The sequence below is a fragment of the Ferruginibacter paludis genome (assembly GCF_030409685.1).
GTDB lineage: Bacteria > Bacteroidota > Bacteroidia > Chitinophagales > Chitinophagaceae > Ferruginibacter > Ferruginibacter paludis.
Genome location: NZ_JAUFQJ010000004.1, coordinates 115344 through 346029 on the forward strand (window position 1 = coordinate 115344; position 230686 = coordinate 346029).

Genomic DNA, 230686 nt, shown 5'->3' on the forward strand with positions numbered 1-230686 from the left:
TAGATGTTTTGCGTAATTTTATTTTTAAGATTCAGCAGCCGGCCGATGTATTTCAGCAATGCGTTTCCCTTGATAGAAAATCTACCTTTCTCTTCCAGCTCCATCGTAAATTGAAAAGTCTGCTGTAATAAGATATTCGATTGCTCAATGTAATAATCGAGCGCCACAGATTGCGCTATATTAAGCATGATGATTTTGGCAATATCGATGGTGAGCGTTTTAATAATGAGCCGGTCGAAAATAACTTTGTAAGATGCATCAGGATTAATCTCCACATCAAAGTTTTCTCTTTTCAGTTCGGCACTCCCGATGTTTAGAATGGTACGCACTGCATTGATGATATTGGTTTGCGTACTGTAATCCACTCCAAAAAAAACAATACTTCCATAGTCGAAAATACCAATATAGGATCCGTTCTCCGCATCATACATTAATTCCGTAGGGTCTGCGTAGATGCAATTAAAAGCCAGGTTATTTTTCAACTCCTTCAAATCAAGCCTGTCACCCAGGTGATATCCTGTAATTGTTTTTTTGATTGCTTGTTCCATATTTCAGCTGCTGCAGATTTTGTTACTTATAGCGTTGCATTTGAAAGCTAGTGCATTTTTACAGTACAAGGCGGGTATACAATTTTGCCAGAGTCTGTCCAGGATTTTTACAAAACCCCGGATGCACTTTGGATGTTTGCACTACGGTACTTCTTGTGGCAGTGAGCCACCGGAAGCGTGCGGCAATATCCAGTTTTGCTATCGGGCCTGCACTACTATCCCCAACACATATACGCTGTATTGCATCCAGGTGCTGTTTCAATTCTGCTTTATCAGTTTCCATACAAAAAGCAGCCAGGCGGTCTTCATTTAAGCAAACTTTTGCCTGTAAAAAATGTTCTTTTGCACAATACAATATAACTCCCACATTCAGGAACTCTTCCCGCTCAACCCGGGGCACAATGCGGATTACCGCGTATTCAAATAAATGATCTGGCATGTTGTGCTTCTTTTATAAAAACGGCAGAATGGGCAATACGGGTAGTTAAAAACTGGCTGTAAACAAGGCGATGTTCTTCAAGTGAAGAAAAGGAAGTATCGGGAACCAGCCAATCGTCCGGGATTGAGTTTACAATAGCCTGTATGCGGTCGTTTGTAAGTATTGAACGAAAAGTTTGATCCACCTCATTCAATTGCGTTGCCTGCGGCAGCAATACATGATCTTTCACCAAAGTAAAAGGCCGTATCGCCTGCTCCTGCCAGTTTTGCAAATTATGATGAAAATACAAACAAGCTCCATGGTCTATCAGCCACAACTCCTTATGCCACCATAACATATTTGTATTACGTACGGTACGGTCCATATTTGTAAGCAGGCAATCCAGCCATACAATCTGTGATGCAAGCAACGGATCGATGGTAGTCACGGCCGGGTCGAAAGTAACCGAGCCTGATAAGTAATGCAATGCCAGGTTAAGGCCAGTACTGGCTTTTAATAAATCCTGAATTTCCTCATCGGGCTCCGTTCTGCCGAAGGCGATGTCAATATTTGCAAAAACAATTTCCGGCACCCTGAAACCAAGCACCCTGGCTACTTCGCCGCCAATTAATTCTGCGATCAATGCTTTTACTCCCTGGCCGGCGCCCCTGAATTTAAGTACATACAAAAACTCATCACTGGCTTCCACAATAGCAGGAAGAGAACCGCCTTCGCGAAGCGGAGTTATATACCTGGTAATATCAACCGATCTTAACGGAAGCACTGGTTTATCCTGATCCATCTTATTAAATTAAAAACCGTCTGGTAGGCTACAGTTATCTACAGGCATGAAATGTAGTTCAATTTTATTAAAAATGATATTTGCCATACATTCTTTTATTTGGTAAACAGCTGTATGTATATGTAGTGTGCTCTTTTGATTACAATACATATTTTGATTTGAAAAGGAAATTACAACATCAGTAAAACATTATAAAAATTAAAAAAAATACAAAAATTCACAAATTAAAATTTTCACTTGTTTAAATAACTTTAACAAGTCTGGCACAGAGTTGAGGACAATTATCCCCCGGATAATGTCACTGTTGGCATGACTTTTGGCAAGGTGAAAACATTCTGAAGAAAAAATCCATTTAGAATATTTTGTACAAAACAGGACCTATGGAATGCCTTTTTATGCGCCGTACGCCGGCACTTTAAATTGAACTTCTGTCCGGTATTTCCCATTACAACGCTGCAATTTTTAATTAATAAAAAATATTTTTTTATGAACGTAAAGAAAATTTTTCTTTTCGCCGTGCCCGCTATTATTATCATCAGCGCAGCAATTGGCTGGTATCAATATAACAAACCACAGCAGGATGTTGCCAGCCTTTCAGCCCAGGCAGTTACAGCCGAAAACTTGTTTAAAGATTACAGTTCCAATGAACCAGCGGCCAATAAAACCTACCTGAACAAGGCACTGGAAGTAAGTGGAAAAGTACTTGAAGTAAAGCAAACACAACAGGCACAACAACAGGTTATATTAGATTCGGGAGATCCAATGTTTGGCATTGCGTGTACGTTGGATCAGCCTGCACAAAATTTAAAACCAGGCGACCTGGTTACTATTAAAGGTATTTGTACCGGCTATCTCAATGACGTGGTTTTAATTAAAAGTCTGCTCCTGAATTAAATCAAAAAAAATAATTTTTTATTATGAAAAGTGTAATCAGCATGCGCTATAGCCACTACTATGTGATTTGTTTTTTGCTGCTGCTGGCCGGCTGTTCCAAGAAAGGAGATGTAACGGTTAGCCCTGCGAATTTTGTTCCGGATGGTGTTACGGATACCTCGGTTACCTATACCAATTATGTGCATAATGTTATCAAGAACAATTGCAGCACCTGCCATGGTAAAGGTGGCTCCGCCGCGCAGTTCTGGTACAATACAAACACCTATGAAAATGCGGTGGAATACGGAACAAGGATTATGGAAACCATTGTTGAAAACTCCATGCCGCCGGCGCCAAGAAAACCATTTTCGGATGCTGATAAACAGCTGTTAAAAGCATGGATTAAAAGAGGTTCCCCGGAGTAAATTGTAAAACACCATCATTTATTTAAATAACACTAATGCGAACACTACTTATAACAGTATTATTTTTCTGTGCCGGACGGGTAATTGCACAGGACAGTCTTTCCAATATGCTTGACAAGGAAATGGCCACATCAACCGCTACAAAAAAACAATATACCTATGCCACTTTTAAAGGCACACAACTGGTAAACAGCCGCACCATTGAAACGTTGGGCAAGCATGAACTTGACTTTAGGGTAGCACACAGGTTTGGCGATATCGGAGGAGAATATGGCGGGGAAAAAAGTTTTTACGGACTGGAAAATTCCACCGACGTAAAAATAGGTTTTGACTATGGTATAACGGACCGGCTTACCGTGGGTATTGGCAGGGCAAAAGGCGCCGCTGCAGTAAGGCAGTTGTACGAAACGTCCCTGAAATATAAACTGCTGCGGCAAACCGAAGACGGTAGTATGCCCGTTACAGTAACAGCCTTTGGTAACCTGGTGGCCAGCTCAATGGCCTCCAATGCCAAAGCCAATACACCTGATCACTTTAACAATTTCAGCGACCGCCTATCCTACACCTCGCAACTGCTGCTGGCAAGAAAATTCTCCGATCGTTTTTCGCTAATGGTAATGCCAACCTATGTGCACACGAATTACGTTATCCACAACGATCAGAATGATATTTATGCTGCAGGCATCGGGGGCAGGTTAAAGATTTCGAAAAGAGTGGCGCTGGTAGCAGATTACTTTAAAGTATTCAGAAATAAAGCAAGCACAGCTGCTTTAAAGGCAAACGGACTTACGTTTTACAATCCGTTTGGGGCGGGGCTGGAGTTTGAAACAGGCGGACATGTATTTGATTTCACCTTTACGAACAGTACAGCCATACTCGAAAATCAATTTATTCCATATACCACTACCAGCTGGGCGCAATGGCGCTTCAGGTGGGGCTTTAACCTTTCACGTATTTTCTCACTTAAAAAAAATAAATAACTATTGTATGAATCAATTAAAAGTAATTGTGGCAACCCTGTTTCTGGTATCAGCTTTGCATAGCAACGCACAGGAAAAATATATTACACGTAACGGTACCATTGCCATATTTTCTGCAACAACAGCGGAAAACATTGATGCCAATAACAATGAAGTTTTTAGTATGCTTGATCCTTTAAAAAATGAATTGGCTTTCCAGGTGCTTGTAACAGGCTTTAAATTTAAGAAGGCGCTGATGCAGGACCACTTTAATGAAGATTATATGGAAAGTTCAAAATTCGCAAAAGCCACTTTCAAGGGTGTTATTACAGATCCTTCCAAGGTGAATTTTAACCAGGATGGCGCCTACCCGGTTACTATTGCCGGTACACTTACCATGCATGGCGTAAGTAATAAGGTAGAAGTCCCTGCCACAATTCGCGTAGTGGGAAAAAAAATCAGCGCCGATTCGAAGTTTATAGTAAAGCTGGCAGATTACAATATCAAAATTCCGGCACTGGTTGCAAACCAGGTTTCAGAAACAGTCACCATTACAGTTGGCTGCCAGTATGAACCTTATAACAGGTAATTAAACAATACTTTTCAATCGCAATCAGCCGCAATATGTTTTACTGATACCGCAACTTACTGAAAGAAAGTACGTTGCGGTTTAATCTCCGTCGGCCATCGGGATGATGCAGCACACATCACCACTGCATACTTACCTACCTTGTCAGCCTGTAAATCAATAGGGCTGTTCTTTTGATGAGTTTGGGATATTCATTGAGATTGATAATTTCTCCCGGTGCATGGGCTCCTTTACCCGACGCACCCAGGCCATCAAGACAATCCAGGTAATTGGCAACATAAGAAATGTCACCAGCTCCCCTCGCCCCGGGATCACCTGCTTTCACTTCACCAAAATTTAAATTAAGGCTGATATCATTCACCACTTTTACAAGGGCTTCGTTGCCGGAGGTTGGTGGCATAGCTGGTATACCATCCTGGAAACTGATAGTTGCATTAGTGCCGGGCAAATGCTCATTGACAATTTTGCGCATGACAACCCGGGCATTTTCTTTTTGCGTTTCGGAAAGAAAACGTAAATCCCCGAGAACAACTGTGTGCGGTGCAATGATATTGGTCTTGGCTGATACAGTTCCTTTTTGGCTTGCATCATTATACGCTACATCGGAGCCTCCGATAAACAGCGCAGGGTTAAAGGTTAAGTACTGCTCCTTGCTCAACTGCTCCCTGAACTGATCTACGATTCTTGCAGCTTCGTACACACTGCCATAACCGGCGCTGCCAAATATATTGGATGAATGTGCCTGCTTTGCTTCTACTTCCAGCTTCCATTCACTGGCTCCGCGACGGGCGGTGGCTACTTTATCCAGGCCAACCGCACCTTCAAAAGCCAATGCTATCTCATGCTGCTTTGCACGTTCAATAAAATCAGCCCTGCTGACAGAAACCGGGCTTCCGGCATTCTCTTCATCGCCGGTAAAATAAATGGTGATGTTAGCATCATTCAGCAAGCCCTGCTTCTGTAAAGCTTTTAAAGCCGCTATCACCATCACATCGCCTCCTTTCATATCATTCACGCCTTGCCCTGTTGCAGTACTGTCATTCAGCATCGTAAACGGGTTAGCCGGCATATCAGGTTCAAATACAGTATCCAGGTGACCAATCAGGAAAAGTTTTTTTCCTTTTTTCCCTTTGTGGTGGGCTACCAGGTGCCCTGCCCTTTTCAATGAATCAGGCAACGGAACCCAGGAAACTGCAAAGCCAAGGGCAGTTAATTCTTTAGCGTACAGTTCGCCTGTTTTTTTTACGCCGGCAATATTAAAAGTGCCGCTGTTGATATCGACAGATTCTTTTAACAGCTGCAATGTAGCAGGCATGGATGTTTCTATATTGGTAACAACCTGCTTTTCTATTTTGGTAAGGAGCTGAGCTGAAGCTGTAAATACCGTAAGCAAAAAAGCAGGGCAACAAAATATTTTTCTCATCTGTATTTTTTATAAACAGGAAGATAAATAATTCATGTTGTTAACTGTAAAATATTTACTCCATACAGCCTTCATAACCTTTTGTATCAAAAAGCAAATACTGAAATAAAATATATTTATTTATTCCCCGTTTTGGTGGCAAGTTGTGCCCTTGTAAACTGTTACCTGTTAAAACCCGTTTTGCCCAATTGACTCATTCTTAAGAGGAGTTATAAGTTGCTTATGAAAAAGAATTTATTCATTTTGCTGATGGTTACCGGTGTTGGATTGCTGGGTAGTTGTAAAAAAGAAAATAGTACAAAGTCCCAATCAACAGGCGGGCTTAAGTAAAGAGTTATACAGAAGATATTGTTTCTCCCAGTTTGGGAAATTTGATTATTATTTATAATTTAGGATATGACGACAGTGACAGGATTATCAGTGTTACCTCAGCAACATCTGCGGGAGATAAATTTTTATTTTCCTATACATCTGCGGGCAAGTACTCAGTAGATATATACAATGGCAATGTACTTTCTATTCATTCAGATGCCTATACAAACATAGCCGGCTTTATTGATAGTACTTTTCAATACAACAACTCAAGGAATTTCAGCTCGGAAAGATATGTGTACAATGCAGCTAATCAGTTGGTGGAATAAAAAGAGTATGACTACCAGGCAGGAACTATACCGGTGCTATCGGATAGAACGATTTATAAATATAATTCGGATGGAGATAAAATAAGCTCTTCTGACTTATTTGGCAATGGACAGCATTTTGAATATTAACCGGTTATAAATTACTCAATACCCAACGTTAGCGGGTTGCCGATCCCAATGCAGCAAAAAAAAAATCACCTGGTTAAAAAACTCAGGTTCGAGGTTGGCTCATTTTCCGGCACGACAGATTACACCTACACTTTTGATTTATACGACAGGATAGCATCCAAAAAAACGGTTGCGGGCGATGGCAGCATCGTAATAAAAACTTACACCTATTTTTAGTTTCCTGTTAACAAAAAAATTAAGGTGTAGTATCGCATGTCCCGCTGCTTGCTGAGATGTATGAGCTTCATAAAACAAAACTTAAACCATGCTAATGCAAACATAAACATTAAAAAAAGAGAGGAATATTACTGATCAGGACAAGGATACACTCCACTCCAGGTTAAACAAACCACATTTTTCCTTGATGCAGGTAAATAAAAAGCTGCTGGTAAACGGCATATTCACTCTTTTTACACAGTCATTTGTTTTGGCATGTACGTCCAGAGATCCCAGCACATATATCTGGGTGCTTGACATTTCAAGTGCTTTCCATTTTTCAGGAACCGGTACTTTACAATAGCCTCTATCAGTATGACAGGAAGCGAGGTTTTCTACAAGATCTTTTAAATTAGCAGGGTCGTTCAGGTTAGCTGTGATGCTGATTTTTTGTTTCATGTTGTTATTGGATTTAACAGGATAAAATAACCACAATTTTTTAGGTCTGCAAATAGAGTAACGTCTATTATGCTGTAAAATTATGCTGGGATATAAGTAGAAATTATACTATTCGTTAAAAAAGGAACAAAGCAGCCTTTGTATAAACGTAGCAGCAACTGATTGCGAATGATAAACAGGCATTTATTTTGAAAAATTAATGGGAAATACAATATTACAGGCGGGCAAAAATTATCTGGCCGTCTGCTTCCCAGGCGCAGAAAATTTTATCATCGTTGGTTTTCACTGCTTTTATAAAGCCACCTTTTCCGGCATTTAGGGTGGTATTTTTATTGAGATCCTTCACTTTCAGCCGATCACCTTCCTGCCAGGTAATGATGGGATGTTGTGGGTTGGTAATGCTGCAATTGCGGCCTGATGCAATCTCTGTTTCTGTCTCACCGGGCTTTGAAAGGTATATTTTATTTTCCCTTCGCCATACGGAAGTCACCTGCTGCTGATCATTAACAACCAGGCCTCCGCCATCCATCGGGCAGGCATTTAATTTCCAGGTACCATCGCCTAATTTTACAGGTTGATTAAAATCCTCACCGCCATTAGTAGACGACAGCAGGTAAAGGTCTCTTGAACCATTCAGCCAGTTTCTGAATTGAATGTACACATCCGATTTTCTTACTGTGATGGTTGGCTTACAACATTCGCATACGTGTTTGTCTGGTGAAATATAGACAAGTTTATTGGGAGACCAGCTTCTTCCCCGGGTGGTTGTTTTTGCGAAGCATATATTGTTGGTTTTATCATTGCGAATGTCCAGCCACACTGCGTAAAAATTGTCGTGCTCATCAGCTGCAATATTCATCAGGCCTTCCGGTGCACTGTTGGCAACATCATTTGCATTCTTGCATTGCGTCCATTTACCAGTTGAATGAGACAGGCAGAAAGTATGTACGGATCCTTTTTTATCAACGGCAGCCACCATGGAGTAATTGGCAGAACTGGCCAGCTGCGGGCCTCGCGACATGCCGAGATGCATGTCTTTTACAACTGCCACTAATTTTGGATTAGAAAAAGTTTGGCCGTTATTGGAGGAAGTGGCGCAAAATATTGTATCACCTGCTCCGTATACCATTCTTATTACGCCACGATTATCTTTACTTAGCTGCGGCTGCAATCCGGGTCTCCATTTATTTTCCTGAGCACTACATACATTGGTACAGCCGTAGCTGACTATCATTAGCAGGGTTACAATAAAAAGCTTCATCACGTTATCTTTTGTTGAATGAAAGACGATCAGTCCTTAAGGTAAATACTTAATTATCCGCGGTCAATTATCAGTACTGTCCACCGGGCGGCCAATCTCCCAGTGATGGCCGAACGGATCCACCACCCTGCCGACCCGCCATCCATATTCCTCCGTTACTGCAGATACCTGTGTTGCACCAGCAGCAAGGGCTTTCCCAAACGCCAAATCCGGATCGGTGACGGTTAAAATGATTCTTACAGTACCTTTGCCACCCAATGTTTGCGGACTGAAATTACCATGCTCCTGCGATTCATCGCTTACCCAAAAACTTGCCCCGCCAATGGCAAGCTGCGCTACCAGCGAACCATCCGGCGCTTCCATTTTAAAAAGTTCTGCTGCCTCAAATGCAAGCTTATAAAAAGCCACGGCTTTTCCGCTGTTAATTACGGACAGCCACGGCTCAATCGTAGTTGTAACTGCTTTCATCCTTTATTTTTTTACTGCGATAATGATGCCTGTTGCCCAAACTTGTTTTGTAAGCGTAAGGTCTTTTCTATCATCTAATTGTTTTATAAGCAGGGTAGCTTTTTCGGCGTGTCCTTCCGGCCAGTTGGGTTGCGGCAGCATGTCGTCAATTATGTACAAAGCGCCGGGGCTCAGCATATTCAATACTTCCTCCAGCATCAAATATTTGCCATGCCAGGTATCTGCAAAAATATAATCAAATTTTTGACCACTATTGGTTGTTACCCATTCCCCCCCGTCAGACGTAACCAGTTGCAATCGTTGATCGCCACGTAAAAATTGTTCAGCGATTTGTAAAAACGCAGGGTCATTGTCAACAGAAACCAGCGATGATTGCGCATCCATGCCATCCAAAATCCAGGAAGCAGAGAGGCCTGTTCCGGTACCCAATTCCAAAAATTTACCTCCGGGTTTTAAAGCCGCTAACGTGCGCAGCAATGAGCAAGTAAGTACGTCGGACGCCATTGTAAATCCCGAAGCGGCCGTCGCTTCCATAATTTCATTATAGGCCTTTGGGAGTGCCTGGTTTATTTCTTCTGTCATAATTTAATTGAGTAAAAATACATTTTGCTATTGATGCAAACGGTGCATCAATGCCAAGTGTTAATGACTTTGCCTGTAATGTTCCAGTAAAGGATCGCCGCCAAAATCAGTTTTCAAATCTCTCACTACAGTGTGAATGTGGTTGGCATTGTTTTGCGTATTATCGTATTCAATAATAATGGTAGGACCCTGGATGCGGTAGTAGCAAGGCTTGCCAAAAGCATGATCTGTATAACCCAGCCAGGTAAACCAAAGATTGTCCAGCCCGGCTGTTTGTATTTCTTTCAGCATAGCATCTGCAAACAAAGTGGTGTACCGGTGCACGTATAAATTAAGTAACTGCAGCATACGCTGTTTACTGGCGGCAGACAATTCTGAATACCTTATGCCTGCAGGATTTTTGATCATTGCCTGGCGATTGTTGGCGGTTACTATATCAGCCGGTACGATGGTATCTATAAGTGCTTTTTTTAATTCTTCCGGCGAAAGATTTTGTACGAGTGCAAATCCTTTATCCGTTTCTTCTTTCAACACTTCTTTGCCTTTTTGATCGCCGCCTAGCACGATGGCGGGATTATCACCCATAAAGGTGGGTGTGGCTGCAACCAGTTTATTGTTACTGGCAGAAAAGTGAAAAGAAACATGATGGCCTTCCAAACGCCAGCCCCAGATATTGCCGGCTGCAGGAACACCAAAAATGGTGACGAAATATTTCAACGGATCACGGAAATGATCTTCCGGTTTACGGTTTTCCAGTTCTTTCAGCACATTATCCAGCAGCATAATTTCTCTCACCTTCTTTACGGTTTCATCTGTAAGACAGGTTTTTAGTAATGTGATGGCCGCTTCTCTTTGCGCAGGTGTTAATTCATTAAATGAAATGCCTTTCCTGTCGTCCTGAGGCACATAATGAAAGCGGTACCGTTCGGTTGTATCAAAAGGATACAGCGCTTTGGTGCGTTGTGCAGCCTCCAGCATGTTGATAAATGCATTGGCTTTACCGGCAAGATCCTGGGCACTTGTGGTTGTGATAAAAATAAATAAGACAGTGAGGAATAATAATGAATGTTTCATGCAGCAAGTAAATTAGTTGTATCAAAGATAACTGAATACACTTCATTTATTTCGTTAACAGCAAATTCTTCTTCAGGCCGGGTTCAGGATATTTAATCAGCTAAAGCCAAATCACAATTGATTTCTGTTTCATCTACCGCAGCTGACATTTTCTGATAAAACTCAATGGCATTGCTATTCCATTTAGAGACCTGCCAGCGTACTTTTTTGCAGGCGCTGTTTTTTGCCAGTTCAATGATTTGGTGCAATAACATTTTACCGATACCGTGTTTTCTAAACGAATTGATAACATACAAATCGTCCAGATAAATCGCCTTGCCGCTCCATGAATAATAAGCGAAAAAAAAGCTCGCAAAACCAACAATATTTTTGTCAGCAGTCTCTGCTACAAAGCATTGAAACAGGCTTCCATTTTCAATCATCTCGTCCAGGGTAATGCTTACTTTGTCAGGTGTTTTCTGAAAAATGGCAAATTCTTTTATCAGTAATAAAATGGCTTCAAAATCCGGTTCAGCTGCTTTCCTGATGATAATGTTCATGATGTCGTTATTTTATACGTTTCCTTTAATAAGGCAACTAAATTAAAGTATCGCCTTTATGCAACAAAAATTGCGCTGTCAATTGCACTAAATAACTGAAGCAATCTCTTTTAAACAAAGTAACTTTATAGTATAAAAAACAGGTTAAAACAAATAACATGGAACATACGAAAAAACTGGAAGAATTAAATGCAGAAACACTTAAGAAGCTGGAGGAATATATGCAGGCAAAAGGCGCTGCAGGCACTGAGCATCATGATACAATCAACACAGCGAAAGAAAAATGGCAGACAGCCTGGAACGAATTCCTGGAAACCCTGCTGGTATTGGAACGATTAGAAATTTGATGAGTTGGGTGAAAAAAAAGAGTTGTTAACTCATTTGTCGAGTGACACTTTCAGGTGAGAATTGCTTAACTTTAATATTCACCAAATAAAAAGGAGGTATTCATGCAATCTACAGATCAATCATGGGCACCTTCGGTAACCTTGCGTTAACCGGATGCTCAACAAATAATCTGTCCCGCAGTGCAGCGGGAGGGCCACCAGTTCTGCTGGTGGCTTTTTATTTACATTTCAAAATCAATGCGCAAAATCTACTTCAAAATTGCCTTTGATTCTTTCTATTGCCGGGTTAAAATAACCGAACTTAAGGTCAGGAAATTCTTCTCTTATGAGCTCCATCAATTGTTTTACCCCCATACACTCTCCTGTTTCGGTAACGCCGATTTTACCAAGATACCAGTCAGGATCAATATTAAAATTGCGCCATTGTATCATGCACAAATCAGTTTCCCTGATCAGTTTTCTGAGCGCTTCATATTCTTCAATGCTATCCGTCATGCCTGGAAAAACAAAGTAATTAATGCTCGTCCACCCACCGTAACTGCGAACTATTTTCAGGCTTTCAATCAAATCGGCAAACGCATAATTATTGGGGCGATAGTAAGGTGTATATACACTCTCCCGGGCCGAGTTGGTACTTACCCGCATGCTGTTTAAACCCGCTTCACACAAGGCTTTTACTGCGTCTGGTTTACTACCGTTGGTATTGATATTGATGCTTCCTTTTTGTGTATGCTTGCGTATTTCAATAATGCTGTCGCGGATAGTTTCCCACATCAGCAGGGGTTCGCCTTCGCAGCCCTGACCAAAACTAATCAGCGGAAAAGGCGCTGTTTCCAAATGCGGTACAGTAAACTCTACAATTTCTTCAGGTGTCGGGCGAAAGGTCAACCTGTCCTGTGTACTTACAATCGTTTCTTCTATGGGCTGAAAACTGATGCAGCCGATACAGTTGGCATTACAGGCGGGGGAAGATGGAACCGGGCATTCCCAACGGCCCATCGCCAGGTTCCTGGCAGCGGGGCAATTGTAAGTAAGACAACAATTTTCCATCAGGTGTTTTACCAGCCTGTTGTGCGGATAGGTTTTTAATAAATAATCTGTGCCGCTTTCTATTTGTTTATCATCGTAGCCTTCACATTCCTGGCGAATATCATTTTCAATTCTTACCGCAGGCACATAAAATTTGTCATCCCACCAGCCGGCGGCGGTGTAACAAAATAGCGGCAGCGTTGGTGCATCTTTTTCTGTCTCATAAGCGGCCATGTATAACCCCGTATGGGCAGGTGGAATAAATGCGGCAACAGCCCAGCCCTTTTCGCACAACCGCATCTCGCCTGTTTTCACATCGATGCCAATTCCTTTTCTGCCGGGCAGTTCGTATAAATTGCCGCCGTCGGGCAGTTCAATCCAGTCTGTTTCTTCAATGGGTAATGCATCCCAGCCGCTGCGGCCTGTTGTGTACAGGGACGTATCTTCAAAAATATTGCCTTCTCCGTCGGAGTATAAAATGTAAGGGGTCATAATTAATGGATAAATGATAATTTTTTAGTGGATAATTTCTTTTGCACGAAGTGCTGACCGAATCATCCACCTTTTTTAACTGACGGCAAAATTCGTCAATTTGTAGCAGTTGCTCAACTTTTAAATTGCCCATGCGCTTGTTGATGCCTGAATGAAATGGTCTGAAGAAATAGAGATGACGACCTTTCAGCATTTTAATCCGCTGAAACTACTGTGGTTCCGGGTCAGTATCATTATGCCGAAAGCTGGTGCCGCCTGCAGAAATCATCAATCAGCTGCAATTCTTCCATATTCAAATTATTTCGCAGCTGAAATTGTATTTTTTTATTACGGAAAGTTTCTATAAAGATGGAATGGTAACGGGGTACAACCGTTTTTATATCCTGCCATCCTATTTCCGTATCGGCTTTAAAGTTCGGTATGGTAATTCCTGTTGGCTTTATATCGATTGTTTCAGAATGTTGTATGCGGTATTCCCTGTAAAAAATCAATGCGTACCCCGCTGCCAGTAAAAAATGCAGCGCACCTAATATGGTATGCCCGTCGCCAATCAGTAAAAAACCAATGCCGAGCAGGGTTGCCGCTTCAATAAAACGAAAAATGCAATTGAGATAAATTACATCGGCCAGCATGCCAAGCGTGATAAAAAATAAGAGCAGGTAGATATCTGTTGCAATCAACAACTGGCAATAGCATATAAGCCGGCTGATATGGTGGTTGTTAAAATGATGCAAGCCGTTGACTAAGATAATAGAGGCTACAATAAAGTGCAACATTGGCGCTGAACGTTTCAATAATTCAAATGCCGGATGGATTACGCGGAGGGAAAATTGAGATGGCATAGCGGTAGTTTTTTGTACAGATGCAAACCGTTAAAAATCCATAAAAAATACCCGAAGTTTAGATTGAAACTTAAATAGCAACTAACCAAATGTAAACAACTCAGAATGAGAAAGAAATTAAGTTATAATCCAATGAATCCGCTGCAAAATTCATTGAAGCTTTGTTCGTCCGTGCCATAGCTGATTTCGGCAACCAACAGTTGTAACAATGTATTGTTCCTAAAATCAAGCGTAAGCAGATTATCCTTTAAAATAATGTTGTTGAATTCGGTCCAGGTGTGTTCTTTATTGCCAAACGGTTTTATAATTTGTACTCCCTGGGAATGGATCTTGACAACAGGCGCTGTATACAATGTTTTTGCCAGCAAGCCGTATGCAATTAATAATGCAGCAAATGGAATAAAAAGTGTGGCGCCCAGCACAAAAACCGCGCCTGCTGTCATCAAAACCAATACTGGAATTTTGTATTGCGTCAAAAGCCGGTTTACAAAAAGCGCTGCGGCAAACAAAGCCACCGCGGCGATAATATTAATATAAAGATATTCGTGGCCGTGGTATAGAAGCGACGCAATTCCGCCCAGGGCCAACAAGCTTCTTGTTACTACTGCATTAATGCTGCCGCCATTATCTTTTATGGTAAATACGTACATGGTTAAGCCGGGTTACAACTAACCAGCATACTGCACAATTTAAACAAACACCTGGCCCCAACATTTTCGTCCCATTCGTCATGACTAACGCCTACTTCGTTTAGATCGAAGCCCACTATCTTGCGGCCGCTTTGCATCAATAATTTAAAGATATAAAATACCTGCTCGGTTTCGAAACCGCCTTGCACAGGTGTACCTGTGTGTGGACATAATTTGGGGTCCAGTCCGTCAATATCAAAACTGATAAATACAGTTTGTGGTAACTGGCTGATTATTTCATTTGCGATCTCCTTCCAGGTTTGCCCTTCATATTGGCGCTCCCGGATATCCTTATCAAAATAAGTAACTACCCTTTCTTTATTAAGCGCTATATAATCCCATTCTTCTTCACAATAATCTCTTACGCCCACCTGAACCAGTTTGGTTAACTGTGGAATTTCTTCCAGCGCATTGTACATGATCGATGCATGAGAATAATTAAAATTTTCATACGCCTTTCTTAAATCACAGTGGGCATCAATTTGTAAAATCCCAAAGTCTCCGTGTTTCTGTGCGATGGCTTTAAAAAAACCCAATGGTGTGCTGTGATCTCCGCCGAGTAATCCGACTAATTTTCCTGCGTCCAGCAAATCTTTCGTTTGCTCGTATACCCAGTCATTCAAAAAAACACTGCCGGCATTTACTTCCCGCAATGTTTTGCTCATGAACTTATTGTCGTTTACCTCTTCCCCTTCTGAAATATAATTGATGTATAACTCTGCTTCCTTGCGCAGGTAATCGCTTTTCATCAGAATTTTTTTATCGCAGGGACGCATAAAAAAACCCTGTTTCCAGGCGTCTTTCAATTCAGGATCAAATAAATCCACCTGCAGGCTCGCCTTGAAAACATGTTCGGGAGCCCTTGCTGTACCTGCGTTGTAACTTACTGTAACTTCCCAGGGAACCGGTATAATTACCAGCCTTGCATCTTCTTCTGTAAAAGGTAAACCAAAAATATTATTGTTGGGGTTGCCAACTGAATTGGGATCAAAATGAGAGAGGTCTGTCATCAGTAATAATTATTGAATGAATTGTGTCATTTTTACACATGCAAAACGGCGGCAAAGATAACAGATACCAAACAAACCAACGATGAAATTGTTAACAAGATACCCAGCATAATCATACTTTTTGCTGATTTAAATTATGCCCGTCGCAGCTTGTTTTGCTTTACCTTTGCGGCGTTAAAGTGAACGTTATGAAAAAATCGCACATTATTCTTTTAGTAGTCATTGCCATTGCCATCGGAACCCTGATTATGCTTTCAGTGGATTTTTCGACCTATGATACGGTTGCTTCCGCCCGGCAAAAACAAGGCAAATTTGTTCATTTAATCGCCAAACTGGACAGAACAAGTCCGCTGGATTATGATCCGGCAAAAAACCCCAACTATTTGTCTTTTATTGCCAAGGACAGCTTGGGTAATGTTACCAAAGTTGTTTACCATAACACAAAACCTGCAGAGCTGGAACAAAGTGAAAGAATGGTGTTAAAAGGCAAAATGCAGGGCGATGTTTTTGAATGCAGCGACATCCTGTTAAAATGCCCCAGTAAGTATAAAGACGACAAAAAACAGCTTGAGAAAACAGTTGGAGAAAAATCTTAACGGGTTATAAGTTGTACGTGATAAGTTATAAGTTTTAACAGCTCTTTATTGCAATGCACCATTTTCATTTTTTTACTTTTTAATTTTTACTTTTCAACCTAGGTCCACCTGGCTTTAGCATCAATACTTAAACAAACCACCCATGCGATTTGAAGGAGAACACTTGTGGATAGGAACCACAGGTCATATTTTTATATTGGTTGCTTTTACAGCCTCTTTGCTTGCCACCATTGCTTACGCCATCGCAGCCGCCAAAAAGGACGCTGCGGAAAAATATTCCTGGATTAAATACGCAAGGGTTAGTTTTTTTATACAATGTGCCGCTGTACTGGCGGTGTTCGGTTGTATTTTTTACATCTGCTCCAACCATTATTTAGAATACCTCTACGCCTATAAACATACTTCCAAAGAATTGGAATATAAATATCTGCTGGCCTGTATTTGGGAAGACCAGAGTGGTAGCTTTTTATTGTGGTCTATCTGGCATTGTGTGTTGGGAATTATATTGATTAATAAAACAAAAGAATGGGAAGCGCCGGTAATGTCGGTGGTGAGTTTTGCACAGGTATTTTTAGCCATGATGATTATGGGGTTATACATTTTGGGCACCAAGATTGGCAACAGTCCTTTTGTATTAACCCGCAACGAAATCAACGGACCTATTTTTGGAAGATCCGACTACCTGAGTTTAATTAAAGATGGCGTTGGATTAAATGTTTTATTGCGTAATTACTGGATGGTAATTCACCCGCCAGTGTTGTTTTTGGGTTTTGCCTCTACAATCGTACCTTTTGCATTTGCGTATGCAGGCATACAAACCAAACGTTTTGGCGACTGGATAAAACCAGTACTGCCCTATGCATTGTTCAGCGCTGCAGTATTGGGTGTGGGTATTATGATGGGTGGCAAATGGGCGTACGAATCTTTATCTTTTGGTGGTTACTGGGCCTGGGACCCGGTTGAAAATGCATCGCTTGTTCCATGGCTGATATTAATTGCCGGACTGCACACCATGGTAATTTATAAAGCTACCGGCCACTCTTTAAGGGCCAGTTACCTCTTTACCATTCTTTCTTTTATATTTGTTTTATACAGCACCTTTTTAACCCGTACCGGTGTATTGGGTGATACGTCTGTACATGCATTTACTGAAGCAGGCAAAGCGATGAATATTCTGATCTTTTCGTTCATGGCGGTATTTACAATTGCTTCACTTACTTTGTTTTTTATCAACCTTAAAAAAATCCCGGCCATCCATACAGAGGAGGCCAGCAGCAGCCGTGAGTTCTGGATGTTTATCGGGTCACTGGTTTTCTTTTTGTCAGCCCTGTTTATTATTGCCAAAACATCGGTGCCCGTAATTAACGCGGTATTAGGTACAAAGATGGCACCACCCGAAGATGCTGAATTTTCTTACAATAAAGTAATGGTACTGGTTGCAGTAATTATCGGTTTACTGAGCGCCGTTACGCAATATCTGAAGTACAAAAGCACACCATCTTCATACACGTTAAAAAAGATTGCACTGCCCACCTTTATTGCCGCGGTTATTACCGGTTTGCTGGCTGTCATTTATCCGCTAACTTATCACAAACAAGGTCCGGGATTTTTGGTTGCTTTGTATTTTGCCTTGTTCGCTTCTATTTATTCTGTGGTTGCAAATGCAAGCTATATCTGGAGCGGACTGAATGGCAAACTAAAAGGAGCCGGCGGTTCTATAGCACATTTGGGTTTTACTTTAATGATTGCGGGCATGCTTATTTCCGCAGGTAATAAGGAAGTGATCAGCGTAGAAAAATTTAAAGATTTTAATATCCCGATGGGTATTGATCCGCTTACCAAACAACAGGATATTGCATCAGAAAATATTAATTTGATAAAGCAGGTACCTAAAAAAATGGGCCCTTATGATGTAACCTATTTATACGATAGTGCAGGCCTTGAAACCGGCAAACGTTTTTACCATTTGTTGTTTCAGAAAAAAGATAGCGCTACAAAAAAAATTACTGAATCTTTTGTATTAAACCCGGATGTATACCTCATGAAAAACAACAACATGAGCAGTAATCCCGATACGAAAAATTATTTATCGCATGATGTATTTACGTATATCTCCTACGCCTTAAGTCCTGACAGGGAAAAAGATACCAGTTCTTTTAAGGTACATGAAGTAACCAATGGCGATACCATCTTTTATTCAAAAGGATATATGGTGCTGGATGATGTAGTTAAAAACCCTGCCAGCAACAAATTCAATATTCCCTTAACCGGCCCCGCGGTAACTGCTAACCTTAGCATTACCAGTAACGAAAATGAATTGTACAAAGCCGCTCCGATGATTCTGATTGACAGCATGGGCATTAATCAAATAGATGATACAGTGTACGGTCAAAACCTGTACATCAAATTTGCCGGTGTGAGCTCTGATCAGAAAAAAATTAAAATCGCTGTAAAGGAATCTGAAAAGATGATTGATTTTGTAACACTAAAGGCCTATATATTTCCTTACATCAACCTGGTATGGATTGGCCTCGTGGTAATGGCCATCGGCTTAATTATGAGCATGATCCGCAGGGCGAATATGTCTTCCAAAGCAGGTGCCATAACGCTGCTGCTTGTCGCTGCAGGAATGTTTTATATGTTTTTGTTGGCGAATTAAATCGCAGGATAGAAACACGGATGACGCTGATTGTGCGGGTAGAAACGTATATTGCTTTTAACACCCTTAATCTGCATCCATCTGCATAAAGTAAACCGAAAATAGCTTTTTAATTAAATCGCAGCTCTACACCCATTCCAATTTAGACACTTATTGGAACCCGGTACAAATTCCAAACATTAATTTACGTGTTATAATGTTAGCCTGTAACATTTATTGTACAACAAATGTTACAGGCTGCCTGCGGTATGCATTCACTTTACGGCCATATTGAATAGCAGGTTCCCATGCCGGCCCGTTTTGTATTATTCTAATTACCTCCTGCTCCATACCATAACCATGCTTTGTTTCTGAAGTTACATTACTGATACTGCCATCCTTTGCAACAATAAAGCGAACTATAACCTGGTAAATTCCGTTCCGTGCTCCATTATTCACAGGTGTTGAAGCGTTCAATGTTTGTTCAAGATATCTTCGCCATAGAATTTCTCCTCCTGAGAACTGTGCTTCTTTTTCTTCTCTTGTAAAAAGAGAATCAATCATCACCCGTCCTGAATCATAACTTTTTAAAATCCCATTTTGCCCCTTAAAATAAACCTCTGTTTTTAATTCCCCTTTTTCATTGTAAGACATTCTTTTTAAGATGTCCGTCAAGCTGTCTTCATACGAGTAGTAACTCATCTGTCCATTTTTGTAATAATTGAATACCGATTTTGTGACAGCTTTACCGGTCTGAAATATTGAAGAGTCACTCTTCCTGCCAGCAGAATCCCATTTTTCCCAAAGACCGCTTTGCTCATCATTTAAATAAGTACCCTGCTCTTTTATGGATCCGTCTGCGTAAAACTTTGAAAATTCCCCCTGCATTTTAGACAGCGAAGAATCTGTATAATGTGCCGACATCAATAAGCTCCCGCCCTTCTTTAAAAAATAATCAAGACGGAATAACCCATCATCTTCTTTACCTCCCTTTCCAATGACAACTGCTTTAGAAGCTTTTGTGATTGCGAGCTGGTCATCAAAATAATAAACATACTGAGCGTGACAATTTAAAATTGTAGCAAACAAAATAATTGTGAAAAACAACAAATGCTTCTTCATTAATTGTGCGAATGCATATTTAGGATGACAGGCAGGTTTAAAAGAAAAAATTTCAACAAGTCAAAACAAACGTGCTAAAATTAGATAACGTTTTAAAATTATAATTATTTCCATTTAGCGCAGAATAGCCATTCACATCACTTTCAGCAAAAATTATCCTCATATCGCCACTTACAAAGGCGTTAACTTAAAGGCCTTTCGGATCCATCACCCTTCCAATCACAATCACTGTTCATTTATTTCCGTATTCACTCCTGAAAGCTACATGCTGCTGCATAATGCTGCGTTCATCCTATCCGGCATAAATATGGTACAGGGCGGATTGAGTTTTAATAGAAATGTATTTTGATGCTTATAAATACCTGGATATTTTTAAAGTTTATAAATCAGCGCTTCATAAGGCCTCAATGTAACTACCGATGCGTACTTATTTTTTTGAGGCACTTTGTCATAATTACATAAAACCAGTTGTGCTGTTGATATGTTGGAGGAAAGATTTACGCGGGCAGCGGTCTTTGTAAAGTTCAGCAACACCAGCATTTTTTGTCCTCCCAATTCTCTCGTATAGGCGTACACGTCAGGATTGGTTTTATCCAGTTCATTATATTTTCCGTACACCAGCAGCTGTTTTTGTTTACGCAGTTTTGCAAGCTTGCGAAAATAATTCAGTACACTGTTGGGATCGTTTTGCTCTGCAGCATAATTGATGATTTTGTAGTTCGGATTTACTTTTATCCAGGGCGTACCACTTGTAAAACCTGCGTTGGCACTGCTGTTCCATTGAAACGGAGTGCGGCCGTTATCCCTGCTGCCAAACTTCAGCTGCTCCATAAATTTTTGCAGGTCGCCTCCGGTATTCTTCAGCCGCTGATACTCATTCAGTGTAGCCATATCTTTATAGTCTTCTATTTTGTCAAATCCGGCATTGGTCATTCCTAATTCATCGCCGTTATAATAATAGGGTGTTCCCCGCATGGTCATAATAAATGTGGACAGCATTTTAGACGACAGTTCCCTGAATTCCGGACTGTCATTTCCAAACCTGCTGACCATTCTTGCCTGGTCGTGATTGGCTAAAAAAACTGACACCCAGCCCTTGTTTGCAAAAGCACTGTCCCACCGGCTGAACAATTCCTTAAAACGCAACAGGCTGTATCCTTCCGGTTTTGGCATATCGACTGCATCAAAAGGATAGGCCATGTTTAGTTCATTGCGATCGGCATCTACCAGGTTATGCGCATCTTTAAATGAATTGCCCGCACCTTCTGCAACACTCATTACATTGTATTTGCTGAATACTTCCCTATTCATTTCCTGCAGGTAACCATGTAAGTTACCCTGCATGGAATAGTATGGCATAAAGTTTTTTTCATAACCTTCGGGCAATGCCGGAAAGCTGGTGTCTTTAGCCGCAAAACCAAATGCATCCAGCCTGAAACCATCGATACCTTTATCAGCCCAAAATTTCATGATGTCGTACACTTCATGACGCAGCTTCGGATTCTCCCAGTTTAAATCGGGTTGTTTGCGGGAAAAATAATGCAGGTAATAAGCGTTGGTGAGGGAGTCGTATTTCCACGCATCGTGATTAACATCAAAAAGGCTGTAGCGGTAGGGTGGTTTACCGCGTTCAGCGTTCCACCAATGATAATACTCTCTGTACGGGCTTGTTCTGGAACTGCGACTTTGTTTAAACCACTCATGTTCGTCACTGCTGTGGTTTACTACCAGGTCCATTACCAGTTTAATTCCTCGTTGGTGCAGGCCTTTCAGCAAGGCATCAAAATCTGCCATGGTACCAAAATCCTTCATGATTCCCCTGTAGTCACTTACATCATACCCGTTGTCATCATTGGGCGAACTGTAAATTGGATTGATCCAGACTGCTGTAACACCTAAGCTTTTAATATAATCCAGTTTGGAAATAATACCTTTTAAATCACCGATACCGTCGCCATCACTGTCTTTAAAACTACGAGGATAAATCTGGTATACAATGGCTTGTTTCCACCATTTTTTTACATTGGACTCCGGCATATCGGACTGACAAATGGCTGTTTGGGTGCAGCTGAACAGACAGGTAAAAACAAAGATTAATGACAAAAGATACAATCTCATACAATCATTTTTTGCAGTCGTAGCGAGTTACAAATATAATTTATGCCCCTTTTAAATGCTCAATTTTATTTTCAATCGCTTTCTTATCTGTCTGTGTTTTTGCAAGGCAAAGCGCTGCTTCATAATTAGCTTTTGCTCTGGCATTGTCAATGCCAGTATACAACTCACCCAGCAGTACAAAATAAAAATGGTTGCCTGGCAATACCAATTTTTCCGCTTCTTTTATGGCTTCGGCTTTGCTTCTTGCACGCGAAAGCGCATAGGTTCTGTTAAGTGCAGCAATGGGCGAATAGTTGATTTGAAGTAACTGGTTAAAAAGCTGTAAAATATGCTCCCACTTTTCTTCCGTATCCGTTTTAATAGTGTGCCAGTAAGCAATGCTGGCTTCAATATGATATTTTGAAAGATCGTTACCTGTTGATGCCCGGTGAAGAAAATAACCACCTTTTGAAATCAATTCATAATCCCACAATGTTTCATTTTGATCTGCATATAAAATGAGTTCCCCGCTCTCACTTTTTCTTGCTTCAAACCTGGATGCCTGAAAACACATTAAAGCATACAAAGCGTTCACGGCAGGCAGATTGGTTGATTCATTTTCTACAAGTAACAATGTAAGCCGCATTGCTTCCAGGCAAAGTTCGTCGCGGATGACAGCATCTTTACTTGCTGAGTAATAGCCTTCATTAAATAACAAATACAAAGTGGTTAAAACCATTTCCAGGCGTTGGACTAATTGATGTGCTCCGGGAAATTCGATGGCCACTTTTTCAATCCTTAATTTTTCTTTGGCCCTTTGCAGCCGTTTATTGATGGTTTCCTTATTGGTTAAAAAAGCAGCTGCAATTTCATCAATGCCAAAGCCGCAAAGAATACGTAAGGCCAATGCTGTTTGTGCTGAAGGAGAAATTACAGGGTTACAAATGGCAAACAACATTTGCAGTTGGCTTTCGGTAATATTCTGGTCAGATAAATCAATATTAATCTCCTCCGTTGCCGGGCTTGTATATTTTAAGCGGGATAAAATGTGTTCAGTAAATGTTGAATGACGGTGAAAGTAATTGCTGGCCTTGTTCTTTGCAACCGTATACAACCAGGCTGTTGGATTCCCGGGAATGCCTTTATAGGTCCAGGTTTCCAGGGCGGATAAAAAAGTTTCGCTGGCGAGGTCTTCCGCTATTTCAATATGTTCAATGCCAAACAACCTGCACAGTACCGCTGTTATCTTCCGGTATTCTGTTCTGAATAAATGCGGTATCAGCTGTTGTTGTTCCATAAAAAAACGGCACAAATAGTTTCACACAAAGTAACAAAGGATACAAAGAACACAGCATTGTACTTTGTGTGAAACATGTTTTAATTAACTTAATGCACGCCATCTCTTTTAGCAACTTTTCTAACCTCCACAGTATTGCCTTCGCCCTGCAACACCGGGCACCCTTTGGCAAATTCCACCGCCTCTTCAACAGAGTCTGCCTTAACGGTCATAAACCCGCCAATGGTTTCCTTTATCTCGCCAAAAGGGCCGTCAGTAACCATCCTCGTGGAGTGCACCACTCTCGCATCATCAAAAGGCAAACCTGTACCGCTGACAAATTTGTTCTGCGCTGCTATACCTCCGATCCAGTCCATCGTTTGTTTCATCCAGATCTGCATTTGCTCAGGCGAAGCAATTTTACTTCCATCCTGGTGCCGCATAATTAATAAGAATTCGTCCATGATTTTTAGATTTTAATTGTTTTAAATAATGATGTTCTCTTCTATAACAAACGAAAAGAAATAAACAGGACATCCGAAAAAAAATTTATCCTTTGACCAGGCGCAAAATACCTGCCGCCAATAGCCCTGCAACCATAACCATAACTGGCAGGTCATGATTAACAATATGCAGTAAAGACATTCAAATTTAAACTCCCTCCACTATAATCATTTTAGTAGTTGCCGCTCTTTGCCTTATAGCCTTAGCAGTAGTGTAGATGCCGGAACTCCACCATTCTTTTGCTCTTTCAACAGAAGGAAATTCCAGTACCACTATCCGTTCCGGATTCCAGTCGCCTTCAAGAGATGCAGTCTGCCCTCCTCTTACTACAAACCGGCCGTCGTAAGCTGCGATGGCCGCTGGCGTTAATTTTTTATATTCTTCATATGCCGCCGGATCGGTAATAGTTACTTCAACAATAACGTAAGCTGCCATAATAGTAGTTTAATTTTTAAGTAGATGATTTCATTGTCATTTTACATTGTTTACAAAAAATTGAACCAGCAGAATTAGCTATTTATTTCGATTTTTTTACCTCGTACACTATTTATTGACAAATAAAATCTGCTTAGTTTGCCACTGCGTTCATTTCCCCGGCAGGCTATTGAGTATATTGCTTCAGCCATCCCCTGGCTGCAGTGTCATCAGAAAAACTTTTCATCGGTATGGGTGGCGGCTTTACTGCAAATAAAATATTCATGATAAATTTTGAAAGCCCCGGCTTTGAAACCATTGCCATTGCTGAGTAAATAACAGGCAGCATTTCCGTAGCAAATTTCCTTGCCGTTTTATCAGGTACCGGTGAATTGGACAAATAGATTAACAACGGCACCGGCTGATTGCCCGTAATCTGCCGGATCAATGCTGCATTGCTCCTGATATTCTCCACGGTTCGTTTGGGACTTTTAGAAACAGACACCAATATGCCATCCTCCCACCAATAGCGGGCAATATCACTTTCGAATATTTCTCTGTTTGCCGGAGGCTCAATCATAAAGGTTATTTGTGAAGTGTTGTATTCAAGTGAGTCGTAAGTTGTGAATAGTGAATGAAATACACAGCGCTGAAGTTATTCACTATTGACCATAGACAACTCGCACTTTATATTTCTCCAAGCTGATGTTTTGTAAACGCTTCATCAATTACATTGCCTGTATTTAAAACAGTACCCGGTTCAAACAACATTACTTCCACCTCTTGTTCTGCTACGGGCCGGTGTTCTGTACCTTTTGGAATGATGATGAAATCGCCTTCGTACAGTGTAATTGTTTTATCCCTGAGCTCCATGTTAAATTCGCCTTTTATTACCGTAAACATCTCATCTTCTTCGTCATGTTTGTGCCATACAAATTCGCCCTTAAATTTTACCAGCTTAACTAACTGACCATTTAATTTACCGGCAATCCGCGGATTCCAATAATCGGTAAACGAATCCATTTTTTGCCGGATATTTACTTTTTCGACTGCCATGCTACAAATGATTAATTGATAAACAAAGTCCGTTAACGAACGTATTTATTTTTTGGTTTTACAATAAATGTCCGATGCTTCTACCGGGTGTTTTTTATCAAGATCAACATTATTTAAACTCTTGGTGGCACCCCAGTTGAGCCTATTTTACCTAAAAAATACACCTCATGTTCTTTTTCCTTGATACCGGTTGGTATAAAATAACATGATGGTCCTTAATTCCAAGCTCATAAAAATATTTCATCCTTAAATAGTCATGTACATTTCCACTTTCCAGGCTACCTGCAAAATAAAAGCCCCCAATAATATAACAACTAAAAGAAATTGTTTTTACCGTTGATATAAAAACCTGAATCAAGGATCGCCGGCTGGCAATGCCTGTGCATGCAAATGAGACACAACCTGTTACAAACACCCGAAAAAACACCGGCTGATTTGAACGAAGTAAGAATGTTGATGTAACATACCGCCAACGCAGCAATGTTCATTACAAGTTCCGGACCATCCAAATTGATCATTCAATAAACAGAGTAGTAACTTCCAGCCGGTTATTATCCGGATCCAGCGTTTCAAATTCGTAGTACCCATCACCGGTTCTTCTCGGGCCGCTTAAAATAGCAAAGCCGCCCGCTTTTAACTGCGCCGCTTTTTCTTCCACAGCCTGCATGGTATCCACACTAAATGCCATGTGAATTATGCCCCGATGCTGTTTCACAATGGTGTCATTTAAATTGGGCGGAATGACGGCCATCTCCATAATTTCCAGCCGGGCACCGGATTTAAAACTTATAAAATAACTGTGAAACTGCTTTTTTTCGTTGGTGTATTTATCATTTGCAACACCATTAAAATACTGGCTATAAAAATCTTTCAGCGCTTCCAGCTGATCCGTCCAAATGGCAACGTGTTCTAAGGTCATATTTTTTGTTTTACAAAGAAAGGATGTAATATATGCTGTAACCCCAATATTCTGAATGACTATTTTGTATTTTTTGGAGGACTTTTCAACTGCAACTTTATTACAGGCCGGGCACTTTTTACCATGCATATTCCGGTAAATACTTCGATCTCGAAAATATCGAAATGGGAACAAAATAACCACCCTTTATTTTTAAGGTACTTTAAAATTGGCTACCTTGCTGCTATCAATTTCTTTTCATGCGTAAGTTATTTTTATTCTCCCATTTTGTTGCTATTTCTGTACTCATTTTATCCTGCCACTCCAGCTACCAGGCTAAATCGGTTCAATATAAAGACTACCGTATAACACAGGCGGATGCTGCAAAAACAAGCGGCAATGCGGATATCCATGCGCTGTTAAAGCCATACGCTGACAGTGTAAATAAAAGCATGAATGATGAAATTGCTGTTGCAGCCACTATGCTTGAAAAAAAGCAACCGGAAGGCCCGCTGGGCGATGTACTGGCCGACGCGATGCTGGCGATGTCAAAAGAAAAATTCAATAAACAGATTGATGCTGCTTTTATGAATTATGGCGGTATCAGGCTGTCGTCCATTCCTCCGGGCAGCATTACCAGGGGTAAGATATTTGAACTGTCTCCCTTTGATAACAATATTGTTGTATTGAAATTAAGTGGCAAAATTGTTCAGCAATTTTTAAATCATGTTGCCAGCAGAAATGGATGGCCCTGTGCCGGACTTTCTTTCCAGATAAAAAATAAAACTGCTGTTAACATTGTGATTGCGGGCAAACCTTTTGATGAACAAAAAGAATACGTTTTTGCCTTGCCTGATTATGTGGCGAATGGCGGTGATGACTGTACAATGTTTGCAGGCATTCCCCAACAAAATATCGGCTATCTTTTACGGGATTCCATCTTACAATATTTTTTCAAACTACACAAAGAAGGAAAGCAAATTACCGCTTCCAACGAAAACAGGATAACCAATGCAGAGTAGAAGAAAATTTTTACAACAAACCTCGCTTGCAGCAGCGGCACTCATTACTTCCAATTCATTGCTGGGCGAAACTACGGGTGCAGCTGACATTACCAGGCTGACCATTTTACACACCAATGATGTGCACAGCCGCCTGGATCCCTTCCCGATGGATGGCGGTAAAAACCAGGGCCTGGGTGGTGTTGCAGCCAGGGCTGATTTGATAAAAAAAATCCGCAGTGAAGAACAGCATGTGTTGCTGCTGGATGCAGGTGATATTTTTCAGGGTACCCCCTATTTTAATTTATACAAAGGCGAGCCGGAAATGAAGGCAATGGCTGCCATGAACTACGATGCAGTCACAATGGGCAATCATGATTTTGATGGCGGACTCGAAAACTTTGCCACACAACTGCAGTTTGCCAACTTTCCCGTATTGCTGTGCAATTATGATTTCAGAGGCACACCGATGGAATCTAAATACGAGCCCTATAAAATTTTCAACAAAGGGAAATTAAAAATTGGTGTTACTGGCTTGGGTATTGAAATGAAAGGTCTGGTGCCAGATGCACTGTATGGCAACACCAAATATCTTGACCCCGTAGCCAATTTAAACCGTACCGCAGCCATGCTGAAAAAAGAAAAAAGTTGCGACCTGGTAATTTGCTTAAGTCACCTGGGATACAAATATGGCCCGGCCGAAAATAAAATCAGCGATGTTTTACTGGCTAAGGAAACTGAATACGTGGATTTAATTATTGGCGGACACACCCATACTTTTTTAGATGCACCGGTATTGGCAAAAAATAAAAACGGAGCTGATATTTTAATTAACCAGGTAGGCTGGGCAGGCATTATACTTGGCAGGTTAGATTTTGAATTTTCGAAACTGAAGGGCAAAAATTTATCCACTGCACATACGTTGGTTGTTGGTAAACGGGAAGCTGAATAAACGGGGCACTTTATAACCAACCGTTGCCAGCACGATATGGTGATACAATAAACAAAAGATCCGGCTTCAAGCAGCCTGTTAATCTATTGACCCTTTTCTTTTTTAGAAGGCTTCGCCAGCTTATTGTACTCCAATGCCAGCTTTATCCAATACTCCAGTTTCTTTTTAGTACCCAAGGCTTCAATATCAACCCAGGCATATCCCTTCATTACTTTCTTTGTAAAATCCATTGGCCGGCAGCCTTCTATTTCCATCACCTCATCCAAAATAGAGGGGTCAAATCTTACCATCAATCTCTCCCGCCTCACACCAACGCACATTTTATCGTTCACCATAAAACACACGCCACCGAACATTTTTTTCTCTTCTACATTTTTATGAGTAATGGCAATGATTTTTCTAACCCGGTCTATTAATTGTTTATCGGGTAACATTGACGCTTCAAATTAATATTGTGAATTAATATTTTATCCACTCCGTATTCTGAATTGCAGAATACCGGTCGTAACAATCGTCCTGCAAAAGCTTTAGAGCCAACTTACCACTACTGATGGTAAACCCGTATTTACCAGGAGTAGTATCGCAACCACTTTGTCCATCAATTTTTATTAAGGTAAGTGACGTGTCGGATTTTGTATAAGTCATTCTTTCAATCATGGTGCTGTCAGCAACGGTATACACCAGAACGGTGTCCTTTCTAAAATCAATCGCCGTAGTGGTAGGCCCATTACTTAGCTGCAACAAAGTTTTCCACCTGGTATCCCGGAGTTGTGCAGTAATGGTTGTAAAAACAAATGCCGTCAAAGCAGACAATATAATCTTTTTCATTTTGGCAATTTTTAAAGTAATGAATGTTACTAAAACTTTAATTAAACACCCCAACAGAAGTTGTTAATAAATTCCGTTGCCGGTTAACTAAGAATAAATTTAATGAAACCTGGGGATTTTTTCAATGAACAGGTCTCGTTTCTAATGTAATACCTTCTTCTTATACCTTAGTGATGGTGGGACATTACAATATTCTCCAAATTCTCAAGAATACAATTGTGATGGCGATTATGCTCAAAAGAGTTGCAGTAAGGTTACAGGGATGCCTGCGTTTTACAGTCACCAAAACCAGACTCATTGACATGCCCCCTAATGCAACTACGTAATACTGATATCCAAATTGGTATAATTCCTTTAACCCGAACAGGGCTCTCGTTTTGCCACTTGATCTGGCATATTCCTGCGCTATAAGATAATTGATAAATAAAGTTGCGGCGATTGAAAGTATACTGATTACCATTGAAATGGCCAGACACTTATTTGCCTTATTTTGATTCATTTTGCAAGCAATGGCTTACCAGGTTGCAAGCTGTAAATTGTTTTGTTCTTTCATGTTAACATCAATGATGATGCGCTTCACCGCAAACATCTTCAGCACAAATGTCAGTTTCTGTTTCCAATGTCGCGTGCTGTATATTCAGGTGTTCCAGCTTATGTTTTATTGTATGCTTTAGCTCACCTACCTGTGCGTTAGACAATTCGTTTGCTACCACGATGTGCCCCGTCAATGCATTTTGAGTGGTACTGATTGCCCACACATGCAGGTGATGAAAATCTTTAACGCCGGCAGTTTTTAATACCGCTTCTTTTATTTTATGCAGGTCGGTATTATTGGGTACGCCGTCCAGTGATAATCGCAAACTATCCCGCAGCAAACTCCAGGTACTGGCAATAATTACAAGGCAAATAATGATGCTGAGCAGCGGATCTATCCAATACCAGTTGGTATAATAAATAACAATGCCGCCCGCAACTAAACCTAGCGAAACCAATGCATCTGCGGCGAGGTGTAAAAAGGCGGCTTTTACATTGATGTCTTTTTCCCGGTCGCGGAAAAACATAAATGCAGATACGCCGTTGATCACTATGCCGATGGCGGCAATGATGGAAATAATTTTACCGGGTAATGGCTGGGGGTTACTGAAACGAAAAATGGCTTCGTAGCCGATGGCACCGATCGAAACAAGTAAGATCACCGCATTCAGCAATGAAATTAAAATAGATGATTTTTTAAACCCGTAAGTATATTTATCTGTTGATTTAGATTTCGATAATTTAAACGCTACCATCGCCAGCGCAAGCCCTGCGACATCCAAAAAATTATGCCCTGCATCTGACAATAAGGACAAGGAATTTATTTTTAATCCAATTATAACCTGTACAATAACATAGGCCAGGTTAAGCACAATTCCAACAATAAATGCTTTGTTGATGCTGGTTATTTCAGGCACGTGGCTGTGACTGTGTCCAGCATGTGAATGATGATCTTTATGTTCGTGTGCCATTGGTAAAATATCAAATAAACGTTAGTAAGTTAATTATGTTTCTGCAATATTAATTGCAGAAATGTTATCAAAAGATCTTCTCTTCTATAGCCGTATCCTTTTCTTTTATCACTGGATCAATTCAGCATTTCGTTTTATAAAATAGTGCCTTTTAAAATAACGGCTGCGATGGTAAAATAAATCACCAGCCCTGTTACATCTACCAATGTTGCCACCAGCGGAGCAGATGATGTCGCGGGATCGAGCCTGAATCTTTTAAGCAAAATCGGAATCATAGACCCGCTTAATGTACCCCACATTACAATACCAATTAAAGAAAAGAAAATGGTGAGCGCCAGCAAAAACCAATGTGCACCATAATTGTACAAGTGCAGGTTTTGCCAAACTGTAATGCGTATAAAACCAATGGTGCCTAAAATAAATCCCAGTGTGAGTCCGGAAAGAATTTCCCGCCGCATTACAAACCACCAGTCTTTTGCCGTCAGTTCTTTTAACGCCATTGCACGGATAATCAGCGTGGCCGCCTGTGAACCACAGTTGCCACCACTTGAGATAATCAACGGCACAAACAAGGCCAATACCACCGCTTTGGAAATTTCCTGGTCAAAATAGCCCATAGCAGTTGCAGTCAGCATTTCGCCCACAAATAAAATAATCAGCCAGGTTGCTCTTTTCCTGATGAGCGAAAAAAAAGCAGTTTTTACATAAGGATAATCCAGCCCTTCCACACCACCAAAATTTTGAATTTCTTTCGTGTCTCTCTGTTCAGCCACATCGAGTACATCATCTACCGTTAACACACCCAGCAATACATTATCCGCATTGGTAACAGGCAGTACTACCCTGTCGTATTCTTTAAATTTGGCTACTGCATCTTCTTTAGTGTCGGTCATTTTAAGGCTTACACAAAAACCATCCAGTATCTCACTTACTTTTTTTTCAGGATCATTTAATACAAAACGGCGAACAGGGATATCATCTACCAGTTTGCCTTCCTTATCCACCACATAAATTACATTGGCGGCTTCTGTATCCTGGTGATTTTTTCTTAAATAATTGCGTGCTTCGTCAATGGTTATCTCCGGTACAATCGTAGCAAAATCTGTATTGATCAAACGGGCGACACTGTTTTCAGGATAACCTAAAATATCATGCACCGCATCCCTGTTTTTATCATTCAGCAATGCCAGAAAAGCAGAACGCTCCACCCCTTTCAGTGACGAATAAAAGGCGATCCGGTCGTCCGATATCAGCTGATTTAAAATAAAAGAAGCTCGTGACGTAGTAAGTTTATGTACAATCTTTTTTTGCAACAAATTATCCAGGTAGGGAAAAACCATTGTCTGCGTACTGGTAGGTAGCGACCGGAAAGCCTGCACAGCATTGTCATCCGGTACCGAGGACAGCATTTTTGCCACTTCAGCAGGATGCACACTTTTACTGTTTACACCAAAATGCAACAGGCTGCTGAAATCACCTTTTATTATTTTTTTGCTGATTTCTTTCAAATTTAAATGCATCATAAATAAAAGATTGGAGCAATTAAAAAAATTGGCGTGAAGGTAGCCAAAATGATGTTATTGAATTGCAAACAGCAGGTAGGTGTACCACTTTCTAATTTAAGTTAGCCGCAAGCCCCTGCTTCTATTTCTTTGCCTGAAAGAAACACATAAAACAGGAATACCGGCTGCAATTTCAATCAACGGAAATGTTTTAACATTTTAGTTCAAATGAATGGCTTTGTTTATGCAAGGGTAATCATTTGAAGTTTACATTTGTAAAACCACCCACTTATAAAGTGTTGACCAATCCAATGTAATATGAAATTTACTTCCATTTTTTTAGTATTGAGCCTGGTGTTACTTGCCACCGCAAAAAGCCAGGATGGCTGGAATTTGAAGAAGGATAAAAATGGTATTAAAGTCTTTTCCAAAAAATCGGATAAATTTAAATTTGATCAGTTAAAGGTTGAATGCGTGCTGGATGGCAAAGTATCGCAGCTGGCAGCTGTTTTGCTGGATGTTGACAATCAGTACCAATGGGTATATAAAACCAACAAATCGCAGTTACTGAAAGAGATGGGCGAAGGAGACGTTTTGTATTACAGCGAGATTGCCTGCCCCTGGCCTTTTGAAAACCGCGACCTGGTTGTCAGGATGAACATTGCCCAAAACGCTTTTAATAAAGTAGTAACCATTGAAGCAAAAAATGTAAACGATTATCTGCCTGCAAAAGATAAGCTGGTAAGAATTAATTATTCCAATGCACAGTGGACAGTTACCCCCATTAGCAGCGGCCAGCTGAAAGTAGAATATACCATTGAGGTTGACCCCGGGAATAATGTGCCCGCCTGGTTATTGAATATGTTCGCCAGCAACGGCCCTTACGAATCATTTGTTAACCTGCGTGAAAAAATGAAATTAGCTCCCTACGCTGAAGCGAAATTCTCTTTTTTATCCGATAATTAAGTGTTTACCTGATAACATAGCAAAAAATTAAACAAGTTCTAAAATTCGAAGTTTAACTACACCTGTTTCGCTAGGGTTTGTAGTATTTCCAACGTATGCAATGTTACTTTTATACCAGGCTTTTTAAACTGGCATAAAAACGTGCGAGAGTGCGGTAGTTAAAAAGCTATCAATAGATTATCCTAAAATCCATCCAACCATGACTAAAACAGAAAAAGAAAATTGGCTCACTGAAAAGGAAGCCGCGGCAATCATCGAATTGCCAGCAGCATTTTTCCGGCAACTGGTAATGACAGGCCCTTTGAAAGGCGTTGTAAATTACCTGGCCTATAAAAGCAACAGCTACCGGTACAACAAAATCGACATTGAGAATTATATATTCGAAGATTCATTTTTTGCACGACTATAAAGGTTCACTTTTTCATTACAAACAAGGTGGGTTAATCACCGGAGGCAGTTGCAGCAGCCAACTGCCTTTTTATTTAATACCACAAGCCTGTCCCCCCAATTTGCTTCACTTTCATTGGTGTTACTAATTATACCGGCCATCTCCTGCTACCATACCCATTGCAAGTGCAGTTTGAAAATAAAAAAAGCGATAACCTGTTGTTTTAATTAAATAATAGCTGAAGTTTGTTATAGTTCCCACTTCAATTGATTACTTAATGAACCAACCTATTTCGACAGAACAAGGCGACATCAACGCAAGCCCATTACGCAGAGCCTATTCAGATAACCTGGATGATCATACTAAGCACTGGATAAATGAAGATGCCAGCTATTTTTTACACCAGGCGCTGAGTACACCAGTGATGAATGTATTGAGTAAAACAGAAGGGCCGTTTATTTACGATCTAAATGGCAAAGCATACCTTGATCTGCATGGCAATGGTGTACACAATGCCGGCTTCAGCAACCCGGACGTGATTAAAGCAGTGATAGAACAATTACAGCAATCCCTGGCGTTTACGCCACGCCGTTATACCAACATTCCCGCAATACAACTGGCAAAGAAATTGGTGGAAGTAACACCCGTCGGACTGGACAGGGTTTTGTTTTGCCCCGGAGGTTCTGAAGCCATTGAAATGGCCCTGATGCTTGCCAAACAGGTAACAGGGAAATGGAAGACCATCTCTTACTGGGATGCTTACCATGGCACCGGCTTCCAGGCATCCAGCGTTGGTGGAGAAGAACATTTCAGCACCGGCAACGGCCCGATGGTGCCGGGTAATTTTCATGTGGAGTTCCCCAACTATTACCGCAATCCCTGGGGCTGGACGGATGAAGAAGCTATTGATAAAGAATACCTGCGCCAGATAAAAATTATCCTGCAGCGCAACCCTGATATGGCTGCAATTATTGGAGAACCCATTTCGGCAACACCGGTTGTGCCGTCAAAGAATTACTGGCTGCAGGTGCAGGAACTGTGCAGTCAATATGGCATGCTGCTGATTTTTGATGAGATCATTGAAGGTTTTGGCCGCACAGGCAAACTGTTTGCCAGCGAACACTTTGTTACACCCGATGTGCTGGTACTTGGTAAAACGCTGGGTGGTGGCTTGCTGCCTTTTGCTGGTATTGTTACCAGAGAAGAGTACAATGTATTACAACATCGCTCCATCGGGCATTTTACACACGAAAAAAATCCATTATGCGCAACGGCCGGCCTTGCCACTATCAATTATTTAGAAGAACATGCAGTGGTGCAAAATGCCGCAGACATGGGCGATTACTTAATGGATCAGTTGCTGGCACTAAAAGACAGGTATCCTTTAATCGGCAATATTGCTGGTAAAGGATTACACATGGGTATTGACCTGGTAAAGAATCACACAACAAAAGAAAGAGCCTGTAAAGAAGCAGAAGAGCTGATGTATTTTTGCATGAATGAAGGCGTTGCTTTTAAACTGATTGAAGGAAACATCATTACCATAAGGCCAGCGCTGACAATCACAAAAGATCATTGTGATATGATTGTAACTGCACTGAGAAAAGGTTTTGAAAGTATAATACGATAAGCATCAAAACCGCTGTCCTGTAATTGCTCTTTAAGATTTCGAATATGACTGGCCTAAAATACTACACCCGGCGATGAACGCCAGGTGTTTGAAAGCAGACAAAAAACGAAGGCCGAAAAACTGACCTAAAGAATTTTAAACGGGAGTTTACTGCGCATAATAAAAGAATTGGCTCCGGTTTTTTCAGAAGTTACTGCAATAAGCACTAAACAACGGTAAGCATGTTTGTTTCCTTTGTTTCATTTTGCAATTTCTTTACAAGGTCAAATATTTTCACTATCACTAAAGGCACAGCCTTCTCGATAGGTGCTGTCAGCTCAATCCCTTGCTGCTGCAGGCTTTCAATACTTACAACAAACAAATGGATAACGGGCATTTTATCCAACAACAGTAGGGCACTCACCATATCTTTCAAACCTATATCGTGCGTGCTCATGGCTTTCGGAAAGTCCTGCGCAAAACGTGGCCTGATCAATCGGATCGTACCAAGCGGATTATCATCCAGCGTGGCATCTACCAATATCACGGTTTCGTACCCTTCAAAATAACCCAACAAATGAAAGCCCCCGGTACCGCCATCCACTACGTCAACGCCAGGTGGCAGGCTTTGCTGTTGCAGCCTGTTGGCTACATGCACACCTATACCTTCATCACCCATTAAATAATTGCCGATTCCCAATATAAGTATGCGCTTTTCCGGAGTCATCTATTTGTTGTCTTTTTTAATTTTAGGTTCGGTTTTCTTAGCTTCAGGGTTGGGCGTCTGGTGATGATTTCTTTCAAAAACTTCCTCTTCAATAAATTTCCACCCACCGCCCATGCTGCTCATTTCGCCGCGGCCTTCTACATAATCATGATAAAAAACAAGGTACACATGTACTACAGCAAACAGTATAAAAAACCACATACTCCAGTGATGAATTTGTCTCGTCATAATATCACCGCCAAAAATTACGGGCACCCAGGCAAATAATTTTGGCAACCACCAGGTGGCGGTAGGTGCATACAAACCGAAGCCGGTAAGGCATTGAACAAGGAAGGCAAGAAAAGTAAGAAAGTAAATAAAACCCGCCATGGCATTGTGCCCGATACTCATGTGTTCTTTACCTTTCAGCATCAGTATATCCATGCGGAACACATACCACATCTCTTTAAAAAACTTTTTTGAGATAGGTAAAAACTGCCGCCAGTTAGCATATTTATTTCCAACAAAGCCCCAGTAAATTCTGAATAAAAAATTAAAAAAGAAAATATAGGCCGCAATAAAATGAATATATCGTACCCACCCCATTGTATATTGGTTAGTTGCCTCCCGCTGGCTTTGTAATGCCAGCGGGTTGGCAATATAAAAGCCCGTTGCAATCAATGATAATATAGCCAGGGCGTTCAGCCAGTGATAAATACGTACCGGTTGTTCCCAAACATATACCCGGCGAAGCTTTTGAATATGCAAATATTTGTCTGCCATAAAAAGAGTTTATTAGTTAGTCTCCTACTACGCTGATGCGGCTGATATGCTTTCCATCTTCATCATAAATATGAACGCTGCACGCCATACAGGGATCAAAACTGTGGATGGTTCTTAAAATTTCCAGTGGTTGTTTTTCATCTGCCACGGGTGTATCAATCAAAGCGGCTTCGTAGGCAGATAACTTACCGTTGCCATCTCTTGGCGATGCGTTCCAGGTTGTAGGCACTACCAGCTGATAGTTGGCAATCTTAGTATCTTCAATATTGATCCAGTGTGCCAGCGCACCTCTTGGCGCTTCTGCGTGCCCTACGCCCAGTGCGGTTTTTGGCCAGGTAGCAGGGTCAAACTTGCTCATCTCTGCCATACGGGTATCCCCGTTTTTAATATTGGCAATTAACTGGTCGTAAAATTCCTGTGCCCATTGCGATACCAGCATGCATTCCAGTCCTCGGGCGGCCGTTCTGCCCAGTGTTGAGAACAAGGCAGCAACAGGTACATTCAGATCGGTAAGCGCTTTATCAACAACAGCTTTAAAATCTTCCCTGCCTCTTGCATAGCCTACAAGCACACGTGCCAGCGGACCAACTTCCATGGCATTGCCTTTCCATCTCGGTGTTTTTATATAACTGTATTCCTTGGAAGTATCCAGGTTAGCGAATGGTGGTTTTGGCCCTGTATAATTTACTTTGCTTTCACCCTTCCATGGATGCAGTCCCTTCTTTTTTCCATCTTTATAATCGTACCAGGAGTTGGTAATAAATTCCTGCACTTCTTCTTCCTTGCGCAGATCAACATCATATACTTTGCTGATGTCTTTATTTAAAATTGCACCTGCCGGAAACTTGTAGGAAGATTGATCCCTGTAACCATTGGTGGGCAAGTCGCCATACACCAGGTAATTGCCCAAGCCACCGCCGATGGCTCCCCAGTCTTTATAAAAAGAAGCAATCGCCATCAGGTCGGGAATATATACCTGCTCTATAAATTCTTTACCATCCCGCAACAACTGACCGACATAGGCCAGCCTTTCCGCATTGATGCCACTTACATCATCCAGGCTTATAGAACAGGCCATGCCTCCGACCAAAAAATTCGGGTGCGGATTTTTACCACCAAATATCGCCTGCACTTTTACAATTTCTTTCTGCCATTCCAGTGCTTCCAGGTAATGCGCAAGGCCAATTAAATTTACTTCGGCAGGTAACTTGTATGCAGGGTGTCCCCAGTAACCATTGGCGAAAATGCCCAACTGTCCGCTGGCAACAAATTTTTTAATCCTTTCCTGGATATCACTGAAATAACCGGGTGAACTTTTTGGCCATTTGGAAATGCTCTGGGCCAGTTCAGAAGTCTTCTTCGGGTCTGCTTTTAATGCAGCCACCACATCAACCCAATCCATCGCATGCAGGTGATAAAAATGCACTACGTGGTCATGCATGTACAAGGAGCAAAACATCAGGTTACGCACCAGCTCTGCATTGGGCGGAATAGTGATATCCAACGCATCTTCCACTGTTCGAACAGAGGTTAAAGAGTGAATAGAAGTGCACACACCACAAACCCTGCCCACAAAAGCCCAGGCATCTTTCGGATCTCTACCTTTTAAAATTTCTTCCAGTAAACGAACCATGGTACCGCTGCTGAAAGCATCTTTTATTTTGCCATTTTCAATATCGGCTTCAATCCTCAAATGGCCTTCAATTCTGGTGATCGGGTCAACAACTATTCTTGTACTCATATAGCGTTTTTAAAATTTTTTATTTGCCAAACAGTTAAATATCTATTAAGCTCTATTGGCGTCGCACTCTTGTGCTTTTAGTCAAGCATCAACAAAACGTTCGAAACATATCCTCGTTCCTTTTATTTATTCCGCTCAAATTAAAATGCGCCAATTTCAATCTCACCTTATTTCAATTGCGGGATTTATATGCAGCAGCGTCGTAATAAAATCTGCCTTGTGCGTCGGTGAAATAGCAACACTTTCTTTATCGTTGTATTTTATCTCCACCTTTTTGATGGAGGTAGCCGGCGAACCAAAAAAATCAGACACTTCTTTAATCGTTTTTATCTTGCGCACGTCAATAATCTTCTCATAAAAAAAACCGCACTTTACCTGCAACACTTCACCAGAAATAACATAACTCGTTGATCGCACCAGGTACACAAAAAACAATATTACCAGCACGATTATAAAAAAGCCAATCCAATCGGAATGCGTGGCTGCCTGATAGATACAGAAGAGCAGCAACACTGCAAGCGGAAGAAAAATTTCAAGTCCGATTTTAGAACTAAACCTTTTCATAGCCATTATTTTTAGCTGCTTTCTAAACTACTCTTCCAATTCTTTCTCACTCTGCTTTCCTTCTTTTTCCAGGCTAAAAATTAGTTTGTGTTTCCGCACATTGGTAGCAATGGCATGTGCCGCGATAGCTGCGCCGGTAGCGCCTAAAGCAATTTTGCCCAAAGTGTCTGCACTTGATTCAATACCAAAACCTGAGAAGGCGCTTCCTCTTTCATACAGCCTTCCGTTATCCCAGAAATTTTCTTCACTGCAGCCAATGCAGGGGTGACCGCTTTGTATCGGGTAACTCGTTCCGTTATTCCATTTCATCACGCCGCAGGCGTTGTAAGTGGAGGGTCCTTTACAACCTACTTTATATAAACAATATCCTTTTTTTGCATTCTCGTCATCAAAACTTTCCACGTACAAACCGGCATCATAATAAGGCCGGCGATAACAACTGTCGTGTACCCTTTTGCTGTAAAAAGCTTTGGGCCTGCCGATTCTGTCAAGCTCAGGAATTTTACCAAACGTAACAAGGTGCACAATTACACCAGCCATCACCTCGCCTATCGGCGGACAACCAGGCACTTTAACGAGGGGTATACTTCCCTTTAATAATTTATGAATAGGAGTAGCATTGGTTGGATTGGGTTTAGCAGATTGTACACAACCATTGCTTGCGCAACTACCCCAGGCAATCACCGCCTTTGCACCAGCTGCAGCTTCTTCCAGAATCTGCAATGAGGTCTTTCCGCCAATCATGCAGTACACGCCATCGGCGCCCGTCGGAACACTTCCTTCCACACAAAGGATGTATTCCCCTTTGTATTTAGTCATGGTATTCTTCATCGCTTCTTCCGCCTGGAAACCGGATGCCGCCATCAGTGTTTCTGTATAATCAAGCGATATTTTATCCAGCAGAATATCAGCTACTATCGGGTGCGATGAACGGATAAAGCTTTCACTGCAACAAGTACATTCCTGGAAGTGAAGCCAGATAACAGGCACACGGGGTTTAGTTTCCAGCGCTTTCACCACCTGCCCGATGGCAGATTTTTCAAGCCCTATAAAAGCAGCCATCATGGTCGCAAAACCAATAAAGTCGCGGCGGGTATAACCCTTTCGTTGTACTTCTTCGTAGTAGGTTGGCTGGGTGTTGGCGGAAGCATCGTTAATCATACTGGTTAGTTTAACTGTTGATGTAGTAATGATATGCGGAAGAATTATTATAAAGTCATAAAGCTATTTTTCAAACAGCCTTATTCTCATGATTATCTTCAGTAATATTTATGACTTCGCTCATGTTTATGTGCTTTGGTTTTAAATACTTTTAATTCTTTATCTGCAAATGAACTATATGAAAAAAATGATTGCCATTTTAAGCTTGCTTTTTACAGGCGGGCCTTTTATCAGTGAAGCACATCCTGGCCATGGCTCAACTGAAGGTTTTACCATCACTCATTATTTTACTGAGCCGGTACACGTGATTGTTTCGCTCAGCATTATTGTTGCAGCTGCTATATTCATCCGGTACAGGAGCGCAGTAAAGCAACCAGTAAAAATTAAATAACTATGCATGAGCTTTCTATTGTAATGAGCATTGTTGATATAGCGCTGGAACAGGCTGCAAAAAAAGACGCTGCCGTTATTGATGAGATTGAACTCGACATTGGTTGTTTATCCACGATAGAAATGAATGCGTTTGAATTTGCCTGGAAGCAGGGAGTAAAGCGAACAATTTTAGAACGGGCGGTAAAAAAAGTAAACAGAATAAAAGGAAAAGGCAATTGCTCTGACTGCGACCATACTTTTGAATTAGAAAATTTATACGATGCCTGCCCTTTTTGTGGCGGGTATTTAATAGGGATAACAGCCGGAAAAGAATTGCGGGTAAAATCACTGGTTGTTTCGTAAAAATAAAATCAATACTAAAAAATTACAGCTATGTGTGCAACCTGCGGATGTGATACCGGTGCAACCATCACCATGCATGAACACAGTCATCAACACGATCATTCAGACCATCATCTTCACGAACATTCCCATAAAAAAGTAGTGGATGTTGAACAGGATATCCTGCACGGGAATAACCTGCTTGCAGAAAGAAACCGTGGCTATTTCGATGCGAAAAATATACTGGCATTGAACCTGGTAAGTTCTCCCGGCTCCGGCAAAACCTCCCTGCTGGAAAAAACATTGACTGATCTTAAAGGCCAATTGAATTTTGCCGTTATTGAAGGCGATCAGCAAACCACCAACGATGCAGACCGCATACACGCCACCGGAACAAAAGTGGTACAAATCAATACCGGCAAGGGGTGTCACTTAGATGCACACATGGTGTTGCACGCCGTACAGGGCATGAAACCCGTACAGGATAGCGTGCTCTTTATTGAAAACGTAGGCAACCTTGTTTGTCCCGCCATGTTTGACCTGGGTGAAAAAGAAAGAGTGGTCATCATCAGCGTAACAGAAGGCGACGACAAGCCGCTAAAGTACCCTGACATGTTTCATTCTTCCACCCTTTGCATCATCAATAAAACAGACCTCCTCCCCTACGTTCCTTTTGACATTGAAAAAGTAAAAGCCAACGCAAAAAAAATAAATCCTGCACTGGAAATTATTGAGCTAAGCTGTACCAGCGGTGAAGGATTAACAACCTGGTACAATTGGTTAAAATTAAAAGCAGCCGCAGCTATGCCAGCCTAACTAAACTGTATAAAAAGTAAAATCAAATTCATGTGCCTAGCCATACCGGGTAAAATAATTTCCATCAGCAACCAACTGGATGATACCTTCCGTTTTGGCAAAGTTTCGTTTGGCAGCATAATGAAAGAAATCAATTTATGCATGGTTCCGCAGGCGAAAACAGGCGACTATGTACTTGTACATGTCGGAGCAGCCATTGGTATAGTTGATGAAGAAGAAGCTGCAAAGGTTTTTAGTTACCTGAAAGATATGGGCGAGGTAGAAGAACTGGATCAGGACTAGTCATGTCGGCAAATTGCATTTGCAGGACCGTAAAGTTCGCTGACCAACGTCAATTTTTTATCCATTTGCAATCATTAAAACTTCAAGGCGTTTCTGATAAATTTGGCACCGGTATATTGCCGCATTGTATCAGTTAAATACTACAGTTATGAAAGATAAAACAGCTCTTGTTACCGGTGCCGCGTCAGGTATTGGTAAAGCTACTGCCCTGTTGTTTGCAAAGGAAGGCGCCAGTGTAATTATATCAGATCTTCAGGAAGCTGCGGGCGAAGCCGTTGCAGCAGACATCCGTTCAGCCGGAGGAAAATCAGCTTTTTTTAAAGCGGATGTTTCAGTACCGGAACAAATGGAGTCGCTGGTAAATTTTTCAGTAACCACATTTGGCCGCCTGGATATGGCGGTAAACAATGCAGGGATAAGCGGAGAAATGAACGCAGCTGCCGACATGAGCATTGAAGGCTGGAATAAAGTGATAGCGGTGAATTTAAACAGCGTTTTTTACGGAATGAAATACCAGTTGCAGGCAATGCTAAAAACCGGTGGTGGCAGTATCGTCAATGTAGGGTCTATTTTAAGCTCGGTGGGTTTTGCCGGTGCTGCAGGATACACTGCTGCCAAACATGGTATCATTGGTCTTACCCAAACTGCCGCTGTAGAATACGCTGCCCAAAATATACGTATCAACACAGTTGGTCCGGGTTTTATCGATACGCCGTTATTAGGCTTGCTGAGCGAAGAAATGAAAAAGCAGGTAATAACGTTGCATCCTGTTGGCAGACTTGGTAAAAGCGTGGAGGTTGCCGAATTGATTGTGTGGCTTGCGAGTGATAAAGCTGCTTTTGTAACGGGTAGCTATTACCCTGTAGATGGTGGTTACCTGGCGAGGTAATTAAAGCCTCCGTTAAGTGTAACAAAAGTATCCGTCTACCTTTTTTCGGCAGTTTATCTTACATCAAAATAAAACAAATTGATATGAAAAAGAATATGGGTACTACCGACCGTATTGTTCGTTTAATTGCAGCTGCCATTTTTGCCGCCCTGTATTTTACCAATACCGTTACCGGCACTTTTGGTATAGTGTTGCTTGTGCTGGCTGCAATTTTTGTGCTGACCAGCCTCGTAAGTTTTTGCCCGCTATATACCATCCTTGGTTTAAACACCTGCACCGCCAAAAAATAAACGCTGCCCGTGTCTGGTTGTCCCTGCGCCATAGCACCTCCTGGATGCCTGGCACACCTGTGCAGCCATAAACCAGTACAGATGCCATTAAAAACCTATCAACCAGCAGCTATATTTTTATGATTTCACAAAAATAAATATCACATACTTTAATGATATGCATCATGCATTGCCACACCGCCATTTTCTATTTTTACATCCATAATTAAGATAACCCAATTACCAGGATCTAAAAATTTAAACAAATGAAAAAAGAATATTGGATCAACGTAAAACATGTTGATAACAGGCTGGTGGTTTTTTTAAATGGCGAAACAATCTGGGATAGTGGCATTGTACACGACGATCCGGAGTTGAATCAGTTTATTAATATAACAGATCAGCTGCAGATACATTCCAGCCATTTAAACGAACTTATTTTTGAGGGCTTTAATGACTCTTACACCAGTGACACCTCCAATGGCGATGCTTCCAACAGCGATTTAAACCCCTGGCATTTCCACTACCGCGTTTTCACCCGCACGGTCGACGGTACCGGAAATGTAATTGAAATAGATATGCTGGCACCGTACAACGAGAAGCATATGTCTAACCCAAATATCAGGGCCATTAATAACCGGTATCAAATCATTCGCAACAGCGAAGAATTTAAGGTGATTTCAAATTCATTGTCCCAAAATTTCTATAATTAAACCCGATTGCTGTACCAAAGAAAGTGGCTTTGATAACCGGCTCTATAGTCCGGTATCTTAACACCCCATTTTATATCCACTGTCAGTTCATGGAAAAACAAAAGTAAGTGCAGCTTATCCAACGTTGCACTTACTTTTATCCGGTTAAATCTGTAGATTGATGCTTAAAGAAACAAGTGTTCTGTTCGTCAATGGACGCCTTCTTTCATAAATAAATCCGTTGACGCTTTCAAAATGTAACCATTGTTACCAATCTATGCTACACTTTGGTTTTAATTTTGCAGTACAGAAATCCGCCTGACCAGACTATTAAACATGATAGTAACGCGATTGCTAAAAATAAAATTTTCTTTATGACATTTCATCAAATGATACAATCAGACAAACCCGTGCTGGTAGATTTTTCAGCTGAATGGTGTGGCCCCTGCAAAATGATGGCGCCCATTTTAAAAGAAGTAAAAAAAGAAATTGGTGACTCGGCTACCATCATTAAGGTAGACGTGGATAAAAATCCCGCTGCAGCCAGCGAATACCAGGTGCAGGGTGTACCAACCCTGATTCTGTTTAAAAATGGTAAACAGCTGTGGCGGCAAAGTGGCGTTGTCCAAAAATCCGGCCTCGTAAGCATCATTCAAAAATTTACAGTTAACTCCTGATCCGCCGCTTGCCAATAATGGCTACAATCTGCCCATAAATGTATACATACAACACTGTAGTCATTCCACTTTTAAAATAGAGGTGGTGGTTACATTTTTGATTGACTATATAACTTAGTTAAGCTCTCGTTGCTATCTTACCTGACTGTTTTTCTCCTTGCATCAATTACTGACCAAAATCACCTTTTCTATTATCTGCTATCATTTGTTGGCACTGCGTGCCGTTTTACTTTCATGCAATATTGAAGTACTTAACAAGCAAAAAAAAGCTGTATGAAAAAGATAATCATCGCATTTGACAATACTCATTTTTCCGAAGGTGCTTTTGAATTTGCCCGAAGGTTAAATGAGCTACAACCGGTTTTACTTACTGGTATTTTTTTGCCACAGGCTGAAATTGCCTACCTCTGGAGTTATGCCGGAGGGGTAAGCGTGCCATTTATTCCCCAACTGGAAACAGATGATGCAGAAATGGTAATGGAAAATATTGAGCATTTTAAAAAACAATGCATCAGCAACAATATCGACTTCAGGGTACACAAAGATTTCTATGATCTTGCGCTGCCGGAGTTAAAAAAAGAAAGTCGTTTTGCAGACCTGTTATTAATTGGCACCGAAAGCTTTTACAAAAACATGGGCACACATATGCCCAATGAATATTTACGCGATACCCTGCACGATATTGCCTGCCCGGTGTTGCTGGTGCCTGAAAAATATGATTTTCCCGAAAGCATTATCCTCGCATATGACGGAAGCAATGAAGCCGTATTTGCCATTAAGCAGTTTGCGTATCTTTTTCCAGAACTAACGGGGTTAAAAACGATGCTGGTATATGCCCACAAAGACGCTTCAAAAGATATACCTGATAAGATACAGATTGAAGAACTGGCGGCCAGGCATTTCAGCGATCTCACTTTATTTAAGTTGAATACAGATCCCAAAAAAAACTTCAGTTCCTGGGTGAACCAGGCAAAATCGGCCATACTGGTAAGCGGCTCTTATGGACGGTCCGGCATATCCCAGCTCTTTAAAAACAGCTTTATCCAGGACATAATAACCGATCATAAGCTGCCCGTCTTTATCGCTCATAAATAACTTGCAGAACGGATTTTGCTATACTACCGCCAATTGCCAGCGTTGTGTAACCGCAGAATACGTTACCTGAAAATATTTTAACAATGGAAAAGATTCTTTTAGCAATTGATGCCAGGGTAGTAAATAAGAATTCGCTGGAGTTTGCCTGTTACCTTGCCAGGTTAACAAGATCGAAAGTAACAGGGGTGTTTTTAGAAAACCTGGTAGCAGATGAAAAACCCGTCTTGAAAAAAGCCTATGGCAGGGCCTATGTAAACTGGGAGATAAATGAGGCTTCGCAGGAATATCAAACCAAAGTACAACTGATTGAGAACAATGTCCGGCTTTTTAAAGAAAGCTGCATACAGCAGGAAGTATGCTTTCAGCTGCACCGTGACCTGGGTGTGCCAGAGACAGACCTCCTGGAAGAAACCCGTTTTGCAGATATACTTGTAGCAGATGCGGCGCTGAGTTTTACAAAACAATTTGCAGGCACACCGAGTAGTTTTGTAAAAAATATTCTTACAAAAGCAGAATGCCCGGTGATTATTGCACCAGAAAGCTTTGACGGAATTGATGAAATTGTATTCACCTACAATGGATCCGCATCATCATTGTTTGCAATCAAACAATTCACCTACCTGTTGCCGGAGCTGAGCAATAAAAAGGCAACTATACTTCAGATAAATGAAGCCGGCGAATGGCATGATCCTGATAAATACAAATTTAAAGAATGGCTGAAGGATCATTATACCGACCTTCACTTTGAAGCGCAAAAAGGAAAAACGGATAGCATTTTATTTGAAGCTTTGTTTACCAGAAAAAATATGCTCCTGGTGATGGGATCGTACGGTAGAAATGCCTTATCACAGTTTATACAAACCAGTCATGCGGATATGCTTATTAAAACGGTAGCCCACCCCATCTTTATAACACACCGGTAAACTGCTACGGCCTAAACCATATTGCAATCATTTATAAACAGAACCATGTATATGAAAAAAATAATCGCCGCATTTGACGGACTTAATTATGCAGAAAATACAGAAGCATATGCTGTGCAAATTGCCCGGCAGGAAAAGATGCATTTGTTTGGAATATTTTTAGACGACCCTACTTACACCAGTTATAAAATTTACGACCTTATTACAAAAGAAGGTGTAAACAATACTAAGCTTAAAAAACTGGAAGCAAAAGATAAAGCTACCCGTACCGCAGCGGCCGAAAATTTTGAAAGCGCCTGCCGGAAATCCGGTCTTACCTATGCCATACACCACGACCACAACACACCTATACTGGAACTGAAACATGAAAGCATTTATGCCGACCTGCTGGTAATTAATGCAAAAGAAACATTGACACATTACCCCGAGAAAGTGCCTACCCGTTTTATCCGCGACCTGCTGACCGATGCGCAATGTCCGGTGTTGCTGGTGCAGGATACTTACCAGCCTATCAATAAAATAATTTTGCTCTTTGATGGTGAGCCAACATCAGTGCACGCCATCAAAATGTTCAGCTACCTGCTGCCGCATTTAAAGGAACTGGAAACAGAAGTAATTTCAGTAAAACCTGCTGACACTTCACTGCATGTGCCCGATAATAAACTGATGAAAGAGTTTATGAAAAGGCACTATCCCAATGCCAGTTATACCATTGTTAAAGGCTGGCCGGAAGATGAAATTGTAAAACGGTTAAAAAAACAGGCAACCGGAGCGCTGGTCGTTTTGGGTGCCTACAAAAGGGGCAGTGTGAGCCGCTGGCTGCGGGAAAGTATGGCAGATACCCTGATGAAGGAAATAAAACTGCCACTTTTTATAGCCCATAATAAATAGCCATGCTGTTGAAGTGAATATCTATTCAAAAATGTTAGCTCAAGGCAAATAATAACCAGGCATCGCTAACGGAAGTGCTTGCTGAAGCTGCTGATACTAAATTATGCACGGACCCTGTATATTTCTATAAATCCGATCGCAGCGCAGACCATTTACACGTAAGATGGAATGATGGTTAGTACCTTTTTTAAACCACTCAATTTTTTCAGCTGCCTGTAAACAGCAGTTAGCAACCAAATGTTGACAGCATTTTTTAGCAATTGAAATACACCTGAACGCAGGTATTGAAAAAAGTCTGGTAAATTTGGTTTGTTTAACAAAAAAAGGAGTTAACGGCAGCAGCTTACTTGCAGCCAAATCTATGGATTCACTTACACATATTGCCCTGGGCGCTTGTATGGGCGAGGCTTTTGCAGGCAAAACGCTGGGTAAAAAAGCCATGCTGTGGGGCGCATTGGCCCAAAGTATTCCCGATATCGATTTTGTTTCCTCTTTTTGGTTAGATACCACTTCCGCTTTGCTGGCACACCGCGGCTTTACACACTCCCTGTTGTTTTGTGCGCTTATTACACCCCTGTTTGCGTGGGCGGCTGAACGGCTGCACAGGCCGCATGATATCCGTTTAAAAAAATGGTTGTTGTTTTTTGGAGGTGTAATTTTCATCCATATTTTTATTGATGCCTTTAATAACTACGGTGTTGGCTGGTTTGAACCTTTTAATCACCGGCGCATCAGTTTCAATGCCATTTATGTTGCAGATCCATTTTTCTCCATCTGGCCAGCAATTGCCTGCGGAGCCTTGATAGGTATTAGAAAAAGTAACAACCGCCGAAAAAAATGGTGGCAGGCAGGGCTTGGCCTGAGTGCCCTTTACCTGGTGTATTGTTTGTTCAATAAATCTATCATCAACCGTAATGTAGAAGATATCTTACAGCGGCAACACATTCACTATACACAATATTTTACAACGCCCGCACCCTTGCAAAACTGGCTATGGTTTGTGGTGGCTGGCGATAGCAAGGGATACTACGTTGGGTACCGTTCTGTTTTTGACAGTAAAAAAGAAATGAGTCTTCAGTATTTCTCCCGAAACGATTCATTGCTTCAACCCTATTCACGGCAGGAAAATCTACAGCAACTCATTCGTTTTTCGCAACAATTTTATACGGTAGAAAAAAGGAATGACACGTTGCTTTTTAATGACCTCCGTTTTGGACAGGTAATTGGCTGGCAAAATCCAAAAGAAAAATTCGCCTTTCATTATTTTTTGCAATACCCTGCTGAAAATAAACTCGTAGTGCAACGCGGGCGTTTCCAGGGATGGACGAGCCAAACGATTGAAGCATTAATCAAAAGAATAAAAGGAAATTAACGCAGCAAATAAGCGCTTGTTATTTCTTCAATGGCGGGTTGCGTTATTATTCTTCCTCTCCCCAAAATGAATAACCAACTGACGGCCATCATTGTTTATAATAATGGTTGCTATTACTTTTATCTGTGAACACATGGGATGATGGAACTTCGCTGGCATGAACAGCTTACAGTATGCAATTCAACCTCTTTGAGCCGCAAAACAAATCAAATGAAAGAAGGGAAAAATTTCTCCGGATGGAGAATAAAACTTGAAAAAGCAATAGCCCCTAAAATAGTAGAAGTGCCCGAGAAATGGGCCAGCAAAATAGGACACGGAAAGATGCTTGTACCAACTCCCATGCTTGTTGATGGAGTTATAAAAAAAATACCGAAAGGCCAACTCGCAACAGTAAATACTATCCGCAGCTTCCTGGCACAAAAGTTTAACGCAGACATGACTTGCCCATTGACCACCGGCATTTTTTTAAACATTGCAGCACATGCCGCCGAAGAAGACAAGGTGAAAGGTGAAAAGAAAATTACCCCCTACTGGCGTGTGCTGAGAGAAGGAGGTTTTCTAAACCCAAAATTTCCCGGCGGCGCAATCATGCAGTCTATTTATTTAAAAAGAGAAGGATTTGAGGTAATACATGGTAAAGGAAAAGACTTGTTTTTTGTAAAAGATTATGATAAAAAATTAGTCGTATTGAATCCACATATACAAGGAAAAAGTTTCAAAAAAAAGGTAATTGCTAAAACCAGCATGATATGATTGGCATTTTATCAGCAGGCGAAGTTGAGTTGCTTTTGAAAATACAGGTAGTTGGCCATTTAGGTTGCACTGACGGCTACAACACCTATGTGTATCCTGTTAATTATGTATACGATGATCATTTTATTTTTTGCCATTCAACGCCCGGTGCAAAACTGGATATGATGCGAAAAAATAACCGCGTGTGCTTGCAGGTTGAGGAATGTATTGATTTTACACATTGGAAAAGTGTGATGGTACAAGGCATTTTTCAGGAACTGGAAGAAGAACGGGACCGTTATACAGCGATGAAAATGTTTGCCGAAAAAAATTTATACCAAAAAATAAATCAGCCGGTTTTGCCGCATAATACCACTGTTAACGGTACGCAAGTAAAATGGCATGTAAAAAACCGTCCGGTATTTTTCCGGATTGTTATTGATGAAAAAACGGGCCGCTACGAAGATGATTAGCCTGCCGTCCATAAAGTTTCCTTTTTATTTTATTGAGCAACTTTTAAAAGCAATGGCGAAAGCAGTATTTTGACGGGTACACAAATTCGCTGCCATTAATATTCAGGGGGGTGATGTCATTCATCTTTTCGATTGATTCATGTCATAATACTGGCGGAGAATTGCGCTAACTTTATCAACAATTCTACACTTTATGCATCGCATTGTTACGATTACGTTTAGCCCCTGTATTGATAAAAGTACTTCCGTCGCTGCTTTACTTCCTGAAAAAAAATTGGCGTGCGCCACTCCCAAACTGGAGCCGGGCGGTGGTGGCATTAATGTAGCCCGGGCCATCAAAAAGTTGGGTGGCGTTGCAACAGCCATTTACCCTTCCGGCGGCTACACCGGTCGTTATTTCGATCACCTCCTCGAAAAAGAAAATATTCCGGTTGTGATCATCAACTCATCCAATGAAACGAGGGAAAATATTATCGTATACGATGACAGCACCGGCAACCAGTACCGTTTTGGTATGCCCGGTACTCCGTTGAATGATGCGGAATGGAAAGCATGCCTGCAGGCTGTAAAAGATATTGACGACATTGGGTTTATTGTCGCCAGTGGAAGTTTGCCACCGGGCGTACCGCTTAACATTTATGCGCAACTGGCAAGGCTGGCCAAAAATAAGGGAGCGAAATTTGTTGTTGATACCTCCGGCGAAGCATTGAAAGAAGCTGCAGACGAAGGTGTGTATCTTTTAAAACCGAATCTTGGGGAACTATGCACGCTGGCCGGGAAAACAGCTTTATTGCCAGCAGACATTTTAGTTGTTGCAAGGCAAATAATTGCTGCCGGCAAATGTGAAGTGCTGGTGATATCCATGGGGGCACAAGGTGCCATGCTGGTTACAAAAGAACTGGCGGAAATTATTACTCCGCCGGACGTAAAAAGAAAAAGCACTGTGGGAGCGGGTGACAGCATGGTGGCCGGAATTGTTTGGCATCTTTCAAATGGACATGAACTCATGGAAGCTGTGCAGTTTGGCGTTGCCTGCGGTACTGCGGCTACGTTAAATGAAGGAACACAATTATGTAATAAAGAGGACGTGGAATTAATATTTGATCAACTCAAAATAGCTGTTCAATAAATGTGCCTGTAAATATTAGAAAAGTTCGTTTGTTAATTCAACATAAAATACAATCATGACTACCGACGAAATAACCGCCCTGATTGGCGACAAAAATGCAGCCCTGCTTTCTCATACCTGCGAAACGGTTACAAAAGATTTATTGCACCTGCCCTCGCCGGATTTCATTGACAAGGTGCTGAGCCAGTCCAACAGGAGCAATCAAACATTGCGCAGCCTGGCGTCTGTTTATAAACACGGACGGTTAAGTGGCACGGGTTATCTTTCAATATTACCCGTTGACCAGGGCGTTGAACACAGTGCAGGAGCTTCCTTTGCGCCTAACCCAATTTATTTTGATCCGGAAAATATTATCCGCCTTGCAATAGAGGGCGGCTGTAACGCTGTGGCTTCCACCATTGGCGGCCTGGCGATGCTTTCCAGAAAATATGCGCACCAGATACCATTTATTGTAAAACTAAATCACAACGAATTACTTACATACCCAAATAAATTCGACCAGGTAATATTCGGTTCGGTACGGGAGGCATGGAATATGGGTGCAGCGGCCGTTGGAGCCACTATCTATTTTGGCAGTGAAGAAAGCGACCGGCAGATAAAGGAAGTAAGCCAGCTTTTTGAGGAAGCGCATTCTCTTGGAATGGCAACTGTTTTATGGTGTTATTTAAGAAACCGGGTTTTTAAAAGAGCCGATGCCGATTATCACGTTTCTGCAGATCTTACCGGGCAGGCCAATTACCTGGGCGTAACCATACAGGCTGACATCATTAAACAAAAATTACCAGCCAACAACGGCGGCTATAAAATGCTGAATTCAGAAAGCATGAGTTACGGAAAATGGGACGAACGGATGTATACAGAACTTACTACTGCTAACCCGATAGACCTTTGCCGTTACCAGGTACTCAATTGTTTTATGGGCCGGGCGGGGCTGATCAATTCCGGCGGTGCATCTGCAGGCGAAACTGATTTAAAGGAAGCGGTTCTAACGGCAATCATCAACAAACGTGCTGGCGGCACTGGCCTCATTTCGGGCCGAAAGGCCTTTCAGCGGCCGTTTACAGAGGGCATTGCGCTGCTGAATGCTATACAGGATGTTTACCTGGATGAAGCAATTACTGTTGCATGATCTTTTTGTAAATTGTCTCTGCAGGTTAATAAAACAAATGCTGCAACGGTTAAGGTTTGGTAAAACAAACGAGCCCGATCCAAATTCATACAACATAAAGTAATGAAGCGGCTGAATAAATTGTGTAACTTTTGGCTTTTATTAACGGCCATAATGCCGTAAAAAAATATCTATGAGGCTTATTTTTTTTCTTTCCTTCGCTGCAACGCTGATAACATCCTGTAAAGACCGAACCGAAAAAACAAGTCCTGTTGTTCAGAATATTACGGAGTCGGTCTATGCTTCCGGCATTGTTAAAACAAAAAATCAGTACCAGGTTTTTTCAACCATTAATGGTTTAATTAAAAAGATACTGGTAACCGAAGGAGACATGGTAAAAAAAGGCGACCCACTAATGATTGTGCAGAACGAAACCGCCCGGCTGAATATTGACAATGCCAGACTGGCTGCGGATTACGCCTCAGTAAGCGCCAACCAGGATAAACTGGATGAGCTGAAACTGAACACAGAACTGGCAAAAAACAAGCTGGACAATGATGAACTGCAGCTTCAGAGACAACGCAATTTGTGGAGCCAGGGTATTGGCACAAAAAACGAACTGGAACAACGGGAGCTTGCTTTTAAGACTTCAGGCAACAATTACGAAGCCGCTGTTTTACGATTGAATGAGTTGAAAAAACAACTGAATTTTGCTGCGCAGCAGTCGCAAAAAAACTTACAGATCAGCAACAGCATCGCCGGCGATTTTATCATTAAAAGTGAGATCAGCGGTAAAGTGTACAACGTTTTAAAGGAAACAGGAGAAACGGTAAATATTCAAAGTGCTGTTGCTGTTATCGGCGACGCGGATGATTTTTTACTGGAACTGCAGGTAGATGAATATGATATTGCAAAAATAAGATTAGGTCAAAAAACGATGGTAAAACTGGATAGTTATAAAGGACAGGTTTTTGAAGCCACTATTTCAAAAATAAACCCCATCATGAACGACCGGTCCAAATCTTTTACGGTTGAAGCCACATTTGTAACAAAGCCTGCCACACTTTTTCCCAACCTCACCACCGAGTCAAACATCATCATTCAAACCAAAGAACAGGCCTTATTGATACCGCGTACTTATTTACTGGATGATGACCATGTGCTGATGCAAAGCAAGGAAAAAAGAAAAATTACCACCGGGCTTAAGGACTATCAGCAGGTAGAAATTGTAAGCGGACTTACTGCCAACGACGTTATTCTTAAGCCGGCAAAATGAAGTACAAATTAATTTTCAGCATTGGCAAATCCTTACTGCTTGCCAGGTGGAAACAAACGCTGGTAGCAGCCGTAGGCGTCACTTTCAGTATTACCATGTTTATCACCTTGCTAAGTTTTATGACAGGGCTTAATAAGCTGCTGGATGGACTAATTTTAAACAGAACACCACACGTAAGGCTGTACAACGATATCAAGCCAAGCAAGGATCAGCCGGTTAATTCGGCTGCTGCATACAAAGATTATCACAACTTTATAAGTTCTATAAAATCAAGCAGCAGCCGGCAGGAAATTTACAACAGTACTACGATAATAGAAAGCCTTCAGCGTGACGAACGGGTAGTTGGCATTGCGCCCAAAATATTTGCACAGGTATTTTTTAATGCCGGCACAATTGATATAACCGGATCTGTCAACGGCATTGATGTGGAGGCAGAAAGCAATTTTTTTCACTTTAATGATTATATTATTGATGGCAGGGGAACAGATATAAAAAATGTAGCCAACAGCATTGTACTGGGAAAAGGCCTTGCAACAAAATTGCTCGCCAATATAGACGATGTGATACAGGTAGCAACAGCTAAAGGCGAAATTTTTCAACTGAAAGTGGTAGGCCTCTATCAATCTGGCATTTCAGAATATGATAAATCCGTGGCGTTTGCAAGCATCACTACTGCTCAAAAGCTATTGGGCAAACCGGCTAGTTATATTACCGATATACAGATAAAAATAACCGACCTTAACCAGGCGCCAAAAGTGGCAAAAGAATATGCCGGATTATATGGATGCGATGCAGAAGATATACAAACTGCCAACTCACAGTTTGAGACAGGCAGCTTTATCCGGACACTCATTTCCTACGCTGTGGGCATAACGTTGCTCATTGTCGCAGGTTTTGGCATCTACAATATTTTAAACATGATGATCTATGAAAAAATGGATTCCATCGCCATTTTAAAAGCCACCGGATTTTCAGGCAGCGATGTTAAAAAAATATTCATGGTAATTGCGCTCACCATTGGCTTTTTTGGCGGATTGGCGGGATTACTGTTTGGCTTTCTGTTATCATCCGGCATAGGCAGGATACCTTTTAATATGACGGCATTACCCACCGTTACCACCTACCCCATCAATTACAGCCTGGTATATTATTCCATCGGTTTTTCTTTTTCATTGATCACGACTTACCTGGCCGGCTATTTTCCTTCAAGAAAAGCCAGCAAAATAGATCCCGTAATCATCATCAGAGGCAAATAATTATGAGCGAAATAATACTGCAGGCTAAAAACATCAACAAATATTTTCACGACCCTGTAACGGTTAAAGTCCTGAATAATATTACATTCTCTGTCAACAAGGGAGAGTTTGTTTCTGTAACCGGTAAATCGGGCTGCGGCAAAAGCACGCTGCTGTATATTTTAAGTACCATGGATACGGACTACGAAGGGGAATTACTGATTGACAATGAAATAATGACTCATAAAAAAGAAAAACAGCTGGCACTTGTAAGAAATCAGAAAATAGGTTTTGTGTTTCAGTTTCATTATTTGCTGAATGAATTTTCTGTGCTCAGGAATGTAATGCTGCCCGGGCTTAAATTAAATAAATTTTCAGAAGCAGAAGTAGAGCACCGTGCCATGGAACGCCTGAAAATGCTGGGTATTCAGCAGCTGGCTAACAAAAATGCCAACCAGATTTCCGGTGGGGAGAAACAGAGGGTAGCCATTGCCCGGGCTCTTATAAATGATCCTTTGATTATAATGGGAGATGAACCAACCGGCAATCTTGATAAAAAAAACAGTGAAACAGTGTTCAATATCTTCCGGGAGCTGGCAACAGAATTTAAGCAAACGCTGTTGATTGTAACGCATGATGAAGGTTTTGCAGAAAGGACAAACCGTATCATCCATATGGAAGACGGCAATATTGTTACCTAACCACCAAGCCCTTTAAAAAGAAAAATAGCATCAGGCAGCGTCAGTAAGAGATGCGACCTGTAAATAAGGGGACCGGATAGAAATCCGGTCCCGTACTAAAATCCAATATCCTATGAAAAACCAGTATAAAAATAACATGAAGACTACAAAATAAAAATAACAATCGTCAACTCTTACACTGATTGAAAACAGTACTTTACTTGCTTCGAAAAAAAACCAGGGGGCATAAAGAAGGCCGGATAGAAATCCGGCCCGTAATTATCTAAATATACCTAATGAGAAACCGGGATAAAAATAAAGGGAACAACATTGTAAAAAAATAACTGCCATCATAAATAATGCTGATTGAAAGCATCGTTAGCAGCCGGCTGCAACGTTCAACAAATGATCTGAAGTGATAAAAAAACAAGAGGCCGGATAGAAATCCAGCCCCGCATTAAAATTCAATACTCTTTGAAAACCATCGTAAAAGTAACTGCGTCAACCTTGTAAAAAAACAATATCCGTCATGCTATTATGTGATTTATGTCAGGTGCATGAAATGTAACCGCCGGGTGTTTGCTTTTGGAAAAGGATGCGCAGGGTCAACTCCGTGGCTGATTAATATCATGAATAGTAATCAATAGTTTCGGCAATTTAGTAGATTCTAAAGATTGTTATGCCTGTAGTATCCGGAAAGAATATCAGAAAGATAACTCATTTGGACGCTTTTGAAAAAAATGCAGGCGTAGGCATTGTGATTACTGACAGCGAAGGGACAATTGCATCAATCAACCCGGTTGCACTTAAAGCATTTGGCTTCGCTAAAAAAGAACTTCTGGGCAAACCTGTTAATTTGATAATGCCCCATAAGCCTGATCAGATCATACTGCATTCGACAGAAGCCGGCCGGCTAAAAAGAACAACACTGCCTGCAGTTGCCGGACTTAACATGGTTGCAAAAAGAAAAGATGGATCCGAATTTTTTCTGGAAGTGGCTGTAAGTATTTACAATGCCAGCGGCGAAAAATACGTAATCAGTATTCTCAACAGCAGCAGTGCCGGTAAAAAACCAGCAATCGCCTCCGGCTTCTTAAAAGATGCACTGGAACAGCTGGTTGAAAAGCGCACCCATGACTTAAAAGCTACACTACACCGGCTGGAAATAATCAATACCGAACTGGAAGAAGCTGCTGCCTTTCAAAAAGCGGTACTTAACAATGCAGGCGCTATGATTATTGCTACCAATAAAAAGGGTATTATAAAATTGTTTAACCCCGAGGCAGAGCTTAACACCGGGTACACCAACGCGGAAGTGATAGATAAAAAACAACCCGTACTTTTTCATGTCAAAAAAGAAATACAACAAAGGCGGGCTGAATTATTACAAGAATTTGGCACTGTAATAAAAGATGACTTCAGGGTACTGGTAGAAAAAGCAACCAGGAATATGCACGCCGAAGAACAATATACTTTCATAAGGAAAGATGGCTCCACATTTCCAGTTATGTTAACCATTACTGCCATGAAAGACAGGGCTGGAAGTATTACCGGCTTTATGGGAATTGCCGTTGACATCTCTGAAAGAAAACAGGCTGAGGAAAATTTAATAGCAGCTTTAAAAAAAGAAAAAGACCTGAATGAACTTAAGTCAGACTTTATATCAATGGCGTCGCATGAATTTCGTACGCCACTCAGCGCTATTACATCTTCTGCCTATCTCATACAAAATTATACCAGCACTGCAGACCAGCCAAAACGGGAAAAGCACCTCAGCCGCATTTCTTCAGCCGTTGATATGCTGAATAATATTTTAAACGATTTTCTGAATGCAGGAAAAATTGAAGCGGGAAAGGTGCCGGTACATTTTACCCAATTTGATATTAAGCAATTCCTGATGAGTACGATAGCGGAACTGAAAAACAACCTGAATCAACATCAAAGAATTTATTATATTCATAGAGGAGACAAAAATGTATTTTTAGATTCATCGCTGCTTAAGCACATAATTATTAACTTAGTATCCAATGCTCACAAATTTTCAGATAGTGAGTGTCCGATAGAAATTAAAACCATTCACCTTCAACAAACGATTTCGCTTTCAGTAAAAGATCATGGCATTGGTATTTCCAAAGAAGATCAGCAACACATAACTGAACTTTTCTTTCGCGGAAGCAATGCACGCAATATACAGGGCACGGGCCTCGGTCTGCACATAGTTTCAAGGTATGCGGCACTAATGCATGGAAGTATGACGTGGAAGAGCAAGTTAGAAAAGGGAGCAGAATTTATCATCACTTTTAAAAAACAGGAAGAAAAAATTTGAAATAATATAAAAATGGCGTGATAACAGTCCGTAAAATATGGATCAGTTCTGGCTGTCTAAATTGTTTGATTGCTTATACATTTTTAAAGCCACTACAACTTACACAGAATTAAAAATATGGTTATGAAAAAAATACTGTTAATAGAAGACAACGCAGATATTAGAAATAATACTGCCGAAATTCTGGAGCTTTCCAACTATAAAGTTACCACGGCCGAAAACGGAAAAATCGGCCTGGAAAAAGCAATGGCTGAAACTCCGGACCTTATTATATGCGATATTATGATGCCCGTACTGGATGGCTATGGTGTACTGCATGCCATTCATAAAAACGAAGCGATGAAAAATATTCCATTCATTTTTTTAACAGCAAAATCAGAACGCAACGACTTCAGAAAAGGAATGGAGTTAGGTGCCGATGATTATATTACCAAGCCTTTCAGCGGTACCGAGTTACTAAACTCAGTTGACAGCCGCTTAAGAAAATTGGATCTTTTGAAAAGGGAATTTTCACCCGGCCTGGAAGGATTGGAAGACCTGATGAAACTAAGTTCCGGAAAAAATATGTTACAGGCGTTGGCTGAAGACCGCTCCTATAACAATTACAAAAAGAAGCAAACTGTCTATTCAGAAGGGAACCATCCAAACAGGTTGTACTATGTTGTGAAAGGTAAAGTAAAAGTGTTTAAGCGCAATGAAGAAGGCAAAGAACTGGTTACAGATTTATTTAGTACAGGTGATTTTTTAGGCTATGTTGCATTGCTGGAGGGCACGGTGTATAAAGACACCGCTGTAGCAATGGAAGATTCACAACTGGCGCCCATTCCAAAAGAAGATTTTGAAGAATTGATTCACAACAATAAAGAAGTAGCTCAGCAGTTCATCCGCTTACTGGCCAATAATATTTCAACAAAAGAAAAACAACTGCTGGGGCTTGCATACAATTCCCTGCGAAAAAAAGTGGCGGAAGCTTTACTGACACTGCAAAAAAAATACAGCCAGGCAAGCGATAAATCATTTGTGATAAATATTAACCGGGAAAGCCTTGCCAGCATTGCCGGTACCGCAACCGAATCGCTTATCCGAACACTGAGTGATTTCAGAAGTGAAAAACTGATTGATATCAAAGAAGGCCATATCAGCATCATCAATGAAAAAAAGCTACAGTCCCTGGTGAATTAGAAAAAACACCGCCATTGCACAGGTGGAAAATTACTTTTTCAGCTGTTACTTAAAGTTGATATTTGTGTCAGATATGTATTGAACTCAATTTTTAATTTATTAAACTGAAACTCGGCGAGCGCTATATCTTCACGGAGCCGTTGTAGCCGGTTATTAATTTCAGCTATCAATTTTCCATTACTTGTCTCGCCTTCGGCAAAAAGCTTTTCAATATGGGCAATATCATTCCGCAGTATACTGATCATTTCATCTTCCATTATAAAACGGCTTTGAAAATTTTCAACATCGTCAAGCAAACTTCTGTCGGGATTATCTTTCAGAATTTCTGCAATTCTATTTTTTAGATGAATATTTTCATCCATCATAAAGCCGAGTAAACGTTTCCACGTATCCTGCTCAAATTGTACCTGCTTAAATTTATCTGTCATTTTTTACCGGTTTAATTATTTGCTTAAAAATGCTTAAACTGGTTTTACACCGCCATCAGCAATTTGCCTAAAGCCCCGGGTTTTAATAAACCTGCGCCGTATGCCAAAAGTATATCGGATCAATTGCAAATACTACAATTGTTTACTGGACTAACCGCAACATTTCATTTACTGGTGCAACACCCCCGGCATTTTTGCATTGGTATTTATTTCGTGTTCTGCCAGCTGCGACAGGCGGTCATCTATCTGCTTTTCATTTACCCCTGCTTCCCTGAAAAATGTGGCGTGTTTTTCCAACTCCAGTGCATTTGCAAATGCAGCAGCAGTACCGTAAGCACTTATTTTATAGTGATTGATTGCCTGTACGCATGCCAGCAAACAGGCATCTTTTACTGTTGGATCGGTGCAATTTTCAAGTTTTTCCTCCGCATCTGCAATAAAGGCTGGCATAACGCGGTTGGTAAGGCCTGCCGTAACTATTGCTTCTTCTTTATAAAATTCTTCCATCTTCTGTATGTGCTGCTGCACATAGTCAAAATACTTTTGCAAAACAGTTTTTAATTTAAGCGAGCCTGCGGTGCTGATCCAGTTATGTAAACTATTTTTAAGCACAGTTTCTGCAGTAATAAATTTACGGGCATCGTAATCCATCAGGTGATGCAGGTTGCTGATGGTAGCTGTATTTTCTTTCATGTCAGACGTTTTTTATTACAACAAAACTACCTGACAGCACAAGTCATAGAAATGACTGCTATCAATAAAAATATTGATTGTGCTCAGTGAAAAAAAGAACTACAAATACTGACAACAATCACAATATAAGTTGACAACTGGCATTGTATTACCGGTCAAAAAAATATTCTTTTAGGATGTAATGATACCGGTTTTCAATAAAACTTGTACGCTATTTGTATGATAAACAGCAACCATCGTTTAACCAATAAAAATATTTCCAGATGTCAATAAAAAAACAACCGGGTAAACCTATTGAAAATCCCCTGCCCGAAAAACGGCCGGAAATAGAGCCTGTTCAGGAACCCGGAGAATTGCCCGTTCCTGAAGAAGACCCTGATATCATCCCGGATGAAGATCCGTTTATAACACCACCATACGAAATTCCGCCACCTGCGGAAGGACCATAATAATAAAAACAGCATCATGATAAACAGCGAAGCAACCAAAGCGATCGATTATAAAATGCTTGCAGTAAGCAGTCCCGCTTTTTTAAACGAAACAATCATTCCGGCTCAGTATACATGTGATGGCATCAATGTAAGCCCGCCGCTGAATATTGACCACATACCGGAAAAAGCAAAATGCCTGGCAATAATAATGGATGATCCGGATGCTCCGCTTCACACATGGGTACATTGGCTGGTATGGAATATCCCGGTAACGCATCACCTGAAAGAAAACCAAATTCATGGCATACAGGGATTGAATGATTTCCGTCAGGTTCACTATAGCGGCCCCTGCCCTCCCGCGGGTACACACCATTATTATTTTAAAGTGTATGCGCTGGATGCGCTGCTTGATTTACCGCCTGCATCATCAAAGGCAGCACTGGAAAAATCCATGAGCGATCACATCATTGCTTTTGGCGAATTAACGGGCATTTATAAAAAAATAAAATGAAAGCCATATTATTTTCACTACTGGCATTTGTTGCCCTCACTGCACTCTTCTCAGGGTTACTCCTCATCAGCAATCCCACAGGAGACCTGATGCATTTACCAATTAGCCTGCTGACACCCACGCCCTTTAAAAATTTTCTTGTTCCGGGCATTGTGCTGGCACTGGCAGTAGGCGGCATTAACATCACGGCAGTAATTTATAGCCTGCTTCGCCATCCCAACCGCTACCACTGGGCTATAGCAGGCGGCTTCACTTTACTCGGATTTATTATTGCACAAATGATACTGATACATGCAGCAAACTGGCTTCATTTTTTATATATCGGTATTGCCCTGTTGATTATTTTACTTGCTTACCAGCTGGAAGGAAAGTGGGCAGTGTAGCAATTCCTTATACCATACATTAACAAAAAAAATGGCGATCAATAAAGAATGGCATTTGCAGCATCTAATGCCAAAAAATCCAACCCTGCAAGAGCGCATAGCCTGGCACCTGGAACACAAAAAACATTGTGCCTGCAGGGATATCCCTGAAAGTCTGAAAAAGATAATGCTTGCGAAAAAATAGTGCTGGGCCATGCAAAAATGTGTATGCCCTGCTTCCTGGCTGCTCAATATCACCTATATTCATTTTTTTAAACCCTGTAACTATGTTACAGCATGCTTTACTACACCATTAAGCCGGTGGTACTGTTAACTGAATGAGGATGAATAAAATCGGTTATGTTTTATCGGGCGGAGGAGCAAGGGGTTTTGCCCACCTTGGAGTAATTAAATATCTGGAAGAACTTGGTATAAAACCACATGCCATTGCAGGCACAAGTGCCGGGGCAATTGCAGGAGCATTGTATGCTGCCGGCAAAAGCCCGGAAGAAATTCTGCAACTATTAAAGAAAAGCAACTACTTTGGCTGGAGCAATTTATTGTGGCGAAAAAATGGTTTCTTTTCCATGCATGCCCTGTATGAATTATTAAAAACAACCATCTCCGGCAATGATTTTGATGCAGTTAAAATTAAATTATTTGTTGCAGCTACCGATCTTGTAAAAGGTGATCCGGTAATACTTTCATCAGGCAAGTTGTTTGAAGCAGTTATTGCATCCGCTTCTATCCCGGTAGTATTTGAGCCGGTAGTTATGGGTGACCTGTTACTGGTAGATGGTGGTGTACTAAATAATTTTCCTGCCGAACCACTTCAAAAAATATGCGATGTTATCATTGGTTCGTCTGTAAATAAATTGACCGATAACATCAGTACAAAATCAGTTTTAAGCGCTAAAAATATCATTGACCGTTGTTTCCATATGGCCATTGCATCGGCAGTGCACAGCAAGAAAAAAAACTGTGACGTTTTTATAGAATCCCCTTTACATGATTTTGACATGTATGATGTAAAACCAGCGGATAAAATATTTGAAATTGGATATAATACCGCTGCATTGTGCAAAGCCGAATTGCTTGCTGCAATAAAAAAAGTTGCTAAAAAAGAAGCTTGAAAAAGATACCTGTGTTGTTTAGTTTCCATGAAAAATAAAAGCAGCAACCTGTCCGCCAGGTTGCTGCCCGCGTAGTCAGGCAACAGGTACTTCCTTACCGTTCTTTTTCTTATCCATCATTTTTTCAAGCAGGTCGGGCACTTTGTCAAACATTGCACCCAGGCCCTTTTTGGCTTCTGTTGAAATGAATGAAATCTGGTCGCCCCGGGTTACTAAAAAGCCGATGGGCGCTATACCCATCCCGGCACCACCACCAACGCCTGTACCTTCTCCTTTATTTTTGCCTTCCATACCACCATGTCCTTCGCCACCACCATAACCTAAACCAAGTCCAAATTTGATGATGGGCAGGCAGGTAAATTCGCCCAACTGAAAAGATTGTCCTATTACAGTTTGAGTGGAAGCTTCTGTTTTTAAAAAATCAGTAAGCTGTTTTAATGTGTCTTCAAAATTTAAAGCCATAACAGATCGGTTTATATTGTTAACAATAATTAATGCAATAATGCATATACAATTTTCCAGGGCTGGTACTGCAGTTTCAGGTATGCATAACTTTCACCTGTAAAGTTGATTGCAACGTGCTGGTAACAAACAGGCAAAAAATTCAAAGCGAAAAGTTGTCCGTTTAAAACGATATCACCTGTATCAATTGCCAGCCTCCATTCCTTTACTTCACATGCTTTTATGATGGCAACTATTTTTTTAAGGTTGTTTTTTTTCGCGGGCCTTGCTTTTTTATGTGTTGATTTTGCTGCTTTACCTGGCCTTCTTTTCATCTCCGAAAAGGGCATTGTTTTTTTGAAAAAAAACATCCTGAAACTAAACCTCCATGCTTCATCGTACCAGATTACAGCGCCGGCAAATTTTCCCCAGCGCATGCTGGCAAAAGGCACGCAGGTATCCACTTCCAGCACCACAGGCACAACCAGCAGCCAGCAAAGCAATAACACTATCAATGCAATTATGATGAACCAGTACATTGCTACAAAGCTTTACAATCGCACCAGAGAACGCAATGATTTCAGTCAGCGAAAATGCTGATTCAAAGTTGTTTATATTCTGGTATTGTCCAAAAGCAATGTTCATAATAAAAACTCATTGAAAAACATTTCGGATGAGGCAAAACCTCATTAAAATCCAATGCTATACTATTACACCAAAATCTGCTGTAAACCTTTACTGATGAACATTTCGTTTTCAATTTTTATTTTTTAGAATGCTTGTAAATCAAAAAATATTTTTACAGTATTGTACTCAAATCTGTAACCTCCATAAACACGATCGCTTTGTCTTTTACTTTTTGTTTTGCCTTTGCTGTACTTATTTCCAGAATCATCCTATATTCTTAATTACTCCACCTGACAGATCATCCGGCTTCTCATTAATACTTAAGGGTAACTTTTCTAAGCAGCTTTTATATACCCCATAATGAACCTTTTATTTCTTACAATTTCATGTGATAAATCAATTCATTTTTTATTATTTATCATCTTCTAAATTTTAATTTTATGCCCCTCTCACACTTTTTCCAGTCAACTTTTAAAGCGGTACAATTCTAACAGTTTTTGTATTCTCTTTCTGTTACTTTGTTTTTCTTTTTTGCATGGTTTAGCTCAGCCCGACCCCGGAACTGTGCCTGTTGTTATTCCAACGGGCGGGTTTGCTGTTGAAGGCAATCTGCAGGCAAATACACCGACAGCGGGCATTGGCGACTGGTTGCCAGGCCCAGCAGGTGCCGGCGGTAATGTACTGTTAAGCCCCAGTGGATTACCGGTGAATACTTCTACCACATTTCATTTAACCGATCTTTATGCAAGCGCCTCGGACAACAATTTTTCTGGCGGCTTAAAATTTGATCAAAATCCTAATCAATGGACATGGGTTACCAATCCCGTGGGTGACAAAGTTGATATCAATAATGCGCTTTTTCATTTCACAAAAGTGCCAATGGCCACCAATGGATAATTGTTGCCGCTGACAGGGGCAGCAACAACGGAGATGCATATATTGATTTTGAATTTCTGCAGAATACCTTGAGCGTCTTAAGCAGTCCGACCAAAAAATTTATTTCCAGTGGACCTGATGGAGGAAGTACAAAAAATGATTTTGTACTTACCCTTGCGTTAACAAAAGGGGGAACCAGCGCAGGCTTTTTTGTAGAACGCTGGCAGGCAGTACCCGTTTCAACACAAGCGCCGGCAGGTTTTGATTATGTAGACCGGACGGCTTCTATTCCTGTAGGCTCAACCTTCGCTTCAGTTAATACAGCAAGCGTGCCCGTAGCCTTTGGCGCCTTTGGTTCTACAACTTATGCAACGAATACGTTTTGGCATTAAATGTACTTAATGGTTATTATGTGGTGTTCGCCCGCAGCCGGAGCTACATATACTATTGTTGACAAAAACGGCGCTTCCATTGCTGGGGTATCTCCTTCATCGAGTGTAACAGCTTCCACAGCAATTCATTTACCTTCAGCAACATACCAGCCGGTTCCGGTTACCAGGTAAGTGTTTCTTTGAACGGTTGCCAATCCGGCGCAGCTACCTGCGGTGCTTCACAGGGTGCCCGCATAGCAAAACAACCGGTTACCAGCAGTCCGGAAATTAAACAGATTACTTCTGTAAAGGCATATCCAAATCCTTTCAGCACCAGGATTAAATTTGTGGTAAATTCTGAAGTGTCTGGCAATGGTAATATTGATGTATACAACCTGATGGGACAAAAAATAAAAACCGTGTACCAGGGTTACATCGCGGCAGGCAGCCAAAGCTTTGAATTGACTATGCCCGCTAAACAGGTTGCCAACATGTTTTATGTTTTAAGAATAGGGAACAAAAAAATGTCAGGAAAAATAATGCAGATCAATCCTTAAAAGTGTTGATTTGATTAAAAAAAGACCGTCTTTAACAGGACGGTCTTTTTTATTAAAATGTAGATAATTGCAAAAACGGATTGTTACATTCCTTTACAAATGATAATTTACTTTCCCGTCTGATTTTTTAATAACTTGCTGTGCAGATATTGATTTCATTTTGTCCGATTCACCAGCAAAATAATAAGCTTTATTTTGCTTCCGCTGTTTTACCGGCGCCTTATTTAATACATTAATTGTGAAAAAAACTGTTCCCAAAAAAACACCATCCAAAAAAGCGCAGCCCCAAAAGCAAAAAAGTACAGCGGCCGTTAAGCAAACCGATTGCTTTGTTGCCGGCATAGGCGCATCGGCAGGAGGTCTTGAAGCGTTGAAAGTTTTTTTCGATCACTTACCTGCCAACAGTGGTATGGCCTGCGTGGTTGTTCAGCATTTGGATCCTACCCATAAAAGCCTGCTTACAGAATTGCTGGCTGGTCATACAAAAATGAAAGTAACAGAAGTAAAAGATGGTGACTTAATAGAACCAAATACGGTATACGTCATTCCTCCGAATAAAGATCTCCGCATATTTAACAGTCACCTGCACCTAACCGCACCAGCAAAAAAGAGAGGTGTCAGAAGGCCTATTGATTTATTCTTTACTTCCCTCGCAAACGACCAGGGGCACAAATCCATAGGAATCATACTTTCCGGAACAGGCAGCGAGGGCACCCTTGGTTTAAGAGAAGTAAAAGCTGCCGGAGGCGTCACTTTTGCCCAGGACCCGGCTACGGCACAATTTGCCGGCATGCCCAAAAGTGCAATTGATGCCCAAACAGCCGACTATGTCCTGGCTCCGGAAAAAATGCCGGCACAGCTGATTAAATACATAAAAAAACAGAAGACCCTGTTGCCGGGGACAAAGACAGACATTGCCATTCCGCCAGACAACTTACTGAACAAAATATATTTGCTGATCCGCAACCAGACGGGCTGCGATTTTTCTGGTTACAAAACCAATACTATTGCAAGAAGGGTTACAAAAAGAATTGCCCTCAACCAGATCAATTCTATTGAAGATTATGTAAACTTCCTGGAAAAAAATCCGGAAGAAGTCAATAAGCTGTTTAAAGATTTTTTAATTGGCGTTACTTCTTTTTTCAGGGATAAAGTGGTGTTTGAAAATATTGAGAAGAAGACCATTCCTTATTTATTTCAGCTGTGCAAACACAAGCAGCAAATAAGGATTTGGGTGTGCGGATGTTCTACGGGCGAAGAAGCCTATTCGCTTGCTATTTTGTTTAGGGAAGCTTTGCTGCGTAACAAGGAATACAACAAAATAATGATTTTCGCATCTGATGTAGACCAGGACGCCATTGAGTTTGCACGCAGCGGAACCTATACTGAAAGCAGCCTGGCTGGTATCTCGCCGGAACGTTTGGCACGTTTTTTTACCAGGAAAGAAAATGGTTTTCAGTTAACTAAGGAGATCAGGGAAATGGTGGTATTTGCGCACCACAACGTTATAAAAGATCCTCCTTTTTCCAAGATGGATTTAATTACCTGCCGTAACCTGCTGATATATATCAACAGCGATTTGCAAAAAAAGCTGATTCCTGTTTTTCATTACAGTTTAAATACAGATGGCATTTTAATTTTAGGTACATCTGAAAGCATTGGTGACCAGGGAGATTTATTTACCGATTTTGACGCTAAAAATAAAATGTTCAAAAAGGCAAAAGATATTGTGGTTCGCAAGCCCACGGCGGGGTACGAGTTGCCGTATGCAAAAACACGTTCAGGCACCTTTCCCCCTGCTGCGCAAAACCTTGTAAACATAAAAAAAATAAATGTATCCGGTATTATTGAAAAGTACCTGATGGATCATTATGTGCCACCAAGTGTTACGATTGACAAGAACAATGAGGTACTTTATTTTTCAGGCAACACCAGCCAGTTTTTGGAATTGCCGGGCGGAGAAGCAAAGCTGGATGTTGTAAAGATGGCGAAAAAGGGCTTAAAAATTCCATTGGAGGAAGCTATTAAAAAAGTACGCAGCGATAATAAAGAATGGAATATAAATGAAGTGGAAGTTAAGGTGAATGACTATTTTAAAACCATCAACCTGGTGGTAAAACCGCTGCCTTCAAAGGAAGCTGACCAGGAAATGCTGATGGTTGTTTTTGAACCCGTGGTAAAAACTCAGAAAAAAATAAATCATAAAACCGGCCAACTTGCCAAAAATAATGCCGGTACAGGCGACCTGGAAAAAGAATTAAAAATTACGCAGGAGTATTTGCAGTCTGCCATCAGCGACCTGGATGCTTCGCGGGAAGAACTGCAGATAACGACTGAAGAATATCAGTCATCCAACGAAGAACTGCAGAGCACCAACGAAGAGTTGGAAACATCCAGAGAAGAATTGCAATCTGTAAATGAAGAACTGATAACCGTAAACAATGAACTGCAGGATAAAATCGAACAGCTGTCTCAATCGAATGATGATTTAAATAACCTGTTGCGCAGCATTGAAGTAGCCACTATATTTTTAGACAGGGATTTAAAAATAAAAAGATTTACCCCTTCTGCATCTAAAATATTCAATCTTATTCCTTCAGACATTGACCGGCCATTGGCACATTTAACGAACAACCTGTTATATAAAACGCTAAGCGAAGATGTAAAAGAATCGCTAAAAACCCTGGCAGTAAAATCAGCAGATGTGTACTCAACAGACGGTACCTGGTACCAGATGCGCATTATACCATACCGTACGGTAGAGAATATTATTGAAGGTGTACTGGTAACCTTTATAGAAATTACAGACGAAAAAAAAGTGGAAGAAACTTTAAAAAAAACAAATGAACACCTGAACCTTATAATGGAAAATCTGCCTGCAGTGCCTTTTACTTGTATTGCCGACCCGGTTATTCAATTTTCTTTTGTAGGCAGCAGTTGCGAAAAAGTGACCGGCTTTTTACCGGAACAATTTACAGCCAATTCAAATTTTTGGCTCAGCCGGATTCACCCTGGGGATGTAAAAAAAATGAAAGAAGGGTTTGCATCCGTTACAAAAAAGCAGAGCCTGGAAATGAAGTTCAGGTGGAAATGTGCCGACGGGAACTACAAACAGTTTATTAATTTCGTACGATACGCTATTGCTGAAAACGGAACAAAGGCTTATATTGTAGGTGTTTGGCAAGAGGTAATCAATGGAAAATAAAAAATAACACTGTACACTATATTGTTTTCTAAAAATAGATAGAAAATGAAAGCAGCAAGAAAAAATGTGGGTAGCCTTACTGAATTACGCAAAAAAGCAGAAAAAAAACTAATGTACGGCGTAACAGGCGCAGGCACGGAAAGCATACGTCCATTAGAAATTGAACACGAACTGAATGTACACAAGGTTGAACTGGAAATGCAAAATGAAGAATTACGCTTAACCCAGCTGCAACTCGAAAAATCGCTTGATAATTATGCTGAGTTATTTCAGTATGCACCGGTGGGCTATTTCATACTGGATATAAATGGAATCGTATTAAACCTGAATGACACGGCAAGTAAGCTTTTGGGAGAACATAAAAATTGGGCAGCAGGCCGTCCTTTCTCGGTATTTCTGCATTCAGAAATTTGCCAGGATGACTTTTACCGGCACCGCAATCTTGTTATTGACTCCGGTATGCCACAGGAAATTGAAGTTAAATTTATAAAAAAGGACAGTGTTGCATTTCCTGCACTTATTACAAGTACCATTGTAAAAGACGAAGAAGATCATTTTAAATATTTCCTATCAACAGTAAATGATATTTCCGAACGCAAAGAGCAGGAACAAAAAATGAAAATGGCACTGTCAAAGGAAGTAGAATTGAATGAGCTCAAATCACGCTTTATCTCTACTGCTTCGCATGAGTTCCGCACACCGCTCGCTACCATTTTATTATCTACAGAACTGCTTGAAAAATACAATGAGCCAGATGATGAAAAGAACAGAAAAAAACACTTTCAAAAAATAAAATCTGCTGTACTGGGGCTTACAGAAATTTTGATGGATTTTCTTTCACTGGATAAATTTGAAAACGGAGTAATCACCAATAACCCTGAATATATCGACCTGGTAAGCCTGACTACAAGAGTAATAGAGGATATGAATATACGAAGACAACCAGTGTTGTACAAACACGCTGACAAAAAACAAGTGGTTTACCTCGATCCAAAGTTGCTGAGAGTTTGTGTCACGAATATCATAGGCAATGCATTTAAATATTCTCACGCAGATAGCCCGGTAGAAGTCACCACTGCGCTTGTGGATAATGACCAGGTTTTAATTAGTGTGAAAGATCATGGAATAGGTATACCGGAGCATGACAAGCCATTTATATTTGACCGGTTCTTTCGGTCAAAAACAGCCGAGGCCTACCAGGGTACCGGGCTGGGTTTAAACATAGTGCAAAAATTTACCAGCGTAATGAATGGCCATATCTCATTTACCAGTGTTGAAAATGAAGGATCCACATTTGTGCTGCAGTTCCCGAACATGTAACTGCAGTCCCGCTTGCAGGCGCTATGTCAGCCAAACTGTTATGATGGTAGTCTGGCGAGACATTATTTTGCTGCTTCATCTTATTTTATATTATGCCAGATCCAAATTTTGTCTATATCCTCAAGTAACATTAATTTACACAGTATAGTGACAGGTAACAAAATCATTTCTTCCAATTAAAAAGCTATGCCAGCATGATGAAACACAAAAAAAACACTTCGGTCTTATTACTGATTTTGCTGAGTCTGCTAAGTTGTAAAAAAGCGGGTGCAGACAATGGAACCAGTACGGCTCCGACTAACCTTGTTATTAATGCTGTCGTAAGTTCAGACGGCAGTGGCAAGGTTGACTTTACTGCCAGCGCTAACAATGCTGTTTCATACGCATATGAGTTTGGCAATGGAGATATTAAAACGACCGCTTCGGGTATCATCGCTTATCAATATAACGCAGGCGGAACCAATACCTATACAGTAAACGTTACTGCTACCAGCAGCTCTTCACTTACTGTAAAAACATCCATCCAGGTAACAGTCACCGTTACAGCGTCAGAACCCAAACTTGTCTGGTCGGAAGAATTTGATAAAGATGGCGCCCCGGATCCGGCCAAATGGGGATATGATATTGGTACCGGTAACAATGGATGGGGCAATTCGGAACTGGAGTATTATACCGACCGGTCCAAAAATGCCGTGGTAGAAGGAGGTGTACTAAAAATAAATGCCCTGAAAGAAAATTACAACGGGAGCGCCTATACTTCAGCAAGACTTTTATCAAAAGATAAATTTGCATTTACTTATGGCAAGGTGGAAGTTAGAGCAAAACTCCCTGCAGGAGCTGGCACCTGGCCTGCTATCTGGATGCTTGGAAGTGATATTGCCACTAACGGGTGGCCAGGTTGTGGAGAAATAGACATTATGGAACATTTGGGCCGCACCGAAAATACCATCTATGGCACCTTGCATTATCCAGGTCATTCCGGTGGCAGTGCTGATGGCCATACCACAGTGATAACAGATGCAACAAAAGCATTTCACATTTATACGCTGGAATGGACTGCGTCAGCTGTTAAAATTTATGCCGACGGGGTATTGTATCATACTACCATTAATAGCGGGAGCCTCCCTTTTAATCATGATTTTTTTCTTATTCTGAATGTTGCTATGGGTGGCGGGTTTGGTGGCTCAGTAGATCCATCATTCACCAACGGCACAATGGAAGTAGATTATATCAGAGTGTATAAATAAAATATTTAGCAGGTGTTAAAAAAGGGCTGCTATGCGGCCCTTTTTTGTACAGTTCATCATTTACGTATATTGTTTTAAAGCGGGGATTCGAAATTACAACCGAGGCATTTTAACAAGCAATGATGTTTCAACTTTACAATAAAAAAAGATACCATCAGAAAAATCCAATGGTACCTTTTTTATACCAAAACTAACTACTAATGAAAAAAAACTAATTTTAATTACCCGGTTAAACCCGGTGTCCGATTATGTATTGTATACTATTTTTTGAACGCCACACTATCTGTTGCAGGCAAGTTTTTCTACCAATAAAAATCATACCGCACCCATGCACAACTTGGTACATTGAAGTTACTGTAAAGCAATAAATAAACATCGTGCAAACGATTGCATAAAATATAAATCAAATGTACAACCTGGCTCCAGCTGAAAAAATAACCAAAAAAATTTTCAGGCATTAAGGCTTGTAAAATCATCGGGAGTGCTACAGAATGTATGCCCAAATTGAATGACCACATTAAAGAGCATTCTGTAACAGCAGAACATTGGTCAAATCAGGAATATAGTTCCTTACAAAAGTGCACACTTTTTGCGCCATCCTAAGTAAATAAATATTGAAATATTTGGTTTTTTATCTACTTTGTAGAAAATTCTATACTAAATGCTGAATGTAATTGTTCCACTGGATTTTTCACAGACTTCTTTTAATGCTGCGCACTATGCTGCGCAAATGTTTAAGGGCAGAACAGACGTAAAGATCATACTATATCATTTTTATGAAGATGACAAAGACATCGCTGTAGCTAAAAATTACTTAAACAGCCAAAAAGAAGAATTAAGCCACCTGGTATCGAATATTGACATTGAACTTGAAAGTGGAGACAACTTTATTGACCGCCTGGCTGCTTTTGCCCACATAAAGGGGGCATTTATGATAGTAATGGGCCTTACGGGTAAAACACCCAGGGAACAACGTTTTTCGGGCAGCAATACGCTTAAACTAAGCGAAAAGGAAGTTTGCCCTGTATTAATTGTTCCTGAAGACGCGACTTACACCGGGATTAACAATGCGCTCATTACATCGGAATTGAAATCTGTTGAAGATACGCCTACCCTGCTTTGTATTAAAAAAGTACTGCAGTATTTTAAACCTGCCCTTCATATTTTAAACATCAACAGCAACCACTACATTTCTGTTACCGACGATGTGAGAGAGGAAAGGAATAAGATGGAAGGTTTGCTGGCCGAATTTAACCCGGAATTTTATTTTATGCGATTGTACGACTTTCATGAGTCTGTTGAGGTATTTACAAGGGATAAAAATATTGATCTCATTATTATTGCGCCCCGTTATCATAACTTTTTTGAAAGGTTATTTAAAACACAGCATACAAAAAAACTGATCTATCACAGTAAAGTACCGGTTTTAGCTGTGCATGAATAATTAAATCTATTTCTTCTAAATACAATTGGCGGCTTGCATGTGATGCAAGCCGCCAGTTTATGTTAATTGATAACCATTTATCTGGCTATCAGTTTCATTACATAGCTGTACGTATATTTTTTATCCAGCATCCTGTATTGCTGATGTGGCAAGGCTCCCCAACTATTATCACCACCAACTCCCCGTTGTTTTAAATCAATGCTCAGGTAAACTTCCTTCCTCGGTTTGATGTCTATCCAATGCTGTTGCTTTTTGGTAAGGCCCGGATCAAGGTCTTCCGATTTATTATTGGTTGCACTGAAACAAATGGGTTGCGTGCCTTCTATCTGCAAACCAGTACCGGCCGCATTGGTAAGCGTTAACCAGCGGATGTCCGTTTTATAACCACTCTCCTGCGGACGGATATAATTCATCACAGCCTGGTTGGCTACGTCATCTTTATACAATCCAACAAATGAAGCCGTGTTTCTATCGGTATAATTTTCCCAGGGGCCACGTCCAAAATACGCCAGGTGATTTACCTGTGCAGGTAGCTGCATGCGCATACCGAAACGGGGTAACTCTGGCAGGTTTCTTCCGGTCATGTCAATAGAAGCTGTTACCTTGATGGAGCCGTCATTTTGTATTAAATATTCCAGCGTATAGGGAACATTTATCCCGGCTAAGTCATACTCGACTTTAATTGGTAAGCCAGCCGCCGTTTGTTCGCCCACGGTGATATTTTTCTTTTGCATATTGCTGTGTGCATTACGCCAAATGCCCATTTCGTCCGGCATATTATTGCCAAAATCATTGTCCGTTGGCGCACGCCAAAAATAGGGCTCAGGGAACTGGTTAATCAGAGATGCATCATTATTGATAGCGTATCGTCTTATCCTGCCTGTATTGGCATCAAAAACACCGGATATTTTACCAGCTGTAAAACTGATGTTACCATTGGATTTTGCAACCTGCAGCTGCCCTTCTTTACTGCCTCCTGTCGCAAAATAATCTCCTGCCATTTTAAACTGCTCTCTCGCAATTTCAAGCCCGGCCGGCAACAGCGGTGTGGGTGTTTTGATGGAAGCATATACCTCCAGGTACAATTCTGAACCTTCCGGGAGTTTATATTGTGGCAGGTTAAGTGTTATATCTTTTTGCTGATGTGGTGCCAACTGTACTGAAAAAACGTCTTCTTTCACTACCTCTCCATTACGCATCAGCTGCCATTTAAAATTGTACTGATCCAGGTTGGTGAAATCAAAAACGTTCATTACCGTTATAATACCTTTAGATACATCTTTGGCTTTGAATAAAATATTCTGGTACACTTTTTTTACTTCGTTCAAACCGGGATGGATGCTCCTGTCGCTGGCAACTAAACCATTGGTACAAAAATTTTCATCGTTCTGCAAAGCATAACCACCCAAATCGCCACCATAAGCCCACCAGGTTCTTCCGTCAGGTGTGGTTCTTTTCATACCCTGGTCAACCCAATCCCAGATAAATCCACCTTGCATTTTTTTATCGCTCATAATCACATCCCAATACTCCTGGAAGTTACCATTGCTGCTGCCCATGGCATGTGAATATTCGCACATAATGAACGGCCGTTTTTTGCTGGAGGCCGCATAGGCTTTCATGTAACTCATTGCAGGATACATCGGGCAAACGATATCGGTATTTTCTTCTTCACCTGCTGATTCAAATTGTACATAGCGGCTGTTATCACGTTGCTTTATCCATTTGTAGGCATCATGAAAAACAGGGCCATTACCATTCTCATTTCCCAGCGACCACAATATTACTGATGGATGATTTTTATCCCGTTCTACCAAATCGTGAATACGGTTTAGGAAAGATGGCGCCCACAATGGTTGGTAGGCAATATGCTTTGCAGTATCGTACCAGCCTTGTCCCCCTGCACCCATGGCATGGGTTTCAATATTGGCTTCATCTACCAGGTACATGCCGTATTCATCACACAGCTTGTACCATTCCGGATCATTGGGGTAATGACTTGTTCTCACTGCATTGATATTGTACATCTTCATCAGCTGCAGGTCTTTTATCATCCCCGCTTTGCTGATCACATGCCCTTCTACTTCATCATGCTCGTGGCGGTTAACACCATGCACATAAGTAGCCACGCCATTTACAAAAAGCTGTGCATTTTTTATTTCTACTTTTCTAAAGCCAATCTTGCTGCCGGTTACGCCCAGCACTGTTCCGCCTGCATCTTTCCATGTAATAATACAATCGTAGAGGTTAGGAAACTCGCCACTCCATTTTAAAGGATTTTTAATAATGCCATTAAAGGAAATTGTTTGCACAGAATCATTGCCCGCTGTAAATTTTTGTTGCTTGCTGAAAATTGCCTTACCACTTTTATCCTGAACTTCTACCGCAACAGTACCATTCTTTATGGTGTTACCTTCAAACTGGCGCAAATCAACTGCTGCGCTGAAAAGCCCGTTGGTATAGTTAGCATCCAGGTCGCCTTTTATAAAAAAATCCCATACTGTTAATGAAGGCAATGCGTATAAAAATACGTCCCGTTCAATACCGCTGATGCGCCAGAAGTCCTGGTCTTCCATATAGCTGCCATCGTGCCAGCGAAAAACCTGCACGGCCAGTATATTGTTGCCTTTAACCAGGTATTTGCTGATGTTAAACTCGGCTGGTGATTTTGAATTTTTGGTGATGCCTACTTTTTGTCCGTTTACATAAACAAAAGCACACCCGGTGATAGAACCGAAGTGTAAAAGGATATCTTTTCCAGTCCATGTATCAGGTACAGTAAACTGTTTTCTGTAAGTTCCTACCGGGTTGTTGTCGCCGATATACGGTGGATTTTTAGGATAAGGATAAATAATATTCGTATAAATCGGAATACCAAAGCCCTTTAATTCCCAGTTGGATGGTACTGGAAGATCATTCCACCTGGAGTCATCCAGCGCTGTTTCAAAAAAATTCATTGGCCTGTTGGCATATTTATCGGTATACACAAATTTCCAGGTGCCGTTTAAAGACTGGTAAAAAGGAGAACGGCTGTAGTCATCATTTTTTACGTCGGTCGCGTTAGTAAAAATCATAGCCGTAGCATGTGGTTTTTCCTTGTTGAGCGACACCAGTGAAGGGTTTTCCCAGTCGTTGAGTTGCTGGGCATAGCATACATTAAATACTAAAAAGGCAAGCAGTAAGATCGGCTTCATGTGTTGGTTATTTGAGTGAATCGTTTAAAAGTAAAAGTAACAATTAAAAATAATGGCACGTTGAAATTGTTTACCACTTGCCAATATTAATTGTTGACAGACGAGAAACGGTACTTGCTAAACCACTAAGCCAAGTACCAATCCGGCAATTACAGAAAACTACTTACCGTAAAACCAGTTGAGCGATAGTGCCTGCGCTTCTTTAATTTTGCCGTTATGCCTCCGGCAAAATGCCTGCAAAATAGCTGTAACATTGCCGGACCTGGGCTTTGTCAGTTCGTTGCGGCAGGCAATTAATTGGGCAATGCAACAAACAGGATAACAACGGATGACAATTTTGAAAGAAGAGGTTAAAAAATATAACATGCTACCAGCTGGTAAACACAACAAACTTATTCATTTATTTATTGGAGCAATGCTGCTTCTTGGCTTTCAGCCTGCTTTTTCGCAACAGACGGCACCCGTTTTGGACAAACAACCCATAAGCGACAGTATGCTGCCTACACTGGTTACCAAAGTGGCAACCTACACTGCAACAATTGACCATACTGATTTTTTAATCCGGCGAAAGTTCAATATCACCCCTATTTCGCTGAATATGCCTGAAATTGAAAGGAAGATAAAAGGCTTTAAGGCTCGGTTGGAAAAAAATGGCAGCCATATGAACTTGCGCAGTTTAAACAGCGGCGTAATTATGCTCACGGAAACTTCAGATGATCTTTCTGCTTACCAGTCCATCCTTTCAAATTACAGCAGAGAACTCACCCAAAGCAATACTGAGGTAAAAAAAATACTTCGTGACCCAATACTTAACGCCGAAGTAAATGATTCTGTGATACAGGAACAGTTGGAAGACATACGAACTGAAGGACGTTCATTGGATTCACTACAGCAAAAAGTAATTAACAGGGTGAATCTATTGCGAAATAAAGTATCGGTCAATTTATTGCAGGCAACGGATATTATTTCAGATATGCGGTATTTAACCATCTCTTTAAAACTCGGCATCTGGAAACAGGAAGAAGCTCCGCTATTTACCGCAACACAGCAAGAGTACAAAAACAACCTGGCTGAAATTACCGGGAACGCATTAGTCAGATCCGGAAAAATCATCATGATCTACCTCGGTGAAAAATGGGATGTAATCACGCTGGGACTGCTGGTATTCATTTGCATTTTTTCCTGGACCTGGTTAAATATGCACCGGATAAAAAAACAGGAAAATAAAGACCTGGTACTGGGGCCGATACATTTTTTGCGCAGGAATGTGTTGATAGGATGCGGGATGGCGCTGTTTACCTACCTGCCTTATTTTTTTGCTAACCCTCCCATGTCGCTGCTGCATGCACTTGAACTTTTCAGGTTGCTATTGCTGGCTTATCTTATCTATCCCTACCTGGCGAAACAATCCAAAATAATATGGCTGATACTTTGCCTGCTTTGGTTGTATTATGCCATGGACGACCTGTTGCTGGAGTCAGCATTGGGTGAACGTTGGGGACTATTCTTTAGCGGTATTATAATGGCCGCTGTTGCCATAAAAATCACCAACCCACGACAACCACATTTTTCCGGCATACCTGAATCTCCTGCTACAAAAACATTGGCCATTTTTACGCTCACCCAGGCGGTACTTTCCATTTTTTTTAACCTTGCCGGCCGGGTTACACTGGCGAAAATATTTGGTGTAAGCGCCATTCAATGCCTCATGCTCGGGATCAGTTTAAAAGTGTTTTGTTCCATGGTGATGGAAGCGATATATCTGCAATCTGAAGCCTACCACGATAGCCGCATTTCTGCCTTTATCGATTTTAAGACGCTGCAGCATCGCTTTGTAAATATATTGTGGATACTTGCATCAACTGTGTGGACTATCTCACTGGCACGCAACCTGACGTTGTACGATACAGTGATTCAGTTATGCACTCATTTTTTCGAAGCCACCAGAACCATCGGCAGCATGGTATTTACTTTTGAAAGTGTGGCCATTTTTATTTTCATCATCTGGTTATCATCTGTTATTTCAGGGTTCATCAGCTTTTTCTTTGGCAGCGAAAAATTACATACAACCGGCAAACGAAGCCGGCTTGGTTCTATGATGCTCTTGATACGGCTTGCCATATGGATACTCGGCTTTTTTATTGCAGTGGCCGCGGCAGGTATTCCAATAGATAAATTGTCTATCATGATAGGCGCTCTTGGAGTAGGTATTGGATTTGGATTGCAGAATATCGTAAATAACCTTGTATCCGGTGTAATACTTGCTTTTGAAAGGCCGATACAGGTAGGCGACCTGATTGAAGTAGGCGGAAAGATGGGGGTGGTAAAAGAAATCGGCGTACGCTCCAGCAAGATCAATAACAACGAGGGTGCGGACATCATTGTGCCCAACGGCGACCTGCTTTCACAGCACCTGATCAACTGGACAATGCAGGACCGCAACAAGCAGGTTGAGTATACAATTGGCATACCTTACAACAGCGACATAGAAAAAGTAAGGGGAATTATAAGGGAGACCCTGGCAGGCGAGGAAAAGATTATGGCCGCACCTGTCCCATCCATTACAGTAAAACAATTTGGAGAAAGAACAATTGATTTAAAAATATCGTTTTGGGTATTTGATCTTTCCGAAGCCGGAGCAATCAGGAGCAATGCCATGATTAAAATCTACGAAAAGCTGACAGCGGCAGGTATCCAGCTTCCGGTAAGCCCGTGGCCCCTGGCTGAACAAAATGTACAACCCGATACAGAAGCAAAAAACATGGATTAAGCAGGCCTTACACGGCGTATAATGCCGTTCTATAACTGGTTCATTTTACGTAGAATATCAATTCATATTTATTTTGCAATAATTTGGATCAGGTCGGTTTCTTTAAGATAATGTTGATAAGCTTTCCGGAGGATGTTGGTTGTCGGGGGTCTTTTAAAGGATTGGGATTCGATATTTCAACTGTTATGTTGTTGTTATCTGATGTAAAAATGCATCTAATATCCCGTCTGTTTTATGTATTTCGCTTAATGGGTGCTGTGTTTCGACAAACAATCAAAAAGCGTCGTTTTCGTCGCCCCGCAGTTGTCTTAATAAACTGTTTCATAAAAAATGCCCCGGTTAGCGGGACATTTACTATCAACTGGTTTAATTTTTTTACCTTATCTCAATTATCTTTTGTTGCACCTGGTTAGTGATGCGGTGGTTTCATAGGTCGTGTTTGTGTTTTTAGATAATTGATACCGGCGTTTCTCAGGTAATTGAATGTGGTTTTATTGGTGAAAGGATTTGGTCACTTTTTTAAAGGATATTGATATTATTGACCAGGATAAAGACGTTGTGATTTTTAAAAGTATCGGATTTAATTTTCAGGATTTACTGTAATTTTTTTTTAGGATATCGCCTGCCGGTTTGTATAATATTTTTTACTAAATGCCTTTTTTTATCGGATCGTTCATTCTTTTATGATGTAAAAATGCAACTGGTAATAAGGCGATTTTTTAATTTTCGCTTACCGGAAAATTTACTTCGGTGAACGATGAAAAAACTTCGGTTAAGCCTTCGCTGATAAAGTAAAAAAAACGGAAGAGTGCTGGGGTTGGCGCAAAAAAAATGCTCCAGGAATGGAACATCTTAAAATATAAATCCTGAATTTAATTTTCGTGTTTTTGATTCAATTCTGTTTCTTCAAGATCACTGTTTCGGATTTTATAGAATTGGATATTTCTTGTCGCCCTTCGCTGCTGTTACTTTCTGATGTAAAAATGCAAAGATTAATCCAGTTCTTTTTTATTTTTCGTTTAACAAATTGATTGTTTCGATGAATAGTTGATAATATCCGATTGAATAAATGGCTTGATTTATAATAGCTTCAAAGTAGCAGGAATTTGTAATTCCGATTAAGACCGTCAATAATAACCGTTGGCAGAATTTGGGTGACGTATTCTTTTGAGCACAAAAAAAATGCTCCAGGAATGGAACATCTTAAAATATAAATCCTGAATTTACTTTTCGCGGTGGTGGTTCAATTCTGTCTCTTCGAAATTGCGGTAATTATTTTCTAAAGAATTGAATGTTTTTTTTGTCCTGCGCTACTGCTGCTTTCTGATGTAAAAATGCAATGAATCATCCAATCCATTTTTGTTTTTTGTTTAACAGATTGATTGTTTCGATGAATGGTGAATTAAGCCCGATGGAGCAAAAGACTTTTATCCTGATTGAATTAGTTTTCCATAATCTTCAGGTGTATCAATATCAACATCGCCTTTGGCAAATGATACCGTAGCAACGTTTGGCATTTGCTGTTGTAAAATTTTACGGGCGCCGGCATCGCCCGATAAATGTAATAACTGGGGAAAAATTGTTTTGTAAAAAAGTGCCGGCACGCCGATGGTGTTATTATAGCTGCACGCAACCATTGGCTTTGCCGTTTGGTGTTGTGCGTTTATCAAATCATGCAACAAAGCGCAGGTAACAAACGGCTGATCACTCATCATAATAATAACGCCGTCTGTTTCAGGTTGAGTGGATAATAAAAACCGGAGTCCGCAGACAATGGAAGATGCCATTCCACTCTGCCAATGCTCATTGGTAACGATAGTCACCGGCCTGTCGTTTACCTGTTGCGAAATTAAACCGGCATCACAACCCGCTACGATAACCACCGGGCCAATCATCGCATTACCAGCTGTATCAGCGCTATGCTGTAATAAAGTTCTACCCTTATAAGGCAGTAATTGCTTTGGCTTACCTAAACGGGTAGATGCGCCTGCAGCCAGTACTATAATACCGCAATGATGTATGATATTTTCCAACATAACAGCGCTAATATAAAATAAAAGTTGGTGGGGTGGTATCTTGTATAAAATAAAAAAAGAAAACTGGAAAAACAGGTATATCTAAAAATTAAGATCACTGTCACATAACTTATGCCTTTAAAACAGCACGAGAATGAATAACCGGCGAATTATTAGCAGCTAGCGGACTACCTTTTTTGCCGCTTAACACCGCTTTAATTTCAGCAATAACAGACAATGCAATTTCCTCCGGCGTTTCGGCCCCAATATCAAGTCCGATTGGGCTATGCAAAACTGACAATTGCGTTGGTGTAAATGAAATGCCTTTATCCTGCAGTTCCTGCAGCATCCTGTCCCGCTTTTTTCTTGGTCCCAGCATGCCTGCATACACCACGTTATTGGCAAGTAAAACAGGCAGCATGGCCATATCATAATTGTAATTGTGGGTCATCAGCAAAAATACAGTATGGTCATCTATGCTGATTTTATCCAGCAAATTTTCAGGTTTGGAAAGCAGTACCTGGCAACCCGCCGTAAAACGTTCGGCCTTTGCGTACTCTGGTCTGCCATCTACAATCGTGCTTTGCCATCCCAGCAGATCAGCCATTTGCACCAAGGGAATGGTATCATTGCCGGCGCCGACAATAATCAGTGCCACTGAAGGTGGAATCATTTCAATGAAGGCGTTTAACGGTGCTGATTCAAATTCAAGTTCTTTAAATAAAGATTGTTGCTGGTGCAATACCAGGCTGGCATCTTTTATCAACATATCTTTTAAAGGGATGGAATCATTAGCAATGCAACCATCGGCTGTAACCATCATACAGGTACCAGGTTGTACCGCTCTTTTATCGTGCAGGGAAAACAAGGTTACTAAAACGCTATACTGCCGTTTGGATGCGACGGCCTTTAACAACGCAATCGGGTTGCCTGACCGGGCGGCATCAATCGGTTCAATCAACACCTGAATTATACCATTGCAACCCAGGCCAAGCCCGATGGTTGCATCTTCTTCATCATTGGTATCGTAAGTTACCAGCATGGGGCGCTGCTGTGCCATAGCGAGCAGGGCTTTCCTTAGTGCATCGCCCTCAAGGCAACCACCACTAATGGCGCCAGTTAATTGCCCATGTTCCGTAATCAGCATGCGGGCACCTTCCCGTCTGTAAGACGAACCTGCCACATGCACAACAGTGGCAAGGGCAGATTGCTCACCCTTTTGCTGTGCTTCGTCATACGCTTTTATAATGTCGTTGATTTCTTTCATTGCAGTGCTTTAACTCAAACCAACCTATTTACGCAATGATTTTACCTGCGCAGGAGTAATTGCCAGGGCATTCTTATTGCCCCAGCTGTTGCGTGCATAATTCAACGCATCGGCGACCTGCTCGTCGGTTAAATAATTTTGAGCCGGCATTAAAACATTGTATTTTTTTCCATTTACAATCACTTCCCCATCCTGCCCGTTCAGCACGGCAAGTATCTGCAACTTAACAGGCTTCTTCAGGTAGTCTGATTTTGCGAGCGGTGGATACACATCGGGTGTGCCGTTGCCATCTACCATGTGGCAGTTCATACAATAAGTAGTATATACATCCTTACCACGTTCAATGCTCTTTGGTAAATCATATTTCTGATAAAAGGAAGATGTTAAAAAAATCACGCCAGCGGCGATGAAAAAGGATACCATTGTTTTATACATGCGAAAAACCAAATTTAATTTTATGAGAATAATGAATTTAATTGTTGGATAGCATCCATAGGTCCCCGGTAGCCAATAATATATAGCTGTTCTGCTCCATGAATCTGCCTATTTTTACTTTTGATTTTTTAATTTAAAAATTACACTTTATTAATATCAAAAGGCAGCCTGCGAATGCGTTTGCCCGTAGCCGCAAAAATAGCATTGCACAAAGCGGGTGCAAAAGGTGGAAGCCCTGGTTCACCGGCTCCTTTAATGGTTGATCCGCCATTGGCTAATATATGTACATCAACCGGCGGCATTTCATTAAAACGTACCAGCTGGTTATTATGGTAATTGGTTTGTACAGTTTGCCCCTTGTCGAAAGTAATCCCACTTTTGATGGCGGCAGTCAAAGCCATTACAGCAGCGCCTTCCACCTGCGCCTTTACCGTATCCGGATTTACCACCGTACCCAAATCGATCACGGCATATATTTTTTCTATTTTAACCCCGGTGCCCTTTTTTGAAACCATTACCACATAGCCGCCCAGCCCTGCAAAAAATTCATATTGTGCAACACCTTTTCCCCAGCCTGCCGGCAATGGCTTATCCCAATTACTTACTTCCTTCAATTTTTGCAATACGTTTTTGGTGTCTGATTCTTTTGTAAGCATGCCTAACCTGAAATCCATCGGATCTTTCTTTGCCTTTACCGCCATTTCATCAATAAAACATTCGTGCGCAAAGGCCAGCGTAGTACTGGTTACTGCCCGCCAGGCAACATATGGAATGTGCGAATCTGCATATACGTACAAATTTTTCATGTTGGCGATCTCATACTTCTGCTCACTGATACCTTCTGTCATGGTTCCATCGGGCTTATTCGGGTCATAATTTTCCTTTTCACTTGCATCCAGTGAAGGCGCAATTACTTTATGCTGAAAAGCAATGGCTTTACCATCGGCAGACAAGGCACCCTTCATAGCAGAAAAAGTCATCGGACGGAATGGCCCGTTTTGCGTATCATCTTCTCTTGTCCATATCAGCTTCACCGGCTGCCCTATTTTTTTTGTCAGCTGTACCGCTTCATGAATATAATCGTTGTACAGGCGACGACCGAAACCACCGCCATTGAACAACACATTTACTTTTAAATTGCCGTCTGGTACATTGTATGCTTTTGAAAAAGAATCCACGATATCGCCCGGAACCTGTGTAGATGCCCATATTTCCAGCTTGCTGCCCTCCATCCAGCTAGCCACGCAGTTCATTGGCTCTATGGGTGAATGCGATACAACGGGCGTTTCATAAAAAGCTTCCAGCTTCAGCGGCGCTGCTTTATATGTTGTATCAAAATCTCCCTGGTTGTGCGCTACTACGCCTTCCTTTTTTGACAAGTTGCGCAACCCTTGTTCGTAGGTTTTTGAATTGAATGTTTCGTTGCCCTGGTGATCCCATTTTATTACCAGCGCCTTACGCCCCTGCAGTGCGGCCCAGTAATTATCGGCAATTACTGCCACGGCGGGATACTTGTATTTACCAATGATTCTTTCACAGGTTTCAACTCTTGTAACACCCTTTACTTTTTTTGCTGCAGCATCATCGAAACTTACCAGCTTTGAACCAAACACAGGGCAATGCGCCACTGACGCGTACACCATATTGGGTACTGCGATATCAATTCCAAAAATGGCTTTACCTGAACATTTTAAAGGGATATCCGGCCGAAGAATATTTTTACCCAATAATTTAAAATCCGCCGGATCTTTTAATTTAGGTGATTTTGGTACTTCCAGTTTAGAAGCCGCTTCTACCAGTTCTCCATAGCCTGCCGATTTACCGGAGCTATGCAGTATTTTTCCACCTTCCGCCCGGCATTCTGTAACCGGCACATTCCATTGCTGACTGGCAGCGGTCAGCAGCATTTCTTTTGCACTGGCACCCACTTTTCTCAGGTTGGTATAATTTGATCTCACAGACATACTGCCACCTGCAAACTGCATGGGACCGAACTGTTTTTCGCCGCCCGTTTGTTTAATGGTTACCTGGTCAAGCGACACTTCCAGTTCCTCTGCTATCAGTGCGGGAATAGATTGAAACACACCCTGTCCAATTTCGGGGCTTGTATTAAAAATAGTGATGGTGCCTGATTTTTCAATTATCACAAAGGGTGTTAAATTGAAGGCCGGCAATTCGCCACTGAGATTGGCGACCTGACCAACGCCATTGTTTCCTTTTAAAGAAAGGCCTATCATGAGGCCGGCACCTGTAATGCCGGACAGTTTAATAAAATTCCGGCGATTGATATTTGAAGCGGTTTTTTCCATTGTAAACAGTTTGAAAAGATGAGCTAAAACAAGATACCTTAAAGCGAACAGTTATATTAATTCAGCCGCCCGGTGAATGGCACTGCGTATGCGCTGGTAGGTACCGCAGCGGCAAAGATTTCCCTGCATAGCAATATCAATATCTGCATCCGTCGGTTTAGGCTTTGCCTTCAGAAGCGCTACTGCACTCATTATCTGGCCCGACTGGCAGTAACCGCATTGTGGCACCTGCAGTTCTATCCAGGCTTTTTGTATGGCATGATCTACATTTGCTGAAACCCCTTCGATAGTAGTAATTTGTTTTGCGCCTACGGCAGATACAGGAAAGCTGCAAGACCGGATGGGCGTACCATCTAGATGTACGGTACATGCCCCGCATTGCGCAATACCGCAGCCAAACTTGGTTCCGGTTAATCCAACAAAATCGCGGATTACCCAAAGTAACGGCATGCTGGGTTCCACATCTACCTTATAAGACTTACTGTTGATGTTAATTTCATAAATAGCCATGGTATGTTTATTTTGGAAGTTGTAAAATATGACTGTACAAAGTAAATATTTTTAAGGGTAGCGGGAAATATTTTTATCAGTTTTGGTGAATTTAGCCTCCATCGTTTAAACAAACTATTTCATCGTTTGTTTAACATATCTAAACCTCATTTGCAGATAATTCTACCGATTTCCCTTTTTTCTTATGGACGGGCTTAAAAGCCTGGCTACTGAGAGTGTTTCCATCTGCCTTTTGCGTTGGTTGCTTTTTTCCTCTTCAACGCTTATTATAAAGAATACAAACAGCTGCTTAGGTAAATAAAAATGTTTGCATATTTATTTCACCCTCGTAAAATCCAAATCCTGAAAATCAAAACTAAAGTCCGTCAGCGGTGAGATCGGGTTCATTTTTATACGATTGGCTTTACCGGTATTATCCAAATCAAATTGCACATACGCGTCTGCGTCCAAACTTCTATCGCCCCATTTTACAATAAAGGTATTGCCCTTATAAGGAAACATTTCACCATTTAATAAGTAAGATCTTTTGGACTCAAACCACAGCTTGCCATTTTTTGAATAGATCAGTACATCACCAAACCATTTGTCTGTATAAGTTCCTGTAAAAAGGCCGGTGTCTTTTGGCGCTGTATTTTTCTTTTGCTGAGCTTCAATATCTTTCCAGATATCGCCGGTTATTTTTGCTGCTTCTGCTTCATTTTTTACCACCCGGTCATGGTTTTGTTTGATGCGGTCAACACCGGTAACACCAAGATAGCTGTCTTTAATGGTATTGGTGATGGCCGTAAAAGCTGCACCAGACTGCTGGTTGGTGAAAACGATGATGCCCAATTTCATTTCGGGTATCAATGTAATTTGCGTTACAATGCCAGCGAGCCCACCGGTATGCGTTGCCTGCAGGTAGCCCTTTACATCGCTTAAAAACCAACCCAGACCATACGATGCAAAATGCGTGTTGTAAGGTGAGGGACCATGCACGGGAATAATAGTTTGTGGTGTCCACATTTCTTCATGTACTTCTTCACTGAATATTTTTTTACTGAGTCCGTCTCCATATTTACCATTGTTCATTTGCATGATGATCCATTTGCTCATGTCGGTAATATTGCTGTAAATACCGCCGGCAGAATTGGCCACCCCACTCCAGTCGCGGCGGATCACCTGTACCTTACCATCCACCGGCGCATGCGGATCAATCACGTTTGTTTTGTTGGGAACAGTTTTAAACGAGGTGGACGTTTCTGTCATGCCAAGCGGTTGCAGAATATGTGTTTCAATAAAATTTTCCCAACTAACACCTGATACTTTCGCCACCACTTCGCCTGCTATAATGTACATCAGGTTATCATAATCGTATTTTGTTCTGAAACCGGACACCTGTTTTAAATAGCGCAGGTTATGAATGATGTCTTTTTTTGTAAAATTATTGGAGTCGGGCCAGAACATCAAGTCGCCGGCGCCGAGCCCAAGCCCGCTGCGGTGCGTCAATAAATCCCGGATGGTAAAGTCTTCCGTTACATAAGGATTGTACATTTTAAACTCCGGAATATAGTCAGTCACTTTATCGTTCCAGTTTATTTTTCCTTCATCAACCAAAATGCCCAATGCCGCTGCGGTAAAGGCTTTGGTGTTGGAGGCGATGCCAAACAGCGTATGTTCATCTGCTTTTTGTTTAGTGTTTAAAGAGCGTACCCCATAGCCTTTGGCATGAATAATTTTACCATCCTTTACAACAGCCACGGCAATACCGGGCACATCAAATGTTGTTAGTGTTTTTTCAACCAAACTATCGATAGAAGCAGAACTGATTTGTGCCGATGCGGCGAAAACTGTACTGATGAGGGTAAGTAAGAGGAATGATTTCAATTGCATGGAGTGTAAATTTCATTGAATGTACGACAGTCATCGCAAACCTATAGGATTTGCGGGTACTAACAACTTTGAACGGTTAACCTATAGGATTTAGAGGGCACCGACCACTTTGGCGGTTCTTCAAAAATCCTATAGGTTTATTCCTGCCCTTGCAAATGGCTGCAGAAAGATTTATCTTACTGCAATGGACTATTACCAACCCCTGGTTCCAGATTGCTTTTATCATATCCTCAGCCGTGCCAATGGCAATGAACGGCTATTTATTGAACAGGAGAATTACAGGTTTTTTCTAAGTCGCTTTGACAAATACATTTCCCTTGTTGCAGATACATTTGCGTACAATCTGTTGCCTAATCATTTTCATTTTTTCATTAAAATAAAGCCCGTCGAAATTTTGCTGCAACAGTTTCTTTCTTTGCATCCGAAGCAAAAGGAATATGATGGATGGCAGCCTGAATTTGTAATGCAGCAGTGTAGCAATCTGCTGAACAGTTATGCAAAGTCATTCAATAAACGATACAACCGAAAAGGAGCTTTGTTTACGGATTATTTACGCAGGGTTCCGATAGAAAGCCAACAACAATTTACCGACACCATTTTCTATATTCATAAAAATGCAGTACACCATGGACTTTGCAAAACGATAGGCGAATGGCCCTGGTCGTCTTACAAAACAATTTTATCTACAGCAGCAACAAAAATAAAAAGGGAAGAAGTATTGCAATGGTTTGGAAACGAAGCCGCATTTGTACAATTTCATGGGCAAGATATAACCCCAAGGCATGCAGTGGTTGTTGAATGACATTCAATTTTTCAATTTTCAAACCTATAGGATTTTAAAAATCCTATAGGTTTATGGCAGCACAATCAAATATTCATCTTCTTCAATTCCTTCACTGCATAATCGCAGGCCCTTGCTGTAAGCGCCATGTAGGTTAAAGATGGGTTTACACAATTGCCGGATGTCATGCAGCTGCCGTCGGTGATAAATACATTGGGTACTTCGTGCATTTGATTAAAACCGTTGAGCACCGAAGTTTTGGCGTCTCTTCCCATGCGGGCCGTACCCATTTCGTGGTTGGCGTTGCCGGGAAAAGAAATTTTGCCTCCTACCTGTATATCCTTAAAGCCGCTGGCAGCAAGCATTTCCTTTGCCGTAATGCCCATGTCCTCGTGCATGGCTTTTTCGTTATCCTTAAATTCGCAGTCGATGGCAATTACCGGTCTGCCCCATTTATCTTTTTTATTGTTGTTTAATGTAACGCGGTTATCGGCATAAGGAAGGCATTCGCCAAAAGCATATAATCCTATGCGCCATCCACCAGGTTCACACATACTTTCTTTTAACTCAGCACCGATGGTATCGCTTTGCTGCTGGTTGCGGTAGGCGCTGGCGCCAAAGTGATAGCCTCGCAAAAATCCGTTATCTTTTTGTTGTACATTTCTAAACCGCGGTATATAAATATTGGTTGGCCTTCTGCCATAATAATACATATCTTCAAAACCATCTACGGCTGCGGAAGCACTGAAACCTTTGTGGTGATCCATTAAATTACGGCCTACCTGTCCGCTGCCATTGCCCAGGCCATTGGGAAAACGGGACGACGTTGAGTTCAATAATATAAATGCTGTAGCAACAGTGGCCGCGTTTAGAAAAATTAGCTTAGCATAAAACTCTTCAGTTTGATTGGTTTTCATGTCCACTATTTCAACGCCGGTTGCACGTTGTTTCTTTTCATCATACAGCACTTTATTTACGAGCGACAAGGGCCTAACCGTTAGATTACCCGTGGCATAAGCCGCAGGCATGGTACTGGCATTGGTACTGAAATAAGCCCCGAAAGGACACCCGCGGTGACAAAGATCCCTTGCCTGGCACTGACCACGCCCCTGCACCGGTTTGGTAAGATTGGCAGTGCGGCCAATGATTACTTTGCGGTCTGCAAAACCCGCTTCTACTTTTGTTTTAAAATATTTTTCTACCGCATTCATCTCAAATGGCGGCTGAAAAACACCATCCGGTAATTGTGGTAAGCCTTCTGAAGAGCCGCTTACACCAATGAAAGATTCTACATAATCATACCAGGGCGCCAGGTCTTTATAACGAATGGGCCAGTCAACACCATGACCATCTTTAAAATTGGCTTCAAAGTCAAGATCGCTCCAGCGGTAACAGGCCCGTGACCAAAGCAGCGAACGACCGCCAACAATGTCTCCCCGTATCCAGTCGAAACGCTTGATTTCATCATACCGGTTTTCCTGGTCGTTGATGTAAAAATGTTTATTGTCTTCTTTAAAAGACCAATGGCGGCTTTGGATAAATTTTTCTTTTTTATCGGCTTCTGACAAATGCAAATGATGTGGAAAATCCCAGGGATCTTTTGTGGCAGTCGGATAGTTGGGATGTGCTACATTGGCGCCTCTTTCGAGTAACAATACCTTTAATCCTTTTTCGCACAATTCTTTGGCTGCCCAGCCGCCGGTAATGCCGGAGCCTACTATAATTACGTCGTATGTGTTTCGGGTAGTGGCTTTATTATTAATATTCGTGGAATCCGGAGGCATATAAGCTGTTTGTGTGAAGGGTAAATTTACAACCCAAATTTTATAAAAAATGATAACAGCCTGTAAAATGGATATTAAAAAGAAGAAGTTATTTTTTATGCTTTTTGTGTTTTTTATGCTTCGGCACATCCAGGTCGAGTACCAATTTTTCTGATCCACCATGGCCTCTTTTTTCAAGGTCTTCAAACAGGCCGGTATCAGTAAGATCGAGGGGATGAGAATTATGCCAGTCGAAATGAGCAATCTCGTGCAATCGCTCCGCTATGGCTGCATCATGCACTTCTATGGCCAGTTCGCGGCGGTCATCAAAACTTCCCGGAGCGAGGTTGATAGAGCCGACAATAGCCCGGCAGCCGTCTGCCAGCAACATTTTGCCATGCAGTTTAAGGTGTTTTAATTTATGTATTTTGATACCTACATCATTCATTATTCTCAAGCCACCCACGCCTTCTACCAGCTTTTCTTTTTTTAGGGTGTGCGGAGGCCTAACCATCACATGCACTTTTACACCACGCTCTGCGGCACGTACCAGCCGCTCAATAATCACCAGGTCCTGGAAACGTTCATTTTGTACAAACAAAGTATGTACTGCTTCATCAATAAAATGTGCTATCCTTTCCCGGCCATTGCCACTGCACCAGATCAAATGTGCATTTTCGCCGGGGTTAAAATCTTTCCTGTCCCAGTCAGCTTCAAAGCACATCACAATTTCTTTCACTTCGTGTGGATGTGACGTGATGATAGCATAGTCACGTGTTTCTGTTAAATTTTTAGTCTCCCAGTTAAGCGATTTTACAAAAGCAATTTTATCATCCACCACCATTGACTTTTCATGCGTCAAACCAAAATTAGGATTGCTGTCTTTTACGTCAATACCTGCCGCTGCAAGTATTTTATGTGTCGTTTCATTTTCTTCTTCGCCATCCCTTCTTGCCGGGTTCAGCATCACTTTTACTTTAACACCACGTTTACTTGCTGCCATTACCGCATCAATCAGCACGGGGTCAGAAAATACAAACATCTTTATCCGCAGATTTATTTTCGCCGTTTCAATCGCCTCAATCACAGGCTGGATGCCATCATCAGGTAAAATAAGAACAGAGCGGTGATACATACTTATTTAATTTTTGAATATTACTATTTATACGTTACCTGTGAGCGCCGAACTTTCCTTTAAAATGTCTATTGCAGATTCACTTGCCTGTACATGGTACAGGGTGGCATACATTTTATTTTTTTCGAGCAGTTCCTGATGTGTTCCTTCTTCGGCTACCAGGCCATCTTTCATTACAATAATTTTGTCCGCATTGCGGATAGTGCTGAGGCGGTGAGCGATGATAATTACCGTGCGCCCCTTCATCAGTTTTTCCAATGCTTCCATCACAATTTTTTCAGAGCTGGCATCCAGTGCGGCTGTCGGTTCATCTAAAATAAGAATCGGCGAGTTGCGCAAAATGGCCCGGGCAATACCAATGCGCTGACGCTGACCACCGGACAAAGTCATTCCCCTTTCTCCTACCAAAGTATCATAACCATGCGGCATTTTTACGATAAAATCATCAGCATTGGCCAGTTTTGCTGCAGCAATAATTTCTGCGTCGGAAGCTTCCGGCCGGCCGTAAGCAATGTTTTCTTTTACGGAACCATAAAACAATACTGTATCCTGCAGCACAAAGCCAATCTGGCTCCTTAGCCCATCCAGCTGATAATCTTTTATATCAATGCCATCAATCAAAATGCGTCCACCTGTAACATCATAGAAACGGGGAATTAAACTGGCCACGGTAGATTTACCGCAACCGGTAGCACCGCAAATACCAATTCGCTGGCCTGGCTTAATCACCAAATTAAGCTGGTGCAAAACCGGCGATTCTTTGGTGTAACAAAAACTAACTTCTTCAAAAATAATTTCGCCCTTGAATTTTCCGGGAACGATGGCATTTGGTTTTTGTGGAATAAATGAATCGGTGTCAAGAATCATCTTGATGCGTTCGAGTGCCACGGTTGATTGGGCTATTGTATTGGTTAGTTTAGCAAGATCCTGCACCGGGTGAAAAAATTTTGCCAGGTAGGCCAAAAAAACAGTCAGCGCACCTACCGTCATAGTGCCGTTAACAACAAGGCCGGCACCCTGCCACAGCACAATGGCTGTACAAATAGCCACCGTAACGGTTACAACAGGTAACATCAGCGATTTTAAGCGCCTTGCCCTTAATGCTGCACCCACTGTTTTAAGACTTATTTTTTTCAGTTTATCTTCCTCAAAATCCTGGCGGCCAAAGGCATTTACAGAACGGATAGATTCCAGCCCCTGCTGTAATATTACTACCATATTACTTTGCTCCTGTCGTACTTCGTGCGTGGCTTTTTTTACCACTTTTTTAAAACGGGCGATAAACCATAACAGGAACGGTGTGACAGCAACAGCAATCAACGCAAAATGAAAATTGAGGTAAAACATCAATCCCAGCATAGCGGCGATGGTAAGCACATCTATAAAAATGCTTAGCAAAACTGCGGATGCAAAATCCTGTATAGTTGAAACATCTGATGTGATGGTGCTTAAGACTTTTCCCACCTGCGTACTGTCGTAATAGGCAAGGGACAATCGTTGCAGGTGATGGTACATTCGACGTCTTAAATCATTGGCCACATATTGCGCCACACTTTCGGTAAAATAACTGTTTACGTAACCGGCGAGTGAACCGGTCAATGCAATCAATACAACGCAGACGGCGGCTACGGCCGCAAGACCTGAATTGGTGCTGCCAAAAAAAGTATGCTGCATCCACACCAGCCAACCAGGCAATGCATGATGGGCCGTTACATTATCGATGATTATTTTTAACGGCCAGGGTGCTGCCAGGCTCATGGCTGTTTCCACCAACATGGCAAGCAAAATAAAATTCAACCACCTGCGGTAAGGATGTATTAAACCGAATACCAGTGAGGTTAGCCCCCCGGCTTTTTTGCGTGTGACTGAACCGGCGAAGTTGCTGCTTTTATCAGAAATATTTGTTTCCATGCCAGTGAGAAATTTCAGTGTAAACCCTGATCAAAAAAGCTTCAACCGCAGATAAAATAAAAAATGTATGCACAGGTTATTTTTAAAATAAACTGTGAAGCTCCTTTCATCTCCTGGTAGTTTTTTATGAATAACGCATACGGTCAATTATACCTTGCATTGTCAATAAAAACTGTTTTTATAGTCCTTTCATTTTTTACAATGTTATAAAAACTATCCAGGTAATCCAGCATATAACCCTTATTCTTGCTGGTGAGCAATGCGCAATTATTAACCAGTGCATAAATATTATCTTTTTGCTGTTTGAAAGTTGCCAATGCGTCTTTTAATTCGTCCATTGTACGCGGAAATCCCCGGTAAACCCGTTGCGTGACTGATTCGGTATTGAGTAAAGGATCTGGTGCAGCGTAGTCCGCGTTTATGATGCCAGAGTAATCAAAATCGTATGGCACGCAAAAAGGCTTTGCAAGGCTGTCGTCTTTAGACTCCAGCAATTTTATGTTGTGCCCCGCTGGCACAGACCAGTCCGTATTGCCAATCATATACTCAAACAAGGCTACCATAGTCATTTGCCTGCGGTCAGTACTCACCGTATTTACTTTTACCCTATCACTTTCCTTACACCCATTTCTTTTAGCCATGTCTTTTACATCCTCAATCAAAAAAGCATAATTGGTAAAACTGCCTTTTTTTTCGCTGCTGTCTTTATATTCCAACTGTAACATCCTTACCCGAAAGCTTTTGTCTGTTAAGAGGTTGTACATTTTGTACAACAGAAATTCTTTTACCAGGTATTGTCCGTAAATATTGGTAAGCCTGCATGCACTAACCAGTTTAAGCGATTTAAGGGAATGCATCACAGAGCTTTCTGATTTATAAAAACTTAGTTTGATTGGCGGCACCATACAATAATCACGTCTGAAATGCCCGCGTACCAAGAGATCTACCGGTTCATCGGAATGGGAACTGTCATCAAGAGTAGCTTTAAGCCTTGCCGGAAACACTTTACCCTCTGTATTTTTTTGATTCATTATTTTACTCCAGTAAGCCTCCAGCGTAACTGGTACAGGCTTTTCCTGTTTAAAAAATTGCACCTTATCAAAGGTTGCGGACTGGCTGTAAACGCATAGCGGTAAAATAATTACTACCAGCAGTCTTATAAAAAATAGTTGCATAAAAAAATAGTTCGATGATAAATGTTGATTTGCAATGCTGGTTATCATCAAAACCTGTGATGCAAAATAACTATTTGTAAAAAGCTATTTCATTATTTCTTCAATTACGTGTCCCACAGATCCTGATGGCATTTGAATGTGCAGCAATGCAGCGACCGTGGCGGCAATATCCGTCATATATACTTCCCGGTTTAAGCTGCCGGGTTTAATTTTCCAACCATACCACAGTAACGGAATATGCGTATCGTAAGGATTCCACACGCCATGCGTGGTACCGCCCCGCAAAAATCCATCGATGTACTGCGGCTTAAGAACGAGTTGAAGGTCACCACTTCGTTTTGGATAATAGCCATTAGTAAGCGCTGATTTTATCTTTTCATTTAGCGTTACCCCAGCCAGGTTGTCCAGCAACAATACCCGCTCCATTTCGGGCTGCTGCAATAAATAATCCATTACCCATTTGTCAACAGAATCTTTATTGAGTTTTGATGTTACAATGGCATTGCGGTTAAGATATACCTGGTAATTCATAATGCCAATCACCAGTTCATCAATACCCGTTTTTGTTTTCAGCTGCAGGTTAATTGCGCCCGTAATTTTTTCATCATCAAAATTACCGGCCGGTATTTTATGCTCTTTTAAAAATGCAGGCACGTTGGCTGCGCCGTGATCGGCCGTTAGAAAAACAAGGCATTCTTCCTTGCCAAAATGCTGATCTAAAAAATTTAAAAAGTCACCCAACTCTTTATCAAGTCTTAAAAAACCGTCCTCTGCTTCAATGGAATTAGGGCCGTAGGCATGGCCAATATAATCTGGTGAAGAAAGACTAACGGTTAACATATCAGTTGAGGAGCCTGCACCAAGCTGTTCACCATTTACGGCTGCCATCGCCATATCAAAAGTAAAATTATTGCCAAAGGGTGTTGCGGAAATAACGCCATAATTTTTGGCAACATATTGTTTCAGCGGATGAGCGAAGGGTTTGACAACCGGCGCACTTTGATCGTATGTTGCAGCAGGATAAAGTAAATTCCAATCCTGCGTATAATATTTATCCACCAGCTTTTTTGCGTTGATTTCATTTACCCAGGCCGGTAACTGGTTCATGTAATAGCTCGAACTGATCCAGTCGCCCGTTTTATTATCATACCAAAAAGCAGCATTGGCACTATGGCCGGCGGGCAAAATGGCACTGCGGTCTTTCAAAGCAACACCAATCACTTTACTTTTAAAATTGGTGGCCAGGCGCAACTCATCACCAATTGTAGTAACCAGTAAATTGTGGGGACTCATCTTACCCAGTTCCGTATTACTGCCAACTGTTTTTACGCTATCATCGTCGGTACAGTATAAATATTTATTCAAATCGTAATCCCACCAGTCGTTACCGGTAATGCCATGGATAGCAGGAACTGAACCTGTATAAATAGCGGTATGGCCACAGGCGGTTACAGCAGGTGTATAAGGTATAAATGTATTCTCGCAGCTAAACCCTTTACCCATCAGGCGTTTGAAGCCGCCATCAGCTGCATAGCGATTGTAATACCTGTAAAGGTAATCCCAGCGCATTTGATCCACTACGATACCCACCACCAGCTTTGGCCGCTGAACAGTGGCCTGTTTAGACGGAGCAGTTGCAACGGGATTTTGAGCAGAAAGATTAAAAAAAAGAACGCTGGCCAGTATTGTTACAATGAAATTTTTCATACAACATTTATTAGGATGAAAGAGACAAAAAGTAGTGAATACCAGCTCTAATTTACATAATAAAAAGTTGCGTTTGTTAACAATTATTTTTTAGTGGGTCTTTGCATTTTCTCCTGCTAACCAACGCCATTTTGAGAATGGATATGCCTGCACAAAAAGCACCAGCTGCTAATTACAACTGCTTATTAATTATTTTCCATTACCGGCAATTCAATATACGTTGGGTATTGCGCCGAAAAATACACCCGTTGTGTTGCTTTTATATAGTCGGATTCATTTGCTTCAAAAATGTTCGGTACAAATTTTTGCGGATTTCTGTCAATCACCGGAAACCAGCTGCTCTGCACCTGTATCATCAGGTGATGGCCCTTTTTAAATGTGTGATTGATGCTATGCAGATCAATGGTAAATTCAGTGGGTTTGTTGGCAACCAACGGCTGCGGATTGGAAAAACTTTTTTGAAAACGCCCCCGGAATATTTCCATTGCTACTGGCAACTGGTAGCCGCTCATGGATAGACTTTTAGTATCAAATGCCGGATATACATCAATGAGTTTTACAATCCAGTCGGCATCTGTACCGCTTGTCGCAGCGAAAAGATGGGCGATAATATTTCCTGTTACTGTAACATCTGAAGTAAGTGAATCCATTACAAAACTCAGCACATCCGTACGGTTGCTTACAAAACGCTGGTCTTCTACCTGCCAGGGCCGCCACCTGCTGCCTTCGCCATAGGTAGCTTCAATGGGCAGCGTTCTGTAGGGAACTGGTTTTGCCGGATCACTCACATAGCTCTCGAAAGCCACAGCAGCCGTTGGTTTGGTGAAGGAAGCTTTGTTGTTCGACGCTGCGTATAATTTTTTTATCACAGCATTTTTGGGTGGCCAGCTGGTATACGTTTTCCATTGATTGCTACCGGTTTGAAAGCAAGTGGCTTCATCAAACTTTCCATCGCCCATACTTTTCAGCCAGTAATCAAACCACTTTTTTTGCAAGGCACGAAAGTCGATACCTGTTTTTCTTTCAAAAGAAATTTTACCCAAACTATCGCCCCTGCCCCCACCCCACTGTCCGTGATTCCATGGGCCCAGCACAATAAAATTGCGGTTGAAACTGTCTTTCTTTTCCATGTGCCCATACATCAGTTGCGGGCCGTTGATATCTTCCTGGTCGTAATACCCGCCCACATGCAACTGCGGAATTTGTGGTGCATGCACATAGCTTAAAGGCGAGTTGGTTTGCCAGAAGGCATCGTAAGCAGGGTGCGCAACAAAATTGTTCCAGGTAGGAATTTTGTTGTGGAAATATTTTTCATTTACATTTTTTAATGAACCCAGTTTAAGGTACCAGTCAAACAGATCGTATTGCGGAAAGGGAAAATCACTGTCGGTCGTTTTATCAAATTCAATCTCATAACTGTATTCCATTCCATAGCTTAAACGGAAAGCACCATTGTGATGAAAATCATCTCCTAAAAACAGGTCGGCCATACAGGCTTGTTCAGAAGCCGCTTTTAAAGCCGGGTGTGGATCAACCGAACCAGCCAACGCCAGCCAGCCGGGATAGGAAATACCATATATACCGGCCTTCCCATTGTTATTGGCTACATTTTTCAACAGCCAGTCAACGGTGTCCCATGTATCAGTACTTTCATCGATAGTGCCTTTTTTTGTGGCATGAATCAATGGCTGGTGAATCTGCATCGAGCCTTCGCTTTTATATTTTCCGCGAATGTCCTGGTATACAAAAATATATCCGCCATCCGCCAGTATATTACGCAGTGATTCGGTTTTATATACCGTATCATTGCCAACGGGAATACCATAGGGAGTTCGCTGCATCAGAAATGGCAGCGGCTTTTTTGAATCCATGGGGCTCAATATCACGGTGAACAATTTTACGCCATCCCTCATCGGAATCATGACCGACGTTTTTTTATAAAAACGGATACTGTCATCCTGCGCCTTTAATGCGGTGAAAGAAACAACACATAACAAACAAAGCAATATTTTTTTCATATCCCTGAATTTATAAGATCGTATTTATTAAAATTATTTTAGTCTGCATATTATTGATCTGCGTCGCAACCGATGGGAGAACCCGGAGGTGGTGCTTCATGCAAGGTTGGCTTCGCTTTTTCCGGCGCTTTTATCCTTTCCAGTGTTAGCAACAGGTAACCTTTACTGTTTGTATCTGCCGGTGTTTTTAATTTTTCTGTCGCACGTTTTTTTATAATCTCAATTGCATTCAGCATTTGCGCTTTTGTAGCAAATGAAGCCTCGTCACTCACGGATACCGCCAGCAAATAGCTAAGCAACAGCTGCTGGTTTTGTTGCAGAATCAATCCCTGTAAACCTTTTAATGAAGGCGCATCCCAGGTTGCTGACATCAGCACTGCCATCATCTCATCAATACCCAGACCGTTATTTTCAGCCTGGTATTGTACCATCCTGTTTAAGCGGCTGGTGTTAAATAAAAAAGATAAAGGCATATCCGCTGCGGCTTCTGCGGCAGCGAGCGGGTCAAATGCAAGACCTGTGCGACGGTTAAATAATTCCCGGTTATACTCGTATCCTGCCGGGCGGGGCGGTATCAATTTAATTATATTGTCGGGCAACGTCAGTGTTTGCGGATTGATACAATCAACCACGGCATTCAACGCATTTAATTGTTCCTGCTTTGTTAAAGGCTGTGTTACAACCTGACCATCACCACGCAATGCATAAGTATAATACATTCCACCAACTTCTTTGGTTACGGCTTCTACCTGGTAGCGGTGAAAAAGATAAATGGGTACCAGCACATCTTCCAGCATGGCCATAGGTACACCTTTGCGGATATTGTTTTCACCAAACTTCGACAAGGCCCTCGCCCTTACCTTCATTACATTCTTTAATTCGGTCACCGCATCTTTTCCATTGTCCCATAAATGGGCGCTGGGATGAAGTCCGCCCGGATCACGTGCATCTCTGTCGGAAATAAACGTCAGTCCGTTTTTCGCTGCATCCGTTAATATTTTATTGAGCGCTTCGGCTTCATTTGTTCTTTTTGAAAATTGCTGGTAACCATATTGAATGCTTACCTTATCCCAATCCCCAATCTGGTTGGTATAGGCGTTGCTTAAATCGATTTCATTGTTGCTGTTTAGTGATACCATGGGCGGCGGATAATCCATCACGCTGGCCCTGTTTTGCGAGCTGGAAATATAATTGTGCATCAGGCCGATGGTATGTCCTACTTCATGGGCAGCCAGTTGTTTCAACCGTTGCAAAGCCATCTTCAGCATTTTGTTGTCGGCAGGTAATTGCCCGTTTTCAAAAGGTGCCAGCAGACCCTGCGCAATCAGGTAATCCTGCCTTACCCGCAGCGAACCGAGTGTAACGTTGCCTTTGAGAATTTCTCCTGTGCGTGGGTCAACCACCGCTCCGCCAAAGCTCCAGCCACGTGTTGAACGGTGTACCCAATTAATCATGTTATAACGGATATCCATTGGGTCAGCACTATCCGGTAACACCTTTACCTGGAAAGCATTGATGAAACCAGCCGATTCAAATGCCTGGTTCCACCAGCCTGCACCTTCCAGCAAAGCACTGCGGATGGGTTCGGGTGTGCCATTGTCCAGGTAGTATACAATTGGTTTAATCGCTTCACTTTTTTCTGCGGACGGATCCTTTTTTTGCAGGCGGTGCCGGATGATAAAATCTTTTTGAATGGGTTCTGTTACCGGCGTACTGTAATCATAATACGAATTCGTGATAAAGGGTGAACGGGCATCATACAATCTTGTTTCAAAATTATTATCCGGCAACTGAACAAAAGAATGGTGCATGCGCAACGTGATCGCTTCTGCGGCCGGTACCACCGAATTGACATAATTGCCCGTTTTTCCATTGTGATTGACAAATGTAACCGTGGTTTCAAATTCTGTATTGAGCGGAAAGTTTTTAGTACGGGGAAAGTAAAGTGCACTACGTGAAGCATCCATTGAGTATGTACCCTGTTTAGTATTTTGCAGGCGGTTGGCTACCTGCAGGGCATCCCGAAGTAAAAAATCTGTTGCATCTACCAGCAGGTTGTTGTTACTTTCTGCAGCAATGGTAAAGCCCCAGATAACTGACTGCGCAAAAGACTGTTCAACAGCCCGCTTTTCAGCGGCATCGCCGGTTACAGCACGGTAGTTATAATTAGGTTCTATCATTAACACCTTATTGCCTACCCTGCTAAACTTTACAATATAGCTGGTGCCCATGATGCCACGGTCGAGGCCTACGTCATTGCTTCCGAGTCCTGCCGGTAAGGATGTCTGGTATAATATTTCTTCTTCCAGTTTATTAATCTGCAACCAGATTTTTCCCGTACTGTCGTCCCGGTAAAAAGTAAAAAAGCCCTCATAAGGCTTCATGTTTTTTGTTTTCTCTTTAATGGCATTGCTTTGTGCCATTGATAAAAACGGAACTAAAAGGCATAAAAAAAATAAACGTAGCATGGAACTGTTTTTATTGAATACACAAAATACAAAGGATCAGCTAAACCAACGGAGCCAATGCAGTAATTTCCATAAAATAAACTAACCGTCTATAAATTGGAACAGTTGGTCTAAAATATTTTTCTAACTGCTTAAAAATGAGCAGCTTTACTTCTGGCACCATTGTAGTGTTTATGAGTACAGGTAGTAATATTACCTCCGCCCCAAAACCCTGAAAAATGAAAACCACCCGTGTATCCCTAACCTGTTTTTGTTTGCTGATTTCATTCAGCCTTACAGCACAGTCGCAGCAACCACAGTACAGCGTTTTACCTGTTAAATATGTTTCATTTAAAGCATCGGCCATACAGAAAGGAGTAGAATTAAACTGGATAGCAGACAATGAGGTAAACGAAAGTTATTTTGATGTGGAGCGCTCTTTTGACGGCACCAATTTTAAATCAACCGGAATAATTGTACGCGGACTTAACAATGGTGTAAATAACAGTTACAAGGTTGTCGATCATCATTCTACCCTAAGTGGAAAACACCTGGCCTATTATCGTTTAAAGGAAGTAGATGTAACCGGCATCGTTACTTTCAGCGATGTTGAAATGGTTAAACTGGCCGCAGCCGAAACCAATGCTACACTGCTATATCCTAATCCGTTTACAGAAAATATAACCATCCGGTTTTCAGCAGATCAAAGTAACAATGGCTCCATTACAATACAACGTACCACCGGCCAAATTGCAGCTACCAAAAATATAACTATCAGCAAAGGGCAAAACACATTTCAGCTGGACGGAATGGGCAGTTTACCTACCGGAATATATGTGGTGCAAGTTGTTGCGAACGGACAAATCATCATCCACCAGAAAATAGTGAAGGTATAGACGTTCAGCGTGACGGGCTGCCCGGTTATGTTAAACACTCATCACACCGCTGGCTGGCGCCGTTTCGGCATCAAAAACAGCCACCGCTTTGGTGTAATACCCATAAGCTTCTTCGGGCGAAGCACCGATGCAAACAATACCAATCTTTCCAAACTGTGATAGTGCCCCGATCATGTGAAACACCACCCCTTTTTGTGAAGTACCGTCAAAATGCAAACCGTGAAACATGGCAATGTCTATCAGGTCCTTCGGGGTAAGGCCTTTATAACTTTCCTTTTGTAAATTGTCAGATGCAAAATAATACCGGTGCTGTTGATTGGCGGTTTCAAACAAGCCGGTAGTGCAGTCGTAATGCCCGTTTGTTAAAAATTCCATTATCAAAAAAGGATGGGTAGTGCCACCTTTGCGCAGGTTGATTTCAATGGCATAATTCTTCCATCCTCCCGGTTCTTTTACCGAGATGAAATCAATACTAAAACGCCCCAGTACACCTTTGTGTTTCAATTCTTCTGCCACCAGTTGTGCGGCTTCACAAATGGCAAGGCTGTAACTTTTATCTGCCGGGAAATAAGCGCCTATAAATTCCTGGCCGCTATCGCCACCCAGCTCCTGGTTATGGGTAGATATCATCTCCACTTTTCCAAAAGGATCAATTCTGCATTGAACCGATGGCGAGGCTTTAATATCGCCTTCAATAAATGCTTCCACGATGCCTCCCATCTGGTAAAATTTTTCCAGGAATTTTTCGACGGAAAGACCCTGTGCCACAGGCTTGATAGCCTGGTAAAGATTATGGTGAATCCAGTTAAACAAGTCTCTTTTATCTGCAATACCAGGGTAAGTAAGTACGCCATTTCCTTCCCCGGAAAAACCATCGTTTAACTTGATAACCGCTTTTTTGGTTTGCGGGTACATATCCTTTAAGGCAGCTACTGCATGCACAATATCTTCATAGCTTTTTAAATTTTCCGCCCCCGGGGGCATTTGGATACCGGCTTTTAAAAATATCCGCCTGCTGCCGCTTTTTGTACCGAGATAACTCAGCGACGGATCACAGCCAAATAACGGAATACCTATTGCTACCGCCAGTGTTCTTTCAAGCGGTGTGGTATTAAAACACGCAATGTGCGCCACGTCGCCGGCTGGTATACTTTTTTTTATCCTGGCGATCAGCCTTGGCCGGTCTAAAATTTTTTGGGTAAGTGAAGCGGGCGAGGCATCGTAACAGCTTAAAAGTGTTAAGCGCTCTTTGGCATGATAACCTGTTATACCAGGCAGCAGGTGCAAATAATAATCAACTATTACCGGGTCAATTGGCATGCTGCTTACAAATGTTACATGTGTACAAGGCATGCGCAATAACATCAGCAAACAGAGCAATCTTTCTTCGTAATAAAGCGCTCCCTTAATTTTCGACAGCACTTCCTGGTCAAGCGTAAGGCTGGGCACCACTACAATGGTTTTGTTGGCAAGATGATCGGGAAAGTGTTGCTTAAACTGGTGGCTAAAATCCTGCTGCAGTTGTTTAAATAACTGTAACTCTTCTTCGGCACCCGGTACCGGCAGGCTGGCAGGGTTGTACCTGAACAATAATTTTTCCAGGCCTGGTTGCTGTGATGACAGTTCCATTAGTTACTGCTTTAATTTGTCAAATATGCCGATTATTACACAATTTATGACTGATAGTCGTCATACCAAAGATATAACTCAATCACGTTTTTATTTTGTGTCAGCCGATGCAGCCTGTTTATTTTATTTGAACACATTTTGCCAATGGCGGCCTTTCTTTTAGCAACAATACTTATCTTGTAGCCCATTTTAAACTCCAAAATCTTGCTGTATTGAAACAACTATTATTGCTTCCTCTGTGCTTACTAATTACTGTTGCTTTTGGGCAGAAAAAAAACGGATCTTACCAATTACACATTAATAAAACCAGTTTACCTGTTACCATAGATGGTGAAATGAATGAGCAAGCCTGGGCGGATGCCCCGGCAGCCGATAATTTTTTTATGGTATTGCCCATGGACACCAGCCACGCCAAAGTAAAAACCTCTGTACGCATGACGTACGATGCAAAAAATATTTACATTATTGCAGTCTGCTATCTTACTAAACCAGCCCCCTACATGGTTGAATCTTTAAGAAGGGATTTTAGTTTTGGCAGAAACGATAATTTTATTTTTTTTATGGATCCTTTTGATGACCGCACCAACGGATTTACTTTTGGCGCCAACGCCGCCGGCGCTCAATGGGACGGTAGTTTATACAGCGGAGGCAGTGCGGATCTTAGCTGGGATAACAAATGGGTATCCGCGGTAAAAAATTATCCCGACAAATGGATTTTTGAAGCCGCTATTCCTTTTAAAACCATTCGTTATAAAAAGGGGATCAAACAATGGGGCATCAACTTTAGCAGGCTTGACATTAAAGAAGCCGAAAAATCAAGCTGGACGCCGATTCCACGCCAATTCCCTACCGCATCGCTTGCCTATACCGGTACGTTGGTTTGGGATGAAGCGCCACCCGAGGCCGGTGCCAATATTTCCGTGATTCCTTATGTGTTGGGGGGTATCAGCAAAGACTACGATCATAAAGCACCCAATGATTACCGCAAGGCGATTGGAGCTGATGCTAAAATTGCACTTTCCTCCTCCCTGAATTTAGATCTTACCGTAAACCCGGATTTCAGCCAGGTAGAAGTAGATAAACAGGTAACCAATCTGGACCGGTACGAATTATTTTTTCCTGAAAAAAGACAATTCTTTTTAGAGAACGCAGACCTTTTTGCCAATTTTGGCTACACCAATATCCGACCGTTTTTTAGCCGCCGCATTGGCCTCGGCGTGCCTATTAATTACGGTGCAAGGTTAAGTGGCAGCCTTGATAAAAACTGGCGCATTGGTGTGATGGATATGAAAACCAAAAGCCAGGATGAAGTTGGTTTACCGGCGCAAAATTTCACCGTGTTCGCTTTGCAGCGTAGGCTGTTTGCCCGATCAAACATACGGCTGATGTTTGTAAATAAGCAGTCTGTTAATTACCAGCCTGGTAAAGACAGCACCAAGCCGGTGTATTCTTTATACAACCGTAACCTGGGCCTTGAATACAACCTGGCATCTGCCAATAATATGTTTACGGGTAAAGCCATGGTACTGAAATCTTTTACACCCGGCAAATCAACCGGTGATTTTGTACATGCCGCTAATTTTCAATACACCGATAAAAAATGGTTGCTGCTATGGCAGCATGAGATCGTTGGAAAAAATTACAACGCTGAAGTGGGGTACGTTCCCCGCAGTGATTACGTCAAATTAAATCCCCAGGTCAGTTACAATTTCTTCCCTAATAAAAAGGGGAAAATTTTAAGTCATGGACCTTTGCTGAGTTCAACCTATTTCTTTAACAGCAAAATGCATCAAACGGATAACGAAACTTACCTGGATTATAAAATAAGCCTGCGCAACCAGGGTGTTTTTGATGCCTGGGTGGCGCACGATTATGTAGAATTATTGAAGCCGTTTGACCCAACCAATTCGGGTAAAGATTCTTTGCTTACCGGCAGTAAACACAGCTGGGATTCCTGGGGCACTACTTTTACCTCGAAGCCTCAAAGATTGTTTACTTATGGTTTTACCACCCGGTACGGCGGTTATTATGCCAACGGCACCAGGCTGGCGCTTACTACCGATTTAGGATACCGCTTTCAGCCTTTTGTAAATATTACTTTGAGTACCAGCTTCAACCACATTGACCTGGCGAAACCCTGGGGCGTTACCAACTTTTGGCTGATAGGCCCCCGCATAGACCTTACCTTAACCAATACTTTTTTCTTCACGGCTTTTTTGCAATACAACAACCAGCAAAAAAATGTAAATGTCAATACAAGGTTGCAGTGGCGGTATAAACCTGCCAGTGATTTTTACATTGTGTATACGGATAATTACTACACAGCCCCGTTCTTTATCCGCAACAGGGCACTGGCGCTGAAGTTTACTTATTGGTGGAGTATGTGAGTGGTGAGTTGTGAATTGTGAGTTGTCAATGGTCAATGGTCAATGGTTTGGAAGTGAATGGTTAGTCCAAATCAGGTGTTTCAGCTATATATGCAGTCTATGCATTTGCAATTATTAATTTTTAATCAGCAATTTTTATTCATTCCTCCTTAGATTTATTCTATGAAAAAAATCGTTTGCTTATTCACTGGTATTCTTATTGCCTGGTCTTCCTTCGCCGCTAAAAAAGAAGCAGACCTGCTGGTATATCACTGCACCATTTATACTGTTGATGCTGCATTTTCGGTTGCTGAAGCCATGGTGATCAGCGATGGCAAAATCGTAGCTACCGGTACCAAAGTCAACCTGGAAAAACAATATGCCTGCAAACAAAAATTAGATGCGGGTGGTAAATTTATCTATCCTGGTTTTATAGATGCGCACGCACATTTTGTTGGGTATGGTATGAGCCTGCAACAGGTTGACCTTACAGGCACTACCAGCTGGCAGGACGTATTAAAAAGAGTAAAGGCTTTTGCCATGGTGAATAAAGAAGGCTGGTTAACCGGCCGTGGATGGGACCAGAACGACTGGGTGGTAAAAGAATTTCCCTCCAATGAACAATTGAATGCGTTGTTTCCCGACAGGCCGGTGTTGCTGGAAAGAGTAGACGGTCATGCTTCTATCGCCAACAAAAAGGCGTTGGAAATGGCGGGTGTAAAAGCAGGTGATACAATAAACGGCGGAGAAATAGAAGTCAACAAATCCGGTTCGGAATTGACCGGCATGTTGGTTGACAACGCAGTTGAACTGGTAGCATCCAAAATACCTTCAGCCACCGCCAGTCAATTTACAAAAGCATTACAGGCGGCGCAAAAAAATTGCTTTGCAGTCGGTTTAACCACCATCGATGATTGCGGACTTGATTTTGAGGTTGCACAGCAAATAAAAAAATTGCAGGAAAACGGTTTGCTGAAAATGCGGCTGTATGTTATGCTGAGTGATGCAAAAAAGAACTTTGACTGGCTTGAAAAAACCGGCATTGTCAAAACCGACCGGCTGAATATCAGGAGTATCAAAATGTACGGCGATGGAGCGCTCGGCTCAAGAGGCGCTTGTCTGCTGCAACCTTATAGCGACAAGCCAGGTCACTACGGTTTTTTATTAAGCACGCCTGCCCATTTTGATTCAGTTGCCAGCTGGGTTGCAAAAAACAAGTTTCAATTATGCACGCATGCCATAGGCGACAGTGGCAACCGGATTATACTGAACACTTATGCCAGGTACCTGAAAGGCAACAACGATTTAAGATGGCGCATCGAACATGCACAGGTAATCAATCAAAATGATTTTAATTTATTCGGCAGCAATTCCATCATCCCCTCTGTACAACCAACGCACGCTACCAGCGACATGTACTGGGCCGATAAACGGTTGGGTAAAGAAAGGGAAAAGGGCGCCTACGCCTACAAACAGTTACTGCAACAAAACGGCTGGATTCCTTTAGGCACCGACTTTCCCGTGGAAGACATTTCGACCTTTAAAACTTTTTATGCCGCCGTTGTAAGAAAAGATGCCAAAGGCTATCCTGCCGCCGGCTTTCAAACGGAGAATGCTTTATCAAGGGAAGAAACCCTGCGGGGTATGACTATCTGGGCAGCCAAATCCAATTTTGAAGAAAATGAAAAAGGAAGTTTGGAGGCAGGCAAGATGGCGGATTTTGTTATACTGGATGCAGATATTATTAAGGTTGCGCCGCAGAAAATATTGGGAGTAAAAGTACTGGCTACTTTTTTGGGTGGGGAGAAGGTGTACGGCAAGCCCTGAGGTTACCTAATTCTCCCGGCTTTTGCAGATACATTTGTTAGCTGTTCGTGATTCATTGCGGAACAGCAGGCCACTTTTTTATATAGAGTTTGTTAGCCACACAATGGTAATCGCTTATTGAAAAAAAGTCCTGCGGGTCAATTGCTGTGCAAACAAAAAATGCTGTACATTCCATTATAATTTGCCATACATGAAAAAAGATCAAAACGCTAACTACAACCGCAGGAAATTTATAACCACTTCTGCAAAAGCCTTCGCTGCCTTTACCATTGTACCCCGCTTTGTGCTGGGCGGAAAAATGCCGGATGGTACCTTATATACCGCTCCCAGCGATATGATTAACCTGGGCTTTATCGGTACCGGTAAACAAGGCCGTGGCTTAACCGAGTCCTTCCTTAAAACCGGGCAAATCCGCATAGCCGCCATCAGCGAAGTGTATAAAGACAAAGCCGACCTCACCATCGACAAGATTAAAAATTTCTATGCTGCCAATGCAGCCATTGGCAGCTATGCTGATATACCGGTTTACAACGACATGCGGGAGTTGCTGTCCCTTAAAAATGTGGATGCAGTTGTAATTGCCACGCCCGATCACTGGCATGCTGCCGCTGCGGTAAGAGCCGCAGAAGCAGGCAAAGATATCTATTGTGAAAAGCCGTTGGCGCTTACCATCAAAGAGGGCCGGGCAATGGTAAATGCTACCCGCAAATACAACAGGGTGTTTCAAACCGGTAGTATGCAGCGATCCTGGCCCGAGTTCAGGCAAGCCGTTGAGTTGGTACGCAACGGTTATATTGGTGAAGTAAAATCAGTGAAAGTAAATGTGGGACCACCACCTCAACAATACAACCTGTCTGCGGAGCCAATACCTGCCGGACTGGATTGGACAACATGGCTTGGCCCCAATGAACCCGCCGCATTTAATACAGAACTGGCGCCACCGGTTTCAAAAGATGTGTTTCCCAACTGGCGCAACTACAGGGAGTTTGGCGGCGGCATGGTGACAGACTGGGGCGCACACATGTTTGACATAGCTCAATGGGCACTTGATATGGACAACAGCGGACCGGTAGAAATTATTGCACCGGATGGCGGTGAGCATCCAAACCTTACCTTCCGCTACAAAAATGGCGTAATCATGACGCATGAAAAATGGGAATGGGATGGCGCTGTGCTCTTTACCGGTACAGAAGGTGAGTTAAGAATTAAACGTGGTCAAATTGAGACAACACCCGCTCCGCTGGCAACCAGGATTATTGGAGAAAATGAAAAGCATGTGTACAAAAGCGAGAATCATTACAAAGACTTTTTAAACGCCATACGCACACGCACAAAGCCCATCTGCGACGTGGAAACAGGTCACCGTACCGCCTCCGTATGTAACCTGGCCAATATGGCTTACCGGCTAAACCGCCGCCTGCAATGGAACCCGAAAAAAGAAACATTTAAAAATGATGCAGAAGCAACTGCTTTGCTTGGCAGGCCTATGCTGAATGAGTGGGGGATAAAATTGTAATTGCTATTGTTGGGTAGTGTTTAAAATCATTGGAACTTTAAAATTGCTTCAGTCCCCGAAAGGCTTGGGTTCTGTACCAGCGGGCTTCACGGAGAGCCCCTGCAATAACAATGCGTCATCCGCGAAGCCCCAACCCAGCATACATCACAAATGCAAAATAACTAGTCTTACACCGGTAGTGATTTGTAAATTTTATTGCATTGGGTAAGCAACAAAAACACGAAGCAGTTTTATGTTAAAGTATAGCAAAGAAAAAATTCAATAACCGTGTCTTTGCAGAATCATTGGCAGCACCATGCTTTGCGGCAATACTACAAGTTCCTGCTTTTAAGTAACTTGTTGCTGATAAAATTGCAATTGTATGTTTCGACTTATTTGTTTGTTGATTTCCCTTTTAGTGCTTCATCATTCACCAGAAGCTAAAACCTGTACCGTAAAAAGCAAGAAACACGCTATGCCTGTAATAACGCAACCGCTGCCAGCAACAGACTCCTTTACATATTCTACCTGGATGGGTTTTAAAAAAACAGACTTTATATTGAATGGAAGAAACTGCCTGGTAGTGGAACCGCTACAAAAAAGGCAGGGCAATCCATGGATCTGGCGTACGGAGTTTTTTGGTCATGAACCGCAGGCTGACAGCACCTTACTGGCCAAAGGATTTTTTGTGGTGTACATGGATTTGCAGGACATGTATGGTGCGCCGGTAGCACTCGACCTGATGGATGCCTTTTATGCCTACCTCATTAACAATAAAAAACTGCATCCCAAAACAGTTTTAGAAGGATTTAGCAGAGGAGGATTGTTTGCATTTAACTGGGCTGCAAGAAACCCGGAAAAAGTAAGTTGTATATATGTGGATGCGCCGGTATGCGATTTTAAAAGCTGGCCAGGCGGCAAAGGAAAGGGAGAAGGTTCAGCGGGTGACTGGGAAAAATTAAAAAAAGTATATGGCTTTGCAGATGATGCTGCAGCGATGGCTTATCAATTTAATCCGGTAGATAATCTAAAGCCATTAGCCGATGCGCATATCCCTGTTTTATGTGTTTGCGGAGATGCAGATACCGTGGTGCCGATAGCAGAAAATATACAATTAGTTGAGCAGCGTTATAAAGAGATGAAGGCGCCGATACAAATCATACTGAAACCAGGTGTGGGTCATCATCCACACAGTCTTATAAATCCAACGCCAATTGTTGATTTTATATTGAAGCATGCTACATGATTTTGTAGTAATGCGAATATCATTCAGCGTCGGGATTTCACGGTAAGATTTTAATAATTGTTGCTGATTGCGGTGAAAACGCAGACGGGACTAAAGCTTTTACAAATACTTTTGTTGATGGCATGCGCTTTTGAAAGCCTTATTTTATTACTCGCCGAGATAAGGATCTTTTATCTTTTTTATCGTATAGGTAATGTTTTGGAATTTCACTTTACAATTTTTCCCTACAGGCGATTGCGCCAAGAACCCCACCTGCAAAGGTTTGGTTGTGTCAAATTGAAAGTGCCTTACCAGGAACCATTTTGTGCCGCTTATTGAATAGTACAGGGTTATAACATTGCCCGCTTTGGCAACTTTGTAAAAAACCTTGTTACCGTTTATCTCAACCGAATTGCAGTCGTCGGAAATGCTTTTAGTTACCACACTAACCACCCTTCTTGCCCCGGTATAGTCCCGTTCAAAACAAAATTTTACCCAATTAAGACTGTCTTGTTTGAGAACGATTGCACCGCCATCCCATTTATTGGAGAAATTGTGTTCAATTGATGCAGTAATTACAAAATTACTGTCAGCAGTGAAAAGTAGCTTAGGAGCATTGTCTGTATTGTAGGCGACGTTAGGGTCTCTGAACATGTCAGTTTTTTCGCTGGCAGTAATGATTATCCCATTTTTGTCTGTTGAGTATTTCTTTGGTTCATTCTCCCATTTTAAAGGATAGGGAATACTTTTAATTCTTATGCTGTCATTTTTTTGTGCTATACTATGTTGTACAACAACCAATAATAAGCTAAGCAGTAATGTATTTAAATGTATTCTGTAAAACATTTGGAGTGTTTTTTAAATGTTCAAGCAGCATTGCCGCTAACTGGTGTATTGCTACCACAAGCATGCATACAAAGATGTGTAATATTTATAAATGAATGTAAACAATTATCATATGAAAGCTATCATTGTTTTTTGCAACGTCTGCACTTTGCTGATACATAGCATTGTAGTAAATGTGAAATCACATAGGTGGTCAAACCATCGCATTATTGAAACACGCTTCAAAAAAGGCGGACTGAAAATTGTGAACCTGTTTTGCATACAATAATTACTGTTGACTTTCCGTATCCTTACACCCCTCCACAAAATACATATCGATCAGGCCTTTGTGTTTGGCTTCTATTTTACCGCGGTGGGTGCAGTTAAATGCATCTTTAACCAACTCGTAGGTGGCGCCGCTGATATTTACTTTACCCGCTATGCCACTGGATTCCATGCGGGAGGCAATATTGACCGTATCGCCCCATATATCATAGGCAAATTTTTTGATGCCTACAATGCCCGCTATGATGGAGCCTGAATTGATACCGATGCGAACTTCAAAAAAAGGTTTGTTTTGTTGTTGCTTTTGTTGCTTGTCCTGCTGCATAAATTCCTGTATCTCCAGGGCGGCCAGCACAACGTCTGTGGGATTGGTTTTGTTGGCCTGCGGCAATCCGCCGGCGCACATGTAGGCATCACCGATAGTTTTTATTTTTTCAATATCATGCCGCTGAATGATGTTATCAAAGGCACTGAAATAATAGTTGATAGCGGTTACCAGTTCTTCTGCCGGCATGCTTTCGGCCATGTAGGTAAAATCTTTAAAATCCAGAAACAGCACCGTTACCATCTTGTAACTTTTGGCGGCGGCTTCCCCGGTTTCCTTTAATTCTTCGGCTGTTTCGGCAGGCAAAATATTCAGCAATAAATTATCTGACTTTTCCTTTTCTTTTTGCAGCAACAGGTTCCGTTGTTCCAGCTGGTTTTCCTGTTTTTCATTTTCTGATTTAAAATAAAAGACGATCAGAAATAAAATAATAAACAACGTTACATGGTTGGCGAAGTACAGGTTTTCACCATTGGGCATAAACAAAAAAGGCTGCATTACCGTAAAGGAATATTTACAGGCGGCAAAGCAGGCAGCGTTTAAAATAAAATAAGTAATCACTGTAACCCTGTCCCTAAAAAAAAGCATGGAAGCAATACTGCCCGCTACCAATATATATTCTGCCGCATCTACCTTACCATGCGAAATGGCAAAGAAGGAATAACAGAGCATGTTGTAGATATTAAAAAAATGGCAGGCCGCAATGTATTTGTGAAAATGGTTGAGCAGTAATACAATAGCCATGGCGACCACGCCCTGGAAGCTTTCAATCAACACAAGGCGCTCTGTTTTACTGAGGTACAATACACAATAGATAGACAGGATAATAAGCGCCATGGCGGAAACACCATTGAGCAAACGGGTTCGCTTTTGTTCCCAGGCCGTTAGCTGGCTGGTGATGCCAATGGTAATGATGGAAGCCCAGGCCTTTTTGCCCCATTGCAAAAAATTGCTGTTGCCGGTTGATGTGACAGCTGTTTTCCCGATTACGTCCATTTGTTGATGCAGCTTGTAGTTTCTGTTTAAGATACCGTTATTCACAGATGCACTGATTAAACCTTAACTACTGTTACGGTTTAACGCTGCGGTAAGGATAATTGGTTTTCGGGGGACTTGTTTTACAGCTACAAATTCACTTAATTAAACCGTAATTCCTAATTGAGTTTTCCAGTAGGTTGTTAAAAACAGGTTATCGGGATCCATTTGCTTACGCAGCGCCATAAAGTTATTCCATTGTGGATATTGCTGCTGCAGGTAGGCAGGGCCCTGGCTGGATGCAGCGGGCGGCAGGTATTTTCCCCAGTGCAAACGAAAAGGAATATTTTTCTGATACAGCAAGTCCCAGAACTGCTGGTAATAATTCAGTGGCTGCACAGGATTATCTACCCACCACATAATACTGATGCGAACGGAGTTTTGCTGATAGCCGGGGCTCATCCAAAAATTGCTTGCCTTCGCTCCCAGCACTTCTACACAATATACCCAGGTAGCTGCAAAACCGCCGTCCTGGTAGTGTTGCTGAAAAGTGCTCATCAGTTCCTGCGTTTTATCTGCAGTTACCCAAATTTCTGTATAACACATATTGAACAGGTTGTTGCTAAACTCTACCCTGTCCATTGGCAGGCTGCCCAGCCAGTTATCCCAAAATTGTTGCGGCGGATTTTTATCACTGTCACAGGCAAAAAACATATTCAACATCAGCGGGTACAGGTAGGGCGCCACGGTTTCCGTTATTGTTTCAATAACAGGTTCAACCGGCGAATTACCTGTAATAGCATGCAGCCACGCCGGCCATGTCGCAATCAGTTTGTACCCTTCTGCTGCGGCGGCCTGCATTGGAAGTGCAGAGCCATCAACCGTTTTAAATACCGGCTTGTAAGGTTGCGGTGTAAAGTGTTGCGGCGTACCTGTGTGTTCGTTATAGTCGGATGGTTGCATGATATGTCCCTGCCAGGTAATTACGCGTTGTACGGTAGCAAAGGGCCACCATAGCATACGGGTGTATTCGGTGCTGCTCATCATTTGTTGCAATGACGGTTTGCCATCGCCCCCGTTGCCTAAAAAATCATACGCACAGTCGGTTATTTTGGTAGTTGACTGGCTGCCGATAATATTGAAAGCTGGAATACATTGCAGCGTAACGGATGTGATAATTCCCAACAAGCCCATACTGGTGCCCACTGCATAAAACGGATCGTTTAAGTTATCAGATTTATTAAGAGTATGCAGAGTACCGGTACCATCTATCAAAGTAATTGCCACGATGCATTCATCAAAAGAATGCTGTATGGAAGGCCCTGAAGAACCGGTTGAAATAAAGCCTGCCACGGTCTGATGAATGGCATCCGGCACATTGGCAATGGCCCATCCATGTTGATTGAGCTGTTCAAAAAAACTGTTTTCCAATTTGCTTGTTTCAGAAGGATCATAAGGATCAACCCCAAGGTTGCAACCAGCGCCCACGGTAACCTGCATAGCGGCATCATTGAACACCACAGTCCGCAACTGATCCAGTTGCAGATTGATGTTGTTACCAGCATCTGTTACCACCGCTGCGTTGACAGATTGGGCAGCGCCCCTTACCCTTACCTGTAATTTATTTTGTATAGCATATTGAATCAGCGTACTGATGTCATCATTGCTGGCAGGATGATACAACCCTTTTGCGTCTGGAGTAATCATGATAAAAAGCTATTAATATGTCATGTAAAAATGAAAGAAAAAATATTCTTATTGCACGGGCGCAATACCCAAATGGCCACGCCAATAGTCGCTTACAAACACCTGGCCGGGGTCCATTTGCTCCCGCAAGGCCATCCAATCATTCCATTTGGGATAAACAGATTTCAGGTAGTTTACGCCCTGAGGGCTATCACCCGCCGGCAGGTATTTTGCCCAATGCGGCCGGAAATTGTATTGCTGCAGCAGGGCCCAGAACGGTTTATAAAATTCAACCGGGTCGCCGCTGTTGTTAGCAAACCAAAAAACGTCAATCCGGATAACGTTGGTTTGATAAGAGGGACTCATCCAGAACGGGCTGCTTTTGGTAGCATATATTTCGCAGGAAAATGCGCCGGTATTTTTAGGTCCTTCGCTATAAAAATTCAACAGGGTTGTCATTACTTCCTGTGTTTTTTCAATCGGTATCCACAATTCTGTAAACCAAACGGGCATCAGGCGGTCACTCATCTGGTTATCCATTGGTATACCATTGTACCACACATCCTGAAAGGGTTGATTTTCTCCATCCTGAACAAAAAATTTACAAATGAGCGGAAGAATGGCAGGATAAAAAGCAAGGTCTGCCATCTCCTTTATTTCCCGGTATTTTGGCGTGTCGCCCATGGCATCCAGTAACCAGTTGGGCCAGGTACCAATAGCCGAAAATACCAGGTCAGCCGCCAGCGTTAACGGTATGGGGCTGCCCGCCACCCAGGGCACTTCCTGGTAAGGGATTATTTTAAAATCAGGTGTGGGCGCCTGTTGCTTTGCCTGCCACACCACCATCTTTGAGACATTTCTTTGCGGCCACCACATCAGCCGCACATACTGGTTTTTTTCTAAAAAAGTCTGTAGTGATGGTTTATCTCCGCTGCCATTGCCAAACAAATCGATGGGGCATGCGGCTTCTGTAGTGGTGGTTTCTGTACCCACTATATTGAACCGCGGCACACATTTAAAAGTGGCAGAAACTATCACACCAAACAACCCGATAGTGGCTACACCTATACCATAAAAAGGGTCATCCGGGTTATCGGGAACAGGACGGTTGAAGGTAACTTTTTCAGCGCCGTTCACGCCGCAATTGACCAGGCTTATGCTCATCAATGCATCGTCAAAAGAAAACTGCGTACTGCCACCTGATGAACCGGTGGATAAAAATCCGGCAACTGTCTGATGAGTAATACCACCAAGATCTGGTACCGCCAGCCCGGCCTGATCTAACTGGTACAACAAAGAGTTTTCCAGGGTGGAAATATTCGCGGGGTCAAAAGGGTCTACACCCAAATGACAACCACCGTCTACCGTAACCAACGCATTGTGTTTATCAATGTGGACCGTATTCATTTTTGCCAGCAGGATGTACAGGTTTTTATTATTGGCTGCTTCAGCTTCTAATGTCTTGATGAGTGGGAAAGAATGTGCAGAGCCCCGCAGGCAGATGGTTTTGTTTTGTGCTTTGGCCTGGTTAACGAGCGTGATAACATCGGCCTCGCTTTCCGGCAAATAGTAGGTGGCGCTGTTTATGCTGAGTGTGTCCATAAAAAAAATGGGGGATTAGAGTAATGACAGAATTGGTATTCTAAAATAAATAAAATAAAGACAGGATGCAAACTATATTATCGCCCTTAACGGGAAGGCAGGTTATCACCAACAGCAAAGCGATTGCCGTTAACCGGGCAGCAACACGTTTTGTTGAAAGGTGCTGGTATAAACGGCAGCAATCACTTCTTCATCAGCCAATGCAAGACTGTCCTTTTTCAGGTGTCAACTCAAACACAACGCTTACATGGGCCATCTTTTCCCTTTGTTAATCTCAATCTCCTTTGCATGCTGTAAACCAGACAGGTAATTCCATTACCACACAATGTGTAATACCAGGGTTAAAAAATACTGTCCAATACATCATAGTGTAACAATCAATTCCTCAAACAGCGGGGCAGAGATATTGATATGCACAGGTTTTGAAGGATCAACCGACCTGATATACAACAGCACTTTGCCGTTCTTGCATCTTTGAATATTGTCCTTAAAATTATCCGGAAGTACACCAGATGCGTTTTCGGTGCCTAACAAAATAGCGTTATCTGAAACCTGGAAAAGAAGTTCAGTGTCGGCGAAAGGTACTGTGCGCCCATCTTTGTCTTTGATAGTTACCATTACATGAGCGACTTCTCCTTTTGTTGTAAAACTTTTTTTATCCGCTTCCGCAGCAATATATGCTGGCTTGCCAACAGTTTCAATAATGGAAGCCGCCTTTTGAATCCCCTTATTAAATGCAAGCACTTCTAATTTGCCTGCACTAAAAGGGATATCCCAGAAAATAATTCCGGTTGCCTTATCGTAGGGCTTTCTATCGCCTATTCTGTTGCCATTTAAAAGCAGTTCAGCCTCTTCGCAATTGGTATAACAAACCACCCTGATTTTTTCCCCCTCTTTATAATTCCATAGAGCAGGGGCGTTCATGGAAGGTTTTTCTTCTGCACGATAAGGATAGGTGCCTGCATATGCAGTGGGTGAGGTTGACCACAACGCTTTTCTGAAATAACCCCTTGGTTTTATATTCCCGGCTAAATCAATTTGACCTGCAGTTGATCCTCTTGAAGGCCAGCTTCCTGCTTCGCCAAGAAAATCATATCCTGTCCATAAAAACTGGCCGAGGATGTAATCATTTTCTGTAACCGCTTTCCATGCTTCTAAACTGGTTCCGTTTTCGCTTCCGTAAAAGATTCTGTCAGGATACATTGTATGATCTTTTTCATAGCTGCTTTCTGTATAATTATACCCAACCACATCCAGTGCCTTCGGATAATCGGTTTCGTTCGACATTACCGGTGCGGCCAGTGCAGCAGTAGTTGGTCTTGATCTGTCAAACTTTTTGATGATTGATACCAGGTCTTTCGCGATGTATCCCATATTCTCTGCCCTCGGCTGTGAAATGATATGGCCCGCTTTATGTTTCTGGCGAATACCAGCCTGGTTTAAAATAGGATGCGAATAAGGATCCTGCGGATAGTCAATTTCATTCCCGATACTCCACATAATGATAGAAGGATGATTCCTGTCGCGGCATACCATATCACTCAAATCCCGGGCACTCCATTCCTTAAAATAGGTAGAACTGCCCTGCAATCCGGGTTCTCCGTCATTCCACCCCGTAATCCATTTATGTTTGGGATACTCCCATTCATCAAATGCTTCATCAATCACCAGCAGCCCCAGCTCATCACACAAATCATACAAGTCAGTCGCCTGCGGATTGTGTGACATTCGGATAGCATTGCAACCCATGTCCTTTAAAATACTGAACCGTCTCCGCCAGACCTCTTTGGGCACTGCCGACCCGAGGGCGCCCGCATCATGATGAATGCATACGCCTTTTAATTTTTCACTGACTCCGTTTAAAGCGAAACCTTTGTTGGCATCAAAAGAAATGGTACGCATACCGACCTTTGTACTGGTTTTATCAAGGGTATCTTTTCCTGAAAGAAGGGTTGTTGTAAGCGTATACAGATAAGGTGCATCCAATGTCCATAACACCGGGTTCGAAAAATGCAGACCCTGGCTTATTTTATTTTTATCTGTAACCTTTGATTTAGAAATGGTTGATGTTATTTTTTTCCCCGTTGCATCAAACAGCTCCTGCTTTACCACAAGCGGAACGATAGCACCATCCTTGCTATTGGTGTTGATAACACTGGTTTCTATTTGTATACTTGCAGTTGCTCCGGTTTGCTTAGTAGTATAATACACGCCCCACAAATCAATATGTACCGGTTGGGCATACACCATATACACATCGCGATAAATTCCCGACCCGGTGTACCACCTGGAGTCTGCATCTTCACTATGATTCACCCTTACAGCGATTGTATTTTTTGCCCCGAATTTAAGATACGGAGTAAGGTCGTACATAAACGAAATATATCCATTGGGTCTTTTACCCACATTGATTCCATTGATAAAAACTTCGCTGTTGTTATATACACCACCAAAATAAATATACACCTGCTGACCTTTTCGTTCGACCGGCATATCAAAACTTTTTCTGTACCAGGCAATGCCTCCCGGCAAAAACCCCGTACAGCTTGCATTTTTTGTACTGGCAATACCTTCAACACTCCAGTCGTGCGGAAGATCCAGCACCCGCCAGCCTGAAAGATCAAGCTGCTCTATTCCACCAAATTGAATATCGCCCAAATGAAAAGACCAGCGGTCATTAAAAAGCACCCGATCTCCAAAGCCCTGTGCAAACGTCATTGAAGTAACCTGCAGGAGCAACAACAAAAAAACCAATACATATTTTTTTTGTTTCATTTTCATTCTTTTAACTTATTTGGAAAGATAAATAATACCCGTTTGACAAATACAAAATTATTGTCCTGCACAATTTAGGCTAACTTAAAAAAAAATTGATTGCATTTTTGGCAATGAAAATTATTAGCAATGAAAAAAAATAGGGCTGTTAAAAATAGCCCTATTTTTTTCACTAACGTTTTCTGCCAGCTAACTATACAGACAACAATAAACAATGACTTTGAAGACAAACCCTTCAAGCCCCATAAATCGCTTGCTGAATTTGTAGAATGGTTTTGACAGTTAGAAAACAAATCGTAAATCGACAAAGACGTCGTTATTTTGCCATATGGGCGTATTGATTTATTTTTTGTCAATCGCCAACGGCACCTTTTAATATGATCTTCCCGGGATCTTAAACACAGCGAGGTAAAGCAACAAAGGCTGGGCGGGCGCTGATGTTTCTGCAGTTGATTATTGCCTCATTATGGTGGCAGGGTTTGTTGTTCACGCTTTAAAAAGCAATTCAAATGCTGACCTTGTTGAACTATACTTTTTTGAGCTATAGTGGTAGCATACTCCAGGGATAAATAACCGCCTTAACCAGCTATCAACAAATGCAAATACAAAGCACATGGAATTTGGGAAGTATTATTCAATTGAGTTATTCAATTGAAAAGAACGCCGCAGTAATAAACTGCTGCAAAAAGTAATTCAAAATTACCCAACGTTCCAGGCTATGCGACTGGCATTCTTTTAAAATGTTGTGACAGGCAGGAAGGACGAAATTACGGATTGTTTTTCCTGGCATTTTTTTCGGTTTTAAATATGGACAAACCTAATCCGAAAAATGAACCCGAAACCAAAATTGTCAATATAATTAAATCTAGGTTTTCCATTATTTGCTTTTTTTAGAATTTAAGTAAGCCAATAAGGATATCATGGTTGGTGGCCACAACCCAATAAAAATAGCCCGGTCATGATTGTTCAAAACGATATAATAATACTCTGAGATAAATATTATTACTACAGAAAGAATTAAGATGGCAAATTCAAATTTTAAAAATTTGTTTAGCATGTTGTTGTTTTAAATTTTGGTAAGGTTGAAACTATATATAATCGAGTTAGCACTTTATTGAAAAGGTTTTGCATACTCCATTACATTTAAACATTCAGATAGTTTAAAAAAAATAAAAATCACCTGCTCCTTTGGTTGGTATAAGCCCCTCAATCCGGTATTCCTGGTTAAGCGAAGCCAGCCATTACCAAAGGGTACCAGGTAGCGGGACTGCCCCGGCTCATGTAACGCAAAACAATGCGGCCTGAATAAAAAATTTGATAGTGAGGCCAACGGACGAGGTTGCCTTAACAAGATGTACAACGGCCAGTGGCTAAGGTGCTGCACTTGAAGCACCTCTGTCTGTCCAACATGGATTTCTAGTGCTCCTTTCTCATCACGGTTCATCCCCATGTCGTTGTGATTGTATCCAATAAGAAGTAACGTTCAGGCTATGCTGTTTGCTTGAGAAGATAATGGGTTGGATTTAAAATGTGTAATGCTATTAAACATAACACATTTTAAAAGTAAGCGCTGGACTTCGATAATAGCTGTTTTCCCCATTAACAGACTGCAACTATTGGATTGTATCTGCGGCAACGTCCTGATAGACTGTTGCACTTACAAAGTAAGTAAATAGCAAAATTCCATATTTGGATAGCTTTTTGTGTCTGTACCTGTATCAACAATTAATAGTTTACTAAAAAATTAAAGTATGGAACACGAACAACCATCACACCATCACACCGGGCATAAGCATGAAGCGCTTATTAATCAACTTTTAGCGTGTGCGACAGCATGCGAAATCTGCGGCGCATCATGTCTTGATGAACCGGATGTAACTCCTATGGCGTATTGCATAGAACTTGACCGGGATTGTGCAGAAATTTGCTCCCTGGCCGCGAGGCTGCTCATCAGGCAAAGCGAATTTTCACATGACTTCTTAGCTTTCTGTGAAATAATTTGCCGGCACTGTGCCGAAGAGTGCGGAATGCATGAACACGAGCATTGCAAAAAATGCGCTGAAGAATGCCTGAGATGTGCCGAGGCCTGCCACGCACATCATCATGGTACGGTTACATTAAATTAGTCATGAAAGTATGTGCTGTTAATCCAAAGCAGCACATACTTATTTATGGGCTCACCTGGTTCATCCAATTTTTACCCCTTGAATTGCTTACTACAGGCCTTATGGTATCGTTGGTTGATGTCCTCAAAAAACTTGTTTGATATAAAAACCCTGACAAGAGGTCGTATTGATCAACTTTGGCCTTGCAAAATTAAGCTGCCAAATTCTTAAACAAATGCCCGCGGCAAAGTCTGCAATCGCAGAAGACATCCTGCGCACAGATCCATCGCTTCACGTTAACACCGTTGTAATCCGAAACCAGTTAACCTGCCTGGTTAAACTGTGTTTACATTTTGATCATTAAGTGGCAGCCAGCAATAAAAGGTGGAGCCTTCTCCAATGTTACTGGTATACCATATTTTACCACCGTGTCCCTTTATTATTTCTGAGCAAATGTACAGCCCAATCCCCATGCCGGGGAATGTAGACTGGTCAGCACTTACCCGGTAAAATTGTTCAAAAATCTTATTATCGTCTTTCAATAAAATACCTATACCAAAATCCTTAACAGACAACTGAACTCCATCGTTTTCCAGTGTAGTGTTAATAACGATTCTATCAGCCTGGGGTGAGTATTTTACAGCATTTGATACCAGGTTCGTAAGTACCTGGCATAATTTATCTTTATCTGCAAAAATGATCGCTGTGTTATCAAAATTAGTTTCTATTACATGCGTGGAAGTCGTCATCTGCAAGTCATCAACAACGTCCTTTACTAGTGCATTGAAGTCAGTGAAGATTTTGTTATATAATAATTTGCCGTTTTTCGTTTCATTAAAGTCAAGCAGGCGTTTCACAAGTACAGTCAGGCTATTCACATGTGTTTCCATCCTTTTTATTAAATGCAACGTTTCTTTATCACCTTTTGACTGAAGCATGTTCTCTGCCATCTGTCCATAACCTTTTATAGTTGTCAGCGGTGTATTCAATTCATGACTTACCATTGTAAGCAGGTTGTCTTTTTGCAACTCTAATTCTTTTTGTTCAGTAATGTCCTGTACCAGGGACATGATTGTTTTTACATTTTGTTCCTCATCTTTTAAAACCGAATTAAACCATTCACACCATATAACCCTGCCCTCTTTGGTAATATTTCTGATCTGAAATGTGTTTCTTACAATGTTACTGCTAAGCATCTGGTCAAACAATGCATTTACCTTGCTTAAGTCTTTACTGTAAACCAGGCTGAACCTTTCTTCCTGCCTTTCAATAAATTCCTGCTCACTCCAGCCAAAAATTTCTTCAGCCCTTGTTGACCATTTTTTTGCAAAACCCCTGTTATCCCATTCAATAAATCCAAGCGGTGTATTTTCAATGTGAAAAAATAATCTTTCCTGTAAAGCCTGTTGCTCTTTTTCTAAATGATGCTTATTAATTGAATTGATAATGGCTGAAGGCAGCCGTTGCAAACGGTCCTTGATGATGTAGTCATGCGCCCCTTGTTTCATAACATTTACGGCGAACTCATCTGACATTGCTGAAGTAATCAAAATAAAGGGAACCGTAATGCCCATTTGTTTTACCATGCTGAGTGCCTGGTGGGAATCAAATGAACCAAGGGAATGATCCGAAAGAATAATATCCTGTGTAAAATTTTGCAGCGCCAGTTCAAACTTTGATTTGTTGTCAACAACAACTATTTCTGCCCCCATTTCCGCTTTCTTTAATTCTCTGGCAATCAATTCAGCATCTTCCGGGTTATCCTCCAGGTGAAGGATTTTTATTTTATTAATCATTTATCAGGCTAATTATTATTTGTACAAGTGGCCCACCGGCCGATGGTAAGCAATTAAAAGATCGGGGACTAAGATGATTCCGGTTCCAATGGCTTCGGGATAAAAGGCTCATGCCGAACTGGCACCATAGCGTATTTCCCCGTTGACAGGCACACGAAATGAAACCCACAAAATGTGCCAGGAATGACGTCTGCAATCCGGGGTACTTAATGATCAGAGTCCGTCTGCATATATGGATATCCATTCCTTCACTTATCCTGTGAAATGTAATATACGAAGTATTCACCTGCCCTGCTTCAATTTTCGACATTGTTGATTTTCCGAAATTGCAAATGATAGCAAGTTCACTTTGTGTGAGATCTTTGGATAGCCAAATTTTTCTAACGCTGTTGCCTAAGGTCATTAATAATTATTTTTGAGTCATAATATGTTCTCTTGCCAGGTTATCGGATCAATATAAACGAGGATATCAAGAGTTAACTTTTAATGCCCGTTGTGTATTGAGATTTTTTTTAAAAGTAAAATAACACCATACTATCATATGCCTGTTTGCTTTTAACCCTGTATTGTTCGTTGCAACAATTATGTTGCTTCATAAACCAATTTGAAAAATAACTCAATAAAAAAGTTGATTTAGTTTTATTATTACCGATTTTTACTTTTACAATTCAGCTTCATAAAACCAATTGGAAGTTTGTGGATTCGGATTTTTTTCCACCCGGACAAATGAAACAATTCTACTGAATTTTTGTTGAAGCGAAAAGACGAGAAAGTGATTTAACCGTTAATTGCCTGACATGCCAGAGAGACCATTTATATATCATTTTAAGAAAAAGCCTTGGTAAGGCGGGGAAGTTATTCTCATAACATACGAGCTGGTCATTAACCCTGTTGATAAGTGCTTACCAATTAAAAGCCAGGATATAAAGCTCAAAAAAGAATCAGTCAACCTTTGTTTGCATTATTTTATAGAAATTTTATTGATTTTTAGTCTTAGTCGCTTAAAATTTTATATCCTCAACTGAAAAATCTGTATTGTGTATGCAACAGATTGTAGATTTTTTTACAAACCTTTTTGACAGCAGTGACTGGCCGCCCCGCTGGCACTGCGGCAAGTGGACTGAGTTTCACGGCTGGCTGTATATTATTAGCGACCTGATGATATGGTCTGCTTATTTTGCCCTCCCCATTGTTATCATCAGGTATATCTCCCGAAAAAAAAACATCCGGTTTGCAAGGCTATACTTTTTATTTGCAGCATTTATACTGGCTTGCGGCGCCACCCATTTTTTGGACGCTGTAATATTCTGGATTCCGGTTTATCGCTTAAGCGCCCTGGTTCGGTTTATTACCGGGGCTATTAGCTGGCTTACTGTTTTTTACGTGGTAAAGTATTTACCCGTCATATTTTCACTGAGATCTCAATCGGCCCTGGAAGCAGAAATAGAAGAACGTAAAAAAACGGAACTGGCACTTAAAAAAAGCAGAAAGGATTATGAATTGCTGGTAGGCGGTGTGAAAGATTATGCCATTTTTATGCTGGACACCGAAGGCAGGGTGGCCAGCTGGAACAGCGGAGCTGAAAGTATTAAGGGCTATACAGCAGCAGAAATAATCGGGCAACCGATTGATGTGTTTTATACATCCGAACAAGTGCGACAGAATGAGCCCGGGAGAAACCTGCAGTATGCGTTACTAAATGGCAAGTATGAATCTGAAGGATGGCGGGTACGGAAGGATGGTACCCTGTTTTGGGCGGACGTGGTTTTTACCACTTTATTTGACGAGGATAATCAATTTTATGGATACGCAAAAGTAACGAGGGATATTACCGAACGAAAAAAGACGCAGGATGCTTTAAACAGGTTAAATGAAGAACTGGAAAAACGGGTAACTGAACGAACAGCAGAAATAGAAAAAACAGAAAACAGGTTTCGTGCTTTACTGGAAAATAATCATGACATTATCTCACTCAACAACGACTCATTAAAATTAATTTACAGAAGCCCCTCTTCTTCACGTATTACCGGCTGGACGGATGAGGAAATAGATAGTATCGGTGAAACAAGCCATATCCATATCGACGACAGGGAAAAAGTAAGCAGCATTGTTTCTGCAGCACTTAACAACCCTGGCAAACCACAACCTTACCTGTTCCGGTACCTGCATAAAAATGGTCATTATATATGGCTGGAAGGAACCGTTACCAAACTATTGCCAGGTAATAATGTGAATGGCCTGGTTTTTAATTCAAAGGAAGTAACTGAAAGAGTTGAGTTGGAGCGCCTGTTAAACAAAGCAAATGTGCTTGCAAGAATAGGTGGTTGGGAGATCAATATGATCAAGAGGACCGTTTTCTGGAGTGATATCACCAGGGAAATTCATGAAACGGGGTATGATTACATGCCCGATTTACAAAATGGAATCAAATTTTATAAAGAAGGGCCTGACCGGGATTTAATTTCACAAAAAGTAAAGGAGGCTATTGAATTGGGCAAACCATGGGATGTAGAGCTTAAAATCATTACTGCCAAAAACAACGAACGCTGGATACGGTCCATAGGTGAAACTGAATTTGCAGATGGAAAGTGCATAAGGGTATACGGTAGTTTCCAGGATATTGACGGACGCAAAAAGGCAGAAATAGAGCGAGGAAGATTGAATGAGCGCTTGCACCTGGCAACACAGAGCGCACAATTAGGACTATGGGATTGGGATATAAAAAATAACAAGCTTACATGGGATGAAGCAATGTACCGACTTTATAATCTCACCGAAAATGAATTTACAGCGGTTTATGACGGGTGGACCTCAAGAGTGCATGCCGAAGACAGGCAACGGGTTGATAACGATATACAACTTGCCCTTGCAAATAAAAAAGATTATAACCCTGAATTCAGAATTGTATGGCCTGATACATCTGTTCATTATATAAACGCCTCCGGAATTATTGAAAGAGATATTGATGGAAATGCGGTACGTATGACTGGTTTTAACTGGGATGTAACCGAGCGAAAAAATACGGAAGAAAAAATAAAAACCCTGAATATTGAACTGGAAGAAAAAGTAATCAGCCGTACGGAACAATTAAGAAAAACAAACGAAGAACTGGAGGCATTTTCTTATTCCGTTTCACACGACCTGCGGGCGCCTTTGCGTGCCATTATTGGCTTTACCAGTATCCTGGAAGAAGATTACAGCAGCAAACTGAATGATGAAGCCCGCCGTATCACAAGCGTTATAAAAAACAATACCACCAAAATGGGGATATTGATTGATGACCTGCTTAGTTTTTCACGGCTTGGTCGTCAGCAAATTGTAAAAACCAAACTGCGTACCGCTCAACTGGTACAAGACATTATTGCAGACATCGGCACAAAGAACAGCGGCAGGCACATCAACTGGATAATTGAACCGCTGCCCGATGCGGCTGCAGATCCAACTACCATCAGGCAGGTTTGGATTAACCTGCTGTCTAACGCTATAAAATATTCTTACAAACAGCAGCAGCCCATTATAGAGATTGGAACAGCAGCCGGTGTTAACGAGACCATATTTTATGTTAAGGATAACGGGGTTGGCTTTGATGAAAAATACAGCGATAAATTGTTTAAGGTTTTTCAGCGGCTGCACAGTGCTGCCGATTTTGAAGGCACGGGTGTGGGCCTGGCTATTGTACAAAGAATAATAAGCAAACATGGAGGTAAAGTATGGGCAGAAGGAAAGCCCGGAGAAGGAGCCTGTTTTTATTTTTCGTTGCCCGCCATGGAAAGGAATTGAATTTTCAAGTAAACAAACTTCACTGTATGAATCAAAACGCTATTGTAGATATTCTTTTAATTGAAGACAACATGAATGATGCTGAACTTACCGTCAGGCAGTTAAAAAAGCATAACCTGGCCAATAATTTGGTACACGTTACTGATGGGGAAGAAGCATTGGACTTTATTTTTTGTACCGGTAATTACAAAGGCCGTGCTATTGACAAACTGCCAAAACTGGTATTGCTTGATATACAAATGCCTAAAATAAATGGCCAGGAGGTATTGCTAAAAGTAAAATCAGATCCACGCACCAGGACGATTCCCGTGGTAATGCTCACCTCTTCAAAGGAAGACCCTGATATACAAAAATGCTATGCATTGGGGGCCAACAGCTACATAGTTAAGCCTGTAAACTTCGAGGGTTTTGCAGAAGCAATTAAAAACCTGGGATTTTACTGGCTTTTATTAAATCAACCACCGGTCTAAAAAATGTACCATGAAAACGAACCTAAAAGTATTAATGCTGGAAGACAATCCTGATGATGCAGAAATTATTCAGCGGTTGTTGAAAAAAGAAAAATTGGATTGTGAATTTTGCCTTGCGATGGATAAAGATAACTTCCTGCATGCACTGGATGCCTTTGCTCCCGAAGTTATCCTGTCAGATCATTCTATCCCTCAATTCAATTCATCAGACGCTTTAAACATTGCCAGGCAAAAATTACCCGGCATACCTTTTATAATGGTTACCGGGGCTGTTTCGGAAGAATTTGCTGCGGGCATCATCAAACAGGGAGCAGATGATTATATTTTAAAAGATCGGATGACCAGGTTGCCAGCCGCTATCAGAGCAGCGTTATTTCAAAAAAGAGCAACAAAAGAAATAACGGATTATAAATATGCCCTGGATAAATCAGCGATTGTAGCAATTACCGATCAAAAAGGAATCATTTTATATGCAAATGAAAACTTTTGCCGGATTTCAAAATACAACGCAGAAGAGTTGATCGGCCAGGATCACCGCATCATCAACTCCGGCTTCCATCCTGCGACTTATATTAAAGACTTATGGGCACATATTAGTAAGGGCAAAAGTTGGACCGGGGAATTTTGCAACAAGGCAAAAGATGACAGCATCTACTGGGTGGATACCCACATCGTTCCTTTTTTAAATGACAGGGCGCACCCCTATCAATACCTTGCCATCACGCAGGATATAACCGACAGAAAAAAAGCAGAAGAAGCATTACGACTAAGTGAAATAAGATTAATCGAGGCCCAGGCAATAGCCCATATTGCCAATTGGGAAATTGACCTAATTCAAAATATACATACCTGGTCTGATGAATTGTACAGGATATTCGATTTGCACAAATTTGAAGTGCAACCTTCTACCAAAATTTTGTTATCCTTTATGCGTTCTGACAATGGTGGTGGAGCAAAAATATTAACAGAGGCATTACAACGTTTTACCGATGGCAAAATTGATTTCCGGTTTAAATTGCAAAATGGCAAAAAAAGATATGGGCATATTGAGTGGAGGTTCGACTTTGATACCTGGGGTAAACCATACCGGGTATTTGGCATATTACAGGATATAACCGAACGCAAACAGGCAGAAGAAAGTGTAAAGTTGCTGGAAAATAAAATACTGAATCAAAGAACACAGGAACAAAAGAAAATTGTTCGGGCAGTTTTAAAAGGCCAGGAAAAGGAGCGGAATTTTATTGCCCGCGAACTGCATGATAATGTAAACCAAATATTGGCGGGTTGCAAATTGTACCTCGGCAGTGCTGGTAAAAAAGATGATGGAGTAAAAGAGTTAATAAAATACCCCATGCAGCTGATAGATCTTTCCATCGAAGAAATACGCCAGCTTTGCCAGCAATTAGTTTCCCCGCAGAAGGGTATAGATTTTAAGGAACAGATACAGGATGTGCTGTATAAGCTGGGCCAAAATACTGGCATCCTTACCAGTTTCACCTATGCCGTTGAAGAGGGCCTTATACCACATGATTTGCAACTTAATATCTACCGGATAATACAGGAACTCTTAAACAATGCCAGTAAATATGCGGAGGCTAAAAGCATTCACGTAAGCATTATGGCAACGGGCGGGTTTATTTCAATAACGGTTGCCGATGATGGAAAAGGGTTCAATAAAAAAATAAAGAGACAAGGTATTGGCATTTCAAATATCATTTACAGGACAGAATGCTTCAGTGGAAAGCTATCAATTAACAGCAGCCCGGGCAAAGGTTGCAGAGTTCATATCAAGATGCCGTATTAAAAATTTGTATGCGGATCCCGTGCATTGTTATCATACCATTTACCCGTATCTCCCTTGGTTCGCCGGTTACTGGCCTCCACTCTTCGATTCTGCAATAGCGCCCTGCAGCCCTACTCAAAATGAATGATTGTACAATCATAAATGAAGGTCACCATGCTCATTATGTTGCTACCCTGAATTCATTGACCAGCATTTAGGAAGTGTTTATTTTCCTTATCACCCATAGTTGTAGTCGCTGGCAAAGCCGGAAAAACTAAAAAGATAGTTCACACAGCAGCGGTACGGCCCGTTACCAGGTGATTAAATTTTCCATCTCCTCTTAATTTGTCTCCGGTTAACAAACAAGAAACAAAGCCCGGCCCCGCATGGCGTGACAATGCCCAAAGGCAGGCATCTGCATTTTGATTTAAGACAATGATGGCAGGCAGGAATTATCCTTCCACTGAGCTCGTGGTGGCAGATAATTTCCCCTGTTCAATTTGCTGGACAATTTGAAATTTTAAGGAAAGACTGTAATCCCCCTGAGTTCGCTTTACATAACTTGACTGATCTGACATAACGATGTTTTTTTGTGTATCGCTATTTCAGGACGGGACAAAGGGCTAATATTAACAGCAAATGGAACGCTACGATTTTAAAGCATTTTTTGAGCAGTCTTCAGATTTGATGGCAGTAGTTGACACAGCCTTTAATATCATAGCAGCATCCAATGCTTATTTAAACAATACTGCTACAACCAGGGAAAATATAACCGGGCAAAATCTTTTCAGTGTGTTTCCCGATAATCCTGCTGATATAACTGCCAATGGAGTAAATAGCATTTTTTCTTCTTTACAATGGGTAATGCACAATAAAACAACAGATAGTATAGGTGTTATAAAATATGATATTCCCAAACCTGCATCACAGGGTGGTGGTTTTATAGTTAAATATTGGAGCCTCATTCATTCGCCTGTTTTTAATGAGTTAAATGAAGTAAAATACATTGTTCAGCATGTAGTGGATGTTACACAAAGAAAAGCGTTGGCTGCAGAACTGGCAATAAAAAAAAATGCATTAAAACATTTGGTAGAAAGTGAAAAGCGCTATAACATGATGCTGATGAAATCGCAATTTGCATTCGCAGTGTTAAAAGGTAAAGACAAGATTATCGTACTCGCTAACGACCGGGTAAAAAAAATATAGGGAAAGGGAATGGATAACAGGCAATGGCAAGCAAGAAAATGGAAGAAAGCTAAATAAATTCCGGCTGCTTACTAACGCTATGCCTCAAAAAATATCCAATGCCGATGCAGATGGCAGCATGACTTTTTTTAGTCAGCGATGGATGAACATTACCGGACGTTCACCAGTAACAAGATGCGCCATCAGGCAGAGGGAACTCAACTATTTTTAAAACGGAAAAACGCAGACAATTAATCATTGACCATTACGCAGACCCAGTAATGGATTGACAAAGTAGGATTGGTAATGATATAACCGGAGCGGCCTGCTTTCAGAGCCAGCCCTGCCAACGCCGGGAACATATTGTTACTGTTAAATAATATCCCGAAAAAAGTTTTAAACAAAATAACAGAAAAGATATAATTTCATACTAATTACAAATCAAAGCAAAATAAAATTATGGCGTTATCTATTGGTCAACTGCTACAGAAAAAAAGTAAAACAGTGTTGGAATCCTGGATCAATATACAGCTTCAGGATGATGGTTTAAAAGAAGAACTCCTTTCCAACCAGGAAATAAGAAAGCAATCAGAAGAATTTTTACATTCCGTCATTTCCATTTTAAAAAAGGAGGATTCTCAAAACACGGAGTCTCCGGAGTTTGAAAAGGCGGCCGAAATATTGACAGAGATTAGCACTTCCCGGGCTATGCAAGGATATACACCACGTGAAACAGGCGTGTTTGTTTTCGGTTTAAAAGAGGCCTTCTTGAGCGTGCTGGAAAAAGAATTTAAAGACAGCCTGGTGCCTTATGCTGATTCGCAAAAAATAAATAAACTGATAGACGCCCTGGCCATACTAACATTTGAAACTTTTATCAGCAGCAGGGAGGAAGTTATTTTACGGCAGACCAGTGAGATTTCTGAAATTTCCACGCCGGTAATACGGGTGTGGGATGGAATTTTAGCCCTGCCGATCATCGGCACTTTGGATAGTGCACGCACACAGGTAGTGATGGAAAATTTACTGATGAAAATTGTAGAAACAGAAAGCACAATTGCTATATTGGATATATCGGGTGTGCCGGCAGTTGATTCTCTGGTGGCCCAGCATTTAATTAAAACAGTGAGTGCAACCAGGTTGATGGGCGCAGAGTGCATCATTAGTGGAATACGCCCGGAAATTGCGCAAACCATTGTACACCTTGGAATAGATTTAGCTAACATCAACACCAAAGCCTCGCTGGCCCATGCACTGCGCAGTGCGTTTATGATGCTGAAACTGGAAGTAAGAAAAACTGTAGAAAAGCCTAAATTTTAATAAATGGACAAGATACCTATTTTAAAAATGGGCGACTACCTTTTAGTAACCATACAGGTAGACTTATATGATCGTTTAGCCTTGAACCTGGAAAGCGATTTAGTAAATATGATTAATAAACATTCCTCAAAAGGCGTGTTGATAGATATTTCTGCAGTGAATATCGTTGACTCATTTATGGGAAGGATATTGGGGAATATTGCACAAATGTCGAAAATACTGGATGCACACACCGTTGTGGTTGGTATGCAACCGGCCGTTGCCATTACGCTGATAGAATTAGGCTTGCCATTAAGCGGTGTGCATACTGCGTTGAATGTAGAAAAAGGAATGACCCTTTTGCAGGAAAAATTATTTCTTGACAGTACCGTAATTGCTGACGACACGGATGATAACACTTAACAAAGAAACCATTGCAATAAAAAGAGAACAGGATGTGGTTTTTTTCCGCAACAGGGTAAATGAATATGCAGAAAAAATTAAAATGGGGCTTGTCAACAAAACTAAATTACTTACCGCTGCCAGCGAGTTGGTACGTAACATGCTTATTTACGCAAAAGAAGGAAAAGTGATCTGCGAAATAGTAACCATTTCTGCACTTCAGACCGGTATAAGGCTAACCTTTATAGACAATGGTCCCGGTATAGCGGATATTGATAAGGCTATGACAGATGGATATACTACCGGCAAATCCCTCGGGCTCGGCCTTCCCGGAGCCAAAAGGCTCGTAAATATTTTTGACGTTAAAACTGTAAAAGGAAAAGGCACTACAATAAGTATCACAAAATGGAAGAATGGTTGAATCTCCGCATAGTTGCGTTACAATGCCCAACAGAACGTACCAGGCTTATGTACGGTCCGAAATAAAAAAGATAGCGAAGCTGGTTGGCTTTGCAGGCAACAGACTGGGTGAACTGGAAATAATTGTTGCCGAGTTAACCAGTAACCTGGTGAAACACACTACAGGTGGTGGCGAAATACTCATAAAGAAAATTAAAGACGAAACTGAATATACCGGAATAGAATTGATTTGTATTGACTCAGGTCCGGGCATGAGTGTACCGCTGAAAATGATGCAGGATGGCATATCGACTACCAAAACACTCGGCCAGGGATTGGGTGCCATCAAAAGGCTGTCAGATGAATTTGATTTGTATACGTTAAAAGGTTGGGGCACTATTGTATTATCCCGGTTATTTCTGGTAAAGCCGGCAGTAGTAAACACGAAAAAAATAGATGTTAAGGTGCTGATGGTTTCCAAGCCAGGCGAAATAGCTTGCGGAGATCGTTGGGATGTAATATTAAAAGGCAGTGTGCTGAAGTTTATTATAGCAGATGGCCTGGGCCATGGTATACATGCCCAGGAGGCATCGGTAAAAGCCATTGAGTCTTTCAGAGCAAATCAAAAAATGGCACCTGATGATGCGTTAATAGCAATAGATGCCGCGATAAGAAAAACAAGGGGCGCCGTGATTAATATTACGCAAGTGGATTTTAGTACCTGCGAAATGACCTACTGCGGGGTAGGTAATATTTCTTCAAAAGTTGTATCAGGTAAAACCAAATCCTTTATTTCCTATAATGGTATTATTGGTCATTCCATACCCAACACGATGAATAACCATGTTTATAAATGGGAGAAACAGGATGTACTGGTGCTGCACAGCGATGGAATCAACACAAGATGGGATATTCAAAAATACCCGCAAATTTTATTTTGTGATGGGTCCATAGTAGCAGCTGCACTATACAAAGACAATAAAAGAGGCAATGATGATGTCACAATAGGTGTGATCCGGCAAAAACATAGCAGTGTATGACAACAGCAATTTCAGTAATTGATATTAATAATGAAATGGATCTGGTACTTACCCATCGAAGGGCAATGCAGATTTGTAAATTTGTTGGTATAAGTCTGGCTGAACAAACAAGGTTTGCTACTGCTGTTTCAGAAATTTGCCGCAACTGTCTCATGTATGGAAAGGCAGGCAAAATAACCTACAACCTTGTAAAAACCGGCGATGAGTATAAGCTGGAAGTGATTATTAAAGATGAAGGTACGGGCATAAAGGGGCTGGATAGTATTTTACTGCGGGATCCCCAGTTGTACAAAGGCCGCGGGCTGGGTATTGTATTTGCACGCAAACTTTCTGACGGTTTTAAGATCAATAGTTCGGCCAATGGCACAACGGTGGTCCTTGAAAAATATATTCACGCCAATGCAGTGCCTATAAATAATTTGATTATCAAAGGCTGGATTTTGCATTTAAAAAATGAACCGGTTGTATCAGCTTATGAAGAATTGAAAAATCGAAACGAGCAATTGATTCAGCTGACTGAAGAGCTGAAGGTTGAAAAAATGAAAGTAGATCAGCAGATAGATCAGATCAAAGAACTCAATGTAAGCCTGGAAACACGCAATGCATACCTTCAGCAATTTACCTATTCGGTATCACATGAACTGAAGACTCCACTGACTAGTTTAAAGCTTTCTGTGAGCTTATTAAAGGAAAATAAAAACCTCGTTTTGCAGGACGAAATTATTGATGTGGTTGCAAGGGCTGAAAAAAAACTGGAGAAAACAATTAATGGTCTCATCAATATCCTCGAATTTCAGAGCAAGGGAAAACAGGCGACACAAAAGATAGTATTTGAAGAAGAACTCGGGGACATCATCGAACCTATTAAAAAGCACTATGGCATTGACGCAATTAATTTGATTACTGATTTTAAACAGGTAAAAGAAATCTGTTACGTGCAGGGATACATTTCCAGTATATTTTCCAACCTGTTAAGCAATGCCGTAAAATACTGTTCATGTGAGCGACCTTTAGATATAACAATCGCCACATCAAAAAGGGACAACTATATCTTACTTACTTTTATGGATAATGGGGAGGGTATTGATCTTGTAAGGAACGGAGATAAGCTGTTTACACCGTTTACCAGGTTTACAACTACTAAAGAAGGGCATGGAATCGGGCTCTATATTGTTAAAAATATGGTGGAAAAAAACGGCGGTAAAATACAAGTAGAAAGCTTGCCTGGCAAGGGTACTACCTTCTATTTTTTTCTTAAGGAATACGAGTTGCAAATGGAGTAAAGTCTCACTGTTACTCCGTGATGGGTTGCTTTCTTTCAACCCTGGGTTCCTAACCAACCTAAATAAAACTGTTTATCGCTCTGGCACGACAGGGTCCTTTTTAACTCAGCCGTCCTGTAGTATCCGGCAAGGCGTTGCCGTTGTAAGTAAAGTGTGTTTCAATCAATTTACAGGTAGCCAGCCTGCCTTTACAAAATGATCTGTGTACTTTTAGATTAATTGCTGAACATATTAGTCAGCAGATACACGAACAAAGGAGAGATAGTAACAGTTGCAAGGTGTTTTAATGTACACACTTGTGTTACCCGGCAGTAATTACAATGGCTGTCGATATATGTCGCCTAAGCCGCGGCATGTTCTGCGGAATCCTTTATAAACATTGCCTGTGCAATACGTTCAGAAGCTGTTTCACAAAAGTCCAGCCCTGAGTAATCGGGATTGAGACCGGCTATATACGGTACTGCCATGATATAAAGACTGGCCGTTACCTCGCCAAACTTATTCACTACCTGGAAGTGATCGTTGATATTGATACCAGGTACCTGCAGGTAATGATCATGCGGCGTAAGCCTTACAATATTTAAGTTGCCCTGCTCAATTTGTGCCCGGGCACTTTCTACCGACTGAAATTTTAATTGTGCCGGGCTAATGATGGCGGCAGTTGCCAGCGAGGGAAAAGGAAAATCGCTGAACATAAAAGCGGGCTGCCCGACCGCATTAATAAACATCTTATAGTACATCTGCCGCTGCTCCCCTGCTTCATCGGTATACCTGTAAAGGCACCCTCCTTCCTGTACTGGTACAACTTCACTGTCAGCCTCCACAGGCACAATACGCAGTACACCTGCCTCGTGCAATGCAATGAGTTCCCTGGCTGAACTTTGAGGCACAAATGCGATTACGATAGCTATCAGTGGCATCAGGACTTTTTTAAGGCGCAGCATGTCTTCCGCGGAAAAATGTTTAGCCGGATAATTCATTTCGTAACTGAGCTCGGCCAGCATCTCCTTCCAGTATACTGACTGTTGATTGCGAATAGATTTTTCGGCTTCGCGGTACTCGGCTTTAAACAGTGTGAAGGGATCCAATGCTTCCCTCATCGCCATCATCGCTTCTACAAATTCTTCCAGGTTCATGCCTGCTATCCGTTCAAAAAATGCCGCATTCTTTTCACGGAGCGGCTGCTTAAAATGCTGTTCGAAAATATAGTCAAGTGGCACAAAGCCATTGTGTTTATCTTTTATACTATTGATCTGGCCTGGTGTTAGTGCTCTTCCCTGGGATAAGTGGGTATCATCCAAATGAAAACGAATACCCGGCAGCAGGCCTTTAATAGAATGGAGTGCCAGGCTGAACCCTTCACTTGCTTTATTTACAGAGTATGTATACATTCCATTATCCTGTTTGCTAAATGTACCGTTTTGCCTTGCCAGGGTACGAATGGCATCAATAGCAGTCAGAGAAGCGCCCTTAATGGCTACAGGAAAATTAACCGGCTGCTGCAGCTTGGCCGGCGGATAGGGAGAATCATACCACCGACGGATGGAGTGCTCATATTGCTTTGGCCAGCAGTGCCCTGTACAAATCACCACATCGTCAAATTCATACTTGCTGCCAGTAGCTGTAAACACGGTTGTCTCGGAGCTACCAGCGTCGTATACTATGTCTGCTACCACGGTATTGTAATACATTTTTGTTTTAATACCAGCCTGCTTTGCTGCATGTTGCAGCAGTTTAAATTGTGCTGCCAGGTATTCTCCAAACAGCAGCCGGGGCAACACCTTAAATTCATTGAACATAGCAGGATCCATATCAAATTCCTGCAGCAGTTGGGGCGGACAATTATTTATCCAGTCACTTATGCTCGTTACAAGTTGTGGGATTTCGTTACCGGATACATTGGTAACATGCTCCTTACCAGCCCCTTCCCTGCTGTAAGGCATACCGGTACCCAGCCGATCTTTTTTTTCGAAAATAGCTACGTATACGGGAGCACCTGAGTTTTCAATAATCCGTTTGTATAAAAATAATGCGGCAGGCCCACCGCCAACAATACCAATCCGTTTCATAACTGTACATTGTGTATTTCAAAATTCTTTTGTTGAAGCAGGAGGAAACAACCATTTCGCGATAGAAAGTGCCAAAATTTTTGAACAGGATATCTTTATCCGGTTGCCAATATGCCCGGGCGACTTCATTGGCCCAGGCATTATTCAATATTACACAACTTCTATCCGTTTTGTTTAAGTGCCTTATCAAAAACTTTTAAGGCAGATGGATTGGCAATCCGGCTGGCTTTTATTTTTCTTTTACCGGGGGGCTTTCTCAACTCTTCCAATATTTCCTTATCCACAAAACCATAGTCCAGCGATTCTTCTTCCGTATTACTGAAATATATTTTTTTTAATCCTGCCCAGTAAACTGCTGCAGTACACATAGGGCATGGCTCCGCCGAGGAATAAATTTCACATCCGGACAAATCAGTCGTCCCCATATTTTCACAGGCATCTCTTATTGCCATTATTTCTGCATGGGCTGTGGGGTCTGTCAGTTGCAGCACGTGATTGCCGGAGCTACCTATAATCTTACCTTCCCTAATGATTACTGCACCAAATGGTCCTCCTTTTTTACTGTCAACTGCCTGCTCGGAGAGGTCAATGGCCATTTGCATAAATCTTTTCTGATCGTTGGTTACTGTCATGCTTACTTACCTGACAATTCTGTGCCATATTATCGCAGGAATAACCCTATGTTTATCCGGTATATCAATACGATCACTTTGATATCAGCATGTTATTCACGAGAACCGCATCTGCAATTTTCAGGGTGTACCCAATCAGTAACCAGTTCTATTGTTGTACCGTAGTTGCGGTTCTTTTAATTTTAGATTGTGCAGTTGCACTCTGCAACATCCTGAATCCATTTGCTCCAGCTACAGGACAATAATAATCCAATGCAGCAAGGGCTTCATTATAAGTAAGATCATATTCCATCACGGTTCCCCTGGTAACTACGTTTGCAGTATGATTGTAGAAATCCCTGGTACCAATACCGCCAAAGTTGCCAAACATCACATCTCCTTCATAGGTCCTGAATGCATCCAGGTTTTGTATAATGGTGTATCCATACTGTGTTTCTACCGCATAGTACCCGCATGAGTTATTGCTATACACTACATTGCCGCTCTCCTGTGAAAGCCAGTAGGAACTGTCATTGTGTATTCTGTCTTTTGTACAACTTGTAAATAAAATGGCAGCCAAAGCAGCTACAATTGAATAGGTGAAAATCTTTTTCATGGCTAATGTTTTTAAGATGAATGATTACCGCAATGAGACGGCAATCAGGAGGCTAAGTTTCATTACAACTTGTTAAAATAAACAGGGCTGTCAATGGTGCTGGCCATATGATATTTCATCTTTTCAGGCGACGCAACAATTGATTACCATCAACGCTTAATTGGCGGAAGAGGATAGCAATGGAACCATTCAAAGTGCTCTTTTGCCCTGGCTGACGCTGCAAAGGAAGACTTATCCAATAGCCCATTGCTTACTTCTGCACTTTGTAAAGGATGGCAGCAGCCCGGCTGCGGGTGTATTATCATTGATAACGTGTTCGTTGCATAGCCCGGGCAATAGTCTACCTTACACCATTTAGCCAAACAGAACTCATTTCAGCAGACTGTGTGGACCATAGGGGCGCAACGCCTACTTCAGTAAAACCTACAGATCAGGTGGGAAATCTGTATTTGTAAACCTCATAAATTACTACCGCCAAACAGGCAATTCTTCATATAGAAATAATGAAAAGGAAAAAAGCAATTTTGTATATTTAATACCTAAAACATACAACCATGATTAAACAAGCTTTGTTGGGTGAATTTGAGCAGGAAGCTGAGAACACCCGTAAATTATTGCAGGCCATTCCTGATGCTGCACTGAATTATAAACCACAGCCGCATCTATGGTCGGTAGGCCAGTTAGCATCGCACATTGCAGAAGTGTACAACTGGTTTGATGGTACTTTTAACCAGGATGTTTTTGATATGGGCTCTTACAAGTATGACAAGGGAGATATCAGCAAGGCATCCAATATTGTAGACAAATTTGAAGAAAATTTGGCAGTTGCAAGAAAGGTGCTGGAGGGCGCGGATGAAGCTACTTTGATGAACGTGTGGCACATGCAAATGGGCGGAAAAGATATTATGCCACCAATGCCCAGAGCAGCAGTGGTAAGAAGTTTCTTATTCAATCATCTTTACCATCACCGTGGAGAACTGGTGGCGCATTTAAGGGCTACCGGCAATACCATTCCTGGTTTGTATGGCCCTACATACGAAGAAAGCCAGGCGATGATGGCACAAATGAATTAAACTTATTTTTTGCATTGCCTGATATGCCGCAGCTGCTTATAACAATTGCGGCATCTTTATAATTGCGATTAACAGCTATACTATTAATTGTGGTTGTTTTGATTAACCTTGCAGCCGGTTCAGGTGCAAGCATGAAGGTGCGTTCTGTTCGCTGTAACATTTGCAGCAATCCGGCTGGGTTGCGTAAGGCAAATTCCTCTTTGTTCAAATAACAGGTCACTTCTACTATTTTTATAAAATTGTTAAGCGGATAAATGTCTTGTAATGCCTGCAAGCGCTGGCACTTCTTCAAACTGATAAACGCTTGCTCTTGCCAGCGGTAGATTAGTAATGTGTGGCCGGTTTCTTTGTTCCGTTAATGGCTCTGCAAAATAATGCTTTCCTGATAACGCATATGCCGGTGGTTCTGTTTTAATTGGCAGCATTGGTTGAATTGTTGTTAATTAATTTGTTGTATGTCGCAATGGGAGGCAATGGTCCTATTCCGCCCGCTACCCTTACACTAAAGCCAGTTCATTCTTCAGTAAAATTGTAAACAAAAAAAGGCATTAGCGGTGGTTAAAACTTTTCTTATACACGCATCTTAAACATGTATTGTTTCCCGTAAAAATGCAGCCGATCGCTAAACCGTATACGACAGTTTTAATGGATAGGTGCTTCAACTTGCTTCTTACCTGTTATGATAATCTTATAAATACTGTTTATTAAATTGACACGAGAGAATTGGTCAATAAGCTAAAACGCAGAATTGTCGTCCCCTGATAAAAATGAATAACCAACGCCTGTGTTATACCTTACCCATGGTTTTACTTACTTTAGCTAAAACTTTACTCCCTGTTAGCTATTTGCATTGTGTATATTTGGATAACAACAGCTTGTCCATAAACCCAGGTTTCTGTGTTTATCTCTGACCATAAAACCTAACTTAATTTGACAACGTTAAACCACCATACTTTTACCGCCCCATGTGTTGAAAAGATGAAAGTTTTGCAGCACAAATTCCAACACAAATTAAACGTTATGCATTATCGCCTGCTTTGCTGTAAAATCCACATACTGTTTACGCTGGCAATATTATGTAGTGCTCATATGCTGTTTGCCCAACCTTTCCGATTGGAGCATCCTGCTATGGATAGTTTTAAAAATATTATCAAGGTTAATCGACAGGATACGAATACAGTGCACGCTTTGTATTGGCTCAGCCGCTCCACAACACTTAGCAATACCAGTGAATCTGTTGAGTTGGGAAATGAAGGACTTAACCTCGCAAGAAAAATAAAATTTCCGATGGGTGAACTGGAATGTCTTGAAGCCCTGTCTTTCTCTTATGCTATAACCTCTTCTTTTGAAAAGGGGTTTGCTGCAGCGTATGAATCAATCAACCTAAGTAGAAAACATGCTCCCGTCCGGGAGATCTATGGCATCAATATGATGGGCCTGCTTTACCAGAAACTGGGAGATGATAAGGAGTCGCTGCAATGGGCACAGAAAGCCTACTATCACCCCCGGATAAAACAGTCAGATCATTTCACGCAATGGAGTGCTATGTTTCTATTGGCGCAGGAACATGAAAGGCAAAACAACCTGGATTCAGCAGAACATTTTGCGAAAGAGACACAGGCTTACTCCAAATTGTATTTTCCATTCCAGGAAAGTTGGCCCATATTGATACTGGCACGTATCAGCAGCAAGCGCAAACAATATGATGAAGCGGCAAATTATTGCAAGCAGATCTTGGCAACTTCCAACGGTCAGGAAGGTTTTTTTGAAAATGAGGTAACCAATGAACTGGCACTGATCTATTTTAACCAGGGCAGGCAGGACTCAGCACAACGATATGCAAGCCTCGCATTGGATGGAGGAAACAAATTTAAAAATTACCTGGTCATAATGAATTCTTCCAACTTATTATCACAGGTGTTTGAAAAAACAGACCCGGCCAGGGCATACGGATTTTTAAAGACCTCAACAGCCGCCAAAGATACCGTTACCAATATTGAAAAAGCCAAACAGGTAAAGCAACTGGAGATAAAAGAAAAGCAGCGCATGGACGATTTGAACCTAGCTGAAACAGACGCTAAAAACAAGTTGCGTTTTAATACCGCAGTTGGACTTTTGGTAAGTACGCTGGTAATTTCATTTGTTCTTTACCGCAATAACCGTAATAAGCAAAAAGCAAACCTTGCTTTAAAAGACAAGAACGATAAAATAGAAAAAACGGTGTCGGAACTCAATACCACGCAGACATCCCTTGTTGCCAGGAATGCAGAGAATGAATTGTTACTGAAAGAAATTCATCACAGGGTAAAAAATAACCTGGAAGTAGTAAGCAGCCTGCTGGCTTTGCAAAGCAACCAGCTGAACGACGTCAGTGCCAGGGATGCGATGCACGAAGGACAAAACCGGGTGCAATCCATCGGCATTGTGCACCAGAAATTGTACCAGGGCGTAAACCTGGGTGCCATTGAAATGAAAGATTATTTCCTTAACCTAAGTGATAGCATACTGGATTCTTTTGGCGCACAAAAAAGGGTGCAGGTAGAATGTGCCATGGAGGCATTGAACGTAGATGTGGATACTGCTGTACCGCTCGGCCTGATTGTAAACGAACTGTTGACCAACACCATTAAATATGCTTTTCCCGATGGCAGAAGCGGTAAAGTGCAGATTAAATTAGCGCAAGCAGCTAATGGTAATTTACACATGCAGGTATCGGATAACGGCGTGGGCAAAAGCGGGATCATCAAAGGCACCGGCTTTGGCGGGCAACTCATCTCACTGCTCACACAACAATTAGAAGGCACCATGAAAGAAGAAAATAACAATGGTACGCATGTATTCTTTGAATTTAAACCAGTAAAGGCTGCTTAAGTTTTACGTACGAGTCACCATAATTTGAATTATCGCGACTTAAACTTCCCGGAGGAGAAGTTGCTTTGAAGTCGGCCGCAAAAGATTTATTGCTGCGTATTAATTTTATGGCTTGCTTTAATAACAGCATCATTGATGACTTTTATCCGGCTTAACTCCATTTTTTCAACAGCCCTGTCATAAGTTAAAAAGCCGTTTATTTCATGTTCCACATCGGTTGTTTGAGTATATACGGCTACGCTGAGTCCTTTGTATTTCATCAATTGTTCAACCTGGTCCAGTAAAAACACATACCGGTCGGTAAGTGCTGCTTTTGTTGGTTCGTAATCGTAAGCATTGTTTGCAACAGGCCACATGTGTCCTCTTGTAAATAAACCAACTCCGCCAAATTCGCCCAATGATGCAGCACGGCGATCATCTGGTACAGATGCACCGTAGGGACCAACATAAATATGGGTATCCACAAAATCACCATTGCCAGGGTCGCCATAAGCTTGCTGATAAGATGGATTATTATTGAATCCGGAATTACCATTTACCAATCGTGACGGGTCATACTGTTTTATCCAGTCTGTAATTGATTTAACATCAAAGGCACCCCAATTTTCATTAAAAGGTACCCAGGTAATAATGGATGGGGAGTTATAATGATCATCTACTATTGCTTTTAATTCCTGTCGGAATTCACTTCTTGTTTTAACCGTGTCTTCATCCTGGTACCATATCGCCGGCATATCCTGCCAAACCATCAGCCCCAACTTATCTGCCCAATAATAAAAACGCCGGGGCTCGGTTTTCATATGTTTTCTGATAAGATTAAAGCCTGCTTTTTTAGTGAACAGGATATCAAACTTTAAAGCTTCCTCCGTAGGAGCAGTCAAAATTCCATCAGGCCAGTAGCCCTGGTCGAGCAATCCGAGTTGCATTACAAATTGTCCATTCAGCAAGGTCCTGTTCACACCATTCACTTTACCCACTTTGATATCCCTCATGCCAAAATAGCTTATCACCTCATCAGTACTCCTTCCATTTGCATTGAATAAAGTAATTTTCAAATCATATAAAAAGGGTGTATCTGGCGACCAGTGTTTGGGATGATTTATCGGGAGAAAAAAATCAGCTCCGGAGAAGGAATTCACCTGAGCTATCACTTTTTTACCATCCATTGCTACTGCGGAAAGCTTTGTTCCACTTGTTGCATTTACAAATATTTTCAACCGGTTGTTTTCCAGGTCGGGAAGTAACCGGATATTTTCTATATAGTTTGTATTCACGGGTTCCAGCCAAACTGTTTGCCAGATGCCTGAAGAAAAAGTATAGTCTCCCCTCGGGCCATTTTTACCCGATGGTGCTTTGCCGTCATTGGGATCATGCGCCGCCACAACAAGGCTATTCATTCCTTTTTTTAAGAAACGCGTAACATTAAAACTGAAAGCATCGTAGCCACCTGAATGACGACCTGCTTTCTGGCCGTTTACAAATATGGTAGCATCGTGATCAACGGCATCAAAGTGCAGTATCACCTGTTTGTTTTGCCAGGCTTCCGGAATGGCAAAGCTGCGATGATACCACATATTGATTTCCTGGTTGCGCTCAATACCGGATAGCACTGATTCCGGGCAATACGGAACACGTATCTTCTCCGCTTTACCTTCAAAGTAGATTGGATTTTCCGGATTGAATGCACTGGCAATTCCTTTACCACCCACATAATCCCATTTACCGTTCAAACACATCCATTGCGCACGTTGTAATTGTGGCCGTGGATATTCGCTTAGTGGAATGGATGCCTCCATTGCGGACCTGGTCCACCGGGTTGGCAGTTTTGCCTCCTGTGCAGTTAACAGGTAATAACAATGGACGGTGAAAAATAATGACAGGAACAATGTCGTATGAAGTTGTTTCATGTTGAATATTTTACAGGTTTCAATTTATTGCTTCGATAGATGGCCCAACGTGCAGGCTTTACTTTCCCGGATCCATTCACCCCGTTGTTCATTTTGTCTTCAACAGATCATCAACAAACGGTGCTGCCCGGTTATTTCCTTTGGAGCACGGTGAACACAGGGAGGAACCTGACTTTCAGGATGATCAATCGCTAATCTCCATAAATTACCCAGGCCTAAGCTAACAGGGCGTGCGGCGGCTTTTGGCTGGTAGTGCAGATCAAAGCAATGCTCACTTAAAAATGTTTCAAAACCTTCGGCTGCTCCATGATATAGTTTTTTAAGTTCAGCACGTATTTCGGGAACAAAAACTTTTTGTTCGGCTTGTACATTCGGCAATATTTCACTCGGCTCGCCATAGTACGTGCATAAAAAGGTATCGGTTGGTACAGGCGAGCGATCGGCATGAAATGAATACACATCCGTTGGAAAAAACGGGCAGGCATCGTCTCTCTCATAGCTCCTGATTACATTAAGGATGGGAGCTGCGCCATGCGCTTCCAACAATTTCAAATCCCGCAAAAGAATGTCACGGGCAAGCTGCCCCTGTTCACTCAATTGAAGTCTACGAAGCCCGGCTTCATCAAGTACCGCTATATTTTCGGTTAGTTCTACCTTGTCGACAATATCAGCAAAATCGCCTGGTAATGTACGGGTCCAGCAAATCGCATTCATTGCTCCATGAAAAGGCGTGGAAACAAGATCCTGAAAATTTGTGACACAGTGAATTGGGTACTCAGAATGAGATAAATTGATCATAGTGGTTGATATAAATATAGAATCATTGGACGAAAGTAGCGATACTCAACTATTAGACAAATTCATTTTGTTACAGTCAGGTCGGGCGCAACCTGGCATCGAAGAGTACGCCAAACACAGAAGCAAATTGTAACTAAAATATATAACTCTTCCACCCGGGCTTTCGCGGATCCATGGACATAACTTAAAGTGGGTACAAAGTTGACAGTAATGGCTATTTAATATATGGCGTTGCATCTGGAGATTTGCAACAGGTGATAGCGAGGCTTTATAGTAAGACCAACTTGCATTATCAGCGTCATTAAATTTTTTCCTTGGCAACCACTGTGCTGGGAGGAAGCGTTCCTGCGAAGGGTGCTGATCAACCGGCAATCAACGTTTGTGTACACAACAAAATAGCCACATCTTTAAAGACGTGGCCATTGAGACAATTTATTTTTTTTAAAGAGATAGCTGTACCGCTGGGTTTAATTCTTTTTTTCTTCCCTTATTTCTCTCTCTGCTTTATGAACCGGGTTTTTTACACCATGTGCTTTTTTTAGATGTTTAGCTTTTCGGTGTTCATTCTTGCGGATGGCTCTTACATCTTTTCTATCTTCAACAGCCTGTCCAACTTTCAAATGTTTAAGATCATCGCCTACTTCTTTCTTTTCATCTTTCTTAGCCTCAATTGTTTTCTTAAGGTCTTTTTCTTCGGCCTTTTTAGTTTGTGCCATTGCACCTGTTGTAAATGCCAGGCCCAACATGATAATAATTATCCTTTTCATTTTGTAATTTTTTGTGTGAGTAATTCAATACCTGGCCAATGGATGCTATTAATGTGCCAGTTCCTGTTAAGCATAAATACCGTAAATAATTCGTCCCTATACTACAATTTAAACAGGATGAAACGTATACTGTGACTACTTTTAACGGACAAAGCATCAATGGCTGACTGGTTCTGTATGGCAAGTTAAATGGCGTGAGGTAAGAAGCAGTACGCAACTACATACGGGGAATTTTGTAATCATATTACCATTTCAATAAATACCGGCAGATAAAAATTATCCCGGTCTGTTATCCTTTCCCTGCTTTTTTTCGCATCAGTTTTTTGTAGCATGCCACAAAACGTTGCATCGGGCTGATTATGCTGGTTTCCCGGATATAAACAACGTTCCCGGGTAACACACTGGCCCGCGAAGAGGCATCAATGCCTGAGTTAAATGTATTCTATTTACTTTATCAGTCTGATTGAAATTCATAATGGTTTGCCGCCGGTTGCGCTTCGGTGTGCGCAACTTTTATACGATACCCTGGCTGTTCGTTCGTGTTGTTATGAATGGTGCAATAGCCCTAATTAAAAGCCTGTTAAAGCTCAATGTCCATTCGTCTTAACAAGCCGTCTTTCAAAATGTAAATATGCTTTACAGTTCCATCAAAAATCGTATTGTCTTGTAAGTCCTTTACTATTTGATGAACCGTAATTTCTAAAGTGCCGTCCTTTCTTTCATACAATCCCACGGGCTCAACATGGGGATTTATTTCTGTCCATTGTCTTGTCCAATATTCTCTTATCCCACCGTGTCCACCTACATAACCTCCTTCAAATGCTTTTGGCCATTGAACTTCCGGATGCATTGTTGAAAGCGCCGTGTCAATGTCTCTTGCATTGAATGCGGAATAAGCTTTCTTAATTAAGTCTTCGTATTGAGATGCCATAATTTTATTTTAGGTTAGCTGTTATTTAGCAAGAGTACAACCCCATAAATATAAGATGTTACTGAGTAAAAAAACGAAATTATAAATCCGTTAGTTATCGCTATCTATTTTGTATTGTTGCGGGTATCATACGTTTGAAATTCTACAAATGATCAGCTTTCTACAATCCTTAGCATAGGCACGTACGTTACAGCATGTATATTATTTTTATTGCGTCTCAGTACGCAAGGTCGCCGGCTAACGCACCGGCCCGGGAGCAGGCGTTGCCGGCAAGAGATACAGCAGCAGGATTAGTCTTTGCTGTATACAAGATGATCGCCAACAATCCTGGCCGGGCTGGTGTACGGATGCTCTTCCATTTTTCCGATGTTCATGATGTGCAGTACTGTCCACCCCTGCATCTTATAATAATCTGAAACAAGCGACCGGTGGCAACGCCACCAGACTGCTTCCGAACACATATAAGCAGTCCGTTGTTTTAAGGCAATGGCTTCCAGTTCCTTTGCCGCTGTTTTAAAAGCATCCGTCTCCATATAGTCTGCATATCCTCTGAATGCGGCAACACGCCAACCCGTATTAATAGAATTGGGCTGCACTTTTCTTCGTCCCCCGAGTGCTCTCAGGTGGATGTATTGTAGGTTGTTTTCAGGTAATGAAACTTCAAGTGCTTCTTTATTAAAATGAGGATACCGGTTTGAGCCTGGAAAACTTCTTATATCAGCAACCAGTTCAACCTGGAAGGATTTAAGCATAGCAATAAATTCATCCAGGCTACGGGTAGAATGACCGATTGTCCAAATTGTTTTATTTTGTTCTGGCTTTATCATTCCTTTCCTGCCATGGTTGTTGCAAGCGTCAATAAAAAAATCGTTTCCTGTACAGCCAGTACGCTGTGAGGAATACCTGGATGAAGGGCCAGCATTTGACCTTTACTTAATTCAAGAGACTTATCATCTGTGGTAAATTTTATTTGCCCTTCCAATACCTGTACGCTGATATAACCGCCCGCAGTATGTTTTGCCATTTCTGCACCTGCATGAAGACCAATCAGCACAATACGCATCCCGTCTGTTTTAAAAACCGTTATGCTGTTGCGATCGCTTTCTTTCCAAGGTTGCTCTTGTTTTAATTGATCAGTAAAAGCCGCAATGTTTATGGATACCAATACTGCATCTAAAAGATGATCCTGTTTGCGTTGCGGGGTTGCGTCGTTGAATTTTTGTTCCATTTTAATTTGATTTTATTTTTATTGAAATAGTATTGTATTGATGTGTTCTTATTTATTACGTATTGGCCAGCAAATCAAAATATTCATCGTCTTCATTTTTGCCTCCAAAACCTTTCCCTATACTTTCATGTGTTTCCAAAAACTCAATAGAGCTTATCCATTTCACCATTTTATAACCCAGTTGATTTTCTATCCTAAGCCTTAATGGAGCGCCGTGTTCAGGCGGTAATGTTTCATAATTCATTTCCCATGCCAGTATGGATTGAGGCTTCAGGCAGTTATCAAGCGTGCTGGTATCATAATAAACGCCTCCGTAAAGCCCTTCGCCAAAAGAATAGAAAGCTACAGTTGTTACCGCTGCATGTGGTTTAACCAATTCAATAATTTTACCAACTGGCAGTCCTCCCCATTCGGCTATGCCAGACCAGCCCTGTATGCAATGGTGCATGGTAATGGTTTGCTTCATCCCTAAATCTTTAAGCTCCTGCAGTGATAATGATACCGGGTTATCTACCAGCCCTCCTATTTTTAATTTGTAATCTTTAAAATCATTTGCTGCAAGTTGTTGCCATGTCTCGGATGCTGGCATTTTTCCGTTGGCCCAGAAGTAGGGCGAAATATCCTTTTTGTTGTAATATGCTTTTGGCTTGAACCGGTTTAAAGTAACCCGCCATAAATTTTCGTTGATGGCAGCATTGAGCTGTTGCAGCAACCGTGGTTTGCGCCAGGAAAGCCAATGCGCAAGAAAACCCATACCGCCAGTAATAAAAATAATTGCAATGCCGATGTACAATCCTGATAAACTGCCCGTATCATCTGTTCCCAAAGTAATATGATTCATATTTCTAACCAACCCTGTTGCAGCTATCATAGCAACATGTATCATAATAAAGATCACATAGGCTATCATTATTAAAAAGTGCACAGAACGGGCACTCTGGCGGTTGCCAAATAATTTTGGATACCAGTGAAACCGGTTTTCAATAGCGGGCGACATAGCCATGCCCGTAAACATTGCCAAAGGTGCCAGGATAAAAACCGCACCAAAATAAGATAGCTGCTGCAATGCATTGAATTGATAATATCCATTGGGTTCCACCGGCAGATGCAATGTTGCATAGTGAACAAAGACATTCCAGGCATCCGGAATAATTTTCCATGAGGTGGGAACAAGACGTACCCATTGCCTGGTATAAAAAAGCAGGAATATAAAAACAACTCCGTTCAGCATAAAAAAAGGCACGGTAATAAAATGCCACGATCTTGCTATGCCGATGGTATGCCGGTAACCGGGCAAACCCAATACCGGGCTGATATAACGGGCATCTTCTTTAGCAGTCCACGATTTGTCTTTGGGTTGTTTTAAGGGTGTAAAGCGTATCCAGTCGGTTCCCGGTTTGCAACCATTGTTCCAGTACAGGCGGGGGTGATCCACTAAAATGGAAAGGCCGCTTCTGATGATCAGCACCAGAAAAAAGAAGTTGACCCAATGGCTGAGATTTACCCACATTGGGAACCCTGCAGGATCTGCCGGGGTTGTTGAATTAGAAATGCCCACGGGATCTGCAGGCAACCCTGTTATCCAAAATTGCAGCCATGCTGCTGCAAGCGGAAGCAATATAAGTAGGGCAAACAGTACCTTCATATAAGGCTTAACGCCAATATGCATACGTCTGTCAGCGGGATAATGTATTGCTTTTTCCTCCTTTGTAAACCGGGTAAACATGAATGCGATATTTTAAACAATAGCTGCTATACTCCGCTGTAAAAAGAATCATTTTTGGATGTTACTTTCAGCTTTATAAATATGATACCCAGCACATCGTTGTACATGCCCTTAGCATCAACTATTGTTCCTACTTTCTTCAGCATTGCTGTATTACATAAAGGATGACATTAGCAGGCGGTTCAGCTCGCCCTCAAAACGGTAAAGCACCCTGTCCGATTTTGGCAGTGCGATAATACAGTTTGTTTAACGGGGGTTATACAATCCCGGCTGTACCACCTGCCGGGGCCAATGATTGTAAACTACATGTTCAAACCTTTTCCTTAGTTTAATCGTATATACGGCATGGTAAAAATATTTGTTGCTTCATTGCTGTTGGTGGCTGTAACTTCCTGTTCAAAAAAAGAGGTGCAGTCTGTTTCCCCGGTATCGGTAGTTACAGTACCGCCAAGGGTTCCACCCCGAGTATTGGATTCGGGCACCTGCTCTTATCTTGCACTTGGCGACTCCTATACCATCGGTCAGTCTGTAGCGGTGGCAGACAGGTACCCCATGCAGACAGCGGCTATGCTGCTGGCAGATTCAATAAAAATGGATGTACCGGAAATTATTGCAAGAACTGGCTGGACTACCAGAAATCTTTTAAACGGCATCTTCGCCAATCCGCCTGCCCGGTCAACTTACTCATTTGTTTCATTGCTCATCGGGGTTAACAATCAATTCCAGCATTTACCAATCGAATGGTACCAGGACGAATTTAAAACCTTGCTGAATATCGCAATCAGTTATGCAGGTAACAATCCGAAACGTGTGTTTGTACTCTCTGTACCGGACTATAGTGTAACACCCAAAGCAGGTAATTTAAACCAGGCAGCAATTGCCGAAGAAATTGATCTCTACAACAGCATCAACAGCCAGATTGCTTCAGCAAGAGGATGCAACTATATTAATATCACAGCTGCGTCAAGGCAGGTAGTTAACAACCCCTCCTTAATAGCTTTGGATGGTTTGCATTATTCCGGTGAAGAGTATAAAAAATGGGCTTCCCTTTTAACGGAAGCTATGGAGGCTTCTTTACCTTGATTTGTATTGGTTTGACAATAGCTGCTCCGGACAGAAATTGTTTCATGCAGACACGAATCATAGCTGAGGTCCCCGGAAGCGGAAAACAAAATACTGGTTTAGAGAAAAACCGCCTCTTGTTCTGACAGGGATTGAGCCTTTTTACGGGAGAGTTTTAGTACATTACTGAACCTTTACGAATTTGCTGGTTGCACATCGTTCAGCTTCAAATTCGTAATAATTTCTATAAAGCAGGGGGTATTGATATACTCCTTCTATCATATAAAATAGCCCAAAGTAAGGCACATCGGGATACAGGTATTTTGTAAATATATTTTTTAAGCCAGGTGCTTTTACATTTGCCACAGCAGGTTGTAGCCAAGAATTAAAAACAAGGTATTCCCGGTACTGAAATTCATGAATGATTTCATGCGCCACAATCAAATATTTTTCACTGGTATCCTGGTAAACAAAAGCACGCCCATAATTAACGCCATCATGTATTCCTCTTTCAGAGCGCATCACCTCTTTTCTTTTAAAACTCATAATACCAGTAACCAGCGTGGTACTAATATCGAATTTACCTTTTGAGAGCGCTACACCAGAAGCAATTACTGCCTCCGGCAATACCCTTACCCTGATCTTTTTTGCTGATCCTGTAGAAAAGTCAACTCTCAGGAAGGCATACTCAAAATTCCAGTTCTTAAGAAACGGTTCGTTGGCTGCAGCATTTTGTATAATTGAATTACCTGCGGCATTTAATAATCTGGCTGGCAAGGCATAAGCAAAACTGTTATTTTTATTAATCAAATAAATAGATTTTTTTGACGAATAATTGATTAATCCTCCAATACTTCCCTGCCAGAAGCCTCTTACAAAACACCTTTTCCAGTTTTCATTTTTCTTATTAATTACTGCGCCAATACCGGATGTAATGCCACCCAACCCAACATTGTACAATAAAATATTGTTCTCCTGGTTTTGAGAAAAAACAACTTGCGGAATAAATAAAAGGATCAATAAAAATTTCATGCTGACTGGTATTTTGCACTTACAACCATCAACAAATTACTGTCTTGTTTTTGTGGAAAGAATGACAATGGTTATTAAATTGGCTGATTGCTGTTACAAAGGACGCTGCTGTTATCAATACTTGTTTAACGCTGCACCAGGCATTTTTTTTCAATTCCCCCGGGTCGGTGTACTTCATGCGACAGAACTCCCTCATTAACGAACGCATACTTTCAAACTGGGATAGCTTCAACTAGCCCGGCGTGAAGCGCTGTTAATGTGCACGGATGTAGTTGTGCCATTTGCCTGGTCTCCAAAATAATACTATCCCCATAATTTTATATGCTTACCAGTTCTGTCGGTAAGCGCTACATGACTGCTGCAGCGGGCGCAGAATTGTTGTTAGCGCAATTGTAGTGCGGCACTGGATAATCAACGCCCCTTTTTACCCTACGCCTTTTCGCCAATGCTGGAAGAGTATAAACTAATCACGACAATAAATTCTGACAAAAGTTAAAATTTATTTAGACGGTACAAATGCTTCCTGGCTCTGAAATGGCTGATGATAAAAAGTATTCCTGCTATAATAAAAGGAAATGTAATGAGCAATATTATCTCCATGCATTGCACAAGGGAAAAGTGATTTGTGTTGTAATTGTGAAGGAAAATAATTGGTGTCATAATGATACCAACGGCCGTAAACAATATACCGCCGGCAAATTCCCATTTCCATGAAACATATAGAAACCCGATCAAAATAAAGGATGGAACAAGATGAATAAAAAAAGTTAACAATTGTTGCCAGACGGAGTGATTCGATTCAAAAGCATCAGCTGCAAACACGCTAACAAAACCAATAGCAATAATGCAAATAATCCTGGGAATCCAATGGAACTGAAGGGCTTTCATTCCTGCATTTTTTAATGCTTCTAAACTAGCCAGAAATACCCTTTCAAAAAATGATTTTGATCATTATTGCCCTTGCCATTGTTATATGTTTTCACTAACGCATTTTGTACCAACCATTGCAAGCTGTTGATGTTAACATAAATGCTGTCACTTATTGATAATAATTTTTTAAAATAAACTTCATTTAATCCATTTTACGAATTGCGATGACCATTACACTTAAAGTTGCCGTCAATTGTATTTGTCTGATACTTTATTTTGCTACAGGCCGAAGGGGCTCAACCTGAATTGGAAGAGGTTACACGCTATCACGGAAGCAGCAGAACACCTGGAAAAAATGGGGAAAGTTATTATACCAACCACCAAAGTAAGCAACATGTTTACCCTATATATTGCTCCACCTTGGACAATAAATCATCCATCTCAAAAGGCTTTTCCAAAAAAGCATCTGCGCCGGCCTGCAATGCTGATGCCTCTACATCCTTGCTTGCAGAAATCATAATAATAGGTATTTTTTTTGTAGGCTCATTGCCCTTCAGATAGGCGCATACATCTCTTCCATCAACACCCGACATCCAGGTATCCAGCAGCAATAGATCAGGCAAATCATCCCCTAACCTGAGCAAGTTTGCGCCATTCAGCGTACTGCTGACTTCATACCCATCGTACTCCAGCATAATTGATAAACAATCCAATATACCCGGATCGTCATCTGCTATCATTACTCTTTTTGATCTGTGCATCATTATCTGTTTACAATTGTAATGTTAGTTTTCATTTACCAGCGGCAAGGCAAAGCAAAAGGTTGAACCCTTCCCTTCTACACTGTTCACCCATATTCGGCCACCCTCTCTTTTTATAATTTCTGAAGATATATATAAGCCCAGCCCAAGACCGGGGAAAGTATATTGCAAATCCCCGCTTACCCGGTAAAACTGTTCAAATACCTTATCCAGTTTATCGCGTGGTATGCCTATTCCATAATCTTCCACACACAAGGTTACTTCATTGTTTTCTATCGCTGTGGTAATCACAATATGTTCGGCACCCGGTGAGTATTTTACAGCGTTCGTAATTAAATTGGTGATTACCTGGCCTATGCGTTCCCTGTCACCAAAAACAATACCTGTTTTATTCATGTGTAAGATAAAAGTATGCTTGTCGGTTATCCGCTGCAGGTCTTCAACCAAATCATTTACCATGGGGTTAAATTCAAATTCGCGGTCGTTAAACTGGAGCCTGCCTGAATTGATTTTCGTCACGTCCAGCAGGTCGGCGATAAGACTTGTCAGGCTTTTTAACTGGCTATCCATCCGGCTTACCATCGATGCTTCCCTGGCAAGGCCATGATGTTGCAGCATTTTTTCCAGTATCTGTGCGTACCCTTTTATAGTTGTTACGGGTGTCTTTAGTTCATGGCTGGCGATGCCGATAAAATCATCCTTTTGCTGTTGCAGCATTTTTTGCTCAGTAATGTCCATACACGAACCGATATAACCGGCAAACTTTCCATCATTATCATAGTGTGGCTGCCCGTTTGCAAGGCACCAGTGTATTTTGCCATCCGCATGGGTTATTCTGAACTCCACTTCATAGTTTCGTTTCTCCAATACATCATTCATAAATTTATCGGCAACTCTTATCCTGTCTTCATCAACAATTTTCTGTAACCATCCGGAACCAAGATTAGCTTCATATAATGTTCCCGTCCAGTTGACCCATGTTTGGTTAACGTAAGTAATATGGCCGTTTTCGTCAGACATCCACAATGCAGCCGGAGATGCGGTAGTAATATTACGCAGCATCTGTTCACTATCTGCCAATGCTGCTTTGGCTGCAAGCTCAGGCCGCATATCCCGCATCACAGCACCAATTGATATAGGTGCTCCGGTAACCGGATCATCTATCCGGAAACAATTGTTATATACCGGAAAATTTTCCCCTGTTTGCAGATGGCGTACAATCATCACACCCGACCATCTGCCGGTGTTCATTACGGAAGGAATTACCTCCTGTTGTACCTGTAACAAATGCTCCGGAGAATGCAGTTCACTAACAGGCCTGTGCAATACTTCAGTTTCATCTTTAAAACCCAGTAATTTTCTTCCTGCTTCATTGATATAAGAATTGTAGCCGTCCATTTTCAATATAGACATCAGGTCTACACTGTTTTCTACCAGCGAAATTAGTTTGCGCTGTTCGTCAGCAGATTTTTTTTCTTTTGTTATGTCCAGTGCTATACCTGATATACTCAGTGGTTTCCCGTCATCATCATAAATTACTTTACCCTCCGCCCTAACCCAGTGCATACTGCTATCCTTATGAATGATACGGCATTCATAAAACAACCTGCCGGTTACGAGTGCATCTTTTAATGCCTGCCGGCGGATAGGCTCGTCATCCGGGTGAAATAGTTCAAGATAATTATTTCTTGGCAAGGCTTCTGCAAAACCGAAGATGCGGGCAAATTGGGTTGAGGTAAAGGCTTCGTTCGTCAAAAGATCCAGGTCAAATGTACCCAGGCCCACGGCGTTCACTGCAATGCGGTTTCGCAGTTCAACTTCTTCAATTTTATTTTTCGCATTTACCAGTTCAGTCACTTCCGTTGCCACCACAATTACACCGGTGATGGTTTCATCAGACTCCCTGAACGGTTCGTAAACAAAATTCACGTACACAGTTTCCAATTTGCCATTACGTAGCATTGGTATACCAAGCTCCTCTCCCCTATATGGTATACCTGTGAGGCGTACATTATCCAGCAGTACTTCAAACCCACGGCCTTTTGCATCTGGCAGCACGTCGAATATTTTTTTACCCAACAATGCTGCTTCCGTTTTTCCATATAACTTGCAGAGGGGCGGATTGATAAGATCTGCTATATAATCAGGACCTTTAAAAATCCCGATACCTACCGGCGCCTGCATAAAAATAGATTGCAGTTGCTGTTGCTGTTTTTTTGTTAAGTCGATGGCCGCCTGCTCACGTTCCTGTGCTTTGTACAGCTCCGTGACATTGGACGGGGAATGAATTAAATAAAGTACTTCACTGCTTTCATTCAATACTGGTGTGTTGCTTGTGGTCCAGTAGCGTTCCTCAAACTCATTGCTTCCGGGTATGGGGATATCATACCGGTAATTATACATGGTATGGGTAACTTTTGTTTTGATGGCCTGCTCAAAGGAGAAAATAACACGTTCAATATTTTTTGACACCATATCACCCGGGTTTGCCGGAAACACACCAAACACCGGCTGCCCAATAATATCCTCCCGCCGGGTATGGGTAGCGAAGAGATAAGCATTGTTTACATCCAGCATGGTGTAATGCGGCGCATCTGTACCTACTATTAACATAGGCGCAATGCTATTATAAAACACGTCTTTATAACCGTGACTGGGAAATTTAAGATCCATTATTCAGCAACTGGTTTTAGTCTTACTATTGATTTTATGATCATTTTTCTCTGCATGTTTTTTGCTGCAAACCGGGTTTAATAACATGCGAATTTAACGAACTGCTGGTTTTAAAAAATGAATTGAACAATTAATAAGGACAATGATTTGAATAGCTCAGCCCTGATAGCTAAGTTATGTACTTGTCATCAACAATTGTTCCCAAAAAATAATCAATTTCGTCCGGCGGCGAACTTGAAATAAACATGGAGATGCTGTAAAAGGACAGTAATGTGTATGAGTATTTCTAATTAATAGTTGCTCTAAGCGTGCTGTTGTCAGCTTTTATCGCGTTGCTGGTTTCTGTATACTTTATCTCTCTGTTACAGGATGCGAATCCAACAATACAGCACAAAAGGGAAACCTGGAGCGAACTGCGCTTGAAGATGTTTATGTAACTTTTATTTTATTGGTAACACACTATTCGTTTCCCGGTTTTATTCAGCAGCAGGCTACATTGTTGGTGCTGTTTACCTAACAAGGCGCTGTTGTTGTTAGTGCCGTTCTTCATTTATTTAGTCCTGTTGCCATTTTATAGGCCAATGCAGCGTCGGGTATTGGTGACAGAGAATCTAACAGCATATTATAAGTTCCTTTCCCTGATAGTTCGTCAGCAACCTTTTTAATTAATGCCAGCGTAGCTTTCATCAAACCCGAACCGAGGCTTACACGTGCAACACCTAGATGCTGCAGTTCACTAACGGATAGGGGTACCCCTGCTCCAATTGTAGGGTTTGAAAGAATATTAATCGGGGCATTAATTTCTTTAACCAATGTTGAAATTGTTTCTTTTTCCCAAACAGGCTGAACAAATATGCAGTCAGCACCTGCTTCCCGGTATTTATTGCCACGCCTGATTGATTCAGTTAATTTTTCCCGAGAAGAGCCTGGGGAAACATAGAATGCATCCGTCCTTGCATTAATTACCAAATGAAAACCCAGAGAATCTGCCAATTCACGAATGGCAGAAATTCTTTCACAAAATTCAAGCTCGTCAATTAAAACCGGATTCAAATTTAAACTGTCTTCAATGTTTATACCCACTATTCCTGTTGCAATTATTTTTGCCACCGAATCAATGATTCCGTCTAAATTATTTCCATATCCGGCTTCTATATCCACAGTTACCGGAACTTGTACTCCCTGCACAATTCTTTTAATAACCTCAATCATTTCAGGCAATTGTATTACCTCACAGTCGGGATATCCTAAAGAGGCTGCTATACCCATACTTGTTGTTGCGATTGCTTTATAGCCGCATGCTTCTATTAACTTAGAACTTCCGGTATCCCACGAATTTAACAGAACCAGCATTTCTTTGTCCTGGTGAAATTTTAAGAACAGCTCAGCTTTTTCTTTTTGAATACTTGAAACCATCATACGATGTTTTATTGATGTTTGATATAACTACAATTGAATACTCAATGAATTAACGCCAACGGGTGTTTGTGAAAAAACAGCACTGCTAAACAAATATGCTTCCGTCCCGGCAAATCCTTCTTCAACAAAAACCTTAATTCCCTGGCCGGTGTGATTCTATTCAATGAAACTCCCTGCCCACGTGATCTGTTGTACTCACCGACTTTGTAGTCAATCAGAATACTTGGCCGAACAGCTTAGTTATTTAAACCCAACTTTTTACCATTAGTAAAGTTTACTGCCTTCTTTCATTGTACAAATTGCGATGATCCTTGTATTTATAGGCGCCGCCTTTCAATCTTATCTGTAAGATAATTCATTTTTGCCGCAGGCCTGTGGGGAGAACATTTTTTATAACAACCGCGGCGGTAATAACACCCTCCCGATGTAACAGATGATGTATGGCAGCTTTGATGTTAGATTACCCTGTTAACTTGTTTAATAAAATTGACTCACAAGATTAAACCAAAAGGTATGCCTGCGTACAAAGCAATTTTTACAGATGCTGTTCTATCATCGCTACCCCATTCAAAGCCGCTGCTTTTTTAATACGAAGCGACATTTCTACCATAGCTGGGTCTGTCTTTTACCAGGTAATTTACTAAACCGGTATTATATAACCTCATGTATTCCATGCAGAAAAGCGTTTCTTCATTTAGGCTCACACTTTATTGTCGCAGCCATTCAAGCATCTTTAAAAAACCTTCCGGCTTTTGAGAAAATTGTTGATGCATAGCTTCTGATGGAGCATCCTCTTTTACCAACCCAGTATCAAAATACGTTTTAGAAATGTCGATACCCACAAATTTTTTAATAACCTGCTCAGGCGTTTACCATTTAAAATGTGAGTGAATCAACCTGAATTTTGAACAAATCAAGACCTTGTAATGGGACTGCAATCCTTATTTTCTATTTGACTCCTGTTCCAAAAAAACAGCATAAGATTAGAACGTTGCATACGCCCCAGGACCCCATCCCTGGATAATTCGCTTATGCTGGAAAGTTGTTTCATAAAGTTACCTTTTCCACATTTTTATGTGAATTGTAAAAGAGAAAAGAATCAAAAAAGAAAAGTAATAATAAAGGAAAGTTTTACATTCAACTGCCGTTAAACAGCTATTGACTACGGGAGATATTGCCGCTCTTTGGCCAAATAATAATAGCCAGCACCACGACCCAAAGCATGAAAACACCCAGCATGATGATTTCATAAACACCTACCCATGGTGTTGGCCGGTTTGCATTAACATCCCTGGCACTCATCCCGGTTAAAATGCCAAACGTAAAGAGGCTTAGGATGGTAGCTATCGTATAAAGCCTGAACCAAATCCCCAGTGCCGATGCTGCAAATCCCATGGATACCATCATAAACAGATTGGAAACCGTTCCCATTACAAGGTGCATCGTATCGCTGATGTTTCCTCCGCCGGCTGCCAGCACCTCACGCCGGTGCATGGGTACAAATACCCAGGCGATACCAATGATTCCATATAGAGCTAACAAATTTCCTGCAATACGCAACCGATGGTTTTCATATGCTGATTTCCGGACGCCCCATCCGAAGGCAGCTATCAGCAAAGTATATATGATACCAAGCGGAACCCATAATGATCTTGTCGGGGCGCCGATGGCGGATAGCTCACTGATCGTTTGATTGACGGAACTGTATCCCTGATATTGCATGGGCACAAAGATGAGCATGGCCACATACAGCAGGGAAGAAAGAATGCCGCAACAAAGCAACAGTTTTGTTATTTTCTTTTGTATGTATGTTTGTGACCCGGCTGACTGCATAAAGACTTGTGAAACTGGCATAGCAATAAAATTGATTGATACATATTGATTAATTCCTAAACTGGACCTGCACATTTTTTTAATTAAAGAGGCCACTTACTTCAACTCCCTGATTCGTAATCCCATTACCCAATTGATAAGCCCTTTCCAGGTAGCTTTGCAAGGTTTTTCATCAGCCATATTTACAGCATTGAAATATAGCCGATGCACAGTTTTAATACCTTCCAATGCAACAATCCTGTCCAAAATCTTTTTTTAGGATTAAGAATCTGTTCTTTCACTACCTTCCCAACAACGTCTTCTGCATATTCATCCGGGAGCCAGTTCGCGTAGTCTTTCATTTCTAACACAGCACTAAATACTATTCCATAGAGGTCTAACTATTCAGGAAGTCAGAATTTCTTACCCTGTTTACATATTATGTTTTTTCAATTTTTCATATTCTTTTTCGGCAGTGTTACCAAACCTGTACACATCAAAATAATGAGCAATAATACCAATGCCCCAACCGGCTGTTGGCCAGATTGGCCAGGGATAGGCATTAACACCGCCTGTAAATAACCAGATTAGCCAAAACATACCATTTGTGACAATATATGTGACCAGATGCTTTTTAAAATCTGCTCTTGCTTTGGCTTGTTGCCATAGTTGTTCATCTTTTTCTTCTTTCATAGCTGACAATTTTTAATTTTTGTATTAACAACAAAACTTCATTTTAAAATATTATTCTATCCCCTCCGGATGCCTGTCATCAAATCATTTTTTATCTTTTACTGCATTAGCCGGCTACAATTGTTTAACACATCGCATAACTAAATAACAATAGTGTAATTGCATACATCTTAAATAGCAAATGCAGTCCGCTATAAATTGCAAACACAGGTTTTCCAGCTGCCAGAAATATTGTTTTCTGTTCATCGGAAGTAGCTGCCGAATATTCAAAACAACTTTCTGTTCAGTTATGCCACTACTATCACGTTTGTTTACGATCATTGGTTCAATTCCATAACTTATAGTCGCGGTATTCATAATCAAAATTATTTCCCTTGAGTAATTCATGTCTAAGTAACTTCATGTCATCTGCATTTTCAATGAGCGCTGTCAATCCTTAACTTGATATCCGTCATTCCTGTCAGCGGTACATTCAGCCAGATTTGTTATCATACAAAATATCATGAAAGTTATTAATCAACACAACAGTGTTTAATAATATTAAAAGTTTTTCAGTGCCTCCTTATTCGTGCATATTTTGGCTCAGTGAGATTTCCCAAAATGCTTTGAAACCCGCCCCCTGAAAGGTACTCCCCGGAAAAAATATCTACTGACAAATGGACCGGACAATTTCTACCGCAGTATAGTCAGCCGTTCCTCAGGATGAATTTAAGACTGACAACACGTGTATGAGAGAAGATATAAAGCAGGTAAAAAAGCCGTTAAAAAAAAGAATATTGCACCTTTAAGCCAGCTTCCTTTCGCGGCTAAAATTGATGCTCCCTGCGGTAAAGGAGATACTTCCTTTTGCTACAGGCGAGTGACGTTCCACCTCGTGGTGGAAACGTTTACACCCAACCAAGCAAGTATATAAATCTACAGCACACCCACCCCGTGGTAGACTTGTCAGCTGATTGAGAACAGCTGAAATTAATTTAGAATTTATTTGACTAGCACTATGCTATCATCAACCTGATCTGTCAAATTTGGAATTCATATTAGTTTACAACTTACACATACTATACTTAACCCCAAAATGCTATCCTATTTAAAATGAGCATAATCAAACAGTCGCTGAAAAAAATCCAATATTGGTTCACAGGTAACAACTATTAAATGCTAAACAGACTTTAATACTCTTCATACCAGTTAAACTTATCCTGAACAATTTTTGTTTTTTCCTTTTTCAGATAAGTTAACAGGGATGCAGAAACTGGCGATAGCTTTTTTCCCTTTAACCAAATCAGGCTCCAGACTGTTTTAATTGGCATTCCTTTGATAGGGATGATATGCAAATCATGATTGTGTAATTCATTCTTAATGCCAATCAAAGGCATAATTGAATAACCTAATCCAGCCAAAACGGCCTGCTTTACCGCTTCGTTAGAAGTGAGCTCCATTTTTTTCAAAGCTGGTATATTGTGTTGTTGAATAAATTTTTCCATTGTTTGCCTGGTACCAGATCCCTTCTCTCTAAAAATTAAAGGCAGGTCTTTAAATATTTCTTTTGTACTTACTGATTTCTTAACCTTCAATTCGCTGTTACCTACCAGGTATAACTTATTTTGAAGTAAATCCAGTTTTTCAAAGTTAAGTGTAGTGGGTAAAATAGAAACAAGTGCAAAATCAACCTCATTATTTTCTAAACTTTCCAAAACAGTGTTTTTATTTGTCACATCCATCATCAACTCTATTCCATCATGTTGTTTAATAAAATCAGAAAGGAAGTAGGGCATTACATACTTACCTGTGGATACAACTGAAATTTTTAACCTTCCTGTTAACTGCCCTTTAAAAGCTAAAGTTTTATAGTTGATGGCATATACCTGGTTAATAATATTTTCAACAGCCTCTGCAATTTCTTTTCCGAAGTCTGTTATATAAATCTTTCTTCCTACTACCTCCGTTAACGGGATTTCAAACTGAGACTGGAAATTTCTGAGCTGAATGGAAACGGCAGGTTGTGTGAGGTGTAGTTCCTCTGAAGCTTTGGTAACACTTTGGGTCTTTACAATTTTAAGGAATATCTGAAGTTGGTTTAGTGTATAGTTCATAAATAAACGTTATGGATAACATTATAAAGATAAATAAATAATTATGCACTATAGTTATCAAATTTGCGGTATCCGAATAAAGCCAAAGTTGGCTTTAAAATAAATTAACGGCAACTAAATTAACAACAAAAGCGAAAAAAAGTGGAAAATAAAATGATCATCTGTACATCTTTCATCGTTGCAGCGCTGTGGTCTTTGAGCGCCGGAGGGGTACAGCTATGCTACGAAATCCAAAATCAAATTATTCACCATAGCGTTATTTAACCTGATGATATCAAATAATACAGTTTTAATCGGCACTTCTTTAAAGAAATTTTATCAAATCCTCCGGCTGGATAAAGTGGATATTTCTTCCATATACGCTTTTGCTATCATGGCGGGTGTGGTACAGCTATCACTGCCTCTTGGTATACAGACCATCATCAGTTTTGTGATGGCAGGCTCGGTTTCTACGTCGATAGTGGTATTGATTATAATGGTTGTTTTCGGCACTTTTTTAAATGGTTTGTTGCAGGTAAGGCAGCTTGAAATTATTGAAAAATTAAAACAAAAAATATTCCTGAGATATGGTCTGGAATTTAGTGACAGGCTGCCAAAACTGGATAATGAGAAATTAGATAATTATTATTTACCCGAATTAGTGAACCGCTTTTTCGATACCGTTTCTTTACAAAAAGGGTTAGAGAAATTATTACTGGATTTACCTGCTGCCATCATCCAGATCCTGCTGGGATTAATGTTGTTATCTTTCTATCATCCTGTTTTTATTGGCTTTGGAATCATGTTAATTTTCATTATCATGCTGATACTTTATTTTACCTCTCCCCAGGGTTTGGCACTGGCATTACAATCGAGCGATTATAAGTACAAGGTGGCCGCCTGGCTGCAGGAAACTGCCCGTGTGGTAAAATCTTTTAAATATTCAAAAAGCGACCTGCACATTACCAAGACGGATGAATTTATTGGTGGCCACTTAGCAGCCCGTACGAATTATTTTAAAATTTTGCTCATACAGTTTTGGAGCCTTATCAGCTTCAAGATAATCGTAACTGCTGCAATGCTGATTGTGGGTTCCATATTGCTGGTAAATCAGCAAATAAATGTCGGGCAGTTCATTGCTGCTGATATCGTAATTATTGCTATCATAGGTTCAGTTGAAAAAGTGATTATCAGCCTGGATAAAGTATATGATGCGCTGGTATCAATAGAAAAACTGGGTAAGGTTGCGGAAGCTGATACTGAAACAGGCGGAGAGCTGCAATTAGAGCATACTCAGAAAGGTGTTGCTATTCAATTTATGAATACAAGCTTTACTTATCCTGATGGAAAAAACATATTGAACAATATTAATTTTAGTATTAAGGCAGGTCAGCTTGTTCATGTAAGAGGTGTATCCGGTTCGGGAAAATCTACCTTATTGCGGTTATTAACGGGTGCCTATAAAAATTTCGGTGGTAATATACTGATAGATGGTCAGTCTATTAGCAATTATAATCTACAAAGCATTCGTAACGCCACGGGGATACTTGTTAACAGCCAGGACATTTTTACGGGTAGCCTGTTGGAAAATATCACCATGGGTAACCCAGGCGTTAGTATTAATGATGTAGAAGATTATATTGAAAAATTTGGTTTAATCGAATTTGTACAATCCAGTAAGCAAGGGATGTACGTGTTACTCGACCCCGTTGGAAAAAGACTCTCAAAGCAAGTGAGACAGAAAATATTACTCATCAGGGCGATGCTTGGCGGGCACAGGCTATTGCTGCTGGAAGAGCCCTTTGAATATTTGGATAAACCAACTTCCGCTATACTATTAAATTGGTTGAAAAATCAAAAAAACACCACGATACTGATAGCATCTGATGATGAAAATTTAACACAAGAATGTGACAGCGTATTAAATCTTTAAGATCTAAGTAACCGCTTTTTAAAAATCAATGATGGAAAAATATATTACCGCAGATATTGAATACCAGGCCCAGCAAAGCCAATTAGGCTCTTTTAAAAAGGTTTATAAAATTGAGAAAAAAGGCAATGTAAAAAAATGGCTGTATGGTATGCTGATCATTTTAATATTAGCGATGTTGTTACCGTGGACGCAAAATATCCGGGCCAAAGGAACCATCACTACACTCAGACAGGAACAGCGGCCGCAGGAATTAAATACCATTATCGCAGGGCGTGTACTTAAATGGTATGTAAAGGAAGGAGATTTTGTGAAAGAGGGCGATACGATTTTACAATTGGGCGAAGTAAAGGTGGATTATTTTGATCCCCAATTGCTGAGCAGGACGCAGCAACAAATTGATGCCAAACAGCAAAGCATTGAAGGATATAAAAGTAAGGCAGGCACGGCTGAAACACAAACTTCCGCTTTGTTACAAGGCCAATATCTAAAGTTGCAATCATTAGATAATAAACTGCTGCAACAACAACTGAAAGTTACCAGCGACAGCACCGATTTACTTGCGGTAAACAATGAGCTGGGAGTATATAAAAGGCAAATTGATGCGGCAAAACTGATGCTGGATAGTGGCGTTATATCGCTGGTTGATTTTGAAAAACGAAGAATGAATTATCAAAATGCTGCTGCAAAAAAGATCAGTGCTGAAAATAAATATTCGCAAAGCAAACAGGAGCTGATTATATTAAGAATAGAAAAAAACAGTACTATTCAGGAATACACAGATAAAATATCTAAAGCAGAGGGCGATAAATACTCATCACTTTCTAATGCTGCTTCCACAGAGGCAGATGTAGCAAAACTTAAAAATATTTATTCAAGTTATGATGCAAGGAATCAGTTGTATTATATCAAAGCTCCGCAAAATGGCCAGGTTACCAAAGCGAAAAAGGCTGGTATTGGAGAGATATTAAAAGAAGGCGAAATGGTAGTGGAAATTGTACCAACTAATATACAGTATGCTGTGGAAATGTTTATAGAACCGATGGATCTTCCGTTAATTAATATGGGGCAAAAAGTCCGTTTTGTTTTTGACGGCTTCCCTGCAATTGTATTTAGTGGATGGCCAACAAACAGTTACGGAACCTTTGGCGGAAAAGTTTCAGCTGTAGAAACGGCTGTAAGCAGTAACGGTAAATTCAGGGTATTGGTGGCCGAGGATCCGGATGACAGAAAATGGCCTCAACAGTTAAGAATGGGAGGCAGCGCTAGCGGTATTGCGTTATTAAAAGATGTGCGCATATATTATGAACTGTGGCGAAACATCAACGGCTTTCCACCAGATTATTATAAACAGGCAGAAAACAAGGAAACCCAAAATAGTAAGTATGAGTAATGTGCAATCTATTGGAAGGAAATGTAGTGTTGTCTTTACTATATATGTTAGTACAATTCTATTTAGCTACGCACAGGATCAACAGATGCAGGTGCTTACTGAAAGAGACTTTATCAGCCAGGTAAAGCAATACCATCCCGTGGCAAAGCAGGCTAATATCGCGGTAGAAAAAGCGGATGCTGCATTGTTGTCAGCTAAAGGAAATTTTGATCCCGCCATTGCCTTTGAAGCCAGCAGAAAAACCTTTGATGGTAAAAATTATTATTTCTATAATAACCCGGAGTTGAACGTTCCTTTGCCGGTTGGTAATATTAAAACAGGCATTGAAAATAATGGCGGTGATTATATTACATCAGAAATTACAAAGGGCAAAACAAGTTATCTCGGCCTTGAAATTCCGCTGGCCAACGGGCTACTGTTAGATAAAAGACGTGCGGCACTGCAACAGGCTAAATTATTCAGAAGCCAGAGTGAACAGGAGCGCCTGGTAATATTAAATGACCTGTTTTTTAACAGCTACCTCGCTTACTGGAATTGGGCCGCAAGTTATCAGCAATACATAGCTTACAGTAAGTTTACCGAAATAGCCATTAACAGGCTTAGGTTAATCCGGATTGCCTTTACTCAAGGCGACCGTGCATTGGTGGATACCGTTGAAGCCTATACTCAGCTGCAGACGTATCAGCTGATGCAATCGGAAGCCCTTTTGAAATTGACGAACGCAAAATTAGAGCTGGGTAATTATTTATGGTTTGAAAATAATAGCAGTTATCAATTACCTGAAAATTTTCTTCCTGAAAATTTTAATTTTGCTCCCGCTGTCACCAATCAAAACGCAGAAGAGCTCATTGCCCAATCTATACTTCAACATCCTGTTTTAAGAGTTTACGACTTTAAATTAAGCAGCCTGGAAGTAGAGCGTAAATTAAAACGCCAGGGCCTGCTACCTTACCTTTCAGTAAAAGCGAATCTGCTGAATAAAGATTACTACGCTCTTAAAAACCTTAGTACCAATTTTATCCAGAATAATTACCGGTGGGGTATAGATTTTAAAGTCCCCTTGTTTTTAAGGCAGGCCCGTGGCGACTATAAAAATGCGCAATTAAAAATAAAGGAAACAAACCTTGAATTCAATAATAAACGCCGGCAAACCGAAAATAAAATACGCAGTTATTACAATGAATTAATTGCTTTGGCCAGCCAGTTGCAAACTGCACAAAGCATGTTCAATAATTACCAGTCCCTACTACGCAGCGAAGAATTAAAATTTTCGCAAGGCGAAAGTTCCCTTTTCCTGGTTAACACAAGGGAAATTAAAGTAATTGAATCAGAGCAAAAAAGACTCGAGCTGGTTTCAAAATGGTACAAGGCGAAGTACGCTCTGGAATGGGCTGCTGGTAAACTGTTTTAAGCCATTCTACTATCCATCCATCAATCAATTTAATGTAGCCCGGTGATTAAGATAAGGATCTTGTCTGCTATTATTTTAAATGATAAATACATTAAAATATTTTATGCTTACTATAGATAAGATAAATGAAAACTTATGAATAGATATGCTCATTTTTGCAGTATAAAACTAAAACAACAATAAACTTTATGACAAAAATTACTGTAGCAAAAGGCGATGGTATAGGGCCGGAAATTATGGATGCCACTTTGGACATTATCCTGACTGCCGGTGCAAAAATTGAAATTGAAGAAATAGCAGTAGGTGAAAAAGTGTACCTGGCCGGCAATACTTCAGGTATAGCACCTGAAGCGTGGGACACTATCCGGCGAAATAAGATTTTCTTGAAAGCTCCCATTACAACACCACAGGGAGGTGGATACAAGAGCCTTAACGTGACTACCCGTAAATTCCTTGGCCTCTATTCCAACGTTCGGCCATGTATGAGCCTGCATCCTTTTGTAAGCACCAAACATCCTGTAATGGACCTGGTGATAGTCAGGGAAAACGAAGAGGATCTTTATGCAGGTATTGAGCACCAGCAAACAGACGAAGTAGTGCAATGCCTGAAGTTAATCAGCAGGCCGGGTTGTGAAAAAATAGTTCGCTATGCTTTTGAGTATGCCAGGCAACAGGGACGAAAAAAAGTAACCTGTTTTACGAAAGACAATATCATGAAACAAAGCGATGGTTTGTTTCACCAGGTGTTTGATGAAATTGCAAAAGAATATCCCGAAATAGAAAATGAACACTGGATTATTGACATAGGTGCGGCAAAGCTGGCAGATACCCCTGAAATTTTTGATGTACTGGTTATGCCAAATCTGTACGGTGATGTGTTGTCTGACGTGGCTGCTCAAATTACCGGTTCTGTAGGCCTGGCCGGCTCAGCAAATATTGGCGAAGAGTGCGCTATGTTTGAAGCCATTCACGGTTCAGCTCCACGTAGAGCAGGACAGAATGCGGCCAATCCTTCCGGCCTGCTGCAAGGGGCTGTAATGATGCTTAACCATATAGGCCAAACCGATATTGCTGAGAAAGTTCAAAATGCCTGGCTTAAAACCATTGAAGATGGTATTCATACGTATGACATTTTTAAAGAAGGCACCAGCAGGCAGCAGGTAGGTACAAAAGAATTTGCCAAAGCCGTAATAGCCAATTTAGGTAGTAAGCCTTCGGTGTTAAAATCAGTGTCTTACGCAAAAGACACGCCCCTTAACCTGCCGAAATATCAAAGAAAGCCTTCTGCTCAAAAGGAGTTGGTGGGAGTTGATGTGTTTGTACACTGGGCAGGAACAGATGCCAACGAACTGGCCAGCATTCTTCGTAAAACAGAGCGGCCAGGTTTAAACCTTACGATGATAACAAACAGGGGTATAAAAGTATACCCGGATGGTTTTAAAGAAACATTTTGTACTGACCATTGGCGTTGCAGGTTTAAGCCGGCTGACGATAGTGTGATTACAAAAAAAGATATTATTGATTTGCTGTCGAATGCTGTTGCGGAGAATATTGATACAATCAAAACAGAAAATCTGTATTCTTTTAATGGTAAAGCAGCCTATTCTTTAGGGCAGGGACAATGATAATATTATAAGATGATTAACCTGATAATATATCTGAAACAAGACTACGATCCTGTGTTGCTGGTAGAAAGATTACTCACCTGCCAATTGATAGCCAGTGCATCCATAGATCAAAATAATGAATCGTTTACATTAAAGGATGGTACGCTTTCCAGAGAGGTTTATAATGTGATAACAGCACAAACTAAAGCATTGCTGTTTACAGAAATCGCAAAACTAATTGAAGACGAATGCGGGCGGGAAGTACCCATTAACGCAACACCCATTGTTGCATCAAACAAAATATTTGACGAGCTATTAAGGTCAAGAACATTAAAAACTTAAAAAATTAACACCATGACTATTCAACTTATCCAGGGGCAATTTAATGCCAATGAAGCTATTGACATTATTACAAAGATGATTCATGTAAAAATCAAATACCATGAAAATAAAATAGCCGGTAACAGCAATGAAGAAGATATTAAAAACAGGGAAACCAAAATTAAGCACCTTCAAAAAGAGCTATTTGAAGCCAGGAAGGGAATACTTTTAAAAAAAGAAAATGTAGGCATAGATGCCACAATCAATATTATATAACAAGCGTAGTATAAAGTAAAAGATCAAATACAAAAGCATTTGCATCGCCCTTAACATACCTGGTATGGCTATATTTTTTGTGTTATCCATATTAAACCATGATGGTATGCTGAGTCAGCTTTTTTTATCCTGTCATTAATACTCTATTTGAGAACACCCAGGCTGGTTTCAAATAAGAAATAAGAATTTAAACATACACCATAAAACATGAAGAAAAGCCAGGACTTTACATTAATTGAAGGTGAATTTACTCCCCAGGACGCAAAGGAAGTGCTGATAAATTTGTACTCCAGCAAGCTAAACTTTCATGTAATGAAGAATTTTAGCTCTAACGAACGTCTGGGAAAAGATGATGAAACATCAATAAAAAGAATTCCGGAATTGAAGAAAAGTATTTTGCATATCACCGAAATTATAGAGAACGCAGTAAAAAAGAAAAAGAAGCTCATCATCACCGCAATGGTCAGCATTGAAGTTAAAAATAGTAAATAGTTTTATTTAAAAGGAAGACAGCTGCTCATTGCTACCAAACAGGAAAAGGAAAAAGTAATTTGACTGCTCCCACAACAGGCGAATGTGATTGGGCATTACCGGATAGCCGAATATTGGTTAATTAAATTTGTATTTGTATCAGATACCATATTTACACTAAATTGTATCAAACTTCATCCAATGCAAAAGAATAAGAAATTGGTAAAAGCGCCACAAAAAGAAACGACCTTAATTAAAATTGCCGGAGCAATAGGAACAATCGCCGGCAAGATATCCAATCAAAAAGACCATTTAATTGAAGCAGCAGGTAATGCCGTTGAATCGGTGAAGGAGGCAGTCAGTGATCTTGTTTCAAAAGTGGAACCAGCTGCGGGCAATGTTCCTAAAAAAGTAGCAAAGAAAGCTGCCAAGAAAATAATTAAACCGGCAGCTAAAAAACCAACAAAATCAGTTGTGGTAAAAAAAGCCGCCCCGGCTAAAAAAAGAGTTTCAAAACCTGTAAAAAACGCCGTTAAAAAAAATACTCCGAAAAACAACAAAAAGAAATCATAGGTTATTACCACCGGCGGCTCAACGGGCTTTTGCAGTATGGCTGATGATGCTGCGCAGGGCTGAGTATGTTCGTTGCTCAGGTAGTACATAACGTCTCTTCATATTGCACTTGCCCGGCAGGAGACGTTGCAGGGAAGGAAATTGAAAACGCGGCAAGCGTATCCGTTACAATTCAGCCCCGCAAAACTTACAAAATTTCGCATTCACATCATGCCCTTCCCGGCCACAACTTAAGCAGGCGTCGGCACGGGTTTCTTTTTTCCGCATTGCTACTGCCATTTCATTGGTGAGAATGCCGGTGGGTACCGCAATGATGCCATAGCCCATCAGCATGATAAGACTCGCAACAAACTTACCGGCAGGTGTTACAGGTGAAATATCGCCATAACCTACTGTGGTAATAGTAACGATTGCCCAATAGATGCTATCGGGTATACTATCAAATCCATGCTCTCCTTTTTCTACCAGGTACATGACCGACCCCATAATGATTACCAGCGTTAATACTGCCAGCATAAAAATGCTGATCTTGCGCAGACTGCCTTTTATTGCCCCGCCTAAAAACTGCATCTCTGATAAAAAATGTGAGAGTTTAAAAATGCGGAAAATGCGCAACAGCCGCAATGCCCTGAACACCAGCAGCGATTGGGCACCGGCAAAAACAATGCTTAAATAAGAAGGAATAATGGCCAGCAAATCGATCATGCCCAGGAAGCTGAAAACATATTTCCACGGCTTTTTAATGCAGATCAGTCTTAAAATATATTCAATTGTAAAGAGGGTTGTAAAAATCCATTCCATGATGAAGAACAACTGCCCGTTCAGCAAATGCCATTTACCAATGCTGTCCATCATAACCACCACAATGCTGGTAATAATGAGTACGAGCAGGGAAACATCAAAAGCTTTGCCTGCTGCGGTATCCGATTCGTAAATGATCTGATGAAGCCGGTATTGCCAGGATGATTGTTGTTCTTTTTCCATATGCATAATTTGTTCAATAAAGATACTCCAGGTATATTACAATCTCCTCCGCATTTAACATGCAGCTAGTCTGCATCAAAACTGCACATATGAGAAATTTAAACTGCAAAATCAGATCGCTCTGGCGGGGTAAATAAACGGCATCAATCATGAAAAACAGCCGGGTCTTCTTTTCCAGGCAATTGTCCTTTGTCTTCCTGCTCGTCTTGCTCAATAGCGGGGATGGCATCTGAAAAAATTAAACCATTTTGAGTTGCATGTTTGGCAGCTTCCACCGTGTTTTCTACTATCACCATGTCCACCTTTGAAGACCGGAGTGATTCTGATACCGCTATTGCCAGTTTTTTTCTTTCAGGCAACTGAACATCCCTGATATAAATGGCAAGCATGCGACCCGGAAACTCTTTTACTACTTCCTGGTAGATTACCGGGTCTTCCTGGCCACTGTCACCAATCAACACAAAGGGAAGATGCGGATAAGCTTTCAGTATCTGCCTGATCTCTTTTAGTTTGTGCCCCATATGTCCGTTGTCTGCAGGGGCTTTCACATCCAATCCAAAATCACGCAGCAACAGCGGGCCTGCTGGTATGTTATTCAGGTCGAGAAAATCTTTCAGCAGGTCGTACAGGTTCCAGGGACTGCTGCTTACATAAAAAAACGGATTGTTTCGCTTACCATTGCGGCCAAGTTGCAGTGCATTGTAAAATTCAGCCACACCTGCAAATGGTAATCTTGTTCTGGCATTGTTTAAAAATGTAGCCCTGCTCATTGCAAGCAGACTGGTGGCGCCGGTTTCTACAATGGTATCATCTATATCGCTGATGATGCCATACTCCGCATCCGGCGGCGGAATCATTACTTCAGCCGATGCCTTTAAGCCTTTGATAAAAGGGATGGGTGCACTTACAAGTTCCAGCGGTATTGGATGCCACAGCACCCCGTTTATGATTGGCGTCAGCGGCTGCACGTTCAGCACAAAATAGCCTTCCTTATCAGTCACTATCTCATGCGTTTCATTTGCCAGCAAAACATTCAGCCGGGCACCGGGTACTTCATCGCTTTCAAAACGTTTATACATGTTGAGAAGATTGTTCAATACGGTATCCTTATCGGTGGCGGCTTGTATTTGCTTGTCTTCCAGTACACGGCCTTTGATATACAAATTACCGGCGGTGCCATAACTGCGGTAGGGCACAATCTGCACGGGATCGTTCAGGCCCAGCTTTGTTTTAAAGCTATAACGCAGCGCATCCCATTTATCTTCCAGTGCCGATGCAGATTTTATGAAGACCTCTTTCCAGTTTGACATAGTACATATATTCTGATATCTAAAGTTAGGTTAGTTTAAATACCGGGTCAGCCTTGAAGAATGTTACGGGTGGGTGCATGGCTTATGTTAACAGCATTATTGGTACCCAATAATTGTTAACGCATATGTTTGTCTGGCATCAAACCTGTCAACGTGTTTCCGACCCACTATCGGAAACTTTTTATCCCGGTAAAATTATTTCGTGCAGATCTGAATAAACGCTGTTACGCTGTCGTAGGATGCAAGTTAAACTTCATTTAAGGCGGTGTACGCATTGCGATGACTATTGTATTTAAAGCCGCTGATTTCACTTTTATTTGTACAATAATTCATTTTGCTATAGGTCGGTGGGGCACAGCCCTGGGGGCCGAAGAGATTACAGTCGAGTAGGCAAAAGCATTTCAGCCCAAGCCGTTCACGGAACCGTACATGAAACTCTCACTTCATACGGCTCTTATTATCTAATCATGCTTTTATTCCAATCTTCCAGTGATAAAAAAACAATGGGGTTTCGGCTTGGATAGATTTGTATTTCTTATACAAACCTGCTTTACCTCCTATCTTATACGTGTTCTTAATCCATTTACGGATTGGTCCATTTAAATAATAAAATACCCCATGTGCTTCATCTTTATTAAACCTCGTGTAATAATTTATCCAGCCACGTATCTTAGGATTCAATCTCATTGCAAACTACTCTAATGAGTAAGTCCACTGTATTCGCAGCACTTCTTTGATTGCAGTTCTGATACTCGTTTTTGCAGCATTACAGATAGCAGCTCCAAACACCATTAACAACCTTGGTTTACCAAACTTGCTTTTGATGCTTCTTGGCTGAAAACTATAACTTAGAAAGGTGAAGCTTTCATTATCATGCGTATCATTGTGTTGATAGTTTTTGCAATACACAATCTTCGTCTTTTCGGGATGAAGGGTCAATTCAAATTGTTGCATCCTTACTGTTAGTTGTTCAAGCATTTGTTCAGCTTCTGCTTTAATGCTACAATAAATAACGATGTCATCGGCGTAGCGTTCAAAAAGACAGTTTAGGTACGTTGCATCCATCCAATTATCAAAAGCATGATGAAGGTAAATGTTGGCCAGCAATGGACTTACTACGCCTCCTTGCGGAGTACCTTTTTTTCGCTGCTGTGCTTCCATCTTCCGGTTCAACTCCTGCTTTTAACCAACGACCCACATACATCAATACCCACTTTTCCGCTGTGTGCTGCATCAGTAATTCCATCATAATACTGTGACTGATATCAAAGAACCCTTTTATATCCACATCCAGCACCCATGCCTTTTGATTACAGTTGTACTGGCATTGTGTAAGTGCATCATGTGCACTTCTGCCGGGTCTGTATCCAAATGAACTGTTGTGAAAGACTGCTTCTACTGTGGTTCAAGATAATCTTTTACTACTCCCTGTGCTATGCAGTCTGATACCGCTGGAATGCCCAATGGTCTTAAACCTCCTTGTTTCTTTGGAATAAATACCGTTCGTACAGGAGGTGGGAAATAGCTGCCAGATGTCATACGGTTCCAGATCTTATACAGGTTGTCAGACAGGTTTTCATTGAACTGCTCAATACCCTGTTTATCTATGCTTGCACCGCCATCTTTGTCCACAACTTTTAGGTAACTGTCGTACACCATCTGTTTACTTACTGGTAATGATTTCGTCATTTTCTTTCTTCCTCTTCCACTAACAACTTCATAAGTTACTCACTAACTTAAACCTCAGTCAGCGGTGTTGTTTAAAAATAATTTTGACCAGATAACCGAAGCCCTTCGCTACATATTCATTACAAAGACTTCATCACTACTATGGCTTCGTCCGACGCTTACTGACACTTCTCCCGGCTTGACCGGAATTGTGCAACGATAATAACCGACACCGGCTTTTACCAGATTGGTGTTTCTTCTAACAAAACTCTCATTGCTGCATTTATTGCGCATTGTCAGTTAAGCCTCTCACCTTTCGTATAAAAGCCTGTGTAAAGCTCCTGCCCCCTTACTGCCGGTTGTTCTGTAGCCAGTAAACAGATATCCGCTACAGCCTGTCGTATCAACAGTTGGTGATGGATACTTTTAACAACGAGGATCCGTTTCGACATGTCCTCGGTAGGTTCACTTTCGTTCAGCTTCTTTACACTTATCTGATCCCGCTTTAGCTGAACCTTTTGCCTAAACGTTCAGCAACATGCCTTTTGAACATAGCACCTTTAGGTGGTTTGCAAACCCTGTCTGTACCGCGTATGCGGCAGGACTGCTACCATCTTTTGTGCAACATTGAAAAGAACTATCTATTCCTCTCATTCGTGACACACCAAACCTCGGATAGTAACATAGCATACAATAATTATCTTATCAGCAGTACAGTACCTTTAATTGCTTTATCTCTACCATCGATATCCGTTAAAGAAATTACCCATAGATAAGCACCGGCAGGTTGCTTGCTTCTGTTAAAAGTGCCATCCCATCCTTTTGTCATATTTACCGTTTCAAAAATCCTTTCACCAAATCTGTTGTATACTATCATCCTAAACTTGTTAACAGAAAAGGGGTATTTTACCCTGAAAATATCATTTAGATTATCGTTGTTGGGACTGAACGCGGTTGGTATATATACCTGACAAACTCCCTGACTTATTATAATAGAACTGGTAGCAGTACCACATTCGTTGGACACTGTTAAAATATATTTACCACTATCAGTCACGTTAAAAAAAGAAAAAGTGCTTCCATCCTGCCAATGATATTCAACGGGAGTATTTAATGCAGGCCTTAACATTATTGACATTCCCTTACAAATAAATGTATCCGTTCCCAGCGTAAATAAGGGCTTGGGAATGTAGGAAATATTGATTGTATCAGCAGCACTACAACCATTCACCGTTGCTGTAACATAATAACTGCCTGCTTTATGTACAAGATACTCCGGACTTTTGCTGCCATCCTGCCACAGGTAAGTTGCATCGGTTATTTTAGTTGTAAGCAGTTTGGTAAGGTTTTCACAAAGCGTCGTGTCCTTTCCAAGATCAATAACAGGCGATGGTTTATATGTTATGTTTACAGTGTCAGCAGCAAAACAGCCCCGCTGATTTATTGTAAGCCAATAAACGCCTTGCCTATTAATCAGATATTTATTGCCGGTGCTGCCGTCATTCCACAAATAAGAGGCATTCGGCAAATTAAAGTCATACGACAAAGTCGTTGCAGTACATAAGACCGTATCAACTCCTAAAGAAAAAGCAGGAGGTATTATCTCGCTGATTTGAATTGTTGCAGTATCAATACAACCGTTAAGTCCTTTCGCAATCAATGAATACTTCCCCGCACTCACCACTACATAAAAAGGCGCTGAACTACCGTCTTGCCAAATAGCAGATTGTATGTTGGAAGGCGCCGTAAGTGTTATTTTTTCACTGGTGCAAAAAGCAGAATCAGCCGGCCAGTTAATAAGCGGCGGATTTAATACCTGGTTAATTTTGATACTATCGGTTGAAACACAGGAATTGGAGTCTGTAACATTTAACCAGTAAGTGCCTGCTGCGCTAATTTGAATAGATCGGGTGGTATCATTGTTGTTCCAGCTATATTTAATAAACCCATCGCCTGCATCTATCGCCAGGGGTTTATTATTACAAATGTGGTGTCGTTTCCGAGAAATATGGTTTGAGGTTTAAATATCTTTACAGAAACTTTATCCGTTATAGTGCAGGTTTCATTTAACTGATATTTCAATTCAGCAGTTCCTGTGCTAAAACATTGCAAATGCCCGGCACTGTCAATTGTTGCTACCTTATTATTATTGCTGTACCAAAAGCCCCCGCTTACCAGCTGGCTTAAAGTTAGTTTAGTGCCCGTACAAAGATTTTTAGATGATGAATTTACCGCATTTTCACTCACAGCCTTTACACTAACGGTACGGTTTGACGTAATGAATTCGCATCCGCTCAATTGGATAGTGTAGTGAATAATTGCTGTGCCTGCCGTTAAACCTTTCACTAAACCATTTGAATCAATTTGGGCAACAGCATCATTGTCCGATGTCCACACTCCTCCTGGTATTGCAGCCAACAATACAATCGAATCATGCAGGCAGATTGTTTCTGAGCCCTTGATTAAATCGCTTTGAATACTGGAAATTTTTCTGACAATATTGTTATTTAATTCAGTAAAATAAATCTGTTGCGATTTATCTAACACAACGCTCCATGGCCAGTTTAGTAATGCATCTTTTGCAGGCCCGCAATCACCAGCATAACCAGCAATGCCTGTTCCTGCAACGGTTGAGATAATGCCATTTTGTTTATCTACTTTTCTTACTCTGTTGTTTAAGCAATCCGTCAGGTAAACGTTGTCATCCTTATCTAAAGTAACAGCAGTTGGCGTATTGATAAGGGCGTTTACGGCTAGTCCCCCATCACCTGCATATCCCCAGGAAAATAATTTCCTGGCAACAATACTTGTAATATTTGTTGCAGCATCCACTTTTCTTATAACATGATGCCCCTGGTCAGCGATGTACAGATTTCCTTTACTGTCAAAAGCAATACCCAATGGTTGACCAAGAGCAGTTTCAGTTGCAGGATACCCTTCGCCAGCATTATAACCTCCGCCTGCAAATGTTGAAATAACACCTGTAGATATATCAATTTTTCTTATGCGATTATTACCCATGTCTGCTACAAAAATGTTTCCTGCAACATCTAAAGCAATGTCCGCAGCACCGTCAAAATATGCGTTTATTGCCGGGCCATTATCACCTAAAACATTCCCATAAATATTAGTAATGCCTCTGACACCCGCAATGGTAGTAATTGTCTGGGTTGCTATATCCACTTTTCTTATGCATGTGCTGGCATCACTGATATACATATTTCCCTGTTTATCAAAAGCTATCCCGCGGGGATTTAGCAACCCTGCCTGGTTTAACGGGCAGTTGCCTCCATTGCTGCCTAAACCTACAACGGTGGTTATTATGTGGGTAGCAGCATCCACTTTCCTTATGCGATGATTTGAATTATCTACTAGGTATAAATTATTATCGCTACCAAAAGCTACACCGAATGGGTTACTAAATTGCGCTAGCGTAGCCAATCCACCGTCACCTGTGTTGCCTGCAGTACCTCTGCCTGCATATGTTGTAATTGTTTGCGCAATTGCTGAGTGGAATAAAAAAATGAGGATGAAGACAAAATTGTATTTAATATTCATAAGGCGCAATGCATTTACTCTAAACAAGTGGGTAAGCAGGGTTATTGGTAATCATTAAAAAACGGTACTGGTATTTGGTCGGAAGCCGCAATTTCCGCAAACTATGTAAAGTAAGTAACATGTGCAAAGTAATCAAACTATACCATATTACTTTCCTGTTGCAATGAGCGTTTTGAAATGTATAGATATTCAGCGGCGGTTAATATACTTACAGAAAGGCAAGAAGCACTGAAATGGAATTAAATTTTGTGCATGTGCACTTCTGCCAACAGCTTTATTTTTCTTTGGTCATTTTCCCCAGCTTTTTTGCACCGCCATAGCTTAGCCGATAACTCATTTTATTGGCATCCATTTCTAATACCTCAATGGTAATGGGGCTGTCTGGCTTTATTAATTTTGCTGCAGGATCATTCGAGGTCAGTAATCGCAAAACGTAAGTACATTTATCTAGCCAGGTGATTAACCAAATAGTTTTATACTGTTTGTCTTCCGTGACTTCATGCATCTTATTACCTTCAATTCTGTCAATGTATTTTTTGCCGTTTGCTGTATAGCTCCAGTTACCAGTAAACAGGGCCTTGAAATTGCTGTTATCAACGAGCGAACTTTGTATGCTGCTTGTATTTACTGAAGTGTATGCCTGTTCACCCGCAGTTAACGTTACCAGCCCGTTTAACAATTCTTCCATGGCACTTTTGTATTTATCAACCATATTTTTAGCCGTGTAGCCAATAAACTGCACCGTACTTTCTGAGTTGGTAAAATAGTAAGTGAGATAATTTATTTTGATACCCTGCACTACGGCATCGCTGTGTATATAAAACCGTTAATCCATTTACAAACCGGGTTTCTTCATGAACAATCTTAAATTGGGAAGTGGCTGCCTGCATACTCTCAATGGCTATTTTTCTTAAACTTTTTAAATCCATCCCCATAGACTCATTAACAATCTGCCCTCCTACGGAACTATTTTCTTTTAATTAAAACGAGTATTCAGATGCATCGCAGGCTGACTTTACAAAGTTCCATTGCTTTGAATTAAGCTAGACGCCGACAGGGACAATTTTGCTCTTCAACAGAAAGTTTGCTGTTGAAACTTTTTTAAATTGCGTTGGGTTAACAGTAATTGAATCATTATTTTTTACTGCTTCAACATATCGCCAAGTACCATCAGCGGCTAACAGTACTTGTTCCCCCGTTTCTGTAACCGCTTTGGTTTGACCTTGTACAGTATAGCAGGTAATGATAAGGAGTGTGCTGAATAAAATTTTGCATAAAGTCATAGGGTGAATGGTTATAAGGGTTTGGTAAAAAGGCTTATTGTTAAAGCATTTGGGTAATAGCAGGAGCTTAATTATAACGAATATAATTAATCAGGCAATATGTCCCTTGCATAATATTACCGCCTTTTCGATTATTCATTTTTTTCTATCGTGGTTGGTGCATCTTCCATTATCGAAAATCCTTTCTCCTCATTGTACGTTGTCCTCACCGACCACGTCTTCGCTTAGCATACTTCACCGAAATGGGCTAGTTTGCCGAACGCACCTTCCTGACCTGCGTAAAACAGGGTCGTTGTAAAGCTTTGTACCAGCCACTGTAGGCTGGTGATGAAAATCATTTTATTTTCATCCGGCTTTAATAAATGCTATCATTGATTGATGGTAATTGTCCAAAAATAAACTTCATTTAATTCGGTGTACGCATTGCGATGACTATTGTATTTAAAGCCGCTGATTTCACTTTTATTTGTACAATAATTCATTTTGCTATAGGTCGGTGGAGTGAAAATCATGAGTAGAATAAGTAGACAAATTCAATCTAATTAAAATCGCTCATCGAGCGAGTGATTTATGGGATATATACGGATCGGCTAATTACATAATTTCCTCCCCAGCAGCCTAACAGAGTGTAAATTTGGTTGGGGCCTGGAATTTGGGGTAATGGACGAGTATCACAAACCATTGGTTTGTTATTAAACGTATAATACACACGAATATTTCTATTTGGCCCACCTGGTTGACCGCTGTTATTAATCATGGCAGCCCAGCCTTGATTACACGTTTCGTTAGGCAGATGAACGTTTCCCACGGATACATATTTGATTGAATCATCTTCAACAGGGCGAGGTGTGTATGATACAGTAATAAATAAAACTGCTAGAAGGATTAAGAATATTTTTTTCATCGGATAAATTTTTATTTTATAATTATTGTTGAGTCTTGCTTTAATTTTGGCTTCTCTCTCGTATCTATTCTCCATCTGTGCCCCTTGGTCGTTACTTCATGATCTTTGCCATATTTGTTTGCCGCCTCCTGGGTGTCTACCCAAGGACATAGTGCACCATCTCCATCCGTACAAACAGCCATGTATTGATATGTCGGTTGATTCTGATTCTTAAAATCAATTGCAGAGGTGTTCAATACCAGCTGAAAATTAACAGTCACCATTAGAATGGACGATAATAATAGTTTAAACATGATGTTACGTTTTTGGTAGTTAAGATTAGGCTACTATGTGAGTTTGAAGAGGAAAGCTCAGGCAGGTAAATCGTAAATCAAAGTACAAATATTTTATAAAAATTCAAATCAAAACTCAAAAACTTTTTTAATCAGAATTCTTTGATGTTTTGGTTTGTGAATTTGCAAAAGAAGGTATAAACAAAGAAGCCGGCGCCAATATTATGAATGGATCAGTAAGTGCCTTCCTTTCCTGCAACGTCTCTGAAAGGGCTTTTGCAGCATGGCTGAGGACGTTGTGCCAGGCTTAGTAAAATCGTTGCTCCGTAGTACGCAACGTCCCTCGCTAACGCACTGGCCCAAGAGGAGACATTGCTGAGAAGGAGGGGTGTAGGAGTTTACACCTGCCACTGAAGCAGAGGCAGGATCGAAGTTTACACCAATCACGCAAGCAGTATCATGGATTCACTACCAATGTGCCAGCCATAGAAAGTCCGTGAATAGTACAATGATAATCAAAAGTACCTGCGGTTGTGGTGGTGTAAGTTGCTGTGGCTCCGCCGGCAATATTGCCCGTGTCAAAAGTTGTGTTGTCGTTGGAGGTGGCGGTGTGGGCATAACTGTCTTCATTTTTCCACTTTACAGTCGTTCCCTTTTTTACAGTAAGTGTTGCAGGCGAAAACTTCATATTGTAAATTTGGATCTCATCTGCTGAAGCCGAAGGCGCAGGACTGCTATTATAACCGGAATTACCATTACTCTTGCTGCACGAATGGCCGGTTAGAAGACCAACAGTAATGAGTGCAGTAGCTGAAATTAATGATTTCATTTTCATACACTAGATGTTTTTTGTTTTAGAATAACAACACTATCAAAAACGTAGCTGGCTACAAGAAGGTTGCCCGGGGCTGCAGGCTTTTGAGCCAACAATATATAAAACAGGAACGAATTTCCGGCCGAATGAAAATGAAAAATCAGGACATGCTGCGCCGTTCATTTTTGACTGGTCCCCCTACAAGCGAATGTGACCGGGCATTACTACATAGCCGTATACTGGTGAATTAAATTTGTATTTGTATCAGATACCATTTTTACACTAAATGGTATCAAACTTCATCCAATGCAGCAGAAAAAGAAATTGGTAAAAGCGCCACAAAAAGAAACGACCTTAATCAAAATTGCCGGAGCAATAGGAACAATCGCCGGCAAGATATCCAATCAAAAAGACCATTTAATTGAAGCAGCCGGTAATGCCGTTGAATCGGTGAAGGAGGCAGTCAGTGACCTTGTTTCAAAATCGGAACCAGCTGCGGACAATGTTCCTAAAAAAGTAGCAAAGAAAGCTGCCAAGAAACTAATTAAGCCGGCAGCTAAAAAATCAACAAAATCAGTTGTGGTAAAAAAAGCCCCCCGGCTAAAAAAAGAGCTGCAAAACCTGTAAAAAACGCCGTTAAAAAAAATACCCCTAAAACCACCAAAAAGAAATCATAGATTATTACCGCTGGCCACAACCGAGTAAATTAATTAGGGTGTCTTACAGGACCTCCTTCCCGGCAACGTCTCTCACCGAGCCTTGATGCATAGTTGAGGACGTTGCGGCAGTTTGCATTAGGCTTTGCTTAAGTTCACCTTTTCCATTTCCATAAAATTAGTAACCGGATAAATACCCGGTACACCCGTGAGATAAAATCTCGCTGAGCTATGAATGTAGTCAATGGGATTGGCTGCCAGTTGCCATTTACCTCTGCACGGGTGGTTATGCATGTAGTTTAGTTTCTACCATACAAATTCGTTGCTGCGATATCGTGTTGTTTATTGTTTGCTCTTTTTATTGGTTCTACATGGGCGGATAATTTTTGCAATAACGCAATTTCATTGTTTGCTTCCAGGCGGTCAATCATTTTGCACGCCATCAGTCTTTTGCCATTGCCAACAATAGTGTTGAACGTTTTTCCAGCAACGTCTCTCAACGAACTTTTGCAACATGGCGGAGAACGTTCCGTAGAATTGCTCACGTTTGTTGCTCGGTAGTACGCAACGTCCCTGGCCAACGCACTGGCCAGGGAGGAGACGTTGATGCGAAGAAGCTAAATAATTGAAAATGCTTGCATTTCAAAAAAATTGTAATTACATTTACTTCAGTGCTTGTACTTTCGTTTTTCGATTCCGATCTCTCTGGAAATTTTTCATCCAACTCTTTCTTTATTCTCCTTCCTGCCACATCCTTGTAGAACATAGTTTTGGGTAATAGCGCTACTACCAGCCGCAGCTTTATCAATTTGAGTTCACCACTATCCTGCTGATAATAACAACATTCGTTGGTCCCTATTTTTATTAACCAATAAAACAAAAGTTATGCAAACATCTTTCAAGGGCAGTTCGCTCCAGGTTTTCCTTTTGTGCTTTATTATTGGATTCGCATCCTGTAACAAAGAAATAAAGTATACGGAAAACAGCAACGCGATAAAAGCTGACAACAGCACGTTTAGCAAAACAAGTAACACAACACCGGCTACAATGCTGGTTATTACAAAAGGCCTCAATCATCCAAGAGGATTAAAATTTGGACCAGATGGTAATTTATATGTTGCAGAAGCAGGTAATGGCCCGACTGCATTGTGCAGCACACAAAGTTGCGCTGCTTTGCAACCTGCAGTTTTCTCTCCTTATTTTGGTTGCCCTACCGGGGGGCGCATATCCAGAATTGATCCATCATCAGGCAGCCGGGCAACTGTTGTTGACAATCTGCCTACAAGCGTAGGAACTAATTTGGACGGCACTAAAGCAGACTTCTTCGGGCCGGCAGATGTAGCCTTCATAGGTAACACACTGTATGTGCTGCAGGCGGGAGCAGGTTGTGGCCATGGCGTTCCGTCTTCAACCAACGGCATATACCGGATCAATTCAAATGGAAGTCATACGATGATCGCTGATCTGGGCTCGTGGTCAGTAGCACATCCGGGTGCTCACAATGAGCCTGATGATTATACACCTGAAGGCAATTGGTATAGCATGGCAGTAGCAGAAAATAGCTTTTATGCATTGGAACCCAATCATGGCAATTTTGTAAAAATTAGTTTGGATGGAAGCATTCAGGAAGTGGTAGATATTTCTGCAAGTGAAGGACATATTGTTCCAACAGCAGTGGCTTATAAAGGCAATTTCTTTGTAGGCGATTTGGGCGTATTTCCTATTACAGGTATCTCCAGCGTTTTTAAGATTACCCCAAGCGGTATAATGAAAAAAATGGCCACAGGGTTTAATGCTATCGTAGGGCTTGTGGCAGACAAAAACTCAAATATCTATGTGCTGGAGATGACTGCCAATAACCCTTTCCCAACTCCGGGGGCAGGCAGAATAAGAAAAATCAATGCCAATGGAATGGTAGAAGATGTGATATCAGGCTTAAATTTCCCTACTGCAATGGCAATGGGACCTGACGGAAATTTGTATGTATCCGGCTGGGGATTTGGACCACCATTGGGTGAGCTGGTGAAAGTAACATTGAACCATTAAATAACAGGATCTCAAAAATTGAGAAACCAATCTATTCATCCCTCAAAATTATTTTATGGGAACAAAAATGTTATACGCAGGATTATTGCTGGCATCAGCATCTTTATTCACCCTGTCATGCCAGAAACAGTCCAGCCAGCTGTTAAATAAAGAAGAGAAACTTTCTGCTGAATCATTAAAAAATAAAACAACCCTGTCTCCGTCTTTTGATTTGAATGTGCGTTTTTATGGCAGCGACGACGCCGAAGGACATCTCAAATTTCGCCAGGATCGTGATCCGGCTAAAATCATTGACCTTGATATTGAAGTACACCTGCAACCCAACCATGCATACTTATTGCAAAGGGCGGTAGATGCCATCAATGTGGTTGATGGCAATTGTACCAGTGCATCATGGTTAACACTTGGTAAGGGACTGACCCCTCAATCAATATTCACAGATGAAAATGGAGACGGACGCGAAGCGTTGTGGAGAGATGTAACAGCCATTCCATCAGGGTCAGCATTCGACATCCATTTCCAGGTTATTGATGCAGGGAGCCTCGCTGTGGTGCTCACCAGTGATTGCTACCAATACAAAGTAAGATAGTATCATCTCAGTAGTAATATGCCCTGGAACGGCTATCAATGGGCCTTTGCAGTGTAGCCGGAAACGTTGCGCCGGGCTGGTTACGCTAGTTGCTCCGTAGTATGTAACTTCCCTGGCCAATGCACTAGCCTGGGAGGAAATGGTACCGGCAAGCGGGTCTGTAATATTATGGAAATATATTTAGATAGCATTACCGCACAGCATATACATCATAGCTTACATAAGAATTCTCCATATTTGCTTCCCCTATTCCCAAACATTGTATCCGGTTAAGCCAGAGGTAATCAAGATGCGCTGTTTGGCAGTGGGGTACTACGTGCAGTGTAATTCGTGGTGGAAGCTTTCCCTCCAAAAAGTTTTGATAGCCGTAAATTCCTAAATCTAAAACCCCTTGGTAGGAAATGGAAATTAGTGCCTTATCATGGGTTTCAAGTGTTGTGCGAACATCAAGTATGCCTATTCCTGCAAATCTGCAACAGTCCAGGCATTTAGTTAACTACGAATATTAAAGATTGCGATGCATTTTTCGAGTTACAGGTTATTACGTACACTCCACTAACGGCATTGCCTAAAGGTATGTTTAAAGATGTGTTTGATGAATTTCCGCGACCTATTAATACACCACTTGCTGAATATAATTGCCATCTGCAAAGTGCATTGGCCTGGTTATTAATCATAACTGATTTATTCCCTGGCTGATATATTATTTTAAGCCCCATTGCATCTCCATGCTTTATTCTAATGACCGGAGAGTACGTAAATGCATTATCTGTGTCAACCACTTTAAGCCGGTAAAAGCCACCTGCATTAAGGGTTGAACGCTGTGTAAAAATGTAATTTTTATTTAAGGAGCTGTTTTGTGCGGCTTTAACCTGGCCTGCGGCAGTAAAAATATTTCCATCTGTGCTTTGTTCAATCACAAAAAAAGCGGTGTTTACTTCATTAGTAGTTGTCCAATGCAAAACATCGTTGTCTGCAACAACCTGGCCCGTAAATGACAATAAATGCAATGGCAGCAGTGCGGCACTTGTAAGTTTTACCAGCTCATATCCTGTTGTAATGCCCGATACACTTGCCTGCAGATAAAGCTCGTTATGATATTCAAGGAAATAATTATCACTTCCAAACTGCGAATAATGGCTTATAGGAAATGTTGTATTATTGGCTTTCATGGGAATGGTCCCTGCTGTGGTGCCATTACTTTGATAAGTTGAAAAGTCCACACCTGAAATCATATACAAGGTATTATTCCAAATTGCTGAAAACATGGTAGAAGGAACTGCACCTTTTACCAACTGCGTATTGACCGCCGTGCCATCCGATTTCCAAAGTTCCTGGGTAGCCCATGCGATAAAATACAAGGTATCTTTATAAACTGTAATGGCACGTGGCTGGCTGCTGCCTGAGCCCGCTACCACATCTTTTACCATTTGTGTCCCTAATGCCGTACCATCCGTTACCCACAGTTCTTCGCCGTTTACACCATCCCTTGCTGAAAAATAAATTTTGGTATGATATACCTGGAAGTTCATCGGTTCACCGCTGCCGGCAGGATAAATGTCTTTTACGATATTTGTACCCGCACTTGTTCCATCTGTTACCCATAACTCATCTCCATTAATGTTGTCGTTTACATTAAAGTACATCTTGCCATTTAATACCGGCGAATTGCCATTAAAATTGGCAACTATAATACTTGCTTTTACAAGTACAGTTCCGGCAAGCGTACCATCACTTTTCCACAAGCCGCTTCCTGAGCCTGTTCCATCATCACTTTCAAAATAAATTTCATTATTTAAAACTGCCATTGCTCTTTCGCCATTAAAGCCATTCGCTATGTTGTCTTTCACAACAATCGTATTGCCAGCAGTACCATCAGAGGCATACAGCCTTTGACTTCCGTTCGTATTATTTGCTAAAAAGAAAAGCATATTATTGGCAACGGTAAAATTTTTTGGGTTAGAGCTTGTGCTGCCTGGAAATATATCTTTAAGCATTACAGTACCCACGGTAGTGCCATCGCTCACCCAGGGCTCCTGCCCGTTTATACCATCATTGTAAGAAAAATAAATTTTATTATTATAGTTCCGGAGTTCCTGTATGCTGTTACTAATACCTCCAAAAGGCCCAACGTTGGAGGTTGTAGCACTGGTGCCCAGCGTAACCCAAATACTATTGTATTTACTGGCATCCTGCGCAATAAAAAAGAGCTTATCGTTTGAGATGATAAGGTCATGCGGAAAAGAACTGCCTGCGGTATTAATGTCTTTTACGTTTACAATATCCTGCGCCGTTAGCGATGGTATGCTAAAAAAAAATACAACTGCAAAAAGTAGATGTTTTTTCATGTTTAACAATGATTAAGTAATGATAAATAAAACGTGGAGTAAATAAGGCAAACGCTTCGCCAGGTAATGGCTAACTAAATATATGTGTTTTTGATGATTCTCTCTATAAAATATTCTTCTTGCCAGCAACGTCTCTCTCCAATTCTTTGAAGTATAGCCAAGGACGTTGCGCCGGCCTGAACATTATTCATTGCTCCCTGGTATGCAACGTCCCCGGCCAGCACACTGGCTCGGGAGGAGACGTTGCTGCGACGGGGCCAGGATATTTTTATCTCTATGAAGTTTATAAAAAAAATATTATCTTTCTAAACGAGTACTTCCCGCCCGGTTTATCCGCTCCTCCTGAAATGATCTATTATCACCTCGTGAAAATATTTTCTGTTTTTTATTTTAACCTTAAAAACATTTTTATGAAAAAATGGACTGTAACACGCGTGTTATTTACTTTCTCTTTTGTTCTGTTTTTCGCTTGTACCAATTCAAAAACAGAGCCCCTTGCTACCGCCTCAAACACAGCAACTCCCGCTACCGCAAATGCCAAAAACAATTTTGGCGGTTTTGAAAGCCAGGTAAAATGGGGTGAATCCATCGTTAAAAACGCTGGTTGTAACGATTGCCATACTCCTAAAAAAATGGGACCCAACGGACCTGAAGATGACATGAACCTGTTGCTTTCAGGCCATCCTGCGCAAATGCCCCCTCCTGATTTTGACGCGAAAGAAGCTGCAAAAAAGGGGTTGATTGTTACGCAATCATTCACATCCTGGACCGGACCATGGGGTACAACTTATGCGGTAAACCTTACTTCCGACGCATCGGGTATCGGCGGCTGGAAGGAAGAGCAGTTTATAAAAGCGCTGCACGAACGCAAATGGATGGGGCTTGACAACACGAGGCCACTCATGCCACCTATGTCACTGATGCCTGCAACCAAAATGAATGATGATGAACTGAAAGCCATTTTTGCTTATTTAAAAACAACAACACCAGTTAAAAATATTGCACCACAGGCTGTATTGCTGCCACCACCTGCTGCTAAATCCTGATCATTACAATTATTGAAGGCTGCATATTCCAAAACAAGTGCAGTTATAGCTTTTACCCGCTGTCGTTGTGCCATGGGCAACAAGTTATTTGATTTGCTTCGTATGCTACGAATCGTGACGATGAACCACTTCTTTACAGCAATGTCTCTCACCGAGCCTTGCAGCATAGCCTGGAACGTTGCGTGTGGTTGAATTACGCGTTGCTCAAATTAAAGTTAGCAGGTGTCATTTCCATGAAATCATTTCCAGCAACGTCTCTCAACGGGCTTTTGCAGCAAGGCTGAGGAGGTTGCGCCGGGCTGAGCACATTTCGTTGCTCCGTGGTACGCAACGTTCCTGGGTAATACACTGGCCAGGGAGGAGATGTTGCTGAGAAAGAGCACTTTTACCACGGTAGTCGCATTGAGCTTTATTAATCCTGCACTGTCGGTCGTATAACGATATCTCCAACATCTACGTTGTCTGGTTGCGAAATAGCATACATTACCGCATCTGCAATAGCCTTTGGAGGAATTCCGATTTCGTCCATTCTTTGCTGCCCCGCTTGTCGCATCGCCTGGTTTTTCAGATTACTGATAAATTCAGTTTGTACAAAACCTGGTGAAATGCCGGTGACCCGGTATTTTCCGTTTGATTCTTGCCGCAGAACTTCCGTAATTGTCCTGATCGCATTTTTAGTTCCGGCGTAAATCCCTTGCAGCGGAACGATTTTTATTCCCGATGTGGAAATTATATTAATAAAATGACCATACCCTTGCTTTTTGAATATGGGCATCGCCGAAGCGATTCCATACAAAACCCCTTTGATATTGACATCAATCATATCTTCCCAACCTTCAACATCAAGTTCGTCAATCCGGGAAAGTTGACTTATTCCTGCGTTGTTAATCAATACATCTATTTTGCCAAATTTAGTCAATGCAAGTCCTGTAAGATTAACCAGGTCATCCCGCTTTCTTACATCAGTAACTATGTATTCAACTACGCCATCGGATTCCCTGATCCGCTCAGCTAAACTTTCCAGGCGGGTTCCCCTTCTTGCACCAAGCACAACTTTAGCTCCTTCTTTAGCCAATGCAAGTGCTATCGCTTCTCCAATTCCGCTGCTGGCTCCTGTGATAATAATTACCTTGTCTTTCATACTATTTTCCATACTTAATTTTTGTTAATTAGTTGGGTTGTTTAAAAATGGGCAGCAACATTCAATCCAATGTTACAGGCTGTGGCTTTTTGTAGTTCGCCGCTTGTAGTTGTCAGGTTGTTTCACGCTACAATACGGAAGCATTTACTCCCGGTTGGCGCAAGGCCGTAGCGTTGGTAATGTGTTCTGGATATCCTTGTGCCATTGCTGGTTCTGTAAAGTAACACTTCTCAATAATTTAACAGGCTTATTGTTGTGCCTGAGCTGTTAATATGATTGCCGCAATGAGTGCATTATTATTGTTAGCGCATTTGTTGTCTGGCGAAAGTATAGCCAACGCTCCTGCCCCGCCCTGCACCCTTGTGTCAACGCAGAGACTTCACTTCAGCAGAACGCCTGGACCAAAGGGGGGATGTGATAGAAACAACTCAGTTGAGGTTGCTGATTACCCGTATCAGTTTTTCTTTTACTTCACCTAAAGAAGCAGACAATACTTCATTGCCAACTGCCAACATGGAGGCTACGGGATCAACGGCTGTAACTTCAATTTCTCCGTTTTCATGTTCTTCCACAACAACGTTGCAGGGAAGAAAAACACCGATCTTATCCTCAGCCTGTAATGATTTGTAAGCAAACTGCGGATTGCAGGCTCCAAGGATTTTATACTTTTTGAAATCGACATCAAGTTTCTTTTTCAGGGTTGCGCTGACATCAATTTCAGTTAATACGCCAAACCCTTCTTTTTTCAGTTCTTCTGTTACCTGTTCTACGGCTTCTTCAAAATTTTTACCGGCAAGTACTTTGTTAAAATAGTAACTCATTATGTGTTTTTTTATGGGTGAAAAATCACCAGTAAATTACTTCAATTGATTGATTCATGGATCAATTACTTTCTTTCCAGCAACATCTGTCAACAGGCTATTGTAGCAAGGCTGAGGACGTTGCGCCAGGCTGATTATGCTTGTTGCTCCGTAGTACGCAACGTCCCTCGCTAACGCACGGGCCCGGGAGAAAAAGTTGCCGGGAAGGATGAAGATGATAGCGATAAAATTGCTCCAACGTACAGCCAGCCTTGCGGCAAAACTTTTGAATAATATATGATAGGTGATTGAGGTGTCGAATAAATTATATGGTTTAAAATCATATGTTTATATGATTGTGGTTCTATTAAAGTCAATTGAATATTTATACTTTACTTAAAACTTGACCATGTCTAATATTCTGATTGTTGAAGATTCGGTTGATTTGTCGCAAATGTATGTACAGCTATTTGCTATGAGTAGACATGACGTTACTTTGATAACTACTGGGAAAAATATAGATGTTGTCATAGAAAATATTAAACCTGATGTCATCCTGTTGGACATTTATTTGGGCGGCGAAGATGGAAGAGATATCTGCAGGGAAATAAAACAAACCCATAAAAATATTCCTGTCATCATGGTATCAGTAAGTATGGAACTGAAAGAAAAATCTATTGCCTGTGGCGCGGATGATTATATAGAAAAACCCTTCGAAATAATGTTATTTACAAGTAAAGTTATCAGATGGGCAAAAAGATATCAGCAGGTTCAATTTGATTTAGCGATTTAATTTCCACTCCTTTCATCAAGCAGAATGGAAACTGGAAGCATAGCTTCTTAGAAGTTATACACCGCAAAAAAGGATTGACAATAATGTATGAATTATATAACTCTTTTTGATAATTATGTGATGATTACCAATTCAAGCAGTTCTACTTTTAATTTTATTAAACAAAATTTAAATTCAATAAAATGAAAGGATTTAAAAGTAATATCGAAAAAGACACACTGGACAATAATAACTTTCGTAAGGTTTTATACACAGGAAAAAATCTTCAACTCGTTCTAATGACCCTGAAAGTTGGAGAAGAAATTGGAGAAGAAACTCACCAGGATAATGATCAGTTTTTTCGATTTGAAAGTGGTTCAGGTAAATGTATAATTGATGAGACTGAATACTTAGTGAAAAATGGAGATGCTATTGTTGTACCGTCAGGAGCTAAGCACAACGTGATTAATATTGACAGTAAAACTGAATTAAAAATCTATACTATATATGGTCCCCCAAATCACAAATATGACACGATAAGGGCGACAAAAGAAGATGCTGAAAAATATGGAGAAGAATTTGACGGAAAAACAACAGAATAAATTACTTCAAGGTTCTGCCAGTTTTGCAGCAAATCCCATATTATATGTATACCAAACAAAACTGGAAACACTGACATTAATCAATAGCTTCATTGCATTAGATCATTTTCTGAAACCTTTACAAGTTCTATCTTAAGGTTTGGAATCTATATTTAAAACAATAAAAAATACAAAAAATGGGAAACTTACTTTATATAATTGCCGTGATACTAATTATAGGTTGGGCAATTGGTTTTTTTGCATTTAATGTAGGTGCAATTATTCATATTCTACTTGTTATTGCAATTATAGCTATAATACTTAGAGTAATTCAAGGCAGGAAAATTGTTTAGAATAAGTTTCCTGCTTCCGTGGTTGGTGCGTCTTCCATCACCGAGATAGCCTTTCTCACCGTGGCCCGGCGTCCTCTCCGACCACGTCTTCGGTTCGCAAACTTTGCCGAAATAGGTTAGTGTGCCGAACTCATCTTCCTGCCTTTAGTAAAACCGGGTCTTTGTAAAGTTTTGTACCAGTCGCAGCAGGCTGTTGATGACAATCATTATATTTTCATCTGGCTTTAATAAATGTTACCATTGATTGATGGTTATCGTCCAAAAATAAACTTCATTTAATTCGGTGTACAAATTGCGATGACCATTGTTTAAACTCGCTGGCTTTCACTTTTATTTGTATGACAATTCATTTTGCTACAGGTCGGTGGGGCGCAACCCAGGAGATCGAAGCCTTTACACCAGCCACGGAAGAAAATTTTAAGGACAGCTCTTGAATTCAATTTATTTGAAGATGTTATGGCTGGGCTGGATGGATGCTCAATATTTGCTACCTACTTTTGTTGTCTGGCACAAACATAGCCAACTCACAATACCTTAGCTACCAAGCTTGCGCCAACGCAGACTTCACTTTAGTAGAACGCTTGCGCCAAAACGGGGGACCTGCCTTTTTTTAGTGATACTCTTTATCAGGTAAACTGTAAACAACCTTACCTGCAGAGTCGAAAAAATTAATTTTTGCTGCTCCCGCAGAATCAACAATAAGCTGAATTCTTGTTTTACCTTTTTTGTCTGCTAAGTTTATTAATGCTGATTTATCTGTGTCTTTACCAATAAAAACACGGTGAGCAAATGCTGGATCGCCGTTCAATGGTTCCATTAATTGTTTGAGTCTAAGGTCTCTATCTGGTCCGGCGGGTAATTTTTCTGTGGCTTTATATTGGTTGCGAAATTCTGGAAAAGTTGGACTGTTATGCCAATCATCTACATACAAACCTGTTTTTTTGTCTCCATTATCGTCAAGATATTGAAAATATAGAACCTGATTTTGATTATATTGGTCAAACGAAAAATGTCCGGATGCAAAATATTTTCCACTACTATCTTTTCTCCCTGAAAAAACCAGTCCTCCGCATTCAGTTGCTTCGTCATTAAAAAATATTATGCCCGGCCGATTGCCTCCTGGTATTCCAATTGGTTTTCCATAAAATAGATTTTCAGGTGATTTTTCCTTATTGGAAAGTATCATTCTATATTGCCCGTTCGGTTCAATAATATTGATTCGTTTTGCAGTTAATTCCTCAACTGATAGCTTGTCTGTCTGCTTTTCCATTCTAAAAATTAAGAACAAGGCAAAAATCAGCAACATAGATGAAAAGGCTGCATATACTGATAAAAAACGGATTTGCTTTTTAACTTTTTCCAGGCCGTCTGTCATTAGGGTTCATTTGTTTTTAAGGTTACACTATCTAAAATTGCAGCCCCTGAACTAGCGCAAGGCTCTAACGTTGGTAAATGTACGTTGGCCTATCCTTGTGCCGTCGCTGGTTCTGCAAAGTAAGACTTTCCCAATAATTTGTATGCTTGCTTTTTGTTTGCACAGCTAACATGATCGCCGCAATGTGTGCATTATTATTATTAGCGCATTTGTTGCCTGGCACAAGGATAGCCAACGCTCCTACCCCGCCCTGCACCCCTGCGTCAACGCGAACTTCACATCTTTAGTCCGCTTGAGACAATGGAGTAGGAACAATTTACACCAACCACGGAAGCAATATGGGGAGACTAAACCAACCACGGCAACGAAATATTTTCAAAATGAGACTACATGCAGGTGCAGCATTTGCAATTGTTATATTAAATAGTTAGTTTCACCATACCCAATCACAACACCTAAAAACCAACCTATGCTACAAGTGTACCGTAACACTTCCATTTTTGTATTCCTGATCTTTATAGGAATACAGTGGGGATTTTATCATCCTTACACCAGCCAGTTCCCGCATTTTAAAAATGCCACAACACTGATACATATTCACGGTGCATTACTGATGACATGGATACTGCTGCTGATAGTGCAGCCCCTACTCATACAATCAGGCAGGGCCAGCCTGCACAAAAAAATAGGCAATGTTTCCTGGGTGCTGGGGCCGCTCGTTATCGCTTTCCTTTTCCTCATCGGCAGGTCAGGGTATACAAGGGGCTTGGGCATTGTTCCCGAACATGAAAACTTCACTTTCGTTGCGCTGGATATGCGGGGTTTTATTTCCTTTGCCATTTTCTGGAGCCTGGCCATGATCTACCGCAAAACGCCCAGCTCACATATGCGGTATATGATCGCTACAGGCATCCTGGCCATCGGGCCCGGGGTTGGGCGGGGGCTGATATACACTGCTGGAATGAACATAGGCGATGCCTTAACGATTGCTGATGTGCTGGACCTGTCAATCGTTGGCGTATTGCTAGGGTTTGATGTATACCGGAAGAAAAACTACAAACCCTTCCTCACCGTTTTTTTGGTGCTGCTCATCGGTTCCCTGCTCTGGCAATTAAGGGATACTGCTTTCTGGCAAAGCTTTGCTAAAACTTATGCCGGGCTGTTTTATCGCTAAATCACGCGGGGCGGCGGAGTGGGTGTTGGCCTGGTTATGTGGTGCTTTGCTACGCTATAAGGCCTTACTTTGAAGATTACTCCGCGAGGAAATTTTATTTATCCCCCTCTTTGATACAAGCCTCTCCTTAAACTGTTGAACGCTTGCATTGGCCAAAGAACTAGCCTTGGTAATGTGCGCCAGATTCCTTGGCCTTTGCTCGCTCTGCAAAGTAACATTTCTCAATAATTTTCAGGCTTACTATTTTTGTTTGCACAGCTAACATGACTGCCGCAATGGGGACATTATTATTGTTAGCACATTTGTTGTCTGGCACAAGCATAGCCAACGGTGGGCGCTAAAAAGGAAAGAATTTATTTTCCTTTGATCCTTGAATAATTAATTTCTGTATCCTTAATTATTTTGTTCTCTCGTTCCCTGTAAATTTCTATTGTATAATGGTCCTTATCAAGGAGCTTAAGATGTTCGTACGTCTTCATACTTACTCCGGGTATTAATGTTTCTACACGGTAATAAAGGATTGCTTTTTTTGTTGAATCATAACTACCTTCTGAATAAGCTATATCACTTCCAAGATGATTTCCTATCATGGTTTTAACAAATTTCTGTTTAATATTATCATAGCCTTCTGTTTCAATCCCTTTGGAAACTACTTCTTTCATTTTACCATCTTGTATTGGCATTTGTATTTTCTCTCCGGTTGATTCAGCAATAAAAAATCGGCCATTTGCGAAGGATGTTCGCTCCAACGTACCTTTAAATTCTACCTCAACTTTATTAGAATCAGGATTAGCGTCGCCTGAATAATGCCGGCCGCTGAATGTCCATGAACCTGCCAGTGCAGCAAGCAATTGATGATATTTACCTGGCCGGGAATAGTTGAACCATTGCTCAAAAAAATCATCACTTTTAGGCAAGGAATCTTTTTTGTTTTGCGCAAGTGCCGTTGGTGCATAAAAGCACGTACAAACAATCAAGGCAAGCAATGTAACTATTTTTAAAACCCTCCTCCGGCATTCTTTATTAATGTACTCATCAGCATATACGATTAAGGGCTTCTTTATAATCAGTTCATTTATTTTTTAGACTATTCAATGTAAGCTTTTTCTTTCGACTACTTGCATAAAGTTTTACGACTCCATTAACGCAAGCACCTCTTCAAGCTATTACACTCTTCCATTGTCGCAAGGCCAAAGCGTTGGTTATGTTCGTCGGATTTCCTTGTGCCGTTGCTTACGCTGCTATTATGCCGCAATGGGTGCATTAATATTGTTATTTCATGTTGTGTGGCACAAGAATAGCCGACGCTCATGCCCGCCCTACACCCTCATATCATTGCGCCTACGCAGAATTCACTTCAGTAAAACGTTTACGTCAAACAGAGACGTTATGCCTCGTTGATTACGCTTTCCAGTATGCAATGTCCCAGCCTAACATGCCCCGTGCCTTATTAGACATTGCTTGGAAAGAATTGAATATTTTATCTGTCTGATTACAATCAGCCTTTTTTCGATGGTAATCATTTCAATCTGCCAACTGCATTTGTACATTTATGAAGGTTGTCGTTTTTATTTATAAATGAATAAGCATATCGAAGGTTCTTCATTATCTGTACGATCAAAAAGGAAATTGAAACCATAATCAAAAATTATTTTTAACCTTAAATGTAGATGTATGAAAAAGACTAATTTATTGCTGGCGGCATTAATATTGCCTGTTATGCTGGGAACATTAATTTCCTGCCAAAAAGAAAAGGATTTAATAAGCCCCAATAATTCTGAACAAACAATTTCTAAAAAATCCGCCACACCTGAAACCCGTGCTTACCACGACAATTTTTCGATGAAATTACATTTTGTGCCCGATATTGCCGGCGGTTGGGTTATCACTGATCCCGATTCTTATGCCTGGTGGCCTGGGGATGGTGATGGAAATGCCACACATATGGGCAATGCTTCTATTTATTATAATCAGTATACTGTAAGGCAACTTTCAGGAGTTGTTCATTTGTTTTCCAGCCCGGTAACTATGTTTTTCCCAACCGAATTACAGGCATATAATGTTCCTCCGGAAGTTAGTGTGGTAGCATATGATCATAAAGGAAATTCTATTTGGTTTAAAAATGATCCAGCTGGAATTCCGGGAAAAGCTACCAGTCCAACTAAGGTAGTTTTTTCCGGAACTATGTATATCATTGGTGGCACGGGTAAATTTTTCGGTGCAACCGGTGAGGTCATCCTGAGTGGATATTTTAACCCTGCACCTTTGCAAACCAATCCTGATGCTTTGTTGGATGGTAATCTCAGTCATGACGGATGGATACGTTATTAAACTGTATTTCCAGCACGAGCTATAAATAATGTTCATGAAAAATTGCAAAAAGTTATAGCTGGTACCGGTAAAAAAAAGTTGAAATAGAATCCTGAGTTTTAATTCAGGACTTGTTTATAGTTTTAATAATAAGCAAGTCTACTATCCAGCAATGTTTCTCAACGGGCTTTGCAGTATAGCCGAGGACGTTGCGTCTGGCAGATTAGATTCGTTTCTCATTAGTACGCAAAGTCCCAGGCAAACATGCTTGCCTGGCAGGAGACGTTTACGGGAAGGAAGTTCAATAAATGTATCATTCTTTTGTACCGGTACAGGGTTGCAAAAATGTAAATATGTCTTAGTTTTATGGAATATTAATTTGCCAAAAGTTAAAATACTTTTCTATGAAACTAATACAAAGGCTTTTGTTTATTATGATACTGCTGCTTGCTGTTCAAACAAGTACTGTATTTGCCCAGGTGGCGGGTGTAAATCTTGCAGCCCATGGAGTGCTGGCAATTATAGGCGGCAATCGTGAAAAAAAACAGGAAAAAATAATTGAGAAGTCCTCAACGCCGGAAAAAATAAGCGGAGCAAATGTAGTTGTGCTACGCGTAAAAGAATCAGACATAAAAAGTAAAGCTAAAATCCATATTATAGCACTGCAAAATCGGTTAACTCAATACAATACCCAATATAAAAACAATCAACCGATTATAGTGCCAAAGAATGACAGTGATTTAATAGCCATCCAGGATATGGATGAAAATTGGCCAACCGATGAATACGCAAGCGAATTGAGAGCGTATAAGCGGTATGCTGCTCAGCAGAAACAACAATTGCCTGCTGCACCCCGAGACAGTTTACACTCAACACCTGCAGGCCTGCTAAAAAAAGATACTGCCGGCGTGAAATTATAATCGGTTTTCTTTTTCCAGCAGCGTCTCTCAACGGGCTTTTGCAGTATGGCTTAGGACGTCGCGCCGGGCTGAGTACGTTTCATTGCTCCTTAGTACGCAATGCCCATGGCTAATGCTCTGGCTCGGGAGGAGACCTTGTTGCGAAGGAATGCTCCTGCCCCGCGCTACACCAACGCAGGACTTGCGGCGATTCTTCTTACTACGGCGGTAGTTTTAAATAAACAGAAAATCCAACAGCGCAAAACTTAGTATTTATAAAACTTTGTTGACTAATTTCATTTTTGTTTAAATTAGTATTCCATATTTATTTATGAAATTAAAAATTCAGCAAAAATTGATTAGCGGTGTTTGCAATCAGAAATTGGCGCTTGTTTTTTTTATGACTATAACCAGTGTTATGTGCAAACTCCACGCACAAGCGCAGCAGAAGGACTGCGATATTCGGTTGAACGCCAAAGTTAGTTCGACAGGCAATCTTACCAACGACGGAAAGGGAACATACTACACTGGTAAAGACTGGATTGGCGTGTGGTTGAATCCAACCCGATGGCCTGATCAGGCGTTCCATATTTGCATGAATTGGCCGTTTGACTTTTTCCGGACATGTGACAGTGCCACTGCCCCGGCTCCCACGGGCACCAGGGGCAATCGCACTCTTTTGCATCATATCACTAACCCGGTGCCGGGGGGAGGAGGAAAATCATTAGGGGTTTTTACTGGCCCTGGCGGGGGGAATGATATTGCGATATCGAAACCTTTAACTGCTACTATAAACAGCTTTACTGATATGACTATTGGTGCTTCCCTGTCGCCTTTATCAACAGAGGTTCGCTTTTGCAATTCAGACTGCACCGAGTACTTCAGTATACTTTTCGGGGATAGCAGCGTAATGCATCACCCTGGTATAAACGGCGCAGGGAGTACAAGGCCGATCGTTTCCCGTACTTCGGATACAACCTGGACGATCAGTTTCCCACCAGGAACAATTGGAAGGCTTTGGAACCGAACACCTGAAGTTCCAACATCAGAACTCTACTATTATGAAGGAAGCCTTGAAATTAAGAAACAGTAATCGCAAGTGATATTTAACCATGTTGGCATTCCAATAGTTTTCCCTTTTAATTACCGCTAACGTTTGTATTCCCTTCCCGGCAAAGTCGCTCAACGAGCCTTAAGCATAGCCGGGAACGTTGCGGCAGGTTGAGTTACGCTTTCCTAAAATTAAAATTTACCGCTTCCATCCCCATAAAATTTCTGACGGGGTAAATGACTTGTACACCGTTAAGGTAAAATTTAGATGAGCTATGCAGGTAGTCAATTGGATTGGCTGCCAGTCGTAATTTCCGGTGCACGGATTGTTATGCAGATAGTTTAATTTCTGCCATACAAATTCGTTGCTGCCAAAATCTTTCCAATCGATCGAAGTTGCCCATACTTCGTGTTGCTTATTTTTGCTTTTCTTGTTGGTTCTGCATTGGCAGATAATTTTTGCAGTAATGCAACTTAATTGTTAAATCCCAGAGAGCATTAGTGGAATTTTAAACCCGGTTCGTACTATAGAACGATTGTCCAGCTAAGTCTCTCAACGAGCCTTTGCAGCAAGGCTGGGGACGTTGCGTCTGGTTGATTACGCTCGTTGCTCGTAGTACGCAACGTCCCTTGCCAACGCACTGCCTCGGGAGGAGACGTTGCTGGCAAGTCGTGTGCAACAACCGGAGCGGAAGATTGCCGGGGTTAAATGCTATTTCTTTTTAATGGTAATATCGAAAAAACCGGTGTCCTTCTTGCTTACCCATTTAATGAATTTGATGATGTCTTCATGCTCCTTTAAGCGGTCAACGGTATGATAATAATTTTTGAGCGCCGTTTCTGTAAAAACAGCATGTACTTTGGCCTGGCAAATTTTATGCATCGGTACAGTTGGGGTATCCCTGCCGCCCTTGCTGGGTGGTATCAAATGGTGGCGCACAATGGGTTCAGCCAGTTCACGATTGCAAAGCGGGCATTGGTTGGTATCAGGCATTGTAATGTTGTAGTTGTTTGTAAATATATCCTTTGCGTATGAGCTGATAAAATTGTTTTACAAAACAGTTTTACTTATCACAAGGTTTCCTCTCCTGTGCCTTCTTGTTACTGCTTTTCAATGCGGACAACTTTTCATTACCGATATTAGTAACCTACTGACACCGGAAGCCCACCCCGCAAAACTCCCTCCTCATTCCAGCGCCTGGTGGTATCTTCTCCCTCCGTATCCGCTGGATACATCGTTCACGGCCGTCCACTCACTTTCACAGTATCATTTTTTTTCTTATCTTTCTTTACGGGATATTGTTACCTGAAGTGCACCATTTTAAACAAATTAGCCTGCTGGTTGCAAGTTGCGGTGATGGCAATTTGATTAACCGTTCTTATTATAACTGCAAGCTGCAGGTGCCTGTTTATAATGAAGGGCCAGCCAGGCTGATGATATAACCAACTGCGTTTTTCCGCCAAACTGCTTTGTTATGGTAAAGTGCTGCATCATTATATTGCTGATATTATCCGGTAAGTTGTTTGCCCAAACCCCGCCAAATAATTGCATTCCTGTACTTACTATTGCTGAAGATAAAAACAATATCTGCCCCGGTGCTACCGTCACGTTTCAGGCAACGGTTGCAAATGGCGGAACAAACGGCGTGTACACATGGAAAAAGAATAACGTTGTTACAGGTGCCACCAGCAGTGCCGTTTACACCGACACAAATGTGCATGATGCGGATGTGGTAGTTTGTGAATACAGTTGTACAACAGCTTGTGGTGCTGATACCCTTGTGGTTAGCAATGCTATTAACCTGCATGTGCTCAATGATATTGAACCTACCATTAGCGTTGCCAATACCGATCCGCTTATTTGTGAGGGCGAACTGACCGTTTTTACAGCAACTGCTTACTATGGAACTTGGGTGCCGTTTTACCAGTGGTCTGTAAATGATAGCCTGGTGGGCAGCAACAGCCCTGTTTTTACAACTTCCACCATCACCAATGGTGCCAGGATAAAATGTGTACTCACTGCGTCGGCACCAGCTTGCCCGGGCTTAACAAAATCTACGTCTTCTCAACTGACCATTTATGTTTATCCAATGATTCATCCGGCTATCAAAATTACCCCCAGCAAAGCATCCATTTGCAGGGGAGAAACCGTCACCTTTACAGCAACGGCAAACGGCGGAACCTTCCCTGCGTTTGCCTGGAAAATCAATGGCATTTCAACCGGCGCTAACGCACCAACATTGGTTAGTGATACCTTGAAGGAAGGTGATATCATCAGTTGTACGGTTACCATTGACCAGGATTCAAGATGTCATACCACCACAAGTGCCCCCTCTAATGAAATAGTGATGCATGTGCGGGATTTTACAGATCCAATTGTAACGATTGCTTCAATGCCGGATGTGTGTAAGGGAAAGCCCGTAACCTTTACGGCCACAGCGCAAAACGCAGGGGATTATACAATCTACCAATGGCAGGTAAACGGCCAAAATAAAGCCAGCTACTCCGCCACCTACACCAATGATCAACTGGCAAATGGCGATACGGTTTCCTGCATATTATCAACCAGCATCCCGGGTTGTGCATTACCAGTAAGCGTACTTTCCAATAAAAAAGGGATCAGGGTAAAAAGCGTTCCCGAAATCACCTTTGCTCCTCCTGAGGTATCCGTTCTATCGGGAGAGCCGGCGCAGCTACAGGCAGTTGTTTCAGGCCATCCTGGTTCGGTTAAATGGACGCCCGCCGGCTTGGTAGTAAAGCCGCAATCGTTGCTATCTTCCACCGTTCCATTAATGGAGAACACTGTTTTTACATTAGACGTGGCAGATACCAACGGCTGCCCCACCAGCAAAGAATTGGTGGTTAAGGTGATTCACAGAATATTTATGCCCTCCTCTTTTACGCCGAATAATGATGGCAAAAACGATGTGTACCGCATTCCTCCCGGTGCCTCTCTTAGCTTACAGGATTTCTCCATATTTGACCGCTGGGGAAATATTGTTTTCAAAACCAATAACATTACAAAGGGTTGGGATGGTACGCAAAAAGGTGAGTCGCTGGCTACGGGTGTTTATGTTTACCTGGTGAAAGGAAGGGTGCTTGATAAACCGGTGATGCTAAAAGGCACGGTAGTTTTACATCGGTAAGTTGAGTGCGTGTCCGGCTTGCAGCCAATGCCTGGCAAAATAAAATTGCCCCAAAGGCGCAAGCCCTGTGTCTGCTTGTTAAAAATTTTCGAACTTAAAAACTATCCGGCATTAAAATAAGAGCATAGCTGAGGACACTTCGCTTTTTTAAATATGCTTTGCTTAAATCTTTTCCCGCAACTTCTCTCAACAGGCTTTTGCAGCATGGCTGAGAACGTTGCGCCAGGCTGACTATGCTTGTTGCTCCGTTGTACGCAACATCCCTAGCTAACGCACTGGCCCGGGAGGAGACGTTGCTGGGAAGGGATAATCAAATGTTGAATAGATAATACCCCTTACCTTAGTTTGTATATTCTTCGAAATATCTTTTTCACTCCCTTTTTCCAGGGCAGATGGGGTGATAAAGGCTAAGTACTTCAACTTATTTGATAAACAATTCCGGGGGAACCGCTTTTGCATCCGCATTTATATCTCCAGATGTTGCGTTTAAAAAAGCAACTATGTCTTTTATTTCTTTATCTGACAGGTTTTTATTCAACTGAGCCTTACTCATAATTTTTACAGCAGAGTCAAGCGTGGCGATGCTGCCATCATGAAAATAAGGGTAAGTGCCCTGAACATTGCGTAAACCAGGTACTTTAAATACATGGTTATCTTCTTTATTTTTGGTTACATTCTCCCTGCCTTTATCATCCATTGTACTCTTTGTGAGGGTACGGTAATCCGTTACCAATCCAAACTTCATCAAACTTCCGCCACCAATTCCCACTCCATTGTGGCAACTAATGCACCCGGAAGCTATAAAAGTGCTTAGCCCTGTCTTTTCTTCGGCAGAAAGCGCATTCTTATCGCCCTGCATAAATTTATCAAACCTTGATGGTGTAAGTAAAGTACGTTCAAAAGCCGCAATGGCTTTTTGCAAGTTTTCGTAGGTAACTGAGTTAGCTTTCCCCGGAAAAGCAGCTTTAAACATGTCCTGGTAAAGCCGGATTGTATCCAGCCGTTTCATTAAAAACTCTTTATTTGGTATCGCCATTTCTACAGAATTTAAAACAGGCATGCCCGACTGCTCTTCTACATCTTTGGCACGTCCATCCCAAAACTGCATATTGTGCAATGCTGCATTAAAAACGGTTGGCGAATTACGGGTGCCCCGTTTCCCGGCATCTCCTATAGAGGTTGCCAGGTTATCTACTCCATTAGCTGCAAGGTTATGGCAGGAGTTACAACTGTTATTTCCTGTTTTAGAAAGGCGGGTATCATAATAAAGTAGTTTGCCCAGTTTTACTTTTTCCGGGGTAATCATATTTTCTTTATTTTCCGCAACATCCGGCAACGGTTTAAAATAATTACGGGCAATAATAAGCGTTGAATCTTCTGGTTGCGTGGTGGCAGAAGTGGTTGTTGTTTCATTTTTGCCTGGCTGATTACAGGAAAATATTATTGCTATAATACAAAGCACTATAATGATGAGTTGCTTTTTCATATACTTACAATTTTTTGTAAAAGTAAAATACCACCCTTTGAATAGTGCTGACTGCCGTCATCCATTTATTTGACAGGTAATAGCTAAATGGCAAGTTTCTTCCGCTTTGGATTTCTATGCAACCCCGCTTCCCGGCAACGTCTCTCAACGAGCCTCGATGCATAGCCGGGACGTTGCGTCAAGTTGAATTACGCTTTGCTTAAATTAAAGTTTACCTCTTTCATGTCCATAAAATTGGTAACCGGATAAATGCCCTGTACACCCGTGAGATAAAATTTTGCTGAGCTATGAATGTAGTCAATCGGATTGGCTGCCAGTTGCCACTTACCGGTGCAGGGATCGTTATGCATGTATAGTACGCAGCGTCCCTGGCTAAAACACAGGCTTGGAAGGAGGTGGTGCTGCGAAGAAAAACAGGCCGGTAGTTATACCAGCCTGTTTTTTAGAAAAAAGAATTGCTATTTTTCAATATAGCCAAATAAACCGTCTGCTTCATCATTTGGACCGGCAGCGAAAAATAACCAGCCCTGATCTACCGTTGTTGCAGTGGCGGGCGCAAAAGAGAGACCCCATAATCCGGGAATTTCAATTGGAGCTCCGTGCGCTCTTAGCGCTCCAAGGAACCTTCCGTTTGCTGCAAAGGCATTAATCCGGCCATCTCCGAAATTACCTACCAGCAGGACACCCGCATCCGTTTTATTTTCCTGATCAAAAAATACAGCCGGCGCCTTTGTTATACCCCACGGCGCATTAAGCGCCCCCCGTGAAGCTAATCTTGATACCAATGTACCATCAGGATTGTAAATGTCTACATATCCATTTCCGGGCCCCGTTGTTTCATCCGTTGCATCGCCAACTTTCTTTGCATACATTACGTAGAGTTTATTGTCAATAGCCTGTACATTAAAAGGTGAATATTCTGAGGGAAGACCCGGGTCTGCAAATGGCCTCGTTACTTCATTCCAGTTTTTATCGTACACATCAATTTTACGTTCCTTAAAATTAGCGGCATATAAAAAGTTGGCACCCCCGTCGTTTGCCAGTGCAACTCCCTTATAAATAGCATCCGGGAAATCATTTTTTACAATCACAGCTCCGTTACCTCCGTTCCACCCTGAGATGATACCATCTTCACCCACAAATATGAAGAGAGCAGGTTTGCCGTTGGGTAATAAAAAATCTGTTGTGCCATTGAATACAATGCCGGTTGGTGTGCCGCCGGTATTGGATTCTGGAGAAGGAATCGTCACGCCGGGCCTTACCGAAGCACCGGTTTTATTATACAATTCGCTCAGGCCGGTACCATTGGCATTAACCCATGCTATACCAGAAGGGCCAAAAGCGATACCCCATGCATTTACCAGGCTGGCATCTGTGTTTGCAGCACCGTAACCTGCTTTATTGGCTACAAGATTTACCTGCTGAAAATCTTTTAACGGGTGGTCATTCTTTTTACAAGCCTGTATTGTTATCAACAATGCAAGTATCAGCCAGTAGTGCAATTTTAAAAACCAATGGCTTTTATTAAGTGTAATCTTTTGCATAAAAATTGATTTAAGTTCAAAAAAAATTTGATTTCATTTTTTAAAGTGGCGAGGTACCCTGGTATTATTACTGCGGAAAATTAATTTGCATTATGGAGGCCAACATAGTAATCGTATACTTTATACAAATGGTTGCCTGATTATTGAATAGTTGCCGTTTTTAAAATTGGCTGTCCTTCATCATTGTTTTTCCGGATTGCTATTTAAGATAGGGAGGTACAGCGACATTTAAATATTGGAGGGAATTTTACGCCCAATTGCGTGCACCTGCATTACCCTGCATATGATTACTAAGTAGCTTAGGTTGCTGGTTATGTAAAAAAAGCAGTGCGCTCAGGTAAGGAGTATTTTTGAGTTACCACACTTAAAAATAATTACCGCTATGCTCACCAAAGATAAAAGTTATATACAAAGTCGTAACCTGCTACTTTATCAATTAACGGCATCCATTCATGACAAGTGAAAGTTATAAAAACATCCCGCTGTTGTATGGTATGGTACGCTTTACCGGCACCGGATAAGATAATGCTGGTTTTTAATACATCCTATAAAGTATGCAAGACGTTGCTGGCAACGTCTCTCAACAGGCTTTTGCAGCAAGGCTGAGGACGTCGCGCCGGGCTGGTTACGCTCCTTGCTCCGTGGTATGCAACGTCCCTGGCTTACGCACTGGCCCGGGAGGAAACGTTGCCGGGAAGAAATTACACCAACGACGGAAGCACAATTGAAGTTTACAAACAGAAATTATGATTTTTCAATTATAGTTTTTAATTTTAGCTACATACTATTTCAGCAGAGACAACAATTAAAAAGCTGAAAGCCTGCCTTTATAACCACTCCATTTTTTTTATCGTATTGCTAAGGGATTTCTTGAGTACTTTTTTTATTCACAACCAATTGAGTTAAAAGCACCTGCCTCAATTGACATCAATGGTGCAAAAGGAGAATTTTATGAGCAAAAACATTTATTTTATCGGACAACTCGGCTCCGATGCAGGCGGATGGTACATAGGCGCTGATGGCAAGATTCACAGAGTGCCGGGTTGGAATCCGGAAGCCATGACTGATTTAGCCGCCGCAGTGCATGTAATCCGTTATGCAAATCTGGTAAAAACCGCAGGCTTCGGTTCTCAAATTATGAAAGAAGCAGTTGGATTCGCCCAAAAACAGTTGGCAGAATACGTTAAAGATGGGGGTATTGTTGTAATCAGCGGTCACTAATTGTTCAGATGACGAAGCATTACAAAAAAGAGCCAGATTCCAATTCATTCAAAAGGTATGTCGGTTGGTTTCATGAACTTGACGCCTGGACAGAATACTGGGATATATACCATCCCGAAAGTAACGGAAGGTATTATTTTGGTGATGAGAAAACAGAGCCAGGATTACTTACTTTATTTCTTCCCCGTGTTCATCGCCCTTCCATATTTGATGCATGGATTAATATGGCTCTTTATGATAAAACAACAGCATTTATTAAAGAAGCGTCTGTACCAAAAGTTGCTGCTGCAATCAGGGAAGTAGATGTGCTCATTAACAGTTTATTTGTAAAATATTTTGGAGACGCGGCCGATCCGAAAGTGCAGGCTGATTATTTAAATGCCATGTTCCTGTTTGCAACCAATCAATTACCACCTGCAACCGAAAGGGATGCATTAATTGATACCTCTGACCCACGAAAACCGACGGCTGGCAGACATACATTAGAAGGAGATATTATGTGGTTTGCATGGGCTTTGCAAATTGAAGCTGCACAGGCAATTGCCAAAGCTGATCAACAGCATGCTCGTAGAAATTTACAATTATCAGGTATTGCAACCGGTTGCCCCGCAAATTTTGCCTGGAAAGGGCATCGCAGAACAAGAACTGAATACAAGGCGACCCTGGGTACCAGAAAATTGTTGATGGAAAGAGGAATGAAGTGGGCAACTGATTTTAACGAATGCAGTAAAGAGGTACATGCCCTGTACCAGATACGTGAATGGGGCATTGAAGATTAAAAATGAACAATAATTAACAGGTTCTATTATCCGCAGAGGGCTTTCGCCGTTGTGTGTATCTCATTTTTTTTCAGCAAGGTCTCTCAACAGGTTTTTGCAGCAAGGCTGAGGACGTTGCGTCTGGCTGATTACGCTTGTTGCTCCGTAGTACGCAACGTCCCTGCTGGCTAACGCACTGGCCCGGGAGGAGACGTTGCCGGGGAGGATGGATAGCCCCTACCGAATAGAATAACCAAAAGATAAACCAGGGAAAGGCTTTGCTACAAATCCACTTAAGCCACCTGCAAGAAACTGGTTCAAACCAGCACGAAAGAAAAAACGTTTGTCAGTGGGCTGATAGCGGTAACCAACCCAGCAGTAAGGTGCCAGGAATTGTTTTTTGGTAAAAGAAAACCAACTGTCCTGGTTTTGTTTTGAAAAACTGAAGAAAGTAGCACCCAGCGCCGCTTCAAAAAAATGGACTTTTTCCCCGGCTAAGTAATTCAAACCAAATGGCAAAGTCAGTCCAAATGAATTCAGATCGGTGATTGTTCCTATACCAATACGCAAGCCCAGTCCTTTGTTCGACTTATCAAACCGGGTGTCATAATTTAAAGAAAGAAAACCGCCTGTGCCACCCAGTTCGGCATACACTGCCTGGCCTGGTGAAGTGGATGTGATTGCCGCATTAGTTAAGTGTAGCATCGGTCTACTGTTAGTGGCTATCGATGTGCGGAACTGGTTTTCAAATGCCTGCTGATTTTCCACCAGCTGAGCAATACACTGAATAGAAACTAGTATTGTCAACAAGCATAAAAGAATTCGCATAGCAATATTTTTAGCAGTTAGTAAAACAGGCGGGTACTTGTTCCTGACTTATATCGTTTTTAAGGAAAGCTACACTATTATTTTCCCCCGCATTGGCGCAAGGGTGTAGCGTTGGCAATGTGCGACGGCTATCATTGTGCCGTTGGTGGCTCTGCAAAGTAACACCTCTCATTAATTTACAGGCCTGTTATTTTTGCCCGCACTCTTATACCGATTGCAGTAGTGGGTGCATTATTATTGTTAACGCATTTGTTGTCTGGCACAAGGATAGGTTACGCTCCTTCCCGCCCTACACCTAAGCGCCAACGCAGACTTCACTCAGCAGGCCGCTTGCACCAATCGGGGGAAATTTATTCGTTCGCCTGGCCTTCTCCCTCTTGTCTAAAAAACCTTGGGTCATATGGAGATTCTGAACGTGGTACAAAATAACCACCTTTTCCTGCTTCATAGCCTTTCATATAAGGGTTATAGGGGTCAATTGGAAGAAACCCATACCTAACACCTGCAGGATGATAGCCTACTCCCATGGAGCCTGGTAATTCTGCACCCTGATAACCAAATATTGGCAAATCCTGATTAAACGTTATTTTTTCAACATAATCAAACGCTAAATTCCCGTTAGTATTTAAGCTAATACCCACCTGTTCTGACTTAATACCCCCTAGAAATACGATATAATCAGGAAGGGTGGATGATTGTATTTGATAATTTTTAACGAGCATTTTTCCTAAATCTTCTAAGGTTACTTCAACTCCTAAATTTTTTAAAGTAACTTTTTCAAGCTTAATTTTATATGGCGTAACAAGTTGATAATAATTATTCACCAACAAAGAAAGTATTCCATCATCTACATCTTCAGATTTGTCTTTACACCCACAATCAGGATCGATTTCAGTGGTCAAAGATTTATCATGAATATTATCAGTGTATTCTGTCAATAAAATTCTTGTTTGTCCTTTTGAAAAGGAGAAAAGTCTTTTATCAGTAATCGTGATATCATATTCACGTACCAATTGATAAACAACCAAAGTTTTACGCCCACATTCTGGCGCTTTAAACGTAGTTTCCTCGGTCTCGGTGGTTGCATATTCAAATTTCACCTCAATTCCTGTCTTTGCTTTTATTTGGGATTCAATTGAAGCAATCCCTTTTACACCAACACTGCCTTTTAGCAAGGATTCTAAATCCTCTCTTTCAGTTTTAGTAATACCTACTTTTTTCTCAATTATTCTTTTTTTGTCTTCACCACACGCTATGGAGCGACTTAAAAGTTGTACCCATCTTTCAAATATTTTCCCGGAAATCCGGACTTTTTTTTCTAACTCAAAATTGAAGCTACCTGCTTCATGGGTATTTGTGAAAAAGTTTATCATAATCGTTAAGTTTTTATTTCAGCAAATGGTGATGTACCGACAGCTTGGAAATTCTATGTTAACGCCACTCAATATTAAACCTCAATAAAGAAACAAAATTATTTTGTTAATACAAAAGTGGATCGCCATCTCATGATTTTGCCGGTAAATTTTCTTAACTAAATTTTGCTGCATAGCCGGGACGTTGTACGCAACACCCCCAACGTACCTGCGGGAGGACACGTTGCTGGAAGGAGCTGTTGTTGATTGATGGACAGGTGTTTGGGTACGAGCCGCGGTTGGCGGGCTGTGACGCCACAAAAGCTGGCAGGTATCCATAATGATGGTCAACAATATGCCGCCACAAATGTTGTAAACTTATGGCTACAAAAAAACATTTCCCCACCAGCTATGCTGCCATAGTAAAACGGATGAAGCGCATACAGCCAATGCAGTATGGCAACACCAGGAACTTTATTGATGGGAAGGTAACCTGGCTCTCACCCTATATTTCACGAGGTGTAATCAGCACCAAACAGGTTTTTGATCTGGTATTGAAACAGCAGGATATAAAAACATACGGTGTGTACAAGTTGATACAGGAGCTTGCCTGGCGGGATTTTTTTCAATTAGTATACAAATCTCTTGGCAATGATATCCTCAAAGACATCACTTACAAACAACCCAATGCAAAATACAAAAGCATGCCCTATGCAATACAGCATGCAACAACAGGCATTACAGTTGTAGATGAATTATTAGAGCGCTTTTACAATACAGGTTACCTGCACAACCACGTGCGCATGTACATAGCATCCATCACTTGCAATGTCGCTAAAACCTATTGGTTACAACCTTCCAGGTGGCTGTATTATCATTTGCTTGACGGGGATATTGCGAGCAATACGTGTAGCTGGCAATGGGTTGCCGGCGCATTTTCATGGAAACAATATTATTGCAACCAGGACAATATTAACCGTTATACACATACTCAACAGAAGGATACATTTTTGGATAAACCGTACGATGTATTGGTAAAGATGGATATGCCTGAAGTGTTTAAAAAGCGTACTACGCTTAAACTTACTACTACCCTGCCCAAAACAACAACTCCTCAAATCAATACAGCACTGCCAACACTTATTTATAATTCTTACAATCTCGACCCATTGTGGCGAAAGAAAGAAAAAGCCAACCGCATCCTGTTACTGGAGCCATCGCACTTTAAACAATTCCCGGTAAGCGATGATGTTATTACATTCGTTACCGGCCTGGCGGCCAATATAAAAGGCATACAAATTTTTAGTGGTGAAGTACAGGCCCTTACAGCGATGTATAAAAAAGCAGGCGTTTCAGACCCGGTGTTTATTTCCAAAGAGCATCCGTCGTGCAATCATTATCCCGGCACAAAAGATGAAAGAGACTGGATGTTTCCCGAAATAACCGGCTTTCATCAATCTTATTCGGTGTTCTGGAAAAAAGCTGACAAACTGCTTAAGGCAATGAAATAAGGATGTTAACATTTACCAGCGCCAGGTGTGCTTCCCGGCATCGTCTTTTCCTGTGCCTTTGCAGCATAGCCGGGAACGTTGCGCCTGGCTGAGTACGTTCATTGCTCCGTAGTACGCAACGTCCCTGGCAAACGCACTGGCCCGCAGGAGACGTTGCTCGGAAGGAGGAAATTAGATTTGCTATCGTTAGTATTGCTTATATTCAGGAGATGAAATACGTTGTTCGATTAATGCTAACCCTTTTTTTAGCAATGGTAATTTATTTATTAATTTATCGGCTCTGCTTTTCAAACGAATTTAGAAGTGCCGGAAGTGAAGCAGAATGGATATCACTATTGATTGCTTTGCTATGCGGCATTGTGTGCTGGTTAAAAATAGAGAACATCTCTGATAGTGCCGGAGGGTACATGGCTGGCTTAGGCATATTGGGTGCTTTTGTTGGTTTGATGACAGGTTTGTGGGCACCAATCCTATTATTGAAATCAAATAATTTAGCCCCGCTGTTTGGAATGCTGATCTTTACGCCGGCCGGTTTATTAACAGGGGTGGCATTGGGGGGCACGCTGTGGAAAAAGAAGAAAGATTTACCTGCCCTGTAACAAAAATGTTATAACATCATTCTCGTCCGCTTTTGCTTCCGTGGTTGGTGCATCTTCCTTCACCGGAAATCCTTTTCTTTCCAGCAACGTCTTTTTCTCACCAACGTCTTTTCTTTCCAGCAACGTCTCTTAACAGGCTTTTGCAGCATAGCCGGGGACGTTGCGTCGGGATGATTAAGTTCGTTGCTCCGTAGTACGCAACTTCCCTGGTCAACGCACTGGCCCGGGAGGAGACGTTGCCGCGAAGGAGGAGAAGCTAATTTTTTAAGCCACCATCTGGTTTCCTGACCCACGTGCAAATTGAACGAACTGTCTTGTTATAAAACAGTTTTACACAAATACTTGCAAAAGTAAATTTTTATTGCATTATTGCAGTTCAGCCGCTGGCCGGGATACCTGCCGGTGGCGCCCGAATGGAGATGTTGACATAGGTGATTATTGAGGAGCACCCATAATGGCAATAAAAAAACTCATTTCTCTAACAGCCTGCAAAAAAACAACCGCATGACTCCTTACCGGCAAAATATTATCAACAGCTATTCTTATATAATGGCTGCCCAATTTCTTTTGTTCAAGGGCGCATTCATGATACACATCGACGTAGGAATAAAAGAAATGGACTATTACCTTGAGCATGCTGAAGGAATCGACACGAGCATCTTCGATGACAGCGATGACGTTATGGTGAAGACAATAACGTCGTGTATTGACGACGCTGGGATTTTGCTGAATGAACTGGAAGAAAGAAATCAATTGTTTATAGACGACCTTGATGATAGTGATATTGATGAACAGTACGAAGAGAAAGGTAAAAAACAAGCGAAGGTTAATAAAGATATCGGACTTGTCATTTTTGCGTTGAGTGTGGAAGTACTCAGTCGTACAGAAAAAGCGATAAAAGCGCTTTGTGAAATAAAAAATGAAATGCATCCTGCCAACATTAAAGATGAATGGCATTATGATGATGATAACATACAGTTAATTGCAGCTTTTTACAGGAAATTGTCTTTGCTGGTGGAACACCTGGAGAAAGAAACAAACTCAATTGTCGCAAAAAGAAACTGGTAATATAACTGACATTTACCATTTCTTCCGGCAACGCTTCTTTTTTTCAGCAACGTTTCTCAACGGGCTTGTGCATCATGGCTGAGGAGGTTGCGCCTGCCCGAATATGTTTGTTGTTCCGTGTACGCAACCTCTCTGGCCAACGCACTGGCTCGGGAGGAGACGTTGCCAGGAAGGATTCATTTTGTACCAACCACAGAAGCGGCAACATCTCTCACCGGGTGTTTGATGCATAGGCGAGGAAGTTGCGCCAGGCTGATTATATTCGTTGCTCCGTAGTACGCAACGTCCCTGGCCAACGCACTGGCTCGGGAGGAGACGTTGCTGGGAAGATTCATTTTGTACCAACCACAGAAGCGGCAACATCTCTCACCGGGTGTTTGATGCATAGGCGAGGAAGTTGCGCCAGGCTGATTATATTCGTTGCTCCGTAGTACGCAACGTCCCTGGCCAACGCACTGGCTCGGGAGGAGACGTTGCTGGGAAGAACAGGCAGTATGTTTGTTGCTCCGTAGTACGCAAGGTCCCTGGCTACCTAAATGGCCCGCAGGAGACATTGCCGGGAAGGAAAAAAGTTGTTTTACAGGTTATATAAGTTTTTCATTGCCGCTTACCGTTTTCCCAAAATTGCAAACCCAAAATCATTGGTTCCGTGGTCGGTGCGTGTTCGATCTCCGAAAATAGTTTCTTCCCGTGGACCGGTGCCCCGGCTTAGTGCAAGCATCTCCTCAAACTGTTGAAGGCTGGCATTTGGCGCAAGGGTGTAGCGCTGTCAATGGGCGCCAGCTATCCTTGTGCCGTTGCCGGCTCTGCAAAGTAAGACATCCCAATAATTCACAGACTTACTATTTTTGATTGCGCTGTTATTATGATTGCTGCAATGGCTGCATTATTATTGGTAGAGAATTTGTTGTCTGGCACAAGGATAGACAACGCTCCATACCCGCCCTACACCCTTGCGCCAACGCAGACTTCACTTTAGTAGAACGCTTGCACCAAAAGTGTGTCAACGGAGACTTCACTTCAAAGCAGCCTTACGCCAATGGGGGGTGTGCTTCAAACCTGCTCCCATTTTATTCAACGAGTGAAAAGAAGGGATCAATTCTTTCCATTCGTGACTCATCATTACTGCGAATGAAGCGCTTCGTCAGTAACGTTTAACTATATCGAAGAGAAACCGTACAGGCTCACCGATCACTCCACTGGCTGCTCTTCTTTTTTTTAATGCATCGGATTTATAATAGGCAAAGGCTTTGGCCGAATCTGTTATGGCCGTTACCAACGATACCTTTTTATTGTCGTGTGCATCATGGGATATTACCCTAACTGTTATTCCATTATCAATCCTTTCCTGCTTACCCTCTTCAAATGCTTTTTGCCATGCATCCCAGTCTTTTACAGCAAACGTGGTTCTCGACCGCATTTTTGAAGGGATGACAACGGTATCCTGCCAAACGGCTGTAATAATAGAGATGGAAGGTGCCCCAATTACGCCGCTCTTTTGCATGGCCTGCTTCAGGCCGGGGCCTTTGGAAAATGCTTTTGCCTTTGCCACATCATCTATTTTTACAGCCACCATTACCGTGTTGCTGTCTTGCATGCTGCGGCCTATAACATAGTTGTGTATGCCGCTGGCCAGCCGCAGGGAATCATGTGCATCGTAACTGGCCAGCCATTTGGTAAAATTAGCCACCTTGTGTGTTACTATCATCATGTTTTGGGGTGTAGTAACGATGGTATTTGTCACGGGTGCCGCAGTGGTGGCGGAAGGTGGGGCACTAACCGTTGCGGAGGAATCCATGGCCGCTGTTTTTTTAGTGGCGCCTCCTCCGCAAGAAATTAAAAAAAATGCAATGGCTGCACAAAATAGCAAGCCGGTAAATTTAGACTGCTTCATTGTTTTTGATTTTAGTTTAGTAATGAATAAACAAAGACGGGGGCAGGGAAGGCCATGACAAGCATTACAAGAAGGAAAAGAGGTAATAAATATAGCAATATTAAATTGTTTGCAACTTTTTTATTCAGACTTCTGCTTCCCTGGTTGGTATATTTTATGTATCGAAAGCCTCCCTGGCGCAAGCAGCTCCTCAAACTGTTGAACGCTGGCAGCTGACGCAGGATGTAGCGCTGGCAATGTGCGCCAGCTATCCTTGTGACGTTGCTGGTTTAGCAAAGTAACATTTGCAGTAATTTACGGGCATACTGTTTTTGTTTGCGCTGCTATTATGGTTGCCGCAATGGGTGCATTATCATTGCTAGTAAATTTGTTGTCTGGCACAAGGATAGACAACGCTCCTTCCCCGCCCTACATCCTTACGCCAACGCAGACTTCATTTCAATAGACCGTTTGCGTCAATTGAGGGACACCGACCTTGGAGATCGAAGCGTTTACACCAACCACGGAGGCAGATTGCCGATCCTACAACAACCTAAACAAGCCCGGTAAAATACCGGGCTTTAATTAGGTAGGTTTAATTATACGGAAGCATGAATGGCACCCTTCTTTGTACTATTTTTCCCCGCTTTCTTTCCGGGTTTAAGTATCACTTTTGTCCATCCTTTGTCTCTTTCATCAAAATGTTGGTAAGCTTCCGGAGCCTCATCAAGTGACAGTTCATGGGAAATTATTGAAGATGGCTTTGCTTTGCCGGATGATATGAGTGCGCAAAGCTGCCGGTTGTACGATTTTACATTGGCCTGGCCAGTGGCCATCCGCTGGCCTTTCATCCAGAATGAACCAAAGTCGAAATCCATATGCCCGTTTTTCTGCAGTTCTTCCTTTGATTTTGGGTCTTCTTTTACAAATACACCTACCACACCAATGGACCCGGTTGCTTTAACAGCCTGTACAAGTTCGTTCATCGTAGTATTGGAATGCTCCCTGCCATGTTTATCGCAGCATTGGTAGCCCACGCATTCACAGCCCCTGTCTGCACCTTTACCATCTGTTAATTCCAGTACCTGTTCCACAGCGGAATGTTTGGAAAAGTCAATAGCTATAGCACCCATTTCTTCTGCAAGCTTCAGCCGGTCGGCATGATTGTCAACAACCATTATTTTTCCTGCTCCTTTGATTGACGCCGAATGAGCCGCCATTAGTCCTACCGGGCCAGCTCCATAAATTACCACTGAGTCGCCGGGCATCACACCTGCCAGTTCCGTTGCATGGTAACCAGTGGGGAAGATGTCTGAAAGCATTACATAATCATTCTCTTTTTCTTTCGCGTCTTCCGGCAATCTAAGACAATTAAAGTCACCATAAGGTACCCTTAAAAACTCCGCCTGCCCGCCACTGTAAGGCCCCATACCGGCAAAGCCATAAGCTGCGCCAGCCATTTTTGGATCAGGGTTCATGGTTAGGCAAAACCCGGTGAAGCCAGATTCGCAGTTTTTGCAATGACCGCAGCCAATATTAAATGGCATGCAAACCATGTCCCCCACCTTGATCTGGGTTACTGCATTTCCTACCTCTATTACTTCACCCATGTTTTCGTGACCGAAGATCCTTCCTTTTTCCATGTTTGTTCTTCCTTCATACATGTGCAGATCTGAGCCACAAATATTAGTAGTGGTAATTTTAACCAGTACATCCGTAGGCGCTTCAATTTTGGCATCAGGCATTTCTGCAATCCTGACATCCCGGGGCCCGTAATAAACTAATGCTTTCATACTTGTTGATTTTTGTGTTTGAAATGTTGTTTAATAATTTTAGTTTGCCATTTTATTAACCGTGTAACGCCTTTAATAAGCATCCACGTTCATCCACCCTTCCAACTTTCTGCATTTTTGCTCTTATGCCCGGGCATACAGGCAATTTGAATTTATCCTGTAGCTCAAATCAGCAGCAGAAAATCAGGTAAAAAAACAGGATGGTATTTTTATAAACGAAAGATAACTGTTAAGAGAAATGAGTAATGAAACGACGATTTATAAACAGATTAAAAACATGCCATAGATTTATCAGCTACTGCCAGTAAATTTCCTGTAGAATATTGTTCTCAGAAACCCCTTACCGTAAACAGGAATACTCATTAAATCTGTATCAACGCTAAGAAATTATTAATGCCATAAATCCAGGTACCGTCCTGCAGATGCTTTCTATTTGTCCGGTGGTTTTCCCATAAACAATCTGGTAGGAAGAAACGTCGTAACCAGGAAACACCGGCGCAGAAAGAGCTTAACTTTTTGTTCCCAACTTAGCAGCAATTGTATTAGCAGTTTTCTGCTTACGTGGCCGGTGCGCCTTCCATCACCGAAAACCCCTTCTTCCCGTGGTCCGGTGTTCCCACCGCCCACGTCTTCGGTTAGAATACTTCGCCGAAATGTGTTAGTATGCCGAACTCATCTCCCGGCCCTTCGTAAAACCGTGCAGAAGAAAAGCGGTAATCTGCGGGATTACTACATAGTCAATGTGGCTGCATTGGGTTCAAATGCATGTAGTCCAGTTTTTGTGCTGCCATTTCTTTATTAAGAATTTGTATTGCCAGCGGATCTCTTAACCAGATATTATGTTTTCTGTCTACTGCTGTTACGGCGTAATTTTTTAATGCCGGATTGTTCGATGCCTTCATGTTGTCGATGAATGTTTTGGCTGTAAATTTTTCAAATCCATTCTTGGGGAACTTTTTGCCGTTCATTTTTAACTGTTCCCACAACAAGTGAATGTGATTGGGCATTATTATGTAGCCATATAATTTTACCAATTCATTTTGTACCAACCACAGAAGCGGCAACATCTCTCACCGGGTGTTTGACGCATAGGCGCGGAAGTTGCGCCAGGCTGATTATATTCGTTGCTCCGTAGTACGCAACGTCCCTGGCCAACGCACTGGCTCCGGAGGAGACGTTGCTGGGGGAAAGTTTGCAGCACTGTGACTGAACTTAATTGGGATGATAGCGGGTGGAGGGATCACCTTCGGGCGAGAGATAATCACCAATTTCGTCAATTTCATCTACGTTGCCGATTCCTTTTGGATTTAATCCATATTCATTTGCTCCTACATCGCCGTCGGCAAAAAGCATCCAGAAAGCGTAAAAGGGAATTAACTGGTACCAGCCCTTGTTGCCCCTGTCGTGGCACCTTTTTGATCCCTGGGCCCATAGCAGCCACAAAAGCGGCACATACCCCAGCAATAAAAATTTGGCAGTTTCACTTCCGCCTTCAGTAAGCAGGGTTATAGCCACTGATGCTGCAACGTAAATAAGGTACGTTAAACCATACTCGGTTCGCCTTATACGCCCTTCAAATGAAAATGGTGCTTTAAACATGGTGTCAGGTTTTATCAGGTTTACTTATTATACAATCTGTGTCGTACTCCTTTAATACCGGTAACTCAATGTTTCGCCATGGCTTTATGTTTAATAACCACTACCTGATTTTTAATCATTGGTGTGTGCTATCACTTAAGCTAACTAAATCGTGGCACCGGCTATGCCCTTTGGTTATTACATCAGCTTTTGGCTGCGCTTCACTTTATCCTGTTGCTAAATTGCGGGTATGTTTTTGCAGTATGTATTTAGGAAGTACCTGGTTACAACATTGGCAATACTGGCTCAAATAAATCGTTGATTCAAATATACAGCTTAGCATATACCATGCAGCCTTACATTCTGTAACTGTACTATAAATGGTAATAAGTGCACCGGTTTTTACAATTGCCGCAGCATCGCCAATCTTATTTACCGGCGGGCCATGGTACATTGCCTGAAAAAAAAACCAAACTCCGTCTGGCGCATGTGTCCTTCTCCTGTGCCTTCTTGTTCTTAATCTTTAGCGAGGGAAGCTTTACATTGCCGAATAGTAGTAACAAGCTGACACTGGAAACCAGCCTGCAAAACTATCGCTTCATTCCAGCGCCTATTATATTTTCGTTTGCTTAGTGCACTCTTGCGCCTATGGGGGTACGAAGTTGCGATTGCCATTGTATTTAAAGTCGCTGGCTTTCACTTTTTATTTGCAAGTTAAATTCATTTTGCTACCCGTCGGTGGGGCGCAACCTGGGAGATCGAAGCGTTTACACCAACCATGGAAGCAGGGACTAAGCGAATTTCTTAATCGCTTCGGCACTCACCGGAGTGAAGAAGTTAATTAAATTTCCATCCGGGTCACGAAATAGTAATGAACGGTTACCCCAGGGCATTGTTGCCGGTTGCTGAACAATGTCAGTAGTTAAATCTTTAATCCGCTCGTAATCATCATCCACATTCTCCACAAGAAATTCTATAATTACGCTTTTGTTAGCGGCCGCCCGGGCTATTCCTTCTCCAAAAAAAGCCAGTGTCCGGGTGCTTCCAATTGCCAGGGTGAAGGAGTTGGTAACTATTTCAGCAAAGTCGTCTGTCGACCAATTAGCTGGTATACAGGTTGCTTTTTCAAAAAATTGTACTAAACGTTGTATGTCAGCGGTGATTATTCTTACTGATACCACATTCCTGTTTTGCATTTTCTTTTGTTTTAATTGCCTGAGAATTATTTATTTCACAAAAGTAAAATGGCGCTATGACAAGGGTATGTCAGGGGTGCTGAAAGTTTTTTTCTTTGCTGTCTAAATACTCTTTTAGTGTCAGTTTGTGCGGCGTAAACTTTTCTTCAAGCGTCATCAATTTTGAAATTCTGCTTAACCGAAACATTCTGTAATCCTTCCTCAATCTGCAATAGGCAATAAGTGTCCAGCTTTCCTCAAGATTATAATACAATGCAAATGGTTCTATTTTTCGTTCTGTTTTTTCTTGTTTGTGTTCTGACTGATAAGTAATTTTCAAAACTTTGAAATCCGTCAGGGCGTTCTGGATAAAGGTCAGTGAATTACTCATGCTTGTGCCTGGCATGGCTGCACTAACTGCAATTCTTTTGGAAAGTAAGTCTGCTTTCTCTTTTGTTGTATATAACAACACGGCTTTAATCTTATTTACCGCTTCTGTATATTCCTTACTGAGAGAACTATCTCTATTTTTCAACACCAGTTGCTCAGCAGTGACTAAGGCATTTGCCTCGTTTTCGGTAAACATCACTGGCGGAACGCTGTAACCTTCCATCAACATATACCCTTTTCCTTCCTCCGTTACAACTGGCACACCAGCTTGTTCCAATGCTTTTATGTCCCGATAAATTGTCCGGACACTTACTCCAAATTTTTCAGCAAGTTTTGTTGAAGTCAATACCCGTTTTGTTTGCAATTGGGTTAGCATTGCAGTGAGCCGTGATAGTCGTTTGGTGTCGTTATCATTCATTCTTTATTGTTCAAAAGTGGTCATTTGATGTCAGTAAGGGCAGTCGCAGGATTGCTGCCAATGGGGTGATGACAATCATTTTATTTCATCCGGCTTGAATTAATGCTGCCATTGATTGATAGTTGTTGTCCAAAAATAGACCTCATTTAATCCGGTGTACGAATTGCGATGACCGTTATATTCAAAGTCGCTGGCTTTCACTTTTATTTGTAAGATAATTCATTTCGCTACAGGTAGGTGGGCGCAACCCAGGAGATCGAAGCGTTTACACCAACCACGGAAGCATAGAACGCTTGCCCCAAAAGGGCGATAATTGTTTTCTATTTTTTGTTAAACCATTGGATAAATTCCAAAATATTATTATCCGGGTCTGCAAAATAAACCCAGGTTTCTTCGTTTTCAATCATTAACGGACCTCGTAATACAGTAATATTATTTTCTTTCAAAAACTTCAACCCTGCTTCCATATCTTCAATTTCCAAACATACATGTGGGCAAAATGGTTTTTTGATTTCAGGCTTTTGATAAGAAGTTAATAAATCCTGGATCAACTCTAATTTTGAATTGCCATAAGCTAAAAACGAATAAGCTTCCTGCTGCTCTTCATTGATACCTTGAAAAAGAAATGTAAAACCCAATTTTTCAATATACCATTTATTGGCTTTTTCAATATCCGAAACCTGGAAGGCTGCATGGTCAAAATTCATCTGCTGCTTGTTTAAATCTTATTAATATTTCTTAACGAAGTTAGTTTTTCTAAAAAGGTTACTAATTAAATTCTATTGCGTTCATTAATTCCACAAGTCCATTAAATATCCTTTTCCACCAAAAATGGAGTATGTTGTTGGCAACGCTACCATCCTTCTGTGGCTGGTGCATCTTCCATCCCCGGCCTGGCGCAAGCACTCTTCAAACTGACAGCTCTTGCATCTGGCGCAAGGGTGTAGCGTTGGCAATGTGCGTTGGCTATCCTGGTGCCTTGCTGGCTCAACAAGGTAAATCTTCTTCTTCCCGGCACCGTCTCTTATCCGCATTTGAAGCATAGTTAAGATATTGCGCATATTGAATTACGCTTTGCTAAAATTAAAGTTTACTTCTTTCTTTCAAGCAACGTCTCTCATCGAGTCTTGTTTTTCCAGCAACGTCTCTCAACGGTCCTTTGCAGCATAGCCGAGGATGTTGCGTCTGGCTGATTACGTTCGTTGCTCCGTAGTACGCAACGTCCCTGGCCAGCGCACTGGCTCGGGAGGAGACGTTGCTGGGAAGGGAAATCTTCTTCTTCCCGGCACCGTCTCTCATCCGCATTTGAAGCATAGTTAAGATATTGCGCATATTGAATTACGCTTTGCTAAAATTAAAGTTTACTTCTTCCATTTCCATAAAATTGGTAACCGGATAAATGCCCTGTTCGCCGGTGAGATAGAATTTTGCTGAGCTATGGATGTAGTCAATTGGATTGGCTGCCAGTTGCCATTTACCTGTGCAGGGATTATTATGCGTGTAATTCAGTTTCTGCCATACAAATTCATTGCTGCGACAATCTTTCCAATCGAATGAAGTCTCCCATACTTCGTGTTGCTTATTGTTTGCTTTTCTTATTGGTTCTACATTGGCGGATAACTTTTGCAGCAATTCAACTTCATTGTTTGCTTCCAGGCGTTCAACCATTTTATACGCCATAAATCTTTTGCCATTGCCAACAATGGTGTTAATGCTTTGCTTTGTGTTGATAAAACTTATCAATGCATGCACGTGATTAGGCATTATCACATATCCGTTTATAAAATGCCCTTTTAATTTCAAATGATCAAACCAGTTGTATACAATATCGTAGCCTGCTGTTTTATCAATCAATGAAAGCCATTCATAGCAAGTGAAGGTTATAAAAAACATTCCGCTGTTGTATGGTATGGTGCGCTTAACCGGCATGGAATAAAGATAATGCTGGTTTTATTTAAATCCTATAGAGCGTGGTGGAATTTTAAAGCCAGTTCGTACTATAGAACGTTTTCCAGCAACGTCTCTCAACGGGCCTTTGCAGCATAGTCCGAGGACGTTGCGTCTGGCTTATTACTTTCGTTGCTCCGTAGCACGCAACGTCCCTGGCTAACGCACTGGTTCGGGTGGAGATGTTGCTGGGATGGAGGAGACGTTGCCGAGAGGAAGGGAAGCAGTTTTCATTCGTAAAGTTGCCTTTGAATTATGTAGTCCTTACAAATCACATAGCATTTAAAAGGACAGTTTACAACACCTATCGTTTTATCGTCTTTGTAAATTTTTATTTCATTATTAATTCCCTTGGGCGTTTTCCCAAAGAGCTTACGTGTTAATTTCCTTATGTTATCTTCGTCTCTCTGTCTAATATTCCTGTTGTTTACCGTTGTTCTATCCCAATTTGCTAAAGCAAGACCAAGCTGAAACACTACCAATTCATCATTAGAAAGTTCATATTGCAAGCCAATAACTTTTTGTTCTACACTTTTTACTCTTTTTGTTACAGGAGCCCACCCTTGTTCTCTCTTTTCATTTCCTTCCACCCAAGGAAGAACGTAATCGACAATTTCTTTTAAGTCAGCAACAAGATTTTGCTGTTTCTTTTCAGTCATCAACTGCATGGATGCACTTTCCAAAACGTTACAAAGAATCGATAACTGATTAGGATCTTCATACACCTCGCCAAACAGAAGACCCAAAGATTGACTGAAATTAACACCATAATATACCAAATCAAGTACGGCAAGTAACTTTTGACCATTATGGGTATTAGATCCTTTTATATTAAACTGCGGAAAATGCTTCGAAAATACCGATTCATTATTCGCTAAGTCTTGAATTATGTCATTCCAAAAGAAGATTCCAATTGGAAACTTATTAGCTACGACCCTTTTACCAGAAATTATTCTGACAGCGGACTGAACCTTTGTATCAGACGGAGCTGTAGTCGCAATGTAAAAGGCTTTTAAATCTGGCTTAAAGCTTTCGGTCTTTTCAATTTCCTCTTCGATAGTTTTCATTGTTAATTCTAAATCATAATTCTTGCACTGTACACCAACAATTTGACCAAGGTTATCTTCTCCATATATGTCAACACCATTTTGCGGTTGGCCTTGTCTACCGTGTTTTGTCAAATTAGGACTTGCCCAACGTAGTTTGAAACTACTAAGGCAAATGTCTTCGAATTCATCCCAACTTTTAGGCGTCGGTATGTTTAATGATGATAGTGTAGGCATGTTTTAAAATTACGTAAAACACGTAAAATCTGATACAAGTTTTATAGATTAAAAAAAAAGCAGAATTACAATACGGGAAATTAACGTTATAATATTTTGTATAATTGATATTACAATATGCCCGGAATAAATAATGATCACCTTTACACGTCCCAGCTGAGCATAGCCGAAAACGTTACGTGCTGTATGTCACTGTTAATCGGTCCATAGTGTACACGCCCGATCGACACTTTGGTTCGGGGGAGTATCTAATGCGAAGGAAAAGTTTACACTTACGTGGACTTGATTGTGAAAATGAAATCTTCCATTTTAATTTCAATTTTTTTACCGGCGATTAATTCTTTGGTTTTTAAGTCTGCCTGAATAACTTCCCACAGATTTGTCCCAACTACTGAAACACTATTGTAAACTAATTTGCCATTATTAATTATTAAAGAAAAGTCAAATCCGGAAGGTCGCTTATTACGAGCTGCCTGCTTAAACTGAGCGCCCCCAACACTAAACGATTTGCCTTGGGCAAGGTCTTTCTTCAACAAAATCCGGATATGCAGTAGCTCTTTCTTCCAGCAATCAGTATAGGTCTTCATATTCATGATGCAGTATGTTTTAAAATTCCAGAACGGCTAAAACAAAGCTTGGAATGAAAAGTGTGAGAGGCATTTTTCTAGATACTAATATAGCATTTTTGATTGTTTTTTAAGATCGCTAATTAATATTATTGTTAATAAAATTTTCCAGAATTATTTTATAGCAGTGACATTTTAATTTGAAAATTTTATACCTTCAACTTGGCTTCGCAGAAGCCTGCCGCCCACCGCCGCAAAGTTGTATCAGCACTGCATTGAATTTTATTTGAAAACACTTTTTCTCACATCTGAGAAATGGTTGGTGGGCGACATTTTTCTTGTGGGGACCTAAAAGTATATTTCAAATGAAACATTCGAAACACACCATCGCTTATATTAAGCGCCAAGCAAAAAATTTCAAGAAGCAGCAAGCAATCAGCCATACTCAGGCTTTGGATTTGATTTCTAAGAAACATGGCTATTCAAATTGGAAGCATTGTCACAAGATGCTTAGTCAAAATCCACCCCTTGAGGTTAAAGTCGTAACCAACTTATTCCACGTACCCTTCACAGACTGGTTAAAAAAGCACAAGAATAGAAACTCTCCACTTGGAGATTTGGCAACAGATATGCTTCGCGATAAAGAATGGCCTTCTCATAATTCGTTCCAAGATTACCAAGACTATTTGCATTTTAAAAACGCTTCGATTGGGGCAACAGCAGCTTTAAAAATGGCGTGGAGAACATATATTGCTTATTTGAAAAAAAAGAATTGCCCAGTTTCACGTAAATCGATAGTAGCAAAGCCTTCAATTAAAAATCACGATCTGCGAAAGATTGTAGTTGTTAGAAAAATAACTCCACTCCACTATGCGGAGAGAACCGTTGAAAAATTTGTTCCCGGAGATAAAGCGTGGATATCATGGGATGGGCGAAAGGCTTACCCGGTAACAATTACTAAAGTTGATGAAAGACATTATACATTTAAAATAGAGCGTCCTTTAAAGAATGCAGGTTCCGAACATTTTTTATTTTTGGATGAGGTACGAAGCACTCCAGAGTTGGCATGTATTAATTTTGTCACATCATAAATTCGATAAAGCACCCTCTACGAATAATAGAGGGTGCTTTATAAATATTTATTCTTCAAGTGTTTCAGTCTGCGCCAACGCAGACTCACTTCAGTAAGCCCCTTGCGGCATTATATTGTTACCTCTTTCTCGTCTGGCACAAGGATAGCCAATGACCCTTCCCTGCCCAAAACCCATGGGTCAACGCAGACTTCACATTTTTAGAACGCTCGCGCCAAGTGAGAGAGGAGGAGACGTTGCTGCGCAAGGAACTTAAGTCACAACAGCGTTATATATTTACAGCAAGGCATGCTAAAGCCAACTTGGAGTAAATTATGATTCGGCAGCTATGGAAATCATATCATTTTCAGGATATGGTTTGATCTGCGTTCTTTCAAAATCATCACATAACTGGTTAACAATATCCTGTGTTTCTCTTATAAAAAACTCTCCTAAATCTTTATTCCTTCTAACAAACTTGCGGTAAATTTTTGCAAAATCTTCGTAGATTTCTTCTTCATCAAATGCAGAACCATCATCTTGCATTTTGGCTATTACTCTTATCCCTGCTTCATCTGCTTTTACATACTCAAAGAACTTTTCAATCTTGGCTTCAAAGTCTTTTATCAGTTCCTCAATGGCTTCTTCTTCCTGATTACGTTTTGCAATGACTTTTAGAATATCAAATTTGTACTGCCTATCACCTGAGCCATTTGAGCCACCATTTACCGCAGGTTTGCCTTTCACTTTGTCTTTGTATTCTGCCGGGGCTACAATTCCAATCTTGTTATCAAAGTAAATTTCAACATCATCTATAATTTCATCTTGCTTGTTGATGTTATTATATTCATTGTTGAACCTCCGCCAGAACTGTAAAAAATAATCTTCACTAAATCTTTCTTCTAATTCAATTACAAACTCAATCAGGTTTAGAATATTGAAATACTTGTTAATTGCAGTTTTTAATGCTTTAGCTTCCTTCTTTTTATTGTTTATGAAATCAGCAAAGCCATTTTCAATTTCCAGTATTGCAGAAATATCCAACTGCTTTTTTTCGTACTTCACAAACTTGTCAAAGAAGGCTGTGTAAATATCACATTGCTTTAATTCATTATAGTATATCTCCAATTTTGCTTCATCACCCAAAGGGTCAAAATCACTTACTACTACATTGCTGAAATGCTCAAAGGCTGCCTTTATGTTTTTTACATTCACATTCTTGTAAGAGAAATCTATAATCTTACAATCATTTTTATACTTGGTAGTTCTGTTTACTCTTGAAATGGTTTGAATTGCATTTATTCCGCTAACTTCTTTATCAAGGAATAAGGTTTGTAACTTGGGTTCATCAAAACCAGTTTGCAGTTTATCTACAACGATTATTAAACCATTCTTTTTGATGGCGAAATTCTGCAATACCTTTTCTTCGGATAGCCCTGCATTTAATGAAGTCGCATTTTGCTGGTCTTGTCCATCTGAACTGTAAACAATATAAATCGGTGCATCTTTAAACCTTTCGTATTTTTTCTGCTTTACAATTTCCGCAAAGTATTTATCAATGAATTTCTTGTATTTGATTGCTGCTTTAATTGAGGAAACAGCAAGCATTGCTTTGGCTGTGCCTCTTATCGTATGGTAAACTGTGGTTACTAACCTTTCTACAACAAATTTTGAAATAGCCTCTATTCTGTCAGGATTCTGGTAGATTTTCTTTTTTCTGATTGCATATTTTTTACCCTGTGCATCTATTCCCCTATCTGTATCATCAGGAATTTCTTCATAGCCAGTATCACCTTCAAAGCCTTCTAATTCGTTGTCAGGAATTTCAAAAAACATTTTAGCAGACACCGGAACAATGCCTTTTATCGGATTAAGAATGTAGCCATCTTCAATGGCTTCCCTCATCGTGTAACTATCAAAGGGAACCCAAATTTTTTCTGCCTCAGCATACTTGTTGAACTCTCCAAACCTTGCTAAAGTGTGGTCGCTTGGGGTAGCGGTGAAACCAATAATCAGATTTTTCTTTTGCTGTTGTTTTTTGTAGTCCTTACTGTTATCAAAGCTGGCTTGCAATTCATCAAACAGCGATACCATTTCTTCATGCTGTGTTCCGCTATTACTACGGTGTATTTCGTCTATTAAGAAGGCAATCCGCAAAGATGCCAACTTCATTACAATATCAGGGGCTAATACATCTTTTACAGAGGCAAACTTTTGCAAATTCACAACTACAATCCTTGTATCACTTTTTAAAGCATCAGTAAAAGTCTTTTGGTTGTAAGCCTCCATGAACATACTTTTCTGTATGTTCAAATTGTGCATTTTGGTATCAAGCTGGTCTCTTAATTGTACCCTGTCCACAACCAACATTACTTTATCATAGACATATTCACCGTCTTTGCGAAGGTCTTTGAGTTGCAAGGCAGTCCAACCGATAATATTACTTTTCCCAAACCCTGCTGCATACTGCAAAAGCAATGAGTAAACAGTTTTGTTGTTTTGATACTTCTGCCTTTTTGCAACTAATTCTTCTGCCTGTGCATCACCTAATCCCTTTGCTTTGAGTTCTGACCTTAGTTTATTAATGAAATAGTCTGGCTCTGCTTCATGCTCTAAAAACTCATTTATTTTGCTCATTACTTTATCAGCACCAAACTTTTGTTTTGGTCGTGGGCTGATAAGCCTACCATCATTGTGTTTGTATTCTTTGCCCTTACTATTTTCTTTTTTGATTAACTCCCGTTCAATAAAATTGTAATAGAGTATTTCTTTCTCTACCATCTTTTTATCGTAAAGGGTTTTAAATACTTCTTCAAAGCGTTCAGTTTTTGAACCTGATTTATTCCGCAATGGGTAAGCCTTAAAGTCTTTGAAAACTTTTTTATTATAGTTCTCAAAATCATTAGTGCCGGAACCAACTGTATTTTTTATTTCATCAAACTGGTTGCTGATGTTACGGATTACATAAGTATCGTTTATATCCGTAGATGTGATGTGAATTGCCTTTTCAAAAATCTTTAGAAACTCTTTGCGAATGGTTAGGCTTATGTCGTTACCGTCTGCTATTTCTAAATAAGCCTGTGCAGCTTGCAAATAATCTTTGGCAACTTTCTTTCTTCCGTTATCCCTGGCATTTTGGTTATTGTAATTGCTTTTAAGTTCGCTGTAGCCTAAATAAATTCCATTGAGGAAAAAAGTTAAATCGGGTCTGAAAGAAAATAATTGCTTGCCCTCGTATTTGAATGTGTAAGGTAATTCCTGTACTACTGAAAAGATGTTTTCATCAAATAGTTTGTCCTCATGGGTTTCGCTGCCGCTTGGATAAAACAAATGCAACTTTACACCTTCAAAGGTTACTGACTTATTGCTATTGATGAAGATAGCCATGTTCATTGCTTCTTTGATACGTTGGTTCAGAAACTCCATGAACTTATCAAGCAACTCTTTTTCACTGCTAAATTTGCGTAACAGTTTCTTGTAATTATCCTTGTTGAGTGTTGTGCTGCTAATAAAATGTTTCAAGTCCTCTACAACAAAAAATTGTGAGGACACAGTATTAGCTTTTACTTCTTTGTACTTAAGTCCGTCCTGTCTTTCGGTTAAAAAGTTGACTAAGTATTTATCTTGCAGGTCTAATTCTTTCATGTTCCAGTTACTTTTAGTTTACCTGTTGCCACATCATTAATGAGCGATTTACGAAGTTCTTTAAGCCCTTCTATTTGCCTCGCAATGTTCATAGTTATTTTATCAATCATTTGGGTTTTGGTATCTAAATAGCTTGCTATTTTAATTTGTTCTTCTTGTGAAGGAGGGAACACAATTGTTAAATTATAAAACGTATTCAATCCTAATATTTTCCTTGTGGTACCAGTAGCAGACTTACTAAAATATTCTTGTACAAAATCATTATTGAAGAGGTACTTTTTGAAATTTAAGTGTATTTCTTTTTTAAACTTTAGCCTTAAAATATGATAACTATAAAGTGTATTTTTTAAGTCTTCCATTACAACGGCTGATACACCAATATCCTCAATAGTTTCAGAACTTGGAGTAAATAATACATCTCCTTTCTTTAACTTTTTATATTGTTGCTGAAGTTTATTAGCGCTCACAACCATATAGTTTTCATCATTCCAAATTTCCTTATTAGCATTACCATATACATCTGTATAATTCACCAATCTTACTAGCACTTCATCTCCTTCTATTTTCTTATTTACACTACTTGTTTCAATATCACCCAATGCCTTCAATCTTTCTACAATCCAATGTTCTGGTATTTTACCTATGCATTCAATACCACTTTCTTTTAATGGAATATCTTTTTGCAAACCTTTACGAACTATATTATTGATTAGCTTTCTACTTAACTCTTTGTAATGTGAAATTTTGACTTCTAACAACGAAATTTTCCTGTCAATTGCAGTGCTTTTTTTATTTAGGTAAACAGCAATTGAATTTTGTTCTTGAATTGGTGGAACTGGTGAAAGAATTTGAAAAAAGTCTTTGGGATATAATCTTAGTCTTGAGGATACTATACCTTTAGAATATCTTGTCATTTCCATTATTGAATTAGGAATACGAAATAAATATTCAAAATACTCAGGATTATAATCAACACCTTTTACATTCCGGTAAACATTGTAAGCAGGGCTGCAAATACCATAATACTTTGATGTTCCTAAAGCCCCCATCCATGCCCACATTGTGTTAATTATTAAATCACCTTTTTTGCAAATTTTGTAGCCCTCCATTGTCTCCGCAAAAAACATATTTACGTTCTTCTCACTTCTTAGTGTAACACCAGTAATGTGCGAAACTGTAAGCAATGTTTCTTCTCCTGATTTAGACAATTGAGATACTTCGTAAAAAATATTTTTATTTCGTTTTACTTCCCAGTGCAGCGGCAATGCACCGAACCATGCAACACCTAAATCTTTATATTTATCGTATGCTGTTAAATTCATAGTGCTAAATCGTTTTCAAGAGTGGCTAGTTCCAATTCAAGTTTTTCTAAACCCTTAACAATTGTATCTACATCCCTTTGGATTTCGGGTTTAAAGAAAATTTTATTGAAATTGACTTCTGCACCAATTACATTTTCTAAATATTTAAAAGGTTTGGTAATAAACTTTGCCATAAATTCATCAATCCGCTTTTGGTTTTCTGTTTCATCAGGAGAGTAAGCAATTATTTCATTATCCTTTTGATAATCTGCAGTAAGCTCTGCCGTTAATTCTATGTATGCTTCTTGCTTGGCTGTTGCCTTTTTGTATGAACTTTTAAGCACTATTTTACCACAGCCTAATTCTTTTTGCTTGCCTTTAATTTCTTCGATCAAAGTATCTCTATCACTATCATACCAATATGTTGCTTTGGTGGTGTGTACTCTCAGATTGCCCTCTTTGTAATCTAATGCTGCGATAGTTGGGTTAATATATTTTTCGTAGTAGTCCTGTAACGATGTATACTTTAAATCACCTTGGTTTACAAATTTCAGTATTGTTACTTCTTTAAATTCAGTTGTGCCTTCGTCGTTTGTTTGCACAATTTTAACTGGCTCTAACTTTACCGACTTTACCCTAACTTCTTCCCCTTCTTTATTTGTTTTTACCGGCAGTAAGCTTTCATAGGTTTTTCCATTTTCATCAATATTTGTAAGCATTATTGATTGCTTATTATAATAGAAATTCCATTTGTCAAACACTCTTGCAAATTCGGTATCCCTAAAATCTGCCAATGCTTTTACAATAACAGCCCTATTTTCGAGTTCCATGTATTTGCGTTTCTTACCTCTATTCTTTTTTAGTTGTTTATAAAATTCACTTGCATTAATTATTATAATTTTGTCTTTGCGTTCAGCTGCTTTATTTTTATTGAACACCCACAAATAAGTGTAAATACCTGTGTTGAAAAATTCATCAGTAGGCATTTGAATAATGGCTTCTACAAAATCATTATCAAAAAAATGTTTGCGTATATTGCTTTCTCCGCTGCCAGCATCACCACTAAACAATGTAGAACCATTGTGTACAACAATAGAAAGCCCATCATCTGCCAACTGTGAAATAATATGTTGGGTAAATAGAAATTGTCCGTCTGAAACAGAAGGTAAAGCAATAAACCTTTCGGTGGTATCGTTCTCAATATCCTTTTTGTACCCTTTCCAATCAACACCGTAAGGTGGATTGGCAACTACAATATCAAATTTCTTTTCAATGAATGAAATATTCGTAAGCGTATTACCGTAACGAATATCAGCATCAACCCTAAAACGGCTTTCAATTTTCGCCAATGCAAAAAGACTATCGCTCCAATCTTCACCAAAGGTTTTTGTTGGACGGTTAAAAGTTTTTTTTATTTTATCTTCTACACCAAACAACAAATTACCGCCTCCACATGTGGGGTCGTAAATGGTAAGGAACTTACCATTATCAGCTAATTTGGAAATAATGATTTCAGAAATCAGGGAAATAATATCATCAGGGGTGTACTGCTCTCCGGCTGTTTCTGCGGATATATCAGCCCACTTGCGTTTGATGTGTTCTTCAAGTGTAGTTATCTCTGAATTATTAAATGGCGTTAAATCAATCTCACTCCATGCTTTTACTGTATCAAACAAAATACGCTTCTTTTTCAGTTGTCCGCTCATACCTGATATATCCAAAAACTTTTCTTCTTCTGTTCCTTTATCAACCCCTAACAAATACTTAGTTTCCGGGTCAAAGGCTTTCAGGTAAGCATGAAAATCAACATCAAAAGTTTTATCATTTTTGCAAATGTCTTTAAGAGTTTTATTTTTCCTTACTACGTAATCATTGTAGCCCAATCCCAAATCTTTAAACTCCTCTATGAAGGCATCACTATCATTCTTCCCAAATTCTTTTCCCAGGTTTGTTGCTTCACGAATAAGCCTACTTTCTACCATTATCAGGGCAAAATATGGCATCATAAATTTTGGAAAATCGCTTTGTTTTATACCTGCACCAATTAGCAAATCTGCTGTGCTCCAAACTTGGCTTTCGTATTGTAAAATATTATGTGCCATTATTATTATTATTATTGTTTACCTAGTTGACGCCTTCAAATTATTATTACCGGCGAAAATATGCTCAAAACATCATAATATGTAAAAAACAAACGCATTTAAGTGTATAAATCATTAGTTTTAAGAATCAAAGTACATTTTTTGCATAAATCACACACAATTTGAATTATGATATTGAATTTTTTTATCAAAAACTATAGATCTTTTAAGGACGACGTTACATTCAGTTTGATTGCTGAAGCATCCAAATCAAAAGAAAATAATGTTTTTAACCAGGTCATAGGCAAGGCTGGCGACGAAATAAGATTATTAAACACTGCAATGATATATGGTGCAAATGCTTCTGGTAAATCAAACCTCATAAAGGCAGTATTTGCTATTGTTAATTATATCGGGCATGATAAATTAAAGGTTGGCGAAAGCATTTTGTTATTCAGCCCTTTTAAATTTGATATTGATACAGCTAAAGCGCCAACTGAATTTTATCTGGAATTTATAGGTAATGATACTATCAAATATAAGTACGAAATAAAGTTTGATAATCGAAATGTAATTGAGGAGCAATTGATATATTGGCCACAAAGAAAACCGGTAGTTTTGTTATCAAGAAATCCACCTGATAACAGTCAATCTATAATACATCGAGGGAAAATAAAAGATGGAACCAAATCAAAAACAATAGACGTTTTTCATAATCAAACATTGATGTCGAAGTTTGGCGGAGAAATCACAAACGAAATTATAAACCTTGCATATTTATATATTTCAAAATTGCAATTTATTGATGCATTTAATACAAACCAATCGATAGCTTTACAAAATCAAATTAGCAAACTTGTTTCGAACGATAGTAAATTGCTAGATAAGATTAATGCATTAGTTAAATTAGCCGATACTGGTTTAAATAGTATAAAAGTTCTTGAAAATGACTTGTCAGAGATAGTTAAAGATTTACCCTCGGATATAAGAAAATTAGTGATTGGTGAATATACGCAATTCCAATATTCTATATTTGGAAGACATTCTCTGTTTAACAATTTTAAATTAATAAATTCAAATGAAGAACTCCCTTTTGCTGACGAATCTAATGGAACTAAAGCAATTTTTTCTTTGGGAGGGAAGATGTTAGATGTAATTGAAAATGGCCAAATATTATTCATTGATGAATTAGAAACGAGTTTACATCCTTTTTTATCTAAACTACTAGTATCTCTTTTTCAAAACAAACGAATTAATAAGAAAAATGCACAATTAATATTCACAACACACGATACTAACCTACTGGATAAAACAATGTTTAGAAGAGATCAGATATGGTTTGCGGAGAAAAATGAAATTGGTGCGACTTCTTTGTATTCCTTACAGGATTTTAATGAAGTAAGAGAAGACACGCCTTTTGACAAGTGGTATTTAGCTGGCAAATTTGGTGGTATTCCAAATATTTCTTCCCTGGAAAATTTATATCACCTTGAAGAGAAATCCTAATAAAACTTTACTCATTATTTGTGAAGGTGTAAATACTGAGCCGTTATTTTTCAATTCTATCCTTGAGGAAATTAAGATTGGAACTTATGCCATTGATCCAATAGAAATAACCATTAAGCCAGAACCAAGGATAGTTGAGATTGTTGAGACAAAAAAGTACGAATCTTTTAAGATTGAAAGAAAAAAACAAGTACTACGTAAAGCCATATCAGTTGAGCCTTTTGAACCCAAGGGGCCGCCGCCACTTAAGTGGGTACTTAATGGGCAGGATGAATTAAAAGATGGTACTTACAATGAAGTTTGGGTTGTATTTGATCATGATAATCATCCCGCACGTAAAGAAGCTTTTGAAAAAGCAGGAGAAGAAATAG

General features: G+C 41.0%; 216 protein-coding genes (2 of these 216 only partly in view). 98 read left to right on the forward strand and 118 right to left on the reverse strand.

Going from position 1 to position 230686, the window contains the following annotated elements:
* The 3 genes in view from QWZ08_RS06175 to QWZ08_RS06185 are tightly spaced (at most 58 nt apart) and all read right to left on the reverse strand, a layout consistent with a single transcriptional unit that may run on beyond the window.
* Positions 1–548: the 5' portion of an RMD1 family protein gene (locus QWZ08_RS06175; RefSeq protein WP_290336384.1), read on the reverse strand. It extends 247 nt beyond the left edge of the window; the window shows 548 of its 795 coding nt (coding positions 1–548); its start codon is at positions 546–548; its stop codon lies beyond the left edge, outside the window.
* Positions 549–606: 58 nt separating this feature from the next.
* On the reverse strand, positions 607–987 hold the full coding sequence (locus QWZ08_RS06180; protein WP_290336385.1) for a DUF3037 domain-containing protein: 381 nt from the start codon (positions 985–987) through the stop codon (positions 607–609).
* A complete protein-coding gene (locus QWZ08_RS06185) occupies positions 968–1768 on the reverse strand; it encodes a HipA family kinase (RefSeq protein ID WP_290336386.1) in 801 nt (266 codons plus the stop codon). The genes QWZ08_RS06180 and QWZ08_RS06185 overlap by 20 nt, the downstream gene beginning before the upstream one ends.
* A gap of 486 nt (positions 1769–2254) precedes the next feature.
* Here QWZ08_RS06185 and QWZ08_RS06190 point away from each other — a divergent pair, with 486 nt between their 5' ends.
* From QWZ08_RS06190 to QWZ08_RS06205, 4 genes are read left to right on the forward strand one after another with little or no spacing between them, the layout of a single operon-like run.
* On the forward strand, positions 2255–2662 hold the full coding sequence (locus QWZ08_RS06190) for an OB-fold protein (protein ID WP_290336387.1): 408 nt from the start codon (positions 2255–2257) through the stop codon (positions 2660–2662).
* A gap of 23 nt (positions 2663–2685) precedes the next feature.
* On the forward strand, positions 2686–3066 hold the full coding sequence (locus QWZ08_RS06195) for a c-type cytochrome (protein ID WP_290336388.1): 381 nt from the start codon (positions 2686–2688) through the stop codon (positions 3064–3066).
* A gap of 35 nt (positions 3067–3101) precedes the next feature.
* Entirely contained in the window at positions 3102–4046 is a 945-nt protein-coding gene (locus QWZ08_RS06200; RefSeq protein ID WP_290336389.1) for a DUF5777 family beta-barrel protein, read from the forward strand.
* A 7-nt stretch (positions 4047–4053) separates the two neighbouring features.
* On the forward strand, positions 4054–4614 hold the full coding sequence (locus tag QWZ08_RS06205) for a YceI family protein (protein WP_290336390.1): 561 nt from the start codon (positions 4054–4056) through the stop codon (positions 4612–4614).
* Between the two features lie 136 nt (positions 4615–4750).
* Here QWZ08_RS06205 and QWZ08_RS06210 read toward each other — a convergent pair whose 3' ends face one another.
* Positions 4751–6037: a M20/M25/M40 family metallo-hydrolase gene (locus QWZ08_RS06210; RefSeq protein ID WP_290336391.1), complete on the reverse strand. Its 1287-nt coding sequence runs from the start codon at positions 6035–6037 to the stop codon at positions 4751–4753.
* Between the two features lie 362 nt (positions 6038–6399).
* On the opposite strand from QWZ08_RS06210, the gene QWZ08_RS06215 reads away from it, so the two are divergent.
* Together QWZ08_RS06215 and QWZ08_RS06220 are read left to right on the forward strand one after the other, a co-directional pair.
* Complete coding sequence (locus QWZ08_RS06215; protein WP_290336392.1) at positions 6400–6678, forward strand: hypothetical protein; 279 nt, start codon at positions 6400–6402, stop codon at positions 6676–6678.
* A gap of 177 nt (positions 6679–6855) precedes the next feature.
* Complete coding sequence (locus tag QWZ08_RS06220) at positions 6856–7023, forward strand: hypothetical protein (RefSeq protein ID WP_290336393.1); 168 nt, start codon at positions 6856–6858, stop codon at positions 7021–7023.
* A gap of 135 nt (positions 7024–7158) precedes the next feature.
* Here QWZ08_RS06220 and QWZ08_RS06225 read toward each other — a convergent pair whose 3' ends face one another.
* The 6 genes from QWZ08_RS06225 to QWZ08_RS06250 form a co-directional block, all read right to left on the reverse strand.
* On the reverse strand, positions 7159–7461 hold the full coding sequence (locus tag QWZ08_RS06225; protein WP_290336394.1) for a hypothetical protein: 303 nt from the start codon (positions 7459–7461) through the stop codon (positions 7159–7161).
* A 214-nt stretch (positions 7462–7675) separates the two neighbouring features.
* Positions 7676–8722 (reverse strand): hypothetical protein, encoded by a 1047-nt coding sequence (locus QWZ08_RS06230; RefSeq protein WP_290336395.1) that lies wholly within the window; start codon positions 8720–8722, stop codon positions 7676–7678.
* 63 nt (positions 8723–8785) lie between these two features.
* Positions 8786–9190: a VOC family protein gene (locus tag QWZ08_RS06235; protein WP_290336396.1), complete on the reverse strand. Its 405-nt coding sequence runs from the start codon at positions 9188–9190 to the stop codon at positions 8786–8788.
* 3 nt (positions 9191–9193) lie between these two features.
* Positions 9194–9772: an O-methyltransferase gene (locus QWZ08_RS06240; RefSeq protein WP_290336397.1), complete on the reverse strand. Its 579-nt coding sequence runs from the start codon at positions 9770–9772 to the stop codon at positions 9194–9196.
* 60 nt (positions 9773–9832) lie between these two features.
* Positions 9833–10846: a DUF3500 domain-containing protein gene (locus tag QWZ08_RS06245; RefSeq protein ID WP_290336398.1), complete on the reverse strand. Its 1014-nt coding sequence runs from the start codon at positions 10844–10846 to the stop codon at positions 9833–9835.
* Positions 10847–10938: 92 nt separating this feature from the next.
* On the reverse strand, positions 10939–11385 hold the full coding sequence (locus QWZ08_RS06250; protein ID WP_290336399.1) for a GNAT family N-acetyltransferase: 447 nt from the start codon (positions 11383–11385) through the stop codon (positions 10939–10941).
* 158 nt (positions 11386–11543) lie between these two features.
* Here QWZ08_RS06250 and QWZ08_RS06255 point away from each other — a divergent pair, with 158 nt between their 5' ends.
* Entirely contained in the window at positions 11544–11732 is a 189-nt protein-coding gene (locus QWZ08_RS06255; protein ID WP_290336400.1) for a hypothetical protein, read from the forward strand.
* 234 nt (positions 11733–11966) lie between these two features.
* On the opposite strand, the gene QWZ08_RS06260 is transcribed toward QWZ08_RS06255, so the two are convergent.
* From QWZ08_RS06260 to QWZ08_RS06275, 4 genes are all read right to left on the reverse strand, one after another.
* Positions 11967–13253 carry a radical SAM family protein gene (locus QWZ08_RS06260; protein ID WP_290336402.1) on the reverse strand — a complete coding sequence of 429 codons (1287 nt, stop codon included), beginning with the start codon at positions 13251–13253 and terminating at the stop codon, positions 11967–11969.
* A gap of 233 nt (positions 13254–13486) precedes the next feature.
* Positions 13487–14095, reverse strand: coding sequence for a hypothetical protein (locus QWZ08_RS06265; protein ID WP_290336403.1), 609 nt, complete (start codon positions 14093–14095; stop codon positions 13487–13489).
* A 122-nt stretch (positions 14096–14217) separates the two neighbouring features.
* Positions 14218–14745: a hypothetical protein gene (locus tag QWZ08_RS06270; protein WP_290336404.1), complete on the reverse strand. Its 528-nt coding sequence runs from the start codon at positions 14743–14745 to the stop codon at positions 14218–14220.
* Positions 14746–14747: 2 nt separating this feature from the next.
* Positions 14748–15794, reverse strand: coding sequence for an agmatinase family protein (locus QWZ08_RS06275; RefSeq protein ID WP_290336405.1), 1047 nt, complete (start codon positions 15792–15794; stop codon positions 14748–14750).
* A gap of 188 nt (positions 15795–15982) precedes the next feature.
* On the opposite strand from QWZ08_RS06275, the gene QWZ08_RS06280 reads away from it, so the two are divergent.
* Together QWZ08_RS06280 and ccsA are read left to right on the forward strand one after the other, a co-directional pair.
* Complete coding sequence (locus QWZ08_RS06280) at positions 15983–16390, forward strand: cytochrome c maturation protein CcmE domain-containing protein (RefSeq protein ID WP_290336406.1); 408 nt, start codon at positions 15983–15985, stop codon at positions 16388–16390.
* Between the two features lie 142 nt (positions 16391–16532).
* A complete protein-coding gene (gene ccsA, locus QWZ08_RS06285) occupies positions 16533–19049 on the forward strand; it encodes a cytochrome c biogenesis protein CcsA (protein ID WP_290336407.1) in 2517 nt (838 codons plus the stop codon).
* A 213-nt stretch (positions 19050–19262) separates the two neighbouring features.
* On the opposite strand, the gene QWZ08_RS06290 is transcribed toward ccsA, so the two are convergent.
* The 8 genes from QWZ08_RS06290 to QWZ08_RS06325 all read right to left on the reverse strand — a co-directional run bounded on the left by QWZ08_RS06290 (position 19263) and on the right by QWZ08_RS06325 (position 26416).
* On the reverse strand, positions 19263–20150 hold the full coding sequence (locus tag QWZ08_RS06290; RefSeq protein WP_290336408.1) for an energy transducer TonB: 888 nt from the start codon (positions 20148–20150) through the stop codon (positions 19263–19265).
* Between the two features lie 372 nt (positions 20151–20522).
* Positions 20523–22268 (reverse strand): glycoside hydrolase family 13 protein, encoded by a 1746-nt coding sequence (locus QWZ08_RS06295; RefSeq protein WP_290336409.1) that lies wholly within the window; start codon positions 22266–22268, stop codon positions 20523–20525.
* A gap of 40 nt (positions 22269–22308) precedes the next feature.
* Positions 22309–23544 carry an RNA polymerase sigma factor gene (locus tag QWZ08_RS06300; protein WP_290336410.1) on the reverse strand — a complete coding sequence of 412 codons (1236 nt, stop codon included), beginning with the start codon at positions 23542–23544 and terminating at the stop codon, positions 22309–22311.
* A gap of 89 nt (positions 23545–23633) precedes the next feature.
* Positions 23634–23987: a YciI family protein gene (locus tag QWZ08_RS06305; RefSeq protein ID WP_290336411.1), complete on the reverse strand. Its 354-nt coding sequence runs from the start codon at positions 23985–23987 to the stop codon at positions 23634–23636.
* A gap of 187 nt (positions 23988–24174) precedes the next feature.
* Complete coding sequence (locus tag QWZ08_RS06310) at positions 24175–24462, reverse strand: DUF1330 domain-containing protein (RefSeq protein ID WP_290336412.1); 288 nt, start codon at positions 24460–24462, stop codon at positions 24175–24177.
* 166 nt (positions 24463–24628) lie between these two features.
* Positions 24629–25021 carry a DUF7793 family protein gene (locus QWZ08_RS06315; protein WP_290336413.1) on the reverse strand — a complete coding sequence of 131 codons (393 nt, stop codon included), beginning with the start codon at positions 25019–25021 and terminating at the stop codon, positions 24629–24631.
* A gap of 107 nt (positions 25022–25128) precedes the next feature.
* The gene (locus QWZ08_RS06320; protein ID WP_290336414.1) at positions 25129–25497 is read right to left on the reverse strand and encodes a cupin domain-containing protein; all 369 of its coding nucleotides are present in this window, start codon (positions 25495–25497) and stop codon (positions 25129–25131) included.
* Positions 25498–26011: 514 nt separating this feature from the next.
* A complete protein-coding gene (locus QWZ08_RS06325; protein WP_290336415.1) occupies positions 26012–26416 on the reverse strand; it encodes a VOC family protein in 405 nt (134 codons plus the stop codon).
* A 239-nt stretch (positions 26417–26655) separates the two neighbouring features.
* Between QWZ08_RS06325 and QWZ08_RS06330 the strand changes: the two genes are divergently transcribed.
* Together QWZ08_RS06330 and QWZ08_RS06335 are read left to right on the forward strand one after the other, a co-directional pair.
* Positions 26656–27417, forward strand: coding sequence for a 5'-nucleotidase C-terminal domain-containing protein (locus QWZ08_RS06330; RefSeq protein ID WP_290336416.1), 762 nt, complete (start codon positions 26656–26658; stop codon positions 27415–27417).
* Positions 27407–28348, forward strand: coding sequence for a bifunctional metallophosphatase/5'-nucleotidase (locus QWZ08_RS06335; RefSeq protein ID WP_290336417.1), 942 nt, complete (start codon positions 27407–27409; stop codon positions 28346–28348). The genes QWZ08_RS06330 and QWZ08_RS06335 overlap by 11 nt, the downstream gene beginning before the upstream one ends.
* A gap of 83 nt (positions 28349–28431) precedes the next feature.
* Here QWZ08_RS06335 and QWZ08_RS06340 read toward each other — a convergent pair whose 3' ends face one another.
* The 4 genes from QWZ08_RS06340 to mgtE all read right to left on the reverse strand — a co-directional run bounded on the left by QWZ08_RS06340 (position 28432) and on the right by mgtE (position 32204).
* Positions 28432–28782: a TfoX/Sxy family protein gene (locus QWZ08_RS06340; RefSeq protein ID WP_290336418.1), complete on the reverse strand. Its 351-nt coding sequence runs from the start codon at positions 28780–28782 to the stop codon at positions 28432–28434.
* Positions 28783–28807: 25 nt separating this feature from the next.
* Positions 28808–29176, reverse strand: coding sequence for a hypothetical protein (locus tag QWZ08_RS06345; protein WP_290336419.1), 369 nt, complete (start codon positions 29174–29176; stop codon positions 28808–28810).
* Between the two features lie 560 nt (positions 29177–29736).
* Positions 29737–30681, reverse strand: coding sequence for a cation diffusion facilitator family transporter (locus QWZ08_RS06350; protein ID WP_290336420.1), 945 nt, complete (start codon positions 30679–30681; stop codon positions 29737–29739).
* Positions 30682–30815: 134 nt separating this feature from the next.
* A complete protein-coding gene (gene mgtE, locus QWZ08_RS06355) occupies positions 30816–32204 on the reverse strand; it encodes a magnesium transporter (RefSeq protein WP_290336421.1) in 1389 nt (462 codons plus the stop codon).
* Between the two features lie 297 nt (positions 32205–32501).
* Between mgtE and QWZ08_RS06360 the strand changes: the two genes are divergently transcribed.
* From QWZ08_RS06360 to pbfA, 3 genes are all read left to right on the forward strand, one after another.
* Positions 32502–33149, forward strand: coding sequence for an START domain-containing protein (locus QWZ08_RS06360; RefSeq protein ID WP_290336422.1), 648 nt, complete (start codon positions 32502–32504; stop codon positions 33147–33149).
* 199 nt (positions 33150–33348) lie between these two features.
* On the forward strand, positions 33349–33558 hold the full coding sequence (locus QWZ08_RS06365; RefSeq protein ID WP_290336423.1) for a hypothetical protein: 210 nt from the start codon (positions 33349–33351) through the stop codon (positions 33556–33558).
* Between the two features lie 256 nt (positions 33559–33814).
* Entirely contained in the window at positions 33815–35167 is a 1353-nt protein-coding gene (pbfA, locus tag QWZ08_RS06370; RefSeq protein ID WP_290336424.1) for a (R)-1-hydroxy-2-aminoethylphosphonate ammonia-lyase, read from the forward strand.
* 205 nt (positions 35168–35372) lie between these two features.
* Here pbfA and QWZ08_RS06375 read toward each other — a convergent pair whose 3' ends face one another.
* From QWZ08_RS06375 to QWZ08_RS06395, 5 genes are all read right to left on the reverse strand, one after another.
* Entirely contained in the window at positions 35373–35873 is a 501-nt protein-coding gene (locus QWZ08_RS06375; RefSeq protein ID WP_290336425.1) for a hydrogenase maturation protease, read from the reverse strand.
* The gene (gene cybH, locus QWZ08_RS06380) at positions 35874–36635 is read right to left on the reverse strand and encodes a Ni/Fe-hydrogenase, b-type cytochrome subunit (protein ID WP_290336426.1); all 762 of its coding nucleotides are present in this window, start codon (positions 36633–36635) and stop codon (positions 35874–35876) included.
* 16 nt (positions 36636–36651) lie between these two features.
* Positions 36652–38376: a nickel-dependent hydrogenase large subunit gene (locus QWZ08_RS06385; protein ID WP_290336427.1), complete on the reverse strand. Its 1725-nt coding sequence runs from the start codon at positions 38374–38376 to the stop codon at positions 36652–36654.
* A gap of 162 nt (positions 38377–38538) precedes the next feature.
* The gene (locus tag QWZ08_RS06390; RefSeq protein WP_290336429.1) at positions 38539–38940 is read right to left on the reverse strand and encodes a PH domain-containing protein; all 402 of its coding nucleotides are present in this window, start codon (positions 38938–38940) and stop codon (positions 38539–38541) included.
* Positions 38941–38967: 27 nt separating this feature from the next.
* Complete coding sequence (locus tag QWZ08_RS06395) at positions 38968–40101, reverse strand: hydrogenase small subunit (RefSeq protein ID WP_290336431.1); 1134 nt, start codon at positions 40099–40101, stop codon at positions 38968–38970.
* A gap of 178 nt (positions 40102–40279) precedes the next feature.
* Between QWZ08_RS06395 and QWZ08_RS06400 the strand changes: the two genes are divergently transcribed.
* From QWZ08_RS06400 to QWZ08_RS06500, 21 genes are all read left to right on the forward strand, one after another.
* Positions 40280–40492 carry a hypothetical protein gene (locus tag QWZ08_RS06400; protein ID WP_290336432.1) on the forward strand — a complete coding sequence of 71 codons (213 nt, stop codon included), beginning with the start codon at positions 40280–40282 and terminating at the stop codon, positions 40490–40492.
* Positions 40493–40494: 2 nt separating this feature from the next.
* Complete coding sequence (locus QWZ08_RS06405; RefSeq protein WP_290336433.1) at positions 40495–40836, forward strand: hydrogenase maturation nickel metallochaperone HypA/HybF; 342 nt, start codon at positions 40495–40497, stop codon at positions 40834–40836.
* Positions 40837–40866: 30 nt separating this feature from the next.
* Positions 40867–41631: a hydrogenase nickel incorporation protein HypB gene (gene hypB / locus QWZ08_RS06410; protein ID WP_290336434.1), complete on the forward strand. Its 765-nt coding sequence runs from the start codon at positions 40867–40869 to the stop codon at positions 41629–41631.
* Positions 41632–41661: 30 nt separating this feature from the next.
* Positions 41662–41913, forward strand: a complete 252-nt coding sequence (locus QWZ08_RS06415) for a HypC/HybG/HupF family hydrogenase formation chaperone (protein ID WP_290336435.1) — start codon at positions 41662–41664, stop codon at positions 41911–41913.
* Positions 41914–42061: 148 nt separating this feature from the next.
* Positions 42062–42802, forward strand: coding sequence for an SDR family NAD(P)-dependent oxidoreductase (locus QWZ08_RS06420; RefSeq protein ID WP_290336436.1), 741 nt, complete (start codon positions 42062–42064; stop codon positions 42800–42802).
* Between the two features lie 83 nt (positions 42803–42885).
* Positions 42886–43092: a YgaP family membrane protein gene (locus QWZ08_RS06425; protein WP_290336437.1), complete on the forward strand. Its 207-nt coding sequence runs from the start codon at positions 42886–42888 to the stop codon at positions 43090–43092.
* Between the two features lie 245 nt (positions 43093–43337).
* Entirely contained in the window at positions 43338–43784 is a 447-nt protein-coding gene (locus tag QWZ08_RS06430; RefSeq protein ID WP_290336438.1) for a hypothetical protein, read from the forward strand.
* Positions 43785–44137: 353 nt separating this feature from the next.
* Positions 44138–44440, forward strand: coding sequence for a thioredoxin (gene trxA, locus QWZ08_RS06435; protein ID WP_290336439.1), 303 nt, complete (start codon positions 44138–44140; stop codon positions 44438–44440).
* A gap of 273 nt (positions 44441–44713) precedes the next feature.
* Positions 44714–45535, forward strand: a complete 822-nt coding sequence (locus QWZ08_RS06440; protein ID WP_290336440.1) for an adenine nucleotide alpha hydrolase family protein — start codon at positions 44714–44716, stop codon at positions 45533–45535.
* An 83-nt stretch (positions 45536–45618) separates the two neighbouring features.
* The gene (locus tag QWZ08_RS06445; protein WP_290336441.1) at positions 45619–46458 is read left to right on the forward strand and encodes an adenine nucleotide alpha hydrolase family protein; all 840 of its coding nucleotides are present in this window, start codon (positions 45619–45621) and stop codon (positions 46456–46458) included.
* Positions 46459–46509: 51 nt separating this feature from the next.
* On the forward strand, positions 46510–47349 hold the full coding sequence (locus QWZ08_RS06450; RefSeq protein WP_290336442.1) for a universal stress protein: 840 nt from the start codon (positions 46510–46512) through the stop codon (positions 47347–47349).
* A gap of 361 nt (positions 47350–47710) precedes the next feature.
* The gene (locus tag QWZ08_RS06455; RefSeq protein WP_290336443.1) at positions 47711–48721 is read left to right on the forward strand and encodes a metal-dependent hydrolase; all 1011 of its coding nucleotides are present in this window, start codon (positions 47711–47713) and stop codon (positions 48719–48721) included.
* Positions 48722–48931: 210 nt separating this feature from the next.
* A complete protein-coding gene (locus tag QWZ08_RS06460) occupies positions 48932–49474 on the forward strand; it encodes an MGMT family protein (RefSeq protein ID WP_290336444.1) in 543 nt (180 codons plus the stop codon).
* Complete coding sequence (locus QWZ08_RS06465; RefSeq protein ID WP_290336445.1) at positions 49471–49926, forward strand: pyridoxamine 5'-phosphate oxidase family protein; 456 nt, start codon at positions 49471–49473, stop codon at positions 49924–49926. Before QWZ08_RS06460 ends, QWZ08_RS06465 begins: the two co-directional genes overlap by 4 nt.
* 193 nt (positions 49927–50119) lie before the next feature.
* Positions 50120–51055, forward strand: a complete 936-nt coding sequence (locus tag QWZ08_RS06470; RefSeq protein WP_290336446.1) for a 1-phosphofructokinase family hexose kinase — start codon at positions 50120–50122, stop codon at positions 51053–51055.
* A gap of 55 nt (positions 51056–51110) precedes the next feature.
* Positions 51111–52184, forward strand: a complete 1074-nt coding sequence (locus tag QWZ08_RS06475) for a class I fructose-bisphosphate aldolase (protein WP_290336447.1) — start codon at positions 51111–51113, stop codon at positions 52182–52184.
* A gap of 172 nt (positions 52185–52356) precedes the next feature.
* Positions 52357–53439 carry an efflux RND transporter periplasmic adaptor subunit gene (locus QWZ08_RS06480; protein ID WP_290336448.1) on the forward strand — a complete coding sequence of 361 codons (1083 nt, stop codon included), beginning with the start codon at positions 52357–52359 and terminating at the stop codon, positions 53437–53439.
* Positions 53436–54695 carry an ABC transporter permease gene (locus QWZ08_RS06485; RefSeq protein WP_290336449.1) on the forward strand — a complete coding sequence of 420 codons (1260 nt, stop codon included), beginning with the start codon at positions 53436–53438 and terminating at the stop codon, positions 54693–54695. The genes QWZ08_RS06480 and QWZ08_RS06485 overlap by 4 nt, the downstream gene beginning before the upstream one ends.
* A 2-nt stretch (positions 54696–54697) precedes the next feature.
* A complete protein-coding gene (locus QWZ08_RS06490) occupies positions 54698–55375 on the forward strand; it encodes an ABC transporter ATP-binding protein (protein ID WP_290336450.1) in 678 nt (225 codons plus the stop codon).
* Between the two features lie 658 nt (positions 55376–56033).
* On the forward strand, positions 56034–57680 hold the full coding sequence (locus QWZ08_RS06495) for a sensor histidine kinase (RefSeq protein ID WP_290336451.1): 1647 nt from the start codon (positions 56034–56036) through the stop codon (positions 57678–57680).
* A gap of 123 nt (positions 57681–57803) precedes the next feature.
* Positions 57804–58862, forward strand: a complete 1059-nt coding sequence (locus QWZ08_RS06500) for a response regulator (RefSeq protein ID WP_290336453.1) — start codon at positions 57804–57806, stop codon at positions 58860–58862.
* Positions 58863–58900: 38 nt separating this feature from the next.
* Here QWZ08_RS06500 and QWZ08_RS06505 read toward each other — a convergent pair whose 3' ends face one another.
* Together QWZ08_RS06505 and QWZ08_RS06510 are read right to left on the reverse strand one after the other, a co-directional pair.
* Positions 58901–59290, reverse strand: coding sequence for a hypothetical protein (locus QWZ08_RS06505; RefSeq protein WP_290336454.1), 390 nt, complete (start codon positions 59288–59290; stop codon positions 58901–58903).
* Positions 59291–59458: 168 nt separating this feature from the next.
* Positions 59459–59983: a YciE/YciF ferroxidase family protein gene (locus QWZ08_RS06510; protein ID WP_290336455.1), complete on the reverse strand. Its 525-nt coding sequence runs from the start codon at positions 59981–59983 to the stop codon at positions 59459–59461.
* A 263-nt stretch (positions 59984–60246) separates the two neighbouring features.
* On the opposite strand from QWZ08_RS06510, the gene QWZ08_RS06515 reads away from it, so the two are divergent.
* From QWZ08_RS06515 to QWZ08_RS06530, 4 genes are all read left to right on the forward strand, one after another.
* On the forward strand, positions 60247–60432 hold the full coding sequence (locus QWZ08_RS06515) for a hypothetical protein (RefSeq protein ID WP_290336456.1): 186 nt from the start codon (positions 60247–60249) through the stop codon (positions 60430–60432).
* A 16-nt stretch (positions 60433–60448) separates the two neighbouring features.
* Positions 60449–60925, forward strand: coding sequence for a YbhB/YbcL family Raf kinase inhibitor-like protein (locus QWZ08_RS06520; protein WP_290336457.1), 477 nt, complete (start codon positions 60449–60451; stop codon positions 60923–60925).
* The gene (locus tag QWZ08_RS06525) at positions 60922–61308 is read left to right on the forward strand and encodes a hypothetical protein (RefSeq protein ID WP_290336459.1); all 387 of its coding nucleotides are present in this window, start codon (positions 60922–60924) and stop codon (positions 61306–61308) included. The genes QWZ08_RS06520 and QWZ08_RS06525 overlap by 4 nt, the downstream gene beginning before the upstream one ends.
* Positions 61309–61631: 323 nt before the next feature.
* Positions 61632–62420: a patatin-like phospholipase family protein gene (locus QWZ08_RS06530; protein WP_290336460.1), complete on the forward strand. Its 789-nt coding sequence runs from the start codon at positions 61632–61634 to the stop codon at positions 62418–62420.
* 75 nt (positions 62421–62495) lie between these two features.
* Here the strand turns inward: QWZ08_RS06530 and QWZ08_RS06535 are convergent, their stop codons facing one another.
* Positions 62496–62882 (reverse strand): GerW family sporulation protein, encoded by a 387-nt coding sequence (locus QWZ08_RS06535; protein ID WP_290336461.1) that lies wholly within the window; start codon positions 62880–62882, stop codon positions 62496–62498.
* Positions 62883–62911: 29 nt separating this feature from the next.
* On the reverse strand, positions 62912–63400 hold the full coding sequence (locus QWZ08_RS06540) for a hypothetical protein (RefSeq protein ID WP_290336462.1): 489 nt from the start codon (positions 63398–63400) through the stop codon (positions 62912–62914).
* A 619-nt stretch (positions 63401–64019) separates the two neighbouring features.
* Here QWZ08_RS06540 and QWZ08_RS06545 point away from each other — a divergent pair.
* The 8 genes from QWZ08_RS06545 (at position 64020) to QWZ08_RS06580 (ending at position 72508) form a co-directional block, all read left to right on the forward strand.
* Complete coding sequence (locus QWZ08_RS06545; RefSeq protein ID WP_290336463.1) at positions 64020–64385, forward strand: hypothetical protein; 366 nt, start codon at positions 64020–64022, stop codon at positions 64383–64385.
* Between the two features lie 68 nt (positions 64386–64453).
* Positions 64454–64756, forward strand: coding sequence for a hypothetical protein (locus QWZ08_RS06550; RefSeq protein ID WP_290336464.1), 303 nt, complete (start codon positions 64454–64456; stop codon positions 64754–64756).
* An 18-nt stretch (positions 64757–64774) separates the two neighbouring features.
* Entirely contained in the window at positions 64775–64927 is a 153-nt protein-coding gene (locus QWZ08_RS06555; RefSeq protein ID WP_290336465.1) for a hypothetical protein, read from the forward strand.
* Positions 64928–64935: 8 nt separating this feature from the next.
* The gene (locus tag QWZ08_RS06560) at positions 64936–65292 is read left to right on the forward strand and encodes a T9SS type A sorting domain-containing protein (protein WP_290336466.1); all 357 of its coding nucleotides are present in this window, start codon (positions 64936–64938) and stop codon (positions 65290–65292) included.
* Between the two features lie 238 nt (positions 65293–65530).
* Positions 65531–68497: a chemotaxis protein CheB gene (locus QWZ08_RS06565; protein ID WP_290336468.1), complete on the forward strand. Its 2967-nt coding sequence runs from the start codon at positions 65531–65533 to the stop codon at positions 68495–68497.
* A 45-nt stretch (positions 68498–68542) separates the two neighbouring features.
* The gene (locus QWZ08_RS06570) at positions 68543–69817 is read left to right on the forward strand and encodes a PAS domain-containing sensor histidine kinase (RefSeq protein ID WP_290336470.1); all 1275 of its coding nucleotides are present in this window, start codon (positions 68543–68545) and stop codon (positions 69815–69817) included.
* Between the two features lie 194 nt (positions 69818–70011).
* Positions 70012–71064 (forward strand): family 16 glycosylhydrolase, encoded by a 1053-nt coding sequence (locus QWZ08_RS06575; RefSeq protein WP_290336471.1) that lies wholly within the window; start codon positions 70012–70014, stop codon positions 71062–71064.
* A 661-nt stretch (positions 71065–71725) separates the two neighbouring features.
* Entirely contained in the window at positions 71726–72508 is a 783-nt protein-coding gene (locus QWZ08_RS06580; RefSeq protein ID WP_290336472.1) for a universal stress protein, read from the forward strand.
* A gap of 77 nt (positions 72509–72585) precedes the next feature.
* On the opposite strand, the gene lacZ is transcribed toward QWZ08_RS06580, so the two are convergent.
* Positions 72586–75702, reverse strand: a complete 3117-nt coding sequence (gene lacZ, locus QWZ08_RS06585; protein WP_290336473.1) for a beta-galactosidase, LacZ type — start codon at positions 75700–75702, stop codon at positions 72586–72588.
* A gap of 328 nt (positions 75703–76030) precedes the next feature.
* Here lacZ and QWZ08_RS06590 point away from each other — a divergent pair, with 328 nt between their 5' ends.
* On the forward strand, positions 76031–78472 hold the full coding sequence (locus tag QWZ08_RS06590; protein ID WP_290336474.1) for a mechanosensitive ion channel family protein: 2442 nt from the start codon (positions 76031–76033) through the stop codon (positions 78470–78472).
* Positions 78473–79899: 1427 nt separating this feature from the next.
* Here QWZ08_RS06590 and QWZ08_RS06595 read toward each other — a convergent pair.
* The 6 genes from QWZ08_RS06595 to QWZ08_RS06620 all read right to left on the reverse strand — a co-directional run bounded on the left by QWZ08_RS06595 (position 79900) and on the right by QWZ08_RS06620 (position 86880).
* Positions 79900–80508, reverse strand: coding sequence for a nucleotidyltransferase family protein (locus QWZ08_RS06595; protein ID WP_290336475.1), 609 nt, complete (start codon positions 80506–80508; stop codon positions 79900–79902).
* Between the two features lie 109 nt (positions 80509–80617).
* On the reverse strand, positions 80618–81754 hold the full coding sequence (locus tag QWZ08_RS06600) for an XdhC family protein (RefSeq protein ID WP_290336476.1): 1137 nt from the start codon (positions 81752–81754) through the stop codon (positions 80618–80620).
* A 24-nt stretch (positions 81755–81778) separates the two neighbouring features.
* Positions 81779–82189, reverse strand: coding sequence for a c-type cytochrome (locus tag QWZ08_RS06605; protein ID WP_290336477.1), 411 nt, complete (start codon positions 82187–82189; stop codon positions 81779–81781).
* Positions 82190–82329: 140 nt separating this feature from the next.
* On the reverse strand, positions 82330–84498 hold the full coding sequence (locus tag QWZ08_RS06610) for a xanthine dehydrogenase family protein molybdopterin-binding subunit (RefSeq protein WP_290336478.1): 2169 nt from the start codon (positions 84496–84498) through the stop codon (positions 82330–82332).
* A gap of 51 nt (positions 84499–84549) precedes the next feature.
* Positions 84550–85008, reverse strand: a complete 459-nt coding sequence (locus QWZ08_RS06615; protein ID WP_290336480.1) for a (2Fe-2S)-binding protein — start codon at positions 85006–85008, stop codon at positions 84550–84552.
* A gap of 315 nt (positions 85009–85323) precedes the next feature.
* The gene (locus tag QWZ08_RS06620) at positions 85324–86880 is read right to left on the reverse strand and encodes a serine hydrolase (RefSeq protein WP_290336481.1); all 1557 of its coding nucleotides are present in this window, start codon (positions 86878–86880) and stop codon (positions 85324–85326) included.
* A 184-nt stretch (positions 86881–87064) separates the two neighbouring features.
* On the opposite strand from QWZ08_RS06620, the gene QWZ08_RS06625 reads away from it, so the two are divergent.
* Positions 87065–87682 (forward strand): transposase, encoded by a 618-nt coding sequence (locus QWZ08_RS06625; protein WP_290336482.1) that lies wholly within the window; start codon positions 87065–87067, stop codon positions 87680–87682.
* A gap of 65 nt (positions 87683–87747) precedes the next feature.
* Here QWZ08_RS06625 and QWZ08_RS06630 read toward each other — a convergent pair whose 3' ends face one another.
* From QWZ08_RS06630 to QWZ08_RS06660, 7 genes are all read right to left on the reverse strand, one after another.
* Entirely contained in the window at positions 87748–89445 is a 1698-nt protein-coding gene (locus QWZ08_RS06630) for a GMC oxidoreductase (RefSeq protein ID WP_290336483.1), read from the reverse strand.
* A gap of 88 nt (positions 89446–89533) precedes the next feature.
* Positions 89534–90559, reverse strand: a complete 1026-nt coding sequence (locus tag QWZ08_RS06635; protein ID WP_290336484.1) for a phospholipase D-like domain-containing protein — start codon at positions 90557–90559, stop codon at positions 89534–89536.
* A gap of 27 nt (positions 90560–90586) precedes the next feature.
* On the reverse strand, positions 90587–92470 hold the full coding sequence (locus QWZ08_RS06640) for an ABC transporter ATP-binding protein (RefSeq protein ID WP_290336485.1): 1884 nt from the start codon (positions 92468–92470) through the stop codon (positions 90587–90589).
* A 143-nt stretch (positions 92471–92613) separates the two neighbouring features.
* Positions 92614–93645 (reverse strand): hypothetical protein, encoded by a 1032-nt coding sequence (locus tag QWZ08_RS06645; protein WP_290336486.1) that lies wholly within the window; start codon positions 93643–93645, stop codon positions 92614–92616.
* Positions 93646–93729: 84 nt separating this feature from the next.
* The gene (gene pafA, locus QWZ08_RS06650; RefSeq protein WP_290336487.1) at positions 93730–95352 is read right to left on the reverse strand and encodes an alkaline phosphatase PafA; all 1623 of its coding nucleotides are present in this window, start codon (positions 95350–95352) and stop codon (positions 93730–93732) included.
* A gap of 185 nt (positions 95353–95537) precedes the next feature.
* Positions 95538–97370: a CocE/NonD family hydrolase gene (locus QWZ08_RS06655; RefSeq protein ID WP_290336488.1), complete on the reverse strand. Its 1833-nt coding sequence runs from the start codon at positions 97368–97370 to the stop codon at positions 95538–95540.
* 50 nt (positions 97371–97420) lie between these two features.
* Positions 97421–99838: a zinc-dependent metalloprotease gene (locus QWZ08_RS06660; protein ID WP_290336489.1), complete on the reverse strand. Its 2418-nt coding sequence runs from the start codon at positions 99836–99838 to the stop codon at positions 97421–97423.
* Positions 99839–100056: 218 nt separating this feature from the next.
* On the opposite strand from QWZ08_RS06660, the gene QWZ08_RS06665 reads away from it, so the two are divergent.
* Positions 100057–100713 (forward strand): T9SS type A sorting domain-containing protein, encoded by a 657-nt coding sequence (locus QWZ08_RS06665; protein ID WP_290336490.1) that lies wholly within the window; start codon positions 100057–100059, stop codon positions 100711–100713.
* 30 nt (positions 100714–100743) lie between these two features.
* On the opposite strand, the gene QWZ08_RS06670 is transcribed toward QWZ08_RS06665, so the two are convergent.
* On the reverse strand, positions 100744–102342 hold the full coding sequence (locus QWZ08_RS06670; protein ID WP_290336491.1) for a peptide ligase PGM1-related protein: 1599 nt from the start codon (positions 102340–102342) through the stop codon (positions 100744–100746).
* Between the two features lie 212 nt (positions 102343–102554).
* Between QWZ08_RS06670 and QWZ08_RS06675 the strand changes: the two genes are divergently transcribed.
* The 4 genes from QWZ08_RS06675 (at position 102555) to QWZ08_RS06690 (ending at position 109276) form a co-directional block, all read left to right on the forward strand.
* Positions 102555–104729, forward strand: coding sequence for a DUF5916 domain-containing protein (locus tag QWZ08_RS06675; protein ID WP_290336492.1), 2175 nt, complete (start codon positions 102555–102557; stop codon positions 104727–104729).
* Positions 104730–104891: 162 nt separating this feature from the next.
* A complete protein-coding gene (locus QWZ08_RS06680) occupies positions 104892–106535 on the forward strand; it encodes an amidohydrolase (protein WP_290336493.1) in 1644 nt (547 codons plus the stop codon).
* A 190-nt stretch (positions 106536–106725) separates the two neighbouring features.
* Entirely contained in the window at positions 106726–108051 is a 1326-nt protein-coding gene (locus QWZ08_RS06685; protein ID WP_290336494.1) for a Gfo/Idh/MocA family protein, read from the forward strand.
* Between the two features lie 454 nt (positions 108052–108505).
* Positions 108506–109276, forward strand: coding sequence for an alpha/beta hydrolase family protein (locus QWZ08_RS06690; RefSeq protein WP_290336495.1), 771 nt, complete (start codon positions 108506–108508; stop codon positions 109274–109276).
* Positions 109277–109423: 147 nt separating this feature from the next.
* On the opposite strand, the gene QWZ08_RS06695 is transcribed toward QWZ08_RS06690, so the two are convergent.
* The 4 genes from QWZ08_RS06695 to QWZ08_RS06710 all read right to left on the reverse strand — a co-directional run bounded on the left by QWZ08_RS06695 (position 109424) and on the right by QWZ08_RS06710 (position 114953).
* On the reverse strand, positions 109424–110101 hold the full coding sequence (locus tag QWZ08_RS06695; protein ID WP_290336496.1) for a DUF1349 domain-containing protein: 678 nt from the start codon (positions 110099–110101) through the stop codon (positions 109424–109426).
* Positions 110102–110369: 268 nt separating this feature from the next.
* A complete protein-coding gene (locus QWZ08_RS06700) occupies positions 110370–111731 on the reverse strand; it encodes an adenylate/guanylate cyclase domain-containing protein (RefSeq protein WP_290336497.1) in 1362 nt (453 codons plus the stop codon).
* Between the two features lie 99 nt (positions 111732–111830).
* On the reverse strand, positions 111831–113372 hold the full coding sequence (locus QWZ08_RS06705) for an FAD-binding protein (RefSeq protein ID WP_290336498.1): 1542 nt from the start codon (positions 113370–113372) through the stop codon (positions 111831–111833).
* Between the two features lie 48 nt (positions 113373–113420).
* Positions 113421–114953: a D-arabinono-1,4-lactone oxidase gene (locus QWZ08_RS06710; RefSeq protein ID WP_290336499.1), complete on the reverse strand. Its 1533-nt coding sequence runs from the start codon at positions 114951–114953 to the stop codon at positions 113421–113423.
* Positions 114954–115018: 65 nt separating this feature from the next.
* Between QWZ08_RS06710 and QWZ08_RS06715 the strand changes: the two genes are divergently transcribed.
* The gene (locus QWZ08_RS06715; RefSeq protein WP_290336501.1) at positions 115019–115225 is read left to right on the forward strand and encodes a hypothetical protein; all 207 of its coding nucleotides are present in this window, start codon (positions 115019–115021) and stop codon (positions 115223–115225) included.
* A gap of 91 nt (positions 115226–115316) precedes the next feature.
* Here QWZ08_RS06715 and QWZ08_RS06720 read toward each other — a convergent pair whose 3' ends face one another.
* Positions 115317–117728 (reverse strand): glycoside hydrolase family 2 TIM barrel-domain containing protein, encoded by a 2412-nt coding sequence (locus QWZ08_RS06720; RefSeq protein ID WP_290336502.1) that lies wholly within the window; start codon positions 117726–117728, stop codon positions 115317–115319.
* A 643-nt stretch (positions 117729–118371) separates the two neighbouring features.
* A complete protein-coding gene (locus QWZ08_RS06725) occupies positions 118372–118518 on the reverse strand; it encodes a hypothetical protein (protein ID WP_290336503.1) in 147 nt (48 codons plus the stop codon).
* Positions 118519–119479: 961 nt separating this feature from the next.
* Here QWZ08_RS06725 and QWZ08_RS28330 point away from each other — a divergent pair.
* Positions 119480–119854: a four-helix bundle copper-binding protein gene (locus tag QWZ08_RS28330; protein ID WP_494337710.1), complete on the forward strand. Its 375-nt coding sequence runs from the start codon at positions 119480–119482 to the stop codon at positions 119852–119854.
* A 314-nt stretch (positions 119855–120168) separates the two neighbouring features.
* Here QWZ08_RS28330 and QWZ08_RS06730 read toward each other — a convergent pair whose 3' ends face one another.
* Positions 120169–121629, reverse strand: coding sequence for a hybrid sensor histidine kinase/response regulator (locus QWZ08_RS06730; RefSeq protein WP_290336504.1), 1461 nt, complete (start codon positions 121627–121629; stop codon positions 120169–120171).
* A gap of 1041 nt (positions 121630–122670) precedes the next feature.
* Here QWZ08_RS06730 and QWZ08_RS06735 point away from each other — a divergent pair.
* The 10 genes from QWZ08_RS06735 (at position 122671) to QWZ08_RS06780 (ending at position 133270) form a co-directional block, all read left to right on the forward strand.
* Positions 122671–125409 (forward strand): PAS domain-containing sensor histidine kinase, encoded by a 2739-nt coding sequence (locus QWZ08_RS06735; RefSeq protein ID WP_290336505.1) that lies wholly within the window; start codon positions 122671–122673, stop codon positions 125407–125409.
* Between the two features lie 26 nt (positions 125410–125435).
* Positions 125436–125879, forward strand: a complete 444-nt coding sequence (locus QWZ08_RS06740; RefSeq protein WP_290336506.1) for a response regulator — start codon at positions 125436–125438, stop codon at positions 125877–125879.
* A 10-nt stretch (positions 125880–125889) separates the two neighbouring features.
* Entirely contained in the window at positions 125890–127683 is a 1794-nt protein-coding gene (locus QWZ08_RS06745; protein ID WP_290336507.1) for a hybrid sensor histidine kinase/response regulator, read from the forward strand.
* A 618-nt stretch (positions 127684–128301) separates the two neighbouring features.
* A complete protein-coding gene (locus tag QWZ08_RS06750; protein WP_290336508.1) occupies positions 128302–128868 on the forward strand; it encodes a PAS domain-containing protein in 567 nt (188 codons plus the stop codon).
* Between the two features lie 79 nt (positions 128869–128947).
* On the forward strand, positions 128948–129079 hold the full coding sequence (locus tag QWZ08_RS06755; RefSeq protein ID WP_290336509.1) for a hypothetical protein: 132 nt from the start codon (positions 128948–128950) through the stop codon (positions 129077–129079).
* Between the two features lie 227 nt (positions 129080–129306).
* Positions 129307–130167, forward strand: a complete 861-nt coding sequence (locus QWZ08_RS06760) for an STAS domain-containing protein (protein ID WP_290336510.1) — start codon at positions 129307–129309, stop codon at positions 130165–130167.
* Between the two features lie 3 nt (positions 130168–130170).
* Positions 130171–130569, forward strand: a complete 399-nt coding sequence (locus tag QWZ08_RS06765) for an STAS domain-containing protein (protein ID WP_290336512.1) — start codon at positions 130171–130173, stop codon at positions 130567–130569.
* Entirely contained in the window at positions 130556–130969 is a 414-nt protein-coding gene (locus QWZ08_RS06770; protein WP_290336513.1) for an anti-sigma regulatory factor, read from the forward strand. Before QWZ08_RS06765 ends, QWZ08_RS06770 begins: the two co-directional genes overlap by 14 nt.
* Positions 130962–131987, forward strand: a complete 1026-nt coding sequence (locus QWZ08_RS06775; protein ID WP_290336514.1) for an ATP-binding protein — start codon at positions 130962–130964, stop codon at positions 131985–131987. Before QWZ08_RS06770 ends, QWZ08_RS06775 begins: the two co-directional genes overlap by 8 nt.
* Positions 131984–133270: a sensor histidine kinase gene (locus tag QWZ08_RS06780; RefSeq protein WP_290336516.1), complete on the forward strand. Its 1287-nt coding sequence runs from the start codon at positions 131984–131986 to the stop codon at positions 133268–133270. The genes QWZ08_RS06775 and QWZ08_RS06780 overlap by 4 nt, the downstream gene beginning before the upstream one ends.
* Positions 133271–133611: 341 nt before the next feature.
* Here the strand turns inward: QWZ08_RS06780 and QWZ08_RS06785 are convergent, their stop codons facing one another.
* The 3 genes from QWZ08_RS06785 to QWZ08_RS06795 form a co-directional block, all read right to left on the reverse strand.
* On the reverse strand, positions 133612–135339 hold the full coding sequence (locus QWZ08_RS06785) for an FAD/NAD(P)-binding protein (RefSeq protein WP_290336517.1): 1728 nt from the start codon (positions 135337–135339) through the stop codon (positions 133612–133614).
* A 161-nt stretch (positions 135340–135500) separates the two neighbouring features.
* Complete coding sequence (locus tag QWZ08_RS06790; RefSeq protein ID WP_290336518.1) at positions 135501–135971, reverse strand: nucleoside deaminase; 471 nt, start codon at positions 135969–135971, stop codon at positions 135501–135503.
* Between the two features lie 148 nt (positions 135972–136119).
* Positions 136120–136566 carry a hypothetical protein gene (locus QWZ08_RS06795; protein ID WP_290336519.1) on the reverse strand — a complete coding sequence of 149 codons (447 nt, stop codon included), beginning with the start codon at positions 136564–136566 and terminating at the stop codon, positions 136120–136122.
* Between the two features lie 554 nt (positions 136567–137120).
* Between QWZ08_RS06795 and QWZ08_RS06800 the strand changes: the two genes are divergently transcribed.
* The gene (locus tag QWZ08_RS06800; protein ID WP_290336520.1) at positions 137121–137639 is read left to right on the forward strand and encodes a DinB family protein; all 519 of its coding nucleotides are present in this window, start codon (positions 137121–137123) and stop codon (positions 137637–137639) included.
* Positions 137640–137881: 242 nt separating this feature from the next.
* On the opposite strand, the gene QWZ08_RS06805 is transcribed toward QWZ08_RS06800, so the two are convergent.
* Positions 137882–138064 carry a hypothetical protein gene (locus QWZ08_RS06805; RefSeq protein ID WP_290336521.1) on the reverse strand — a complete coding sequence of 61 codons (183 nt, stop codon included), beginning with the start codon at positions 138062–138064 and terminating at the stop codon, positions 137882–137884.
* A 688-nt stretch (positions 138065–138752) separates the two neighbouring features.
* Here QWZ08_RS06805 and QWZ08_RS06810 point away from each other — a divergent pair.
* Positions 138753–140510 (forward strand): tetratricopeptide repeat-containing sensor histidine kinase, encoded by a 1758-nt coding sequence (locus QWZ08_RS06810; protein ID WP_290336522.1) that lies wholly within the window; start codon positions 138753–138755, stop codon positions 140508–140510.
* A gap of 86 nt (positions 140511–140596) precedes the next feature.
* Here the strand turns inward: QWZ08_RS06810 and QWZ08_RS06815 are convergent, their stop codons facing one another.
* From QWZ08_RS06815 to QWZ08_RS06845, 7 genes are all read right to left on the reverse strand, one after another.
* The gene (locus QWZ08_RS06815; protein ID WP_290336523.1) at positions 140597–142417 is read right to left on the reverse strand and encodes a glycoside hydrolase family 2 protein; all 1821 of its coding nucleotides are present in this window, start codon (positions 142415–142417) and stop codon (positions 140597–140599) included.
* Between the two features lie 99 nt (positions 142418–142516).
* The gene (locus QWZ08_RS06820) at positions 142517–143215 is read right to left on the reverse strand and encodes a DUF1826 domain-containing protein (protein ID WP_290336525.1); all 699 of its coding nucleotides are present in this window, start codon (positions 143213–143215) and stop codon (positions 142517–142519) included.
* 467 nt (positions 143216–143682) lie between these two features.
* The gene (locus QWZ08_RS06825) at positions 143683–143982 is read right to left on the reverse strand and encodes a hypothetical protein (RefSeq protein ID WP_290336526.1); all 300 of its coding nucleotides are present in this window, start codon (positions 143980–143982) and stop codon (positions 143683–143685) included.
* A gap of 580 nt (positions 143983–144562) precedes the next feature.
* The gene (locus QWZ08_RS06830; RefSeq protein WP_290336528.1) at positions 144563–144913 is read right to left on the reverse strand and encodes a nuclear transport factor 2 family protein; all 351 of its coding nucleotides are present in this window, start codon (positions 144911–144913) and stop codon (positions 144563–144565) included.
* Between the two features lie 290 nt (positions 144914–145203).
* Positions 145204–145740 (reverse strand): DUF488 domain-containing protein, encoded by a 537-nt coding sequence (locus QWZ08_RS06835; protein ID WP_290336530.1) that lies wholly within the window; start codon positions 145738–145740, stop codon positions 145204–145206.
* Positions 145737–146141, reverse strand: coding sequence for a cupin domain-containing protein (locus tag QWZ08_RS06840; RefSeq protein WP_290336532.1), 405 nt, complete (start codon positions 146139–146141; stop codon positions 145737–145739). The genes QWZ08_RS06835 and QWZ08_RS06840 overlap by 4 nt, the downstream gene beginning before the upstream one ends.
* Positions 146142–146196: 55 nt before the next feature.
* Positions 146197–147867 carry a molybdopterin-dependent oxidoreductase gene (locus QWZ08_RS06845; protein ID WP_290336533.1) on the reverse strand — a complete coding sequence of 557 codons (1671 nt, stop codon included), beginning with the start codon at positions 147865–147867 and terminating at the stop codon, positions 146197–146199.
* Positions 147868–148212: 345 nt separating this feature from the next.
* Here QWZ08_RS06845 and QWZ08_RS06850 point away from each other — a divergent pair, with 345 nt between their 5' ends.
* Positions 148213–148950 carry a GDSL-type esterase/lipase family protein gene (locus tag QWZ08_RS06850; RefSeq protein ID WP_290336534.1) on the forward strand — a complete coding sequence of 246 codons (738 nt, stop codon included), beginning with the start codon at positions 148213–148215 and terminating at the stop codon, positions 148948–148950.
* A 162-nt stretch (positions 148951–149112) separates the two neighbouring features.
* Here QWZ08_RS06850 and QWZ08_RS06855 read toward each other — a convergent pair whose 3' ends face one another.
* From QWZ08_RS06855 to QWZ08_RS06895, 9 genes are all read right to left on the reverse strand, one after another.
* On the reverse strand, positions 149113–149961 hold the full coding sequence (locus QWZ08_RS06855; RefSeq protein WP_290336535.1) for a hypothetical protein: 849 nt from the start codon (positions 149959–149961) through the stop codon (positions 149113–149115).
* Between the two features lie 492 nt (positions 149962–150453).
* On the reverse strand, positions 150454–150849 hold the full coding sequence (locus QWZ08_RS06860) for a DUF7670 domain-containing protein (RefSeq protein ID WP_290336536.1): 396 nt from the start codon (positions 150847–150849) through the stop codon (positions 150454–150456).
* 380 nt (positions 150850–151229) lie between these two features.
* Entirely contained in the window at positions 151230–151595 is a 366-nt protein-coding gene (locus QWZ08_RS06865) for a response regulator (protein ID WP_290336537.1), read from the reverse strand.
* A gap of 21 nt (positions 151596–151616) precedes the next feature.
* Positions 151617–154265 carry a PAS domain S-box protein gene (locus QWZ08_RS06870; RefSeq protein WP_290336538.1) on the reverse strand — a complete coding sequence of 883 codons (2649 nt, stop codon included), beginning with the start codon at positions 154263–154265 and terminating at the stop codon, positions 151617–151619.
* A 546-nt stretch (positions 154266–154811) separates the two neighbouring features.
* Positions 154812–155684 (reverse strand): isocitrate lyase/PEP mutase family protein, encoded by an 873-nt coding sequence (locus tag QWZ08_RS06875; RefSeq protein WP_290336539.1) that lies wholly within the window; start codon positions 155682–155684, stop codon positions 154812–154814.
* Positions 155685–156839: 1155 nt separating this feature from the next.
* On the reverse strand, positions 156840–157538 hold the full coding sequence (locus tag QWZ08_RS06880; RefSeq protein WP_290336540.1) for a DUF998 domain-containing protein: 699 nt from the start codon (positions 157536–157538) through the stop codon (positions 156840–156842).
* A 161-nt stretch (positions 157539–157699) separates the two neighbouring features.
* The gene (locus QWZ08_RS06885) at positions 157700–157858 is read right to left on the reverse strand and encodes a hypothetical protein (protein ID WP_290336541.1); all 159 of its coding nucleotides are present in this window, start codon (positions 157856–157858) and stop codon (positions 157700–157702) included.
* Positions 157859–157928: 70 nt separating this feature from the next.
* Positions 157929–158189 carry a 2TM domain-containing protein gene (locus tag QWZ08_RS06890; protein WP_290336542.1) on the reverse strand — a complete coding sequence of 87 codons (261 nt, stop codon included), beginning with the start codon at positions 158187–158189 and terminating at the stop codon, positions 157929–157931.
* Between the two features lie 1169 nt (positions 158190–159358).
* Positions 159359–160282, reverse strand: a complete 924-nt coding sequence (locus QWZ08_RS06895) for a LysR family transcriptional regulator (protein ID WP_290336543.1) — start codon at positions 160280–160282, stop codon at positions 159359–159361.
* A gap of 268 nt (positions 160283–160550) precedes the next feature.
* Between QWZ08_RS06895 and QWZ08_RS06900 the strand changes: the two genes are divergently transcribed.
* From QWZ08_RS06900 to QWZ08_RS06935, 8 genes are all read left to right on the forward strand, one after another.
* Positions 160551–162194 carry a peptidase domain-containing ABC transporter gene (locus QWZ08_RS06900; RefSeq protein WP_290336545.1) on the forward strand — a complete coding sequence of 548 codons (1644 nt, stop codon included), beginning with the start codon at positions 160551–160553 and terminating at the stop codon, positions 162192–162194.
* A 28-nt stretch (positions 162195–162222) separates the two neighbouring features.
* On the forward strand, positions 162223–163584 hold the full coding sequence (locus QWZ08_RS06905; protein ID WP_290336546.1) for an HlyD family secretion protein: 1362 nt from the start codon (positions 162223–162225) through the stop codon (positions 163582–163584).
* Positions 163577–164995: a TolC family protein gene (locus QWZ08_RS06910; RefSeq protein WP_290336547.1), complete on the forward strand. Its 1419-nt coding sequence runs from the start codon at positions 163577–163579 to the stop codon at positions 164993–164995. The genes QWZ08_RS06905 and QWZ08_RS06910 overlap by 8 nt, the downstream gene beginning before the upstream one ends.
* 188 nt (positions 164996–165183) lie before the next feature.
* Positions 165184–166620: an NADP-dependent isocitrate dehydrogenase gene (locus tag QWZ08_RS06915; protein WP_290336548.1), complete on the forward strand. Its 1437-nt coding sequence runs from the start codon at positions 165184–165186 to the stop codon at positions 166618–166620.
* A 12-nt stretch (positions 166621–166632) separates the two neighbouring features.
* On the forward strand, positions 166633–166944 hold the full coding sequence (locus tag QWZ08_RS06920; RefSeq protein WP_290336549.1) for a hypothetical protein: 312 nt from the start codon (positions 166633–166635) through the stop codon (positions 166942–166944).
* A 12-nt stretch (positions 166945–166956) separates the two neighbouring features.
* A complete protein-coding gene (locus QWZ08_RS06925) occupies positions 166957–167199 on the forward strand; it encodes a hypothetical protein (protein WP_290336550.1) in 243 nt (80 codons plus the stop codon).
* Between the two features lie 207 nt (positions 167200–167406).
* On the forward strand, positions 167407–167691 hold the full coding sequence (locus tag QWZ08_RS06930) for a hypothetical protein (RefSeq protein WP_290336551.1): 285 nt from the start codon (positions 167407–167409) through the stop codon (positions 167689–167691).
* Positions 167692–167871: 180 nt separating this feature from the next.
* On the forward strand, positions 167872–168243 hold the full coding sequence (locus QWZ08_RS06935) for a hypothetical protein (RefSeq protein WP_290336552.1): 372 nt from the start codon (positions 167872–167874) through the stop codon (positions 168241–168243).
* A gap of 165 nt (positions 168244–168408) precedes the next feature.
* Here QWZ08_RS06935 and QWZ08_RS06940 read toward each other — a convergent pair whose 3' ends face one another.
* The 6 genes from QWZ08_RS06940 to QWZ08_RS06960 form a co-directional block, all read right to left on the reverse strand.
* Complete coding sequence (locus tag QWZ08_RS06940; RefSeq protein ID WP_290336553.1) at positions 168409–169227, reverse strand: ion transporter; 819 nt, start codon at positions 169225–169227, stop codon at positions 168409–168411.
* 143 nt (positions 169228–169370) lie between these two features.
* Positions 169371–170537, reverse strand: coding sequence for an App1 family protein phosphatidate phosphatase (locus QWZ08_RS06945; RefSeq protein WP_290336554.1), 1167 nt, complete (start codon positions 170535–170537; stop codon positions 169371–169373).
* A gap of 465 nt (positions 170538–171002) precedes the next feature.
* The gene (locus tag QWZ08_RS28185; RefSeq protein WP_353960475.1) at positions 171003–171224 is read right to left on the reverse strand and encodes a group II intron maturase-specific domain-containing protein; all 222 of its coding nucleotides are present in this window, start codon (positions 171222–171224) and stop codon (positions 171003–171005) included.
* Between the two features lie 6 nt (positions 171225–171230).
* Entirely contained in the window at positions 171231–171710 is a 480-nt protein-coding gene (locus tag QWZ08_RS06950; protein ID WP_290336555.1) for a reverse transcriptase domain-containing protein, read from the reverse strand.
* Positions 171711–171932: 222 nt separating this feature from the next.
* A complete protein-coding gene (locus QWZ08_RS06955; RefSeq protein ID WP_290336556.1) occupies positions 171933–172226 on the reverse strand; it encodes an RNA-dependent RNA polymerase family protein in 294 nt (97 codons plus the stop codon).
* Positions 172227–172902: 676 nt separating this feature from the next.
* Positions 172903–173886: a T9SS type B sorting domain-containing protein gene (locus QWZ08_RS06960; protein WP_290336557.1), complete on the reverse strand. Its 984-nt coding sequence runs from the start codon at positions 173884–173886 to the stop codon at positions 172903–172905.
* A 49-nt stretch (positions 173887–173935) separates the two neighbouring features.
* On the opposite strand from QWZ08_RS06960, the gene QWZ08_RS06965 reads away from it, so the two are divergent.
* Complete coding sequence (locus QWZ08_RS06965; protein ID WP_290336558.1) at positions 173936–174085, forward strand: hypothetical protein; 150 nt, start codon at positions 173936–173938, stop codon at positions 174083–174085.
* Between the two features lie 79 nt (positions 174086–174164).
* On the opposite strand, the gene QWZ08_RS06970 is transcribed toward QWZ08_RS06965, so the two are convergent.
* From QWZ08_RS06970 to QWZ08_RS06995, 6 genes are all read right to left on the reverse strand, one after another.
* Positions 174165–175763, reverse strand: coding sequence for an NHL domain-containing protein (locus QWZ08_RS06970; protein ID WP_290336559.1), 1599 nt, complete (start codon positions 175761–175763; stop codon positions 174165–174167).
* A 274-nt stretch (positions 175764–176037) separates the two neighbouring features.
* Positions 176038–176562: a hypothetical protein gene (locus tag QWZ08_RS06975; protein WP_290336561.1), complete on the reverse strand. Its 525-nt coding sequence runs from the start codon at positions 176560–176562 to the stop codon at positions 176038–176040.
* A 244-nt stretch (positions 176563–176806) separates the two neighbouring features.
* Entirely contained in the window at positions 176807–177046 is a 240-nt protein-coding gene (locus QWZ08_RS06980; protein WP_290336562.1) for a hypothetical protein, read from the reverse strand.
* A gap of 568 nt (positions 177047–177614) precedes the next feature.
* Positions 177615–177950, reverse strand: coding sequence for a hypothetical protein (locus tag QWZ08_RS06985; RefSeq protein WP_290336563.1), 336 nt, complete (start codon positions 177948–177950; stop codon positions 177615–177617).
* A gap of 11 nt (positions 177951–177961) precedes the next feature.
* On the reverse strand, positions 177962–178243 hold the full coding sequence (locus QWZ08_RS06990; protein WP_290336564.1) for a hypothetical protein: 282 nt from the start codon (positions 178241–178243) through the stop codon (positions 177962–177964).
* Between the two features lie 436 nt (positions 178244–178679).
* Complete coding sequence (locus QWZ08_RS06995; RefSeq protein WP_290336565.1) at positions 178680–179051, reverse strand: cupredoxin domain-containing protein; 372 nt, start codon at positions 179049–179051, stop codon at positions 178680–178682.
* A 291-nt stretch (positions 179052–179342) separates the two neighbouring features.
* Here QWZ08_RS06995 and QWZ08_RS07000 point away from each other — a divergent pair, with 291 nt between their 5' ends.
* The gene (locus QWZ08_RS07000; RefSeq protein WP_290336566.1) at positions 179343–179663 is read left to right on the forward strand and encodes a hypothetical protein; all 321 of its coding nucleotides are present in this window, start codon (positions 179343–179345) and stop codon (positions 179661–179663) included.
* 167 nt (positions 179664–179830) lie between these two features.
* On the opposite strand, the gene QWZ08_RS07005 is transcribed toward QWZ08_RS07000, so the two are convergent.
* Positions 179831–179986 carry a hypothetical protein gene (locus QWZ08_RS07005; RefSeq protein ID WP_290336567.1) on the reverse strand — a complete coding sequence of 52 codons (156 nt, stop codon included), beginning with the start codon at positions 179984–179986 and terminating at the stop codon, positions 179831–179833.
* Positions 179987–179991: 5 nt separating this feature from the next.
* On the reverse strand, positions 179992–180237 hold the full coding sequence (locus QWZ08_RS07010; RefSeq protein WP_290336568.1) for a hypothetical protein: 246 nt from the start codon (positions 180235–180237) through the stop codon (positions 179992–179994).
* 340 nt (positions 180238–180577) lie between these two features.
* Between QWZ08_RS07010 and QWZ08_RS07015 the strand changes: the two genes are divergently transcribed.
* Both QWZ08_RS07015 and QWZ08_RS07020 read left to right on the forward strand, forming a co-directional pair.
* Positions 180578–181738: a ScyD/ScyE family protein gene (locus QWZ08_RS07015; protein ID WP_290336569.1), complete on the forward strand. Its 1161-nt coding sequence runs from the start codon at positions 180578–180580 to the stop codon at positions 181736–181738.
* Positions 181739–181793: 55 nt separating this feature from the next.
* Positions 181794–182327: a hypothetical protein gene (locus QWZ08_RS07020; protein ID WP_290336570.1), complete on the forward strand. Its 534-nt coding sequence runs from the start codon at positions 181794–181796 to the stop codon at positions 182325–182327.
* A gap of 190 nt (positions 182328–182517) precedes the next feature.
* Here the strand turns inward: QWZ08_RS07020 and QWZ08_RS28190 are convergent, their stop codons facing one another.
* Entirely contained in the window at positions 182518–182811 is a 294-nt protein-coding gene (locus tag QWZ08_RS28190) for a DUF3237 family protein (RefSeq protein ID WP_353960478.1), read from the reverse strand.
* 4 nt (positions 182812–182815) lie between these two features.
* Positions 182816–184675: an ELWxxDGT repeat protein gene (locus tag QWZ08_RS07025; protein WP_290336572.1), complete on the reverse strand. Its 1860-nt coding sequence runs from the start codon at positions 184673–184675 to the stop codon at positions 182816–182818.
* A 410-nt stretch (positions 184676–185085) separates the two neighbouring features.
* Between QWZ08_RS07025 and QWZ08_RS07030 the strand changes: the two genes are divergently transcribed.
* Complete coding sequence (locus QWZ08_RS07030) at positions 185086–185721, forward strand: c-type cytochrome (RefSeq protein WP_290336573.1); 636 nt, start codon at positions 185086–185088, stop codon at positions 185719–185721.
* A 412-nt stretch (positions 185722–186133) separates the two neighbouring features.
* On the opposite strand, the gene QWZ08_RS07035 is transcribed toward QWZ08_RS07030, so the two are convergent.
* A complete protein-coding gene (locus tag QWZ08_RS07035; protein ID WP_290336574.1) occupies positions 186134–186874 on the reverse strand; it encodes an SDR family oxidoreductase in 741 nt (246 codons plus the stop codon).
* A 416-nt stretch (positions 186875–187290) separates the two neighbouring features.
* Positions 187291–187683, reverse strand: coding sequence for a DUF302 domain-containing protein (locus tag QWZ08_RS07040; RefSeq protein ID WP_290336575.1), 393 nt, complete (start codon positions 187681–187683; stop codon positions 187291–187293).
* Positions 187684–188071: 388 nt separating this feature from the next.
* Between QWZ08_RS07040 and QWZ08_RS07045 the strand changes: the two genes are divergently transcribed.
* The 3 genes from QWZ08_RS07045 to QWZ08_RS07055 all read left to right on the forward strand — a co-directional run bounded on the left by QWZ08_RS07045 (position 188072) and on the right by QWZ08_RS07055 (position 189368).
* The gene (locus QWZ08_RS07045; protein ID WP_290336576.1) at positions 188072–188455 is read left to right on the forward strand and encodes a response regulator transcription factor; all 384 of its coding nucleotides are present in this window, start codon (positions 188072–188074) and stop codon (positions 188453–188455) included.
* A gap of 182 nt (positions 188456–188637) precedes the next feature.
* Positions 188638–189036: a cupin domain-containing protein gene (locus QWZ08_RS07050; protein WP_290336577.1), complete on the forward strand. Its 399-nt coding sequence runs from the start codon at positions 188638–188640 to the stop codon at positions 189034–189036.
* 176 nt (positions 189037–189212) lie between these two features.
* Positions 189213–189368: a lmo0937 family membrane protein gene (locus QWZ08_RS07055; RefSeq protein WP_290336578.1), complete on the forward strand. Its 156-nt coding sequence runs from the start codon at positions 189213–189215 to the stop codon at positions 189366–189368.
* A 610-nt stretch (positions 189369–189978) separates the two neighbouring features.
* On the opposite strand, the gene QWZ08_RS07060 is transcribed toward QWZ08_RS07055, so the two are convergent.
* Positions 189979–190743 carry a hypothetical protein gene (locus QWZ08_RS07060; RefSeq protein ID WP_290336579.1) on the reverse strand — a complete coding sequence of 255 codons (765 nt, stop codon included), beginning with the start codon at positions 190741–190743 and terminating at the stop codon, positions 189979–189981.
* Between the two features lie 469 nt (positions 190744–191212).
* Here QWZ08_RS07060 and QWZ08_RS07065 point away from each other — a divergent pair, with 469 nt between their 5' ends.
* Positions 191213–191917: a hypothetical protein gene (locus QWZ08_RS07065; protein ID WP_290336580.1), complete on the forward strand. Its 705-nt coding sequence runs from the start codon at positions 191213–191215 to the stop codon at positions 191915–191917.
* A gap of 353 nt (positions 191918–192270) precedes the next feature.
* On the opposite strand, the gene QWZ08_RS07070 is transcribed toward QWZ08_RS07065, so the two are convergent.
* Positions 192271–192834: a DUF1579 family protein gene (locus QWZ08_RS07070; RefSeq protein WP_290336581.1), complete on the reverse strand. Its 564-nt coding sequence runs from the start codon at positions 192832–192834 to the stop codon at positions 192271–192273.
* Between the two features lie 757 nt (positions 192835–193591).
* Here QWZ08_RS07070 and QWZ08_RS07075 point away from each other — a divergent pair.
* From QWZ08_RS07075 to QWZ08_RS07085, 3 genes are all read left to right on the forward strand, one after another.
* Positions 193592–194248, forward strand: coding sequence for a hypothetical protein (locus QWZ08_RS07075; protein ID WP_290336582.1), 657 nt, complete (start codon positions 193592–193594; stop codon positions 194246–194248).
* Positions 194249–194631: 383 nt separating this feature from the next.
* Positions 194632–195147: a hypothetical protein gene (locus QWZ08_RS07080; RefSeq protein ID WP_290336583.1), complete on the forward strand. Its 516-nt coding sequence runs from the start codon at positions 194632–194634 to the stop codon at positions 195145–195147.
* Between the two features lie 397 nt (positions 195148–195544).
* Positions 195545–196219: a hypothetical protein gene (locus QWZ08_RS07085; RefSeq protein ID WP_290336584.1), complete on the forward strand. Its 675-nt coding sequence runs from the start codon at positions 195545–195547 to the stop codon at positions 196217–196219.
* Between the two features lie 669 nt (positions 196220–196888).
* Here QWZ08_RS07085 and QWZ08_RS07090 read toward each other — a convergent pair.
* Positions 196889–197170, reverse strand: coding sequence for a glycosyltransferase family protein (locus QWZ08_RS07090; protein ID WP_290336585.1), 282 nt, complete (start codon positions 197168–197170; stop codon positions 196889–196891).
* A gap of 481 nt (positions 197171–197651) precedes the next feature.
* Here QWZ08_RS07090 and QWZ08_RS07095 point away from each other — a divergent pair, with 481 nt between their 5' ends.
* The gene (locus QWZ08_RS07095; RefSeq protein ID WP_290336587.1) at positions 197652–199322 is read left to right on the forward strand and encodes a T9SS type B sorting domain-containing protein; all 1671 of its coding nucleotides are present in this window, start codon (positions 197652–197654) and stop codon (positions 199320–199322) included.
* 421 nt (positions 199323–199743) lie between these two features.
* Here the strand turns inward: QWZ08_RS07095 and QWZ08_RS07100 are convergent, their stop codons facing one another.
* From QWZ08_RS07100 to QWZ08_RS07110, 3 genes are all read right to left on the reverse strand, one after another.
* On the reverse strand, positions 199744–200808 hold the full coding sequence (locus QWZ08_RS07100) for a cytochrome-c peroxidase (RefSeq protein ID WP_290336589.1): 1065 nt from the start codon (positions 200806–200808) through the stop codon (positions 199744–199746).
* 188 nt (positions 200809–200996) lie between these two features.
* The gene (locus QWZ08_RS07105; RefSeq protein WP_290336590.1) at positions 200997–201158 is read right to left on the reverse strand and encodes a hypothetical protein; all 162 of its coding nucleotides are present in this window, start codon (positions 201156–201158) and stop codon (positions 200997–200999) included.
* 108 nt (positions 201159–201266) lie between these two features.
* Complete coding sequence (locus tag QWZ08_RS07110; RefSeq protein WP_290336591.1) at positions 201267–202352, reverse strand: TIGR03118 family protein; 1086 nt, start codon at positions 202350–202352, stop codon at positions 201267–201269.
* A gap of 951 nt (positions 202353–203303) precedes the next feature.
* Here QWZ08_RS07110 and QWZ08_RS07115 point away from each other — a divergent pair.
* The gene (locus QWZ08_RS07115) at positions 203304–203573 is read left to right on the forward strand and encodes a hypothetical protein (RefSeq protein WP_290336592.1); all 270 of its coding nucleotides are present in this window, start codon (positions 203304–203306) and stop codon (positions 203571–203573) included.
* Positions 203574–203581: 8 nt separating this feature from the next.
* Positions 203582–204352: a hypothetical protein gene (locus QWZ08_RS07120; RefSeq protein ID WP_290336593.1), complete on the forward strand. Its 771-nt coding sequence runs from the start codon at positions 203582–203584 to the stop codon at positions 204350–204352.
* A gap of 216 nt (positions 204353–204568) precedes the next feature.
* On the opposite strand, the gene QWZ08_RS07125 is transcribed toward QWZ08_RS07120, so the two are convergent.
* Together QWZ08_RS07125 and QWZ08_RS07130 are read right to left on the reverse strand one after the other, a co-directional pair.
* A complete protein-coding gene (locus tag QWZ08_RS07125) occupies positions 204569–205036 on the reverse strand; it encodes a hypothetical protein (RefSeq protein ID WP_290336594.1) in 468 nt (155 codons plus the stop codon).
* Positions 205037–205509: 473 nt separating this feature from the next.
* Positions 205510–206532 (reverse strand): hypothetical protein, encoded by a 1023-nt coding sequence (locus QWZ08_RS07130; RefSeq protein WP_290336595.1) that lies wholly within the window; start codon positions 206530–206532, stop codon positions 205510–205512.
* A 359-nt stretch (positions 206533–206891) separates the two neighbouring features.
* Here QWZ08_RS07130 and QWZ08_RS07135 point away from each other — a divergent pair, with 359 nt between their 5' ends.
* Together QWZ08_RS07135 and QWZ08_RS07140 are read left to right on the forward strand one after the other, a co-directional pair.
* Entirely contained in the window at positions 206892–208022 is a 1131-nt protein-coding gene (locus QWZ08_RS07135; protein ID WP_290336596.1) for an FAD-binding domain-containing protein, read from the forward strand.
* A 209-nt stretch (positions 208023–208231) separates the two neighbouring features.
* Positions 208232–208621 carry a hypothetical protein gene (locus QWZ08_RS07140; protein WP_290336597.1) on the forward strand — a complete coding sequence of 130 codons (390 nt, stop codon included), beginning with the start codon at positions 208232–208234 and terminating at the stop codon, positions 208619–208621.
* Here the strand turns inward: QWZ08_RS07140 and QWZ08_RS07145 are convergent.
* Positions 208607–208744 (reverse strand): hypothetical protein, encoded by a 138-nt coding sequence (locus tag QWZ08_RS07145; protein ID WP_290336598.1) that lies wholly within the window; start codon positions 208742–208744, stop codon positions 208607–208609. The genes QWZ08_RS07140 and QWZ08_RS07145 overlap by 15 nt on opposite strands.
* 381 nt (positions 208745–209125) lie before the next feature.
* Between QWZ08_RS07145 and QWZ08_RS07150 the strand changes: the two genes are divergently transcribed.
* Complete coding sequence (locus QWZ08_RS07150; protein WP_290336599.1) at positions 209126–209689, forward strand: hypothetical protein; 564 nt, start codon at positions 209126–209128, stop codon at positions 209687–209689.
* Between the two features lie 1144 nt (positions 209690–210833).
* On the opposite strand, the gene QWZ08_RS07155 is transcribed toward QWZ08_RS07150, so the two are convergent.
* From QWZ08_RS07155 to QWZ08_RS07205, 11 genes are all read right to left on the reverse strand, one after another.
* Positions 210834–211583: a hypothetical protein gene (locus tag QWZ08_RS07155; protein ID WP_290336600.1), complete on the reverse strand. Its 750-nt coding sequence runs from the start codon at positions 211581–211583 to the stop codon at positions 210834–210836.
* A gap of 578 nt (positions 211584–212161) precedes the next feature.
* Positions 212162–213355, reverse strand: coding sequence for a glutathione-independent formaldehyde dehydrogenase (locus QWZ08_RS07160; RefSeq protein ID WP_290336601.1), 1194 nt, complete (start codon positions 213353–213355; stop codon positions 212162–212164).
* Between the two features lie 737 nt (positions 213356–214092).
* A complete protein-coding gene (locus QWZ08_RS07165; RefSeq protein ID WP_290336602.1) occupies positions 214093–214422 on the reverse strand; it encodes a hypothetical protein in 330 nt (109 codons plus the stop codon).
* A 145-nt stretch (positions 214423–214567) separates the two neighbouring features.
* The gene (locus QWZ08_RS07170; protein WP_290336604.1) at positions 214568–214954 is read right to left on the reverse strand and encodes a DUF805 domain-containing protein; all 387 of its coding nucleotides are present in this window, start codon (positions 214952–214954) and stop codon (positions 214568–214570) included.
* A gap of 770 nt (positions 214955–215724) precedes the next feature.
* Positions 215725–216129, reverse strand: a complete 405-nt coding sequence (locus tag QWZ08_RS07175; protein WP_290336606.1) for a VOC family protein — start codon at positions 216127–216129, stop codon at positions 215725–215727.
* A 70-nt stretch (positions 216130–216199) separates the two neighbouring features.
* Positions 216200–216916: a helix-turn-helix transcriptional regulator gene (locus QWZ08_RS07180; protein ID WP_435387587.1), complete on the reverse strand. Its 717-nt coding sequence runs from the start codon at positions 216914–216916 to the stop codon at positions 216200–216202.
* A gap of 320 nt (positions 216917–217236) precedes the next feature.
* Positions 217237–217623 carry a VOC family protein gene (locus QWZ08_RS07185; protein ID WP_290336608.1) on the reverse strand — a complete coding sequence of 129 codons (387 nt, stop codon included), beginning with the start codon at positions 217621–217623 and terminating at the stop codon, positions 217237–217239.
* A 146-nt stretch (positions 217624–217769) separates the two neighbouring features.
* Positions 217770–217934, reverse strand: a complete 165-nt coding sequence (locus tag QWZ08_RS07190; protein ID WP_290336609.1) for a hypothetical protein — start codon at positions 217932–217934, stop codon at positions 217770–217772.
* Between the two features lie 320 nt (positions 217935–218254).
* A complete protein-coding gene (locus QWZ08_RS07195) occupies positions 218255–218809 on the reverse strand; it encodes a transposase (RefSeq protein WP_290336610.1) in 555 nt (184 codons plus the stop codon).
* 284 nt (positions 218810–219093) lie between these two features.
* Positions 219094–220146, reverse strand: coding sequence for a hypothetical protein (locus QWZ08_RS07200; RefSeq protein ID WP_290336611.1), 1053 nt, complete (start codon positions 220144–220146; stop codon positions 219094–219096).
* Between the two features lie 272 nt (positions 220147–220418).
* Positions 220419–220739: a hypothetical protein gene (locus tag QWZ08_RS07205; RefSeq protein WP_290336612.1), complete on the reverse strand. Its 321-nt coding sequence runs from the start codon at positions 220737–220739 to the stop codon at positions 220419–220421.
* Positions 220740–221077: 338 nt separating this feature from the next.
* Here QWZ08_RS07205 and QWZ08_RS07210 point away from each other — a divergent pair, with 338 nt between their 5' ends.
* On the forward strand, positions 221078–221803 hold the full coding sequence (locus QWZ08_RS07210) for a YozE family protein (protein WP_290336613.1): 726 nt from the start codon (positions 221078–221080) through the stop codon (positions 221801–221803).
* Positions 221804–222115: 312 nt separating this feature from the next.
* Here QWZ08_RS07210 and QWZ08_RS07215 read toward each other — a convergent pair whose 3' ends face one another.
* Genes QWZ08_RS07215 through QWZ08_RS07225 form a run of 3 tightly spaced genes read right to left on the reverse strand, consistent with a single transcriptional unit; the run spans position 222116 to position 228830 of the window.
* Positions 222116–225427: a DEAD/DEAH box helicase family protein gene (locus QWZ08_RS07215; RefSeq protein WP_290336615.1), complete on the reverse strand. Its 3312-nt coding sequence runs from the start codon at positions 225425–225427 to the stop codon at positions 222116–222118.
* Positions 225424–226749, reverse strand: a complete 1326-nt coding sequence (locus QWZ08_RS07220; RefSeq protein ID WP_290336616.1) for a restriction endonuclease subunit S — start codon at positions 226747–226749, stop codon at positions 225424–225426. The genes QWZ08_RS07215 and QWZ08_RS07220 overlap by 4 nt, the downstream gene beginning before the upstream one ends.
* Entirely contained in the window at positions 226746–228830 is a 2085-nt protein-coding gene (locus QWZ08_RS07225; RefSeq protein WP_290336617.1) for an HsdM family class I SAM-dependent methyltransferase, read from the reverse strand. The genes QWZ08_RS07220 and QWZ08_RS07225 overlap by 4 nt, the downstream gene beginning before the upstream one ends.
* Positions 228831–228998: 168 nt before the next feature.
* Between QWZ08_RS07225 and QWZ08_RS07230 the strand changes: the two genes are divergently transcribed.
* Positions 228999–230315 carry an AAA family ATPase gene (locus QWZ08_RS07230; protein WP_290336618.1) on the forward strand — a complete coding sequence of 439 codons (1317 nt, stop codon included), beginning with the start codon at positions 228999–229001 and terminating at the stop codon, positions 230313–230315.
* A protein-coding gene (locus tag QWZ08_RS07235; RefSeq protein WP_290336619.1) for an RloB family protein crosses the window boundary here: on the forward strand, positions 230299–230686 show its 5' end (the start). 674 nt of this gene lie beyond the right edge of the window; only the first 388 of its 1062 coding nucleotides appear in the window; its start codon is at positions 230299–230301; its stop codon lies off the right edge, out of view. The genes QWZ08_RS07230 and QWZ08_RS07235 overlap by 17 nt, the downstream gene beginning before the upstream one ends.

What these genes read in the sequence shown, in the direction of transcription:
- QWZ08_RS06180 (WP_290336385.1), bottom strand. Translation starts at nt 987, where the DNA reads ATGCCAGATCATTTATTTGAATACGCGGTAATCCGCATTGTGCCCCGG.
- QWZ08_RS06185 (WP_290336386.1), bottom strand. Translation starts at nt 1,768, where the DNA reads ATGGATCAGGATAAACCAGTGCTTCCGTTAAGATCGGTTGATATTACC.
- QWZ08_RS06190 (WP_290336387.1), top strand. Translation starts at nt 2,255, where the DNA reads ATGAACGTAAAGAAAATTTTTCTTTTCGCCGTGCCCGCTATTATTATC.
- QWZ08_RS06195 (WP_290336388.1), top strand. Translation starts at nt 2,686, where the DNA reads ATGAAAAGTGTAATCAGCATGCGCTATAGCCACTACTATGTGATTTGT.
- QWZ08_RS06200 (WP_290336389.1), top strand. Translation starts at nt 3,102, where the DNA reads ATGCGAACACTACTTATAACAGTATTATTTTTCTGTGCCGGACGGGTA.
- QWZ08_RS06205 (WP_290336390.1), top strand. Translation starts at nt 4,054, where the DNA reads ATGAATCAATTAAAAGTAATTGTGGCAACCCTGTTTCTGGTATCAGCT.
- QWZ08_RS06210 (WP_290336391.1), bottom strand. Translation starts at nt 6,037, where the DNA reads ATGAGAAAAATATTTTGTTGCCCTGCTTTTTTGCTTACGGTATTTACA.
- QWZ08_RS06220 (WP_290336393.1), top strand. Translation starts at nt 6,856, where the DNA reads ATGCAGCAAAAAAAAAATCACCTGGTTAAAAAACTCAGGTTCGAGGTT.
- QWZ08_RS06225 (WP_290336394.1), bottom strand. Translation starts at nt 7,461, where the DNA reads ATGAAACAAAAAATCAGCATCACAGCTAACCTGAACGACCCTGCTAAT.
- QWZ08_RS06230 (WP_290336395.1), bottom strand. Translation starts at nt 8,722, where the DNA reads ATGAAGCTTTTTATTGTAACCCTGCTAATGATAGTCAGCTACGGCTGT.
- QWZ08_RS06235 (WP_290336396.1), bottom strand. Translation starts at nt 9,190, where the DNA reads ATGAAAGCAGTTACAACTACGATTGAGCCGTGGCTGTCCGTAATTAAC.
- QWZ08_RS06240 (WP_290336397.1), bottom strand. Translation starts at nt 9,772, where the DNA reads ATGACAGAAGAAATAAACCAGGCACTCCCAAAGGCCTATAATGAAATT.
- QWZ08_RS06245 (WP_290336398.1), bottom strand. Translation starts at nt 10,846, where the DNA reads ATGAAACATTCATTATTATTCCTCACTGTCTTATTTATTTTTATCACA.
- QWZ08_RS06250 (WP_290336399.1), bottom strand. Translation starts at nt 11,385, where the DNA reads ATGAACATTATCATCAGGAAAGCAGCTGAACCGGATTTTGAAGCCATT.
- QWZ08_RS06255 (WP_290336400.1), top strand. Translation starts at nt 11,544, where the DNA reads ATGGAACATACGAAAAAACTGGAAGAATTAAATGCAGAAACACTTAAG.
- QWZ08_RS06260 (WP_290336402.1), bottom strand. Translation starts at nt 13,253, where the DNA reads ATGACCCCTTACATTTTATACTCCGACGGAGAAGGCAATATTTTTGAA.
- QWZ08_RS06265 (WP_290336403.1), bottom strand. Translation starts at nt 14,095, where the DNA reads ATGCCATCTCAATTTTCCCTCCGCGTAATCCATCCGGCATTTGAATTA.
- QWZ08_RS06270 (WP_290336404.1), bottom strand. Translation starts at nt 14,745, where the DNA reads ATGTACGTATTTACCATAAAAGATAATGGCGGCAGCATTAATGCAGTA.
- QWZ08_RS06275 (WP_290336405.1), bottom strand. Translation starts at nt 15,794, where the DNA reads ATGACAGACCTCTCTCATTTTGATCCCAATTCAGTTGGCAACCCCAAC.
- QWZ08_RS06280 (WP_290336406.1), top strand. Translation starts at nt 15,983, where the DNA reads ATGAAAAAATCGCACATTATTCTTTTAGTAGTCATTGCCATTGCCATC.
- ccsA (WP_290336407.1), top strand. Translation starts at nt 16,533, where the DNA reads ATGCGATTTGAAGGAGAACACTTGTGGATAGGAACCACAGGTCATATT.
- QWZ08_RS06290 (WP_290336408.1), bottom strand. Translation starts at nt 20,150, where the DNA reads ATGAAGAAGCATTTGTTGTTTTTCACAATTATTTTGTTTGCTACAATT.
- QWZ08_RS06295 (WP_290336409.1), bottom strand. Translation starts at nt 22,268, where the DNA reads ATGAGATTGTATCTTTTGTCATTAATCTTTGTTTTTACCTGTCTGTTC.
- QWZ08_RS06300 (WP_290336410.1), bottom strand. Translation starts at nt 23,544, where the DNA reads ATGGAACAACAACAGCTGATACCGCATTTATTCAGAACAGAATACCGG.
- QWZ08_RS06305 (WP_290336411.1), bottom strand. Translation starts at nt 23,987, where the DNA reads ATGGACGAATTCTTATTAATTATGCGGCACCAGGATGGAAGTAAAATT.
- QWZ08_RS06310 (WP_290336412.1), bottom strand. Translation starts at nt 24,462, where the DNA reads ATGGCAGCTTACGTTATTGTTGAAGTAACTATTACCGATCCGGCGGCA.
- QWZ08_RS06315 (WP_290336413.1), bottom strand. Translation starts at nt 25,021, where the DNA reads ATGATTGAGCCTCCGGCAAACAGAGAAATATTCGAAAGTGATATTGCC.
- QWZ08_RS06320 (WP_290336414.1), bottom strand. Translation starts at nt 25,497, where the DNA reads ATGGCAGTCGAAAAAGTAAATATCCGGCAAAAAATGGATTCGTTTACC.
- QWZ08_RS06325 (WP_290336415.1), bottom strand. Translation starts at nt 26,416, where the DNA reads ATGACCTTAGAACACGTTGCCATTTGGACGGATCAGCTGGAAGCGCTG.
- QWZ08_RS06330 (WP_290336416.1), top strand. Translation starts at nt 26,656, where the DNA reads ATGCGTAAGTTATTTTTATTCTCCCATTTTGTTGCTATTTCTGTACTC.
- QWZ08_RS06335 (WP_290336417.1), top strand. Translation starts at nt 27,407, where the DNA reads ATGCAGAGTAGAAGAAAATTTTTACAACAAACCTCGCTTGCAGCAGCG.
- QWZ08_RS06340 (WP_290336418.1), bottom strand. Translation starts at nt 28,782, where the DNA reads ATGTTACCCGATAAACAATTAATAGACCGGGTTAGAAAAATCATTGCC.
- QWZ08_RS06345 (WP_290336419.1), bottom strand. Translation starts at nt 29,176, where the DNA reads ATGAAAAAGATTATATTGTCTGCTTTGACGGCATTTGTTTTTACAACC.
- QWZ08_RS06350 (WP_290336420.1), bottom strand. Translation starts at nt 30,681, where the DNA reads ATGGCACACGAACATAAAGATCATCATTCACATGCTGGACACAGTCAC.
- mgtE (WP_290336421.1), bottom strand. Translation starts at nt 32,204, where the DNA reads ATGATGCATTTAAATTTGAAAGAAATCAGCAAAAAAATAATAAAAGGT.
- QWZ08_RS06360 (WP_290336422.1), top strand. Translation starts at nt 32,502, where the DNA reads ATGAAATTTACTTCCATTTTTTTAGTATTGAGCCTGGTGTTACTTGCC.
- QWZ08_RS06365 (WP_290336423.1), top strand. Translation starts at nt 33,349, where the DNA reads ATGACTAAAACAGAAAAAGAAAATTGGCTCACTGAAAAGGAAGCCGCG.
- pbfA (WP_290336424.1), top strand. Translation starts at nt 33,815, where the DNA reads ATGAACCAACCTATTTCGACAGAACAAGGCGACATCAACGCAAGCCCA.
- QWZ08_RS06375 (WP_290336425.1), bottom strand. Translation starts at nt 35,873, where the DNA reads ATGACTCCGGAAAAGCGCATACTTATATTGGGAATCGGCAATTATTTA.
- cybH (WP_290336426.1), bottom strand. Translation starts at nt 36,635, where the DNA reads ATGGCAGACAAATATTTGCATATTCAAAAGCTTCGCCGGGTATATGTT.
- QWZ08_RS06385 (WP_290336427.1), bottom strand. Translation starts at nt 38,376, where the DNA reads ATGAGTACAAGAATAGTTGTTGACCCGATCACCAGAATTGAAGGCCAT.
- QWZ08_RS06390 (WP_290336429.1), bottom strand. Translation starts at nt 38,940, where the DNA reads ATGAAAAGGTTTAGTTCTAAAATCGGACTTGAAATTTTTCTTCCGCTT.
- QWZ08_RS06395 (WP_290336431.1), bottom strand. Translation starts at nt 40,101, where the DNA reads ATGATTAACGATGCTTCCGCCAACACCCAGCCAACCTACTACGAAGAA.
- QWZ08_RS06400 (WP_290336432.1), top strand. Translation starts at nt 40,280, where the DNA reads ATGAAAAAAATGATTGCCATTTTAAGCTTGCTTTTTACAGGCGGGCCT.
- QWZ08_RS06405 (WP_290336433.1), top strand. Translation starts at nt 40,495, where the DNA reads ATGCATGAGCTTTCTATTGTAATGAGCATTGTTGATATAGCGCTGGAA.
- hypB (WP_290336434.1), top strand. Translation starts at nt 40,867, where the DNA reads ATGTGTGCAACCTGCGGATGTGATACCGGTGCAACCATCACCATGCAT.
- QWZ08_RS06415 (WP_290336435.1), top strand. Translation starts at nt 41,662, where the DNA reads ATGTGCCTAGCCATACCGGGTAAAATAATTTCCATCAGCAACCAACTG.
- QWZ08_RS06420 (WP_290336436.1), top strand. Translation starts at nt 42,062, where the DNA reads ATGAAAGATAAAACAGCTCTTGTTACCGGTGCCGCGTCAGGTATTGGT.
- QWZ08_RS06425 (WP_290336437.1), top strand. Translation starts at nt 42,886, where the DNA reads ATGAAAAAGAATATGGGTACTACCGACCGTATTGTTCGTTTAATTGCA.
- QWZ08_RS06430 (WP_290336438.1), top strand. Translation starts at nt 43,338, where the DNA reads ATGAAAAAAGAATATTGGATCAACGTAAAACATGTTGATAACAGGCTG.
- trxA (WP_290336439.1), top strand. Translation starts at nt 44,138, where the DNA reads ATGACATTTCATCAAATGATACAATCAGACAAACCCGTGCTGGTAGAT.
- QWZ08_RS06440 (WP_290336440.1), top strand. Translation starts at nt 44,714, where the DNA reads ATGAAAAAGATAATCATCGCATTTGACAATACTCATTTTTCCGAAGGT.
- QWZ08_RS06445 (WP_290336441.1), top strand. Translation starts at nt 45,619, where the DNA reads ATGGAAAAGATTCTTTTAGCAATTGATGCCAGGGTAGTAAATAAGAAT.
- QWZ08_RS06450 (WP_290336442.1), top strand. Translation starts at nt 46,510, where the DNA reads ATGAAAAAAATAATCGCCGCATTTGACGGACTTAATTATGCAGAAAAT.
- QWZ08_RS06455 (WP_290336443.1), top strand. Translation starts at nt 47,711, where the DNA reads ATGGATTCACTTACACATATTGCCCTGGGCGCTTGTATGGGCGAGGCT.
- QWZ08_RS06460 (WP_290336444.1), top strand. Translation starts at nt 48,932, where the DNA reads ATGAAAGAAGGGAAAAATTTCTCCGGATGGAGAATAAAACTTGAAAAA.
- QWZ08_RS06465 (WP_290336445.1), top strand. Translation starts at nt 49,471, where the DNA reads ATGATTGGCATTTTATCAGCAGGCGAAGTTGAGTTGCTTTTGAAAATA.
- QWZ08_RS06470 (WP_290336446.1), top strand. Translation starts at nt 50,120, where the DNA reads ATGCATCGCATTGTTACGATTACGTTTAGCCCCTGTATTGATAAAAGT.
- QWZ08_RS06475 (WP_290336447.1), top strand. Translation starts at nt 51,111, where the DNA reads ATGACTACCGACGAAATAACCGCCCTGATTGGCGACAAAAATGCAGCC.
- QWZ08_RS06480 (WP_290336448.1), top strand. Translation starts at nt 52,357, where the DNA reads ATGAGGCTTATTTTTTTTCTTTCCTTCGCTGCAACGCTGATAACATCC.
- QWZ08_RS06485 (WP_290336449.1), top strand. Translation starts at nt 53,436, where the DNA reads ATGAAGTACAAATTAATTTTCAGCATTGGCAAATCCTTACTGCTTGCC.
- QWZ08_RS06490 (WP_290336450.1), top strand. Translation starts at nt 54,698, where the DNA reads ATGAGCGAAATAATACTGCAGGCTAAAAACATCAACAAATATTTTCAC.
- QWZ08_RS06495 (WP_290336451.1), top strand. Translation starts at nt 56,034, where the DNA reads ATGCCTGTAGTATCCGGAAAGAATATCAGAAAGATAACTCATTTGGAC.
- QWZ08_RS06500 (WP_290336453.1), top strand. Translation starts at nt 57,804, where the DNA reads ATGAAAAAAATACTGTTAATAGAAGACAACGCAGATATTAGAAATAAT.
- QWZ08_RS06505 (WP_290336454.1), bottom strand. Translation starts at nt 59,290, where the DNA reads ATGACAGATAAATTTAAGCAGGTACAATTTGAGCAGGATACGTGGAAA.
- QWZ08_RS06510 (WP_290336455.1), bottom strand. Translation starts at nt 59,983, where the DNA reads ATGAAAGAAAATACAGCTACCATCAGCAACCTGCATCACCTGATGGAT.
- QWZ08_RS06515 (WP_290336456.1), top strand. Translation starts at nt 60,247, where the DNA reads ATGTCAATAAAAAAACAACCGGGTAAACCTATTGAAAATCCCCTGCCC.
- QWZ08_RS06520 (WP_290336457.1), top strand. Translation starts at nt 60,449, where the DNA reads ATGATAAACAGCGAAGCAACCAAAGCGATCGATTATAAAATGCTTGCA.
- QWZ08_RS06525 (WP_290336459.1), top strand. Translation starts at nt 60,922, where the DNA reads ATGAAAGCCATATTATTTTCACTACTGGCATTTGTTGCCCTCACTGCA.
- QWZ08_RS06530 (WP_290336460.1), top strand. Translation starts at nt 61,632, where the DNA reads ATGAATAAAATCGGTTATGTTTTATCGGGCGGAGGAGCAAGGGGTTTT.
- QWZ08_RS06535 (WP_290336461.1), bottom strand. Translation starts at nt 62,882, where the DNA reads ATGGCTTTAAATTTTGAAGACACATTAAAACAGCTTACTGATTTTTTA.
- QWZ08_RS06540 (WP_290336462.1), bottom strand. Translation starts at nt 63,400, where the DNA reads ATGTACTGGTTCATCATAATTGCATTGATAGTGTTATTGCTTTGCTGG.
- QWZ08_RS06555 (WP_290336465.1), top strand. Translation starts at nt 64,775, where the DNA reads ATGTGGTGTTCGCCCGCAGCCGGAGCTACATATACTATTGTTGACAAA.
- QWZ08_RS06570 (WP_290336470.1), top strand. Translation starts at nt 68,543, where the DNA reads ATGAAAGCAGCAAGAAAAAATGTGGGTAGCCTTACTGAATTACGCAAA.
- QWZ08_RS06575 (WP_290336471.1), top strand. Translation starts at nt 70,012, where the DNA reads ATGATGAAACACAAAAAAAACACTTCGGTCTTATTACTGATTTTGCTG.
- QWZ08_RS06580 (WP_290336472.1), top strand. Translation starts at nt 71,726, where the DNA reads ATGCTGAATGTAATTGTTCCACTGGATTTTTCACAGACTTCTTTTAAT.
- lacZ (WP_290336473.1), bottom strand. Translation starts at nt 75,702, where the DNA reads ATGAAGCCGATCTTACTGCTTGCCTTTTTAGTATTTAATGTATGCTAT.
- QWZ08_RS06590 (WP_290336474.1), top strand. Translation starts at nt 76,031, where the DNA reads ATGACAATTTTGAAAGAAGAGGTTAAAAAATATAACATGCTACCAGCT.
- QWZ08_RS06595 (WP_290336475.1), bottom strand. Translation starts at nt 80,508, where the DNA reads ATGTTGGAAAATATCATACATCATTGCGGTATTATAGTACTGGCTGCA.
- QWZ08_RS06600 (WP_290336476.1), bottom strand. Translation starts at nt 81,754, where the DNA reads ATGAAAGAAATCAACGACATTATAAAAGCGTATGACGAAGCACAGCAA.
- QWZ08_RS06605 (WP_290336477.1), bottom strand. Translation starts at nt 82,189, where the DNA reads ATGTATAAAACAATGGTATCCTTTTTCATCGCCGCTGGCGTGATTTTT.
- QWZ08_RS06610 (WP_290336478.1), bottom strand. Translation starts at nt 84,498, where the DNA reads ATGGAAAAAACCGCTTCAAATATCAATCGCCGGAATTTTATTAAACTG.
- QWZ08_RS06615 (WP_290336480.1), bottom strand. Translation starts at nt 85,008, where the DNA reads ATGGCTATTTATGAAATTAACATCAACAGTAAGTCTTATAAGGTAGAT.
- QWZ08_RS06620 (WP_290336481.1), bottom strand. Translation starts at nt 86,880, where the DNA reads ATGCAATTGAAATCATTCCTCTTACTTACCCTCATCAGTACAGTTTTC.
- QWZ08_RS06625 (WP_290336482.1), top strand. Translation starts at nt 87,065, where the DNA reads ATGGACTATTACCAACCCCTGGTTCCAGATTGCTTTTATCATATCCTC.
- QWZ08_RS06630 (WP_290336483.1), bottom strand. Translation starts at nt 89,445, where the DNA reads ATGCCTCCGGATTCCACGAATATTAATAATAAAGCCACTACCCGAAAC.
- QWZ08_RS06635 (WP_290336484.1), bottom strand. Translation starts at nt 90,559, where the DNA reads ATGTATCACCGCTCTGTTCTTATTTTACCTGATGATGGCATCCAGCCT.
- QWZ08_RS06640 (WP_290336485.1), bottom strand. Translation starts at nt 92,470, where the DNA reads ATGGAAACAAATATTTCTGATAAAAGCAGCAACTTCGCCGGTTCAGTC.
- QWZ08_RS06645 (WP_290336486.1), bottom strand. Translation starts at nt 93,645, where the DNA reads ATGCAACTATTTTTTATAAGACTGCTGGTAGTAATTATTTTACCGCTA.
- pafA (WP_290336487.1), bottom strand. Translation starts at nt 95,352, where the DNA reads ATGAAAAATTTCATTGTAACAATACTGGCCAGCGTTCTTTTTTTTAAT.
- QWZ08_RS06655 (WP_290336488.1), bottom strand. Translation starts at nt 97,370, where the DNA reads ATGAAAAAAATATTGCTTTGTTTGTTATGTGTTGTTTCTTTCACCGCA.
- QWZ08_RS06660 (WP_290336489.1), bottom strand. Translation starts at nt 99,838, where the DNA reads ATGCTACGTTTATTTTTTTTATGCCTTTTAGTTCCGTTTTTATCAATG.
- QWZ08_RS06665 (WP_290336490.1), top strand. Translation starts at nt 100,057, where the DNA reads ATGAAAACCACCCGTGTATCCCTAACCTGTTTTTGTTTGCTGATTTCA.
- QWZ08_RS06670 (WP_290336491.1), bottom strand. Translation starts at nt 102,342, where the DNA reads ATGGAACTGTCATCACAGCAACCAGGCCTGGAAAAATTATTGTTCAGG.
- QWZ08_RS06680 (WP_290336493.1), top strand. Translation starts at nt 104,892, where the DNA reads ATGAAAAAAATCGTTTGCTTATTCACTGGTATTCTTATTGCCTGGTCT.
- QWZ08_RS06685 (WP_290336494.1), top strand. Translation starts at nt 106,726, where the DNA reads ATGAAAAAAGATCAAAACGCTAACTACAACCGCAGGAAATTTATAACC.
- QWZ08_RS06690 (WP_290336495.1), top strand. Translation starts at nt 108,506, where the DNA reads ATGCCTGTAATAACGCAACCGCTGCCAGCAACAGACTCCTTTACATAT.
- QWZ08_RS06695 (WP_290336496.1), bottom strand. Translation starts at nt 110,101, where the DNA reads ATGTTTTACAGAATACATTTAAATACATTACTGCTTAGCTTATTATTG.
- QWZ08_RS06705 (WP_290336498.1), bottom strand. Translation starts at nt 113,372, where the DNA reads ATGATTACTCCAGACGCAAAAGGGTTGTATCATCCTGCCAGCAATGAT.
- QWZ08_RS06710 (WP_290336499.1), bottom strand. Translation starts at nt 114,953, where the DNA reads ATGGACACACTCAGCATAAACAGCGCCACCTACTATTTGCCGGAAAGC.
- QWZ08_RS06715 (WP_290336501.1), top strand. Translation starts at nt 115,019, where the DNA reads ATGCAAACTATATTATCGCCCTTAACGGGAAGGCAGGTTATCACCAAC.
- QWZ08_RS06720 (WP_290336502.1), bottom strand. Translation starts at nt 117,728, where the DNA reads ATGAAACAAAAAAAATATGTATTGGTTTTTTTGTTGTTGCTCCTGCAG.
- QWZ08_RS06725 (WP_290336503.1), bottom strand. Translation starts at nt 118,518, where the DNA reads ATGCCAGGAAAAACAATCCGTAATTTCGTCCTTCCTGCCTGTCACAAC.
- QWZ08_RS28330 (WP_494337710.1), top strand. Translation starts at nt 119,480, where the DNA reads ATGGAACACGAACAACCATCACACCATCACACCGGGCATAAGCATGAA.
- QWZ08_RS06730 (WP_290336504.1), bottom strand. Translation starts at nt 121,629, where the DNA reads ATGATTAATAAAATAAAAATCCTTCACCTGGAGGATAACCCGGAAGAT.
- QWZ08_RS06735 (WP_290336505.1), top strand. Translation starts at nt 122,671, where the DNA reads ATGCAACAGATTGTAGATTTTTTTACAAACCTTTTTGACAGCAGTGAC.
- QWZ08_RS06740 (WP_290336506.1), top strand. Translation starts at nt 125,436, where the DNA reads ATGAATCAAAACGCTATTGTAGATATTCTTTTAATTGAAGACAACATG.
- QWZ08_RS06745 (WP_290336507.1), top strand. Translation starts at nt 125,890, where the DNA reads ATGAAAACGAACCTAAAAGTATTAATGCTGGAAGACAATCCTGATGAT.
- QWZ08_RS06750 (WP_290336508.1), top strand. Translation starts at nt 128,302, where the DNA reads ATGGAACGCTACGATTTTAAAGCATTTTTTGAGCAGTCTTCAGATTTG.
- QWZ08_RS06755 (WP_290336509.1), top strand. Translation starts at nt 128,948, where the DNA reads ATGCCTCAAAAAATATCCAATGCCGATGCAGATGGCAGCATGACTTTT.
- QWZ08_RS06760 (WP_290336510.1), top strand. Translation starts at nt 129,307, where the DNA reads ATGGCGTTATCTATTGGTCAACTGCTACAGAAAAAAAGTAAAACAGTG.
- QWZ08_RS06765 (WP_290336512.1), top strand. Translation starts at nt 130,171, where the DNA reads ATGGACAAGATACCTATTTTAAAAATGGGCGACTACCTTTTAGTAACC.
- QWZ08_RS06770 (WP_290336513.1), top strand. Translation starts at nt 130,556, where the DNA reads ATGATAACACTTAACAAAGAAACCATTGCAATAAAAAGAGAACAGGAT.
- QWZ08_RS06775 (WP_290336514.1), top strand. Translation starts at nt 130,962, where the DNA reads ATGGTTGAATCTCCGCATAGTTGCGTTACAATGCCCAACAGAACGTAC.
- QWZ08_RS06780 (WP_290336516.1), top strand. Translation starts at nt 131,984, where the DNA reads ATGACAACAGCAATTTCAGTAATTGATATTAATAATGAAATGGATCTG.
- QWZ08_RS06785 (WP_290336517.1), bottom strand. Translation starts at nt 135,339, where the DNA reads ATGAAACGGATTGGTATTGTTGGCGGTGGGCCTGCCGCATTATTTTTA.
- QWZ08_RS06790 (WP_290336518.1), bottom strand. Translation starts at nt 135,971, where the DNA reads ATGACAGTAACCAACGATCAGAAAAGATTTATGCAAATGGCCATTGAC.
- QWZ08_RS06795 (WP_290336519.1), bottom strand. Translation starts at nt 136,566, where the DNA reads ATGAAAAAGATTTTCACCTATTCAATTGTAGCTGCTTTGGCTGCCATT.
- QWZ08_RS06800 (WP_290336520.1), top strand. Translation starts at nt 137,121, where the DNA reads ATGATTAAACAAGCTTTGTTGGGTGAATTTGAGCAGGAAGCTGAGAAC.
- QWZ08_RS06805 (WP_290336521.1), bottom strand. Translation starts at nt 138,064, where the DNA reads ATGCTGCCAATTAAAACAGAACCACCGGCATATGCGTTATCAGGAAAG.
- QWZ08_RS06815 (WP_290336523.1), bottom strand. Translation starts at nt 142,417, where the DNA reads ATGAAACAACTTCATACGACATTGTTCCTGTCATTATTTTTCACCGTC.
- QWZ08_RS06820 (WP_290336525.1), bottom strand. Translation starts at nt 143,215, where the DNA reads ATGATCAATTTATCTCATTCTGAGTACCCAATTCACTGTGTCACAAAT.
- QWZ08_RS06825 (WP_290336526.1), bottom strand. Translation starts at nt 143,982, where the DNA reads ATGAAAAGGATAATTATTATCATGTTGGGCCTGGCATTTACAACAGGT.
- QWZ08_RS06830 (WP_290336528.1), bottom strand. Translation starts at nt 144,913, where the DNA reads ATGGCATCTCAATACGAAGACTTAATTAAGAAAGCTTATTCCGCATTC.
- QWZ08_RS06835 (WP_290336530.1), bottom strand. Translation starts at nt 145,740, where the DNA reads ATGATAAAGCCAGAACAAAATAAAACAATTTGGACAATCGGTCATTCT.
- QWZ08_RS06840 (WP_290336532.1), bottom strand. Translation starts at nt 146,141, where the DNA reads ATGGAACAAAAATTCAACGACGCAACCCCGCAACGCAAACAGGATCAT.
- QWZ08_RS06845 (WP_290336533.1), bottom strand. Translation starts at nt 147,867, where the DNA reads ATGTTTACCCGGTTTACAAAGGAGGAAAAAGCAATACATTATCCCGCT.
- QWZ08_RS06850 (WP_290336534.1), top strand. Translation starts at nt 148,213, where the DNA reads ATGGTAAAAATATTTGTTGCTTCATTGCTGTTGGTGGCTGTAACTTCC.
- QWZ08_RS06855 (WP_290336535.1), bottom strand. Translation starts at nt 149,961, where the DNA reads ATGAAATTTTTATTGATCCTTTTATTTATTCCGCAAGTTGTTTTTTCT.
- QWZ08_RS06860 (WP_290336536.1), bottom strand. Translation starts at nt 150,849, where the DNA reads ATGAAAGCCCTTCAGTTCCATTGGATTCCCAGGATTATTTGCATTATT.
- QWZ08_RS06865 (WP_290336537.1), bottom strand. Translation starts at nt 151,595, where the DNA reads ATGATGCACAGATCAAAAAGAGTAATGATAGCAGATGACGATCCGGGT.
- QWZ08_RS06870 (WP_290336538.1), bottom strand. Translation starts at nt 154,265, where the DNA reads ATGGATCTTAAATTTCCCAGTCACGGTTATAAAGACGTGTTTTATAAT.
- QWZ08_RS06875 (WP_290336539.1), bottom strand. Translation starts at nt 155,684, where the DNA reads ATGATGGTTTCAAGTATTCAAAAAGAAAAAGCTGAGCTGTTCTTAAAA.
- QWZ08_RS06880 (WP_290336540.1), bottom strand. Translation starts at nt 157,538, where the DNA reads ATGCCAGTTTCACAAGTCTTTATGCAGTCAGCCGGGTCACAAACATAC.
- QWZ08_RS06885 (WP_290336541.1), bottom strand. Translation starts at nt 157,858, where the DNA reads ATGAAAGACTACGCGAACTGGCTCCCGGATGAATATGCAGAAGACGTT.
- QWZ08_RS06890 (WP_290336542.1), bottom strand. Translation starts at nt 158,189, where the DNA reads ATGAAAGAAGAAAAAGATGAACAACTATGGCAACAAGCCAAAGCAAGA.
- QWZ08_RS06895 (WP_290336543.1), bottom strand. Translation starts at nt 160,282, where the DNA reads ATGAACTATACACTAAACCAACTTCAGATATTCCTTAAAATTGTAAAG.
- QWZ08_RS06900 (WP_290336545.1), top strand. Translation starts at nt 160,551, where the DNA reads ATGATATCAAATAATACAGTTTTAATCGGCACTTCTTTAAAGAAATTT.
- QWZ08_RS06905 (WP_290336546.1), top strand. Translation starts at nt 162,223, where the DNA reads ATGATGGAAAAATATATTACCGCAGATATTGAATACCAGGCCCAGCAA.
- QWZ08_RS06910 (WP_290336547.1), top strand. Translation starts at nt 163,577, where the DNA reads ATGAGTAATGTGCAATCTATTGGAAGGAAATGTAGTGTTGTCTTTACT.
- QWZ08_RS06915 (WP_290336548.1), top strand. Translation starts at nt 165,184, where the DNA reads ATGACAAAAATTACTGTAGCAAAAGGCGATGGTATAGGGCCGGAAATT.
- QWZ08_RS06920 (WP_290336549.1), top strand. Translation starts at nt 166,633, where the DNA reads ATGATTAACCTGATAATATATCTGAAACAAGACTACGATCCTGTGTTG.
- QWZ08_RS06925 (WP_290336550.1), top strand. Translation starts at nt 166,957, where the DNA reads ATGACTATTCAACTTATCCAGGGGCAATTTAATGCCAATGAAGCTATT.
- QWZ08_RS06930 (WP_290336551.1), top strand. Translation starts at nt 167,407, where the DNA reads ATGAAGAAAAGCCAGGACTTTACATTAATTGAAGGTGAATTTACTCCC.
- QWZ08_RS06935 (WP_290336552.1), top strand. Translation starts at nt 167,872, where the DNA reads ATGCAAAAGAATAAGAAATTGGTAAAAGCGCCACAAAAAGAAACGACC.
- QWZ08_RS06940 (WP_290336553.1), bottom strand. Translation starts at nt 169,227, where the DNA reads ATGGAAAAAGAACAACAATCATCCTGGCAATACCGGCTTCATCAGATC.
- QWZ08_RS06945 (WP_290336554.1), bottom strand. Translation starts at nt 170,537, where the DNA reads ATGTCAAACTGGAAAGAGGTCTTCATAAAATCTGCATCGGCACTGGAA.
- QWZ08_RS28185 (WP_353960475.1), bottom strand. Translation starts at nt 171,224, where the DNA reads ATGAGATTGAATCCTAAGATACGTGGCTGGATAAATTATTACACGAGG.
- QWZ08_RS06955 (WP_290336556.1), bottom strand. Translation starts at nt 172,226, where the DNA reads ATGACGAAATCATTACCAGTAAGTAAACAGATGGTGTACGACAGTTAC.
- QWZ08_RS06965 (WP_290336558.1), top strand. Translation starts at nt 173,936, where the DNA reads ATGTTGGAAGGCGCCGTAAGTGTTATTTTTTCACTGGTGCAAAAAGCA.
- QWZ08_RS06970 (WP_290336559.1), bottom strand. Translation starts at nt 175,763, where the DNA reads ATGAATATTAAATACAATTTTGTCTTCATCCTCATTTTTTTATTCCAC.
- QWZ08_RS06980 (WP_290336562.1), bottom strand. Translation starts at nt 177,046, where the DNA reads ATGACTTTATGCAAAATTTTATTCAGCACACTCCTTATCATTACCTGC.
- QWZ08_RS06985 (WP_290336563.1), bottom strand. Translation starts at nt 177,950, where the DNA reads ATGAAAAAAATATTCTTAATCCTTCTAGCAGTTTTATTTATTACTGTA.
- QWZ08_RS06990 (WP_290336564.1), bottom strand. Translation starts at nt 178,243, where the DNA reads ATGTTTAAACTATTATTATCGTCCATTCTAATGGTGACTGTTAATTTT.
- QWZ08_RS06995 (WP_290336565.1), bottom strand. Translation starts at nt 179,051, where the DNA reads ATGAAATCATTAATTTCAGCTACTGCACTCATTACTGTTGGTCTTCTA.
- QWZ08_RS07000 (WP_290336566.1), top strand. Translation starts at nt 179,343, where the DNA reads ATGCAGCAGAAAAAGAAATTGGTAAAAGCGCCACAAAAAGAAACGACC.
- QWZ08_RS07005 (WP_290336567.1), bottom strand. Translation starts at nt 179,986, where the DNA reads ATGCATAACCACCCGTGCAGAGGTAAATGGCAACTGGCAGCCAATCCC.
- QWZ08_RS07015 (WP_290336569.1), top strand. Translation starts at nt 180,578, where the DNA reads ATGCAAACATCTTTCAAGGGCAGTTCGCTCCAGGTTTTCCTTTTGTGC.
- QWZ08_RS07020 (WP_290336570.1), top strand. Translation starts at nt 181,794, where the DNA reads ATGGGAACAAAAATGTTATACGCAGGATTATTGCTGGCATCAGCATCT.
- QWZ08_RS07025 (WP_290336572.1), bottom strand. Translation starts at nt 184,675, where the DNA reads ATGAAAAAACATCTACTTTTTGCAGTTGTATTTTTTTTTAGCATACCA.
- QWZ08_RS07030 (WP_290336573.1), top strand. Translation starts at nt 185,086, where the DNA reads ATGAAAAAATGGACTGTAACACGCGTGTTATTTACTTTCTCTTTTGTT.
- QWZ08_RS07035 (WP_290336574.1), bottom strand. Translation starts at nt 186,874, where the DNA reads ATGGAAAATAGTATGAAAGACAAGGTAATTATTATCACAGGAGCCAGC.
- QWZ08_RS07040 (WP_290336575.1), bottom strand. Translation starts at nt 187,683, where the DNA reads ATGAGTTACTATTTTAACAAAGTACTTGCCGGTAAAAATTTTGAAGAA.
- QWZ08_RS07045 (WP_290336576.1), top strand. Translation starts at nt 188,072, where the DNA reads ATGTCTAATATTCTGATTGTTGAAGATTCGGTTGATTTGTCGCAAATG.
- QWZ08_RS07050 (WP_290336577.1), top strand. Translation starts at nt 188,638, where the DNA reads ATGAAAGGATTTAAAAGTAATATCGAAAAAGACACACTGGACAATAAT.
- QWZ08_RS07055 (WP_290336578.1), top strand. Translation starts at nt 189,213, where the DNA reads ATGGGAAACTTACTTTATATAATTGCCGTGATACTAATTATAGGTTGG.
- QWZ08_RS07060 (WP_290336579.1), bottom strand. Translation starts at nt 190,743, where the DNA reads ATGACAGACGGCCTGGAAAAAGTTAAAAAGCAAATCCGTTTTTTATCA.
- QWZ08_RS07065 (WP_290336580.1), top strand. Translation starts at nt 191,213, where the DNA reads ATGCTACAAGTGTACCGTAACACTTCCATTTTTGTATTCCTGATCTTT.
- QWZ08_RS07075 (WP_290336582.1), top strand. Translation starts at nt 193,592, where the DNA reads ATGAAAAAGACTAATTTATTGCTGGCGGCATTAATATTGCCTGTTATG.
- QWZ08_RS07080 (WP_290336583.1), top strand. Translation starts at nt 194,632, where the DNA reads ATGAAACTAATACAAAGGCTTTTGTTTATTATGATACTGCTGCTTGCT.
- QWZ08_RS07085 (WP_290336584.1), top strand. Translation starts at nt 195,545, where the DNA reads ATGTGCAAACTCCACGCACAAGCGCAGCAGAAGGACTGCGATATTCGG.
- QWZ08_RS07090 (WP_290336585.1), bottom strand. Translation starts at nt 197,170, where the DNA reads ATGCCTGATACCAACCAATGCCCGCTTTGCAATCGTGAACTGGCTGAA.
- QWZ08_RS07095 (WP_290336587.1), top strand. Translation starts at nt 197,652, where the DNA reads ATGGTAAAGTGCTGCATCATTATATTGCTGATATTATCCGGTAAGTTG.
- QWZ08_RS07100 (WP_290336589.1), bottom strand. Translation starts at nt 200,808, where the DNA reads ATGAAAAAGCAACTCATCATTATAGTGCTTTGTATTATAGCAATAATA.
- QWZ08_RS07105 (WP_290336590.1), bottom strand. Translation starts at nt 201,158, where the DNA reads ATGCATAACGATCCCTGCACCGGTAAGTGGCAACTGGCAGCCAATCCG.
- QWZ08_RS07110 (WP_290336591.1), bottom strand. Translation starts at nt 202,352, where the DNA reads ATGCAAAAGATTACACTTAATAAAAGCCATTGGTTTTTAAAATTGCAC.
- QWZ08_RS07115 (WP_290336592.1), top strand. Translation starts at nt 203,304, where the DNA reads ATGAGCAAAAACATTTATTTTATCGGACAACTCGGCTCCGATGCAGGC.
- QWZ08_RS07120 (WP_290336593.1), top strand. Translation starts at nt 203,582, where the DNA reads ATGACGAAGCATTACAAAAAAGAGCCAGATTCCAATTCATTCAAAAGG.
- QWZ08_RS07125 (WP_290336594.1), bottom strand. Translation starts at nt 205,036, where the DNA reads ATGCTACACTTAACTAATGCGGCAATCACATCCACTTCACCAGGCCAG.
- QWZ08_RS07130 (WP_290336595.1), bottom strand. Translation starts at nt 206,532, where the DNA reads ATGATAAACTTTTTCACAAATACCCATGAAGCAGGTAGCTTCAATTTT.
- QWZ08_RS07135 (WP_290336596.1), top strand. Translation starts at nt 206,892, where the DNA reads ATGGCTACAAAAAAACATTTCCCCACCAGCTATGCTGCCATAGTAAAA.
- QWZ08_RS07140 (WP_290336597.1), top strand. Translation starts at nt 208,232, where the DNA reads ATGAAATACGTTGTTCGATTAATGCTAACCCTTTTTTTAGCAATGGTA.
- QWZ08_RS07150 (WP_290336599.1), top strand. Translation starts at nt 209,126, where the DNA reads ATGACTCCTTACCGGCAAAATATTATCAACAGCTATTCTTATATAATG.
- QWZ08_RS07155 (WP_290336600.1), bottom strand. Translation starts at nt 211,583, where the DNA reads ATGAAGCAGTCTAAATTTACCGGCTTGCTATTTTGTGCAGCCATTGCA.
- QWZ08_RS07160 (WP_290336601.1), bottom strand. Translation starts at nt 213,355, where the DNA reads ATGAAAGCATTAGTTTATTACGGGCCCCGGGATGTCAGGATTGCAGAA.
- QWZ08_RS07165 (WP_290336602.1), bottom strand. Translation starts at nt 214,422, where the DNA reads ATGTTGCCGCTTCTGTGGTTGGTACAAAATGAATTGGTAAAATTATAT.
- QWZ08_RS07170 (WP_290336604.1), bottom strand. Translation starts at nt 214,954, where the DNA reads ATGTTTAAAGCACCATTTTCATTTGAAGGGCGTATAAGGCGAACCGAG.
- QWZ08_RS07175 (WP_290336606.1), bottom strand. Translation starts at nt 216,129, where the DNA reads ATGCAAAACAGGAATGTGGTATCAGTAAGAATAATCACCGCTGACATA.
- QWZ08_RS07180 (WP_435387587.1), bottom strand. Translation starts at nt 216,916, where the DNA reads ATGAATGATAACGACACCAAACGACTATCACGGCTCACTGCAATGCTA.
- QWZ08_RS07185 (WP_290336608.1), bottom strand. Translation starts at nt 217,623, where the DNA reads ATGAATTTTGACCATGCAGCCTTCCAGGTTTCGGATATTGAAAAAGCC.
- QWZ08_RS07195 (WP_290336610.1), bottom strand. Translation starts at nt 218,809, where the DNA reads ATGTTTTTTATAACCTTCACTTGCTATGAATGGCTTTCATTGATTGAT.
- QWZ08_RS07200 (WP_290336611.1), bottom strand. Translation starts at nt 220,146, where the DNA reads ATGCCTACACTATCATCATTAAACATACCGACGCCTAAAAGTTGGGAT.
- QWZ08_RS07205 (WP_290336612.1), bottom strand. Translation starts at nt 220,739, where the DNA reads ATGAATATGAAGACCTATACTGATTGCTGGAAGAAAGAGCTACTGCAT.
- QWZ08_RS07210 (WP_290336613.1), top strand. Translation starts at nt 221,078, where the DNA reads ATGAAACATTCGAAACACACCATCGCTTATATTAAGCGCCAAGCAAAA.
- QWZ08_RS07215 (WP_290336615.1), bottom strand. Translation starts at nt 225,427, where the DNA reads ATGAAAGAATTAGACCTGCAAGATAAATACTTAGTCAACTTTTTAACC.
- QWZ08_RS07220 (WP_290336616.1), bottom strand. Translation starts at nt 226,749, where the DNA reads ATGAATTTAACAGCATACGATAAATATAAAGATTTAGGTGTTGCATGG.
- QWZ08_RS07225 (WP_290336617.1), bottom strand. Translation starts at nt 228,830, where the DNA reads ATGGCACATAATATTTTACAATACGAAAGCCAAGTTTGGAGCACAGCA.
- QWZ08_RS07230 (WP_290336618.1), top strand. Translation starts at nt 228,999, where the DNA reads ATGATATTGAATTTTTTTATCAAAAACTATAGATCTTTTAAGGACGAC.